This window comes from Streptomyces sp. NPDC087420, assembly GCF_044744165.1.
GTDB lineage: Bacteria > Actinomycetota > Actinomycetes > Streptomycetales > Streptomycetaceae > Streptomyces.
The window spans coordinates 1-177,011 of the sequence record NZ_JBIUXU010000017.1 but is presented as its reverse complement, the minus strand read 5'-3'; the positions used below and the strand labels follow the sequence as shown (position 1 = coordinate 177,011).

General features: G+C 70.3%; 176 protein-coding genes, 1 tRNA gene and 3 pseudogenes. 94 read left to right on the top strand and 86 right to left on the bottom strand.

What is annotated here, in order from left to right:
• Nucleotides 1-167 precede the first annotated feature (167 nt).
• Together ACIO1C_RS31845 and ACIO1C_RS31840 are read right to left on the bottom strand one after the other, a co-directional pair.
• Nucleotides 168-1,784, bottom strand: coding sequence for an FAD-binding protein (locus ACIO1C_RS31845; protein ID WP_401870082.1), 1,617 nt, complete (start codon nucleotides 1,782-1,784; stop codon nucleotides 168-170).
• 208 nt (nucleotides 1,785-1,992) lie between these two features.
• Nucleotides 1,993-2,163, bottom strand: a complete 171-nt coding sequence (locus ACIO1C_RS31840; RefSeq protein WP_401870080.1) for a hypothetical protein — start codon at nucleotides 2,161-2,163, stop codon at nucleotides 1,993-1,995.
• 100 nt (nucleotides 2,164-2,263) lie between these two features.
• Here ACIO1C_RS31840 and ACIO1C_RS31835 point away from each other — a divergent pair, with 100 nt between their 5' ends.
• Nucleotides 2,264-3,100, top strand: coding sequence for a hypothetical protein (locus ACIO1C_RS31835; RefSeq protein ID WP_401870078.1), 837 nt, complete (start codon nucleotides 2,264-2,266; stop codon nucleotides 3,098-3,100).
• Nucleotides 3,101-3,239: 139 nt separating this feature from the next.
• Entirely contained in the window at nucleotides 3,240-3,443 is a 204-nt protein-coding gene (locus ACIO1C_RS31830) for a hypothetical protein (protein ID WP_401870076.1), read from the top strand.
• Nucleotides 3,444-3,469: 26 nt separating this feature from the next.
• Here ACIO1C_RS31830 and ACIO1C_RS31825 read toward each other — a convergent pair whose 3' ends face one another.
• Entirely contained in the window at nucleotides 3,470-3,850 is a 381-nt protein-coding gene (locus ACIO1C_RS31825; RefSeq protein ID WP_401870073.1) for a metal-sensitive transcriptional regulator, read from the bottom strand.
• 280 nt (nucleotides 3,851-4,130) lie between these two features.
• Between ACIO1C_RS31825 and ACIO1C_RS31820 the strand changes: the two genes are divergently transcribed.
• Together ACIO1C_RS31820 and ACIO1C_RS31815 are read left to right on the top strand one after the other, a co-directional pair.
• Nucleotides 4,131-4,751, top strand: a complete 621-nt coding sequence (locus ACIO1C_RS31820; RefSeq protein WP_327235855.1) for a DUF47 family protein — start codon at nucleotides 4,131-4,133, stop codon at nucleotides 4,749-4,751.
• A 5-nt stretch (nucleotides 4,752-4,756) separates the two neighbouring features.
• On the top strand, nucleotides 4,757-5,755 hold the full coding sequence (locus tag ACIO1C_RS31815) for an inorganic phosphate transporter (RefSeq protein ID WP_161309203.1): 999 nt from the start codon (nucleotides 4,757-4,759) through the stop codon (nucleotides 5,753-5,755).
• Nucleotides 5,756-5,847: 92 nt separating this feature from the next.
• Here the strand turns inward: ACIO1C_RS31815 and pstB are convergent, their stop codons facing one another.
• From pstB to mshD, 11 genes are all read right to left on the bottom strand, one after another.
• The gene (gene pstB, locus ACIO1C_RS31810) at nucleotides 5,848-6,624 is read right to left on the bottom strand and encodes a phosphate ABC transporter ATP-binding protein PstB (protein WP_161309202.1); all 777 of its coding nucleotides are present in this window, start codon (nucleotides 6,622-6,624) and stop codon (nucleotides 5,848-5,850) included.
• A 58-nt stretch (nucleotides 6,625-6,682) separates the two neighbouring features.
• The gene (gene pstA / locus ACIO1C_RS31805) at nucleotides 6,683-7,762 is read right to left on the bottom strand and encodes a phosphate ABC transporter permease PstA (RefSeq protein ID WP_401870069.1); all 1,080 of its coding nucleotides are present in this window, start codon (nucleotides 7,760-7,762) and stop codon (nucleotides 6,683-6,685) included.
• Complete coding sequence (gene pstC / locus ACIO1C_RS31800) at nucleotides 7,759-8,754, bottom strand: phosphate ABC transporter permease subunit PstC (protein WP_401870067.1); 996 nt, start codon at nucleotides 8,752-8,754, stop codon at nucleotides 7,759-7,761. Before pstC ends, pstA begins: the two co-directional genes overlap by 4 nt.
• Before the next feature lie 132 nt (nucleotides 8,755-8,886).
• Entirely contained in the window at nucleotides 8,887-10,020 is a 1,134-nt protein-coding gene (gene pstS, locus ACIO1C_RS31795) for a phosphate ABC transporter substrate-binding protein PstS (protein WP_401870064.1), read from the bottom strand.
• A 268-nt stretch (nucleotides 10,021-10,288) separates the two neighbouring features.
• Nucleotides 10,289-10,714, bottom strand: coding sequence for an NUDIX hydrolase (locus ACIO1C_RS31790; RefSeq protein ID WP_401870061.1), 426 nt, complete (start codon nucleotides 10,712-10,714; stop codon nucleotides 10,289-10,291).
• Nucleotides 10,711-11,736: a CHAD domain-containing protein gene (locus ACIO1C_RS31785; protein WP_401870114.1), complete on the bottom strand. Its 1,026-nt coding sequence runs from the start codon at nucleotides 11,734-11,736 to the stop codon at nucleotides 10,711-10,713. The genes ACIO1C_RS31790 and ACIO1C_RS31785 overlap by 4 nt, the downstream gene beginning before the upstream one ends.
• Before the next feature lie 25 nt (nucleotides 11,737-11,761).
• Nucleotides 11,762-13,987 carry an RNA degradosome polyphosphate kinase gene (locus tag ACIO1C_RS31780; RefSeq protein ID WP_401870059.1) on the bottom strand — a complete coding sequence of 742 codons (2,226 nt, stop codon included), beginning with the start codon at nucleotides 13,985-13,987 and terminating at the stop codon, nucleotides 11,762-11,764.
• A 253-nt stretch (nucleotides 13,988-14,240) separates the two neighbouring features.
• Nucleotides 14,241-15,209, bottom strand: coding sequence for an ABC transporter permease (locus tag ACIO1C_RS31775; RefSeq protein ID WP_401870057.1), 969 nt, complete (start codon nucleotides 15,207-15,209; stop codon nucleotides 14,241-14,243).
• Complete coding sequence (locus tag ACIO1C_RS31770) at nucleotides 15,206-16,120, bottom strand: ABC transporter ATP-binding protein (protein ID WP_401870055.1); 915 nt, start codon at nucleotides 16,118-16,120, stop codon at nucleotides 15,206-15,208. Before ACIO1C_RS31770 ends, ACIO1C_RS31775 begins: the two co-directional genes overlap by 4 nt.
• Nucleotides 16,117-16,563 carry a GntR family transcriptional regulator gene (locus ACIO1C_RS31765; protein WP_401870052.1) on the bottom strand — a complete coding sequence of 149 codons (447 nt, stop codon included), beginning with the start codon at nucleotides 16,561-16,563 and terminating at the stop codon, nucleotides 16,117-16,119. Before ACIO1C_RS31765 ends, ACIO1C_RS31770 begins: the two co-directional genes overlap by 4 nt.
• 101 nt (nucleotides 16,564-16,664) lie before the next feature.
• Complete coding sequence (mshD, locus tag ACIO1C_RS31760; RefSeq protein WP_401870050.1) at nucleotides 16,665-17,585, bottom strand: mycothiol synthase; 921 nt, start codon at nucleotides 17,583-17,585, stop codon at nucleotides 16,665-16,667.
• Nucleotides 17,586-17,738: 153 nt separating this feature from the next.
• Between mshD and ACIO1C_RS31755 the strand changes: the two genes are divergently transcribed.
• A complete protein-coding gene (locus tag ACIO1C_RS31755) occupies nucleotides 17,739-19,571 on the top strand; it encodes a bifunctional metallophosphatase/5'-nucleotidase (RefSeq protein WP_401870048.1) in 1,833 nt (610 codons plus the stop codon).
• A 305-nt stretch (nucleotides 19,572-19,876) separates the two neighbouring features.
• Nucleotides 19,877-20,770 carry a phosphatidylinositol-specific phospholipase C gene (locus ACIO1C_RS31750; RefSeq protein ID WP_401870046.1) on the top strand — a complete coding sequence of 298 codons (894 nt, stop codon included), beginning with the start codon at nucleotides 19,877-19,879 and terminating at the stop codon, nucleotides 20,768-20,770.
• Nucleotides 20,771-20,784: 14 nt separating this feature from the next.
• Here the strand turns inward: ACIO1C_RS31750 and ACIO1C_RS31745 are convergent, their stop codons facing one another.
• From ACIO1C_RS31745 to ACIO1C_RS31725, 5 genes and pseudogenes are all read right to left on the bottom strand, one after another.
• Nucleotides 20,785-22,197 (bottom strand): sensor histidine kinase, encoded by a 1,413-nt coding sequence (locus ACIO1C_RS31745; RefSeq protein WP_401870111.1) that lies wholly within the window; start codon nucleotides 22,195-22,197, stop codon nucleotides 20,785-20,787.
• Nucleotides 22,198-22,229: 32 nt separating this feature from the next.
• Nucleotides 22,230-22,967: a response regulator transcription factor gene (locus ACIO1C_RS31740; protein ID WP_401870044.1), complete on the bottom strand. Its 738-nt coding sequence runs from the start codon at nucleotides 22,965-22,967 to the stop codon at nucleotides 22,230-22,232.
• Between the two features lie 115 nt (nucleotides 22,968-23,082).
• On the bottom strand, nucleotides 23,083-24,135 hold the full coding sequence (locus tag ACIO1C_RS31735) for a S1C family serine protease (RefSeq protein WP_401870041.1): 1,053 nt from the start codon (nucleotides 24,133-24,135) through the stop codon (nucleotides 23,083-23,085).
• Between the two features lie 134 nt (nucleotides 24,136-24,269).
• Nucleotides 24,270-25,292 (bottom strand): LacI family DNA-binding transcriptional regulator, encoded by a 1,023-nt coding sequence (locus ACIO1C_RS31730; RefSeq protein WP_401870039.1) that lies wholly within the window; start codon nucleotides 25,290-25,292, stop codon nucleotides 24,270-24,272.
• Between the two features lie 275 nt (nucleotides 25,293-25,567).
• Nucleotides 25,568-26,246 (bottom strand): annotated as a pseudogene (locus ACIO1C_RS31725) (response regulator transcription factor); the annotation flags it as partial.
• Nucleotides 26,247-26,518: 272 nt separating this feature from the next.
• Between ACIO1C_RS31725 and ACIO1C_RS31720 the strand changes: the two are divergent.
• The 5 genes from ACIO1C_RS31720 to ACIO1C_RS31700 all read left to right on the top strand — a co-directional run bounded on the left by ACIO1C_RS31720 (nucleotide 26,519) and on the right by ACIO1C_RS31700 (nucleotide 31,529).
• A complete protein-coding gene (locus ACIO1C_RS31720) occupies nucleotides 26,519-27,370 on the top strand; it encodes an alpha/beta fold hydrolase (protein ID WP_401870036.1) in 852 nt (283 codons plus the stop codon).
• Between the two features lie 79 nt (nucleotides 27,371-27,449).
• Nucleotides 27,450-27,704, top strand: a complete 255-nt coding sequence (locus ACIO1C_RS31715) for a MoaD/ThiS family protein (RefSeq protein ID WP_401870033.1) — start codon at nucleotides 27,450-27,452, stop codon at nucleotides 27,702-27,704.
• A gap of 10 nt (nucleotides 27,705-27,714) precedes the next feature.
• On the top strand, nucleotides 27,715-29,184 hold the full coding sequence (locus tag ACIO1C_RS31710; RefSeq protein ID WP_401870028.1) for a hypothetical protein: 1,470 nt from the start codon (nucleotides 27,715-27,717) through the stop codon (nucleotides 29,182-29,184).
• A gap of 274 nt (nucleotides 29,185-29,458) precedes the next feature.
• Nucleotides 29,459-30,211: a DUF2993 domain-containing protein gene (locus ACIO1C_RS31705; RefSeq protein WP_401870026.1), complete on the top strand. Its 753-nt coding sequence runs from the start codon at nucleotides 29,459-29,461 to the stop codon at nucleotides 30,209-30,211.
• 340 nt (nucleotides 30,212-30,551) lie between these two features.
• Nucleotides 30,552-31,529: a hypothetical protein gene (locus tag ACIO1C_RS31700; protein WP_401870023.1), complete on the top strand. Its 978-nt coding sequence runs from the start codon at nucleotides 30,552-30,554 to the stop codon at nucleotides 31,527-31,529.
• A gap of 12 nt (nucleotides 31,530-31,541) precedes the next feature.
• Here the strand turns inward: ACIO1C_RS31700 and ACIO1C_RS31695 are convergent, their stop codons facing one another.
• Entirely contained in the window at nucleotides 31,542-31,997 is a 456-nt protein-coding gene (locus ACIO1C_RS31695; protein WP_401870020.1) for an ATP-binding protein, read from the bottom strand.
• Nucleotides 31,998-32,160: 163 nt separating this feature from the next.
• On the opposite strand from ACIO1C_RS31695, the gene ACIO1C_RS31690 reads away from it, so the two are divergent.
• The 7 genes from ACIO1C_RS31690 (at nucleotide 32,161) to ACIO1C_RS31660 (ending at nucleotide 35,355) form a co-directional block, all read left to right on the top strand.
• The gene (locus ACIO1C_RS31690) at nucleotides 32,161-33,012 is read left to right on the top strand and encodes a helix-turn-helix domain-containing protein (RefSeq protein WP_401870018.1); all 852 of its coding nucleotides are present in this window, start codon (nucleotides 32,161-32,163) and stop codon (nucleotides 33,010-33,012) included.
• Nucleotides 33,009-33,209, top strand: coding sequence for a DUF397 domain-containing protein (locus ACIO1C_RS31685; protein WP_401870015.1), 201 nt, complete (start codon nucleotides 33,009-33,011; stop codon nucleotides 33,207-33,209). Before ACIO1C_RS31690 ends, ACIO1C_RS31685 begins: the two co-directional genes overlap by 4 nt.
• Nucleotides 33,206-33,397 (top strand): DUF397 domain-containing protein, encoded by a 192-nt coding sequence (locus ACIO1C_RS31680; protein ID WP_401870012.1) that lies wholly within the window; start codon nucleotides 33,206-33,208, stop codon nucleotides 33,395-33,397. The genes ACIO1C_RS31685 and ACIO1C_RS31680 overlap by 4 nt, the downstream gene beginning before the upstream one ends.
• A 122-nt stretch (nucleotides 33,398-33,519) precedes the next feature.
• On the top strand, nucleotides 33,520-33,600 hold the full coding sequence (locus tag ACIO1C_RS31675; protein ID WP_373464534.1) for a putative leader peptide: 81 nt from the start codon (nucleotides 33,520-33,522) through the stop codon (nucleotides 33,598-33,600).
• Between the two features lie 171 nt (nucleotides 33,601-33,771).
• Nucleotides 33,772-34,611, top strand: coding sequence for a sulfurtransferase (locus ACIO1C_RS31670; protein WP_401870010.1), 840 nt, complete (start codon nucleotides 33,772-33,774; stop codon nucleotides 34,609-34,611).
• 28 nt (nucleotides 34,612-34,639) lie between these two features.
• Nucleotides 34,640-34,927 carry a DUF1416 domain-containing protein gene (locus ACIO1C_RS31665; RefSeq protein WP_401870007.1) on the top strand — a complete coding sequence of 96 codons (288 nt, stop codon included), beginning with the start codon at nucleotides 34,640-34,642 and terminating at the stop codon, nucleotides 34,925-34,927.
• A gap of 146 nt (nucleotides 34,928-35,073) precedes the next feature.
• Complete coding sequence (locus tag ACIO1C_RS31660) at nucleotides 35,074-35,355, top strand: DUF3099 domain-containing protein (protein ID WP_401870004.1); 282 nt, start codon at nucleotides 35,074-35,076, stop codon at nucleotides 35,353-35,355.
• A gap of 32 nt (nucleotides 35,356-35,387) precedes the next feature.
• On the opposite strand, the gene ACIO1C_RS31655 is transcribed toward ACIO1C_RS31660, so the two are convergent.
• Nucleotides 35,388-35,777 (bottom strand): DsrE family protein, encoded by a 390-nt coding sequence (locus ACIO1C_RS31655; RefSeq protein ID WP_401870001.1) that lies wholly within the window; start codon nucleotides 35,775-35,777, stop codon nucleotides 35,388-35,390.
• A 108-nt stretch (nucleotides 35,778-35,885) separates the two neighbouring features.
• Between ACIO1C_RS31655 and ACIO1C_RS31650 the strand changes: the two genes are divergently transcribed.
• The gene (locus tag ACIO1C_RS31650; protein WP_401869999.1) at nucleotides 35,886-36,614 is read left to right on the top strand and encodes a hypothetical protein; all 729 of its coding nucleotides are present in this window, start codon (nucleotides 35,886-35,888) and stop codon (nucleotides 36,612-36,614) included.
• Here the strand turns inward: ACIO1C_RS31650 and ACIO1C_RS31645 are convergent.
• Nucleotides 36,538-36,732, bottom strand: coding sequence for a pentapeptide repeat-containing protein (locus ACIO1C_RS31645; RefSeq protein ID WP_401870108.1), 195 nt, complete (start codon nucleotides 36,730-36,732; stop codon nucleotides 36,538-36,540). The genes ACIO1C_RS31650 and ACIO1C_RS31645 overlap by 77 nt on opposite strands.
• Nucleotides 36,733-37,467: 735 nt before the next feature.
• Between ACIO1C_RS31645 and ACIO1C_RS31640 the strand changes: the two genes are divergently transcribed.
• From ACIO1C_RS31640 to ACIO1C_RS31625, 4 genes are all read left to right on the top strand, one after another.
• Entirely contained in the window at nucleotides 37,468-38,319 is an 852-nt protein-coding gene (locus ACIO1C_RS31640) for a hypothetical protein (RefSeq protein WP_401869996.1), read from the top strand.
• Nucleotides 38,320-38,609: 290 nt separating this feature from the next.
• Complete coding sequence (locus ACIO1C_RS31635; protein ID WP_161306923.1) at nucleotides 38,610-39,182, top strand: FABP family protein; 573 nt, start codon at nucleotides 38,610-38,612, stop codon at nucleotides 39,180-39,182.
• 89 nt (nucleotides 39,183-39,271) lie between these two features.
• Nucleotides 39,272-39,712, top strand: a complete 441-nt coding sequence (locus ACIO1C_RS31630; RefSeq protein ID WP_401869993.1) for a Fur family transcriptional regulator — start codon at nucleotides 39,272-39,274, stop codon at nucleotides 39,710-39,712.
• Between the two features lie 20 nt (nucleotides 39,713-39,732).
• Nucleotides 39,733-40,698 carry a YgfZ/GcvT domain-containing protein gene (locus ACIO1C_RS31625; RefSeq protein ID WP_401869991.1) on the top strand — a complete coding sequence of 322 codons (966 nt, stop codon included), beginning with the start codon at nucleotides 39,733-39,735 and terminating at the stop codon, nucleotides 40,696-40,698.
• 44 nt (nucleotides 40,699-40,742) lie between these two features.
• On the opposite strand, the gene dtd is transcribed toward ACIO1C_RS31625, so the two are convergent.
• Complete coding sequence (dtd, locus tag ACIO1C_RS31620; RefSeq protein WP_356429258.1) at nucleotides 40,743-41,180, bottom strand: D-aminoacyl-tRNA deacylase; 438 nt, start codon at nucleotides 41,178-41,180, stop codon at nucleotides 40,743-40,745.
• A gap of 261 nt (nucleotides 41,181-41,441) precedes the next feature.
• On the opposite strand from dtd, the gene ACIO1C_RS31615 reads away from it, so the two are divergent.
• The 3 genes from ACIO1C_RS31615 (at nucleotide 41,442) to ACIO1C_RS31605 (ending at nucleotide 44,543) form a co-directional block, all read left to right on the top strand.
• Nucleotides 41,442-42,098 carry a hypothetical protein gene (locus ACIO1C_RS31615; RefSeq protein WP_401870106.1) on the top strand — a complete coding sequence of 219 codons (657 nt, stop codon included), beginning with the start codon at nucleotides 41,442-41,444 and terminating at the stop codon, nucleotides 42,096-42,098.
• A 72-nt stretch (nucleotides 42,099-42,170) separates the two neighbouring features.
• On the top strand, nucleotides 42,171-43,190 hold the full coding sequence (locus ACIO1C_RS31610) for an asparaginase (protein WP_401869990.1): 1,020 nt from the start codon (nucleotides 42,171-42,173) through the stop codon (nucleotides 43,188-43,190).
• Between the two features lie 111 nt (nucleotides 43,191-43,301).
• Complete coding sequence (locus ACIO1C_RS31605) at nucleotides 43,302-44,543, top strand: GNAT family N-acetyltransferase (RefSeq protein WP_401869987.1); 1,242 nt, start codon at nucleotides 43,302-43,304, stop codon at nucleotides 44,541-44,543.
• A 51-nt stretch (nucleotides 44,544-44,594) separates the two neighbouring features.
• Here ACIO1C_RS31605 and ACIO1C_RS31600 read toward each other — a convergent pair whose 3' ends face one another.
• Nucleotides 44,595-44,783 (bottom strand): hypothetical protein, encoded by a 189-nt coding sequence (locus ACIO1C_RS31600; RefSeq protein WP_401869985.1) that lies wholly within the window; start codon nucleotides 44,781-44,783, stop codon nucleotides 44,595-44,597.
• A gap of 266 nt (nucleotides 44,784-45,049) precedes the next feature.
• On the opposite strand from ACIO1C_RS31600, the gene ACIO1C_RS31595 reads away from it, so the two are divergent.
• The 6 genes from ACIO1C_RS31595 (at nucleotide 45,050) to ACIO1C_RS31570 (ending at nucleotide 52,252) form a co-directional block, all read left to right on the top strand.
• The gene (locus ACIO1C_RS31595; RefSeq protein WP_401869983.1) at nucleotides 45,050-45,976 is read left to right on the top strand and encodes a GntR family transcriptional regulator; all 927 of its coding nucleotides are present in this window, start codon (nucleotides 45,050-45,052) and stop codon (nucleotides 45,974-45,976) included.
• Between the two features lie 76 nt (nucleotides 45,977-46,052).
• On the top strand, nucleotides 46,053-46,856 hold the full coding sequence (locus tag ACIO1C_RS31590) for an HAD family hydrolase (protein WP_401869980.1): 804 nt from the start codon (nucleotides 46,053-46,055) through the stop codon (nucleotides 46,854-46,856).
• A 260-nt stretch (nucleotides 46,857-47,116) separates the two neighbouring features.
• Nucleotides 47,117-48,286 (top strand): phosphotransferase, encoded by a 1,170-nt coding sequence (locus ACIO1C_RS31585; RefSeq protein ID WP_401869978.1) that lies wholly within the window; start codon nucleotides 47,117-47,119, stop codon nucleotides 48,284-48,286.
• A gap of 640 nt (nucleotides 48,287-48,926) precedes the next feature.
• Nucleotides 48,927-49,586: a TetR family transcriptional regulator gene (locus ACIO1C_RS31580; protein WP_401869975.1), complete on the top strand. Its 660-nt coding sequence runs from the start codon at nucleotides 48,927-48,929 to the stop codon at nucleotides 49,584-49,586.
• A 33-nt stretch (nucleotides 49,587-49,619) separates the two neighbouring features.
• The gene (locus ACIO1C_RS31575) at nucleotides 49,620-51,827 is read left to right on the top strand and encodes a HelD family protein (protein ID WP_401869972.1); all 2,208 of its coding nucleotides are present in this window, start codon (nucleotides 49,620-49,622) and stop codon (nucleotides 51,825-51,827) included.
• A gap of 5 nt (nucleotides 51,828-51,832) precedes the next feature.
• Entirely contained in the window at nucleotides 51,833-52,252 is a 420-nt protein-coding gene (locus ACIO1C_RS31570; RefSeq protein WP_401869969.1) for an SgcJ/EcaC family oxidoreductase, read from the top strand.
• A gap of 18 nt (nucleotides 52,253-52,270) precedes the next feature.
• On the opposite strand, the gene ACIO1C_RS31565 is transcribed toward ACIO1C_RS31570, so the two are convergent.
• Complete coding sequence (locus tag ACIO1C_RS31565) at nucleotides 52,271-52,819, bottom strand: AAA family ATPase (RefSeq protein ID WP_401869966.1); 549 nt, start codon at nucleotides 52,817-52,819, stop codon at nucleotides 52,271-52,273.
• Nucleotides 52,820-52,941: 122 nt separating this feature from the next.
• On the opposite strand from ACIO1C_RS31565, the gene ACIO1C_RS31560 reads away from it, so the two are divergent.
• The 3 genes from ACIO1C_RS31560 (at nucleotide 52,942) to ACIO1C_RS31550 (ending at nucleotide 56,447) form a co-directional block, all read left to right on the top strand.
• Complete coding sequence (locus ACIO1C_RS31560) at nucleotides 52,942-53,523, top strand: RNA polymerase sigma factor (RefSeq protein ID WP_401869963.1); 582 nt, start codon at nucleotides 52,942-52,944, stop codon at nucleotides 53,521-53,523.
• Nucleotides 53,507-54,250 carry a hypothetical protein gene (locus tag ACIO1C_RS31555; RefSeq protein ID WP_401869960.1) on the top strand — a complete coding sequence of 248 codons (744 nt, stop codon included), beginning with the start codon at nucleotides 53,507-53,509 and terminating at the stop codon, nucleotides 54,248-54,250. The genes ACIO1C_RS31560 and ACIO1C_RS31555 overlap by 17 nt, the downstream gene beginning before the upstream one ends.
• A gap of 154 nt (nucleotides 54,251-54,404) precedes the next feature.
• A complete protein-coding gene (locus tag ACIO1C_RS31550) occupies nucleotides 54,405-56,447 on the top strand; it encodes a GTP-binding protein (RefSeq protein WP_401869958.1) in 2,043 nt (680 codons plus the stop codon).
• A 12-nt stretch (nucleotides 56,448-56,459) separates the two neighbouring features.
• On the opposite strand, the gene ACIO1C_RS31545 is transcribed toward ACIO1C_RS31550, so the two are convergent.
• A complete protein-coding gene (locus tag ACIO1C_RS31545; RefSeq protein ID WP_401869955.1) occupies nucleotides 56,460-57,416 on the bottom strand; it encodes an SDR family NAD(P)-dependent oxidoreductase in 957 nt (318 codons plus the stop codon).
• Nucleotides 57,417-57,743: 327 nt separating this feature from the next.
• On the opposite strand from ACIO1C_RS31545, the gene ACIO1C_RS31540 reads away from it, so the two are divergent.
• Genes ACIO1C_RS31540 through ACIO1C_RS31515 form a run of 6 tightly spaced genes read left to right on the top strand, consistent with a single transcriptional unit; the run spans nucleotide 57,744 to nucleotide 63,225 of the window.
• Entirely contained in the window at nucleotides 57,744-59,114 is a 1,371-nt protein-coding gene (locus ACIO1C_RS31540; protein ID WP_401869952.1) for an ATP-binding protein, read from the top strand.
• A 3-nt stretch (nucleotides 59,115-59,117) separates the two neighbouring features.
• Entirely contained in the window at nucleotides 59,118-59,534 is a 417-nt protein-coding gene (locus ACIO1C_RS31535) for a roadblock/LC7 domain-containing protein (protein ID WP_401869949.1), read from the top strand.
• Nucleotides 59,531-59,896 carry a DUF742 domain-containing protein gene (locus ACIO1C_RS31530; RefSeq protein WP_327235900.1) on the top strand — a complete coding sequence of 122 codons (366 nt, stop codon included), beginning with the start codon at nucleotides 59,531-59,533 and terminating at the stop codon, nucleotides 59,894-59,896. The genes ACIO1C_RS31535 and ACIO1C_RS31530 overlap by 4 nt, the downstream gene beginning before the upstream one ends.
• Entirely contained in the window at nucleotides 59,877-60,479 is a 603-nt protein-coding gene (locus ACIO1C_RS31525) for an ATP/GTP-binding protein (protein ID WP_161309036.1), read from the top strand. The genes ACIO1C_RS31530 and ACIO1C_RS31525 overlap by 20 nt, the downstream gene beginning before the upstream one ends.
• Nucleotides 60,476-61,951, top strand: coding sequence for a cytochrome P450 (locus tag ACIO1C_RS31520; RefSeq protein ID WP_401869946.1), 1,476 nt, complete (start codon nucleotides 60,476-60,478; stop codon nucleotides 61,949-61,951). The genes ACIO1C_RS31525 and ACIO1C_RS31520 overlap by 4 nt, the downstream gene beginning before the upstream one ends.
• Complete coding sequence (locus ACIO1C_RS31515; RefSeq protein ID WP_401869944.1) at nucleotides 61,951-63,225, top strand: cytochrome P450; 1,275 nt, start codon at nucleotides 61,951-61,953, stop codon at nucleotides 63,223-63,225. Before ACIO1C_RS31520 ends, ACIO1C_RS31515 begins: the two co-directional genes overlap by 1 nt.
• A 55-nt stretch (nucleotides 63,226-63,280) precedes the next feature.
• Here ACIO1C_RS31515 and ACIO1C_RS31510 read toward each other — a convergent pair whose 3' ends face one another.
• The 4 genes from ACIO1C_RS31510 to ACIO1C_RS31495 form a co-directional block, all read right to left on the bottom strand.
• On the bottom strand, nucleotides 63,281-64,069 hold the full coding sequence (locus ACIO1C_RS31510) for a L,D-transpeptidase family protein (RefSeq protein ID WP_401869941.1): 789 nt from the start codon (nucleotides 64,067-64,069) through the stop codon (nucleotides 63,281-63,283).
• A gap of 79 nt (nucleotides 64,070-64,148) precedes the next feature.
• The gene (locus tag ACIO1C_RS31505; RefSeq protein WP_401869938.1) at nucleotides 64,149-65,075 is read right to left on the bottom strand and encodes a hypothetical protein; all 927 of its coding nucleotides are present in this window, start codon (nucleotides 65,073-65,075) and stop codon (nucleotides 64,149-64,151) included.
• Nucleotides 65,072-65,614 carry a SigE family RNA polymerase sigma factor gene (locus ACIO1C_RS31500; RefSeq protein ID WP_401869936.1) on the bottom strand — a complete coding sequence of 181 codons (543 nt, stop codon included), beginning with the start codon at nucleotides 65,612-65,614 and terminating at the stop codon, nucleotides 65,072-65,074. Before ACIO1C_RS31500 ends, ACIO1C_RS31505 begins: the two co-directional genes overlap by 4 nt.
• A 116-nt stretch (nucleotides 65,615-65,730) precedes the next feature.
• Nucleotides 65,731-66,915 carry an MFS transporter gene (locus ACIO1C_RS31495; RefSeq protein ID WP_401869933.1) on the bottom strand — a complete coding sequence of 395 codons (1,185 nt, stop codon included), beginning with the start codon at nucleotides 66,913-66,915 and terminating at the stop codon, nucleotides 65,731-65,733.
• Between the two features lie 77 nt (nucleotides 66,916-66,992).
• Between ACIO1C_RS31495 and ACIO1C_RS31490 the strand changes: the two genes are divergently transcribed.
• On the top strand, nucleotides 66,993-67,388 hold the full coding sequence (locus tag ACIO1C_RS31490; protein WP_401869930.1) for a MerR family transcriptional regulator: 396 nt from the start codon (nucleotides 66,993-66,995) through the stop codon (nucleotides 67,386-67,388).
• 18 nt (nucleotides 67,389-67,406) lie between these two features.
• Here ACIO1C_RS31490 and ACIO1C_RS31485 read toward each other — a convergent pair whose 3' ends face one another.
• On the bottom strand, nucleotides 67,407-67,772 hold the full coding sequence (locus tag ACIO1C_RS31485) for a VOC family protein (protein WP_401869927.1): 366 nt from the start codon (nucleotides 67,770-67,772) through the stop codon (nucleotides 67,407-67,409).
• Nucleotides 67,773-67,850: 78 nt separating this feature from the next.
• On the opposite strand from ACIO1C_RS31485, the gene ACIO1C_RS31480 reads away from it, so the two are divergent.
• A complete protein-coding gene (locus ACIO1C_RS31480) occupies nucleotides 67,851-68,813 on the top strand; it encodes a MerR family transcriptional regulator (RefSeq protein ID WP_401869924.1) in 963 nt (320 codons plus the stop codon).
• A 99-nt stretch (nucleotides 68,814-68,912) separates the two neighbouring features.
• Here the strand turns inward: ACIO1C_RS31480 and ACIO1C_RS31475 are convergent, their stop codons facing one another.
• Nucleotides 68,913-69,797: a helix-turn-helix domain-containing protein gene (locus ACIO1C_RS31475; RefSeq protein ID WP_401869921.1), complete on the bottom strand. Its 885-nt coding sequence runs from the start codon at nucleotides 69,795-69,797 to the stop codon at nucleotides 68,913-68,915.
• A 101-nt stretch (nucleotides 69,798-69,898) separates the two neighbouring features.
• On the opposite strand from ACIO1C_RS31475, the gene ACIO1C_RS31470 reads away from it, so the two are divergent.
• From ACIO1C_RS31470 to helR, 3 genes are all read left to right on the top strand, one after another.
• On the top strand, nucleotides 69,899-70,591 hold the full coding sequence (locus ACIO1C_RS31470) for an SDR family oxidoreductase (RefSeq protein WP_401869919.1): 693 nt from the start codon (nucleotides 69,899-69,901) through the stop codon (nucleotides 70,589-70,591).
• Nucleotides 70,592-70,700: 109 nt separating this feature from the next.
• Entirely contained in the window at nucleotides 70,701-73,280 is a 2,580-nt protein-coding gene (locus ACIO1C_RS31465) for a SpoIIE family protein phosphatase (protein WP_401869916.1), read from the top strand.
• A gap of 344 nt (nucleotides 73,281-73,624) precedes the next feature.
• On the top strand, nucleotides 73,625-75,826 hold the full coding sequence (gene helR, locus ACIO1C_RS31460) for an RNA polymerase recycling motor ATPase HelR (protein ID WP_401869913.1): 2,202 nt from the start codon (nucleotides 73,625-73,627) through the stop codon (nucleotides 75,824-75,826).
• A 15-nt stretch (nucleotides 75,827-75,841) separates the two neighbouring features.
• Here helR and ACIO1C_RS31455 read toward each other — a convergent pair whose 3' ends face one another.
• Complete coding sequence (locus tag ACIO1C_RS31455; protein WP_401869910.1) at nucleotides 75,842-76,444, bottom strand: putative immunity protein; 603 nt, start codon at nucleotides 76,442-76,444, stop codon at nucleotides 75,842-75,844.
• 71 nt (nucleotides 76,445-76,515) lie between these two features.
• On the opposite strand from ACIO1C_RS31455, the gene ACIO1C_RS31450 reads away from it, so the two are divergent.
• Nucleotides 76,516-77,994 carry an FAD-dependent monooxygenase gene (locus ACIO1C_RS31450; protein WP_401870103.1) on the top strand — a complete coding sequence of 493 codons (1,479 nt, stop codon included), beginning with the start codon at nucleotides 76,516-76,518 and terminating at the stop codon, nucleotides 77,992-77,994.
• Nucleotides 77,995-78,343: 349 nt separating this feature from the next.
• Here the strand turns inward: ACIO1C_RS31450 and ACIO1C_RS31445 are convergent, their stop codons facing one another.
• From ACIO1C_RS31445 to ACIO1C_RS31435, 3 genes are all read right to left on the bottom strand, one after another.
• Nucleotides 78,344-79,159: a ferritin-like domain-containing protein gene (locus ACIO1C_RS31445; protein ID WP_401869907.1), complete on the bottom strand. Its 816-nt coding sequence runs from the start codon at nucleotides 79,157-79,159 to the stop codon at nucleotides 78,344-78,346.
• The gene (locus ACIO1C_RS31440) at nucleotides 79,156-79,941 is read right to left on the bottom strand and encodes a ferritin-like domain-containing protein (RefSeq protein ID WP_401869905.1); all 786 of its coding nucleotides are present in this window, start codon (nucleotides 79,939-79,941) and stop codon (nucleotides 79,156-79,158) included. Before ACIO1C_RS31440 ends, ACIO1C_RS31445 begins: the two co-directional genes overlap by 4 nt.
• 201 nt (nucleotides 79,942-80,142) lie before the next feature.
• Nucleotides 80,143-80,736, bottom strand: a complete 594-nt coding sequence (locus tag ACIO1C_RS31435; RefSeq protein ID WP_401869902.1) for an NAD(P)H-dependent oxidoreductase — start codon at nucleotides 80,734-80,736, stop codon at nucleotides 80,143-80,145.
• A gap of 202 nt (nucleotides 80,737-80,938) precedes the next feature.
• Here ACIO1C_RS31435 and ACIO1C_RS31430 point away from each other — a divergent pair, with 202 nt between their 5' ends.
• The 6 genes from ACIO1C_RS31430 (at nucleotide 80,939) to ACIO1C_RS31405 (ending at nucleotide 84,480) form a co-directional block, all read left to right on the top strand.
• Nucleotides 80,939-81,430, top strand: a complete 492-nt coding sequence (locus ACIO1C_RS31430; RefSeq protein ID WP_401870100.1) for a nucleotidyltransferase domain-containing protein — start codon at nucleotides 80,939-80,941, stop codon at nucleotides 81,428-81,430.
• 192 nt (nucleotides 81,431-81,622) lie between these two features.
• A complete protein-coding gene (locus tag ACIO1C_RS31425) occupies nucleotides 81,623-82,216 on the top strand; it encodes a hypothetical protein (protein WP_401869901.1) in 594 nt (197 codons plus the stop codon).
• A 34-nt stretch (nucleotides 82,217-82,250) separates the two neighbouring features.
• A complete protein-coding gene (locus ACIO1C_RS31420; RefSeq protein WP_401869899.1) occupies nucleotides 82,251-82,595 on the top strand; it encodes a hypothetical protein in 345 nt (114 codons plus the stop codon).
• A 119-nt stretch (nucleotides 82,596-82,714) separates the two neighbouring features.
• The gene (locus tag ACIO1C_RS31415) at nucleotides 82,715-83,197 is read left to right on the top strand and encodes a helix-turn-helix domain-containing protein (RefSeq protein WP_401869896.1); all 483 of its coding nucleotides are present in this window, start codon (nucleotides 82,715-82,717) and stop codon (nucleotides 83,195-83,197) included.
• 17 nt (nucleotides 83,198-83,214) lie between these two features.
• Nucleotides 83,215-83,925 carry a hypothetical protein gene (locus tag ACIO1C_RS31410; protein WP_401869894.1) on the top strand — a complete coding sequence of 237 codons (711 nt, stop codon included), beginning with the start codon at nucleotides 83,215-83,217 and terminating at the stop codon, nucleotides 83,923-83,925.
• Nucleotides 83,926-84,138: 213 nt separating this feature from the next.
• Complete coding sequence (locus tag ACIO1C_RS31405) at nucleotides 84,139-84,480, top strand: DUF2516 family protein (protein ID WP_401869892.1); 342 nt, start codon at nucleotides 84,139-84,141, stop codon at nucleotides 84,478-84,480.
• A 110-nt stretch (nucleotides 84,481-84,590) separates the two neighbouring features.
• On the opposite strand, the gene ACIO1C_RS31400 is transcribed toward ACIO1C_RS31405, so the two are convergent.
• The 3 genes from ACIO1C_RS31400 to ACIO1C_RS31390 form a co-directional block, all read right to left on the bottom strand.
• Entirely contained in the window at nucleotides 84,591-85,925 is a 1,335-nt protein-coding gene (locus ACIO1C_RS31400; RefSeq protein WP_401869889.1) for a PP2C family protein-serine/threonine phosphatase, read from the bottom strand.
• Nucleotides 85,926-86,201: 276 nt separating this feature from the next.
• A complete protein-coding gene (locus ACIO1C_RS31395; protein ID WP_401870097.1) occupies nucleotides 86,202-87,335 on the bottom strand; it encodes an NlpC/P60 family protein in 1,134 nt (377 codons plus the stop codon).
• Nucleotides 87,336-87,598: 263 nt separating this feature from the next.
• Nucleotides 87,599-88,498, bottom strand: coding sequence for a class I SAM-dependent methyltransferase (locus ACIO1C_RS31390; RefSeq protein ID WP_401869887.1), 900 nt, complete (start codon nucleotides 88,496-88,498; stop codon nucleotides 87,599-87,601).
• A gap of 209 nt (nucleotides 88,499-88,707) precedes the next feature.
• Here ACIO1C_RS31390 and mshA point away from each other — a divergent pair, with 209 nt between their 5' ends.
• From mshA to ACIO1C_RS31360, 6 genes are all read left to right on the top strand, one after another.
• A complete protein-coding gene (gene mshA, locus ACIO1C_RS31385) occupies nucleotides 88,708-90,051 on the top strand; it encodes a D-inositol-3-phosphate glycosyltransferase (RefSeq protein ID WP_401869885.1) in 1,344 nt (447 codons plus the stop codon).
• Nucleotides 90,052-90,148: 97 nt separating this feature from the next.
• Nucleotides 90,149-90,670, top strand: a complete 522-nt coding sequence (locus tag ACIO1C_RS31380) for a YbjN domain-containing protein (protein WP_401869882.1) — start codon at nucleotides 90,149-90,151, stop codon at nucleotides 90,668-90,670.
• Nucleotides 90,671-90,782: 112 nt separating this feature from the next.
• The gene (locus ACIO1C_RS31375) at nucleotides 90,783-92,489 is read left to right on the top strand and encodes a glycosyl hydrolase family 28-related protein (protein WP_401869879.1); all 1,707 of its coding nucleotides are present in this window, start codon (nucleotides 90,783-90,785) and stop codon (nucleotides 92,487-92,489) included.
• 287 nt (nucleotides 92,490-92,776) lie between these two features.
• On the top strand, nucleotides 92,777-94,303 hold the full coding sequence (locus ACIO1C_RS31370) for an MFS transporter (RefSeq protein WP_401870095.1): 1,527 nt from the start codon (nucleotides 92,777-92,779) through the stop codon (nucleotides 94,301-94,303).
• A gap of 68 nt (nucleotides 94,304-94,371) precedes the next feature.
• Nucleotides 94,372-94,983 (top strand): helix-turn-helix domain-containing protein, encoded by a 612-nt coding sequence (locus ACIO1C_RS31365; protein WP_401869876.1) that lies wholly within the window; start codon nucleotides 94,372-94,374, stop codon nucleotides 94,981-94,983.
• Complete coding sequence (locus tag ACIO1C_RS31360) at nucleotides 94,980-96,344, top strand: MFS transporter (RefSeq protein WP_401869874.1); 1,365 nt, start codon at nucleotides 94,980-94,982, stop codon at nucleotides 96,342-96,344. The genes ACIO1C_RS31365 and ACIO1C_RS31360 overlap by 4 nt, the downstream gene beginning before the upstream one ends.
• 110 nt (nucleotides 96,345-96,454) lie before the next feature.
• Here the strand turns inward: ACIO1C_RS31360 and ACIO1C_RS31355 are convergent, their stop codons facing one another.
• Nucleotides 96,455-97,234, bottom strand: a complete 780-nt coding sequence (locus ACIO1C_RS31355; RefSeq protein ID WP_401869871.1) for a polysaccharide lyase family 7 protein — start codon at nucleotides 97,232-97,234, stop codon at nucleotides 96,455-96,457.
• Between the two features lie 900 nt (nucleotides 97,235-98,134).
• Between ACIO1C_RS31355 and ACIO1C_RS31350 the strand changes: the two genes are divergently transcribed.
• Nucleotides 98,135-98,620 (top strand): pyridoxamine 5'-phosphate oxidase family protein, encoded by a 486-nt coding sequence (locus tag ACIO1C_RS31350; RefSeq protein WP_401869869.1) that lies wholly within the window; start codon nucleotides 98,135-98,137, stop codon nucleotides 98,618-98,620.
• A gap of 404 nt (nucleotides 98,621-99,024) precedes the next feature.
• On the opposite strand, the gene ACIO1C_RS31345 is transcribed toward ACIO1C_RS31350, so the two are convergent.
• Nucleotides 99,025-100,194, bottom strand: a complete 1,170-nt coding sequence (locus ACIO1C_RS31345; RefSeq protein WP_401869867.1) for an epoxide hydrolase family protein — start codon at nucleotides 100,192-100,194, stop codon at nucleotides 99,025-99,027.
• 61 nt (nucleotides 100,195-100,255) lie between these two features.
• Between ACIO1C_RS31345 and ACIO1C_RS31340 the strand changes: the two genes are divergently transcribed.
• A complete protein-coding gene (locus ACIO1C_RS31340) occupies nucleotides 100,256-100,846 on the top strand; it encodes a CGNR zinc finger domain-containing protein (RefSeq protein ID WP_401869864.1) in 591 nt (196 codons plus the stop codon).
• A gap of 36 nt (nucleotides 100,847-100,882) precedes the next feature.
• Here ACIO1C_RS31340 and ACIO1C_RS31335 read toward each other — a convergent pair whose 3' ends face one another.
• The 3 genes from ACIO1C_RS31335 to ACIO1C_RS31325 all read right to left on the bottom strand — a co-directional run bounded on the left by ACIO1C_RS31335 (nucleotide 100,883) and on the right by ACIO1C_RS31325 (nucleotide 104,753).
• Entirely contained in the window at nucleotides 100,883-102,574 is a 1,692-nt protein-coding gene (locus ACIO1C_RS31335) for an alpha-amylase family protein (RefSeq protein ID WP_401869862.1), read from the bottom strand.
• On the bottom strand, nucleotides 102,571-103,605 hold the full coding sequence (locus ACIO1C_RS31330) for a TIGR03885 family FMN-dependent LLM class oxidoreductase (protein WP_401869859.1): 1,035 nt from the start codon (nucleotides 103,603-103,605) through the stop codon (nucleotides 102,571-102,573). The genes ACIO1C_RS31335 and ACIO1C_RS31330 overlap by 4 nt, the downstream gene beginning before the upstream one ends.
• Before the next feature lie 125 nt (nucleotides 103,606-103,730).
• Nucleotides 103,731-104,753 (bottom strand): aldo/keto reductase, encoded by a 1,023-nt coding sequence (locus tag ACIO1C_RS31325; RefSeq protein WP_401869857.1) that lies wholly within the window; start codon nucleotides 104,751-104,753, stop codon nucleotides 103,731-103,733.
• Between the two features lie 141 nt (nucleotides 104,754-104,894).
• Between ACIO1C_RS31325 and ACIO1C_RS31320 the strand changes: the two genes are divergently transcribed.
• Nucleotides 104,895-105,530, top strand: coding sequence for a TetR/AcrR family transcriptional regulator (locus ACIO1C_RS31320; RefSeq protein WP_401869855.1), 636 nt, complete (start codon nucleotides 104,895-104,897; stop codon nucleotides 105,528-105,530).
• A 264-nt stretch (nucleotides 105,531-105,794) separates the two neighbouring features.
• Here the strand turns inward: ACIO1C_RS31320 and ACIO1C_RS31315 are convergent, their stop codons facing one another.
• Entirely contained in the window at nucleotides 105,795-106,463 is a 669-nt protein-coding gene (locus ACIO1C_RS31315; RefSeq protein WP_401869852.1) for a class I SAM-dependent DNA methyltransferase, read from the bottom strand.
• Between the two features lie 155 nt (nucleotides 106,464-106,618).
• Complete coding sequence (locus ACIO1C_RS31310) at nucleotides 106,619-107,059, bottom strand: hypothetical protein (RefSeq protein WP_401869849.1); 441 nt, start codon at nucleotides 107,057-107,059, stop codon at nucleotides 106,619-106,621.
• Nucleotides 107,060-107,301: 242 nt separating this feature from the next.
• Between ACIO1C_RS31310 and ACIO1C_RS31305 the strand changes: the two genes are divergently transcribed.
• Nucleotides 107,302-108,561 carry a helix-turn-helix domain-containing protein gene (locus ACIO1C_RS31305; protein WP_401870092.1) on the top strand — a complete coding sequence of 420 codons (1,260 nt, stop codon included), beginning with the start codon at nucleotides 107,302-107,304 and terminating at the stop codon, nucleotides 108,559-108,561.
• A gap of 498 nt (nucleotides 108,562-109,059) precedes the next feature.
• Here ACIO1C_RS31305 and ACIO1C_RS31300 read toward each other — a convergent pair whose 3' ends face one another.
• The 3 genes from ACIO1C_RS31300 to ACIO1C_RS31290 all read right to left on the bottom strand — a co-directional run bounded on the left by ACIO1C_RS31300 (nucleotide 109,060) and on the right by ACIO1C_RS31290 (nucleotide 110,803).
• Complete coding sequence (locus tag ACIO1C_RS31300; RefSeq protein WP_401869846.1) at nucleotides 109,060-109,521, bottom strand: hypothetical protein; 462 nt, start codon at nucleotides 109,519-109,521, stop codon at nucleotides 109,060-109,062.
• A 218-nt stretch (nucleotides 109,522-109,739) separates the two neighbouring features.
• A complete protein-coding gene (locus ACIO1C_RS31295; RefSeq protein ID WP_401869843.1) occupies nucleotides 109,740-109,937 on the bottom strand; it encodes a DUF397 domain-containing protein in 198 nt (65 codons plus the stop codon).
• An 11-nt stretch (nucleotides 109,938-109,948) separates the two neighbouring features.
• The gene (locus ACIO1C_RS31290) at nucleotides 109,949-110,803 is read right to left on the bottom strand and encodes a helix-turn-helix domain-containing protein (RefSeq protein ID WP_401869840.1); all 855 of its coding nucleotides are present in this window, start codon (nucleotides 110,801-110,803) and stop codon (nucleotides 109,949-109,951) included.
• Between the two features lie 279 nt (nucleotides 110,804-111,082).
• Here ACIO1C_RS31290 and ACIO1C_RS31285 point away from each other — a divergent pair, with 279 nt between their 5' ends.
• A complete protein-coding gene (locus ACIO1C_RS31285; protein WP_401869838.1) occupies nucleotides 111,083-111,481 on the top strand; it encodes an ATP-binding protein in 399 nt (132 codons plus the stop codon).
• The gene (locus tag ACIO1C_RS31280; RefSeq protein ID WP_401869835.1) at nucleotides 111,478-111,627 is read left to right on the top strand and encodes a hypothetical protein; all 150 of its coding nucleotides are present in this window, start codon (nucleotides 111,478-111,480) and stop codon (nucleotides 111,625-111,627) included. The genes ACIO1C_RS31285 and ACIO1C_RS31280 overlap by 4 nt, the downstream gene beginning before the upstream one ends.
• Nucleotides 111,628-111,779: 152 nt before the next feature.
• Here the strand turns inward: ACIO1C_RS31280 and ACIO1C_RS31275 are convergent, their stop codons facing one another.
• A complete protein-coding gene (locus ACIO1C_RS31275; RefSeq protein WP_401869833.1) occupies nucleotides 111,780-113,153 on the bottom strand; it encodes an MDR family MFS transporter in 1,374 nt (457 codons plus the stop codon).
• Nucleotides 113,154-113,350: 197 nt separating this feature from the next.
• On the opposite strand from ACIO1C_RS31275, the gene ACIO1C_RS31270 reads away from it, so the two are divergent.
• Nucleotides 113,351-114,112, top strand: a complete 762-nt coding sequence (locus ACIO1C_RS31270; RefSeq protein WP_401869830.1) for a phosphoglyceromutase — start codon at nucleotides 113,351-113,353, stop codon at nucleotides 114,110-114,112.
• 84 nt (nucleotides 114,113-114,196) lie between these two features.
• On the opposite strand, the gene ACIO1C_RS31265 is transcribed toward ACIO1C_RS31270, so the two are convergent.
• Both ACIO1C_RS31265 and ACIO1C_RS31260 read right to left on the bottom strand, forming a co-directional pair.
• Entirely contained in the window at nucleotides 114,197-114,340 is a 144-nt protein-coding gene (locus tag ACIO1C_RS31265; protein ID WP_401869828.1) for a hypothetical protein, read from the bottom strand.
• Between the two features lie 1,606 nt (nucleotides 114,341-115,946).
• Entirely contained in the window at nucleotides 115,947-116,318 is a 372-nt protein-coding gene (locus tag ACIO1C_RS31260) for a hypothetical protein (RefSeq protein WP_401869826.1), read from the bottom strand.
• Between the two features lie 131 nt (nucleotides 116,319-116,449).
• Between ACIO1C_RS31260 and ACIO1C_RS31255 the strand changes: the two genes are divergently transcribed.
• Entirely contained in the window at nucleotides 116,450-116,974 is a 525-nt protein-coding gene (locus ACIO1C_RS31255; protein WP_401869823.1) for a ferredoxin, read from the top strand.
• 6 nt (nucleotides 116,975-116,980) lie between these two features.
• Here ACIO1C_RS31255 and ACIO1C_RS31250 read toward each other — a convergent pair whose 3' ends face one another.
• The 6 genes from ACIO1C_RS31250 to ACIO1C_RS31225 form a co-directional block, all read right to left on the bottom strand.
• The gene (locus ACIO1C_RS31250; RefSeq protein ID WP_401869820.1) at nucleotides 116,981-117,883 is read right to left on the bottom strand and encodes a DUF6879 family protein; all 903 of its coding nucleotides are present in this window, start codon (nucleotides 117,881-117,883) and stop codon (nucleotides 116,981-116,983) included.
• 99 nt (nucleotides 117,884-117,982) lie between these two features.
• A complete protein-coding gene (locus tag ACIO1C_RS31245; RefSeq protein ID WP_401869818.1) occupies nucleotides 117,983-118,957 on the bottom strand; it encodes an SCO2521 family protein in 975 nt (324 codons plus the stop codon).
• 1 nt (nucleotide 118,958) lies between these two features.
• The gene (locus ACIO1C_RS31240; RefSeq protein WP_401869817.1) at nucleotides 118,959-119,921 is read right to left on the bottom strand and encodes an SCO2522 family protein; all 963 of its coding nucleotides are present in this window, start codon (nucleotides 119,919-119,921) and stop codon (nucleotides 118,959-118,961) included.
• Nucleotides 119,922-119,950: 29 nt separating this feature from the next.
• Complete coding sequence (locus ACIO1C_RS31235; protein ID WP_401869814.1) at nucleotides 119,951-120,868, bottom strand: SCO2523 family variant P-loop protein; 918 nt, start codon at nucleotides 120,866-120,868, stop codon at nucleotides 119,951-119,953.
• Between the two features lie 3 nt (nucleotides 120,869-120,871).
• Nucleotides 120,872-122,713 (bottom strand): SCO2524 family protein, encoded by a 1,842-nt coding sequence (locus ACIO1C_RS31230; protein WP_401869811.1) that lies wholly within the window; start codon nucleotides 122,711-122,713, stop codon nucleotides 120,872-120,874.
• Nucleotides 122,714-122,818: 105 nt separating this feature from the next.
• Nucleotides 122,819-123,667: an SCO2525 family SAM-dependent methyltransferase gene (locus ACIO1C_RS31225; RefSeq protein ID WP_401870089.1), complete on the bottom strand. Its 849-nt coding sequence runs from the start codon at nucleotides 123,665-123,667 to the stop codon at nucleotides 122,819-122,821.
• Nucleotides 123,668-123,952: 285 nt separating this feature from the next.
• On the opposite strand from ACIO1C_RS31225, the gene ACIO1C_RS31220 reads away from it, so the two are divergent.
• Nucleotides 123,953-124,576 (top strand): GNAT family N-acetyltransferase, encoded by a 624-nt coding sequence (locus ACIO1C_RS31220; protein WP_401869808.1) that lies wholly within the window; start codon nucleotides 123,953-123,955, stop codon nucleotides 124,574-124,576.
• A gap of 271 nt (nucleotides 124,577-124,847) precedes the next feature.
• Here ACIO1C_RS31220 and phoU read toward each other — a convergent pair whose 3' ends face one another.
• Entirely contained in the window at nucleotides 124,848-125,528 is a 681-nt protein-coding gene (gene phoU / locus ACIO1C_RS31215) for a phosphate signaling complex protein PhoU (RefSeq protein ID WP_401869805.1), read from the bottom strand.
• A 227-nt stretch (nucleotides 125,529-125,755) separates the two neighbouring features.
• Between phoU and ACIO1C_RS31210 the strand changes: the two genes are divergently transcribed.
• Nucleotides 125,756-127,030 carry a sensor histidine kinase gene (locus tag ACIO1C_RS31210; RefSeq protein ID WP_401869803.1) on the top strand — a complete coding sequence of 425 codons (1,275 nt, stop codon included), beginning with the start codon at nucleotides 125,756-125,758 and terminating at the stop codon, nucleotides 127,028-127,030.
• Nucleotides 127,027-127,707: a response regulator transcription factor gene (locus ACIO1C_RS31205; protein ID WP_030353388.1), complete on the top strand. Its 681-nt coding sequence runs from the start codon at nucleotides 127,027-127,029 to the stop codon at nucleotides 127,705-127,707. The genes ACIO1C_RS31210 and ACIO1C_RS31205 overlap by 4 nt, the downstream gene beginning before the upstream one ends.
• A 98-nt stretch (nucleotides 127,708-127,805) precedes the next feature.
• On the opposite strand, the gene ACIO1C_RS31200 is transcribed toward ACIO1C_RS31205, so the two are convergent.
• Nucleotides 127,806-128,480 carry a DUF461 domain-containing protein gene (locus tag ACIO1C_RS31200; protein ID WP_401869800.1) on the bottom strand — a complete coding sequence of 225 codons (675 nt, stop codon included), beginning with the start codon at nucleotides 128,478-128,480 and terminating at the stop codon, nucleotides 127,806-127,808.
• Between the two features lie 602 nt (nucleotides 128,481-129,082).
• Between ACIO1C_RS31200 and ACIO1C_RS31195 the strand changes: the two genes are divergently transcribed.
• The 6 genes from ACIO1C_RS31195 (at nucleotide 129,083) to rlmB (ending at nucleotide 134,499) form a co-directional block, all read left to right on the top strand.
• Nucleotides 129,083-129,565 carry a CarD family transcriptional regulator gene (locus tag ACIO1C_RS31195; protein WP_006380568.1) on the top strand — a complete coding sequence of 161 codons (483 nt, stop codon included), beginning with the start codon at nucleotides 129,083-129,085 and terminating at the stop codon, nucleotides 129,563-129,565.
• A 341-nt stretch (nucleotides 129,566-129,906) separates the two neighbouring features.
• Complete coding sequence (ispD, locus tag ACIO1C_RS31190) at nucleotides 129,907-130,653, top strand: 2-C-methyl-D-erythritol 4-phosphate cytidylyltransferase (protein ID WP_161309252.1); 747 nt, start codon at nucleotides 129,907-129,909, stop codon at nucleotides 130,651-130,653.
• The gene (gene ispF / locus ACIO1C_RS31185; protein WP_401869797.1) at nucleotides 130,643-131,227 is read left to right on the top strand and encodes a 2-C-methyl-D-erythritol 2,4-cyclodiphosphate synthase; all 585 of its coding nucleotides are present in this window, start codon (nucleotides 130,643-130,645) and stop codon (nucleotides 131,225-131,227) included. The genes ispD and ispF overlap by 11 nt, the downstream gene beginning before the upstream one ends.
• 191 nt (nucleotides 131,228-131,418) lie before the next feature.
• Entirely contained in the window at nucleotides 131,419-131,823 is a 405-nt protein-coding gene (locus ACIO1C_RS31180; protein ID WP_401869795.1) for a PPOX class F420-dependent oxidoreductase, read from the top strand.
• Between the two features lie 126 nt (nucleotides 131,824-131,949).
• Nucleotides 131,950-133,353, top strand: coding sequence for a cysteine--tRNA ligase (cysS, locus tag ACIO1C_RS31175; protein WP_401869793.1), 1,404 nt, complete (start codon nucleotides 131,950-131,952; stop codon nucleotides 133,351-133,353).
• 189 nt (nucleotides 133,354-133,542) lie between these two features.
• The gene (gene rlmB, locus ACIO1C_RS31170) at nucleotides 133,543-134,499 is read left to right on the top strand and encodes a 23S rRNA (guanosine(2251)-2'-O)-methyltransferase RlmB (protein ID WP_401869790.1); all 957 of its coding nucleotides are present in this window, start codon (nucleotides 133,543-133,545) and stop codon (nucleotides 134,497-134,499) included.
• A gap of 450 nt (nucleotides 134,500-134,949) precedes the next feature.
• On the opposite strand, the gene ACIO1C_RS31165 is transcribed toward rlmB, so the two are convergent.
• Nucleotides 134,950-136,485 (bottom strand): glycosyltransferase family 2 protein, encoded by a 1,536-nt coding sequence (locus ACIO1C_RS31165; protein WP_401869788.1) that lies wholly within the window; start codon nucleotides 136,483-136,485, stop codon nucleotides 134,950-134,952.
• 172 nt (nucleotides 136,486-136,657) lie between these two features.
• Here ACIO1C_RS31165 and ACIO1C_RS31160 point away from each other — a divergent pair, with 172 nt between their 5' ends.
• The gene (locus ACIO1C_RS31160) at nucleotides 136,658-138,376 is read left to right on the top strand and encodes a DoxX family membrane protein (RefSeq protein WP_401869785.1); all 1,719 of its coding nucleotides are present in this window, start codon (nucleotides 136,658-136,660) and stop codon (nucleotides 138,374-138,376) included.
• Nucleotides 138,377-138,588: 212 nt separating this feature from the next.
• On the opposite strand, the gene ACIO1C_RS31155 is transcribed toward ACIO1C_RS31160, so the two are convergent.
• The 3 genes from ACIO1C_RS31155 to ACIO1C_RS31145 form a co-directional block, all read right to left on the bottom strand.
• The gene (locus ACIO1C_RS31155; protein WP_401869783.1) at nucleotides 138,589-139,374 is read right to left on the bottom strand and encodes an NDP-sugar synthase; all 786 of its coding nucleotides are present in this window, start codon (nucleotides 139,372-139,374) and stop codon (nucleotides 138,589-138,591) included.
• Nucleotides 139,375-139,412: 38 nt separating this feature from the next.
• Nucleotides 139,413-139,835: a hypothetical protein gene (locus tag ACIO1C_RS31150; RefSeq protein WP_161311567.1), complete on the bottom strand. Its 423-nt coding sequence runs from the start codon at nucleotides 139,833-139,835 to the stop codon at nucleotides 139,413-139,415.
• 232 nt (nucleotides 139,836-140,067) lie between these two features.
• Nucleotides 140,068-141,192 carry an ABC transporter ATP-binding protein gene (locus ACIO1C_RS31145; RefSeq protein ID WP_401869779.1) on the bottom strand — a complete coding sequence of 375 codons (1,125 nt, stop codon included), beginning with the start codon at nucleotides 141,190-141,192 and terminating at the stop codon, nucleotides 140,068-140,070.
• Nucleotides 141,193-141,474: 282 nt separating this feature from the next.
• On the opposite strand from ACIO1C_RS31145, the gene ACIO1C_RS31140 reads away from it, so the two are divergent.
• A tRNA-Thr gene (locus tag ACIO1C_RS31140) sits at nucleotides 141,475-141,548 on the top strand.
• 45 nt (nucleotides 141,549-141,593) lie between these two features.
• Here the strand turns inward: ACIO1C_RS31140 and ACIO1C_RS31135 are convergent.
• From ACIO1C_RS31135 to ACIO1C_RS31070, 14 genes and pseudogenes are all read right to left on the bottom strand, one after another.
• Nucleotides 141,594-142,990, bottom strand: a pseudogene (locus ACIO1C_RS31135) (tyrosine-type recombinase/integrase).
• Nucleotides 142,991-143,038: 48 nt separating this feature from the next.
• A complete protein-coding gene (locus ACIO1C_RS31130; protein ID WP_401869777.1) occupies nucleotides 143,039-143,242 on the bottom strand; it encodes a helix-turn-helix domain-containing protein in 204 nt (67 codons plus the stop codon).
• A gap of 169 nt (nucleotides 143,243-143,411) precedes the next feature.
• Nucleotides 143,412-144,572 carry a DUF3631 domain-containing protein gene (locus ACIO1C_RS31125; protein WP_401869775.1) on the bottom strand — a complete coding sequence of 387 codons (1,161 nt, stop codon included), beginning with the start codon at nucleotides 144,570-144,572 and terminating at the stop codon, nucleotides 143,412-143,414.
• A complete protein-coding gene (locus tag ACIO1C_RS31120; protein WP_401869772.1) occupies nucleotides 144,569-144,907 on the bottom strand; it encodes a hypothetical protein in 339 nt (112 codons plus the stop codon). Before ACIO1C_RS31120 ends, ACIO1C_RS31125 begins: the two co-directional genes overlap by 4 nt.
• Nucleotides 144,904-145,800 (bottom strand): bifunctional DNA primase/polymerase, encoded by an 897-nt coding sequence (locus ACIO1C_RS31115; protein ID WP_401869771.1) that lies wholly within the window; start codon nucleotides 145,798-145,800, stop codon nucleotides 144,904-144,906. Before ACIO1C_RS31115 ends, ACIO1C_RS31120 begins: the two co-directional genes overlap by 4 nt.
• 85 nt (nucleotides 145,801-145,885) lie before the next feature.
• Nucleotides 145,886-146,200: a hypothetical protein gene (locus ACIO1C_RS31110; protein ID WP_401869768.1), complete on the bottom strand. Its 315-nt coding sequence runs from the start codon at nucleotides 146,198-146,200 to the stop codon at nucleotides 145,886-145,888.
• A 182-nt stretch (nucleotides 146,201-146,382) separates the two neighbouring features.
• Nucleotides 146,383-148,413, bottom strand: a complete 2,031-nt coding sequence (gene traB, locus ACIO1C_RS31105) for a plasmid transfer protein TraB (protein WP_401869765.1) — start codon at nucleotides 148,411-148,413, stop codon at nucleotides 146,383-146,385.
• 12 nt (nucleotides 148,414-148,425) lie between these two features.
• Entirely contained in the window at nucleotides 148,426-148,977 is a 552-nt protein-coding gene (gene traA / locus ACIO1C_RS31100; protein WP_401869762.1) for a plasmid transfer protein TraA, read from the bottom strand.
• Nucleotides 148,977-149,504, bottom strand: coding sequence for a hypothetical protein (locus tag ACIO1C_RS31095; RefSeq protein WP_401869760.1), 528 nt, complete (start codon nucleotides 149,502-149,504; stop codon nucleotides 148,977-148,979). Before ACIO1C_RS31095 ends, traA begins: the two co-directional genes overlap by 1 nt.
• 47 nt (nucleotides 149,505-149,551) lie before the next feature.
• A pseudogene (locus ACIO1C_RS31090) lies at nucleotides 149,552-149,922 on the bottom strand (RRQRL motif-containing zinc-binding protein).
• On the bottom strand, nucleotides 149,922-150,764 hold the full coding sequence (locus ACIO1C_RS31085; RefSeq protein WP_401869757.1) for a hypothetical protein: 843 nt from the start codon (nucleotides 150,762-150,764) through the stop codon (nucleotides 149,922-149,924). Before ACIO1C_RS31085 ends, ACIO1C_RS31090 begins: the two are co-directional and overlap by 1 nt.
• Nucleotides 150,737-151,438 carry a GGDEF domain-containing protein gene (locus ACIO1C_RS31080; RefSeq protein ID WP_401869754.1) on the bottom strand — a complete coding sequence of 234 codons (702 nt, stop codon included), beginning with the start codon at nucleotides 151,436-151,438 and terminating at the stop codon, nucleotides 150,737-150,739. Before ACIO1C_RS31080 ends, ACIO1C_RS31085 begins: the two co-directional genes overlap by 28 nt.
• The gene (locus tag ACIO1C_RS31075; protein ID WP_401869752.1) at nucleotides 151,435-151,731 is read right to left on the bottom strand and encodes a hypothetical protein; all 297 of its coding nucleotides are present in this window, start codon (nucleotides 151,729-151,731) and stop codon (nucleotides 151,435-151,437) included. Before ACIO1C_RS31075 ends, ACIO1C_RS31080 begins: the two co-directional genes overlap by 4 nt.
• 563 nt (nucleotides 151,732-152,294) lie before the next feature.
• Complete coding sequence (locus tag ACIO1C_RS31070) at nucleotides 152,295-153,074, bottom strand: GntR family transcriptional regulator (protein WP_401869750.1); 780 nt, start codon at nucleotides 153,072-153,074, stop codon at nucleotides 152,295-152,297.
• A 17-nt stretch (nucleotides 153,075-153,091) separates the two neighbouring features.
• On the opposite strand from ACIO1C_RS31070, the gene ACIO1C_RS31065 reads away from it, so the two are divergent.
• Complete coding sequence (locus ACIO1C_RS31065; protein ID WP_401869747.1) at nucleotides 153,092-153,586, top strand: NUDIX hydrolase; 495 nt, start codon at nucleotides 153,092-153,094, stop codon at nucleotides 153,584-153,586.
• Between the two features lie 602 nt (nucleotides 153,587-154,188).
• Here the strand turns inward: ACIO1C_RS31065 and ACIO1C_RS31060 are convergent.
• Nucleotides 154,189-154,707, bottom strand: a complete 519-nt coding sequence (locus tag ACIO1C_RS31060) for an ImmA/IrrE family metallo-endopeptidase (protein ID WP_401869745.1) — start codon at nucleotides 154,705-154,707, stop codon at nucleotides 154,189-154,191.
• A gap of 2 nt (nucleotides 154,708-154,709) precedes the next feature.
• Nucleotides 154,710-155,072: a helix-turn-helix domain-containing protein gene (locus tag ACIO1C_RS31055; RefSeq protein WP_401869743.1), complete on the bottom strand. Its 363-nt coding sequence runs from the start codon at nucleotides 155,070-155,072 to the stop codon at nucleotides 154,710-154,712.
• 395 nt (nucleotides 155,073-155,467) lie between these two features.
• Here ACIO1C_RS31055 and ACIO1C_RS31050 point away from each other — a divergent pair, with 395 nt between their 5' ends.
• The 3 genes from ACIO1C_RS31050 to ACIO1C_RS31040 all read left to right on the top strand — a co-directional run bounded on the left by ACIO1C_RS31050 (nucleotide 155,468) and on the right by ACIO1C_RS31040 (nucleotide 157,365).
• The gene (locus ACIO1C_RS31050) at nucleotides 155,468-155,689 is read left to right on the top strand and encodes a DUF2188 domain-containing protein (protein ID WP_401869741.1); all 222 of its coding nucleotides are present in this window, start codon (nucleotides 155,468-155,470) and stop codon (nucleotides 155,687-155,689) included.
• Between the two features lie 956 nt (nucleotides 155,690-156,645).
• The gene (locus ACIO1C_RS31045) at nucleotides 156,646-157,047 is read left to right on the top strand and encodes a hypothetical protein (RefSeq protein ID WP_401869739.1); all 402 of its coding nucleotides are present in this window, start codon (nucleotides 156,646-156,648) and stop codon (nucleotides 157,045-157,047) included.
• 192 nt (nucleotides 157,048-157,239) lie between these two features.
• Nucleotides 157,240-157,365, top strand: coding sequence for a hypothetical protein (locus tag ACIO1C_RS31040; protein WP_401869737.1), 126 nt, complete (start codon nucleotides 157,240-157,242; stop codon nucleotides 157,363-157,365).
• A 23-nt stretch (nucleotides 157,366-157,388) separates the two neighbouring features.
• Here the strand turns inward: ACIO1C_RS31040 and ACIO1C_RS31035 are convergent, their stop codons facing one another.
• Entirely contained in the window at nucleotides 157,389-158,336 is a 948-nt protein-coding gene (locus ACIO1C_RS31035; protein ID WP_401869735.1) for a 2-deoxy-5-keto-D-gluconate 6-phosphate aldolase domain-containing protein, read from the bottom strand.
• Between the two features lie 569 nt (nucleotides 158,337-158,905).
• Between ACIO1C_RS31035 and ACIO1C_RS31030 the strand changes: the two genes are divergently transcribed.
• A complete protein-coding gene (locus ACIO1C_RS31030) occupies nucleotides 158,906-159,298 on the top strand; it encodes a response regulator transcription factor (protein WP_401870087.1) in 393 nt (130 codons plus the stop codon).
• 51 nt (nucleotides 159,299-159,349) lie between these two features.
• Here ACIO1C_RS31030 and ACIO1C_RS31025 read toward each other — a convergent pair whose 3' ends face one another.
• Nucleotides 159,350-159,820, bottom strand: a complete 471-nt coding sequence (locus ACIO1C_RS31025) for a MarR family winged helix-turn-helix transcriptional regulator (protein ID WP_401869734.1) — start codon at nucleotides 159,818-159,820, stop codon at nucleotides 159,350-159,352.
• Nucleotides 159,821-159,983: 163 nt separating this feature from the next.
• Here ACIO1C_RS31025 and ACIO1C_RS31020 point away from each other — a divergent pair, with 163 nt between their 5' ends.
• A complete protein-coding gene (locus ACIO1C_RS31020) occupies nucleotides 159,984-161,303 on the top strand; it encodes an amidohydrolase family protein (RefSeq protein ID WP_401869731.1) in 1,320 nt (439 codons plus the stop codon).
• Here ACIO1C_RS31020 and ACIO1C_RS31015 read toward each other — a convergent pair.
• Entirely contained in the window at nucleotides 161,258-161,743 is a 486-nt protein-coding gene (locus tag ACIO1C_RS31015) for a MarR family winged helix-turn-helix transcriptional regulator (protein ID WP_401869728.1), read from the bottom strand. The two genes, ACIO1C_RS31020 and ACIO1C_RS31015, sit on opposite strands and share 46 nt — an antisense overlap.
• Before the next feature lie 147 nt (nucleotides 161,744-161,890).
• On the opposite strand from ACIO1C_RS31015, the gene ACIO1C_RS31010 reads away from it, so the two are divergent.
• The 6 genes from ACIO1C_RS31010 (at nucleotide 161,891) to ACIO1C_RS30985 (ending at nucleotide 169,042) form a co-directional block, all read left to right on the top strand.
• Nucleotides 161,891-163,129: an amidohydrolase family protein gene (locus tag ACIO1C_RS31010; protein ID WP_401869726.1), complete on the top strand. Its 1,239-nt coding sequence runs from the start codon at nucleotides 161,891-161,893 to the stop codon at nucleotides 163,127-163,129.
• 235 nt (nucleotides 163,130-163,364) lie between these two features.
• Nucleotides 163,365-164,300, top strand: a complete 936-nt coding sequence (locus tag ACIO1C_RS31005; RefSeq protein WP_401869724.1) for an ABC transporter ATP-binding protein — start codon at nucleotides 163,365-163,367, stop codon at nucleotides 164,298-164,300.
• A complete protein-coding gene (locus ACIO1C_RS31000; RefSeq protein WP_401869721.1) occupies nucleotides 164,297-165,148 on the top strand; it encodes an ABC transporter permease in 852 nt (283 codons plus the stop codon). Before ACIO1C_RS31005 ends, ACIO1C_RS31000 begins: the two co-directional genes overlap by 4 nt.
• Nucleotides 165,145-166,704 (top strand): sensor histidine kinase, encoded by a 1,560-nt coding sequence (locus tag ACIO1C_RS30995; RefSeq protein WP_401869718.1) that lies wholly within the window; start codon nucleotides 165,145-165,147, stop codon nucleotides 166,702-166,704. The genes ACIO1C_RS31000 and ACIO1C_RS30995 overlap by 4 nt, the downstream gene beginning before the upstream one ends.
• On the top strand, nucleotides 166,701-167,372 hold the full coding sequence (locus ACIO1C_RS30990; RefSeq protein WP_401869715.1) for a response regulator: 672 nt from the start codon (nucleotides 166,701-166,703) through the stop codon (nucleotides 167,370-167,372). The genes ACIO1C_RS30995 and ACIO1C_RS30990 overlap by 4 nt, the downstream gene beginning before the upstream one ends.
• A 440-nt stretch (nucleotides 167,373-167,812) precedes the next feature.
• On the top strand, nucleotides 167,813-169,042 hold the full coding sequence (locus ACIO1C_RS30985) for an amidohydrolase family protein (protein ID WP_401870084.1): 1,230 nt from the start codon (nucleotides 167,813-167,815) through the stop codon (nucleotides 169,040-169,042).
• A 15-nt stretch (nucleotides 169,043-169,057) separates the two neighbouring features.
• Here ACIO1C_RS30985 and ACIO1C_RS30980 read toward each other — a convergent pair whose 3' ends face one another.
• Nucleotides 169,058-169,669, bottom strand: coding sequence for a TetR/AcrR family transcriptional regulator (locus ACIO1C_RS30980; RefSeq protein ID WP_401869713.1), 612 nt, complete (start codon nucleotides 169,667-169,669; stop codon nucleotides 169,058-169,060).
• Nucleotides 169,670-169,818: 149 nt separating this feature from the next.
• Here ACIO1C_RS30980 and ACIO1C_RS30975 point away from each other — a divergent pair, with 149 nt between their 5' ends.
• Nucleotides 169,819-171,405 carry an MDR family MFS transporter gene (locus ACIO1C_RS30975; RefSeq protein ID WP_401869710.1) on the top strand — a complete coding sequence of 529 codons (1,587 nt, stop codon included), beginning with the start codon at nucleotides 169,819-169,821 and terminating at the stop codon, nucleotides 171,403-171,405.
• Here ACIO1C_RS30975 and ACIO1C_RS30970 read toward each other — a convergent pair.
• Both ACIO1C_RS30970 and ACIO1C_RS30965 read right to left on the bottom strand, forming a co-directional pair.
• Nucleotides 171,351-171,965: a cysteine hydrolase gene (locus ACIO1C_RS30970; RefSeq protein ID WP_401869707.1), complete on the bottom strand. Its 615-nt coding sequence runs from the start codon at nucleotides 171,963-171,965 to the stop codon at nucleotides 171,351-171,353. The genes ACIO1C_RS30975 and ACIO1C_RS30970 overlap by 55 nt on opposite strands.
• 153 nt (nucleotides 171,966-172,118) lie before the next feature.
• Nucleotides 172,119-173,735: a protein kinase gene (locus tag ACIO1C_RS30965; protein ID WP_401869704.1), complete on the bottom strand. Its 1,617-nt coding sequence runs from the start codon at nucleotides 173,733-173,735 to the stop codon at nucleotides 172,119-172,121.
• A 149-nt stretch (nucleotides 173,736-173,884) separates the two neighbouring features.
• Between ACIO1C_RS30965 and ACIO1C_RS30960 the strand changes: the two genes are divergently transcribed.
• The 3 genes from ACIO1C_RS30960 (at nucleotide 173,885) to ACIO1C_RS30950 (ending at nucleotide 176,852) form a co-directional block, all read left to right on the top strand.
• Nucleotides 173,885-174,616, top strand: a complete 732-nt coding sequence (locus ACIO1C_RS30960) for a TetR/AcrR family transcriptional regulator (RefSeq protein WP_401869701.1) — start codon at nucleotides 173,885-173,887, stop codon at nucleotides 174,614-174,616.
• Complete coding sequence (locus tag ACIO1C_RS30955; protein WP_401869698.1) at nucleotides 174,613-175,794, top strand: FAD-dependent oxidoreductase; 1,182 nt, start codon at nucleotides 174,613-174,615, stop codon at nucleotides 175,792-175,794. Before ACIO1C_RS30960 ends, ACIO1C_RS30955 begins: the two co-directional genes overlap by 4 nt.
• 185 nt (nucleotides 175,795-175,979) lie before the next feature.
• Complete coding sequence (locus ACIO1C_RS30950; protein WP_401869696.1) at nucleotides 175,980-176,852, top strand: NAD-dependent epimerase/dehydratase family protein; 873 nt, start codon at nucleotides 175,980-175,982, stop codon at nucleotides 176,850-176,852.
• Nucleotides 176,853-177,011 lie beyond the last annotated feature (159 nt).

Below are 177,011 nucleotides of genomic sequence, written 5' to 3'. Positions count from 1 at the left end.
AAGACCCCAAGCCGTTCATCTGGACCAAGACCGCCGACCAGATCCTCGAATCCCTCGCCTCGTACTGCCGACGAATTACCGACTCAGGACACTAGAGCCTGTCCTAGGAGGTGTCCATGACGGAACGTAGGCCTGCCCGCCGCGAAGGCGGTCGGGCAGGGGCCCGGCTACAGCGCCTGCGGGAAGTCGAACAGCCGTCCCGGGTCGTACGTCCCCTTCAGCCGCGCCAGCTTGTCCGCCGCCTGGCCGTAGTAGGCCTTCCGCCAGTCCGTCAGCGTCGGGTCGATGTAGTTCTGGTACGCCGCGCCCGACGCGTACCGCCGCATCGACGCATGGGTGTTTTTCAGCCACGCCTGCTGGGCCGTGCCGGCGGTCCCCGGCTGCCAGGCCCCGATGTACTGCGCCAGCACCCGCGAGCGCCGGTGCACAAACGCCGTCGAGAGCGGGCTCACCCGGTTGATCGCCCCGCCGAGCGCGGTCAGCGCTATGGAACCGCCGCCTCCGCCCTGGGCGACCGAGATCTTGGTGAAGGCTTCCGTGGCGGAGACCAGGGCCCGCAGCCCGGCCGGCGAGAGCGCGCGGTCGTAGAAGTCGGAGGCGGCCGCGTACGTCTCCCGCTGGAGCGCGCCGTTCTTGTCGCGCCCCGGCGTGGTGCCCGGCAGGTGGCACTGCGCCTCGGTGTAGCCCGAGCAGCCCGCGTACACGAGCATCGCCTCCTCGTACCCCCGGCGCCGGGTCGAGAACGAGCTGGCGGGGCCGGGGCCGCCCGGGCCGTCGGCCAGCCGGTCGAGGGCGTTCTTGAGATCCGACTCGGTGCCCAGGGAGAACGCGGACAGCGAGATGGTCGGGTTGCCGCCGCCGGGGCCCGCGGCGAGGTGGAGGGCGGACCAGATCTCGTCGGGCTGGTCGGGGCCCCACTTCTGCCAGGCGTCGAGCAGGGTCTCGGCCTTCGACCACGGCCAGCTCACGAAGGCGGCGACGGTCGCGGGTGCCGGATGCGTACGGAAGCGCAGTTCGGTGACCACTCCGAAGTTGCCGTTCCCGGCGCCGCGCAGCGCCCAGAAGAGGTCCTTGTTCTGCTCGGCGTCGGCGGTGAGCCGCTTGCCGGCCGCCGTGATGATCGTGGCGGACGTGAGGCTGTCGCAGGTCAGGCCGTACGCGCGGGCCGCGACGCCGTGTCCGCCGCCGAGGGTCAGACCGGAGACGCCGACGGTCGGGCAGGATCCGGCGGGGATTGTACGGCCCCGGGCGGCGAGGGTCCGGTAGACGTCCGCCAGCCGGGCACCGGCGCCGATCACGCCGTCCGAGGCGGCGTGCTGGAGCGAGTCGAGCTTCGAGATGTCGATGACCAGCCGGCCGTTGCCGCTGGACCAGCCCGCGTAGGAGTGGCCTCCGCTGCGGATGGAGACGGGGGTGTGATGGGTACGGGCGAAGGCGAGGCACTCCTTGATGTCGTCCTCGCCGGCCACATAGGCGACGGCCGCGGGCTTCAGGCTGTCGAAGCGGGTGTTGTAGAGCTGGCGCGCGGTCGCGTAGGACGCGTCGCCGGGCCGTACGAGATCTCCGTCGAGCCCCTTCGCGAGCGCGCTCCAGCTGGGCGCGCCGGGGGCGGGCTTGCTGGTGGTGGTTTTGGCACCGGCCGGCCCTGACCCGCCCGGTGACCCGCTTCCGTTCGTACCGGGGCCTCCGGCGCCCGCCGGTGACGTACCGCCGCCGGAACAGGCGGCCGTGACACCCGCGGTGGCCAGGGCGGCCGCGGCCGTGAGCAGTGTGCGCCGTTCCATCTGACGTCCTCCTGAGGGTGACCCCGGGATCGCGTGGAAGGCGTCCCGCTGAACGGGACGGTTGTAGAGGCCACCGGGTTCCGCGACTCGGGTGCGTTTTCCCCCAAGAGGTCAGGTCAATCAGGAGGTCGGGTCGATCAGGAGACCGGGTCGATCAGGAGACCGGGTCGGTCAAGTGATCGGGTCGGTCAAGTGATGCCGGGTGAGGTCAGTCCGCCGGCTGGTGGGACTGCGCGTCCGTCCTGGCCCGGTCGCGTGAGCGCCGTGCCGGGCCCGACCAGCCGCAGGTGCAGCGGGCCAGGCAGAACGAGCCGCGTTCCACGGTCGAGGTGGCGTGGGGGGAGGTGGTGGGGGGACCAGAAGGGTCTTGCTCGCACACCCCTCCACCGTACTGGCGTGACGGGCAACGCAGCGCGTCGTTATGCGGGTGGGAACGGGCTTCGGACAAGCGGCGGTAAGGCGTTGGGGGTTGGCGGGCGATGGTGGCGCAGCAGCAGGCACGCAGGGGAGCGGCGTTCGCCGCCGTGACCATGGCGGGCGCCGTGGCGGGTGTCGTCGCCGCGACCGGGTGTTCCGGTGAGGTGGGAGCCGCGGCCGACGACCGGCCCGCCGGCGGGCCCCGGGTGGTGCGGGAGGCCGCCGACGTCCTGCTCGCGTCGGGGAGTTCCAAGGCCCGTACGTCCATGGAGATGGCGGCCGGCGGGACCCGGGTGACCATCAGGGGCGAGGGCGGCTACAACTACGACGGGCGGATCGGGCGGCTCAGGGTGGTCCTGCCGAAGGACCCGGCGGGCGCGAGCGAGCACCGTCCCATCACCGAACTGGTCGCCCCCGCAGCCCTCTACATGAAGAACCGGGGCGCGGGCGTGCCCGCCGACAAGTGGGTCAGGGTCGACGCGACGACGCTGGAGGACGGGAATCTGGTCACCGGCGGGGCGACGGATCCGCTGACCGCCGCCGAACTGCTGCGCGCGGCCCGGAATGTGACCTTTGTCGGCTCGCAGGATCTGGCCGGGACTCGTGTGTGGCACTACCGGGGGGTCACCGACATCGGCGAGGCCGCGAAGGTGGCGTCGCCGTACGCGCGCGGCGCCCTGACCGCCGCGGCGAAAGGGTTCGCCAAGGACGTCGTCCCGTTCGACGCCTATCTGGACGACGAGGGGCGGTTGCGCAAGGTCAGGCACCGGTTCAGCTACCTCAACCAGGGCCGGACGGTCGACGTCGCCTCGACGACGCTGCTGTACGCCTTCGGCTCCGAGGTGTCCGTACAGCTGCCCCCGCCCGCCGACATCTTCGCGGGAAAGATCGGGACATAGTCCCGGAGGATCAAGACACGTCGGGGGAAGACCAGGGCGGAAATGGTCCGGACGTGCCATGCGCGGGGCGGGTCCCGGTCCTTACGCTGGAGGGAACACGACCCTGGAAGTCGGCGCCCGCGGGAAGAGGTGACAGCACGTGGCTTCGTTGCGTACGACGACCGTCCAGGACCACGTGGCCCTCGCCGAGATCGAGTTGTGCGGAGAGCTGATGATCGCGGCGTCCGCCGCGGACGGGGAGCGGCTCAGCTCCGACCGTATCGATGAAGTGCTGAAAGTGGCGCGCGCCCACCCGGCCGTGCCCCGGCAGCCGGAGGGCCGGTCGGGGTGCCGCCGCGACTGAGGTGCCCGACCCAATGCGGACCGGTGTCAGGTACGGAGCAGCCGGGCGATCGCCTTCGTCGCCTCCGCCACCTTCGCGTCGACCTCGTCCCCGCCCTTGACCGCCGCGTCCGCCACGCAGTGCCGCAGGTGCTCCTCCAGCAGCTGGAGCGCGAAGGACTGGAGGGCCTTGGTGGAGGCCGAGACCTGGGTCAGTATGTCGATGCAGTAGACGTCCTCGTCGACCAGGCGCTGGAGGCCGCGGATCTGGCCCTCGATCCTGCGCAGCCGCTTGAGGTGCTCGGCCTTCTGGTGGTGGTACCCGTGGATCCCCCGGTCGTGGTCGGTGACGGGCGCACCGGCCGTGGTGGAGGTGGGCTCGGAGGGCGCTGCGCTTGTCGCGGCGCCGGCCGCCTCGGTGGTCGTCATCGCGTCCTCCTGTAGGAATGTCCGGCTGTGGGGATGTCCGGCCGTAGGGATGTCCGGAGGGTCGTCCGGTGGGTTGTCCGATGTGAGATCGGTGTGATGTCCGATACGGGGTTATATACCCCACGTGGGTATATGGTACCCCTCCGTGAGCCTTGGGGCAGGGCCCTGTGCCGAGCGTCATGCCTCATGGGCGACACTGGGACGGATTGCCGGTTAGCCGTGGCCGGATGTTGCGCCTAGCATCACCCTGACCGAATTCCATGTAACCCGAGGATCCCAGGTGCGCTTTCGTCTGACCCCCAGGGAGACGAGCTTCTACGACATGTTCGCCGCGTCCGCGGACAACATCGTCACGGGCTCCAAGCTCCTGATGGAACTCCTCGGGGCGGATTCCTCCGCCAGAGCCGAGATCGCGGAGCGCATGAGGGCGGCGGAGCACGCGGGAGACGACGCCACCCACGCGATCTTCCACCAGCTGAACTCCTCCTTCATCACGCCCTTCGACCGCGAGGACATCTACAACCTCGCGTCCCAGCTCGACGACATCATGGACTTCATGGAGGAGGCGGTCGACCTCGTCGTCCTCTACAACATCGAGGAACTGCCCAAGGGTGTCGAGCAGCAGATCGAGGTCCTCAACCGGGCCGCCGAGCTGACCGCCGAGGCGATGCCGCACCTACGGACGATGAACAACCTCACCGAGTACTGGATCGAGGTCAACCGCCTGGAGAACCAGGCCGACCAGATCCACCGCAAACTGCTGGCCCACCTCTTCAACGGCAAGTACGACGCGATGGAGGTGCTCAAGCTCAAGCAGATCGTCGACGTGCTTGAAGAGGCCGCCGACGCGTTCGAGCACGTCGCGAACACCGTGGAGACCATCACGGTCAAGGAGTCCTGACCCACGTGGACACCTTCGCCCTGATCATGACCATCGGTGTCGCGCTCGGATTCACGTACACGAACGGTTTTCACGACTCCGCGAACGCCATCGCGACCTCGGTGTCCACCCGGGCCCTGACGCCCCGCGCGGCTCTTGCCATGGCCGCCGTGATGAACCTCGCCGGCGCGTTCCTCGGGCAGGGCATCGCCAAGACCGTCAGCGAGGGCCTGATCGCCACGCCGCACGGCGACCGGGGGATGGGCATCCTCTTCGCCGCGCTGGTCGGCGCGATCGTGTGGAACCTGGTCACCTGGTACTTCGGCCTGCCGTCCTCCTCGTCCCACGCGCTCTTCGGCGGCCTGGTGGGCGCCGCGCTCGCGGGCGGTACGGAGGTGATCTGGTCCGGGGTGCTGGAGAAGATCGTCATCCCGATGTTCGTGTCGCCGGTTGTCGGGCTGGTGGTCGGCTATCTGGTGATGGTCGCGATCATGTGGATGTTCCGCAAGTCGAACCCGCACAAGGCCAAACGCGGTTTCCGGATAGCCCAGACCGTCTCTGCGGCCGCGATGGCGCTCGGGCACGGGCTCCAGGACGCGCAGAAGACGATGGGCATCGTGGTGATGGCCCTGGTCATCGCCGATGTGGAGGGCCCCGGGGACCCGATCCCGGTGTGGGTCAAGATTGTCTGCGCGCTGATGCTGTCCCTCGGTACGTACGCGGGTGGCTGGCGCATCATGCGAACGCTGGGCCGCAAGATCATCGAGCTGGACCCGCCGCAGGGATTCGCGGCGGAGACGACCGGCGCGTCGATCATGTTCGGCTCGGCGTTCCTGTTTCACGCCCCGATCTCCACGACACACGTGATCACGTCGGCGATCATGGGCGTCGGCGCGACGAAGCGGGTCAACGCGGTGCGGTGGGGTGTCGCGAAGAACATCATCCTGGGGTGGTTCATCACGATGCCGGCGGCGGGGCTGGTGGCCGCGGTGAGCTTCTGGATCGTGAACCTGGCGTTCGGCTGACGCCTTCCGGAACGTGAATGGGCCCGCCCCCTTGGACAGGGGGCGGGCCCTTCGTCTTGCGGTGGCACCGCCATGCAGCACCGCAGGACGCCTTATCCGAAGCGGCCCGAGATGTAGTCCTCGGTGGCCTGCACGGACGGGTTGGAGAAGATCCGCTCGGTCTCGTCTATCTCGATGAGCTTGCCGGGCTGACCCACGGCCGCGAGGTTGAAGAACGCCGTACGGTCCGAGACGCGCGCCGCCTGCTGCATGTTGTGCGTCACGATCACGATCGTGAAGCGCTCCTTCAACTCCCCGATCAGGTCCTCGATCGCGAGCGTCGAGATCGGGTCGAGGGCCGAGCACGGCTCGTCCATCAGCAGGACCTCCGGCTCGACCGCGATCGCGCGGGCGATGCACAGACGCTGCTGCTGGCCGCCGGAGAGGCCGGAACCGGGCTTGTTCAGGCGGTCCTTGACCTCGTTCCAGAGGTTCGCGCCCTTGAGGGACTTCTCGACGACGTCCGCCAGCTCCTTCTTCCCGTACCTGCTGTTGAGCCGCAGGCCGGCCGCGACGTTGTCGAAGATCGACATCGTCGGGAAGGGGTTGGGGCGCTGGAAGACCATGCCGACCGTACGGCGCACGGCGACCGGGTCGACGTTCGACGCGTACAGGTTCTCGTCGTCCAGCAGCACCTTGCCCTCGACGCGGCCGCCGGGGGTGACCTCGTGCATGCGGTTCAGGGTGCGCAGGAAGGTGGACTTGCCGCAGCCGGACGGGCCGATGAAGGCCGTCACGGAGCGGGGCTCGACGGTCATGGAGATGTCGTCGATCGCCCGGTGGGAGCCGTAGTAGGCGGAGAGCCCGCTGACGTCGATTCGCTTGGCCATGTGGATCACTGCTTCTTTCCGAGCCGAGGCCCCGCGCGGCGGAGCCGGATGGCGGGCCTCATCGGCCGGTCTTCGGTGCCTTCCAGCGGGCGATCCCGCGAGCCACCAGGTTGAGGATCATGACAAAGGCGATCAGCACCAGCGCCGCCGCCCAGGCACGGTCGTACGACGCGTCGCTGCCGACCTTGTACTGCTCGTAGATGTAGAAGGGCAGCGACGACTGAGCACCCTCGAACGGGTTCGAGTTGATCAGCTGGTTGCCGAAGACGAGCAGGATGATCGGGGCGGTCTCACCGGCGATACGGGCGATGGCCAGCATCACACCGGTGGTGATCCCGCCGATCGCGGTCGGCAGCACGATCTTGAGGATCACGCGCCACTTCGGTACGCCGAGCGCCAGCGCGGCCTCGCGCAGCTCGTTCGGGACGAGCTTGAGCATCTCCTCCGTGGAACGGACCACGACGGGGAGCATCAGGATCGTCAGGGCGAGCGAGCCCAGGTAGCCGGCGGGCTGGAGGCCGGCGATCAGCATGATCGACAGGATGAACAGACCGGCGACGATGGACGGGATGCCCGTCATGACGTCCACGAAGAACGTCACCGCCTTGGCCAGCGCGCCCTTGCCGTACTCCACCAGGTAGACGGCGGTCAGCAGGCCGAGCGGTACGGCGATGACCGTGGCGATCCCGACCTGTTCCAGCGTGCCGATGATGGCGTGGTAGACACCGCCACCCTTCTCGAAGCTGGGGACCCCGGCCATGGAGTGGGTCAGGAAGTACCCGTTGAGCACCTTCACACCGCGGCTGACCGTGATCCAGAGCAGCGAGAACAGCGGGATGATGGCGAGGATGAAGCACACCCACACCACGCTGGTGGCGAGGCGGTCCTTGGCCTGGCGCTTGTTCTCGACCGACGTGGTGACGGTGTACGAGATGACCAGGAAGGCCACGACGGCGATCAGGCCCCACTGGACCTTGCTGTCGAGGCCCGCGGCGGCGCCGATGCCGACACCGATGAGGATCCCGGCGGCGGCGAAGCCGGCCGGTGCCCAGCGGGGGAGCGAGCGGCCGGTGAGGCTGCCCCGGCCCTTCTGCGGCGGCACGGGGGCCGGCTTTTCCTGTACGGCTGCGTGGCTCATGCGTTGGCCCCCGAGTACTCCTTGCGGCGGGCGATGATCAGGCGGGCCGCGCCGTTGACCAGCAGGGTGAGGATGAACAGGACCAGGCCGGAGGCGATCAGGGCGTCACGCCCCAGCTCGTTGGCCTCGTCGAACTTGGCGACGATGTTCTGGGCGAAGGTGCCACCGCCCGGGTCGAGCACGTGCAGCGAGATGAGGTAGCTCGGGGAGAGCACCGTGGCGACGGCGATGGTCTCGCCGAGCGCGCGGCCGAGTCCCAGCATCGACGCGGAGATCACACCGGAGCGTCCGAAGGGCAGGACCGACAGCCGGATGACCTCCCAGCGGGTGGCGCCCAGGGCGAGGGCGGCCTCCTCGTTCATTTTCGGGACCTGGAGGAAGACCTCCCGGCTGACGCTGGTCACGATCGGCAGGATCATGATCGCCAGCAGGATGCCGACGGTGAGCATGTTCCTGGCGACACCGGGCTGCGTCTGGTCGAAGAGGTAGGTCCAGGCGAAGTAGTGGTCGAGCCAGAGGTTCAGCCCGTCGAGGTACGGCACGAGGAAGAGGGCGCCCCAGATGCCGTAGACGATCGAGGGGACCGCGGCGAGCAGGTCCACGACGTAGGCGAGGGGCGCGGCCAGCCGGCGCGGCGCGTAGTGCGAGATGAACAGCGCGATGCCGACGGCGATCGGGACGGCGATGGCCATCGCGATGATCGAGCTGACGATCGTACCGACGAGCAGGACGGCGATACCGAAGACCGGCGGGTTCGCCGAGGGGTTCCAGTCGAAGGTGGTGAGGAAGTTGCCCTCGTCCTTCGAGATGGCGATGACGGCGCGGTACGTGAGGAATCCCGCGATCGCCGCCATGACGACGAGCAGCAGAATGCCCGAGCCCTTCGAGAGGCCCGAGAAGATCTTGTCGCCCGCGCGACCGGTGGAGGTGCCCGACGGGCGGTGGACCCGCGGGGCGGGCGGTGGCGTGTCTATCGGTGTGGTGGAAGCCATGTCTTTCCGGTCTGTGTGGGGGAGTCGCGGGCGCGGCTCCCCTGGCGGCGGTGCACCGGATGGGGAGGGGTGGGCAGGTGGCCGGCCCGGAGGGGTGCGCCGGGCCGGCCACCGCCACCTGTGGAGCGAGGACTACGAGAGGGAGGCGACCGTCTCGCGGACCTTGGCGTTGATCTCGGCCGGGATCGGCGCGTAGCCGGCGCCCGAGAGCAGCTTCTGGCCCTCGTCGCCCGCCGTGTAGGTCAGGAAGGCCTTGACCGCGGGGAGCGTGGCGGCCTTGTTGCCCGTGTCGCAGGCGATCTCGTACGTGACCAGGACGATCGGGTAGGCACCGTCGGCCTTGGTGGCGTAGTCGAGGTCGAGCGCCAGGTCCTTGCCGGTGCCGGCGACCTTGGCGGCGGCGATGGCCTTCGACGCGTTCTCCGAGGTGGCCTCGACGGGGGCGCTGGCGCCCGTGTCGATCTTCACCGTGGAGATGGACTGCGAGGTGGCGTACGAGAGCTCGAAGTAACCGATCGAGCCGTCGACCTGCTTGACCTGGGTGGCGACACCCGCGGAGCCGGACGCGGCCTGGCCACCGGGGGCCGGCCACTTCTTCTCGGGCTCGTACTTCCAGTCCGAGCTGGCCGTGGCGGCCAGGTACTTGCCGAGGTTCTGCGTGGTGCCGGAGTCCTCGGAGCGGTGGAACGGCTGGATCGCCTTGTTCGGGAGCTTCACGCCCGGGTTGAGCGCCTTGATGGCCGCGTCGTCCCAGTTCTTGATCTTCGTGTCGAAGATCTTGGCCAGCGTGGGGGCGTCGAGGACGAGGCTGTCCACACCCTCCAGGTGGAAGCCGATGGCGATCGGGCCGCCGACCATCGGCAGGGCGATGCCCTGGCCGCCGGTGCAGATCTTCTTGGAGTCGGTGACCTCTTCGGGCTTCAGCGGCGAGTCCGAACCGGCGAAGCCGACGGTGCCCTGGTTGAAGGCGACGATGCCCTCACCGGAGGAGGAGGACTTGTAGTTGACCTGGATGTCGGGGCAGGCGGCCATGAAGCCCTTGACCCAGAGGTCCACGGCGTTCTTCTGCGCGCTCGAACCGGAGGCGAGCAGCTGGCCCTTGGCGTCGCCGCAGACGGCGTTCGACGCGGCGGTGGTCTTCGCCGTCGGAGTGGCGGAGCCGTCGCTGTTGTCGTCCGATCCGCACGCCGTGAGAACCAGGGCGCCGGAGACGGCGAGGGCACCGAGCGCGGTGGCGCGCAGCCCGTTCTTGCGCAAAAGCTTCACTTCGGGTGATTCCTTCCAAGAGCCGCCGGCCCGATGGTTGTGTGACGGCGGCGTGCGTCGGGGTGATGGGTGGTGCGGCCCTGGGCCGGTCACCGTGTAAGGCCGAAAGTAGGCAGATCAGGTGAAGCCGCCGACGGGGGAGGGTGAACGGAAGGTGAACCATGGCGGGCGGCCTGGTGCGGGTGGCTTCACCGGGCGTGACGGTGTGCCCCTCGTACCCTCGGGAGACGGCTGGGACGGCCGTTCCGTACGCGCCCCCGCGCGCCCCTCAGATGAACGCGTTCAGCAGCGCGTCGACCAGCAGCCGGTCCCGTGGCTGGGTCAGCCGGCCACGGGCCGCCGCGGGGCTGAGCCAGAGGATGCGGTCGACCTCGTCGTTCGGCGCGAAAGCGCCCCCGGTGGCCTCGGCCGCCCAGTAGTCGACCCGCTTGGGGCGCCCGTTCACCAGGTAGCTGACCGTGCCCAGCCGCTCCCCCGGGGCGCAGTGGTGGCCCGTCTCCTCCAGGACCTCGCGCCGGGCCGCCGCCAGGGGCTCCTCGGCGTGCTTGAGCTTGCCCTTGGGGTGGGACCAGTCGTCGTACTTGGGGCGGTGGACCAGGCAGATCTCCGTACCGCCGTCGCCGTACGAGGCCCGGCGCCACAGCACACAGCCCGCCGCGCGGATGAGGTCGTGCCGGTCGCCGTCGCTGTTCATACCGCCGCCCCCGCTCCTTGCCACACCTGTTGGAAAGCGAAGCGCGAGGCCTCGACCTCGTGGCGCTGGTCGGCGTGCAGGACGCCGAGGGCGTACGCCGTCGCGGGGGCGATACGGGGCGTGCGCGCCGCGTTCGCCGCGGCGGCCGCCGCCTCCGCCGCGTCGCGGTGCCGGTCCAGGGTCCGGCCGGCCGCCGCCAGCACCGGGTCGGGGGCGCCGGCCGCGCACCACACCTCCTGGGCGTACCGGTGCAGCCGCAGCAGCTGGCGCACCTGGTGCCAGGGCGCGTCCTGCGCCTCGCCCTCGGACGCCGTCGCCAGCCCGTGCACCAGCGCCTCCGCGTTGTACGGGTGGGCCGCGCGCGCCAGCGGCAGCGCGGACACCGCGTCCAGCAGCTGCCGCTCGGTGACCTCGCCGGGCCCCGCGAGCACCTCGACGGCCGGGGCGGCGGCGAGCGGCGCCAGCGGCGCCTCGGACGCCAGTACGGCCACGGCGTCGGCCACCGCGTGGAAGCGCGAGGAGCCGAGCGCCTGGAGCGCCGCCGAGTGGGAGCGGGTCCGCGCGAGCGTCAGCTGGCGCTCCAGCAGGGCGCCCGCGCGGGACGCCCCGACGGTGAGCGGTCCGGCCGCGCGGGCCGCCGGACCGGGGTCCGCGGTCCGTGCGGCGGGCACGGTGGACGCGCCCGAGAGCCGCCCCAGCGCGGTGAGGAGCCGGTGCAACCGGGCCGTGCACGCGTGTTCCTGGGCGAGGGTGCCGGACAGCCAGCCCAGCTCCGTCCGCAGCTGATCGGCCCAGGCCGGGTCGAGCAGCGGCCGGAACGTGTGCAGGCTGCCGCCGATCCGCCGGGCGGAGCCGCGCAGCGCCGCCGCGGCCTGTTCGGCGGCGGCGGTGTCCGAGCCGCTCTCGCTGTAGAGCCGCAGACTGCGCAGGAAATCACCCGCCCGGGTGTGGAGGTACCCGGCCAGGATCTCGCCCGCCGTCAGCCGGTCCGCGGCCCGGTCCGTGCCCCGTCCGGGGCTCAGGGCCGTGCCGGGCACGGTGTCGACTTCATGGTGCTGCACGCCGGCGCCTCCGGGCGTCTATGAGCATTTCCTGTACGTGCCGCAACGGCTGGCCCTCGGCGTCCGTGGCGTGCCGGGTCCAGTTCCCGTCCGCGCCCAGGTGCCAGGAGGAGGTGGTGTCGGACATCCCGGTCTCCAGCAGCCGGGTGATGGACGCGCGGTGGGCCGGGTCGGTGACCCGTACCAGCGCTTCGATACGGCGGTCGAGGTTGCGGTGCATCATGTCCGCGCTGCCGAGCCAGACCTCGGGCTCGCCCCCGTTGCCGAAGGCGAAGACGCGGGAGTGCTCCAGGAACCGGCCCAGGATCGAGCGGACCCGGATGTTCTCGGAGAGCCCGGGGACCCCGGGGCGGATGGCACAGATGCCCCGCACCCAGACGTCGACCGGGACCCCGGCCTGGGACGCCCGGTAGCAGGCGTCGATGATCGCTTCGTCGACCAGCGAGTTGACCTTGATACGGACGTAGGCGGGGCGGCCCGCGCGGTGGTGCGCGGCCTCCTTGTTGATCCGGGTGACCAGCCCGTCGCGCAGGGACTTCGGGGCGACCAGCAGCCGCCGGTAGGTCTCCCTGCGGGAGTAGCCGGACAGCCGGTTGAAGAGGTCGGAGAGGTCCGCCCCGACCTGCGGGTCGGCCGTGAGCAGGCCGAGGTCCTCGTACAGCCGGGCCGTCTTCGGGTGGTAGTTGCCCGTGCCGACGTGGCTGTAGCGGCGCAGGGTCTCGCCCTCCTGCCGTACCACCAGGGAGAGCTTGCAGTGCGTCTTCAGCCCGACCAGGCCGTACACGACGTGGCAGCCGGCCTCTTCGAGCTTGCGCGCCCACTTGATATTGGCCTGCTCGTCGAAGCGGGCCTTGATCTCGACGAGGACGAGGACCTGCTTGCCCGATTCGGCCGCGTCGATCAGGGCGTCGACTATCGGGGAGTCGCCGGAGGTCCGGTAGAGCGTCTGCTTGATGGCGAGGACGTCGGGGTCGGCCGCGGCCTGCTCCAGGAAGGCCTGGACGGACGTCGAGAACGAGTCGTACGGGTGGTGCAGCAGGACGTCGCGCTCGCGCAGGGCGGCGAAGATGTCCGGCGCGGACGCGGACTCCACCTCGGCGAGATCGCGGTGCGTGCCCGCGATGAACTTGGGAAACTTCAGCTCGGGCCGGTCCAGCGCCGAGATCCCGAAGAGCGCGGTGAGGTCCAGCGGCCCGGGCAGCGGGTAGACCTCGGAGTCCTGCACCTTCAGCTCACGGACGAGCAGGTCCATGACGTACGGGTCGATGGACTCCTCGACCTCCAGGCGCACCGGCGGGCCGAAGCGGCGCCGCATCAGCTCCTTCTCCAGCGCCTTGAGGAGGTTCTCGGCGTCGTCCTCCTCGACCTCCAGGTCCTCGTTGCGGGTGACCCGGAACATGTGGTGCGCCAGCACCTCCATCCCGGGGAACAGCTCCTCCAGGTGGGCGGCGATCACGTCTTCCAGCGGGACGTACCGCGAGGGCGAGGCCTCCAGGAAGCGGGCCAGCAGCGGCGGCACCTTGACCCGGGCGAAGTGGCGGTGGCCGCTGACCGGGTTCCGTACGACCACGGCCAGGTTCAGCGACAGTCCTGAGATGTACGGGAAGGGGTGGGCCGGGTCCACGGCGAGCGGGGTGAGGACCGGGAAGATCTGCTGGCGGAAGAGCGTGAAGAGGCGCGCCTGCTCCTTCTCGGTCAGCTCGGGCCAGCGGATGATGTGGATTCCCTCGTCGGCGAGGGCCGGGGCTATGTCCTGCTGGTAGCAGGCGGCGTGCCGGGCCATCAGCTCGCGGGAGCGGGTCCAGATCAGGTCGAGCACTTCGCGCGGCTGGAGGCCGGACGCGGAGCGGGTGGCGACGCCGGTGGCGATGCGCCGTTTCAGCCCGGCGACCCTGACCATGAAGAACTCGTCCAGGTTCGACGCGAAAATGGCGAGGAAATTAGCCCGTTCGAGGAGCGGGGTCGCCGGATCCTCGGCGAGCTCCAGGACCCGTTCGTTGAAGGCCAGCCAGCTGCGCTCACGGTCGAGGAACCGCCCCTGGGGGAGTTCCGCGCCGTCGTGGTCGCTGTCTTCCTCGTACGCGTCGAGATCCGCGTCGAGATCGGGCTCCAGATCGGACACGTTGGCGGCGACGGTGTGGGGCCGGTGGGCGGCTAGGAAGCCGACCGACGGCTGGTGGTGCTGGACCGGGACCTCGGGCTGCTCGCTCATGTCCCCATTCTTCCGCGCGGAAGGGGTGACAGGCGCGTCGGAGAGCGCGGGGGCGAGGCGGAACCTGCCGTTCGGCGTGGGGGGTACAGCGGGCTGCATTGGGAGAGCGTCGCAAGCACGTCTGAATGGGCGGTAACGGCGACATGACGTGCAGGGAAGCGGGACAGGGCTCCCCGGGGGCGGCGATCGCTCCCCGGGGAGTGTTTTCCGGTGTTCTCCGGTGCTCCTGGGGCGGGTGTGGTCAGGCGGCCGGTCAGGCGTGGAGGCGGCGCAGGACGCGGAAGGCGACGAGGGCGGCTGCCGCCGCCAGGGCGAGGACGATTCCGGTTTCTACCAGCTGGAGGGGCCAGAGGTGGGAGGCGGGGTGGTAGTCGATGTAATAGACCGCGCCTTCCGGGAGCTTCTCGCAGGGGGAGACCCGCCGGCCGTAGCCCAGGCAGTCCTCCCAGGTGATCCGTTGGCCGCCCGCCGTGATGACGCCCTGCTGCACCACCCAGGCGCTGCCTGCCCGGCCGATCGGGGTGGTGTCGGTGAGGGCCGGCCACAGGTACGGGCGCAGCTGGACGTGGAGGGCCAGGACGACCGCGCCGACGGCGAGCGCGGTGGCGGACATCGCGATGACGGTCCGCCGTATCAGCAGTCCGAGCAGGGCGCCGAGCGCGATGCCCAGGAGGGCGTATCCGAGGGCGGCGGGGCCGAGACCGATGTTCCGGTACGCGCCGTACCAGAAGTCCGCGTAGTGGGCGTCGTCAGGACCGGTCGTCCACGCCCAGCGGTAGAGACCCAGGAGGAGCGAGACGCCGGCCACCGTGCACACCAGCGGTACGGCCAGCTTCGAGGCGAACCACCGGGTGGGGGTGACGGACTGGCTCCAGGCCAGTTTGTACGTGCCCGACTCCAGCTCCCGGGCGATCACCGGGCCCGCGACGAACCCGCCGACGACGCCGGGCAGGACGAGCAGGAACAGCCCCAGGTGGCTGAGCCAGGCCTGGAACGTCATCTGCGCGTTGGAGTACGAGCGGATCGCGTCGTGGCACGCGGGGGTGGTCATCCTGATCGAGCAGCCGGTGGCCGGGAAGCCGTCGATGACGCTCACCGAGTGGAGCCGCTGGTAGAGCAGCCAGGCGACGGCCAGGACCAGGAGTCCCGCGCCCGTCCACAGGGTGCTGCGGTGCAGTCGGGCCGCGACCCACAGGGGGCCGCGCGGTGCGAGCGTACTCACGCCGCCACCTCCGTACGGATGGGCGCTTCCGCGCTCGGGGTCAGCAGCGCCGGGGCTTCCGGGGAGCGCAGGTGGGCGAGGAGCAGCTCCTCCAGGGACGGGACGTGGGTGTCCCACGCGGCGTCCACGGGGCCGTCCGGCCTGATCAGGGCGGTGAGGCCGCGTCCTGTCGTGCGGGACTCGACCACGGTGTGCGGGGCCAGGTCCCGGGCGGGGCCCGTGACCGTGGTGTGCGCGTTCAGGATGTCCTCGATCTCGCCGCCCAGCCGGATCCGGCCCCCGTCGACCAGCAGCAGGTAGTCGCAGGCGTCCTCCAGTTCCGTGAGGATGTGGGAGGAGATCAGCACGGTCGTGCCGTGGGTCGCCGCGCTGCCCAGCAGCGCGCCCATCAGCTGGTGGCGGGCGAGCGGGTCGAGGTCGGCCATCGGCTCGTCCAGGAGGAGCAGGTCGGGGCGTTTGCCCAGGGCGAGCGCGAGGGCGACCCGGGTGCGCTGGCCGCCGGAGAGGGTACGGACGCGCAGGCCGTGGTCCAGGCCGCCGCCCCCGACGATCCGCTCGGCCGCTTCCTGGTCCCAGCGCTCCGGGTTGAGCTCCCGGCCCAGGCGCAGGGTCTGGCCGATGGTCAGCTGCGGGTAGAGGGGCTTGTCCTGGGCGACGTACGCGAGGCGCGGGCGGGCGGTCGCGGGATCGGTGCCGAGGACGCGGAGCCCGCCCTCGGTGGGGGCGAGCAGTCCGGCCGCCGCCGCGAGGAGCGTGGACTTGCCGGCGCCGTTGGGGCCGACGAGGGCGCAGACGCGGCCGGCGGGGAGCCGGAAGGAACAGCCCCGCAGCGCCCAGTGCCGCTTGCCGCGCCTCCCGAAGCGTCCGTACGCCTTGCCGAGGTCCGTGACCTCCAGCGCTGTCACTGTCATGCGTCGTCCCCCTGGGTTTTCTCTGGTGCGTTCTGTTGGGTACGGGTGCTGTCCTGTGCGGCGCTCTCGGCCGGGAAGGTCTTGTCCAGCACGGCGGTGACCAGCGCGGTCACGTCCTCCCTGTCCAGGCCCTCACCGCGGGCCCGGTCCACCCACACGGCCAGCTCCGCCCGCAGGGCGCTGTCGGCCGAGCCGCGGCCGAGGGTGCCCCGGACGAAGGTGCCGAGGCCGCGCCGCCCTTCGGCCAGCCCCTCGCGTTCCAGCTCGCGGTAGGCCTTGAGCACGGTGTTCGGATTGACGGCGGTGGCCTCCACCACCTCGCGGGCGGTGGGCAGTTTGTCGCCCGGTTCCAACAGGCCCAGGCGCAGGGCCTGTTTGGTCTGCTGGACGATCTGGAGGTACGTGGCCACACCGCTCCTCCGGTCGATGCGGTACTCGATCACCGCGCAACACCCTTTCACTAAGGAAGTAGTGAAAGCCTCCCGCAGAAGAGGGGACGGTGTCAAACACCGTCCCCTCAAGGCCTGTCCAGGGCCGCGTACGGTCAGGACTCCGTGCGGTACATCAGGTCCACCTCGTGCGTGGCGAAGCCCAGCCGCTCGTACACCGTCACCGCCGCCGTGTTGTCCGCGTCCACGTACAGCATCGCCGTCGGCAGCCCCGCCGCCGCGAGGTGCCGCAGGCCGGTCGCGGTCAGCGCCTTGCCGAGACCGCCGCCCTGCGCGTCGGGCCTGATGCCGACGACGTACACCTCACCGAGCCGCTCCTCTTCGTGCACCTTCGTCCAGTGGAAGCCGACCAGTTCGCCGTCCCGCTCGGCCAGGAAGAAGCCCTCCGGGTCGAACCACGGCTCGGCCTTCCGGTCGTCCAGGTCCCGCTGCGTCAGCCCGCCCTGCTCGGGGTGGTGGGCGAAAGCGGCCGAATTCACCGCGAGCCAGGCGGAGTCGTCCTGCCCCGGCACGAACGTACGGACGCTCACCCCGGCGGGAAAAGCCGCCTCCGGGATGTCCAGCGGCTTCAACGGGCGCCGCAGCTGGCGCAGTTCACGGAAGAGGGACAGGCCGAGCACCTGGGCCAGGTGCCGGGCGGCCGACTTGCCGCCGTGCGCCCACACCCGCAGCCGCTTGCCCGACGCGGCCAGCAGCGCCGTCCCCAGCGCGCGGCCGTGCCCCCGGCCCCGGCGCTCGGGGTGGACGACCAGCTCGGCGGCCGGCGCCTCGATCGGATCGGTGTCCTCCAGCTGCGCGTACCCGACCAGTTCGTCGCCGACGGTGAGCAGGAAGTGCCGTACGCCCTCGCGGTGTCCCCCGCGCAACTGGAGCCTGCCCTGCTCGGAGACGGCCTGCACGGCGTCCGAGGCCGCCGCCGCCGCGAGCAGGGCGAGGACGTCCTCGGCCTGCCCGGGGGTGAGCGCGTCAAGGGTCTGGATCTGCCGGCCGGGCTCGCGGGCCGCTGCTTCACTCATGCGTCGAGGGTACGGCGATGCCGCGCGAGGCACCGGCACCCGTAGCCGCAACCTGCTCGTAACCCCCGAACCCTGTCGCGCTACGCGCGTAAATCGTAGGCTGCGCCTCGCAATCACCCACAGATTTCGCATGTTGTACTCACAAGGGGAGCGATGTCAGCGACACCGCAGAAGAACCGTGCGGCCCGGCGGGTTCTCGTCGCCGCCGCCGGCCTGGCGACCGTCGGCGCGCTGGTCGCCGCGATGCCGGCCAACGCCCAGTCCCAAGGTCACGGCGGCAAGAACAGCGGCCACGGCAGTCACAGTCACCACAAGCCGAGCACCGTGGACCTCCAACTGCTGTCCTTCAACGACCTGCACGGCAACCTGGAGCCGCCGACCGGCTCCGCGGCCAACGTCAACGAGAAGCAGGCCGACGGGACGGTCAAGACCTTCCCCGCGGGCGGTGTCGAGTACCTGGCGAGCTCGCTGCGCACCGCGCGCGAGGGCCACCCCTACTCCATCACCGCCGCCGCCGGCGACCTGGTCGGCGCGAGCCCGCTGCTGTCCGGGCTCTTCCACGACGAGCCGACCATCGAGGCGCTCAACAAGATCGACCTCGACGTGACGAGCGTCGGGAACCACGAGTTCGACGAGGGCTCGGCCGAACTGGCCCGCCTCCAGAACGGCGGCTGCCACCCGACGGCCGGCTGCTACGAGAAGGGGCGCAAGTTCAAGGGCGCGGACTTCCCCTACCTCGCCGCGAACGTCACGTCGGAGAAGACCGGCAAGCCGATCCTCAAGCCGTACACGATCTGGAAGAAGAACGGCGTCAAGGTCGGCTTCATCGGTGTGACCCTGGAGGGCACGCCGAACGTCGTGACCGCCGAGGGCGTCAAAGGGCTCAAGTTCCACGACGAGATCGAGACGGTCAACAAGTACGCCAAGGAACTGGACCGGCAGGGCGTCAAGTCCATCGTCGCGCTGATCCACGAGGGCGGACTGCCCGCCTCCTCCTCGTACAACTACGACTGTGACAGCCCGGCCGCCGGCGGCGGGCTCTCCGGCCCGATCGTCGACATAGCGAAGGGCATCACGCCCAAGGTCGACGCGCTGGTCACGGGTCACACGCACAACGCGTACGTCTGCACGATCCCCGACCCGGCGGGCAAGCCGCGCCTGGTCACGTCGGCGTCGTCGTTCGGCAAGCTCTACACGGACACCACGCTCACGTACGACCGCAAGACGAACGACATCGTCCGTACGGCGGTCAAGTCGGCGAACCACGTGGTCAGCCGGGACCAGCCCAAGGCCAAGGACCTCACCGACCTCATCACGGACTGGACCAGGCTGGCCGGTCCGGTCGCGGGCACCCCGCAGGGCTACATCTCCGCGGACATCAACGGCCGCGGCGCCACGACGCTGGAGTCCCCGCTCGGTGACGTCATCGCGGACGCGCAGCTCGCCGGGATGGCGGCGCCCGACAAGGGCGGCGCGCAGCTCGCCCTCATGAACCCGGGCGGCATCCGGGGCGACCTGGTGTACAAGGCGTCGGGCTTGGAGGGCGACGGGGTGGTGACGTACGGCGAGGCCTTCACGGTCCAGCCGTTCACCAACCTGATGAACGCCCTGGACCTGACCGGCACCCAGCTGGTCACCGCGCTCCAGCAGCAGGTCAGCGGGTCGAACGAGGCCTCGCCGAAGATCCTCCAGGTGTCGCACAACCTCACGTACACCCTGGACATGACGAAGACGGGCGCGGCCCGGGTCGTCACCGACTCGATCCGGCTGAACGGCGCGCCGATCGACCCGGCGAAGACCTACCGGGTCGCGATGAACGAGTTCCTGGGCGGCGGCGGCGACGGCTTCGCGGCGCTGGGCCAGGGCACGAACAAGCTGGTCGGCCCGGCCGACCTGGACCTGCTCAACGCGTACCTCACGGCGAACTCGACGGCGACGGCCCCGCTGGCCCCGCCGGCGGCGAACCGGATCACGATCATTAGGTAGACGCGGGGAAGCGGGTAAGAAGAGCAAGAGAAGGAAGGGGCGGCAGGCCTGGGGGCCTGCCGCCTCTTTCTGTTGGGTGGGGTGGGCTGTTGGGTGGGGGTTCAAACCGAGGGGTACTTCGGGGCACCCGGGTTGTGTGGTGTGGTGTGGGGTGGGGCCGCCCCGCCTTGTCCGGTGCCGGGCGCCCCCGACCACCCCTCGGTCTCAGCCTCAAGTTCCTTCTGCCACTGTGCAGTTGGGCGTGGGGTCGTCATAATCCCAGGGCTGTTGCGCTGATTCCTCGGGCTACGGAGGCACCCCCCCACATGAGCACTCAATTTGGCACGCGCCGCGGGTTTCTCGCCGGTGCTCTCGCGTTGTCCGGTACCGCCCTCGTCGGGGGTGGTGGCGTCGCTCGTGCGGCCGTGGCCGCGCCGGGCCTTGCGCCGCAGGACTGGATGGGTGGCTTTCCCGACGCCACCCGGTTCCCGTCCCTCACCATCCCCGGCACCCACAACTCCGGGGCCCGCGTGGGCGGTCTGTACGTCGCCTGCCAAACCACCGGCATCGCGGAGCAGTTGGCCAGTGGCGTCCGGTTCCTCGACATCCGCTGCCGGGCGTTCGAGGGCGCGTTCACCATCCACCACGCCGCGTACTACCAGAACTTGAACTTCGACGACGTACTCGCCCCCTGCCGGGACTTCCTCCGCGCGCACCCCTCCGAGACCATCGTCATGCGCGTCAAGCAGGAGTACTCCGAGGAGAGCAACGAGACGTTCCGGCGGATCTTCGACAGCTACCTCGACGGCAAGGGCTGGCGTTCCCTCTTCCGCATCGGCGACGGGCTGCCCACACTCGGCGAGGCGCGTGGCCGGGTCGTGCTGCTCGCCGACAACGGCGGACTGCCCGGACTCCGGTACGGGGACGGCGGGTTGTTCGACATCCAGGACGACTACGGGGCGGAGCCCATCGCCAAGTACTCGCGGATCGAGGCGCACTTCCGCAAGGCCGTCCAGCAGCCCGGCAAGCTGTTCGTCAACTACGTCAGCACCGCGGCCCTGCTCCCGCCCCGCTGGAACTCCGACCGCCTCAACCCCCAGGTCCACACACTGCTCGACAGCGCGGGAGCGGCCGGCTGGCGCGGGCTGGGGATCGTACCGCTGGACTTCCCGGCCACCCGGCCCGGACTGGTCGAGTCACTCCTCCGCCACAACGGCTGAGCAGGTACGGATTCCTACCGCATCTCGGGCGGCGGCGTCTTCGCCCCCGGGATGCGGATCGTCGCCACCGTCCCGCCGCCCGCCGCCGGGCGCAGCGTGATGTCGCCGCCCGTCTGCTGGACCGTACGGGCCACGATCGACAGACCGAGACCCGAGCCCGGCAGCGCGCGCGCCGACGGGGAGCGCCAGAAGCGTTCGAAGACGTGCGGCAGGTCCTCCGCCGGGATGCCGGGGCCGTGGTCGCGTACGGTCAGCGCGCCCTGCTCGTCCAGCGCGACCTCGACGGTCCCGCCCGGTGGGCTGAACTTCACCGCGTTGTCCAGGACGTTGACCACCGCCCGTTCCAGCGCGGCCGGTTCGGCCCGTACGAACCAGGACGACAGCCGCGCGTCGATCGCCAGGTCCGGGCCGCGCAGCCGGGCGCGTTCGAGCGCGCTCTGTACGATGTTGTGCAGCGAGACGACCTGGAGCGGGCCGGGATCGGTGGCGTCCGGCCGGGACAGCTCCTGGAGGTCCCCGATGAGCGACGCCAGTTCGGTCATCTGGGCCTTGACGGACGCCATCAGCGCCCTGCGGTCGTCCGGCGGGATCGCCCGGCCCGTCTCGTCGCTGCGCGCGAGGAGTTCGATGTTCGTACGGAGCGAGGTGAGCGGCGTCCGCAGCTCGTGGCCCGCGTCGGCGATCAGCTGCGACTGCCGTTCGCGGGACGAGGCGAGCGCCGCCGTCATGGAGTTGAAGGCCTGGGAGAGCCGGGCGATCTCGTCCTCGCCCTCCACCGGGATCCGGACGGTGAGGTCTTCGGTCTGGGCGATGTGCTCGACCGTCCCGATCAGCCCGTCCACGGGCCGCAGCCCCGCGCGCGCCACCCACAGCCCCGCCGCGCCCGCTCCGATCACCCCGACGCCGGCGACGGCGGCGAGCAGGAGGACGAGCCGGTTGAGGGTGTTGTCGATCTCGCTGAGGGGGCGGGACACGGAGACGGCGACCTTGGCCAGGACGGGCTGGACGCCGGGCGGGGTGGGCAGGCGGATCACGCCCTGCTGGGTGTAGACCCGTACCGCCGCGCCCTTGTCGGTGGTGCTGTCGTGGAGCGAGGTCTCCCGGATCGGGCTGTCCGCCACGGCCTTGTCGGACGCGTGGACCTTGACCGGCTCCGAGCCCCGCGCCACACACCGCTGGCCGTCCGCGAGGACCACCTGGAAGTTGGCGAGACCGGGGTTGGCCGTGGCCTCCGCGTCGGACCCGCTGACGCAGTTGTTGACGGCGTCCGTCGCGGTCGCCGTCAGCTGCGACTCGCTGGTGTTCCGCAGCGAGTTGTCCAGCTCGTTCTGCAACTGCGCCCGCGTCAGCAGCCAGCAGGCCGCCGCCACCGCCGCGACCGCGACCGCCACCGCCGTCGCGACCAGGAGTGCCAGTCGCGAGCGCATCGGCAGCGCCCGGAACCGGCGTACCGGAGCGATCACTCCTGACCGCCCGTGGCGATCTCGGCGCGCAGGGCGTACCCCACCCCCCGCACGGTGTGGACCAGCCGCGGTTCGCCGCCGCTCTCCGTCTTGCGCCGCAGGTACATCACGTACACGTCCAGGGAGTTGGAGCTGGGCTCGAAGTCGAAGCCCCACACGGCCTTGAGGATCTGCTCACGGGTCAGCACCTGTCTCGGGTGCGCGAGGAACATCTCCAGCAGGGTGAATTCGGTACGGGTCAGCTCCACGCGCCGTGTGCCGCGCGTGACTTCACGGGTCGTCAGGTCCATCCGCAGGTCGGCGAAGGCGAGGACGTCCTCCTCGGGGACGCCCTCGGTGGCCGCCGCGTACGAGCTGCGCCGCAGCAGCGCCCGGATCCGCGCGAACAGCTCGTCCAGCTCGAAGGGCTTGACCAGGTAGTCGTCCGCGCCCGCGTCGAGGCCGGTGACCCGGTCGCCGACGGTGTCGCGCGCGGTCAGCATCAGGATGGGGACCTTGGAGCCGCCGGCCCGGAGGCGGCGGGCGGCGGTGAGGCCGTCCATGCGCGGCATCTGGATGTCGAGGACGATCAGGTCGGGCGCGTACGCGGCGGCCTTGGTGAGCGCGTCGAAACCGTCCACGGCGACCTCGGTCCCGTAGCCGTCGAACGCGAGGCTCCGCTGGAGAGCCTCGCGCACGGCGGGCTCGTCGTCGACGATCAGGATCCGCTGGGGATCGCCTTCGGCGGGACTCATGTCGCTTCTTCCGGCAGGAGGGGCGGGGGACGACGGGCGAGGCTGGTGTGTGGCTGCCACCAGCGTCGCACGGCCCCTCGTCTGTGTGGCGTATGTGGTGCGACGGGTGCGGCCGTCAGTTGCTGCCGCCGTCCCGCAGGCTCGCCAGGTCGGCCTTCACGGTGTCGACGGGGATGGCGAAGCCGAGGCCCACGTTGCCCGCCTCCGCGCTGCTCGTACCGGAGCCGGAGGCGAAGATCGCCGAGTTGATGCCGATGATCTGTCCCTCCATGTTGATCAGCGCGCCACCGGAGTTGCCCGGGTTGAGGGACGCGTCGGTCTGGATCGCCTTGTACGTGGTGGTCGAGTCCCCGGTGTCCCCGTTGAACTGCTGTCCGCCGAACTGGAACGGCCAGCCGCCGCCGCCCTGCTCCTGCTGTTGCCGCTGCTGGCTCTGGTCGGTCTCCTTGGGTACGGTGACGTCCCGGTCGAGCGCGGAGACGATACCGCTCGTGACCGTCCCGGACAGGCCTTCGGGCGAGCCGATCGCCACGACCTCGTCACCCACCTTGACCTGGGAGGAGTCGCCGAGCGTGGCCGTCTTCAGGCCGCTCGCGCCCTCCAGCTTGATCAGGGCGAGGTCCTTGGCGGGGTCGGCGCCGACGACCCTCGCCGTATACGACTTGCCGTCCGTGAGCTGGACCTTGACCGACGAGGCGTCGGCGATGACGTGGTTGTTGGTGACGATCTCGCCGTCGGAGGTGAGGACCACTCCGGAGCCGGTCGCCTCGCCCGCCGTGGACGTCGCGTTGATCTCGACGATCGCGGGGGACACGGCCTTGGCCACGCCGGCCACGGTGCCGAGGCTGCTCTGCGAGACGCTCGCCCCGCTGACCGTGGTGGAGGTGGTGCCCGTGGTGTTGTCCCCGGAGAAGTGCTCGACGAGGCCCGCCGTACCGCCACCGACCACGGCGGCCGCGACCGCCACCGCCGCGAGCAGTCCGACCGGACCGCGCAGCCGGCGCGCGGCGGGGGTGCCTCCGTGGCCGCCATGGCCGCCGTGGCCGTGATGAGCGGGAACGCTGGGCTGATACGGGGGAGGAGGGGGGAACGCGGGGTCCCCGAACGCTCCCTGGGGCTGGTGCTCTTCGCTGTCCTCGCCGCCGGTGCGGCCCCAGTAGTTCGTCATGCATATGACTGTCGTGGCCACAGATGAGAACTGGCTGAGGAGCCTGTGAGAAGCCCGACAGAACCCTGTATGCCCGATATAAAGACCGAAGGCCGTACGGCTCTACGGCTCTCAGGCTGTACGGCTGTACGGCTCTACGAGCAGCCGCACGACCGGCGCACGATCAGCGCCGACGGGAACTGCTTCACCCGTTCCCGGCGCGACCCCGCCACCCGCAGCCCCTCGTCCAGCACCAGGTCCACTGCCGCCCGCGCCATCGCCGGCCGGTCGGACGACACCGTCGTCAGCGGGGGATCGGTGAGTCCGGCCTCCTTGACGTCGTCAAAGCCCGCCACCGCCAGCTCGCCCGGCACGTCCAGGCGCAGTTCGCGGGCCGCGCGCAGCACTCCGATCGCCTGGTCGTCGGTGGAGCAGAAGATCGCCGGGGGCCGGTCGGGTCCCGCCAGCAGCCCCAGCGCGACCTGGTAGGCGTCGTAGCGGTTGTACGGAGCCTGGAAGAGCCGGCCCTCCACCGAGCGGCCGGCCTCCAGCATCGCCCGGCGCCAGCCCTCGACGTGGTCGGCCACCGGGTCGCCGACGGCCGGGGTGTCCTCCATGCCGCCGAGGCAGGCGACGTACGGGTGCCCGTGCTCCAGCAGATGGCGGGTGGCGAGCTGGGCGCCGCCGATGTCGTCCGTGACGACGGCGACGTCGTCGAGCGACTCGGGGCGCTCGTGCAGCAGGACGACCCGGGCCTCCCACGCCTCGACCTCGGCCGCCGCGCGTTCGCTCGGGCCCTGGCTGACCAGGATCAGCCCGGACACCCGCATGCCGAGGAAGGCCCGCAGGTAGTGGACCTCACGCTCGTCGCGGTAGTCCGAGTTGCCGACCAGGACCATCTTCCCGCGCTCGGCCGCGGCCTGTTCGACCGCGTGCGCCATCTCCGCGAAGAAGGGCTGCCGGGCGTCGGGCACGATCATCCCTATGAGATCGGTCCGCCGTGAGGCCATGGCCTGCGCCACCCGGTCGGGCCGGTATCCCAGTTCTGTGATCGCGGCTTGTACCCGCTCGCGCGTGGCCGGGGCAACCGGCCGGGGTCCGTTGTTGATGACATAGCTGACGACCGCGGTCGAGGTCCCCGCCAGTCGTGCCACATCGTCCCGCGTCACCTTGGCCACGCGCGGCAGTCTACGCGTGGTGACCTACCTCTTGGCAGGCCGTCCGGCAGCTTCCCTCTCGGCATAACGCGCGTCGGTGGTCCCGTTGGTGGTCCCGTTGACCGTTCCGCCGCCCGTTCCGTTGTGCCGCGGCTCCTCGGCACGACGGTCCTGGCGGTGGTCCCCACGGTCCCCACGGTCCTCGGCGGAGGTCTCCGCGCCGGTGTCCGTACGGGCGTCGGTACGGGTTCCGGCGAGCGCGGCGGTGGCTTTCGCCTTCGCCTCCTCGGCGGCCCGTTCGACCTTCTCCGGGGTGACGAAGCGGTAACCCACGTTGCGTACGGTCCCGATCAGCGACTCGTGCTCGGGGCCGAGCTTGGCCCGCAGGCGCCGTACGTGGACGTCGACCGTCCGCGTACCGCCGAAGTAGTCGTACCCCCAGACCTCTTGGAGCAGCTGGGCGCGGGTGAAGACCCGGCCGGGGTGCTGCGCGAGATACTTGAGCAGCTCGAACTCCTTGAAGGTCAGGTCGAGGACCCGGCCCTTGAGCTTCGCGCTGTAGGTGGCCTCGTCCACCGACAGGTCGCCGTTGCGGATCTCCATCGGGGAGTCGTCGGCGGAGATCTGCTGGCGGCCCATCGCGAGGCGCAGCCGGGCCTCGACCTCGGCGGGACCCGCCGTGTCGAGCAGGACGTCGTCGATGCCCCAGTCCGCGGTGACGGCCGCGAGGCCGCCCTCCGTCACGACGAGGAGCAGCGGGCAGCCCGGTCCCGTGGAGCGGAGCAGCTGGCAGAGCGAGCGCACCTGCGGGAGATCGCGGCGGCCGTCGATCAGGATGACGTCGGCACCGGGGGTGTCGACGAGAGCGGGGCCTTCGGCGGGGGCGACCCGCACGTTGTGGAGCAGCAGTCCGAGGGCGGGGAGCACCTCCGTCGACGGCTGGAGGGCGTTGGTCAGGAGCAGCAGAGAGCTCATCGCCGCTCACCTGCCCCGGTGGAGCTGGCTTCGTACCTGGCTTCGTACGGGGTGATGCTGGGGTCGTACACGGTTCGCTTGCCCATTACGTCGGTTCCTCCTCGGTCCCTGCGAGGACGTATGCGGCACTGCTGGTGGTGCGCTGTTCTTCGTGCGGTGTTCGTAATGCTGTGTTCGTCACGCTGTGACATCTGTCTGTAACAACGATCGGGAAACGCAAAAGGACCCGGGGGCTACGTTGCCCGGATCCTCTTCGCAGCAGAATAGCCCACATGTGCGCCTTGGAAGACGGTCGATACCGCAGTTCATCAGATACCCCGATCCCTCCGGGGGCCGTGCGGAAGATCCTCAGGACGGCTGACGGGGTACCCCTTGACGCGATGTACGAGCCGTGTACAGCGGGTTTCGCCCAGGATTCGACTGTGGATCATGGCGGGTTCCGGGGCACGGCGATCGTGGTCGCGCACGGCTTCACCGGGTCGCTCGAACGGCCCGCGATCCGCCGCGCGGCGCGCGTCTTCGCACGCCGGGCGGCCGTGGTGACGTTCTCCTTCCGCGGGCACGGAGGCTCCGGCGGCCGCTCGACGGTCGGCGACCGCGAGGTGCTCGATGTGGTCGCGGCGGTGGAGTGGGCCCGCTCGCTCGGCCACACGCGGGTGGTCACGGTCGGCTTCTCGATGGGCGGGTCGGTGGTGCTGCGCCACGCGGCGCTGCACGGGGGGCCGCACGGGGGGCGCACGGAAGCGAAGCCGGACGCGGTGGTCTCCGTCAGTGCTCCCGCTCGCTGGTATTACCGGGGTACGGCTCCGATGCGCCGCCTGCACTGGGTGGTGACGCGGCCGGCCGGACGGTTCGTGGGACGCGTGGGGTTCCGTACCCGTATCCATGACCGGGACTGGGATCCCGTACCGCTCTCGCCGACCGAAGCGGTCCCACTGATCGCCCCCACCCCACTTCTGCTTGTGCACGGGGACCGCGATCCGTACTTCCCGCTGGACCACCCGCACATGCTGGCCTCGGCGGGCCCGGCCGAGCTGTGGGTGGAGCGGGGCATGGGCCACGCGGAGAACGCGGCGGACGAGGCGCTGCTGGGGCGTATCGCGGGGTGGCTGGTGCCGGAGTAGGGGACCGGTGGCGGTGGAGCGGTGTGTGACGTCGTTCACGGGTCGTCCATCATGGGAGGCCGACGAAGGGAGAGCCGTCATGGCAGCGGGCACGATTCGCTACTGGGCGGCGGCGAAGGCCGCCGCGGGGGTCGCGGAGGAGCCGTACACCGCCGACAACCTGGCGGAAGCGCTCCAGGCCGTCCGGCTGAACCACCCGGGCGAGCTGGTCCTGGTGCTCCGGCGGTGCTCGTTCCTGGTGGACGGCGCCCCCGTGGGCACCCGCGGGCATGAGACCGTACGGCTTGCCGAGGGCGGCACGGTCGAGGTGCTCCCGCCGTTCGCAGGAGGGTGAACCGCACAGCATGAGCGACGATCAGCAGAACCCGTACGGGCCGGGGTACGACCAGTACGGCCGGCCGTACCCGCAGGAGCCCTACCGGCCCGGGTACGACGACCAGGCGCCGCCCCCGCAGGGACAGGGCGAGGGGCTCGGCCAGGGACAGGGCGAGGGCTGGGCCGAACCGCAGCAGGCGGGTCCCGCGTCGGCGGACCCCTCGCCGCAGACCTGGCAGGGCCAGACCTGGGACACCCAGTACCAGCCGCACGTCCAGCCCCAGCAGCCCGCCGCGGACACGGCGTACCTGCCGCCGCAGGGCGCGTACCCCTTGCCCCCGGAGACCCCGGACCCGACACCGCCGTCGTTCGAAGGCCGGGGCCGCAGGAGGCGCCAACAGGCACCACCGCCCGCGTCTCCCGCGCCATCCGCGCAGGGCGCGGGGTCGGACGGATACGGGGCGCCTGCGGCGCACGCCGGATCTGTGGGGCACGCGGGGGCCAACGGTTACACGGGGCCCGCAGCCCACTCCGGGCCTGCTGGGCACGCTGGGCAGCCCGGGTCCGCCGGCTACCCCGGGGCCGGGGGCCCCACCGGTGGCGCCGGGTACCCCGCCGCGCCCGCCGCGCCCGCGCAGGCCGGTGCCTTCGACGCGTTCGGGCAGGGCGGCCCCCAGGCCGCATCCGCGTCCCCGTCCGTCGCCGACGGGTACAGCCCGCCCACCACCATGGGCAACGCCCGCATCACCGACGCCCAGCGCGCCCGCGCCGAGGGGCGGTCGCCCATCATTCCGCCCGGCATGCAGCCCGCAGGGCTCACCGCGCTGCTCGCGCTGCTCCTGGCCGGTGGCGCCGCCCTCGGCCCGTACGCGCTGCTCGTCCCGCTCGTCCTGCTCCAGGCCGTCACCGCGGCCGGGTGGTTCCGTCTCAATGGCATGTGGCCGGCCCGGCAGGGCATCGCGCTCGCGTTCCTCGGCGGGCTGGTCTCCGACGTCGTCCTGCTGACCGTCGGCAAGGAGAACGGCCCCGCCGCGATCCTCGGCACGCTCGGCGTCTGGGTGCTGCTCACGCTCGTCCTGCAACTGCGCAGCCACGCGGGCGCCGACGAGCGGATGCAGGGCCTGATGGCCACCGTCGCGTCCGCCGCGCTCGCCATCCTCGCCACCGGACATCTCGCGGCCGTCCCGGACGCCGTTGTCGTGGGCGCGATCGCGGTCGCCGTGGCGACGGTCGCGCGGGCGCTGCCGCTGCCCGGGGTGGTCTCCCTCGTGGTGGCCCTGCTGGCGGCGACCGGCGCCGGCGTCGTGGCGGGCGGGCTGACGGACCTCGGGGCGAAGGGCGCGCTGCTCGGCCTCGGGGCGGGGGTGTGCGCGCTGATCGGTCTGCGCGCGGCGAGTTACGACTACCCCTCGCGCTTCGTACACATGACGGCCGGAGTGGCGCTGCCCCTCACCGCCGCCGCACCGGCGGTGTACCTGCTGGGCCGCGCGCTGTCCTGAGCGGCCGGGGGAAAGCGCCGCCCGGCCTCCGGGCGCCGCTCCCCCCGGCCTCCGGGCCGCCCCCCGGCCTCCGGGCCCCCAACCTGTGTCTCCTCTGTGCGCCCGCTGTGTACAGCCGGGCCAACTCCCGCGTACCGGCGGACCCGCCGGGAACCGTCCGCTCCCGCCCCGCGTCGATCCCTCCGGCGAGAGCGCCTCCGGCCGGGGTTACGCTCACGGTCGTCAGGGGGACCGGAATCGAACAGAGAACCATCAGGGTGGGGGACACCGAGCAATGCGCGCACTGCGAATACTGCTGATACTCGTCGTGATCTTCGGAGGGCTGTTCGTCGCCGCGGACCGTGCCGCCGTGTACTTCGCCCAGGGGCAGGTCGCCGACAAGATCAGGACGAGCCAGGGGCTCAGCTCCACCCCCACGGTCTCCATCAAGGGCTTCCCCTTCCTGACCCAGGTCGTGGGCTCCTCGCTGGACGAGGTGGACATCAGCCTCGGCAGCCTCGACGCCACCGCCGACGGCCAGACCGTCAAGGTGACCGACGTCCGCGCGGAACTGCGCGATGTCGAGTTCGACAGCAGCTTCTCCTCCGCCACCGTCGGCCAGGCCGACGGCTCGGCCCGCGTCTCGTACGCCGACCTCGCCAGGACCGCGCCCAAGGGCGCGACCATCGGCTACGCGGGCGCCGAACGCGCCGCCAAGGGCCAGGTCAAGGTCTCGGGCCCGGCGACGGACATCCTGGAGGGCGCGGACATCCCCGTCCCCGACGTCGTGGCCGGCGCGCTCAAGGGGCAGGACATCACCGTCTACTGCACGGCGGCGCTCAAGGGCGGCAACACCGCCACGTTCGAGGCCGTCGAGGTCGGCGATCTGCCGATCCCCGGTCTGGACGACCAGATCAAGGGCCTGGTCGACTCGTACGACCTCAAGATCGACGGCCTCCCGTCGAGCATCACGCTCGACAAGGTCAGCGCCACGGAGGAAGGCCTCCGCTTCTCCGGCACGGGCACCAACGTCGCCCTCACCGGCTGAGCGACCCGTTGGCCACCGGCCGGACCACCGGCCGGACCACCGGCCCGCCCGGCGGAGAAAACGCGGCAGGTCGCGCGGGGCGGCACCGGGACCTTGTGGACGGGGTCCCGGAGGGGCGCGTACTCCCTGTAAGGACTCGGTGAGAGAGAACTGACCCGCCCACCCTCCCCTCCCCAGGTCGGGCGAGGTGCCGCCGTCACTCGGACGGGTGACGCGCTTGCGGCCGGAGGTCACAGGCGGTTACGTTCACGCCGACAGCCCCCAAACAAACAGACGGCTCCCGGCCGGGATTAGCCCTCCTGGCCAGGAGCCTCACCGATCAGGAAGCAAACCCTTCCCGATGGATACCCAGGATTCTAACGCGCCTTGGCGCGCGTCCACCGGTACGACACCACCGACGACCGGCGTGCTGCATGTGCGCACCCGGCTCACCGCCAACTTCACGGTGATCGCCAACGCCCTTGCGCAGCGCCCCGGGAGCGCGGTCACCGTGGGCGTCGCGGCGTACATCCTCTCGATGCCCGACGGCGCTCCCGTGTCCATCGCCGCGCTGTGCAAGCACTTCACCGAGGGCGAGATCCTCATCTCCCGCGCTCTGCGCGAACTGGAGACCGCCGGATATCTGGAGCGGCGCCGCGAACGTGGCCCTGGAGGCCGGGTTCACACGCGTACGTTCGCGTATGACGTACCGGGGCAGGGACGACCGCGCGCTTCCCGTCCCGCCTCCGGCCGGGCTCCGTCACCGCCGCCCGTGCCCCCCTCGGGCGGCCCGCCGGTCGCTGCCGACCCCGCCCCGAACGCCATACCTCCTGCCGGCCCCACCGCTTCGGCCGCACCGCTCCCACCATCCCCGCCGTCCCCGCCGACGACGGGCGCACCGCTCCCGGAAACTGATCCGCAGGCCGATTGGCAGGCCGCTTCGCAGGCTGAGCCTGATCCGCAGGCCGAACTGATCCTCGCCTCGCTGCGCATCAGCGACCGCCGATTGGTCCTGTCCCGACGTGAGGTTTCCCAACTCGCCCCGGCGGTCGGCCAATGGCTCGGCCGGGGCCTGGACGCGCAACAGATCACCGAGGCGCTGACGGTGAACCTTCCCGATCGGTTGCGGGCCCGCCCGGCCCGCATCCTGGGCTTCCGGCTCACGGAAGTCCCCACGGAGCTGCCCTCGTCGGCCGAACCACCGGGTGCTCCGGAGGCCGTCGCCCTGCCGTGGCAGACCTGCGACGGCCCGTGCGAACGCCCCTTCCGCGCGGCTGAACCAGGCCGCTGTCGCGACTGCCCGCCGGGCGCCGGGCGGGAGTTGACGGCCGTCGGCTGACGAGGCGAACGGTCAGGCGAGCCCGGCACCGGCCCTGTCCGCCAGCGCGCAGACCGCCCAGACGGTCTTCCCCGGACCGGTACGGCCACTGGTCCCCCAGCGCACGGCAAGGGCGTCGACCACCCGGAGCCCCCGACCCCCGTCCGCGTCCGGGTCCCACACGGAGAGCCGGGGCAGCGCGTCATGGGTGTCGGACACCTCGACCCGTACGAGGCCCTCGCCGCCGTCGTACGTGAGCCGCAGCGCGAAGTCCCGCCCGGGGACGCGCCCGTGCCGGACGGCGTTGGCGGCCAGTTCGGCGACGACCAGGGTGATGGTGTCGAAGGTCTCCGAGCCGTATGGGACGCCCCAGACGTCCAGTTGATGCCCGGCGAGAATCCGCGCGAGGCGCGCTCCTCGCCGGGTGGCGGAGAACCGCTGCGTGAACGTGTCCACGGACAGGGACGCTTGGGGATGCGGTGCTGTCATGCGCCCCAGCGTGCTGATGAGGCCGCCGCGCCCCCAGGTACGCCACCAGTACAGATCCGCTTGTATCGGCTCACTCGGTGGACTGGGTGGGTGACTCTGCGTAATGATGATGATTCAGGTTTCGCGCGCGCGTCGGTGACAGGGAGAGTGGGAGGCGGTCGGCATGGTGGACATCAGCGGTGACGGTGGCGGGACGAGGGGCGAGGCCGAACCGTCCGACAGCCTCAGGACCTTCGGCGCGGTGCTGAAGGCGCTGCGCGCGGAAGCGGGCCTGACGCAGGAGGAGTTCGGACCGCTGGTGCGGTACTCGGCGCCGTACATCGCCAAGATCGAGCAGGGCAAGCGCTACCCGCCGAGGGGTCTGGTCGACCGGGCCGGCGACGTCCTGGGCCCGGTGGCGGGCCGGGTCCTGGAGGCGGCGGGGCGCAGCCTGACGCGCAAGGCGGGGCTGGCGACGTGGTTCCGGCAGTGGGCGGGGATCGAGGAAGAGGCGGTGTCGCTGTACGCGTACGAGTGCCGGGTGATTCCGGGTCTGCTGCAACCGGAGCCGTACGCCAGGGCGGTATTCGGGAGCCGGTTACCGCCGTGGACCGATGAGCAGGTGGACACGCAGGCCGCCGCACGCCTGGAGAGGCAGCGGATGCTGACCGAAAAGGCGAACACGGCGTTCAGCTTTGTCGTCGAGCAGGCGGTGATCGAGCGGCATACCGGCGGAGCCGAGGTCACCGGGTGTCTCATCGACCACCTGTTGGAGTGCGCGGGTCTGCGCAACGTGGAGCTACAGGTCATGCCGCTGCGGCAGCGGGATCATGCGGGGCTCGACGGTTCGCTGTACTTGGCGGAAACGCCGGACAACAGGTGGATCGGCTACGCCGAGAGCCACGAGAGCAGCGTCCTCATTACGGAGGCAAAACGGGTCAGTGTGATGCTCCAGCGCTATGGGAAGATGCGTGGACAGGCTCTCAGCCCCGACGCGTCCATCAACCTGCTGCGGCAACTCCGAGGAGCGCTATGAGTACTGCTGAACTCGACTGGTTCAAGAGCAGCTACAGCGGAACTAGTGGCGACAACTGCGTCGAGGTTGCCGCCCGCCCCGACGCCGTCCACGTCCGTGACTCCAAGGACGTCGGCGTCGGTGGTCTCACCCTGTCGCCCACCGCGTGGACTGCGTTCACCGGCTACGTGAGCGGCTCGCGCGAAGAGGCGCTGTGACATCGGTCGAATCGGACTGGTTCAAGAGCAGCTACAGCGGAACCGGTGGCGGCAACTGCGTCGAGATCGCTACCCGCCCCGATACCGTTCACGTCCGTGACTCCAAGGACGTCGGCGTCGGTGGTCTCACCCTGTCTCCCGCCGCGTGGACCGCCTTCACCGCCTATGTGACCACCTCGGAGGACTGAGCACCCGCGTTTTTCCCGGGATTCCTGGGGTCATCCGATTTTGTCTCGCATGCCGGACGATCGCGTCTCGCCATTTGACACGGCGGTGACATGTCCGGCTTGACGTACCTACGATCGGAACCATGAAGCGACAGGCGGACCTCACGAAGCGGCGGGCAGTGGACCTGTGCCGCGTTTCCGCCATGCTCTGTCGCACTTTCTGAGCGGGCCTGTTCTCTCAGGTTTCTCCCGCTTTCCCCGGCTCTGGTGCGCTCTCCTGGCGCCCGCCACCGCCCTCGTACGCCGGCCTCCACGGCCCCGTGCCCGGAAGCCGCTCCCCGTACCACTCGCACCACCCGCACCATCTCGCCGTAACTGCCCCGGAGGAGAACAGCATGAGCCGCAGTGACGTCCTGGTAGACGCCGACTGGGTCGAGGCCCACATCGACGACCCGAAGGTTGTCATCGTCGAGGTCGACGAGGACACCTCGGCCTACGACAAGAACCACATCAAGAACGCCGTCAGGATCGACTGGAAGTCCGACCTCCAGGACCCGGTCCGCCGTGACTTCGTCGACCAGGAGGGCTTCGAGAAGCTCCTCTCGGCCAAGGGCATCGCGAACGACGACACCGTCATCCTGTACGGCGGTAACAACAACTGGTTCGCGTCCTACGCGTACTGGTACTTCAAGCTGTACGGGCACGACTCCGTCAAGCTCCTCGACGGTGGCCGCAAGAAGTGGGAGCTGGACTCCCGCGACCTGGTCGAGGCCGTGCCGCAGCGCGCCGAGACCTCGTACAAGGCCAAGGCCCAGAACACCGCCATCCGGGCCTTCCGTGACGACGCCGTCGCCGCGATCGGCACGCAGAACCTGGTCGACGTGCGCTCGCCCGACGAGTTCAGCGGCAAGCTGCTCGCCCCCGCGCACCTCCCCCAGGAGCAGTCGCAGCGCCCGGGCCACATCCCGACCGCCCGTAACATCCCGTGGTCGAAGAACGCCAACGACGACGGTACGTTCCGCTCCGACGACGAGCTCAAGGAGCTGTACGCCGAGGAGCAGATCGACCTCGCCAAGGACACCGTCGCGTACTGCCGTATCGGCGAGCGCTCGGCCCTGACGTGGTTCGTGCTGCACGAGCTGCTCGGTGTCGAGAACGTCAAGAACTACGACGGCTCATGGACCGAGTACGGCTCCCTCGTCGGTGTGCCGATCGAGCTCGGCGCCAACAAGTAATCCGTCCCGACCTGTAAGGACTGAACGTATGTGTGGAGCACAGGTCGGCGGCCCCGACGCCTCGACGATCAAGCCCGGTGAGACCACCATCCAGGGTTCCGTGACCAAGGACGGCCAGCCCGTCACCGGTTACGTACGCCTGCTGGACTCGACCGGCGAGTTCACCGCTGAGGTCCCGACCTCGGCGACCGGACAGTTCCGCTTCTACGCGGCCGAGGGAACGTGGACCGTACGGGCCCTCGTCCCCGGCGGCACGGCGGACCGCACGGTCGTCGCGCAGACGGGTGGCCTCTCGGAGGTCGCGATCGCGGTCTGAGCGACGCGCGTAACGGATTGACCGGCCGGAGGGCCGTGCCCCAGGGGGTTGGACGCCACTGGAAGGGGTGCGGCCCTCCGCGCCGTCCGGGGCCCGGCGCCCTCCGGACCGGCCCGCCCGGCGCCCTCCGGTCGTACGCTGGACGCATGTACACGCGACGTCGTCGCGGCTATTTCCTGCTCATGGGCGGATGCCTGGTCCTCTTCGTCTCCGCCTGGTCGTTCGTGCGGATCTGGTCGATCCCGGCGGCCATCGGAATGTGTGTGGTGGCCATGGTCATCCCGCCCGTCGCGGCGATCGTCGGCAACAGCCGGAGCCGTGACGACCGCTGGTGGGACGAGCCACCGAGGAACGACGAACCGAACAAGCCCGACGGGCACGACGACTCCTGGACGGACCTGGGCACGAAGGCGAAGAAGCGCCGCTGACCGGCACCGCCGTCAGCAGTCGTCAGCAGTCGTCAGTAGACGAGCGCCTGCACCCCGTCCACCATGATCTCGCTGACGAACACCTGCGCCCCGGCGATCCGTACCCCCTCCAGCACGTCGGCCTGCGTGATGTCACGGCGGGCCGCGCACTGCGTGCACAGCGTGATCTCCCCCGCCGACTGGATCGACTCGATCAGGTCAGGCAGCGGGGCGGCGTGCGGCAGTTCGAACTCCGCCGCCCGGCCGGGCAGGGCGAACCAGGCGGCCTCGCCCGTCAGCCACAGCGAGACCCGCACCCCACTGGCCACGGCGACCGCCGCCACGGTGAAGGCCTGGGAACACCGCTCGGGCGCGTCCGCCCCCGCTGTCACTTTGATCACAAGGGTCTTCTGTGCGGTCTGTGCCGTTCTCACCGGTTCCATGAGCCGAACTGTAATCTTCCGGCGCACAACCAGGCCGCCCCTTCGCAGGTCAGCTCTGTGCGCGGGTCGATGGAACCCGCGAACGAGGTTGTGTGGGGGGACTCTCTTTTGGAACCGAAGCCACCGCGTCGCCGTGGCCGTACGACTCTGATCGTCGGCGTGGCCGCGCTGCTCGGTGTGGTCGCGGGTACGGCGACCGGATACACGATCCAGGCGGACCGGGCGCCGACCGCGCTCCCGCCGCTCTCGCAGCAGGGCCTGGCGTATCCCGCCAAGGCGCTGCCGGCGGGGACGAAGGTGACGCCGCTGTACGAGGCGGAGGACAGCCGGGTCAGGACGGACGGGGACCTGCGCAAGCTGTTGCTCAGGAGGCCCCCAGGGGTGCGGGAAGCGCCGCAGGACTACATCGCGGACGGCTGGTCGCCGCTCGCCTTCTACACGAGCGTCGCGGATCTGCCGAGCACCACGTTCGGTTATCTGGCCGGTCTCGACTTCCGCAGGGTGGCCTCGACGTCCTGGGACCAAGCCCGGGATCACATGACGAACATCGACCTCGTGCAGTTCCGTTCCGGTCCGAACATGGGGGCCAAGGATCTGTTCGCCGATCAGACGGCGTACTCCGAATCACTCGGCGGGATGGGCGAGGCGATCAGGAACAGTGTGGCCGGCTACTACTGGGTGTTCGAAGCCGACCACGAGCCCGGATTCCTGCCGCATCACGCCCGCGCCCTCGCCCAACGGGGCGACGTGGTGGTCGATATCAACATCTTCGACAGCAAGCCGATCGCCGCGACGGAGATCCGCGACCTGGCCGAGCGGCAACTGGAGCGCCTGTGAACGACGAGCTGGTGAATGACGAGCCCGTACAGGACGAGCCGGTGAGCCATGAGCCCGTGAACGACGAGCCGGTGAGCCACGGGCCCGTGAACGACGATCTCCCCGTCGCCTCGCGCAGTCGCGCGCGACGCGTGCTCGGGTTCGTACTGCCCGCCGTTCTTGTCCTCGGCGCGGTCGGCGGCGGCGTCGGCTACATCGGCGTCACCGTCCAGAACGCCGACAGGACCGCCGCCACCGAGGTGTGGCAGGAGCCCCAAGGCGACTCGGCCCCCGATCCCGTTCAGCACGCGGGAGCGGGCCGCACGGACAACGACCTCAGCCGCAAGCTGTTGCCCGTCCCCGACGACTACCGCCTCGGTCCGGACATCGGGGAGTACGGCAACGACAGCCACTTCTCGGCCCGGAAGGCGACGGCCATGGCGAAGTCCCTGGGTGAGGGCCTAACTGGCCTGGCACGGAGGAACTTCGACAAGTCGATCGAGAAGATGGGCCTGAAAGGCATCGCCCTGCGTACGTACACCCCGTATACGGACGATCTGGTGGTCGAGATCTCCCTTCAGCAACTGACCGACCCCGCCGTGGTCAGGACGTCGTTCAGCGAGCAGTCCCGGCTCATGGACGCCGAGGGGAAGGGCCCTGTCGTCAAGGGCCACAAGAAGGACGCCAAGTGCACGCTCGCTCCCGAAGGGGACGACGACAGCGCCGAGAGGCTCTCGGCGATGCGGTGTCTGGCGTACGACGGCGACCTGTTCATCACTGTCGCGGCGTACGGCCCCGCCACCTTCAGGGAGGACGCCGTCGCGGATCTGCTGAAGGAACAGCTCGACCACATCGCCGCCCCGGGGGAGTACGTATGACCGAGCAGATCGCGCCCCCGCGGCCGGAGCAGACAGTGCCCCAGCAGCCGGCAGAGATCGTGTTCCCGCCGCCCGTCACCCCCCGGCCGGCCCGCCCCGTGCTGCGGGCCGTGGCCCGCTGGACAGCGGCCGCGCTCGCGTTCGCGGCTCTCGGCGCCGGCACCGCGTTCGGTATCAGTGGTCTGGAGCGCGGCGACGTACCGGGGCTGGCCACACGGAGCGACGGCCGGTGGGTCTACCCGAAGCTCACGCTCCCGGCGCTGCCCGCCGAGGCCCCGCGTCCGTTCACCACCGGCAACAGCGCGGAGATCCACTATGCGGACCTGCGCGAACTGCTGCTGCCCGCCCCCTACGGGGCCGTCGTGGACAAGAAGCTGGCCGGGGGCTGGGTCAGCACGGAGCGGTATCTGTCCGAGTACGACAAGGACTACCGCTCCGACCTCGGGCTCTCGCTGCGCGACTACGGCGTACGGCATATCGCGGCACGCGGCTGGACGATGCCGGACGGCACGGTCTCACGTGTCTATCTGCTGCGATTCCTCTCGGTCGCGTACGCCGACGCGTACCAGTCGCAGCTGTCCTCGTCGGGAGACGGGATCACCACGCCGCTGAACGAGTCCCCGATCGACGACCTGGACGAGGGCTGGACCAGTAACGCGGACGTGCCGGAGACCACGGCGTACGTCTTCGAGGAGCCGAAGCCGTACGGCGAGAACCGGGTACAGGTCCGGCAGGCGTACATCGCGGCCGGCGACACCGTCGCGCTGGTCTTCCACCAGGAGAAGGGCGGCGCCCCGTCCGCGCCCTTCTACCAGACCGTGATCCTCCAGAATCAGCTGCTCGGCTGAGCGTCGTACGCAGCCCCCCACCTCGGGGAGAGGACCGGGCCACCACCCATTAGGCTGGGGCCCGGTCCGTACCGCCCCACCGCTCTCCGAGGAGCACCCCGTGCTTGAGGACGTCTTCACCGCCCTGCTGGTCCTGGTCTGCGTCGGCGTGCTCGCCTTCTCCGTCCTGGTCGTGAAGAAGCTGTACCAGGGTCAGAGCTGACGTCCGGATTCCGGACCCAGCAGCCGTCGCCCCTTCACCGCCTCTGTCACCGCCAGCCTCTGCCCTCTACAGATCGCCTGAGCCGCTCATGATCGAGATTCCGTCCGACCTGAACCCGGACCTCGTCCCCCTCGCCTTCCTCCTCGGCCGCTGGGAGGGCGTCGGCGTGTTCGACTTCCCCGGGGACGAGAAGGCCAATTTCGGCCAGGAAGTCACGTTCAGCCACGACGGCAGGGACTTCGTCGAGTACGTCTCGCACACGTGGGCGCTCGACGCCGAGGGCAACAAGCTCCGGCCCATCGAGTCCGAGTCCGGGTTCTGGCGCATCGACAAGGACCGCAAGGTCGAGGTCGTGATGGTCCGCGACCAGGGTGTCGTGGAGATCTGGTACGGCGAGCTGGCCGATCAGAAGCCGCAGATCGACCTGGTGACCGACGCGGTGGCCCGTACCGCCGCCGCCAGCCCCTACAGCGGCGGCAAGCGGCTCTACGGCTATGTGAAGAGCGACCTGATGTGGGTCGGCGAGAAGGCGACGCCCGAGGTGCCGCTGCGGCCGTACATGTCCGCGCACCTCAAGAAGGTCGTCACCCCCGACCAGGTCGCGGCCTGGGCCAAGGATCTCGGCGACCTGCCGGACGACGGCATCGCCTTCTTCAAGTAGGCGTCGCGTTTTTCACGTTGGTACGGGTTACCGGCTACGGGGCTGCTGGGACCAGCCACAAGCAGAGTCCGCCCGCCTACACTGGTCCCGTGGTGAGCACCGACTGGAAGAGCGACCTGCGCGAGCGCGGCTACCGGCTGACGCCCCAGCGCCAGCTTGTCCTCGAAGCCGTCGACACCCTGGAGCACGCGACCCCGGACGACATCCTCTGCGAGGTCCGCAGAACCGCCTCCGGCGTCAACATCTCCACCGTGTACCGGACCCTGGAGCTGCTGGAGGAGCTGGGCCTGGTCTCCCACACCCATCTGGGACACGGCGCTCCGACGTACCACCTCGCCGACCGCCACCACCACATCCACATGGTCTGCCGGGACTGTACGAACGTGATCGAGGCGGACGTCGCGATCGCCGCCGACTTCACCAGGAAACTCCGCGAGGACCACGGCTTCACGACCGACATGAAGCACTTCGCGATCTTCGGGCGTTGCGCCGACTGCTCGGCCCGCCTCGCGCCGGACACGGAGTCGTAGCGAGTCGTACGCTTACCGGTATGAAGAGCCCCTTGCTGTTCCTGCCCGGAGCCGTCGCCGCAGAAGGATCGGACGAAGAGGTCGCCGCCCACTACGGCGACCTGTTCCGAGAACAGCGCGCGCTCGCGGACGGCACCGGACTCGTCGACCTCTCCCACCGCGGGATCGTCGCGATCACCGGCGACGACCGGCTGGCCTGGCTGCACCTGCTGCTCACCCAGCACGTCAGCGAGCTGGCCCCGGGTGAGGCGACCGAGGCGCTGGTCCTCTCCGCGAACGGCCACATCGAGCACGCCCTCTACCTCGTGGACGACGGCACGACCACCTGGACGCACGTCGAACCGGGCACCCGCGAGGCGCTCATCGCTTACCTGGAGTCGATGAAGTTCTTCTACCGGGTCGAGGTCGCGGACCGTACCGACGACATCGCGCTCGTCCACCTGCCGGCCGGTTCGATCGCCGAGGTGCCCGAGGGGACCCCCGTACGGGAGACGGCGCACGGCCGGGACCTGTTCCTGCCCCGCGCCGGCCTGGAGGCCTACGCGGCCGCGCACGGCCCGCTGGCCGGGATCCTCGCGTACGAGGCCCTGCGCGTCGAGAACCACCGGCCGCGCCTCGGCTTCGAGACCGACCACCGGACGATCCCGCACGAGCTGGGGTGGATCGGCAGCGCCGTACACCTCCAGAAGGGCTGCTACCGCGGCCAGGAGACCGTGGCGCGCGTCCAGAACCTGGGGAAGCCGCCGCGGCGGCTCGTCTTCCTGCACCTGGACGGCAGCGAGGTCCTGCTGCCGGGGCACGGCACCCCGATCAGGCTCGCGGCGGACGGCGCGGAGGGGCGGCCGCTGGGCTTCATCACGACGTCGGCGCGCCACCACGAGCTGGGGCCGATCGCGCTGGCCCTGATCAAGCGCAACGTGCCGGTGGACGCGGAGCTGATGGCGGGGGACACGGCGGCGGCGCAGGAAGCGGTGGTGGAGGTCTGAGGCCGCCGCTTGCGCGGTAAGGCCCCCGCCTCACCTCTCCCGCCTCACATCTCCAGCTGCACCGTGAACGGGCCGTGATTCGTCAGCGAGACCCGCATGTCCGCCCCGAACCGGCCCGTCTCCACCGTCGCCCCCAGCTCACGCAGCCGCGCCACCACCTCGTCGACCAGCGGCTCGGCCACCGGTCCCGGCGCGGCGGCGTTCCACGTCGGGCGGCGTCCCTTGCGGGCGTCCCCGTAGAGAGTGAACTGCGAAATCACCAGGAGCGGGGCGTTCACGTCCGAACAGGACTTCTCGCCCTCCAGGATCCGCAGCGACCAGAGCTTGCGGGCGAGTTGTCCCGCCTTCTCCGCCGTGTCCTCATGGGTGACTCCGACCAGCACACACAGGCCTTCACCGATGATCTCGCCCACGGTTTCCGTCCCCGCGTCCGTCACCACGGAGACCTTCGCGCCGTCGACTCTCTGCACCACCGCTCGCATGAGGACCAATCTAACGGGGGCCGAACGGGTGCAGAGTGCCCGCACGTGCAGGTGCATGAGTGGCACCATGCTCGGAGGCGGTGCGTTCGCGCACCGGTCGAGGGATGGGGAGTACGCGTGACGAGTACATCTGGCGCCGGGCAGCCGTCCGGCCCCGTACCGAGGACCCGCACCACCAGCGGTACGGGCAGCAGCCCCGCGGCCAGGGCGGTGGGCGGCCAGGCGGGCGGCCCGCTGGGCGGCGGACACGCGGGTCCGGTCATGGGGGGTCCTGTCACGGGCCCGGTCATGGGCGCGGTGCAGGCCGGCGGTCACTCGGGCGGGCACTCGGGCGGGCGGCCCCCGGTCCAGCGGACCGGCGGCGAGGGCGTCCTGCCCGCCCCCCGGCCGTACGACTTCACCGTGCTGCGCCTGCCCGAACTGCGCGCGCTGCGCCGCGACTCGCAGCGCGACGAGGCCGACCTCAGCTATCTGCGCCGGCTGCTCCAGGGGCGCATCGACATCCTGCGGGCCGAGCTGGCCCGCCGTACCGCGCCCGTGACACCGGTCGTGGACCGCGTGCCCGGGACGTCCGTGGCGGACCGGCTCCCCGGGACACCTGTCGTGGACCGGCTCTCCGAGATCCTCGCCGACGCGCCCTCCCGGCACCGCTCCTCCGCCCGGCACGTGACGCTCTCCGTCCCGCGCAGCGAGGAGTACCGGCTGCTGGCGGCGGAGACGCTCGCCGAGGTCGAGCTGTCGGACCTGGAGGCCCGTACGGACGACGAACTGCACGCCGCGATGGGGCGGCTGATCCGCAACGAGCAGCAGATCTCGCGCCGCCGTCACCAGCTCCAGCGCACGGCGGACGACTGTATCGGGGAGATCGCCCGCAGGTACCGTGACGGGGAAGCACAAGTGGATGACCTGCTGACGTAGGACCGGTCGGTCCGAGGCTCACGAGGCCGCGTCGGCGGGTTCCGTACCGTACCCCGTCACGGAAGGCCGACGATGACGTCTCACACCCCCGCCGTACCCCCGGGCGTATCCGGGGGCGGCACCCCCGCCGTCCCCCCGGGCGCCCCGCAGGAGGCACCGCCGGTCCTCGCCGAGGTCGTACGGTCCGGATTCACCGAGGGGCATCACCGCGGGACGCTGGTGCTGCTCGCGGCGGACGGCAGTGTGGAGTTCGCGCTCGGCGACCCCGGCGCCCCGGTCTTCCCGCGCTCCAGCAACAAGCCGATGCAGGCGGCCGCCGTGCTGCGGGCGGGGCTCGACCTGGCGGGCGAGCGGCTGGCGCTGGCCGCCGCGAGTCATTCGGGCGAGGGTTTCCACGTCGATCTCGTACGGAAGATGCTCGCCGAGCACGGACTGGGCGTCGGCGATTTGCGGACGCCGCCGGACCTGCCGCTGGACCAGGTGGAAGCAGAAACGTTTCTCGCCGCCGGCGGGACGCGGGAGCGGGTGGTCATGAACTGCTCGGGCAAACACGCGGCGATGCTGGCCGCCTGCGTCCTGAACGGCTGGCCGACCGACACCTACCTGGAGCCGGACCATCCGCTGCAACGGCTCGTCCACACGGTGGTCGAGGAGGTCTCGGGCGAACGTGTCGCGGCGACCGGTACGGACGGCTGCGGCGCCCCGCTGATGGCGATCAGCCTCACTGGCCTCGCCCGCTCCTTCCGCCACTTCGTGCTCGCCGCCCCGGGCACGGCGGAGCGGCGGGTGGCGGACGCGATGCGGGCGCACCCGGAGTACGTGGCGGGCACGCGCCGCTCGGACACCTGGCTGATGCGGGGGGTGCCGGGCGCGCTCTCCAAGATGGGCGCGGAGGCGGTCCAGGCGGTGGCGCTGGCGGACGGCCGCGCGCTGGCCTTCAAGATCGACGACGGCGGGATACGGGCGCTGGGGCCTGTGCTGGCGCGGGCGCTGGAGCTGCTGGGGGTGACGGCGGAGGTACGGGAACGGATCGGGCGGGCGCCGCTGCTGGGCGGGGGCGTGGAGGTGGGGGCGGTGCGGGCGGTGTTCTGAGGGGGACGGCGGCCGCCGGCGGCGCTCGATGCTCGGTGCTCGGTGCCCGATGCCCGGTGCTCGATCAAATCCGCGTGCACCCGATCGGGTGCACGACATAGCGTGAGATCCATGAGCCTTGAGGTCCGCACCATCACCGAAGCCGAGTTCCCCGACTGGCACCGCGCCCTGAACACCGGATTCCTGCGGCCGCCCGTCTCGGCGGACGATGTGGTGGCGTCGCGACGGGCCAACTCCGACCTGACCCGCACACTGGGCGCCTTCGACGAGGGCCGCTGCGTCGCCACGTTCCGGTCGTTCACACAGGAGTTGACGCTCGTGGGCGGCGCCACGCTCACGGCCGACGCGATCTCGAACGTGACCGTCTCCCCCACCCACCGCAGGCGCGGGCTGCTCGGCCGGATGATGGGCGCGGACCTGGCGGCGGCGAAGGAGCGCGGCGACGCGGTGGCCACGCTGATCGCGGCGGAGTACCCGATCTACGGGCGGTTCGGCTTCGGTCCGGCCACGTGGATCACCGAGTGGGCGATCGAGGTGGCGCGTACGGGACTCGACCCCCGCAGGTCCGGCCCGGACGGCGGCGGCAGGATCGACCTGGTCGACATCGCCGACGTACGGAAGATCGGCCCCGAACTCCACGACCGGTTCCGCGTCACGCAGCCGGGCGCGATCGACCGCGACGAGCGCTGGTGGCGCAGGGAGACGGGCCTGGACGCCTCGGTCCTGCCGCGGACGGAGCCGTACTACGCCGTGTACCGCTCGGCCACGGGCGAGCCGGAAGGCCTGGTCAGGTACTCCGCCGACGGCATGTGGAGGGACTCCAAGACGCCGCTGTGCACCGCGTCGGTGCAGAGCCTGATCGCCCTGACGCCGGCGGCGGAGCGCGCGCTGTGGCAGTACGTCTGCTCCATCGACTGGGTGACCACGGTGAAGACGGGCCACCGCGCGCCGGACGACCTGGTGACGCGTTTCCTGCCGGACCCCCGCGCGGCGAGCGTCGTCACGCACGCCGACTACCTGTGGGTACGGATCCTCGACGTCGTACGCGCCCTGGAGGCCCGCACGTACGCGGTGCCCGGCTCGCTGGTCCTGGAGATCGTGGACAGCGCGGACCTGGCCTCCGGCCGCTTCCGCCTGGACGCCTCCCCGGCGGGCGCGGTGTGCGCGCCGACCACGGAGTCGCCGGACGTGGTGCTGGACGTACGGGAGTTGGGCGCGCTGTACCTGGGCGACGAGTCGGCGGTGACGCTGGCCGCGCTGGGCACCCTGACGGAGGAGACCACAGGCGCCGCCGCCCGGACGGACGTACTGTTCCGCACGCCACGGCGCCCTTGGTGCCCGGACATCTTCTGAGGGGCCGGCTTCCGGGACCGGCCCCGGGGCCCGTCGGAGCCCCGGGGCCGGTCAGAGGCCGGGTTGCATGACCAGAAGGGCGAGCACCACCGCGCCGATCCCGGTGCAGGTGGGGTTCTTGGCCTTGATCCCGATGCTGAGCAGGATGAGTGCGACGATCCCCATGGGACCGAAGCGCCACTGCACCAGTTGTTCGAGACCGAGGCCGAAGGTGGCGATGACAAGGGCGAACAGAGGCATGGCGGTCACTCCTTCGACGACGGAGAACGCGGAGATGCGCGATGCGCGGGGGGACGCGGGGGAGAGCGCGGGAGGGGGCGCCACTGGAAGCGCGTGGTTCACACCCGTACGACATCGGACGGGGGCGAGGCGGCGGGACGGGGTGAGTTGTGTCCAGTTGGTCGCCAACTTGTGGCCAACTATCTAAGTTGTCCCGCCGGGGCGCGATCCATAAACAACTTCCCCAACAACTCCCTTAAGATGGGCAGAAGTTGTAGCGTGCTGGTGTGACCACCGAGAAGGCCGCAGCGAACGGCACGGGCAAACCGCCGCCGACGTCGGAGGACGTGGCGCGGACCCTGCGCGCCCGTATCGAGTCGGGCGCCCTCGAAGAGGGCCGGTCCCTGCCGACCCAGATGGCCCTGGTCGCAGAGTTCGGGGTCAAGCGCGGTGTCATCCGCCAGGCCCTGCGCCGCCTCCAGGACGACGGCCTGCTCACCGAGGTGACCAGGGGCGCCCCGCCCAGGATCGCCGCCCGCTCCGCCGCGCGGCGCGTGGAGTCCGCGGCCGACGAGCGGCCGCAGGAGACGATGGTCGCGCTGCGGCCGCGGATCACGGCGGCCTTCGAGGCCGGCCACGTACGGATAGACGCGCTGTGCCTGACGGCCGAGTCCCTGACCGCGGCCATCGGGGAGCAGCGGCTGCGGGTCCAGGACCGGTCCGTCACCCCGGACGGGGTGCGGGTCCGGGTCCTGCTGCCCAACCGGGACATCGACCTGGCGTTCCCCCGCTCGGTCGGCACCGAGGACACCCACCCGGAGGAGGGCGACCTCGTCCACCGGCGCTGGCTCCAGCAGCGCAACGCGCACGGCACGGTCCTGCGCGACCATCTGACGGGCATGCGGAACCAGGGGGTGGACGTCGAGGTGGAGTTCAGGGCGCTGCCCTTCACCCCGCCCGTGAAGCTCTACCTCCTGAACAACTCCGAGGCGCTCTTCGCCTTCTACACCGTGGCGATGCGGGAGGTGGAGATCGGGCACAGGTCCGTGGAGATGCACGACGTCCTGGGCGACAAGTCACCGCTGTTCTCCTTCGAGGCGGACGAGACGCGGGTGCACCGGGACAAGGCCTTCGTGACCGAGGCGCAGGCGTGGTTCGACGCGCTGTGGGAGACCATCGCGACCCCTCTCGCACTGGAGTCGGCGCCCGGCTGAACGGCGTCCCGCGCGCCGCGCCGCCCGGCAACCGCGTGTCCCACGCGTGTGGTTGGGGGCAAGATGAGGTGCGGAGGTGCTGGTTCCCGCCCTCCGCCCCGACGGACGGAGCGACGTGAACGACTCGTACGCGACCGGATCGCCCGCGCCGATGGATCCGCTGGTTCCGGTGTCGGTCAGATGCGTGCTCTTCGATTTCGACGGGCCTGTCTGCGGTCTCTTCCGCCGTCATCCGGCCCCGGAGGTGGCCCGCCGGCTGCTGGCCCACCTGCCGGCGGGGATACGGGAGCACGTCCTGGCCCGGGCGGGCCTGCCGGTCACCGATCCGCAGATCGTCCTGAGGGCGGTGGGGGAGCTTTACCCCTCCAGCCGGCTGGTGTCCCGCCTGGAAGGGCTGCTGACCCAGGAGGAAGTCCGCGCGACGGCGTCGGCCGAACCGGCCGAGAACGCCACGAAGCTGATACGGGCGCTGAGCGAGGCCGGCATCGCCCTCGCGGTGACGACGAACAACTCGGCCGAGGCGGTGGAACGTTACCTCGAACGCGTCGGGCTCACCGACGCCTTCGGCCGGCACATCCACGGCCGCACCCACAGCCCGTACAACCCCACGCTGCTCAAGCCGAACCCCGACTGTCTCTCGCGGGCCCTCAAGTCGACCGGCGCGGTGGCGGAGGAGTCCCTGATGATCGGCGACGCCCCCGCCGACTTCCTCGCGGCCGAGCGGCTCGGGATCCGGTTTCTGGGGTACGCGACCAGAGAGACCAAGAGCGAGGTGCTGTCCGGGGCCGGCGCGCGGAAGGTCATCGACAGACTTCCTGCCGATTTGGTGGAGTTGGCGGCGATGGCCGACCAACTTGACTCGGCCCGGCGGTCATTCTGACGGCGGCCGCTCTTCGGCCCTTTGTGCGATTTCCCGCGTCATCAGGGACGACATGCTGATCCGAGTTGGTGAAGATGGCGTTAACTTCCCACCATCGAGGCCGTCGGAGGGGTACTTTCCGCAGGCGGTCTCCAGATTCGCGCGAGCCACATGAGCCTCGCCGGCACCTGACCCGCACCCACCCACATCTGACACATCTGATTCAGCCGCACCTGTCCCACCCGCACCTGTCCCACCCGCACCTGATTCACCCAGAGCACGTGAGCACCGAGGGCACCCGAGCGATGACACCCGAGACGGCTTCCGCCGTCCGCCGGCAGGCGGGCGAGCTGAGCCGTGACGGGGACGTGGCGGGCCCCCTCAAGGGCCACCACCACGAGGCCTACGCCTTTCCGCTGGCGCCGGAGAGCGGCCTGAGCCCCCGGTTCGAGCGTGGCAAGCTCCGCGTCCCGCGTCCGGGGCTGCTCTGGTTCGACCGGCGGTGCTTCGCCTCCGAGGACCTGCTGCTGACCGCGCTCCAGGGCCGTGTCGACCGCATCCCGGGGATCGCCGAGGACGTCAGCGGCGTCTTCATCCAGGGCTTCGTCGAGGGCGGGACGCTCGACCGCCGTCCTCTCCGGGCCCGTACCGTGTCGCGCCGCCACATGGACCAACTGGGCTATTTCTTCGCCCAGTTGGTGGCCATCGACCCGGGAGGGCTGGAGGCGCGGGCCGTACGGCGGATCTGCGCGCCGGACGACTGGACACCGGAGGGCGACTCGACGGGCTTCCTCGACCGGCTGATCCAGTTCACCGAGGAGCGGGTCTACCTCGGGCACGGTGAGCCGTACCACGGACTCTTCGCCGAGCTGGGCGTCACCGCCGACGCGTTCGACCGGCTCCGGAAGCGGGCGGTGGGCCTGCGGAGCCGGCCGTTCGCGCTGCTCCACTGCGACCTGCACCGGAAGAACCTGATCGTCGACCGGCGCGACGACCTGTGGGTCATCGACTGGGAACTCGCGATGATCGGCGATCCGCTCTACGACCTGGCGACCCATCTCCACCTGATGCGCTACCACCGGCACGAGGAGAAACGGATGGCGGAGCTGTGGCGGCAGGCGGTGGAGAGCGCCCGGAAGGGAAGCTCGTACGGCTGGGAAGAGGACCTTCCGGTGCTTCTCGCCTACAAGCGCGCGCAGTCCGTCTACACGGACGTGATCCGGGCGGCGCACCTCTTGGAGACCGGTCAGGACGGGGAATCGCCGGCCGACTACCACTGGCGCTTCTACCGGACGGCGTGGCGCGTCCAGCGTGCGCTGGCGGGGGCGCGGGGTCTGGGGCCGGAGCCTTCGCTGCGGCGGGTGGCCGCCGCGTACCGGAACTGGTTCCGTACGCGTACAGAGGCGGAGTCCGCACCACGCCCCGCCTCCGCGGAGGGGTTGCCTCGGTGACCGCGTTGCGGTTCGTGTTGTCCTCAAGCGCCGGACGGGCGGTCTGGGGCCGGTGGGCCGCGCGTTCTCGGTGACCGGGTTGCGGTTCGTGTTGTCCTCAATCGCCGGACGGGCTTGGTTGTGCCCGCTGCGGGCCGGGTTTTCGGGTGCGGGTCGGTTGCCGGGGGCCGGTCAGGGGTCGTGTCCTGCACTGCATGTTTTACGTCGCGTTCAGCCAGTCGTATTGGGTAACGGTCGCCATGCGACACAAAACACGCTCTACGTTCCGGACACGACCCCTGCCCGTCCCCCTTCCCGGCCCGCGTCAAAACCCGGCCCGCTCCGGTGCGGGGGGAAGTCGTCTCCGCTTCCGGGTCCGCGTTGAGGCGTTGGCCCACCCCGGGGCGGGCGGGGTCGTTCACTGTCCCGTCCGGCGTGAGGGGGGTGGGGTCGGAGGAGGTGCGTGTGTCCGGACGTAGAGCGTGTTTTGTGTCGCGTGGCGATCGTTAATCAATTGGACCGGTTGAACGCGACGTAAAACATGCAGTCCGGACATACGTGCCTCCGGAGGCCCCGCCCCCCGTCACCACGACAAACCAAGCCCGTCCGGCGATTGAGGACATCAGTAAGCGCAACCAAGCACCGGCGTAGCCTCGAGAACATGCGCCACGACCAAGACCTCGGCCTGCGCGAACGCAAAAAGCGCCGCCAGCACCAGGTCATCTCCGACACCGCCATCGCGCTGTTCACAGCGCACGGCTTCGACCGCGTCTCCGTCGCCGAGATCGCCGCCGCCGCCGACGTCTCCAAGCCGACCCTCTTCCGCTACTTCCCGACCAAGGAAGACCTCGCGCTCCACCGCTTCGCCGACCACGAGGACGAGCCCGCCCGCGTGGTGACCGGCCGCCCCGATGGCGCGAGTCCGCTCCAGGCGCTGCGGGGGCACGTTCTCGACGGGCTGGCGCGGCGCGACCCCGTCACGGGGCTCAGTGACCACCCGGAGGTGCTCGCCTTCCACCGGCTGCTGTACGGGACACCGAGCCTGGTCGCCCGGATGTACGGCTACCAGCAGCGCAGCGAGGCCGCGCTGGCCGCCGCGCTCGGCGGCGGGATCGAGGGTGCCCTCGCGGCGGGGCAGATCGTCGCCGTGCTCCGCGTCCTCGCGCTGGAGAACTGGCGCCGCATCGCGGCGGGCGGGAGCGCCGACGACGTGTATCCGGACGCGGTCGCGGCGGCGGAACTGGCGTTCGGGCGGCTGCGCACCGGGTTGCCGGACAGGTTGCCGGACGGGCCGCCGGACGACCCGGGCGAAGCCCAGTAAAAGATGTTACTGGGTTGCGTTATTCTTGGTGGAATGACCGCCCCGGACCCTGACCTCGTCGGCGAACTCGACCGCGAACGGACCTACCACCAGACCTGCCGCGCCGCCCTGACCGGCATGGTCGACGACGCGGCCGCACAGGTCGTCACCGGCGAGAACGCCTTCGCGTCCGGCGCCGACGCCGAGGTGCTCGGGCGCCATCTCCGCAGCCGCGCCAAGGAGTTGCGCCTCGAACCCGACAGCCCGCTCTTCTTCGGGCGCCTCGACTTCGACGGCGCGGCCGGTGACCACAGCCGGCAGAGCTACCACATCGGCCGCCGCCGGATCAGCGAACACCCCTCCGCCCCACCCCTGGTGGTCGACTGGCGCGCCCCCGTCTCGCGCGCCTTCTACCGGGCGAGCGCGAGCGACCCGCAGGGCGTCGCCGTCCGGCGGCGGTTCGGCTGGGCGCCGTGGAGCAAGGGGGAGCCGGAGGACCTGACCAGCCTGGAGGACGAGCACCTGGCGCGGCCGGAGGCCGAGGGCGGTGAGGGCGGCGCGATCCCCACCGGCGCGGCCCCCACCGGCGCGGCCCCCACCGGCGCGGCCCCCACCGGCGCGCCCCCCACCGGCGCGCCCCCCACCGGCGCGATCCTCACCGGCGAGATCGAGCGCCCCCGCGTCGGCCCCATGCGCGACATCGCCGCCACGATCCAGCCCGAACAGGACGAGCTCGTACGGTCCGAACTCGGCCGCTCCGTCTGCGTCCAGGGCGCCCCCGGCACCGGGAAGACCGCCGTCGGCCTGCACCGGGCCGCGTACCTGCTCTACACCTACCCGCAGCGGATCCAGCGCGCCGGACTGCTGATCCTCGGCCCCAACCGCACGTTCCTCGCGTACATCTCCGAAGTGCTACCCGCCCTGGGCGAGATCGGCGTCCGCCAGTCGACCGTCCGGGACGAGATCGCGCGCCATCCGGTGCGTACGGAGGACTCGGACGCGGCGGCCGCCGTCAAGCACGGCGTCCGCATGGCGGAGGTGCTGCGCCGGGCGCTGTACGGGCGGGTGTCGACGCCCGCCGGACCGCTCACCGTCCCGGACGGCTCGTACCAATGGCGGCTCGGGGTCGAGGAGTTGGCGGGGATCGTCGACACGGTACGGGCCGAGGCCCCGCCGTACGCGACCGGGCGGGAACGGGTCCGCAGCCGGGCGGTCCGGGCGCTCCAGCTCCAGGCGGAGCGGCGGGCGGGGCCGCAGTCCGCCTTGTGGGTACGGAAGGTGAGCCGTTCGCGGGGCGTCACGGCGTATCTGGACCGGGTCTGGCCGAAGGCGACCCCGGAGGAGGTGCTCGCGGCGCTGCTCGCGGACCCGGGGGCGCCGGGCGGACCGTGCGACGGCATCCTCGACCCGGCCGAACGCCGGGCCATCCACCGCCCCCGCCGGGGCGTGCCCTCCGCGCGGACGGCCAAGACCCTGCCCTGGTCGGCGGCCGACCTCGTGCTGCTGGACGAACTCGCGGGCCTGATCGAGCATCCCGAGGGATACGGCCACGTGGTCATCGACGAGGCGCAGGACCTGTCCCCGATGGAGTGCCGCGCGATCGCGCGCCGCGCGGAGTTCGGCTCGCTGACGGTCCTGGGCGACCTGGCCCAGGGCACGACGCCGTGGGCGGCGCGTTCGTGGCCCCAACTCCTCGCGCATCTGGGCCGGTCGGAGGCCGCCGTGGTCCCGCTGACCGTCGGCTTCCGGGTGCCGGGGGTGGTGGTGGAGCTGGCCAACCGGCTGCTGGGGGCGCTGGACGTCGACGTACCGCCGTCGCGATCGCTGCGGTCGGACGGTGAGTTGACGATCCGTCAGGTCGGGGAGCTGGTGCCCGCTGTGGTCCGTACGGTACGGGCCGCGCTCGCCCACGAGGGGTCGGTGGGCGTCATCGCGGACGGTCCCGAGGCGGCCCGGCTCCGTACCGCCCTCACGACGGCCGGCATCGCCACGGCCACCGCCGACGAACTCGGCACGACGGCGGCCCGGGTGACCGTGCTCCCCGCGAGCGCGGCGAAGGGCCTGGAGTACGACCACGTCGTCCTGGTCGAGCCCGCAGCGATCGCCGGGGCGGAGGCGCGGGGGCTGCACCGCCTGTACGTGGCGCTGACGCGCGCGGTGTCACGCCTGGACATCGTCCATCACCTGCCGCTGCCTGGGGAGTTGGGGCAGCCGGACGGAGAGGGAGGCTTGACCTCAAGTCCGGTTGAGATCGCAAGCTGATCCGCATGGATACGACAGTGATGGACGAAGTGACGCGCGCAGCCGAGACCGAGGCGGTCCGGCAGGTGATCGCCACCCTGGAGCATTCCCAACTGAACGAGCTTGCGGAGGAGTTCATCGGCCTGTTCCGGGCCGACGCGATCTGGACGACGGGCCACGGCAGGCGTCTCACCGGCCGCGAGGAGATCGCGGCCTTCACCCGCCAGGTGCTGCCCGGCGCGATGAAGGATTCGACGGCGACGTACGAGGTGGTGCAGGTGTTGTTCATCCGCCCCGACGTCGCCGCCGTCAAGGTGCACGCGCAGTACCTGACGCTCGACGGCCGGCCGATCGGGAACCCGGGCACCCCGATCTACGTGATGGCGAAGGAGGACGGCCGATGGCTGCTGGTGGCCTGCCAGAACACGGAGGTGCTCGGCACGTGAACCGAGAGGCGGCGGCCCTCAAACCGCCGTCGACCGCGCCGAGTTCGCCCGTACGGTGTCCGCGATCGTCCGCGCGACGGCGGCCGGCGGGACGTGGGTCGTGTCCAGGACCGTGGCCTCGCGGCGCAGCCACGGCAGCGCTTCCTCGTACGGCGTGAGGTGGTCGAGCCGCCACCGTACGGCCGACAGGCTCTCGGGCGCGGTGTCCGTGTGGATGCGGGTGGTGAGGGTGTCCCGGTCGGTGTGCAGGACGAAGTGGTGGACGGGGATGCCCCTGGCCGCCAGCCCCGCGCGGATCTCGGTCCAGTACTCCGCCGTGAGGACCGTCTGCGGTACGACGAGGACGCCGCCGACGTAGTCGAGCACCTGGGCGGCGGTCTCCACGACCAGGCCGCGCCAGGGCGTCCACTCCTGGAAGTTCGTGCAGGGCACGGAGTCCAGGACGTGCCGCAGCATGAGCCCGACCTCTTCGGAGTCGAAGATCCGCGCCTGCGGGAGGAGCCCGGTCAGCTCCCTCGACGTGGTCGTCTTGCCCGCCCCGAAGGTGCCGTTCAGCCAGACAATCATGGCGTCGAGGTTATCCCGTGGGGGTACGGCGTTCCGGGGGCGCCGGGTCGTCGCGCCGCCGTCGTGGTGAAAAAAACCGCGCCGAGCCGTAAGGCATCCGCCCGTGCCGGACATTACTCGGCATGGAATCGGATGAACGGGTGGAACAGCTGGAGCGGCTCTTCCTGTCGACCTTCCGCCGGGTACGGGCGTACTGCCTGCGCAGGACCGACGAGGCCACGGCGTCCGACGCCGTGGCCGAGGTCTACGCGATCGCGTGGCGGCGGCGGAAGCGGGTGCCTCCCGGCGAGGACGACGCGGCGGTGTGGCTGCTGGCCATCGCGCACCGGGTGCTGGCCAACCAGGCCCGGGGGCAACGGCGCTGGTCGCGGCTGCTTCGGCGGGTGGCCGAACAGGGCGGCGGGACGGCCGCCGTGCCGCCCGCCGTCGGTGACCTGGGGGACGCGGGCGACGAACTGCGGGCCGCGCTGGCGTTGTTGCCGGCCGGCGACCGGGAGGTGCTGCGGCTCGCGTACTGGGACGAGTTGTCGCACCGCGAGATCGCCGTGGTGCTCGGCATCTCGGTCGGCGCGGTCGGCACCCGGCTGCACCGGGCCAGGGAACGGCTGCGCCCGGCCCTGGCACCCGCCCACAGGCCCACGCACGAGGACACCGGCACGCGTGAGGACACCGACACGAAGGAGACGCATGATGCTGGGCGATGACGAGTTCGAGCGGGTGGTCCGGGACGCCGATCCCCTCCGGGACCGGGCCCCCGGCGGTTTCGACGAGCAGGCCGCCGTGGCCACCCTCGGCCGCGCGCGCCGGCAGGCCCGCAGGTCCCGGGCCCGGCGCCTGATGGTGGTGCCCGTCGTGGCCCTCGCCGTCGCCGGCGCCACGGCCGGCACGTACCGCTGGATCGCCGGCGACGGCCAGGGACACGCCATCGACACCACATCCGTCACCTGCGTCGGAGGAGTGGGGGGCGACGCCATCATCGGTTTCGACGCCGCGATGGAGGACCCGGTCATCCTGTGCAAGGGCGGCTGGAAGGACATGTTCGGCAGCCCGCCGCCCCCACGGCTGACCGCCTGCGTCGACAGCTCGCGGCAGGGGTCGGTCAAGGTGTACGAGGGCGGGCGCGAGCAGTGCGCCCGGCACCGCTCCGACCCGTACGGCGGGCCGACCGCCGAACAGCGCCATCTCGCCCTCTTCCGGGCCGACTTGAAGGCCCGCTTCGCCGACCGGGGCTGCACCTCGTTCCCCGCGACCGCCGCGCTGGTCAAGGAGCTGCTGGCGAAGCACGACCTGGCCGGGTGGACGACGCGCCAGTTCCAGACGGCCGACAAGGAGAAGCCGGGCCCCTGCGCGGAGATCTCGTACTACGACCAGACGCGCAAGACCGTCTGGCTCGGCGACCGTGACCCCGGGGCCGACATCAACTACGTCTGAAAGCGGTCCGGACGCGTGACAAACCGGTTGTGGCGCGCTGTCGCTCTCTGCTCTAATCCCGTCGACAGCGAGTCGACCCAGGAGATGGTTATGCGCGGATCGTCGGAGTCCCACACCACGGTAATTTCTGTCTACCTGGAGGACCTGACGCTCTGTGAGTACGCTGAACCTGGGAATTCTGGCGCACGTCGACGCCGGTAAGACAAGCCTGACCGAGCGGCTGCTGCACACCGCCGGTGTCATCGACGAGATCGGCAGTGTCGACGACGGCAGCACGCAGACCGATTCCCTGGCGCTCGAACGCCAACGCGGCATCACGATCAAGTCCGCCGTCGTCTCGTTCGCCGTCGATGACGTCACCGTCAATCTGATCGACACCCCCGGCCACCCGGATTTCATCGCCGAGGTGGAGCGGGTGCTGAGCGTGCTCGACGGCGCGGTGCTGGTCGTATCGGCCGTCGAGGGGGTGCAGGCGCAGACGCGTGTCCTGAGGCGGACGCTGCGGCGGCTCCGTATCCCCACGCTTGTCTTCGTCAACAAGATCGACCGCCGGGGCGCGGGGTACGAGGGTGTCCTGCGCGCCCTCGCCGGGAAGCTGACCCCGGCGATCGTCCCGATGGGCACGGCGAGCGGCCTCGGCACGCGCGCCTCCGCCTTTCTTCCGTACGGGCCCGGCGACGCGGCCTTCACGGACCGGCTGGCCGATGTGATCGCCGACCACGACGACGCCTTCCTCGCCGCGTACGTGGACGAGGAGGCGGCGATCTCGTACGGGCGGCTCCGCGACGGACTCGCGGCGCAGGTCAGACGGGGTCTGGTACATCCGGTGTACTTCGGCTCCGCCGTCGACGGCGCCGGTGTGGAGGCGCTGACCGCCGGCATCAGGGAGCTGTTGCCGCCCGCCGGCGGCGATCCGGACGGCCCGGTCGCGGGCACGGTCTTCAAGGTCGAGCGGGGGCCCGCCGGGGAGAAGATCGCGTACGTCCGCCTCTTCTCCGGGACGGTGCGCGTGCGCGACCGGCTGCGTTTCGGGCGGGCCGGCCGGCCGGTCGGCGGCGCGGCGGAGGAGGGCAAGGTCACCGCGATCAGTGTGTTCGACCAGGGCGCGGCCGAACGCCGCGACGAGGTGGTCGCGGGTCGGATCGGGAAGCTCTGGGGGCTCGGGGAGGTCCGGATCGGCGACTCGGTCGGGGACCCGGACGATGACCTCGGCCCCGGTTCACGCTCCGCCGCCGATCACTTCTTCGCACCGCCCGCACTGGAATCCGTCGTCGTGCCCACCCGCCCCGCCGACAAAGGCGCGTTGCACCTCGCGCTCGGCCAACTCGCCGAGCAGGATCCGCTGATCGACCTGCGGCAGGACGACGTACGCCAGGAAGTGCTTGTCTCGCTCTACGGGGAGGTGCAGAAAGAAGTCATTCAAGCCACGCTCGCGAACGACTTCGGTATTGATGTCGCGTTCCGCGAGACGACGACCGTCTGTATCGAACGGCCCCTCGGCACGGGCGAGGCGGTCGAGGTCAAGGGAAAGGAGATCAACCCCTTTCTCGCCACCATCGGACTGCGCGTGGATCCCGCGCCGGTCAATTCCGGGGTGGAATTCCGGCTGGAGATCGAGCTGGGATCCCTGCCGTTCTCCTTCATCAGGGCGATCGAGGAGACCGTCCACGACACCCTGCGGCAGGGCCTGTACGGATGGCAGGTCACCGACTGCGTGGTCACCCTGACCAGGTCGGGCTACTCCCCGCGCCAGAGCCACGCCCACGCCGTCTTCGACAAGAGCATGTCGAGCACGTCGGGGGACTTCCGGAACCTGACGCCCCTGGTGCTGGTAGCCGCGCTGCGGAAGTCGGGGTGCGGGGTGTACGAGCCGATGCACCGCTTCGAACTCGAGATCCCCGCCGACGCGTTCGGGCCGGTCCTGCCCGTACTGACCCGCCTCGGGGCCGTACCGTACGCGCCGGAGACGCGGGGCCCGGTGTGCCTGCTGTCGGGGGCGATCCCGGCGGCCCGGGTCCACGAGCTGGAGCAGCGGCTGCCCACCCTCACGCACGGCGAGGGGGTGCTGGAGTGCGCCTTCGACCACTACCGGCCGGTCCAGGGGGCGATCCCGGTACGGTCGCGGGCGGACCACAACCCGCTCGACCGCAAGGAGTACCTGCTGAAGGTCGTACGGCGCGCGGGCGGGAGCCATTAGGGGGACGGGGGGTTACGACGCCCGCGACGCCCGCGACGACTCGATCATGTCCAGCGACACCTGCCACAGCCGCGCCGCCGCCTCCGGATCGAGCGCGTGGTCCGCGACCCCGCCGGGCGGAGTCCCCGGTACGTAGCGCACGGCCTCGTTGCAGTCTTCGAAGTACCGGCCGCCCACCCCCTCGACCAGCGGCGAGGTCGCGACCAGGACGGCGGTGGCCGCGCCCTGCTGCGGGGTCTTGAACGCGCCTTCCGCGGCCACCGCCGCGTCGAGGTCCTCCTTGCGCATGTGCCGGGTCAGGTTCGACAGGATCGGGCCGGGGTGCGCCGCGTTGACGGTGATGCCGTCCCCGGCCCACCGCCGGTTCGCCTCGACCGCGAACAGGACGACGGCCGACTTGGACTGCGCGTACGCGACCGCCGGGTCGTACGGCCGGGTACGGAAGTGGATGTCGTCGAAGTCCACCCCGGCCCGTACGTGCCCGCGCGAGCTGAGCGCGACGACCCGCGCCCGGTCTCCCGCCGCGAGCGCCGGGTGCAGCCCGGTGGCGAGGGCGAAGTGGCCGAGGTGGTTGGTGGCGAACTGCGTCTCCCACCCCTCCGGTGTACGCCATTCGGGTGTCATCATCACGCCCGCGTTGTTGACGAGGATGTCCAGCGGGCCGCGCCAGGCGGCGACGAAGGCCGCCACCGAGCCCTGGTCGGCGAGGTCGAGCGGGGCGACGGCGAGGTGCTTGTTGCCGGTGGTCGACGCGATGTCCCCGGCGGTCCGCTCACCGGCCGTGACGTCCCGTACCGCCAGGGTCACCTCGGCGCCCGCCCCGGCCAGGGCGCGGGCGGTCTCGACGCCGATGCCGGAGGACGCGCCGGTCACGATCGCGCGCCGGCCGGTCAGGTCGGTGCCGGCGACCACCTCGGCCGCCGTGGACTCCGCGTCGAACGGGGTGGTGATGCGTGCGGGCTCGGTCATGGTGCTGCCTCTCTGCTGCCGCGGGTGCCGTACCTCCCGTGCTCCCGGGAGGTACGCACCTCCAGCGAACCACCGGCGGGGCCCTTCGGCAGGGCGGTACGGGGCCCGCTTCCGCCGGGGGTCGGGCGGGCCGGGGGTCAGCCCCGCCGGGGGTCCGGCAGTACCCCTTTCGCGGGGCGGGACACCGTACGGAGATGCCTCGCCCGACGAGATATCTGACGCTCTGTGAGGTGACGGACACTCAAGTGGACTGTCCGGAAGGGAAGATGACTCGAACGCCTGCCGCTCGCGCTTCATGCGCGACACAGTGATCGGTAGTATCCGCCTGTGACTCCCTCCCCACAGGACCCGCTTTTCTGGGCGCTGATACTCGCCGTCGTCCTGGCCGGATCCGGGGTGCTGATCCGCCGGTACCGCAGAGCCGCACGGGGCGCCGAAGAACGGATCCGGGCCCTCCACCGCGAGATCGACATCCGGGACGCCGAGGCCAGACACCTGGCCCACACGCGCGTGCCGACGCTGCTCCGGGGCATCTGGCAGGGGCGCGACACCGACGAGGTGCCCGCCGCGCTCCACCCGGCCCTGGCCGCAACCCCGTTCCTCGCCACGCACGAGGCGGTGCTCCAGCAGTTCCGCGAGGTGACCACCCAGGCCACCGGACGCGCCGAGGACGGCGCCAAGGCCGCCGTGTCCACGGTCACCCGCTCCATGCAGGGGCTGCTGAACGACACGACCAACGCGATCGACGCGATGCTGCGCCGGCACCACGACCCGGCCGTCCTGGCCGACGCCAACGACATCGACCACGCGAGCAGCCAACTCGTGCGCCGCGCCCAGGCCGTGAACGTCCTGACCGGCTCCTGGCCAGGACGCCAGCGCCGGGACTCGCCGCTGCTGGACGTCGTCCGGGGCGGGGTGTCGAAGATCCGTGACTACGACCGGGTCAAGATCACCGGTGAGCCCGCCTACGGTGTGGTCAGCGGCGCGGTCGAGCCCGTCGTGCTGGCGATCGCCGAGCTGCTCGACAACGCGGCCCGCCACTCCGAGCCCGGCTCCGACGTCCAGGTCTGGTTCGTCCAGGCCCACAACGGGGTCAGCGTGATGATCGACGACTCGGGCGTCGGCCTCAAGCCGGAGGCGAAGGAGGCGGCGGCCCGGATGCTGACCGGTGAGGAGGAGGTCCGGCTGACCCAGCTGGGCAGCCGGCCCAAGTTCGGCTTCCCCGTGGTGGGGGTCCTCGCGAAGCGGTACGGGTTCCGGGTCGCCGTCGACCAGGAGTCCATCTACGGCGGCGTACGTGCCGGGCTCTTCCTGCCGTCGGCCCTGCTGGTCACGGTGGACACCGAGGAGCCGCGGGCGCAGCCGCACGGCCGGGCTGCCGAGGAGCGGGGGGCGGAGTCCACCGAGAAGGCCACCGACAAGGCCACCGAGAAGACCGCAGAGAAGCCTGCCGAGAGGCCCGCCGAGAAGCCCGACGCGCCCGAGCGGGCGGACACCGCCGACGACGCCGACGAGCTTCTCCTGCGTCCCGACGGGCTCCCGCAGCGCCGTCGCCGTACCACCGCACGCGCCCTCCCCGAGGAACGCTCCGTGCCCGCACCCCCCGTCCGCACCAGCCGCAACGTCGGGGCCTTCGCCCGGGGCGTCCGCAACGCACAAGACCGCCGTACTTCGGAATCAGAACGAGAGGACGACTGACCCATGACGAACTCAGTTTCCAAGGTGGGTGACCTCGGCTGGATTCTGGACGAGCTGCTCAGGACCCCCCACACGCTCCGCGCGATCCTGCTGTCCTCCGACGGTCTGATGTCCGCCTCCTCCGAGGGGGTCGAGCGCGACATGGCCGACCGGATGGCGGCCGCCGTCTCCGGCATGCAGGCACTCAGCCGTGAGGCGGCCGAATTCGCCGACTGCGAGGGGGCGTGGGAGATGACCATGATCCAGTACCGGGGCGGCTACCTTTTCGCCATGGCCGCCGGGGACGGCTCCTACCTGGCGCTCTCCGCCGACGGGGACGCGGACGTCGAGAACGTGTCGTACGCGATGGAGGAGACGGTCGACCGGCTCGGCCAGCAATTGGGCATCGCCTCGCGGGTCGTCACAGGCGCCGGCTCGTGACCCCGCCGGCCCGGCAGGGCCGGGGCAGCGGCCTGGTGCGCCCGTACGTCGTCACGGGAGGCCGGTCCGCGCCCAGCCGCAACACGTTCGACGCGGTCACCCTCGTCATGATCCTCCAGAGCGACCTGTCCCGCGCCGAACTCACCCCGGAGCAGCGCGCGGTGCTCAACCTCTGTGGTCAGGGCGCCCTTTCGGTGGCCGAGATCGCGAGCCATCTGGAACTGCCGCTGAGTGTGCTGCGTATCGTGCTCGCCGACCTGATGGAGAGCGGTCACATCACCACACGGTCGACGATCCTGACGGCGAGGACGCTCGACCGAGACATCCTGGAGGCGGTCCTTGCTGGACTCCAAGCGCTTTGAATCCGCCGCCGGCACCCATCTGCGCGGCGACGAGACGGCCGTCAAGATCCTGGTCGCGGGCCATTTCGGGGTCGGCAAGACGACGTACGTGAAAACGTTGTCGGCCATCCGCCCCCTGCTCACCGAGGAGTTGATGACCACCGCGAGCGAGGGCACCGACGACCTCAGCGGGGTGCCGGGCAAGACCACGACGACGGTCGCGATGGACTTCGGGCGGCTCTCGCTCAGCGACGACCTGGTGCTGTACCTGTTCGGGGCACCCGGGCAGGAACGCTTCTGGTCCGTCGTGGCGGACCTGTCGCGCGGCGCCCTCGGCGCGCTCGTGCTGGCCGACACGCGCAAGCTCGGCGACAGCTACCCGGTCCTGGGGCTGATGGAGGACCTCGGCCTGCCGTACGCGGTCGTGGTCAATCTCTTCGACGGCGCGCCCACGTACGAACTCCCGCAGCTCCGGGACGCGATGGACCTCGCGCCGGAGACCCCGCTGGTGATCTGTGACGCCCGCGACCACGCGAGCGCCAAGAACGCGCTCGTCGAACTGGTCACCCACCTCCTCACCCTGACCCCGGAGCCCGCACGATGACCACGCCCGTCACCCCGGACTCCGCCGCGCCCGCCGCCCCGGACGCGCCCGCCACCACGTCCGCGCCCGCGACCCCGCCCGCGCCCGCGACCCCGCCCGCGCCCGCGACCCCGCCCGCGTCCGCGATCCTGTCCGCGCCCGTGCCCACCGCTCCGGACTCCCTCGCGCCCGGGGACTCCCCCAGCTCCGTCCCGGCCCAAGTCCCCTCCGGCGGCTGCCCGTTCTCCGCGCGGGCCTCGGCCGGCGCGCTCGGTGAACTCCCGCGCATCCACGGGCCGGAGTTCACCGCCGACCCGCACGCCACGTACGACAAGCTCCGCGCGCAGGGCCCGATCGTGCCGATCGAGATCGCCGACGGGATGTACGGCTACCTCACCACCACGTACCGCGCCGCGCTCCACCTCCTGCGCAACACCCCCGACAAGTTCGCGAAGGACCCCCGTCACTGGGTGGCGCTGCGGACCGGGCAGGTCCCTCCCGGCACCCCCTCCGCGTCCATGATGGAGCCCCGCGACAATGCGCTGTGGATGGACGGCATGCCGCACACCCGGCTGCGCAAGTCCATCACCGACACCCTGGACCTGATCGACACCCACGCGCTGGTGGCGACGGTGAGCCGGATCGCCGACACCCTCATCGACGCGATGGCGCGGCGCCCGGAGTTCGACCTCGTGGCCGACTTCTCCGACCCGCTGCCGATGCAGGTGCTCATCGAGCTGTTCGGCTGCCCGCCCGATCTCGGCCGCAGGATCATCGAAGCGATCGGCCGGCTCTTCGACGCCGGGGCGGACGCGGCGGAGGCCAGTGCCGAGGTCGCCACGGCCTGTCTGGAACTGACCCGCCTCAAGCGCGCCGAGCCCGGCAGCGACGCCACCTCCTGGCTGATCGCCCACCCGGCCCAGCTGACCGACGTCGAGATGATCCAGCAGATCCTCCTCGTCGTCGGCGCCGCCACCACCCCCAGCTCGAACCTCATCGCCAACGCCCTGCTGCTGATGATCGACGACGAGCGGTTCAGCGGCAGTGTGTACGAAGGGGTCCACTCGGTCTCCGAGGCGATGGACCAGGTGCTCTGGGAGGACCCGCCCCTCGCCAACTACTCACCGCTGTACGCGCGCAGGGCGGAGACGTACGAAGGGGTACGGCTGGAGCCCGGCGTGCCGATCCTGGTGAGCTTCGCCGCCGCCAACTCCGACCCCGCGCTGAACCACGCCACCCACCGGCGGGCCGGCAATCGCGCGCACCTGGCGTTCAGCGCCGGTGTCCACGGCTGCCCGGCGCCCGACCTGGCGGGCATCATCACCGAGACCGCGGTCGAGCGTGTCCTCGACCGGCTGCCGGACCTCAGGCTGGCCTGCGACCGCAAGGACCTGACCCGCAGGCCCGGCACCTTCCACTCCGGCTGGACCGCCCTACCGGTGGTCCACACCGCCGTGGTTCCCCTCTCCGCACCAGACCCTGGAGTGCATTGATGGACGCCCAGCCCACCCCCGGCCCCACCCCCGCCGCCGGCTGCCCCTTCCGCATCGACCCCGCCGCGTCGGACATCCACGCCGAGGCCGCCGCGCTCCGCGCCGGCGGCCCCGCCGTCCAGGTGGAGCTGCCCGGCGGGGTGGTGGCGTGGTCGGTCACCGAGACCGCGCTGGCGAAGCGGCTCCTCACCGACGACCGGGTGTCCAAGGACGCGCACCAGCACTGGCCGGCATACATCCGCGGGGAGATATCCGAGGGGTGGCCGCTGCGTCTGTGGGTGGACGTACGCAACGCCCTGACCGCGTACGGCGACGAGCACACCCGGCTGCGCCGGCTCATCGGCCCGGCCTTCAGCGCCCGCCGGGTCCGCGCGCTCACGCCCGCGATCGAGGGCATCGTCGCGGAGCTGCTGGACGAGCTGGAAGCGTTGCCCGCGGGCCCGGAGGGGTACGTCGACCTGCGCGCCCGGTTCGCCTGGGTGCTGCCGCTCCGGGTGGTCAACACGCTCCTCGGGGTGCCGGAGGAGATGCACGAGGCGTTCCGCACCACGATGGGCGGCCTGTTCGCCACCGACCGCACCCCGGAGGAGGCCGTCGCGGGAGTGGTCGCGGCGTACGAGCAGATGGCGGCCCTCGTCGCCGTCAAGCAGCTCCATCCGGGGGAGGACGTCACCAGCGACCTCGTCAACGCGAAGGACGACGAGACGGGGACGGGCCTGGCCCAACAGGAGCTGCTCGACACGCTGTTGCTCCTGATCGGCGCCGGCCACGAGACGACCGTCAATCTCCTCGACCACGCGATCGCCGATCTCCTCGACAACCCCGGGCAGTTGGCGAGCGCGAAGGACGGCCGGGTCCCCTGGGGCGACGTGGTGGAGGAGTCGCTCCGCCACCAGGCGCCCCTCGCGAGCATGCTGATGCGGTTCGCCGTCACGGACATCGAGGACGAGGAGAGCGGTCTGACGTTCCGTCAGAACGAGCCGATCGTCATGAACTACGGGGCCATGGGCCGCGATCCGGCGGTGCACGGGGACGACGCGGAGAGCTTTGACGTCACCCGTACCACCCGCAAGGAACACCTCGCCTTCGGCTACGGCGTGCACTACTGCCTCGGGGCGGAACTGGCCCGCGTGGAGGCGAAGATCGCGCTGTCCGCGCTGTTCGACCGCTTCCCGGACCTGACCCTCGCCGTCCCGGCCGCCGAGCTGCGCCCGCAGGAGTCGTTCATCTCCAACGGCCACCGCGAGCTGCCGGTCCACCTCACGGGGCGGTGAGCCACCTCACGGGGCGGTGAGCCCGCGGTGGTTCCCGGGCTCGGTCCGTGGGGCCTCAGCGTGCCAGGGAGGTGGCGTCGCCCATGACCACCACGGGGTGCCGGGCCGGATCGAGGGTGCGCAGCAGCTTCTTCATGTGCGCCTCGGAGAGGCTGACGCAGCCGTGGGTCGGGCCGCCGTGGTCGACGTGGAACCAGATGCCGCCCCCCTTCGAACCGCCCAGGGGCCGCGTCCAGTCGAGCGGGGTGAGGCCCGGCCGCCGGTTGTAGTTGATCGCGACGACGTAGTCGAAGGAGCCCGCGAGCGGTTCGCCCTCGAAGCCGGTCCCGCCGATGGTGAAGGCGCCGGAGCGGTCGTACGGGAGCTTCGTGCCCGGGTCCTTGAGCCGGCCGCCCGCGTCGGTGAGGCCGAACACCCCGACCGGCGAACGCAGGTCGCCGGCGTGGTGGTTGCCGGTCCAGCCGCGCAGGGCGTTGTGCGCGGCCCAGGGGGCGCCGGCCCGCCAGCCGGCCGGGGTGCGCTCGTAGACCACGACGTCCGAGCGCGGCGAGTCCTTGCCCGCGCCGGTGACCACCACGACCTGCCCGGCGTTCGGCGGCACGTCGGCCAGGGTCCTGGGGCCGAGTCCGGGCAGCTGGCGGGGGAGTGCCTCGGCGGTGGGCGTGGGGGCGGCGGGGGACCCCGGGGCGTTCTTGGCGGCGGTTGTGGCGGGCGGCGGGGCCGGCTGATCCCGCGCCCCGGCGACGCCACCGCAACCGGTCACGGCGGCGAGGGTGAGGGCGGTGACGGCGGTGAGGGCGAGGACGTGGAGGCCGGGGTGTACGCGGGGACGTGGGGCGGGCATGGGTGGGAGCTACCTTTCGCGGCCGGTGGGTCGGCAGGCAGATGGGGAGATGAGGGGGAGGCAAGGGGAGCGCGGTCGGTCAGCCGGCCTGACCGTCCGGGGAGCGCGTGGAGCCGGTCGTGTGGACGACTGCCGTGGTCAGGATCTTCTCGACGACGAGGACCGTTGACGCCGACGCGTTCTTGAGGCAGACGAACGCGTCCACCGCGACCGGCTTGTTGTGGTCGGTGGTGCGCGCGATGCCCCAGCCGGGCAACTCCAGGTCGCCGCCGAGCAACTGGCAGCTCTTGCCGGCCTGGACGGGCTTGCCGAGGTTGAACGTCTTCTTCCCGGAGGGGGCGTGCGGCTTGTCCGTCTCCTGGAAGGCGATCACCACCCCGTCCTCCCGGAGCGGGGACACCGGCGCGCACGCGAACACACCGGTGACCAGGGCCGGACAGGTGTCCCGCGCCACCACGGGCTGATTGGTGACGAAGTCGGCGGCCGACGGCGCCTTGGGCCGCACGCTCCCGGAGTTCCACCCGGCGGACAGACTCAGTTTCAGTCCGAGGTCGGGGAATCCGGTGAGCGACGTGCCGGAGGCGGACGTGGGCGACGACGTGGGGGCGTGTGTGGGGGGCCGGGTCGTCGGGCTGTCGGACGCCGAAGGGCCGCCGCGCAGGGACGACCCGAGGGGAGCGGGCGGGGCGGCGGTCTCGTCGGGGGCGAACGGGCGCAGGAACGTGACGAGTACGGCCACCGCGGCGACACCCGTCACGGCCGCTCCCAGCGCGGCACGGCGCTGCCGTCGGCGCACCACACGCCGGCGCACCTGGCCCATGCGCCCGGCGGGCGCGCCGAGGTGCGGGGTGGCGCGCTCCAGGAGGACCCGCAGTTCGTGTTCTTCGTGTTCTTCGTGTTCTTCGTGTTCTTCGTGTTCTTCGTGTTCTTCGTGTTCTCGGTCGGGTACGGGGGAAGTCGCGTCGCGGTCGGCGGAGCCGTACCCCTCAGAGCGTCGGCGCGTCACCGGTCACCACTCTCGGCCGGGGCCGGGGAAGGTGCCCGTACCGAAGCGGGGGAAGGCATCGGCGCCGCCAACCGCCCCCGCAGCACGCGCATCGCCTTGGCGGCCTGGCTCTTGACCGTGCCGGGCCGGCAGTCCAGCACCTTCGCCGTCTCCTCGACGCTCAGATCCTCGAAGTACCGCAGCACGATCACCGCCCGCTGCCGCGCGGGCAGCCGCCGTACCGCCAGGGCCAGCGAGTGCTCCAGGTCGACCGCCGCGAAGACGTCGGCCGCCGTCACGTCCGGCAGGTCGTCGTGCGGCACCTCGCTCCGCCAGCGTCGTTGGCGCCAGGACGCGGAGGTGTTGACCAGGGCCTTCCGTACGTACGCCTCCGGGTTCTCGTCCGCGATACGGGGCCACTTCGGCCACACCTTGGCCAGGACCGTCTGCAACAGGTCCTCCGCCAGATGCGCGTCGCCCGTCAGCAACCAGGCGACGCGCAGCAGCCGGGGCCCACGCGCGGTGACGAACTCCTCGAAGTCCCGCGTCGATCCCGTCACCGCCCGGTCCTCGCCCTCGCACCTCTGTCCATGACTGTTCCTTCACATCCTGGTCAACCGGGTGGGGGAGCGGTCCGGTTGCCCAGGGAGATCCAGGTCACAGAGGGGCGCCCGCCTCAGCCCGTACGTATACGACGCCCCGCCGCCGGAAAACCGTGCGCGCGGGCCCCGGCCACCACGACCAGCACCGGCAGCAGGAGGACCAGGACGCTCCAGGGGAAGGACCCGGAGCCGAGGCGGTCGAGGAGGACGCCGCCGACGACCCCGCCGCCCGCCATGGCCGCGTTCCACAGGGTGACGAGCATGGCCTGCGCCGCGTCCGCCTCGTCGCCGCCCGCGTCGCCCACCGCCGTCTGGAGGAGCGTCGGCGCGCCGCCCCAGCCGAGGCCCCACAGCGTCACGGCCGCGTAGACGGCGGCGGGGCTGTCGGCGGTCACCGCCAGGACGGTGGCCGCGACGGCGAACAGGACCGTGGAGGCGAGGGTCAGCGCCCGCAGCCGCCGGTGGATGTGGACGCCCACGATCCAGATGCTCACGAGGGAGGCGGCTCCGAAGACCAGGAGCACCAGGTCGGTGGAGCCGCCCATGCCGAGCCGGTCGAGGAACGTGGCGATGTAGGTGTAGAGGACGGTGTGGGCCAGGACGAAGACCAGCGTGACGAACAGGACCGGTGCCACCCCGGGCACGGCGAGGGTCCGCAGGACGGGCGTCCGGCCCTCCCGCCGCTGCCCCGGCCGGTCGGGGACGGTGACGGCGATCCAGCCGAGCAGGACGACGGCCAGCACCGTCATCACCGAGAACGTCACCCGCCACCCGACCGCGTCGCCGAGGAAGGTCCCGGCGGGGACGCCCAGGGACAGCGCGACCGGGATGCCGGTCATGACGATCGCGATCGCCCGGCCCTGGAGGTGGGCGGGCGCGAGGCGGCGCGCGTACCCGGCGAGCAGCGCCCAGGCGAGTCCGGCGGCCACCCCGGCGACAAAGCGGGCGGCCATCGTCAGGGGGTAGTTGGCCGAGACCGCGGTGACGGTGTTGGCGACGGCGAACCCGGCCATCGCCGCCAGCAGCAGCCGCTTGCGCCGCCATCCGGCGGTGGCGGCGGAGAGCGGGATCGCGGTGGCGGCGGTGCCGAGCGCGTAGATGGTGACGGACTGCCCCATGGCGGACTCGCCGACGCCGAGGTCCGTACTCATGGCGGGCAGGAGGCCCGCGGGCAGGGTCTCGGTCAGGCTGGTGATGAAGACGGCGGTGGCCAGGGCGAGGAGAGCGGGCAGCGGGAGGCGCGCGGTGGTGTGGGGCATGCTGCGTATGCTCGAACCCTCACATTGATGTGAGGGTCAACGAGAACGCGAACGCGACGAGATGTGAGGCCGATCACGTGCGTATCGGAGAGCTTTCTGAACGCACCGGCACCCCGCGCCGGTTGCTGCGGTACTACGAGGAACAGGGACTCATCGTCGCCGGTCGCTCCCCGAACGGCTATCGCGCGTACGACGCGTACAACGTGGACCGGGTCATGCAGATCAGAGGCCTGCTCGACGCGGGCCTGCCGACCCGGATCATCAAGCAGATCCTCCCGTGCCTGGACAAGCCCCGGGTCATCCACTTCCCGGACGCCACCCCGGAGATGCTGGCCACTCTGGAACGCGAACGGGACCGGATGACGGCCCGCATCACCTGCCTGACCCGCAACAGGGACGCGGTGGCGGAGTACTTGGCGGAGGTACGGGGCAACGCGGCGCCGACGACGGACGCCGCCTCCGCCCAGGCGTGAGTCCTACCTACTCGCTGCCTACTCGCTCGCTTGCTGGCGCCGGTGGCCGAGGACGCAGAATTCGTTTCCTTCCGGATCCGCCAGGACGACCCACGACTGATCACCCTGACCGATGTCGACCCGCCGCGCGCCGTGAGCGACCAGACGAGCGACTTCGGCGTCCTGGTCGTCGGGCCGGAAGTCGAGATGCAGCCGGCTCTTGGACTCCTTGGCCTCCTCGATCCGGACGAAGTCGATCCCCGGGACGCGATCGGGCGCCGGGCGGATCTCGAACTCGTCGTCGGAGGTGTACACCACGACCCAGCCGAGAGCGTCGGCCCACCACTGCCCCAGGGCCGCCGGATCCACCGAGTGAACGATGACTTGTTCCCATTCCAAGGTCATCCGCAGAGCTTAGACCGGCCGGGGTTTTGGCGACCAGGGGATTGTTTCTCCCGTAGGGGGAGGTGTGAAGGTGGGGGAATGGACGGCGGCGCGCTCCACTCGATCGGTGAACTGGCCCGGCGGACCGGGCTCACGGTCAAGACCATCCGGTTCTACTCCGATCGCGGGATCGTGGCGCCCGCACGACGCAGCCCCGCCGGCCACCGCTTGTACGGCACCGACGCCGTCGCACGTCTGGCCCTCGTACGGACCCTGCGGGATCTGGGTGTGGACCTTCCCACGATCCGGAAGGTCCTGGAGCGTGAACTCTCGCTGCCCGAGGTCGCCGCCGCGCACGCGGAGGCGCTGGCGGTGCGGATCCGCGTCCTGCGGCTGCGGCGCGCGGTGCTGACGGCGGTGGCCGAACGCGGCACCACCCCTGAGGAGTTGGATCTGATGCACCAGTTGGCCACACTGTCCGAGGACGAACGACGGCGGCTCATCGGCGAGTTCCTCGCGGCGGTCTTCGGCAGTGCTGACACCGGCCCCGGCGCCGGGCCCGTGTTCGCCGCGGCCGCGCGCTCGATGACCCCCGAACTACCCGGCAGCCCGAGTACGGAACAGCTACGGGCCTGGGTGGAGTTGGCCGAGCTGTCCCAGGACGAGGGCTTTCGCTCCTGCCTGCGGCGGCTGGCCGAGGACCACGTGGCGGAGTGCGCGGGGAGGGCCACCACGCTTCCCCGGCCGGACCTCGTCGCCACCGTCCGGGACCGGGTCCGCCCGGCCCTCGCGGCGGCCCTCGACGCCGCCTCGCCGCAGGCCGACCCCGTCGTGGCCGCGCTCACGGCCCACTACGCACGCGCCCTCGGCCGCCCCGACGACGCCGTCCTCCGGGAACGGATGCTGACTCGCCTGGAGCGCGTGAACGACCCCCGGCGGGAGCGGTACGGCAGGCTGGTCGCCGTGATCAACGGCTGGCCGGCACCGGAGAGTCTTGCCCCCGCGCTCGACTGGTCGATCACGGCCTTGCGCGCCCGGCGCGAGGGGGTGGGAGCCCACTGACGCGTGCGTTTCGGTACGGGGGGCGGCGACCCGCTCGTATCCGCTCCGTGAATCCCGCCGCCCCCGCCGCCCCCGCCCCCGCTACCCCCGCTACCCCCGCTACCCCACAAGCTTCTGGGTGCCGAGAACCGCCAGCAGTGCCAGCCGGTCCGCGTCCTCCGTGCCCGGTTCCGCCGTGTAGATCATGAGGCGCAGGTCGCTGCCCGCCACGGTCAGTACGTCGCAGTCCAGCGTCACGGGACCCACGTCCGGGTGGTCGACGGTCTTGCGCGCGGCCTCGTGGCGGCCGACGACCCCCGTGTCCCACAGCTCGGCGAACCGGTCACTCTGCGCGCGCAACTCCGCGACCAGCCGCCGCAGTTGCCGGTCGGCCGGATACCGCCCCGCCGTCGCGCGCAGGTCCGCGACCAGCGCCGCCTCGAACGTCCGCCGCGCCTCCGGCGTGTGCCGGACGCGGCTGCCGGGGCCGACCAGGTTGCGCCACACACCATTGCGTTCGTGGCCACGCCACCCGGACGGATCGCCCATCAGCGCCGCGTAGAGCGGGTTCGCGAGGAGCAGCGTCCAGGCCGCGTCGTACACCCCGACGGGACTGCCGACCAGCCGGTCCAGCAGGCGCTGGACGCTCGGGGTGATGTACGCGGGGACGGTGTCGGGCCCGGACGGTACGAGCCCGGCCATCCGGAACAGGTACGCGCGCTCCTCCGCCGCCAGCCGCAGCGCCCGGGCCAGGGCCTCGACGACCTGCGCGGACGGGTTGGTGGCCCGGCCCTGTTCGAGGCGGGTGACGTAGTCGACGGAGATCCCGGCCAGCAGGGCCAGCTCCTCGCGGCGGAGCCCGGCCGCGCGCCGGTGGCCGCCGGCGGGCAGCCCGGCGGTCTCGGGCGCGACGCGGTCGCGCCAGCGCCGTACCGCCTGCCCGAATTCGGTCGCGGCCGTGCCGCTCGCCGCCGCTCCACCGCCCGTCCCGCCCTTACTGGTCATGCCACCAGTGAACCGCGTCCGCCGCGGATCTGCCTGGCACCAGCAGTCCCAGGAAGACGGGACTCCTGGTTGTCCTCGCCACCGCCGCGGAGTCTGGAGTCATGACTACGACACTGATCACAGGAGCTAACAAGGGGCTGGGTTTTGAAACAGCCCGCCGACTCGTCGAAGCAGGTCACACCGTCTACCTGGGCAGCCGGGACGCCGAAAGGGGCCGCCGGGCGGCCGAGCGGCTGGGCGCGCGGCTCGTCCTCCTCGACACCACCGACGACGCCTCCGTCGAGGCCGCGGCGAAGACCGTCGAGGCCGACGGCGGCCTCGACGTGCTGATCAACAACGCGGGGATCGAAGGGACCGTGATAGGCGCCGAGGACTCGACCGCCGACAACCTGCGGCCGCTGTTCGAGACGAACGTCTTCGGCACGGTACGTGTCACCCACGCGTTCCTGCCGCTGCTCAGGCGCTCCACCGCCCCGGTGGTGGTGAACGTCAGCAGTTCCCTCGGGTCCACGACCCTGGTCGCCATGCCGGACACGCCGACGTACGGATACCCGGGCGTCGCCTACCCGGCCTCGAAGGCGGCCGTCAACATGATCACCGTGCAGTACGCCAAGGCGTTCCCGGACATCCGGATCAACGCCGTGGAGCCGGGCTTCACCGCGACCGACCTGAACGGCCACCGCGGCACGCAGACCGTGGAGGAGGGCGCCGAGATCATCGTCCGGATGGCACGGATCGGCGCCGACGGCCCGACCGGCGGCTACTTCGACGCGGCGGGGTCCTTGCCCTGGTAGGCGGGGTCTTTCCGCTGGTGGAGGGCGTGACCGCGTGCCGGTCCCTGGCAAGATGCGGCCCCTGGATGTCGCATTAGCATGGATTGTCAGGGGCCGGAGGTGACAGTGCATGCCCAGCGGTGATGTGTTCGTGCTCATCGACGAGGGCGGCCGGGTGGTCGAGTGGGGGCGCCCCGCCGAGGAACTGTTCGGCTGGTCCGCCGAACAGGCCGTCGGCCGGTCCGTGGCCTCGCTCCTCGGTGAGGTCGCCGCCGACGGCGGGGGGCGGCGCGAGACGTTCTCGGACGCGGCCACGGTGGTGGTCAGGCCGCTGCTGCGCGGAACTGACATTCTGTGGCAGGTACTTGCGGCGGGGGAGACCCTGTCGGGGCGGGACGTGGCGATCCTGAAGGCCATGTTCAGCCGGTCCCCGGTGGGGGTGCACGTCCTCGACGAACGGCTGCGGGTGGTCCGTACGAGCATGGAACGCCCGCCGGAGGAGCGCCCGCCGGAGGGACGCCCGCCGGAGGAAGGTCGGCCGAGCGAATACCCCTCGGTGAAGGGCCTGTTGGGCGAGCACCTCACCGAACTGTACGAACGCCTCTACGGACTTGAGGACCCCGAGGAAGAAGCCGCCGTGGCGCGCGGAGTCCTGAAGAGCGGAAAGCCGGTGGTGAACCGGCTGGTCCGGGGCACGGAGGAGTGCGACGAGGCACCGGCCGAGGGGCCCGGGGGGCCCGCGCGCCGGAGCCGTACCCACTCCGTCTCCTACTTCCGCCTGGAGGACTCCCGCGGCGACGTCCTCGGCCTGGTGGCCTGCGAGGCCGACGTCACCGAGCGGGAGAATGCGCGCAACCGCCGGGACGTCCTGGACGTGGCCCGCACCCAAGTGGGGCCCCGGCGCAGCATCCGCGAGGTCTGCGAGGATCTGGCGGAGGCGGTGGTGCCGAATTTCGCGGGCCTCGCCGCGGTCGAGGTGGTGGAAGACGTGGTCCGCGGGGAGGAACCTCCGCCGGTGCCGGTCCACGAGAACGTGCCCCTGCGCAGGATGGCCGTACGAGGCCCCATTCCCGGGGATCAAGGCATCCCCGGGCATCAGGGCGGATCGGGACCGGAGCCGCCGGTGGCTTCCGAGCCTCCCGCGGGATCCGCGTACTACCCCGTCGGAGACGTACGGCCCCTGCCCACCGGCACCCCCTTCTCGCGCGTCCTGTCCGACCTCCGGCCGCACCTGGTGCAGATCGGCGAGGACAGCGCGTGGCCGGCCGCGGACCCGGCCCGGGCCGAGGTCGTCCGGCGGACCGGCGCCCACTCCCTCATCGTGGCACCGCTCGTGTTGTACGGCCGGGCGCTGGGTGTGGTCAGTTTCTACCGCCTCCCGGGTGAGGACCCCTTCGACGAGGAGGACGCCGAAGTGGCGGCCACCGTGTGCGCGCACGCCGCGCTCTGCGTCGACAACGCCGGCCGGTACATGCGGGAGTGGATGGTCGCGCTGACCGTCCAGCGCAGGCTTCTTCCCCAACCACCCACCACACAGGGCACGGTGGACCTCTCCCACCTGCATCTTCCCGACCCGGAGGGCGGTGGCGCGTGGTTCGACGCGATCGCCCTGCCCGGCGCGCGGACCGCGCTGATCGTGGGCGAGGTGGTGGGGCGGGGCATCACCGCGGCGAGCGCGGTGGGACTGCTCAGGACGGCCGTCCACACCCTCGCCGCCCTGGACCTGCGCCCCGACGAGCTGCTGGCCCGCCTGAACGACACGGCCGTCCGGCTCGCGGCCGCGCCCCAGGCGATACCGACGGCGCACACCACGGCGCCTCCCGTACACACCGCGTCACCCGCCACGCACACTGCGACGCCCCCGGCGGATTCACCGAAGGACGAGCCCCCCACCGCCCCCACCCCCCTCACCGCCGGTTGCGCCGTCGCGATCTACGACCCGGTCGACCTGACCTGCACCCTGGCCCGCGCCGGCTTTCCCGAGCCGGTGGTGGTCCTCCCCGACGGAAGCTCGGAGAGCCTGGCCGTACCACCGGGCCCCCTGCTCGCCGGGACGGACAACGCCCCCTTCCCCGCGACCACCGTCAGCCTCCCCGAGGGAAGCACCCTGGCGATGGGCACGGCCGCGCTCGCGGACGACGTCCTGGCGCCGTCCGGCCCCAGCCGCCCGCTCCTGGACGCCGCCGCGACCAGAGCGCTGCCGGAGGTGTGCGGCGACCTCGCGTACGCACTCACTAGGAACGGCCACCGGGGGACCGGCGAAGCCCTGATGCTGCTGGCCCGTACGAAGGCGCTGCCCGAGGATTGCGTACTGACCCGGGACCTCCCCGCCGAGCCCGAGGCCGCCCCGATCGCCCGCGCGGCGGCCCGCCGGCAGCTGGACGCCTGGGGGGTGGACGAGGAGACGGCGTTCACCACGGAGCTGGTCGTCAGCGAGCTGGTCGGCAACGCGATCCGCTACGGCGCCCCGCCCCTGCGGCTGCGCCTGATCCGCGAACGGATGCTGACCTGCGAGGTCAGCGACGGCGCGGCGAGCGCACCCCACGTGAAACACGCCCGCACCGTGGACGAGACGGGCAGGGGGCTGTTCATCATCGCGAACCTCGCGGAACAGTGGGGCACCCGCTTCCAGGACGAGGGGAAGACGGTCTGGGCGCAGTGCACGGGCAGAGCGAGCGACACGAATCCCGGGGCGCCGCTGACGAGCTGATGACGGCCTGATGATGGACTGACGCGGGTGATGCGGGCCGATGACGGGCTGATGACGGGCCGGATCCGCAGGATTTCTTCCGCCGGGATTTCGCCGAGGGGGGAGCGGAAAAGGGAGCACTCACCTCTTTCCACTCTTAACCTATAGCGCATGGGGGGCCTTGCGGCAAGACCCCGGTCATGCCGCAGAATCGTCGGCCGAGGCCAGATCGATCCCACCCCGCCGCTCATGCCCGCGCGAGGCACCACGAGGCATCCGGGGGATCATCGCCTCAGATCAGACCACCAGGGAACGCCACGCCGGTCCCGGCGCCCGGCCGCCAGCGGCCCCACATCGGAGTTGAAGTGAACAACCCCCCGACCGACCAACCCGACAACCCTTCGTCCACCCCCTCGCCCCCCAGCGCCTTCAACCTCCCCGACCGTCTGTCCGCCAAGGCCGACCCCGCACTGATCGCCACCGACGAACAGCACTTCGCGGCCATCGCGGAAAGCCTCGACCAGTCGATCGCCGAGCTGTCCGGCCTCCTCGACGCCGAGCTGAAATCGCCCGGCGGCGTCGGCCGGCACGCGATGGACCGGGACACGGAGGTCCACCGGCTGACCGCCCGCCTGCGCGCCCTGCGCCGCTTCGGCCTGGACCTGTGCCTCGGACGCATGGTCGGTACGGACGACCCCGAGCCCGTGTACGTAGGACGGCTCGGCCTCACCGACAGCACCGGGCGCCGGCTGCTCCTCGACTGGCGCTCCCCCGCCGCCGAGCCGTTCTTCGGCGCCACCCACGCCAACCCGATGGGCCTGGCCAGCCGCCGCAGGTACCGCTGGACCCGGGGCCGGATCGGCGACTACTGGGACGAGGTGTTCACGTCGGACGGGTTCGCCGGGCACGCCGCGCTCGACGACCAGTCCGCCTTCATCGCCAGCCTGGGCAGCAACCGCTCCCCCCGGATGCGGGACGTGCTCGGCACCATCCAGGCCGACCAGGACGCCATCATCCGCGCGGGATCGCGCGGCGCCCTGGTGGTGGACGGCGGTCCTGGTACGGGGAAGACCGTCGTCGCCCTGCACCGCTCCGCGTACCTCCTCTACTCCGACCCCCGCCTCGGTCACCGCCGGGGCGGCGTCCTCTTCGTCGGCCCGCACCAGCCGTACCTCGGGTACGTCGCCGACGTCCTCCCCAGCCTCGGGGAGGAGGGCGTACAGACCTGCACCCTCCGGGACCTCGTCGCCGAGGGAGCCGCGGCGGCGGTCGAGGCCGACCCGGCCGTGGCCCGCCTGAAGTCGTCGGCGGACCTGGTGAAGGGGATCGAGACGGCTGTCCGGTTCTACGAGGACCCGCCCACCCGGGGCATGACGGTCACGACCCACTGGTCCGACATCCACCTGAGCGCCGACGACTGGGCCGCCGCGTTCGAGGCGGCCGAACCCGGCACTCCGCACAACGACGCCCGCGACCAGATCTGGGAGGAACTGCTCACGATCCTGGTCGACAAGCACGACGACGAGGCGTCGGCCGTCCCGCTCCGCAAGTCCCTGCCGCAGAACAGGGAGCTGCGCACCGCCTTTAACCGCGCGTGGCCGCTGCTCGAAGCGACCGACCTGGTCGGCGACCTGTGGACCGTACCCGCCTATCTGCGCAAGTGCGCTCCCTGGCTGAGCCGCGACGACGTACAGCTGCTGCAACGCGAGGACCCGCAGGCCTGGACGGTGTCCGACCTGCCGTTCCTGGACGCGGCGCGGCAGCGGCTCGGTGACCCGAAGGAGTCGCTGCGCCAGCGCCGGCACAAGGCGGCCGTCGCCGCGGAACGCGAGCACATGGCCAAGGTGGTCGACACCCTGCTCGCCGCCGACGACGACGGGGAGGGGGCGGTGACGATGCTGTACGGGAAGGACATGCAGGACGCCCTGATCGACGAGAACACCCCGTCCAGCAACACACCGGCGAGCGCCGAACCGGACGTGCTCGCCGGGCCGTTCGCGCATGTGGTCGTGGACGAGGCGCAGGAACTCACCGACGCGGAATGGCAGATGCTGCTCCTGCGGTGCCCGTCCCGGAGTTTCACCATCGTCGGGGACCGCGCGCAGGCCAGGCACGGGTTCACGGAGTCGTGGCAGGAACGGCTGGCGCGGGTCGGGCTCGACCGGATCAAGCTGGCCTCGCTGAGCATCAACTACCGTACGCCGGAAGAGATCATGGCGGAGGCCGAGCCGGTCATCAGGGCCGTACTCCCGGATGCCAACGTGCCGACGTCCATCCGCAGCAGCGACCTTCCCGTGGTCCACGGACCCGCCTCCGACCGGGACGAGATCCTGGACCGCTGGCTCGCCGCACACGACGACGGGATCGCGTGTGTGATCGGCGATCCGACCTTCCGTACGACGTCCCGGGTGCGGTCGCTGACTCCTGAGCTGTCGAAGGGGCTTGAGTTCGACCTGGTCGTGCTTGTCGATCCGGAGGAGTTCGGGCGGGGGATCGAGGGGGCGGTGGACCGCTATGTGGCGATGACGCGGGCGACGCAGCAGTTGGTGATTCTCACCAGCGCGTGAGGGGCATGGGGCCTGTCAGGGACGGAGAGCGGCGCGGAGAGCGGTGTCCAGGTCGCGCAGGAGCTCTCCGACCCGCCCGCCTCCGGGAGGGGCGGAGGGCAGTCGGCGGAGCACGGCGGTGACGGCGGTGGGCGCGTGCAGGCGCGCCCACTCCAGGGTCTCGGTGGTGACACGCGGGCGGTCGGCGGAGGCCGATCCACCTGCCAACTCCTGCGCCGATTCCTCCGCCAACTCCTCCGCCAATTCCTCCGCCCGCGCCGCGTGCGCCGCCGCACCAAGAATGTGCTTCACCTGATGCGCGCTCGCCTTCGGATGGAGGTACGCGGCGGCCGCCGCATGGCTCGCCGCCCGTGCCGCGTCGGCCGCGGCGGGTACGGCGGCCTCCTGCGCCGCTCTGTACGCCGCCCACGCGCGCTGCCGCAGCGCGCCCGTACGCCGGTCGCCGCCCGCGAAGGCGTATGCCGCGTCGATGGCGTCGCGCGGGCGCGTATCGGCGGGAAGGTTCGGAAGGTTCCGCTCGAAGAGCGGCAGCACGCGGCGCGCGCACGCGGCCGCGTAGCCGGCGATGTCGCGGAGTTCGTCGTCGCTCAGCTCGATCGTGTCTGACTCGCTCGGCATGACCTCATCGTGCCGCAGGCGGCCAATCAGCGACAAACACCACGACGTTGGGGGTTCTTGTGAGAGACGTGATGGTGGTCGGCGGCGGGCCGACCGGCCTGATGCTGGCCTGCGAGCTGCGGCTGGCCGGAGTGCGGGTGGTCGTGCTGGAGAAGTCGACCGAACCGACCGGGCAGTCGCGCGGGCGCGGCCTGCACACGCGCAGTGTCGAACTGCTGGACCAGCGAGGCCTGTTGGACCGGTTCCTCGCGGTGAGCGAGAAGTTCAGGGTCGGTGGCTTCTTCGGGGGCGTGCACAAGCCGTGGCCGGACGGCCTGGACACGGGGCACCCGTACGGCCTCGCCACCTCGCAGACGGACACCGTACGGCTGCTCACCGAGCGTGCTCTCGAACTGGGCGCCGAGATCCGGAGGGGCTGCGAAGTGGTCGGCCTGACCCAGCACGAAGACGGCCCCGGTCCGGCCCCCGGGCCCGCCGCCCCCGCCTCCGCCCGCGCCTCCGGCGTGACCGTCGAGCTGGCAGACGGTACGAAGCTCCGCTCGCGCTACCTCGTAGGCTGCGACGGCGGCCGCAGCACGGTCCGCGAACTCATCGGGGTCGGTTTCCCCGGCGAGCCCGCCACCGTCGAGACGCTGCTGGGTGACATGGAGGCGACGGAGGACCGGGAGACGATCGCCGCCGTGGTGGCGGAGGTCCGCAAGACCCAACCGCGCTTCGGTGCCCTCCCCGACGTGAACGGGAAGGCGGGCGTGTACCGCATCGTCGTACCTGCCGAAGGAGTCGCGGAGGACCGTACGACCGCGCCGACCCTGGACGAGTTCAAGCGGCGGCTGCGCACCACCGCGGGCACCGACTTCGGCGTGCGCGCCCCGCGTTGGCTGTCCCGCTTCGGCGACGCGACCCGGCAGGCCGAGCGCTACCGGGTCGGCCGGGTGCTGCTGGCCGGCGACGCGGCGCACATCCACCCGCCGACCGGCGGGCAGGGGCTCAACCTCGGGGTGCAGGACGCGTTCAATCTCGGCTGGAAGCTGGCCGCCGAGGTCAACGGCTGGGCCCCGGAAGGGCTGTTGGACAGCTATCACACCGAACGGCACCCGGTGGGCGCCGCCGTCCTGGACAACACCCGTGCGCAGATCACGCTGTTGGGCACCGATCCAGGGGCGACCGCGCTGCGGGAGCTGTTCGCGAAGCTGATGGACTTCGAGGAGGTGAACCGGTACATCACCGGGATGATCACCGCGGTCGACGTCCGTTACGACGTCGGAGAAGGCCACGAACTCCTGGGCCGCCGCCTGCGAGACGTGAGCCTGAAGCGGGCCGGCCGCCTCTACTCCCTGACGCACAACGCCCGAGGCCTGCTCCTCGACCAGACCGGCCGCCTCTCTGCGACGGGTTGGACGGACCGCGTCGACCACGTGGTGGACGTGAGCGACGAACTCGGCGTACCCGCGGTGCTCTTGCGCCCGGACGGCCACGTGGCGTGGGTCGGCGACGACCGGACGGACCTCCTCCACCACCTGCCGAAGTGGTTCGGCCCGCCCACCGCCTGAGCGGGACGGGGGTACGCGGTACGCGTCAAACGCACCAGGAGCCGCGATCGCCTTGCGGCCCGTAGTACAGCGGTCCGGCCGGGTCGGACACGGCCACGGACCAGACCTGGCCCGGCATGCCGATGCGCGACACGAGAGACATGCGTCGGCATGCTGCCGAACGCCGTCGGGGCCGTGGACAACGACCCAGGTCCGGTCGGTCTTCGCGGGTTCGTGACGCCGTGCTCGGCGCTCCGTACCGCTTCCGCGAAGACCGACCGACCGCGATGGGACCCGTACGGCCGACAGCCGTGAGCTCGCGGCCAGGCCCGCAGCCAGGCCTTCCGGCCCGGCCGTCCCCAGCCCGCCTCTAAACGGTCAACAGACTGGTCTTCGCCGCCTTGTTCACCGGCAGGAACGCGTCCGGCACCGGGTACTGCCCGAGAACGAAGTGCAGGATCGCCGCGTGCATCGCCTCGACGGGCGCGATGGTCGCGGCCGTCTCGATCGCGCCCTGGCTCTTCACGTTGAACGTCGCGAAGAGGTACGTCTCGGCGGCCTGGTCCTCCAGCTGGAGCGCGAGCGCCGCCACCTCGCCGACGTTCTTGGCCTTGCCCAGCGCGGCCGTGACCTGCGCCTGGTTCGAGAGGGGCACATTGGTGATGGCGGGCTTGCCCGCGTTGGTCAGCACGGCGTTCCACGCCTGGGCGTGGTCGGTGTGCTGGGCCATCGCTTTGGTGACGAAGCTCGCCACGGCGGGCGGCACGGTCCCGAGCTTGCCCGCCTTCGCCGCCGCGAGCGTGGCCTTGTAGGCCCCCACGGCCTGGTTCTCCAGCGCCACCGCCAGGGCCACGACCCGCAGGTCCCCGGTGTACGTCTCCGCCTTCGCGGCGACCGCCGGGGAGTCCAGGTCGGTCGGCGCGGACGACGAGGACGAGCCCTTGCCGCCGGAGCACGCCGCCAGGACAAACGCGGCGCCTACCCCGCCCGCGCCCAGCAGGAAGCTGCGCCGCCCCCGGTCGGCGGGCCCGTGCGCGTCCGCGGCCCTGACCTGCTCGGTGAGAGCGGCGGCACCCGCCCGCATCGCGGGCAGTGTCTCGTGATGGGCCTCGTCCATGTCCTTGGTCAGCCGGTCGAGCTGAGCCTCGCTGAGAGGCAGCTCCCAGCCGCGCTGTGTCGTACTCACTTGACGGCTCCTTCGGAGATCGGCGACGCGTTCGAGGTCGGGTAGAAGGTGTCGGGAATGCCGACGGTGCCGACGGCGGCGGGCAGCTTCGCCACGTCCGTCGGGATCGCGATCAGGCTGTCGTCGCCCGAGGCGAGCAGGGACTGCACGGCCAGCAGCGTCGCGCGGTGCTGCGCCTCGACCGGCGCCACGGAGGCGAAGAGCTGGCGCAGCTGGGCGCTGCTGACCTGGCCGACGTTCTTGGTGTACGTCTGCGCCGCCACGTCCTCCAGGGAGATGGCCAGCTTGACCACGTCGGCGGAGTTCTTGATCGTGGGAAGGGTCTGCTTCACCACGGCGGCGTACTTCGGGTCGGTACCCGTCTGCGCCTTGCCGCCGGCCTGGGTGGCGGCGGCGTTGAAGGCCTTGGCGTGCGCCTGGTGCTGCTGGGTGGTCTTGGCGATGAACGCCGCGATCGTCTTGTTGCCGTCCTTGATGAACGACAGCCCGGCGGCCGTCTGGTACACGCTCACCGCGAGGTTCTCGATCGACGCGGCGGTCTGGAGCGCCATGATGTCGTCCTTCGAGGTGGCCGCGGCCGCCCGGGCGGACCCGAGGAGGGTGGCCGCCCCGATCGCTCCCGCCAGTGCCCCGCCCCGCCGCCACCAGCGCGCCGGCGGCTCGGCCGCCCCGGCGAAGTCCGCCAGCGCACCGCGGGTCAGTTTCACTGCGTCACTGTTCAAGTCCTGCGACTGCTCGGTGAGTTGTTCGAGCAGCCGGGTGTCGACGCGTTCTGCGCCCATCACGCCCCATCTCGTCCCGGAGCCCACGCGGTCGCGGGCCCTTACACCGACACATTCGCGACGGGGACGGGGAAGGATTGCCGACATCACCGGCATGGCCCAGTGATTCACCCTTCAGGGGAGAATTATGGGCAATCGGAGCACAACGGATCCGGACGCCCCGCGATCACGCTTCAGACCACACGCTTCAGACCACACGCTTCAGACCAACAGGGCGGCGGCCTGCTGACGCGCCTGGCGCAGCCAGCCGGCGCGGGCTTCGCCGGACGAGTCGGTGACGGTACGGAAGACGACCCGGCGTACGTCGGCAACTCCCACGTACGGCAGAACGCACGCGGCCCAGATCTGTTGCAGCGGGTCCCCGAACTCACTCTCCTCCCGGTCGGCGGGAGTGTCGGACGTATTCAGCACAAGCGCCCTGCCGGCCCGGAGAAGCCCCGCGGGCTCCCCGTCGGCGGTACCGAGTTTGTACGCGACACCGGGTGCGAGAACCCGCTGCACCCAGCCCGCGAGAACGGCGGGCGGCATCCCCCACCAGTTCGGGTGGACGAACACCATGGCATCCACCGTGGCCACCTCCGCCCGGTGCAACGCCACCTGCGCGTCAGGGGCGCCCGCCACCGCCTGGACGGTCCCGGTCTCGTCGGCGGCCATCAGCGGCACAAATCCCTCAGCGCAGAGATCATGCGCGAACACCTCACACCCCCGCCCCCGCAACTCCCCGACCACCGCGTCGAACACGGCGTGGTTGAAGCTCCCCGCCCGCGGATGCGCGAGGTACACGGCTATACGCATATTGGCCCCCCTGTGCACGTGCGCGTTCGCCGCGCCGCTGGGCCGATCGTAATGGCACGACCGGCGCACAGGCCGCTGACCAGGTTGTTCAATGACAGACGTTCCGTCGTCGCGCAGAGCATCCGCACCGCCTCAAGAGGGACGTAGTGGGGGCTCAGGAGCGTGGGCAAGTCGAACGAGCCGCTCTAGCCTGTGTCGCGTGATGACGGCTGAAGATGTGTTGTCCGTCCTGGCTTTGCTGCGACGGGCCGAAGTGGATGTCTGGGTCGGCGGAGGATGGGGGATCGATGCCCTGATCGGTGAACAGACCCGAGACCACCGCGACTTGGATCTGATGCATCGACAGGACCAGGAGGCCGTGGTGATGTCCGCTCTCTCCGAGGCGGGTTTCGCCGAGACCCTGAACTGGAGGCCCATCCGCTTTGTTGTCACGGCTCCGGACGGCCGGGAGATCGACCTCCACCCTCTCGTCTTCGTCGATGACGGCTCGGCGGTGCAGGCGTCACCCGAACCGAAGCGTCCCTTCCTCTATCCCTCATCGTGCTTCGTGACCGGGACGGTCGAGGGCACGCCCGTCCCGTGCCTGTCCGCCGAGCAGCAGGTCTACTTCCATCAGGGATACGAGCCGACGGATCGCGATCGGCACGACATGACCCAACTCCGACGAGTCTTCGGGATCGCCACGCACTTCTGATCCACGCCCCCCCATACGGCGAATACGGCCAATACGGCCAATACGGCGCACGACCGGTCCTTCGCTCGTGGGCCTCCAGCCACCGCTCGGCCTCACGGCCCTTGGCGGCCCCGCAGATCTCGCAGCGATCTTCGACTCGACGTGGGCCGCCGCGCGGGAGATCCTCGATGCGAGTCGCACCGAGGAGACGAGTTGATCACGGAGTACCAGCAGAAGCTGCGCGAGCGCTACATCGCCGCCACCGTCATGCCGGCTCCGGAGCCGTGGCAGCCGGTACTGGACCGCAGGACGCCCATCGGGGGCCTCCTCGGTATCGGATTCGCCGTCCATCCCGACAGCGGCCACGACCTCGTCATGGTCGTGTCCGGCGACGGCCATGGACTCTTCGACGCGGTCACCGGCGAGAAGATCGCTCGCGACCGGGATCCCGACCCCGACACGAGCACTCCCGACGCCCACCCGGACCTCACCTGTCCCGGCCTCGGCCCGATCGCAGGCGCCCCGGTGCGCATCGCCGGGCTCTTCGGCGGCGGCCTGCACAGCACCACACCGGACGGCTGGACCCTGGACGTCGTCAGCCCCGAGTGGCCCCAGGACCGCGTCATCCTCTCCGCCCACGGCGGATTCCACAAAGGCCCGGCGGGAGCCACGTGGTGGCACATCTTCCACTCCACCCACTCAGAACTCCGCGCAGCCGGCTTCTCCCCCTCCGGCCTCACCCTGGCAGTCGCCACGAGCAGCGACCTCACCCTCTGGACCCGATCTGAGCTCCACTTTGACGACTGAGCGGACAGCAGGACACCACACGAGAGGAGGACAGATGGACCGGGTGGAACTCGCCGACATGCTGGATGACCAGACCACGGCCTGCGAACCCGCCAGAGCGGCGCTTCTCGACGGAGGCGACTTCGTCGTATGGGACGGCAGCGTTCCCAGTCAGGAGCTTGCTGGCATCTACGCGGCTCGTCTTCGACGTGCGAGGAAGCGAGGTACTGAGACTCTCGTCTTGCCGTCCACCGTCGACATCCTCACCCGGCTCGAAGCTGCTCAGGTCAGGGTCGGCTGCGTCTTCTCACCGGACCGGACGTGGGCCTTCATGCTCTTCCTCGCCGACGACGCCAGCGCGGTCCTCGCTTGCACTGGAGTCCGCCGAGCCGAGCGGTGACAGTTGTCCTGCTCAAGTGACAACTATCTTGCTCAGTCACAACGACTGCGAGGCACACGTGAACACTTTTGCAAGCGATGTGCTTGCAAAAGTTAGCATGGGTGGTGCAGCATGAAGGCATGGCATCGCTCAACGTCGGCAACCTTGGTGAGTACCTGCGCGAGCAGCGGCGCACGGCGCGGCTGTCGTTGCGGCAGCTTGCCGATGCCGCCGGGGTGTCCAATCCGTACCTCAGCCAGATCGAACGGGGTCTGCGCAAGCCCAGCGCGGACATCCTCCAGCAGCTCGCCAAGGCCCTGCGGATCTCCGCGGAGACGCTGTACGTGCAGGCCGGGATGTTGGACGAGCGGGAGCGGCAGGAGTTGGAGACGCGTGCCGTCCTCCTCGCCGATCCGTCCATAAACGAGCGGCAGAAGCAGGTGCTGCTCCAGATCTACGAGTCCTTCCGCAAGGAGAACGGATTCGAGTCGACGGTCGAGGCGGCGTTGGGGGCGAAGCTCGGGGCGGACGCGGAGAGTGTCGGCCTTGTTGTCGAGGACGCTGAGGATGCCGTCGAGGAAGGCACCGCCGACGGTGGTGCCGCCAAGCCACCCACCCCCTGATCCGGAGGATCACTGTCATGGCCATCGCCGATGACCTGCGCAAGACGTTCACCGACCCGACCCCCTTCTACTTCGCCGCCGGCACCGCCGACCTCGCCGTCGAGCAGGCCAAGAAGGTGCCCGGCCTGATCGAGCAGCTGCGGTCCGAGGCCCCGGCCCGGATCGACGCCGTGCGGAACACCGACCCCAAGGTCGTCCAGGACCGGGTCGCCGGACAGGCCAAGGAGGCCCAGGCCAGGGTCACCGAGGTGTTCGGGGCGTTCGACCCCGCCGACCTGAAGAAGCTCGGCGAGACCGCCCAGGACCTGGCGCTGCGCAGCGTGGGCGTGGCCGCCGAGTACGCCGTCCGGGCGCGTGAGACGTACGAGAAGGTCGCCGAGCGCGGCGAGCAGACCGTACGGGCCTGGCGTGGTGAGGCCGCGGAGGAGATCACCGAGATCGCCGTCGCCGTCGAGCCCGACACCGCGCCCAAGCCGGCCGCCAAGCCTGCTCCCGCCAAGCCCGGCCCCGCCAAGGCCGCCGACGCGAAGACCGCGCCCAAGGCGGAGGGGAAGAGCGAGAGCAAGGCGGCTCCCTCGAAGCCCGCCGCCAAGCCCGCCGCGGCCCGTAAGACATCCCCGCGCAGGACCACCCCCCGCAAGACCACCCCGCCGTCCGGCCCGTCCGGCACGTCCGGCCCGTCCGGCACGTCCGGTCCGTCCGGCACATCCGACACGTCCGGCAAGTGACCCCGGCGCCATGCGTCGTCGTCGCCCTGGGGCGATAGCCACAGCCACCGCCCTTGCCCACGCCGGTGAGGCGAGTGGTTCGAGTGGTCCGAGTGGTTACGGAGAGGGCGGGTCGGGCACCTCACCCGTGTCCGGCTCGTTCTCCCGGTACCTTGGCGTTACAGGGCGTCCCCGGCGCTTCACCACTCATCGGGTCATTAGGCGGTGCTCAGCGTGTTGATCTCAGGGTTCAACAATATTTTCGTGCTTCTCAGCCTCGCGATGCTCGTCTTCGCCGTCGTCGCGCTGATCTTCGCCGCGACGGCCCGGAAGGACGCCTACCCGGCGGCCGACAAGAAGACCAAGAGCTTCTGGGTGATCATCCTGGGTGTGGTGGTGGCCGTGGACTTCTTCCTGTCCAGCGTCCTCTTCCTCCAGATCGCCGGGCTCGTAGCGACGATCGTCTTCATGGTCGACGTACGGCCGGCCCTCCGCCAGGTCTCCGGCGGTGGCGGACGCCGCAGCGGCGGGTCGAGCAGTGATGGTCCTTATGGGCCCTACAACGGCGGTCGGTGAGGTCACGCCGAGAGCGGTTACTTCCTGAGACTTCTGAGACTTCTGAGGAGCTCCTGAGCTGAGACTCCTGAGCTGAGACTCCTGAGCTGAGAGTCCTGAGACCAGACCGGTCACTCGCCCCGGCCCAGCAGCAGCACCGCCACATCGTCCGTCAGCTCCCCGCCGTTCAGCTCCCGCGCCTCCGCCACCGCCGCCTCCAGCAGCTCGTCGCCCCGGAGCCCCGCCGCCAGCTGCCGGTTGATCATCTCGACCATGCCGTCCTGACCCAGCCGCTGCTTCTCGCCAGGGCCCACGCGCCCCTCGATCAGCCCGTCCGTGTACATCATCAGACTCCACGCCCCGCCCAGCTCGACCTGGAGCCGGGGCCAGCGGGCGCGCGGCAGCAGGCCAAGGGCCGGGCCGCCGTCCTCGTACGGGAGCAGCCGCGCCGCCGCGCCGGCCCGCTGGACCAGCGGTGACGGGTGTCCGGCCAGGCACAGCCCGGCCCGCCGGCCGTCCGGCGCTATGTCGACCGTGCAGAGCGTCGCGAAGATCTCCTCGCTCTCCCGCTCGTGCTCCAGCACCTGCTGGAGCGTCGAGAGCAGCCGGTCCCCGCTGAGCCCCGCCAGCGTCAGCGCCCGCCACGCGATCCGCAGCTCCACGCCCAGCGCCGCCTCGTCCGGGCCGTGCCCGCACACGTCGCCGATCATCGCGTGGACGGTGCCGTCCGGCGTACGGACCGTGTCGTAGAAGTCCCCGCCCAGCAGCGCCCGCGATCTGCCGGGCCGGTAGTGGGCCGCGAAGCGCAGGTCGGAGCCCTGGAGCAGGGGAGTGGGGAGCAGGCCGCGCTCCAGCCGGGCGTTCTCCTGGGCGCGCAGTCGCGACTCGGTCAGCTGGCGCTGCGCGATGTCGGCGCGCTTGCGTTCGACCGCGTACCGGATCGCCCGGCTCAGCAGCCGCCCGTCCAGCTCGTCGCGGAAGAGGAAGTCCTGCGCCCCGACCCGTACGGCCGCCGCCGCCCGCTCGCCGTCCCCCTCCGCCGCCAGCGCGAGGACGGCGTGGCGGGGAGCCAGCCGCAGGACGTGCTTGAGCGGGGCCAGGTCGTCGCTGTCGCCGGAGCCGGGCAGGGCGAGGTCCACCAGGATGCAGTGGATGTCGTCGGTGAGCAGCCGCTCGGCCTCGGTGAGGTTGCGGGCGGTACGGACCCGGACCCGGACACCCGCGTCCTCGGGATGCTCGGGGGCGGTGAAGGTACGGCGCGGGTCGTCCTCGATCACCAGCAGCACCAGATCTCCGCTCTTGGCGGTCTCGGTGGCCGGATACCGACGCTCCTCGGGGAGCGCTGAGGGAAGCGCCGTCGGGCTCGTCGCCGGAATCGTCGCCGGAATCGCCGCCGGTGTGGTGGCGGTCGCCGGGACGGCCGGCGAACTCGTGCGCTGCCTCGGTACGGGAGCGGGTACGGACATCGTTCTTGGTTTCCTTCCCTCCCCCCGAGGGCGGCGGAGGACGATCTGCGCTCCACCAGACGGGGACGATAGCGGTAGCCGGCACCGAAACGGAATGGTGTGCGAAGGAAGAGCCACCGTCATATGCCCCCGGCGGTAACACATCCGGCGGATTTCGGCATATCCGGTCATGACAAACATCACGTACGGGCGGGAGGTTCGGCCTCTCCGCCGTGGCTCGCGTCACATACAAGCCACATGGCCGCTTTCGCGGAAGCCGCCCTCGTGCGGGCCGTGCTACTTGTCCGGCCGTACGACCCCGAGGATCCGCATCGTGCCCGCCCCCGCCAGCGTCACATTCCGCCCCGGCCGCGGCGCGTGCACGATGGTGCCGTCGCCGACGTACATCGCCACATGGCTGGCGTCCTCGAAGTAGATGATCAGATCGCCGGGCCGCATGTCCGCGACCGGGACCCGGGGCAGCTGCCGCCACTGCTCCTGCGACGTGCGGGGGATGGTCCGCCCGGCCGCCGACCACGCCTCCGAGGTCAGCCCCGAGCAGTCGTACGAGGACGGCCCCTCGGCCCCCCACACGTACGGCTTTCCGATCTGCGCCGTCGCGAACGCGATCGCCTGCTTGCCCTGCGCGCTCGCACCGCGGTTGATGTCCTTGAGCGCCCCGGACCCGAGCCACGCCGACTGCGCCTTGAGGGCCGCGTCGTCCTGGAGCCTCGCCAGCCGCGCGAGGTCGTCCTTCTCCAGGCCGGCCTCTATCTTCTCGGCCGCGGCGATCTGCTTGGTGATCTCCTCCTTGGCCTTCTCCTTCTTGGCCCGGCTGACCTCCAGCTTCGCCCACTCCGTACCGGCGTCCTGCGCGTACGTCTTCAAGTCCTCCTGCGCCCGCGTCAGTTCGGCGATCAGGCGGTGCGTGGCGCGCTGGCTCTCCTGGAGCCGCCCCACGCCGTCCAGGAAGAGGCCGGGGTCGTCGGTGAGCACCAACTGCGCCTCGGGCGGCAGCCCGCCGCCCCGGTACTGCGCCCGCGCGGCGGCGCCCGCGGTCTTGTTCAGCTCGTCGATACGCGCCTGGCCCCGGACGAGGTCCTGCGTCAGCGTCGACACCTCCGCCGACAGCTTCTGGTACTGCTCGTCGGCGAGGTTGTACGCGTCGGTCGCGGACGCGGCCTTCTCGTAGAGGGCGTCCAGCTCGATCCGTATGTCGTCCAGCGACTTCTTGCCGGGGGCGCCGGGAGTGCCCGACTGCCCTGCGCCCGGGGGGAGTTCGACGGGCGGCGGCGGTACGGCGGACGGGGAGGACGAGGGACCGGGCGGGGCGGGAGCCGCGTACGCGCCGCTCATCGCCTGGGGCGACGCCAGAGCGGCGAGAGCGCAGACCAGCGTGATCGCGGCGGCGGCACTGCGACGTCGGCCCACGAACTCCCCCACATCATCGGCGTACAGCATCTGGGAACAGCATCGGCGAACAGCACGGGCGAACGGCATCCGCGAGATGTCGTCCGGCTGAACACCGAGCCGAACACCGAACTGACGCGCCCCTCGCTCAGCACTTCACGCACCGTCGGGAATCGTGCCACGCCCTCGGTCAAAGCGACAGGGGCGACGGGGCCGTTGACTCCTCACCGGACCCGTTGACTCCTCACCGGGCCTCACCGGGCCTCATCGGATCCAACCGGATGTCACCGGGCCTCACCGGGCGCCAGCGCCGCCCACTCCACCGTCACCTCGCCCTGTCGCCACCGCCGCGCGTCGGACCCCACCGGCCAGTCGGCCGACAGGTCCCGTACGGCCCTGACCCACCGCTGCCGCGCGCCGAACGAGGCGTACGGCGCCGCCGCCGCCCACGCCCGGTCGAAGTCCCGCAGGAACGCGTGGACCGGTTCGCCCGGCACATTGTGGTGGATCAGCGCCTTCGGCAGCCGCTCCGCCAGGTCGGAGGGCCGGCCCAGCGAGCCGAGCCGGGTCGCGAAAGTGACCGTACGCGGCCCCTCGGGCCCGAGCGCGACCCAGACGTGCCGCCGGCCGATCTCGTCGCACGTCCCCTCCACCAGCAGCCCGTCCGGCGCCAGGCGCGCGCACAGCCGCGCCCAGACCGCGGCGACCTCGCCCTCCTCGTACTGCCGCAGCACATTGGCGGCCCGGATGAGCACCGGCTGCCGGGTCGCGGGCCGCGGGGGCACGGGCCGCGGGGGCGCAAAGCACGTCTGCGGTGTCCCGACGCCTCGCAACGGCATCTCGAACCCCGGCAGCGGTATCTCGAAGCCGCCGTGCCGGAAGCGCAGCCCGTCCTCCTCGTACGGCAGCGCCGCCGCGACCCGCGCCGGGTCGATCTCGATCCCGACGACCTCGGTACGCGGCTCCGCCGCACGCAGCCGGCGCAGCAGCTCGACGGCCGTCCAGGGCGCCGCCCCGTACCCCAGGTCCACCACCACGGGATCGGCCGAGCGCCGCAGGGCCGGGCCGTGCACGGCGGCGATCCAGCGGTCCATGCGCCGCAGCCGGTTCTGGTGGGTGGTGCCGCGCGTGACCGTGCCCACAGGGCGGGGGACGGAGGAGGAAGGAGTCGAGCGCGCGGCCATGGAAAGGAGCGTAACGAAGGCCGGACGCGCCCCAGGGTTTGTCCCAGGGTTTGTCCCAGGGTTTGTCCCAGGGTTTGTCCCAGGGTTCAGTGATCCCCGGCAACGATTTGGCAAAGAGGGAAATGCAAGGACGTATTCCGCTGTTGTCCGGGGTCGGAGGGTGCCGCACGCCCTCTTTTTGCCGTGCTCCGAGCGAGAGGACCGTAGACGTGAGCCAGTCCGTCTCCCGCATCGCCGGCATGATGGCGTCCCCGCCCAGACTGCGCATTCCCGGTCAGTCGCGCAGGCCCCGGCGCATCGCCATGCTGAGCGTCCACACCTCCCCGCTGCACCAGCCGGGCACGGGCGACGCGGGTGGGATGAACGTCTACATCGTCGAGCTGGCGAAGCGCCTGGCCGCCCTCGACATCGAGGTGGAGATCTTCACGCGCGCCACGACCGGCGCCCTGCCGCCCGCCGTGGAGCTGGCGCCCGGTGTGCTCGTACGGCACGTGGACGCGGGCCCCTACGAGGGCCTGGCCAAGGAGGAACTGCCCGCGCAGCTCTGCGCCTTCACCCACGGCGTGATGCAGGCCTGGGCCGGCCAGCGCCCCGGCTACTACGACCTGGTCCACTCCCACTACTGGCTGTCAGGACACGTCGGCTGGCTCGCCTCGGAACGCTGGGGCGTCCCCCTCGTCCACGCCATGCACACCATGGCCAAGGTCAAGAACGCCGCGCTCGCGGAGGGCGACACACCCGAGCCCGCGGCCCGGGTCATCGGCGAGACGCAGATCGTGCGCGCCGCCGACCGGCTGATCGCCAACACGGCGGAGGAGGCCGACGACCTCGTCCGCTTCTACGACGCGGACCCCGCGAAGGCCGCCGTCGTGCACCCCGGCGTGAACCTCGACTGTTTCTCGCCCGCCGATGGCCGGGCCGCCGCCCGCGCGCGTCTCGGGCTGCCGCAGGACGCGTTCATCCCGCTCTTCGCCGGCCGGATCCAGCCGCTCAAGGCTCCTGACGTGCTGCTGCGCGCCGTCGCCGTCCTCTTGGACCAGGATCCCTCCCTCCGTACGCGACTGGTCGTGCCGGTCGTCGGCGGACCCAGCGGTACGGGCCTGGCCAAGCCGGAGGGCCTCCAGAAGCTCGCCGCGCGCCTCGGGATCGCCGATGTGGTGCGGTTCCGGCCGCCGGTCGGGCAGGAGCAGCTGGCGGACTGGTTCCGTGCGGCGTCCGTCCTGGTCATGCCCTCGTACAGTGAGTCCTTCGGCCTGGTCGCCATAGAGGCCCAGGCGGCGGGCACCCCCGTGGTGGCGGCGGCCGTGGGCGGTCTTCCGGTGGCGGTACGGGACGGGTCGACCGGCTTCCTCGTACCGGGGCACGATCCGGCGGCGTACGCGCGCGTGCTGCGCGACTTCCTGGACCACCCGCAGCTGGTGGACCGGATGGGCGCCGCGGCGACCCGGCACGCGCAGTGCTTCGGCTGGGACACGGCGGCATCGGCGACGGCGGAGGTGTATACGGCGGCGGTGGCGAGCCACCGGCGGCGGGGGCACGCGCATCACGGCTGAACCCCTTCCGGAGCCGCCCGCGACACCCCCGCCGACGCACCCGCCGACGCGTCCGACGCCACCCCCGCCAATGCGCCCGCTGACGTACATTCGCACCATGGCTGACGCACCGCGGACCCCGTCCGAGAACCACGCCTCCCAGGTCATCGAGCGGCTGCTCGGAGGCGCGGACCTGACGTGGGAGAGCCCCGGGCCCGGGACGTACGTCGTCACCCTCCCCGGCACCCGCAAGCTCTCCACCACCTGCTCCCTGCGCGTCGGCCGGCACGCCCTCTCCGTCAACGCCTTCGTGATCCGGCACCCCGACGAGAACGACGAGGCGGTCCACCGCTGGCTGCTGGAGCGCAATCTCAAGCTGTACGGGGTGAGTTACGCGATCGACAGCCTCGGCGACATCTACCTGGCCGGGAAGATCCCGCTCGCGGCGGTCACCGAGGAGGAGATCGACCGGCTGCTCGGATCGGTCCTGGAGGCGGCGGACGGCTCGTTCAACACCCTGCTCGAACTGGGTTTCGCGAGCGCGATCCGCAAGGAGTACGCGTGGCGGGTGTCGCGGGGGGAGCCCACCCGGAACCTGGACGCGTTCACACACCTGACCGAGCGGCAGAAGCAAGCGTGAGCAAGCACCAGCAACTGCCTTCCTGACCCTTCCCTGCCGTCGCGACGCCGTGTCATGCTCACAACTCCATGTGTACACCTGAACATCGTTCATGTATGTGGAGGCTGATTCCATGAAGGACGGTCAGGCCGGCCAGGACGGTCAAGGCGCCCTCGGCAGAAGGGCGCTGCTCAGGAGCGCCATCGTCGTCGCCGCCGGAGTCACGGCGACCGGCGCCGGCCTCGGTACCGCGGCGGCCGGTGAGCGCAGGCCGCCCGCGCCCAACACATCCCCCCTCTGGCGGGAGTTCACCCGGTCGCCGTACACCCACCCGCAGATCCCGTACGTCGGGAAGGCCGGCCGCCGCGCCGGCGCCACCCGCTTCCCCCGCCTCCCCGTCGTGGCCGACGTGAAGAAGTACGGCGCCCGGGGCGACGGCTCCGTGGACGACGCCCCCGCGATCAACCGTGCCCTCGCCGCTGCCGGAGCGCGTGGCGGGGGCACGGTCACCATCCCGCCCGGCACGTACCGCATCGACGACGTCATCCGGATCGGCCACAGCGACGTGGTCCTGCGCGGCGCGGGCAGCGGCCGTACCAAGCTCCTCGCGACCCGGAACCTGACCGAGATCATCGGCACGTACGGCAGCCGGTACGGCGGCGACAAGTCCAGCTGGTCCTGGGCCGGCGGCCTCATCTGGCTCTGCCCGCAGGAGCGTTGGGCCTCCCTCACCACCGCGATCAAGGCGCGGGACTGGCCCTTCGAGGGCTGGACCGGCAACGAGCGCGACGAGTGGCGCCCCCTCACCGCGCTCGCCCCCGCCCGGCGCGGCGACCGGACGGTGACCGTCGAGGACGCCTCGGCCCTCGAACGCGGACAGCTGGTCCTGCTCCAACTCGCCGACGACACCGACCACTCGCTCCTCCAGCACATGGCGGGCGGCGGACCGGGACCGGCGGCCTACGACTGGCCCGCGATGACCAAGCTGACGTCGTACGTGCCGTACGAATGGCCGGTGCGGATCGTCTCCGTACGCGGCCACAAGGTCACCCTGGAAAGGCCGTTGCCGCTCGACGTACGCCCCGAGTGGGACCCGAAGTTCACCACCCTCGTCACCCCGCCCACCAACTCCGGTGTGGAGGGCCTGACTTTGGAGGCCGTCGAGACCCCGCAGTCCCCGCACCTGCTCGACAAGGGCTACAACGGCGTGACGTTCCAGTGCGCTTACGACTGCTGGGCCGACGACATCGTCGTACGCCACGTCGACAACGGCTTCGGCCTGGTCGCCGCGTCGGCGTGCACCCTGCGCCGTACGCGCGTCGCGGGGCGCGGCTCCCACCACCCGTACTTCTGCCGCGAGGGTTCGCACGACAACCTGGTCGAGGACTTCGTGATCGAGCGGCGTACGGTCCCGGTGCCGACGGGCACGCAGCTGCACGGCATCAACACAGAAGGGCTGTCCAGCTACAACGTCTGGTCGCGCGGCCTGATGGAGATGGGCACCTTCGACACGCATCGCGGGATGCCCTTCGCGAGCGTACGGACCGAGATCACGGTCGAGAACAACGGCCGGCACGGCGGCGACGCGATCGCGGGCCCGCTGTACGGGGCGCGCTTCGCGCACTGGAACGTCACCGTCACCAACGGGCGGGCGGGCCTGGTCAAGATCGACGAGATCGCGCCGTACAGCGTGACGGCGGGGATCAGCGAGGTGCGGGAGTTCGACCAGATCGACGTACCGGACTTCACGGGCGAGCTGCACGCGCGGCTGGAGGCGTACGGGAAGCCGGGGGAGCTGGGGCCGCGCAATTTGTACGAGGCGCAGCGGGCCTTGGGGTGATGGATTTACCGGCCCATCAGGCACTTTCCTGAGGCGCGACGTAACGAGGACGCGCCGGGCGGCCCGCACGCACGCGCGTGACGGGCCGCCGCGGGCAAGATTCACGCATGAGCGACAAAGAGGATATCTCGCCACCTGGCATGGGCGCGGGCACGGGCGGTGCGGGCTCAGACGCGGGCTCCGGTACGGGCTCAGGCGCGGGCTCCGGTACGGCCTCCAGCACAGGCCACGGACCCGGCGGTGGCCCCGCCCCCGGCACCCCCCACCAGACCCTCGCCCTGGCCGCGATGCTCTTCGCCGTCTCGATGACGTTCATCGACCAGACGATCGTGGCCATCGCCGCGCCCGACATCATCCACGAACTGGGGCTCACGGCCTCCGGCATGCAGTGGGTGATCAACGCCTATCTGCTCACCCTCGCCGCGTTCTTCGCCCTCGGCGGCCGGCTCGCCGACATCTTCGGCCACCGCCGGATCATGGTGATCGGCACCCTCGTCTTCGTGATCTCCTCCATCCTCTGCGGCGCCGTCCCCAAGGGGGACTTCGCGGAGGAGTGGCTGATCATCTTCCGCGCCACCCAGGGCACGGGCGCGGCGCTGCTCTTCCCCGCCGCCCTCGCCGTGGTCATCACGGTCTTCCCGGTGGAGCGGCGGGGCCGGGCCCTCGCGGTGTTCTTCGGCCTGTCGGGCGGCCTCACCGCCATCGGCCCGATCCTCGGCGGCGCGCTCACCGACTGGACGTGGCGGGCGATCTTCTGGATCAACGTCCCGGTCGCCGTGATCGCCCTCGCCCTGGCGGCGCGCGCCCACATCCCCCGTACCGGCCGCAGGGAACCCCTCGACGTGCCGGGCGCGGTGCTGGTCGCGGCCGGCATGGGGCTGAGCGTGGTGGGTCTCCAGCAGGCGGCCACGTGGGGCTGGGGTTCGGGCGCGACGTGGGGCTGCATCGTGGGCGGGCTGGCGATCCTGGTGGTGTTCTGCCTCTACCAGCTGCGGATCCCCGACCCGCTCGTCAAGCTCCAGGTCTTCAAGGACCGGGCCTTCACCGTCGACGCGGTGGTGCTGTTCTTCGCGATGATCGCGTTTGTCCCGGTCTTCTTCTTCGCGTCCGTGTACGCGCAGGTCTCGCTGAGCGCCTCACCCAACCAGGCCGGCCTCTACCTCCTCTACTTCTTCATCGGCTTCGCCCTCGCCTCCCAGTGGGGCGGCCGGATCCTGGACCACCGGGGCGCGCGCCCGGCGATCAAGATCGGGACGCTGCTGGGCACGGTCGGATTCGCCCTGTGGGCAAGCAAGCTGACCGACCTGTCGATGCACGACCAGTGGCCGTACGTAGCCCTCGCCGGCGCCGGTATCGGCTTCCTGCTCTCCCCGGCGTCGACCGACGCGGTGAACCGCTCGATCGGCGCGTCGTACGGCGAGGTCACCGGCGTACTCCAGACCCTGCGCAACTACGCGGCCAGCGTGGGCCTGGCGGTGTTCGGCACGATCCTCACGCACGTCACGACGGACCGCGTCGCCGACACCCTCCAGGCGCGGGGGGTCTCGCACGACACCGCGCACACCGCGGGCCACACCATCGCGGAATCCGTCACGGGCGCCGCCGACTCCCGCACACCGGCGGGCACCGGCCCGGCCGCACAGGCGGCGCGGGACTCGATCGGCGCGATCAGGATGGACTTCGCGGAGGCGAACAGGGTGGTGTTCTACGGGATGGCGGGGGCGCTGGCGGTGGCGTTCGTGTGCGCGCTGTTCCATCCGGGGACGCGGGTGACGGGGGAGGAAGGACCGGCGTCCAAGAGCAAGGATCTCTAGGCCTCTTCCCCAAAGAAATTCTGCAAAAATACTTTTGCAGAGTGCCTGTGCCGCTCTACGCTCGCCGCATGGTCAGCGACGAGCAGAGACGGGTCCTCGACCCCGAACAGGACGCGGCGGCCCTCAAGGCCCTCACCCACCCCCTCCGGATCCGGCTCCTCGGCCTGCTGCGGCAGGACGGCCCGGCCACGGCGAGCGAACTCGCGGTCAAGACGGGGGAGTCGTCCGCCTCCACCAGCTACCACCTGCGGGTCCTCGCGAAGTACGACTTCGTCGCGGAGGCCGCGCACCGTGACGGGCGGGAGCGGCGCTGGCAGGCGGTGCACTCCGTGACCTCGTGGAACAACAGGGCGATGACAGCGTCCCCGGACAGCCGCGCCTTCGTCAACTTCTCGCGCAGGCGCCAGATCGAGCACTTGGAAGCGTCGGTCGACCGGCACGAGGCGGACATCGCGGAGGGGCGGCTGGGCGAGGAGTGGCTGGAGCCGTCGGGCCTGGTGGACCTGATGCCCCGTCTGACGCCCCAAGCGGCGGGCGAGTTGTGGGAGGTGTTCCATCGCACGCTGGACGAGCTGGCCGCCCGCGACGAGGGGGACCCGCGCGCCGAACAAGTCGTCCTGGTGATGGCGGCGCTGCCGCTGGCGGCGAGGGTGGAGGGGGAGGAGGGGGAAGCGCCGTGACGGACCCCCGTACACCCGCGCCCTTCACGTCCTCCACGCCCCACACACCTTTCCCGCCCCTCTCACCCCACACCGCCCGCCGCCGCTTCGTCACCGTCTCGGTGCTCTACTGGCTGCCGGTGGGCCTGACCATCGCCCCGCTGATCCTCCTCTTCACCGAGCGCGGCATGGCCCTCACCGCCATCGCGGGCTTCTTCGCCGCGCACTCCCTCACGGCCGCCGCCCTCGAACTGCCCACCGGCGGGCTGTCCGACGTCATCGGCCGCCGTACGGTCCTGGCCGCCGCCGGCCTGCTGGGTCTGGCCGCCTTCACCCTGCAAGGGCTGGGCACCACCGCGTGGGTGCTCGCGCTCGGCATGGCCCTGATGGGCGCGGGCCGCGCGCTGTCGAGCGGACCGGCCGAGGCCTGGTACGTCGACACCGTCCAGGCGCACTCAGGCCCCGACGCGGAACTCCGTAACGGCCTCGCCCGCGCCGGTACGGCGACCTCCGCCGCGCTCGCCGCCGGCACGCTCCTCGGCGGCGGCCTGCCGTGGCTGCTCGGGCTGGGCCCCGACCTCGGGGCGAGGCTGAGCGAGGCCACCTCGGGCCTCGTACTCCCGCTCTCCGTACCGCCGTTGCTGGCCGCCGTCCTGGAGATCGTCTTTGTGCTGTACGTCCTGACGGCCCTGCCGGAACCACCCCGGCCACGCGCCACCCTCCGCGCCGTCCTGCGCGGCATACCTGTCACGGTCGTGGACGGGCTGCGGCTGGGCGGCAGGGACTCCGTGGTCCGGCGGATCCTCCTGAGCGCAGGGGCGGCGGGCGCCGCGCTGGCCGTACTCGAACTGCTCACCCCCGGCCGGGCCGCCGACCTGACCGGCGCGGCGGATTCGGGCGCGGTGGTCTTCGCTGGCCTGGCCTGCGCCGGCTTCGTCTGCTCGGCCCTGGGCAACCACCTCGCCCCGCTCGCGGCCCGCTTGGCGGGCGGCGGCGAACGCGCGGTCCTGCTGAGCCTCGGATCCGGCGCGGTGGGACTGCTCCTGCTGGGGGTCACGGCGACGGGCGCGGGGCCGGTGCCGCTGGTGGGCGGGGCGATCGGTTTTGGCCTGGTCTACCTGGGGCTGGGCGCGGCGGGCCCGAACGAGAACGACCTGCTGCACCGCCGCGTCACCGGCGCGGGCCGCGCCACCGCGCTGTCGGTCCAGTCGCTGGCGCTGCAACTGGTCGCGGCGGTGACGGGTTTGGTGATCAGCACGCTGCCGACGGGTCCGGCGGCGTGGTGGGTGGGGGGCGGGGTGCTGCTGGGGGGAGGACTGCTGTGGGCGGGCGCGTCGCGCCCGGCACCGATCATGCCGAAGGTCCCAGAAGCAGCAAAGTGAAGAGAGGGACCCCAAAGGCCCGACACCCGGTGAATCTGCCACCGGGCGCCGGGCCTTTCGGGCCTTTCGGCCGCCGGGCGGGGGAGCGCCCGGCGGGGGAGGGCGGTCGGTCAGCCGTGGGAGACCGTCAGCCCGTAGAAGGCGACGCGGGCACCCTTGGTGGTGCTGTCGGAGGACGACTGGTTGTACGAGCCGGCCTTGAAGTACTGCTTGTACGGCTTGAAGGACGACGGGATCGCGTAGTGCGTCGTGCTGCCGTTGACCGTCAGGTCGATCGTGTTGCCGCCGGAGACGGCGATCGTGTACGTCCACGTCTTGCCGATCGACACGTGGCCCACGGTGTGGGGGGTCTGGCCGCCGTCCGGAGAGTTCTCGATACCGGCGACGATGTCCCCGCTCGACCGGTAGTACAGCTCGACGAGCGGCTTGGTGGACGTACCGCCCGAGCCGAGGTGGATCTGCCCGACGGCGACGTTCGAGGTGACCGACACGACGCGCAGGGTCGCGCTCAGCTTGTGGCTGCCGCTGAGGGACCAGTCGGCGGCGCTGCCGTTGGAGTTCATCTCACGCAGCTCGGAACGGGCGTAGTTGGAGTTGGGCGTGGTGACACCCTTCTCCGGCGCCCAGAACGTCATCGCGCCGTCGCGGGTGTCGGTGTAGAAGTACGAGTCCTGATAGCCGTTGGCGCCCTGGAGACGGGACGACGAGATGGTGGTCGGCGAACCGGGCGAACCCACCGGCTCCTGGAGCTGCCACACCGACAGGTTGAAGTTGCCACCGGGCGCGACGGCCGGGTTGGCGGCGCTGGCGCTGCCACTGCCCAGGATGCTGATCGTGGCGGCGACACCGGCGGCGGTGGCCAGCGCGAGGAGTCGGGAACGTAGCTTCATCGGGGGATCCTTCAGCACTCGAAGTGGTGGGGGGATGAAGGCGTCGCGGTAGGAGGTAGGTCAGGTCTAGTCCAATGCACGACCAGATGTAAATAACACGACCCAGTTGGTCGGTCAATGGTCTTCTATAGGTAAAGAGTTCATCGCCGCAGGTGAGGGGTGCGGGGCCAACAGGAAGCAAAACCCAATCATGGGAGAGGGCGAAGGCCAGGACCAAGAGGTACTCCGGTGCGACGCGGCCGAGTTGGTCGGCGTGGGGCCGCCCCTTGCTGTTGAGTGTCGCGGGTCCGGTCCGGGCGTCAAGGGCGCTCCTGCGGAGCGTCGGCTTCGCCGATTGCGCTTCGCTTCACCCTTGACCCCCGGCCCGGACCCGCAAGGGAAGGCTGGGGGGGGGCGGCCCGGGGGAAGGTCCCCCGGGGGGCTTGTTTGTTCCCGGGGTTTCGCGCCGGGCTGCGGCTCCCGGCGGGGTATTGCGCACGACTTGAATGGGGCGGTCGGTCTTGGTTCGGCGGCTGGCGGCCGTCCGTTGGCCGGTGCGCAAGCACCGTGTCTGTGGTGAGTGGGTGGTGGGGCAGATGCGGCGGGGGGAGGCGGCCCGTCGGGCCTGTTTGGGTGGGTTGTGTGCTCTGAGAGCCCGTTAACGAAACACAGGACACAAGACAGGGTGGGAAAGGCCCGCAGGAGGCCTCAAAGCCTGGGCAAATGGGGCATATTGCCTGTTGGGGTGGGGGTGGGCGGTCTCGGCGGTCGGCCACCTAGCCACCGGCCCGCACGCACGCACCACACCCGAGCCGCGTGGGTGGTGGGGCAGATGTGGACGCAAGTTGCTCCCCCTCGGTCGGGGGGAGTAGGTCCTTCGGCTCAGGCGCGCTTCGCGTCTGCTGGTTAGCGTCGGGTCTCATGGAAACCACGGGAATCGTTCGTCGTCAGACGGCGGAGCGGGTGCGGGACGTGCTGGGGCGGCTCGTTGCCGAGCGGGATGTGTGGGTGTCGACCGGTCACCCTGATCACGGGCCGCATCAGGTGCCGTTGTGGTTCCTGTGGGATGGGCGAGCGGTGTGGATGTGCACCAGCGCCACTTCCGCGACTGCTCGGAACATCCGCACAGAGCCGCGCGTGCGTCTGGCGCTGGCGGACACCTTCGACGTGGTGCTCCTCCAGGGTGAAGCAGAGTGCTTCCCGGACGAAGACGTACCCGGAAGTGCGGCGGAGGCGTTCGCCGGCAAGTTCGGGTGGGATCCGCGCGTGGAGGAGGATTCCTTTCTGTATGTACGTGTGGTCCCGAGGACTGTGCGCGCTTGGCGCGGCGAGCCGGAACTACGCGGGAGAGTCATCATGCGCGACGGAACGTGGCTGGAACAGCCGCCGTCCGTCGACGGTGAATGAGGCTCCGCCTGGCCCCGCTGCTGACCACGGATCTCAGACACGGTGCTTGTACGCCGGCAAACGGACGGCCGTCCAGCCGCCGAACCAGCCCGCCACCGCCCCATTCAAGTGGGGCGCAAAACCCCGCCGAAAGCCGGGGCCCGCGATGAAACCCCAACAACAAACAAGCCCCCCGGGGGACCTCCCCCGGGCCGCCCCCCTCTGCCTTCACTTGCGGTTTCGGGGCGGGGGTCAAGGGTGGAACGCAGTGGAATCGGCGAAGCCGACGCGACGTAGGAGCGCCCTTGACGCCCGCCCCGAAACCGCGACACTCAACCGCAAGGGGCGGCCCCACGTCGATCAAAACAACCCGGCCGCCCCCGACTACCCCTCGGTCCGAACCCGCGCCGGAAGACCTCCCCCACCTACCCCACCTCCCCCACCTCCCCAAAGAACGCCGCGATGTCCCCCGCCAGCAGTTCCGGTTCCTCCTGGGCCGGGAAATGGCCGCCTCGCGGCAGGTGCGTATACCGGGTCAGGTGGTATTTGCGCTCCACGAACGCGCGCGGTGCGACCACGCCCAGGTCCGCCGGGAACAGCGCCAGTGCCGTCGGCACTTCCACACGCTCCAGCTTGGGTACGAGGCCCTGGCCTCGCTCGTAGTAGGGCGTGAACGAGGTCGAGATCGTGTTGGTGAACCAGTACAGCGACGCTTGCGTCAGCAGGTAGTCGTCGCTGAATCGGGTGGAGAGGTCTCCGCCGCAGTCGCTCCAGGCCCGGTACTTCTCCAGCATCCACGCGAGCAAGCCCGACGGTGAGTCGCTCAGGCCCTGGGCCAGGGTGAGCGGGCGAGTCCGCTGCTGGTGGGCGAATGCGCCCTCCTCCTGGCCCCAGGCTCCGAAGGCAGCCAGGTACGCGCGCTCCTCGTCCGTCAGTTCCGCGCCCGGGTCGGGGGGTGTGGTCACCACGTCCAGGAGGTGGATGCCGACCACCGACTCGGGGTGTGCCTGGGCCAGCAGCGCGGTGATCCCCGCGCCGAGATCGCCGCCGTGTGCGCCGTACCGTTCAAAGCCCAGTTCGTCGTGCATGAGCCGGTGCCACAGTTCGTGCGTGAGGGGCGGCGGGTCCAGGCTCGGGAACTTGGGGGAGAAGGTGAACCCGGGGATCGACGGCACGATCACCGTGAACGCGTCCTGCGGGTCACCGCCGTACCGCGACGGTGTCGAGAGCCGTTGTGCCAGTTCGACCAGCTCGTAGAACGTGCTCGGCCAGCCATTCGTCAGGACCAGCGGCAGCGCTCCCTCCCGCTCCCCGTCGAAGCGCAAGTAGTGCACGCGCGTGCCGTCCACATCGGCGAACCGCGACGGCAGCGCGTTGATGGCGGCCTCGTACCGGCGCCAGTCGTAGCCCGAAGCCCAGTAGTCGACCAGCCGCCTCAGCTCCCCCGCGTCGGTGCCCGCCTGCCAGTCGGCGACCGGCCACGGCTTAGCCCACCTCGTCCCGCGCAGGCGGGCTCGCAGGTCGGCGAGGTCGGCGTCCGACACCTTCAGCAGGGGATCGGCATCTGTTTTTGGGGTCTTCTGTGAGTTCGACACCCTTAAAAGCTATAGCTGGTGTCGATGGTCGTCAACACCGGCTTTCCGTTACAGTGGTGTCGTGGATGATGTCGTCGTAGATCTGGGTGTGGTCGAGCAGTTCCTCAACACGCTCGACCGGAGGACCTTCAGCTGGCACGGGGAGAATTTTGTCCCCAGCGACGCGCTGACCTCGGTCGAGGACCTGTCCGCCTGGCTGGAGAAGCGCGGTCTGGCCACCGCGGGGTTGGAACTCCGCCCGTCCGACCTCGCCGCCGCCGTCGCGCTGCGCGGTGCTCTGCGAGAAGCACTCACCGACGGCGGCAACGGCTACGGCTACGGCGAGGGCGGCGGCTACGGCGAGGGCGACAGCGACGGTACGGCGGTCGCGCAGGCCCTCGCCGCCTTCCCCCTGCGCCTGGCGCCCGACCCGACCAGCGGCCGGCTGCGCATCGCCGCCGCCAGCGGCGTGGCCGGCCTCGACGCCATCGTCGAGACGGTGGCGTCGAGCGTGGCCGGCGGCGGCTGGAACCGTATGAAACTGTGCTCCTCGGCGGACTGCCGCCGGGCCTTCTACGACACCTCACGCAACGGCGGCGGCCGCTGGTGCACGATGAAGGCGTGCGGCAACCGGAACAAGACACGCGCCTACCGCAGCCGCCAAGCGGGCTGAAACCCTGCCGCCCCCGTCAACCGTCAACCGTCACCCTCAGTCCGCCGTAGCCCGCGCCGGGTCGTCCAGCGGCGTGCTCACCCGCAGCCACCGGTAGCCGTACGGTTCCAGCTCGACCCTGACCTTCCCGTCCTCCTCCCCCACCGTGACGTCGTCCTCCCCGAGCAGATCGGTGAGGAGTGTCCCGGCCGCCAGGCGCGACGCCTCGGTCACCACCTTCACCCGGCGGTCCGCGAAGTTGTGCAGGGCCAGGACGGCCCCATCCCCGGTGGTCGCGAGATGGGCCAGGACCGCGTCGTCGCCCGCCGGGAGTATCTCGTGGGCGCCCCAAGCCAGTTCGGGGCTCTCGCGGTAGCACTCCACCAGCCGTCGCAGGCAGGAGAGTTGGGAGCCCGGGTCCTGACGCTGGTCGTGCACATTGACCTTCGCCGGCCCGAACTCCCCCTCCACCAGCGGGTTGGGGTAGTCGGCGGGGTCCGCGGTGGAGAAGCCGGCCGTGTCGTCCGCCGTCCACTGCATGGGGGTACGGACCGCCTGGCGGCCCTCGGCGGCGAGGTTCTCGCCCATGCCGATCTCCTCACCGTAGAAGAGGACCGGCGTGCCGGGGAGGGTGAAGAGCAGGCTGTACGCCAACTCCGTACGGCGGCGGTCGCCGTCGACCATCGGCGGGAGCCTGCGGCGCAGACCCCGGTCGTACAGCTGCATGTCCTTCTCGGGCCCGAACGCGGCGAAGACCTCGGCCCGTTCGTCGTCGGAGAGCTTGTCGAGGGTCAGTTCGTCGTGGTTGCGGACGAACGTCGCCCAGTGGGCGTCCCTCGGCGGCTCAGGACGGTCCCGCAGTGCTCGCGCCAGTGGCGTCGCGTCGCCGCGCGCCATCGACAGGTACATCTGCTGCATGCCGATGAAGTCGAAGCACATGGTGAGTTCGTCGCCGCGCGAGGTGCCCGGCTCACCGAAGAAGCGCGCGGTGTCCTCGTACGGCAGGTTCACCTCGCCCAGCAGGATCGACTCCCCGTCCCGGCGGCCCAGGAAGGCCCGCAGGTCGGCGAGGTACTCGTGCGGGTCGGGCAGTTCGTCGGGCTGTCCGTCCGTCTCCAGCAGGAACGGCACGGCGTCCACCCGGAAGCCGGACAGGCCGAGTTGGGTCCAGAAGCCCATGATGCGGGCTATCTCGTCCCGTACCTCCGGATTGGCGACGTTGAGGTCCGGCTGCTGCTTGTAGAAGCGGTGCATGTAGTACTGCTCGGTGCCCTCGTCGTACTCCCAGACGCTCGTCTCGGCGTCCGGGAAGACGACGTCGTGCGGGCCGTCCTCCGGGGGCTCGTCCCGCCAGACGTACCAGTCGCGGTGCTCCGCGTCCCGGCTCGACCGGGCGTCCTCGAACCAAGGGTGGTGCTCCGAGGTGTGGTTGACGACCAGGTCGGCGATGACCCGGATGCCGCGGTCGCGCGCGGTGCGGACGAACTCGGTGAAGTCCCCGAGCGTGCCGAGCCTCGGGTCCACCCCATAGAAGTCGGTGATGTCGTAGCCGTCGTCGCGCTCGCGCGTCGGGTAGAACGGCATGAGCCAGACACAGGTCACCCCGAGCCGGTCCAAGTGGTCGATGCGTTGGGTGAGTCCGGCGAAGTCGCCGCAGCCGTCGCCGTCGCTGTCCTGGTACGTCTCGACGTCCAGGCAGTACACGACCGCGTCCTTCCACCACACGTCCGAGGTACGGGTCAGCCTCATCGCGAAGCCTCCTTCAAGGCGCTCTCCGTGGTGGGTGCGTTGATCTCCGCGACCGCCGGCGGCGGCTCCGTGACATCCAGCCTCGGCAGCACCTTCGCGCCGAACGCGTCGATGAACGCCTCCTGTTCCCGGCCGACGTGGTGCAGCATCACCGCGTCGAATCCGAGGTCGGCGTACTCCTGGAGCCAGGCGGCGTGTTGGCCGAGGTCCGCGGAGATCCGTACCGAACGGGCTACCTGTTCGTCGCTCACGTGTTCGCTGACGACATCGAACAGTTCGGCGGTGTCCAGGTCCCAACTGGCGGGCGGGCCATGCACGTTCGTACGCCACTGGTCGTGGGCGAGCGCACGGGCCTCGTCGTCGGACGGAGCCCAGCTCAGGTGCGCCTGGAGGTACAGCGGTCCCGCTCCCCCGGCCGAGCGGTAGGCGTCGACGATGCGCCGCAGCTGCTCGTGCGGGGCGTTCACGGTGATCAGTCCGTCGGCCCAGTCCGCGCACCAGGCGGCGGTGGCCTCGCTGCACGCGGCGCCGAACAGGGGCGGGACGCTCGCGGGGCGGGTCCACAGCTTGGCCCGGTCCACGGTCACCAGCCCGTCGTGGCTCACCTCCTCGCCGCGCAGCAGGGCCCGGATGATGTCGACGCACTCGCGCAGGCGCGCGTTGCGCAGGTCCTTGCGGGGCCAACGGTCGCCGGTGATGTGCTCGTTGGAGGCTTCGCCACTGCCCAGCGCGGCCCAGAACCGGCCGGGGAACATCGCCCCGAGACTGCCGATGGCCTGGGCGATGACGGCGGGGTGATAGCGCTGGCCCGGGGCGTTGACGACGCCGAACGGTACGCGTCCGGTGGCCTGGAGGGCGGCGCCCAACCACGACCAGGCGAAGCCGGATTCACCCTGCCGGGCGCTCCAGGGGGAGAAGTGGTCCGAGCACATGGCGGCGGTGAAACCCGCCTCCTCCGCGTGCACCACTGCGGTCAACAGGTCGCCGGGTGGCACCTGTTCGTGCGAGGCGTGAAATCCGTAGACGGTCATACGACGCGGGTACCCGCGTCCCGGAGAGTAGTCGAGCGGCAGCGCGGTGAGTTTTCCACCGCGTCGTCGTCACTGCCCGAGGTGCGCCCAACGTCGGCCGCAGCGGACTCAGTTGGATCCGAGTATCAGGCCGCCACCCGGTCGGTGAGGGAGCGGCGGCGCAGGGTGGCGGTTTCCAGGGCCGGCGGTGCGTACGCCTGGTCCAGTGCTCCGACATCCGTGCCCGGCGGGACGATGGTGTCGATCCGGTCCAGGATGTCGTCCGTGAGGGTGACGTCCAGGCCGGCCAGCAGGTCGTCCAGGTGGGCCATCGTGCGGGGGCCGATGATGGCGCTGGTGACGCCCGGGTGGGCGACGGCGAAGGCCGTGGCCAGGTGGGTCAGCGGCATGTCCGCCTCCTCGGCCAGGGAAATGAACTGTTCCACGACGTCGATGCGGCGCTCGTCGGTGAGGTGCTTGAAGAGGCCCGCGCGGCGCAGCCCGTTCTCCTGGTTCTTGCGGACGCGGCCGGTGAGCAGCCCCTGGGCGAGCGGCCCCCAGACCAGGGCGCCCATGCCGTACCTCTGCGCGACGGGCAGCACCTCGCGCTCGATGCCTCGGTTGAGGAGGGAGTACGGGGGCTGCTCGGTGCGGAAGCGTTCCAGGTTCCGGCGTTCCGCCACCCACTGCGCCTCGACGATGTCCGAGGCCGGGGTGTTGGAGGAGCCGATGGCGCGTACCTTTCCGCCGCGGATCAGGTCCGTGAGCGCGGAGAGGGTCTCCTCGACGTCGGTCGTGGGATCCACGCGGTGGATCTGGTAGAGGTCGATGTAGTCGGTCCGGAGCCGGCGCAGCGAGTTCTCGACCGCCGTGATGATCCAACGCCGCGACGCGCCCTGCTGGTTGGGGTCCGCGCCCATCGGGCGGCTCACCTTGGTGGTCAGTACGACGTGGTCGCGGCGCCCCTTGAGTGCCTTGCCGACCACTTCCTCGGAGTCGCCGTACGCGTCGGCGGTGTCGACGAAGTTGATGCCCGCGTCCAGCGCCTTGTGGATGACGCGGATCGAGTCCTCGTGGTCGGCGTTGCCGATGGTCGAGGCGAACATTAGGGTGCCGAGGGCGTACGGGCTGACCTTGATGCCGGTGCGGCCCAGCGTGCGGTATTGCATCGGAGACCCTCCTGGGTCGTGGAGGAGCACCGGCGGGTGTTCGGTGCCGGGTGCCCTACTCTGTAGCTAAACGGAAAGCCTTTCCAGAACAGAACTATACGGAAAGACTTTCCGGTTATGCAACCGGAGGGACCGAGGACTGTGAGCGAGAAGGCCGTACCCGAGAAGGCCGTACGTGAGAAGGCCGTACGTGAGAACCCCGCGCCGCCCCGCCGCATCCGCGCGGACGCGCAGCGCAACGTGGACGCCCTGATCAACGCCGCGAGGACCGTCTTCGACACGTCCGGCGTCGACGCGCCCGCCAAGGAGATCGGCGACCTGGCCGGCGTCGGCGTCGGGACCCTCTACCGGCACTTCCCGCTGCGGTCGGACCTGGTCAAGGCGGTGGTGGAGACCGGCATCGACGCGTGCGCGGCGGCGGGGCCGCGGCTCAGCGCCGTACACGAGCCGTGGGAGGCGCTGACGGAGTGGCTGCGCCGGTTCACCGAGTTCCTGGGTACGAAGCGAGGGCTGGCCCCGGCCCTCCACTCGGGCGATCCGGCCTACGCGGCCCTGCCCGGCTACTTCCTGGAGAAGGTCGGCCCCGCTCTCGCGGCTCTGCTGGACGCGGCGGCGGCGGCCGGAGTCGTACGGGACGACGTCAGCGCTCTCGACCTGATCCACGCCATCGCCAACCTGTGCGTGCCGGTGCCCGGTCAGGGACCCGAGTACAACCAACGCATGGTCGCGGTCCTCGTGGACGGTCTGCGCACCCCGTACCGGAGCTCAGCGCCCTGACTGGTCAGTCACGGCGGCTCCGGTCTTCTCCGCGGCGGGGGCTGGAGCGGGGGCTGGAGCGGGGGCGGCCTGCGGCCTGGGCCGGCCGGGCAGCAGCAGGCACAGCGGTACGGCGACGGCGGTGACAGCGGGGACTGCCACCGACCACCGACCGCCCAGTTTCACCGTGGACGCCGTCGTCCAGCGGGCCGGTAGGACGTCCTGGATACGGTGTTGCTGCCACTGGTGTGCTGACGATTGGGACGATCGGCGCGCTGACGCCGACTACGCGGGGGTACGGGCCCGCACCATCAGGGTGCCGACGTTCACCGGGTCCGGCGCGGCGAGCACTTCGGCGTTGATGTCGCGGAAGCCATGGCGTTTGAGGAGGTCGGCCCACCATTCGGGGGTGTAGGACCACCGCAGGAGGGTGAGCTTGCGCCCGGCGAGGCCATTGCCGTACATGGGTTGGGGGCCGTAGTAGCCGTGGATCGCCTCGGCCTGGGAGAACGCCAGACAACCGCCCGGCGAAAGGCGCTTGGCGATCAGCGGAATCAGATCGTCGGGATCGGTGAACCACACAGCTCCCCAGATCGAGAAGATGGCGTCGTAAGTAGCCTCGGTCCGGGTGAGGTAGTCACACGCCTCACCCTCGACAAGGGTGAGCCCCGGAATACCACCCCACCACCGCCGAGCCCGCGCGACCTGCACGGCCGAAAAGTCCACCGCCGTGACACTGATTCCCTCACGGGCGAGGTGAACGGCTTCCTTCCCCTCGGCAGACCCCAGCTCCAGCACGGTCCGGGGACTCCCCATGAACTCCCGCCCCGGCCCATGCCCTTCGTACTGGGTCCACTCAAAAGCACCGGCTGCGGGAGCGGCCTGTTCACCTTCCCCACGGTGCGGCTTGTAGGAGTCCCAGTACTCAGGCAGGTTGGTCGACGCGCGGGGCATGAATCTCCTCGAAAGACGGTGACCATCAAGCTGGACACCGTACCTACGACGGCCTCACGCACAGATCGGGATCACACATTTTCATCCCCATGAGAACTGCCCCGGCCCAGCAGCCAGACTCGCCACCGGACCGGCTCACAGGCGCGATTCACCGGTCAGTGACAGTTCTCCCCGGGCCGGCACGGACCACATTTCGCGTAGTCCCGCTCCCACAGCTTCCAGTCGACCGCAAATCCGTTCTCGGCGATGATCTGTGCGGTGCGCTCGACGGATCCGTCGAACTTGAAGTCGATCTCCGGGATGTGCTCCAGGAACCGACCGTCGAAGTGCGCAGCGCACCACTCGCGATAGTTCCTCGTGTCCAGGATGAAGACGTGCACCGCGGTGTCGACCAGTCGGCCGCAGCACATCTCCAAGCCTTGGCCCCACTTGTCGATGGCGGTGATCAGGTACGAGACGGCCGCGCCGAACAAGCGCTCGGCCATCACCTCGTCGAAGGGATGGTCCCGCATGAGGAGCTGGATCTCACGGTCCCAGACCTCGGGTTTCACATAGTCCCGCGGATCTCGGACGCGGGTCCCAACTGCTGTCGTCATGCTGTCCTCCGGATGTCAGGGCCCCGCCGTTCGGAGCGGGACCGCACTGCCCATACGAAACCGCGACAAGCCCGCCACCAGTGATCGGTTGTCCCGGTGCGCATGCCGGTTGCAGATGATGCACACACCGTGTACAGCCTGTGCTCGGGCCTTTACCGTGAGATAGAGGACCCGTCCCGGCACGTCGACACGTCGGAGGCCCGGTGAGCATCGATCCGCTGTGGAGTTCCAGCCAAGTTCGTATGCTCATGGACCGTCAGGACGCCGGCGGCCTGGTGCGTGTGGGTCGGGAAGTGCGCGGATGGCGGCAGGCGGACCTCGGGGCCCGTATCGGCTGTTCCGCATCCACAGTCTCCCGTCTGGAGACCCGGGCGCGGCATGCGGACCTCACTCTCCTGCGGCACGCCGCCGGTGAGGTGGGCGTGCCACCACACGTTCTGGTGGCGTCTCTCGGGTTAGGCGCGTCGAGCCTCCCTCCACCTACTACTGTTGCGCCGGACAGGCCACGCTGCGCCCAGGAGGACCCGATGCGCCGCCGCACACTGCTCGCCGCCGCCGGTCTCACCGCCCCGACCACGCTCCTGAGCTGCCTGGACGACGCGCTGGCAGCCACGCCGGATCCCACCGGGTCAACCATCCCACTGGACAGGCGGCTGGCAGCTGCGCGCTCCCGCTTCGACGCCGGACAGAACGCCGTCCTCCTCAAGGCACTACCAAGCCTGCTGGCCGACGCACATCACGCCGCCCGTACGCGCCAGGAAATCCCGCTCAGCCGTCTGTCCGCGACTTACAGTCTCGCCGCGCAGGTCCTGACAAAAGTCGGCCGGTACGACCGGTCACGGCTGACTGCCGACCGGGCCACCCTGTACGCGGAGTGGTCCGGCTCCCCTCTCGCAGCAGCCGCCGCCGCGCGCGAACTCAGCGCCGTACTGCGCCACCAGGGCCAGCCGAGCAACGCCCAACGCCACATCATGGGTGTTGTCTCCCTGGTCGAGGCCACCGGTCTGACAACCGACGCACAAGCGTCCGCCTACGTACAAATGCTCTGCACGACCTCTTACACGGCAGCAGTTGCCGGTGACCGCAACCAAGCGCTCGCCATGATCCAAGATGCCGCGCGAGCGGCGCGCGATCTCCCGGGCAAGCCTCCCGCCGGACGGCTCTTCCCCATCACCCCAGCCGCTGTCGACCTGTACGCCGTCGGTGTCCACTGGGCTCTCGGAGACGCCGGGGCCGCCATCGAAGCGGGCCGTGGTCTTCACCCAGGTCAGTTCAGGACGGCTGAGCGCAAAGGGCGCATGCATACTGATCTCGCCCGAGCGTGGTGGCAATGGGGAAAGCCCGAGCAGACAGCCTCCGAACTACTGTCCGCCGTACGTGTCGCGCCGGACGAAGTCCGCGACCGCCCCGCGATCCGACGTATGGTCACCGAACTACAGACACATCACGCCCGCGCAACGGGTGTACGCGAGCTGACCGCAGCCGTCAGCGCGAAAGCCTGACATCCGCCTGCGCCCGTCGCCATCGCTGGCCGTTCTTGTGTCCCCTGTTTCGTCGATTTGATCTGAGAGCACACAACCCGCAGAAACAGTCCTGTCGGCCGCTTCAGCAGTCGCATCTGCCCCACCACCCACTCAGCTCAGACACGGTGCTTGTGCGCTGGCCAACAGACGGCGTGGCAGCCGCCGAGACGGCTCGTCACCGCCCCATTCAAGTGGTGCGCAAAACCCCGTCGAAAGCGGCAGCCCGCGACGAAACCCCGACAACAGACTGGCCCCCGGGGGACCCTCCCCCGGGCCGCCCCCCCTCTGCCTGCACTTGCGGGTCCGGGCCGGGGGTCAAGGGTGGAGCGCAGCGTAATCGGCGTAGCCGACGCGACGTAGGAGCGCCCTTGACGCCCGGACCGGACCCGCGACAATCAACAACAGGGGCGGCCCCACCCGTCTCATTTGGTGCCGGGTGCCCCTGACTACCCCTCGGTCCGAACCCGCACCCGCCCCTCAACGACAAGCAAGACTCGGGCTCAACGGTACCAACCGCAGCCGCGGTTCCTCTGGCACGTCGAAGCGCAAGTAAGGGTGAACAGTCCACTCGATCCACTGCTCTTGGTGGCTGAGCGAGAAGCCGCAAGGCTCGTTGCGGTGCAGCGCGGCGATCGCTCCCAGGCATCCTCCGTCGTCGATCCAACTCAGCGCGCGCTGCCGCTCGATGCGAGGCAGAACGGACGCGAGGGAACGCACGGTCACGCGGATGTGGCGAATGGCCTCGGCGGGGTTGGTGGCTGAGTGCCGGGAGATCTGGGAAATGTCGTCGCCGTGCAGCGAGTTGTAGGTGATCTGCTCGCACCAGAACGCGCGGTGGCGGAGGGATGGTCGTGCATGGCGGGTACCTCCTGGCGTACCGGCGCGGGCCAGAGTTGACCCCTGCTCGCCGCCGGCATGAAGAACGGCGAGCAGGGGCAACCCTTGTGTCCTCTCCCCAACTACGCACGGGGGCAGGGAGAGTTGCGCAGGCTCCGGACAGGCCCCTGCCGAGGAGCCCGCCCGCAGTGACGACGCACAGCGACCGTAGCGTCACTAAGTGGAAGTTGACAAGTGTGTACCGGTGCAAGTTCAGGCGAATGCATATGCCAAGAGCCCCCCGCTGGGTGCGAGGGGCTCTTGTTGCGGGTGGGGGAGGGTCAGTTGGCGAAGTGGTCGAACTCCCCAGCCTTGACTCCCGCGATGAAGGCTGCAAATTTGGCCCGGCTGGTCGTCGCAACGACGTTCGGATCGTCACTCTCGCGCATTACGATCGCGCCTTCGCGTTCTCCAACCTCGACGCATTGTGCCCCCGCATCGGAGAACGAGGATTTCTGCCAGTTGATCTGTGCGCTCATGCCTCGGTGTCTCACAGTTCTCGTGCGATGTGATGGATGAAGCTGCGCGACTCAGCAGGCTCCAAAGAAGCCTGCTCGGCAAAGTCGAACAGCGTTCGGTGCTTCTCCAACTCTGCGACGGCATCGAGGAGACGGCCGTCGTACGTGTTGTCAATCTGAACCGTATCGAGCTGCGGCACGACGCCGCCCGCGTAGAGGACGGTCTGGGTCAGGTGGAAGAATTCCTCGCTGGTGAACGGGATGATCCGCAGCATGATGTCCGGCCGTTCCGACATCTGTATGAGGTGTTCGAGCTGCCGTCGGGCGACCTTCCGCCCGCCGACCCGCATGCGCAGCGCTGCCTCGTGGACAATCGCCTCGACGTCCGGAGGGCTGTCGCGGTCAAGGATCGACTGCCGTCGCATGCGGTGCTCCACCCGCGCCTGTACCTCGTTGGCGGGGAGTTTGGGGAGAGCGCTGTTGAAGAGCGCGTGGGCGTGGTCCTCCGTCTGGAGGATCCCGGGAAAAGTGACTGGTTGCAGATATCGCAGGTATGACGCGTGGTGTTCAAGTTCGGCAACGTTCAAGAAGCCGGGCAGAAGGACGCCGCGATATTCGTCCCACCAATACTGCCCACGATGCTCGCGCGTAATATCGCACAAAGCGTCGATCAATGCTGTGTCGCTGCAAGCGTAGAAGACGGCCAGCTTGCGAATCCGCTCCTCGCTGATGCCGATGCGGCCCGCTTCGATGTGGCTGATCCTGGCTTGGTCCGTCGAGAGCAGGCCGGCGGCCTCACGAGCGGTTTTGCCTGCGCGATCGCGCAGCTTCCGCAACTCCCCACCAAGGCGGGCCTGGCGGGCGGTCGGATTGTCCCTTGGTGGCATGTCACCTTCCCCTGTCTGCGCACAGTCTCGCGCCTAACGGTGCACGGGTCCACCGGCTATGGGCAAATCCGTGGAGCTACTTGTACCGGTGCATGTATTTACTCTATGGTCCAAGTAGTGCCACACGGCGGCCACCCACCACCCCAAGCGCACCCGCATCACCGCGCCTTGGTGCGTCCCGCCGCCCTGACGTTGGGAGACCAGAAGATGACCCTCACCACCACCCCGTTAGCGCCCTCACCCCCACCCACACAAGGCGGCGAAACCTACCGCCTGGCCGTGCCCAACACGGCCTCCGCGCCGAAGATCGCCCGCGACTTCGTCGGTTCTGTCCTCCTGGTCAGCAGGCACGACGTCCTGCTCGACGACGCGCAGTTGTGTGTGACCGAGGTGGTCACCAACGCGCACCGGCACACCTGCACCCAGCTCATCCGGGTCACCGTGACGATCAACCGCAAGCAGGTCACCGTGTCCGTCGCGGACGACAAGCCGTGGGCTCTCCCCGTACCTCAGAGGCCACACCCCACGTGTCCCCTCCCCGCGAACGAAAGGTCCTCCGGTCAGGGGCTGTTGCTCGTAGAGACGCTGGCGAACGCGTGGGGGGCCACCATCCACGGTGGTAGCTCGCCCACTACCAAGGCGGTCTGGTTCACCCTGACAAAGTCCGCTCCCGTATGACAGCGTCCGACGACTGCGGCCCGTACTGGGACTTCCTCTTCATAGCGGTGACGCTCGGGGTGACAGCCGCGGGCCTGGTCCTCTCACCGAAGCCGGAACGGGAGCAGGACCCCGCCCCGGAGGACCGACCGGATCCCCGTACGTGACCACTCGTACAACCAGTAATCAGCCCCACAGAAAGCAGAACACCGCGCCGACCCGGCCGAGGGGGTCGGGCGGCGCGGTGGGGCGGACGGTTGGTCAGGCCGTCCACCTCCGATCATCGAAAGAAATGTCGAAGGGCGCCAGTACTTGGCGACTAGTCGCCAAGCGAGGGGCTGATCGGCGACGGCACGACCACCGCCGGCACCACCGGCGACGATTCCTTTTCCCCGCTCTCCTCCACCCCAGCTCCCACAACCACCTCGCCCTGTCCCTCCCCCTCCCCTTTCTCTTCGCCCAACCCCCGCATCAGCAGCCAGTACCCCAACCCCGCCACCGTCCCCAGCACCGCACACGCGCCCCACAGCCACACCGCGCCGAAGTGGTCGATCACGAAGCCGCCCACCAAGGGGGCGACCAGGGCGGACGCGGCCCAGGACAACGTGTACATGCCCTGGTAGCGGCCTCGGCCGTGCACCGGGGAGAGCCGTACCACCAGGCCTGTCTGGGTGGGCGCGTTGACGATCTCGGCCATGCTCCAGACGCAGACGGTCAGGGCGTAGACGGCGATCGAGTCCGCGAAGGCCGTCAGGCCGAAGCCGTACCCCGCGAGCAGGGAGGACAGGATCAGCAGGCGCCGTGGGTCGCGGTGTTCGATGAAGCGGGTCACCGGGATCTGCATCACGACGATCAGGACGCCGTTGACGGCGATGGCCAGGCCGTAGTCGGCGCTGGTGAAACCGTCCGTGCCCATGGCCACGGGGAGGGCCACGTACCCCTGCATGAAGATGAGCGAGACGAGAAAAGACAGCCCGACGACGCTCATGAACCGCCCATCGCGCAGCACGGCCCCCATGCCGACATCCGGAACCACGGACTTCTCCGCAGCGCCCTCCTCCCGCACCTTCACCCGCTCGGGCCGGGACTCGGGCAGCTTCAGAAAGACGACCACCGCACAGGCAAACGTCAGCAGAGCCTCCCCGAGAAATCCGGCGAGGTAGCTGTACTCGGCTACGAAGCCGGCCCCGGCGGAGGAGATCGCGAAGCCGAGGTTGATCGCCCAGTAGTTGAGGGAGAAGGCCCGGACGCGGTCCTCGGGGCGGACGATGTCCGCCATCATCGCCTGGACGGCCGGCCGGGACGCGTTGGACGTCATCCCGACCAGGAACGCGACCCCCGCGATGGCCAGCGGATCGTGCATGAAGCCCAGCAGCGCGACCGACGCGGCTGTCGAGGTCTGCGCGATCAGCATCGTCGGCCGCCGCCCGAGCCGGTCGGTCATCACCCCGGCGACGAGCGAGGAGACCACTCCGCCGAGGCCGTGGAGGGAGACGACGAGTCCGGCGTACGAGGCCGAGTAGCCGCGGTCCATCGTGAGGTAGAGGGCCATGAAGGTGGCGACGAAGGCGCCGAGCCGGTTGACGAGGGTGCTCGTCCACAGCCACCAGAACTCCCGGGGCAGCCCCGAGACGCTCTCCCTGGTGGCACGCCTCAGACCGGACACGATCGCGGTGGGACCGGTGACAGGCATGAGACATCCCCCAGGGGCGGTGAAGCGGTAGGTGTTACGGCGGGTACGAGCGCGACCGTCCCCCCACCAGGTAAGCGTCTCATCACCGCTTGGCAACTTACAGACGCCCACCAACCGAACGCCACCCAATACCCGGCAGCATCCAAACCAAGACGGTCTCCGAACGCCCCTCCAGGCGGTCGATTAGGCTCTCCCACATGGCCGACGCACCGTACAAATTGATCCTCCTCCGCCACGGCGAGAGCGAATGGAACGCCAAGAACCTGTTCACCGGCTGGGTGGACGTCAACCTCACGGAGAAGGGCGAGAAGGAGGCGGTGCGCGGCGGTGAGCTGCTCAAGGACGCCGGCCTGCTGCCCGACGTACTGCACACCTCCCTCCAGAAGCGCGCCATCCGCACCGCCCAGCTCGCGCTGGAGTCGGCGGACCGCTCCTGGATCCCGGTACAGCGTTCCTGGCGCCTGAACGAACGCCACTACGGCGCGCTCCAGGGCAAGGACAAGGCGCAGACGCTCGCCGAGTTCGGCGAGGAGCAGTTCATGCTCTGGCGCCGCTCGTACGACACCCCGCCGCCGGCCCTGGAGGACGGCACGGAGTTCTCCCAGAGCGCCGACCCCCGCTACGCGACCATCCCGAGCGAACTCCGCCCGCGCACGGAGTGCCTCAAGGACGTGGTGGAGCGCATGCTCCCGTACTGGTACGACGGCATCGTCCCCGACCTCCTCACAGGCCGCACGGTCCTGGTCGCGGCCCACGGCAACAGCCTCCGCGGCCTGGTCAAGCACCTGGACGGAATCTCAGACGCCGACATCGCGAGCCTGAACATCCCCACAGGCATCCCCCTGGTTTACGACCTGGACGCGGACTTCCACCCGGTCAAGCCGGGGGGCACCTACCTGGACGCGGACGCGGCAGCGGCGGCGATCGAGGCGGTAAAGAACCAGGGCAAGAAGAAGTAACCTGGCACGATCAGGCCCCCTGCTTGCGGCTTCTCCGCAGGGCAGGGGGCTTTTCCTTGTACGGGGCCACCAGATTCGATGCCGTCAGAAGTGCACGTGAATGTCGAGCCGATCGCGGGTCTGTTGGATCGCAATCTCGGTGAGTGCGTCCGCCCGCAGCGTGAGTGCTCCATCTCCTGTGCCGATCAGAATGATCGCTAGATGGCGAGGATGGATGTCGACGCTCACGTTCGTCCGCGGGGCTAGGCAGTTTTTGCTGTGTTCCGGGTTTCACCGGATCTTGGGCCGGACGGAGAAGTGGCATTGGACGTGAACGCTGCCCTGGGCGGACGGGTTCTTTCATGCCCATGATCCCTTGGAATTGCGATTGGTCCTAAACTGGGGCGAGTGGTGGGGAGGCGGAGTGACTACGCGACATACGGTAGCTCGTGCACTATATAGCTCCCCGGTCGCACGGTATCTGCGACCCGCAGCTGGCCCGCTATTCCCAAAGCGCACCTGACTATCTCTTCACTCGGTCTCTTAATGCTTGCGCGATGAGACCTAGCAGGAACGTAACCGAAAATTTGATGAACACCCCTCAGAATGTGCTTATCCGAGCAGTTTGCTCGCCATGCGCAGTCCCGCACTTGTCAGGACTTGAGGTCCCGACTGTCCCGCTCCAGCCCTGTCGACGCCAGCGTCACCCGCATGCCGTTCAGCCGCTTGATCTCCGACAGGGACGTCGTGGCTGAGACGCCGTCCTCACAGCATTCGATGGCCCCGCGACCCCGACCTTCAAGATCATCACGGCTACTGGGCGATTTAACTGGTCGGTTCACAGGAGCGGGAACAGCAGGGAACCACGATGAAGAGGGGCGAGCTCGGCAATGCCATGGTCATTCGCCTAGGAAACACCGAGATCGCCCTCGAATGCGCGCAGCTTCCGAAGTTGCGGGCACTCGTCGCGATATCACGCCAGCGAATGGCCCCGCCAGCGCCGAGAGGCTCGACAGTCAAGGGTTTGGGGTACACGCAGTGAGCCAAGATGAGAGGTATGGGTAGCTGGGGGGATCTAGCAGGTCAGATAGCCAGTGCGCTCGTAGGGACGTTGGCCGGCGGAGGCATTGCGGTGTACGTAGCACGCTGGCAAACCGGTAGGGCAATCGAATCCCAAGTCCGTCTCGCGGCTTCTCAAGAAGCTGCCACCAGCGCGTTAGCCGGTCGACAGTGGGCGCAACAGCGCTCTGCCGAGGCTGCACAGCGGCTCTTGGAGCGCCTCGCAGAGCTGTACGCATGGCTGCCATCGCTACCAGACCTTGCGCAGGACGAACCGCGGTTGAGCCCGGAAGCTCGTGAGCGTTGCGCAGCGGCCCTCGACTCGGTCCGACGGGGCATGCAAACAGACCTTCTCTCCATCGGAGACGACCGTGTCCGTGCCCGGTACAGGGCCCTGGTGCGGCTGTGCTTCGATGTTGGGTATCGAGGCATCGGCCAAAGCCATCGTGAGCGGCAGATTCGCGACGCACGCGGGTACGTGCGTTATGTCCAGTTCACACTTGAGTCCGTGATCGACGGGAGCTATTTGCCGGATGACTGCGGGGCGCCAGTGCTTGAACGCAATGACACCGCTCCCTGGCTGCCGCCAGCGCTGCCCTGGCACTGGCAAGACCCAGCTGACGGCAGTTGAGTGAAGGCTGGCCACACCTAGTCGCGTGCTTCACGCTCCCGCCGTCCGGGCAACTGCTGTACTGCAGCTGAGCTACCTGCGGTTTTACTCGGGCAGCGGCCTTTTGGTGTGCACTTATTTCGTTCTTGGATCGCCGAGCGGAACGTCCTTTCAAGCTGATCAGGGTTATTTGGTGCCGGTTCTGGCCTTGTTCAGCATTTGGGCCATCAGTAGGGCGCCCCCGGCCGCTGCGCCCACCGCCCCCACGGCTAGGAAACTGCGGGAGGAGCGCCAGGATAGGACCGACCAGCGGGACTGGGCGGAGAACAGGGAGCCTGTGCTCAGCCATGAGCCCGTTGAGATCAGGGACAGGGATGAGCCGATCGAGCCTACCGACAGGGCGCTTCCGATCGAGCCGATCGACAGGGCCGACCCTACGGAACCCACGGACAGGACCGAGCCCACTGAGCCGATCGACAGGACCGAGTCCTTGGACCACAACGAGAGCACCGAACCGGAGAAGCCGGTGCGGGACGGCCGTACGGGCAGCTTTGTCATGAGGACATCTTGCCCGGTGCGTGCTCAGTGACATGGGTTGTCTGCGAATGGCGCGGGGCTTGGGGCTGGACCTTCAGCATCTCGTACGCCTGTCGGGCACGGTGATCGAATGGATGGACTAGCCTCGGCGGGTGACGCTCTACTTCGACCCCTTGGCCTCGGTGACGATCGCCTGGCATTTACCGGGCGTTGGAGAAGACCGGCTGTGGCTCAATGTTCCGGGGCCCTTCTACGATGGGGCGACGGACACCTGTTGGACGGGGCGGGTCTCGGCGCCTGACCATGTTCTTTACGGCGGCGAGTACCTCACCGAGTACGTCTACCGCCAGCCCAAGGCGCCAGCGGACACCGCTCTGCTGATCGAGGCGGCAGACCAGGACCCGCTCCTCGGATACGGCTGTGACGGCGATTCGCGATGGACACCGGAAGCGGTCCGGGAGTGGTGGAGCGAGCGCGGACGGGTGACGTGTTACCTGTCCGACAACCGGAGCGCCTGGGATGAGAGCGAGGTTAAGTGGGGGCAGGGCATAGGCGCCGCGCTCCGCGACTTCGAGTCCTATATTGCCGGCGGTCTGGCAACCGATCTTCGGATCTCCCTTTATTGGTTGGAGGAGCTACGGTCTCCCTCGCCCGATGACCGGTTGCCAGAGTTGTAGCAGCAGTTACTCGCCCGCCTCCCACAGGGCCCTGAAGCGCTGGACTCGCTTCGCTACTCTGTCTGCTCTCAGGTCCATGATCGTTTTGGTGTTGACGCCTCGTAGGTCGAAGCCGATCTCGTACGACAGGGACTCGTCGAAGACGATGAAGTCGTTCGTTTCGTCCATGCGGGCGATCGGGGAGAGTTCCGACAGGGCCAGGATGCGGACCTCGATGCCCAGGCTTTGCTGGTTGTCGCAGAACTGTTGGAGTTCTGGGGTGTTGTGGTCCGGCGTTTCTACTATGAACAGGCGGCGGATGCGGACCTGGCGCTCCTTCACCGCGTCACGCTGCGCCCGTAGGTAGCGCTGGCCCAGTTCGCTCGGCCAGAAGTCGCGGTCCACCGACGTGCTCGTCGCGTCGATCGTCTGGGCGGCGCAGTGGGTCAGGCTCACGATCCAGTCGTGGTCCTCGCCCTCGTAGTCCACCAGTTTCTGGTTGAGGTTCTCCATCAGCGTCGTGAGGCGGCTGATCTCCTCCCGCGCGAACGCCTGCATGATCGCGGGGGCGCTCGAACCGACCTGCGTCGCGCTCCGGACCAGGCGGGTGACCCCGTCCGGGGGGAGCGCTGAGCGGTCGACCAGGCCGAAGAGTTCCGTGACCTCGTTGATACGGGCGAAGCCGCGTGCCACCAGCCGCGTCATCTCCGCGTTGTGCTCGGTGAGCGTGTTCTCCACCCCGCCCAGCCGCCGCTCGAAGTCGATCATGTACTGGATGATCAGCGACGCGCCCCCCAGGAAGATGGAGGCGGTCAGCTTCCACACCTCCGGCTGATCGGTGATGTTCGTGAGTAAGTACGCCGTCCCGCCGATGAACGCCGTGATCAGCGACTTCAACAGGAACGGCGGGATGCCCAGCGGCCCCGGCACGGGGGGGCTCCCCGAGCCCTGCCTTCTCGACGATCCGTCCGTCTGTACGACCATGTGTGCGAGTCCCCCCGTTGGGATCGTGCGGCGTGCCTCCGGCCCTCAGCGGATGGTCAGGGCGGGGTCGTGCCGCAAGGAAATGGCCTGTAGGGCCAGTTGGTCCCTGATCCGCTGGACCAGGGTCTGCCACTGCCGGGTGAAGCCCGGTTCGCGTTCCAACACCTCCCACAGCGGGCCCAGCGCCCGGTCCGCACGAGCCTTCGGCATCCACAGGTGCAGTAGGTGGTCGACGGCCGGACGCAGTGCCATGACCGCGTCGCGTCCGTCCACCGATCCGAGCCGGCTGCGCTCGACCATCCGTACGAGAGTCGTGAGCAGCCAGTCGTGCAGGGCCAGGTCCTCGCAGAGTCCCGTGGCGGCGGCGGATCCCGTACCCGCCGGCAGCCGCAGCTCCACGGTGCGCAGCCCGTCCTCGGCAAGGGTGAAGCGTTCGATCGAAGGGCCCTCACCGTCGGGGGCCAGGAGTGCGACCCAACGCAGCCGAGTGCGCCGGGACTTGAAGGGTGCCCGTTGGTCGAGCAGTTGATGCCTGAGGAGCCTGCTGAGCAACCGTTCCGAGATCGCCCCGACATCCAGCTCGCCGGGTCGGCGGGTGGGGAGTAGAAATCCCTCGGCCACGGATCGCTCGGAGAGTTTTCCGAACGGCTCGATCACGCCCGGCCGGGCCAAGTAGTGGCCCCACGGCTGCCGTTGGTCCGGGCCGGAGGTTGGGGAGCGGAAGACTGCGCTGGACTGTAGGACGCGGCCCCCGGTGAGTACGGCGCGGGCCGCGACGGTCCCGGCTCCCCTGACCTTCGCCCCGGAGGACGTGGGCAGCCGGCAGTCCACACCGGTGAGCACGTCCGGCGACAGGGCGTAGGCGTTGGGGCGTTCGGAGACCAGGACCCGTTCGTCGCCGCGCAGTTGGAGCAGGTCGGCGGCCGCGGCGCCGGGTAGCGACTGTGCGTGCTGGAGCAGGCCCGTCCGTACCTCCCCGCACATCACCACCCACTCCACGGCGTCCCCCGGGGCGGCCATCTCAGGGTCCCGTGTAGAAGACGTAGGAGGCGCGGTCGGCGATCTCGTCCGGGACCGCCAGCCCCTCGCGCGCGGAGCGCTCGGCGACCTGGCGCAGCGCGCCCCGGTCCGCGTCGACCTGGTCGAGGATGACCCGGACGGCGTGCTCGACGGCCAGGAACCGGGACGGCAGTACGGAGGCGGTGCGGTACGCGGAGAAGGGCGCCGCCGAGGCGTTGAGCTGGACGAGCGGCGGCAGGTCGTCCCACCGGCGCGGGAACGCCTCGCCGTCGGACCACTCCCGGGGCCGCAGTACGGCTTCGCCGTGGTGCCGCAGCAGTCCGAGCCGGGCCAGCTGCCAGACGGCGGCGAGGAACGGACAGGACCACGTACGGCGGTTGTCGCGGTCGTCCCACATCTCGACGTCCACGAAGACGGAGTGGCGCCGGGCCGCGGTCTCGGTGGGCGGCGCCCAGGACGGGACCTGGGCCATGGCCTCCAACGTCCCGGTGTCCGGCCCGCGTTCGCCGTTCGCGAGCCAGCCGCTCTCGCCGGCGGGCGGCCGTGAACCGTCGCTGCCGGCGGGCGGTGACTCCACGAGGCGGTGTTCCACGGCCTCGGCGACCGCGATCCCGTCGGCCACGGCGCAGCCGGACTCACGCGCCAGGTAGTCGATCGTCAGCCCCGCGCTCCCGGCCTCCGCGAGGAGGATCGGGATGAGTTCGGCGGGGGAGGAGAAGCGGGTGAAGTAGTCGTCGATGAGGAAACACGTACTGATCCTGGGCCGCCGGCCGCCCATCGCGGCGGACGCGCGGACCGCGTCCGCCCAGGGCCGTACCCGCGCGAAGTGCTCACGCAGCCGCTCGGGACCGGCTTCGAAGTCCTCCATGTACAAGTGGCCAAGTTCCAGGGAGACATGGGCGAGCGGTACGGATTGGGTACGGGGTTCCGCGGCGGTCTCCCGGAAGACGGCGCCCGAAGCCACCGCTGAAACCGACTCCGCCCCGCCGTCCCTCACGTCTGCCCCCACGCGTCGTCGTCCGTCAGCCGCGCCGCCAGGTCCTCCAGCGCCTGCAGCGTCTCCATGTTCGCGACCCGGCTCGCCAGCACGTCCTCGTCGGTGATCAACTGCTCCCGCCACTGGAGCACCGGCTCCAGCGGCACCGCCCCCAGCACCCGGCTGAACCCGATGTCCAGCGCGGCCGCCAGCTTGTTGAGGTCCTGGTCGCACTTGCGCATCCACGCGGACTGGGCCGGCGGCACCTGCGACCACAGCGCCGACTCCGGGTCCGGCACGGCGGCCCGTACGAACCGGATGTTGCCCCGCAGCCGGTCCTCGTCGTGCCCGCGGGCCACGCCGCCGGCCACGATGCCGCGCGTGCCGAACACCAGCCCGGCGGCCGCGATCACATGCTGCCGCGTCCAGCGGTGGTAGATGAGCCAGCGGGCGTCGACGTCCTTCAACTCCGGCCGGGAGGTGGCTTCGAGGACCATGTCCGTCGCGTAACTGCGGCCCGCGCTCAGGTCGACCACGATCAGGTCGAACTCGCTGTTGAGCCGCAGGAAGAGATCCACGCACCGGCTCAACGCGTCCTTGCCGACGGCGAATTCGCCCCCGCTGCGGTCCCCGGGCAGCAGCACCAGACCGCCCGATCCGGTGGGCCGGTGGCGCAGCACCTCGTGCTCCGTGTCGGCCCACACGTCGATCCGTACCGGCTCGGTGGCCTTGCCCTGGAGGTACGAGTGGAGGCCGCCCTGCTCGATGCCGCGCACCGCGCCCGGCACGTCGAAGACCGCGGCGGCCGTGGGGGAGCCGAAGTCGAAGTCCAGGTAGCAGACGTCGTCCCCGGCGAGCGCCTTGCGGTAGGCGACGTTGGCGCTGGTGACGGAACGCCCGGTGCCTCCCTTGTCGGAGGCGGCGAAGACGAGCACCGTTCACACTCCCCGGGAAGCGGTATGTCTGGCCAGGGCCAGGGTGTCCAGTTCGCCCAGCACGTCCAGGGTCAGCGCGACGGCCGTGCCGGGCTGGTCGTCGAGGATGAGCCGGGCGCGGCGCAGTTTGACCTCGACGCTCTTGAGCGCGATGCCGTGGGAGCTGTCCGCGAGCGAGGTCGGCTCCAGCTGCTCGTTGCCGAGCAGGTGGGTGGCCTCGCTGAGCAAGGCGGCTGCCAGGGTGGCCAGTTCGGAGCTGCGGATCGGCGGCTGGGTGTAGAGCTGCCGCGCCGCCACCATGCACTCGGTGACGCGCTCGGTGATGTTCCACGACAACGGGCCGTCGTCGGGCGGCGCTTCGGGATACACGGCCTGGATGTGGTCCCACAGTCCTGCCCCGTCGCCGGTCCTGATCCGCCGGGTCCACACGTGGTCGAAGATCCGCTCGGCGAGGCGGAGCAGCCGGTCGTGCGCCGATATGTTCCGTGACAGCGCGCAGAGTTGGATGCTGCGCTTGAGCAGCTGCGCCGAGAAGTCGCCCATCGTCCACTCCATCGGCGGCCCCACGCGCTGGCTGCCCTGGAGCGGCAGCCGGACGCCGGGCCGGTGCAGCCCGATGGCGGAGTCGTTCTGGGTCATGCGGCTGGTGATACGGCCCCGTTCGGCGAGGCGCTCCATGATGCCGACGGTACGGGTGAGGTCGTCGTCCGTCGCGCGCCGGCGCACCAGGTCCTGGACGAGGATGGCGGCGACGGAGAGCGAGAAGTACTCGGACTCCAGCCGCTGTCCCGTCGTACGCCAGGGGATGTCCTCCAGCGGCCAACTGCCCTCGCCGAAGCGGGCGATGCCCGACCAGTACTGCTGGGTGACCTCCCAGCGCAGTCGTAACGCCTCGGCCAGCCGCTGCTGTTCGGTGTTGAGCAGGCCCAGCGTGAGGGTGCGGTCGGAGAACAGGTCCTGGATGCCGTCGAGGGCGACCACCGTGAAGTACAGGTACGGGATGGGGTCCGCGACCCCGTCGGGCTGCGGGCCGATCGGCTCGACGGTCTGCACCGGCGGGGCGTCCTTCACCAGGCTCCAGGCCCAGCCGATCTCGAAGAGCTGGTTGTCGTCCTTGAGGCGGTCGGCGACGTCGACACCGAGGGTGAAGCTCTCGCTGACGGTGGCGCGCAGCGCCTTGAAGCGGCGCTGGAACTGCTGGAGGACAACCCGCTCCGAGACCTGGCCCTGGCCGAGGAGCTTGCCGAGCGTACGGCCCTGGGCCTCCTCGGGGTCGAAGACGTTGACGGTGAACGAGCGCAGCAGGCTGACCATCGCGGCGGTGAGCCGGATCTCGGTGGCGGCCTTCAACTCGTCGATCAGGGACCGTACTTCGGCGCGGCGCGTCCGCGTCTCGTACACCTTGAGGAAGCCGAGGGTGGCGAGGGAGAGGGTGATCGACATGGAGAAGGCGTCCACGACGCCCAGTTCGCGCTGCTCCGGCGTGAGGTCCTGCTCAGGATCCCCGGAGATGAAGTAGTAACCCCCCGAGAAGCTGGGCCTCTTGTCCTCCGCCGCGTGTGTCCGCATGAACTCGGCGAGGACCGTGACGAGCTTGCCGGGCAGCTCCAGACGCCCGCCGACGCTCTTCAGCGCGGCCTGGACGTCCCGTTCCGTCGTGTCCGGATCATCGAGTCGGAACGCCGGGATCTCGGTGGCCGGATACATGAGGCAGAGCAGCCGTTCGGCATCCGCGACACTGCTTCTCCCGCCCCATTCGCCCCACTCCCATTCACCGTCCTCGAACGAATGGCGCGCAATTGCCTGCCAGATGTCCAGCAGATGCTGGCGTGGCTTGATCTGCATCCCCGTATCCCTCCCGCATCCCCATGTCCCTCCTGCGTCCCCAGGTCCCTCGTTCAGGCCCCGCCCCGTCCATCGGGAAGCGATCAGGAATTCACCGAACGGAATTCACCGAACGGAATTGCGCCGGCCGCACGCCACGATCATTCCTTCGTACCCGGGCCGCAGCGCGCCGCCCGGCATGCCGATGGGGGTGATCGTGACATCCTCCTCCGCGTACGGGGCGAGGGCCGCCCTGATTTCCGTACCGGTGACACTGCACGCGGGGAAGAACCGCTCGCCCACCTTGTAGCCCTGCGAGCCCTCCATGAAGGCGGCGGCGAAGGGCGCGCCCGGCTCCAGGGCGCGCAGGAAGCGCTCCACGCCGGTCTCGAACTCCTGGTGGGACGTCGACATCGACTCGGCGACGAAGAACATCGTCCCCATGGACCACCGCCCCTGGAACCGGTCGAGGGAGAAGAGGTCGCCCTGTGCCACCTCGACGGTCTTGCGGAACACGACCCGCGGGTCGTCATGGTCCGACAGCTCGCGATACGCGTCCCGGCCGCGCAGCACGTCCCAGAACTCGTCCCAGTGCGTGTCGTAGTGGGGCCGCTGGCCTTCGAGATAGGCGATGTTGGCGGCGGAGCGCTCGAAGAGGGTGATGGTGTCGCACCACGGGAGCATCGAGAGCGCGGGGTAGAGGTTGGCACCCGCGCCGACGTCGATCCCGAGGACGGGATCGCCGGTCCCGAGGACGGGATCGCCGGTCCCGAGGACGGGATCGCCGGTCCCGAGGACAGGACCGCCGGTCCCGAGGACAGGACCGCCGGATTTCTCACGGAAGGAACGGAAGTAATCGCTGAAATGATCCCGGACGAGGTGCAGGATCTGCGCGTCGTCGGACCGTAGAAAGCGATAATTGTGATCAACGTAGGCGGCGGAGTCGAACAAGTCCCAGGAAGCCTCGGCATTCAGCTCCTGTCCGGCCTCTTGCCCGGCTTCCCGCGCTGCCTCTGTTGATTTCCCGTCCGTGACTTCGGGGACGTCGGGCGACCTCGGATCCATCATTCAATGGTAGGGCCACAGCTCCCTCCGTGTCCCCCGCCGCGGGCCCTCCGGGGTGACGGCACGTCAACGAGGGCGCACGAGGGGCGCGCTGCGGCATGCGCGCATTTCGGTCCGGATCCCGCCTTGAACGGTCAGATCGGGCGGGTGATGCTGGTCCGGTTGTCACCCGTACGAGTGCCACGAGGGAGCGGCATGACCTCTCTGCCCCGCACCGTCACCGGTCTTCCCCGCACCGTCCCCGCCGCGACGCGCCCCGACGGCCCCGACGGCCCCGACGGCCGGCCCCTGCGGCTGAGAGCGGTCACCGAGGAGGACCTGCCCGAACTGCACCGCCTGGACAAGGAGATATTCCGGGAGCAGGCCTACCCGTACTTCGTCCTGCGGCAGTTCTACGACCTCTACCGCGACGAGCTGTTCGTCCTCGACGACGGCACCGCCTTCCACGGCTACGTCCTCGCGGGCACCAAGCCCGACAAGAGCCGCAGTTGGGTGCTGGGCCTGGCCATACACCAGCAGTGGCAGGGCCTCGGCCTCGGCCGGTGGCTGATGGGCGAGGTACTGCGCCGGCTGCGCGCGGAGGGGGTCGGCGAGGTCTGGCTCACCGTCGAACCCGCCAATGCCCGGGCCATCAAGCTGTACGTGTCCCTGGGCTTCACCCCCGTCGCCCACCGCGACGACTACTTCGGCCCCGACGGGGACCGCGTGCTGATGGCGCTGCCCCTCACGACCGAGGGGCCGTACCACCCCGACGAGGTGGTACGGCCCCTGGACAGACAAGACAGACAAGACAGACAAGACACACGAACGGACCAGTGAAACAGCCTCAGCCGCCGCACTGGCACGGCGCGCCCTGCTGACAACCGCAGCCGCAGCCCGAGCCGCAGCCGCACGCGCCGAGCAGCGGCAGGTGCACGACCCCCTCGTGGGGGGCCCTGGGAACCGGTGGCGCTTCCTGCTGCGGGTCGGTGGTGGGGGAATCGGCCATGGGATCCTCCTCAAAGGCGTACCGGATGCCGCCTCTTCCCATTGCATGCCCACCCCGGCGGGCGCATCAACGGCGCACCGGCAGCGCATCAGCGCAGGAGCGCTACGCGCCCTCTACGGGCGCCTCCGCCGTCTGGATCTCGTCCGCGTGCTCGCCCGTCACCAGATACACGACCCGCTTGGCCACCGACACCGCGTGGTCCGCGAACCGCTCGTAGTACCGGCCCAGCAGCGTCACGTCCACCGCCGTCTCGATGCCGTGCTTCCAGCGGTCGTCCATCAGGTGCTGGAACAGCGTCCGGTGCAGCAGGTCCATCTCGTCGTCGTCCTGCTCCAGCTCCAGAGCCAGCTCGACGTCCTTCGTGATGATGACCTCGGCGGCCTTCGCCATCAGGCGCTGCGCCAGCTGCCCCATCTCCAGGAGCGTGGTGTGCAGGTCGTGCGGCACCGGCGACTGCGGGAAGCGGAGACGCGCCTGCTTGGCCACGTGCTGGGCCAGGTCGCCCGCCCGCTCCAGGTCGGCGCTCATGCGCAGCGACGTCACCACGATGCGCAGGTCCGTCGCGACCGGCTGCTGCCGGGCCAGCAGGGCGATCGCCCTGGCCTCCAGGTCGTGCTGGAGCGTGTCGACCTTGTCGTCCGCGGCGATCACGCTCTCGGCGAGCCGCAGGTCGGCGTCCAGCATGGCCGTGGTGGCCCGCCCTATGGCGGAACCGACCAGCCGGGCCATCTCGACGAGGTCTTCGCCTATCGAGTCCAGTTCCTCGTGGTACGCGTCCCGCATGGGGTAGTCCCTCTCTTGTACATGCTCTGGGTAGGTACGTGCTCACGCACGTGCCGCCGGGGGCCGGGGCCGGGGCCCCACGGTCCCACGTTCTGTCCGTTACGCGTCCGGCGCCTCCCTCCCAAGTGAACCGGCACTATCCCCTCGGTGAACTCTGGGCGACGAGTGTTCGAGGAGACACCTTGAGCGCTGGGAGAGTGTCCGTACCCGCGCATAACCTGGGACGCATGGACGTGAACGCGGCAGTCGCCGCATTGGCAGCGATCGCCGGGGTGTGCACCGGCGTGATCGCCATGCTGGCGTTTCGCTGGAGCGAACGCGACCAGGCCAGACCCACCCGCACCTCGCTGCACACGGACGCCGTACTGCCCCCCGGGGTCGACACGGTCCTCTCCGTACTCCGCTCCTCCGCGGTGGTCCTCGACGAGAGCGACTCCGTGGTCAAGGCCAGCTCGGCGGCGTACGCGCTGGGGCTGGTCAGGGGCGGCAAGCTCGCGGTCGAGCCGATGCTCCACATGGCCAGGGACACCCGCAGGGACGGCGAGATACGGCAGGTGGAGCTGGATCTCCCCCGGCGCGGTACGGGCCGGGGCGAGGCCCTAGCGGTCTCCGCCCGGGTGGCCCCGCTCGGCTCCCGGCTGGTGCTGCTCCTGGTCGAGGACCTCACGGAGGCCCGCCGTATCGAAGCGGTACGGCGCGACTTCGTCGCCAACGTCAGCCATGAGCTGAAGACCCCCACCGGCGCGCTCTCCCTGCTCTCCGAGGCCGTCATGGACGCTTCGGACGACCCCGAGGCGGTCACCCGCTTCGCCGGGCGGATGCAGATCGAGGCGACCCGGCTCACCAATCTCGTACAGGAACTCATCGACCTCTCCCGGGTGCAGAACGACGACCCGCTGGAGGACGCCGAGCCGGTACGGGTGGACGAACTCGTCGCCGAGGCCATCGACCGGTCCCGGCACGCGGCGTCCACGAAGCAGATCACGATGGCCGCAGGAGGTACTGTCGATCTGCACGTATGGGGCAATCGCGGCCAGCTCGCCGCGGCCCTGGGCAATCTCGTCGAGAACGCCGTCAACTACTCCCCGGCCCGCACCCGCGTCGGCATCGCCGCGCAGAGGGTGAGCGCTCCCGGCGGGGACCTGATCGAGATAGCCGTGACCGACCAGGGCATAGGCATCTCCGAGAAGGATCGCGAGCGGGTCTTCGAGCGGTTCTACCGCGTCGACCCGGCACGCTCCCGCGCCACCGGTGGTACGGGGCTCGGCCTCGCCATCGTCAAACACGTGGCCGCCTCGCACGGCGGTGAGGTCACGGTCTGGAGCTCCGAGGGTCAGGGCTCCACCTTCACCCTGAGGCTGCCCGAGGCGGGCACCGTACGGGACCACAGAAAACCCGCCACGGACGACGATGACGACCAGGCCCCCTACGACACCGACACCGACACCAGTCTCTCCCTTGATTCACCCACCGTGATTCCTGCCCCGGAGGTCCTTCCGTGACCCGAGTGCTCGTCGTCGAGGATGAGGAATCCTTCAGCGACGCTCTTTCCTACATGCTCCGCAAGGAAGGCTTCGAGGTCGCGATCGCGACCACCGGGCCCGCGGGGCTCGACGAGTTCGAACGCAACGGCGCCGACCTCGTCCTCCTCGACCTGATGCTGCCCGGCCTGCCCGGCACCGAGGTCTGCCGCCAGCTGCGCGGCAAGTCCAACGTCCCGGTGATCATGGTCACCGCCAAGGACAGTGAGATCGACAAGGTCGTCGGCCTGGAAATAGGGGCCGACGACTACGTGACCAAGCCCTTCTCCTCGCGGGAGCTGGTGGCCCGCATCCGCGCGGTGCTGCGCCGCAGGGGCGAGCCGGAGGAGGTCACGCCGGCGGCCCTGGAGGCCGGTCCGGTCCGGATGGACGTGGACCGCCACGTCGTCACCGTCTCCGGCGGCAAGGTCGACCTCCCGCTCAAGGAGTTCGACCTGCTGGAGATGCTCCTGCGCAACGCGGGCCGGGTCCTGACCCGGATGCAGCTGATCGACCGCGTCTGGGGAGCGGACTACGTGGGGGACACCAAGACCCTCGACGTGCACGTCAAGCGGCTGCGCGCCAAGATCGAGCCGGACCCGGGCGCTCCCAGATACCTGGTGACGGTACGAGGCCTCGGCTACAAGTTCGAGCCGTAGACCGGCCCGGGTCGCGAGGCCCAGCCGTCCACGGTGAACTGTGGCGCCCCACCCTGCCCGGGTGGGGCGCCACAGCTGTGTAGTCCGTACGTACGGGCCTAGCCGGCCGTGCTCGACGCGGACGCCGAGTCCGACGGCTGCCCCGACTCCGGCTGACCGGATTCCGAGGCGGAGCCCGACTCCGTACCGGACGGGGACTCGGACGCGTCGGCGGCCGGCGACTCCGACGCCGACGGCGAGGCGGTCGGGGACGGCTGCGTGCTCGGGCCGACGCCCTCGAAGAAGCTCGTCGCGGGGACGACGAGGGCGCGCAGGCCCACGTCACCGGTGTCGCTGAACGAGAAGACGACCGGCTGGGCGTTCCCGTCCTGCGCGGCCTCGCGGCCGTCCTCGATCACCGCGGAGGCGTTGCCCTCGCCCCCGAGCCGTACGGAACCGCCGTTGGGCGGCACGGTGACCGGGCCCTTGCCCTTGGCGGGGGAGAGCTTCACCGTCGCGCCGGTGCCCGGCAGCGTGATGGAGTCGAGGGTCTGCGCGGTGCGGCCGTTGTTGAAGACGGTGCCGGTGACGACCGCCGGGCCCTTCGCGTCGAGCTCGGGCTGGGTGACCAGCGTGGCGGCCTGGATGGTGATGTCGCCGATGGAGGTGGCGGCGCTGTCCGGCTTGACGCCGAGCGTCTGGGCGTTGTTGCCCGCGCCACACGCGGTGAGCGAGGCAAGCGACAACACGAGGGCGGAAGCGGCGAACGTGCCGCGTCGAAGGCTGCGGCTCACGGCGGCGGCAACTCCTAGGACGTGTTGGGACGGAGGGGCGAGGACGGCTCAAGGTGTATCAGCGCGCTTAGGTTACCGAGGCGCCGACACCGCCCCGCACCCGACCCGCCCCCTGGGGGCACCGGTACGGGGCCGGCGCCCCGCGTCCGCATTCGATCGGCGTGTCCATGACGCTCCGTTCCCGCCGCCGATCACGTGGTTTCGCGCGCTGTTCACATAACGCCGGTGATCAATTCCGGCCGCGGCCGCCGCACATTCTCCGGAATACCGCAGCGGAGTCGTGGTGATGTCGGGGTGATCAAATTCAGAATCCGCCGTACAGGTGATCGACAGCCGAACGGAGTACGGGAAGTTCACCGTCTTGAATCAGGCAAATCGGGACGTTAGTACCCGCTGGGGGGTGTTGCGCGGTCGGTAACGGGCGCGTTTCCGCACGCCCGCGTAGCCGCTCCGACCTGCGAATACCCGGTTCCGGAAGCCGTCCGCAGCACGTCCCTGGCGCTGTTGTCAAGCCCCGAGATGCGCCCTGACCTGCGAAAACACCATTCAGAAGGAGCCATTCTCGTGTTATCCTGGATAGCCACGGAAGGGGTACCTGTCACATGACGTTCAAGGTAGGCGACACCGTGGTCTATCCCCATCACGGGGCCGCGCTGATCGAGGCCATCGAAACTCGCCAGATCAAAGGCGTGGACAAGACCTACTTGGTGCTCAAGGTCGCCCAGGGCGACTTGACGGTACGTGTCCCGGCGGACAATGCGGAGTTCGTCGGCGTGCGTGACGTGGTCGGTCAGGAAGGGCTGGACCGGGTCTTCGAGGTGCTCAGAGCGCCGTACGCCGAAGAGCCGACGAACTGGTCCCGTCGTTACAAGGCAAATCTCGAGAAGCTCGCCTCCGGTGATGTGATCAAGGTCGCCGAGGTCGTTCGCGACCTGTGGCGTCGGGAGCGTGAGCGCGGACTCTCCGCAGGTGAGAAGCGCATGCTCGCCAAGGCGCGGCAGATTCTTGTGAGCGAGCTCGCTCTCGCGGAGAACACGAATGAAGACAAGGCCGAGGCTCTGCTCGACGAGGTACTCGCGTCCTGAACGTGCGGCTCCTGTTCCACCACAACGTGCTCAGCCGCACCGTGCTCAACAGCAGTGAATGCCGTGGTGCCCGCTGACCAGCTCTGATCGAGAAGCTGCGTCGCCGGGCGCTGCGGCATGCCCGTACACCCGCATCCCGTCCGACACCCGGTACTCATCCCCCGTGCACCCGCACCTGTCCTGGCACGCGCCTACCCACCCACGCGAGGGGTCACACACCCACGCGCCGGGTGCGGCTCGCCTCGACCGCGTCACGGAAGGGGCCGGTCAAGGCGTCGCGCCCGGCACGCTCTGGCCATACCCATGTCGGCCGAGGACACAAACCTGCCGGAGTGCAACCGATGTCAGACGAAGCCAGCCCCCACCGCACCGCCGCGGTGATCCCAGCCGCGGGCCGGGGCGTGCGGCTCGGCCCGGGCGCCCCCAAGGCGCTCCGCACCCTGGGCGGCACGCCCATCCTGATCCATGCCGTCCGCGCGATGGCCGCCTCCCGCGCGGTCTCGCTCGTCGTCGTGGTCGCCCCGCCGGACGGCGCCGCCGGGGTCAAGCACCTCCTGGACGAGCACGCGCTGCCCGCCCGGACCGACTACCTCGTGGTGCCGGGCGGTGAGACCCGCCAGGAGTCGGTACGGCTGGGCCTCGACGCCCTGCCGCCGGGCATCACCACCGTCCTCGTCCACGACGCGGCCCGCCCGCTGGTGCCCGTCGACACCGTGGACGCCGTCATCGAGGCCGTACGGGACGGCGCGCCGGCCGTGGTGCCCGCGCTGCCCCTCGCGGACACCGTCAAGCAGGTCGAGCCCCGCGAGAAGGGCGAGCCGGAGCCGGTCGTCGCCACGCCCGAGCGGGCCACCCTGCGCGCCGTACAGACCCCGCAGGGCTTCGACCGGGCCACGCTGGAGCGCGCGCACCACACGGTGGCGGCGGTCGGTGAGGGCGCGACGGACTGCGCCGGTATGGTCGAGCGGCTCGGCACGCCCGTCGTGGTCGTCCCGGGCCACGAGGAGGCGTTCAAGGTGACCAGGCCGCTGGATCTGGTGCTGGCCGAGGCGGTTCTCGCCCGGAGGAGGGCCAACGATGGCTTCTGACGTACCCGGACCCGTACCCGTACCGCCGCGTCCCGCCGCGCCTCCGCACCCCGTGGCGCCGCCCGCACCCACTGCCCCGCCCGGGCCTGTCCCCCCGCTCCTGCCGCAGGTCGGCATCGGGACGGACATCCACGCCTTCGAGGAGGGCCGCGAGCTGTGGTGCGCGGGCCTGCTCTGGGAGAACGAGGGGCCGGGGCTCGCCGGGCACTCGGACGCGGACGTGGTCGCCCACGCGGCCTGCAACGCCCTGTTCTCCGCCGCGGGCCTCGGCGACCTCGGCGCGCACTTCGGCACCGGGCGCCCCGAGTGGTCCGGGGCGTCCGGCGTCACGCTCCTCACGGAGGCCGCCAGGATCGTCCGCGCCGAGGGCTTCACGATCGGGAACGTCGCCGTCCAGGTCGTCGGGCTCCGGCCGAAGATCGGCAAGCGCAGGGAAGAGGCCCAGAAGGTCCTCTCCGCGGCGGTCGGCGCGCCCGTGTCGGTCTCCGCGGCGACCTCCGACGGGCTCGGTTTCACCGGCCGGGGCGAGGGCCTGGCGGCGATCGCGACGGCGCTGGTGGTCCGTACGGCCTGAACGCGCGGTTCTCGTCGTCCGTACAGTCTGGACGCGCGCTTCTCGTCGTCCGTACGGCCTGATCGCGACGGTCCCGAAATAGGCCCGCGCTCCCCGGAGTTGTGGGGAGCGTCGACATGCTCCGCCCGTCAGCGGCAACATGCTCATCAGCACCGGTCACGTAAACAGGTTCAACAGGAGGCTCCCCCGCCATGTCAGCGACACTCTCGGACGCGCTCAAGAAGGTCCTCGACGGAAACGTCTTCGTCAGCATCGCCACCATCCAGCCCGACGGCAGCCCCCAGGTGTCCCCGGTCTGGGTGAAGCGTGACGGTGAGGACATCCTCATATCGACCACGCTGGGCCGCCGCAAGGAGCTGAACCTGCGCCGCGACCCCCGCGTCACCGTCCTGGTGCACCCCGCCGACGCGCCGTACAGCTACGCGGAGATCCGCGGGACCTCGACCGTCACCGAGGAGGGCGGCCAGGAGCTGATCGACGAGTTGTCGGTGAAGTACACGGGCAAGCCGTACGGCGAGCAGAACCCGAACTCCCACCTCGACGCCCCGCGCGTAGTGGTACGGATCACCCCCCGCAAGGTCGTCGGCGGCATCTGACCGGCCCGGTCGGCGCGTGACGGGCGCGTGATCGGCGCCCGCTCCGCGCGGGAGATTGTCACGCTTCGGTGACCCCGCGGCCCAAAGGGTCGCGGGGCACTACCCCAGGCGCACTACCCTTGTCGCGTGACTATTCGGCTGTACGACACCGGCACCCGGCAGATCCGTGACTTCATCCCGCTCCTGCCGGGCTGCGTCTCGATCTACCTCTGTGGCGCCACCGTGCAGGCCGCGCCGCACATCGGCCACATCAGGTCGGGGCTGAACTTCGACATCATGCGCCGCTGGTTCGACTACCGCGGCTACGACGTGACCTTCATCAGGAACGTCACGGACATCGACGACAAGATCATCGCGAAGTCGGCCGACCAGGGCCGCCCGTGGTGGGCCATCGGGTACGAGAACGAGCGCGCCTTCAACACCGGCTACGACGTCCTCGGCTGCCTGCCCCCCACGTACGAACCGCGCGCGACCGGCCACATCCCCGAGATGATCGAGATGATGCGCGGTCTGATCGAGCGCGGTCACGCGTACGAGTCGGACGGCAACGTCTACTTCGACGTGCGCTCCTTCCCCGGCTACCTCCAGCTCTCCAACCAGGACCTGGACGACCTGCGCCAGCCCTCCGGCGAGGGCGAGACCGGCAAGCGCGACCAGCGCGACTTCGCCATGTGGAAGGCCGCCAAGCCCGGTGAACCCAGCTGGGAGACGCCCTGGGGGCGCGGCCGGCCCGGCTGGCACCTGGAGTGCTCGGCGATGGCCCACAAGTACCTGGGGCCGGCCTTCGACATCCACGGCGGCGGCCTGGACCTGATCTTCCCGCACCACGAGAACGAGATCGCGCAGGCCAAGGCCTACGGCGACGAGTTCGCCCGGTACTGGGTGCACAACGCCTGGGTCACCATGAGCGGCGAGAAGATGTCGAAGTCGCTCGGCAACTCGGTGCTCGTCTCCGAGATGGTCAAGCACTGGCGCCCGATCGTCCTGCGCTACTACCTCGGGACCCCGCACTACCGCTCGATGATCGAGTACAGCGAGGAGGCCCTGCGCGAGGCGGAGTCCGCCTTCGCGCGGATCGAGGGCTTCGTGCAGCGCGTGGTCGAGAAGGCGGGCGGGGCCGTGGAGCCCGCCGCCGAGGTGCCGCCGGCCTTCGCCGAGGCGATGGACGACGACATGGGCGTCCCGCAGGCCCTCGCGATCGTCCACACGACGGTCCGGCAGGGCAATTCCGCCCTTGCCGCCGACGACAAGGAAGCGGCCGTCGCCCGGCTCGCGGAGGTACGGGCCATGCTCGGCGTCCTCGGCCTCGACCCGCTCGATCCGCACTGGGCCGGCGGTGAGACCGACCGCGGTGAGGATCTGCACGGCGTGGTCGACACCCTCGTACGACTGGTCCTGGACCAGCGCGAGGCGGCCCGGGGCCGTAAGGACTGGGCCACGGCCGACGCCATCAGGGACCAGCTCCAGCAGACCGGCCTCGTCATCGAGGACGGCCCGTCCGGCCCGCGCTGGACGCTGGGGCCACGCTGAACCCCGTCCCCACGAGGGCCATGAGTGTGCCGCCCGGGGCCACCGGGCGGCACACTTAGTTGGCCGTTCTTCCGTACGCTGTTACACATATGAATGCCGCGTACGCCGCGTACGCCGTCCGAAGCACGACGAAGCACCACGACTGAGCACCACGCAGAGCACTTCTGAAAGCAACGAAACAGGTAGGTCATGGCCGGGAACAGCCAGCGCAGGAACCGCCGCACGTCCAACAAGAAGGGCGCGCAGGTCGGCAGCGGTGGCAAGCGACGCCGCAGCCTGGAAGGCAAGGGACCGACGCCGCCCGCGGCCGCACGCAAGGGCCATGTCCAGAACCGTGGCGCCAACGCCAAGGCCAAGCTGACCGCGCGGCGCCAGGTCGCCCGCCGGGGCGGCAAGGGCACCAGCGAGATGGTCGTCGGCCGCAACCCGGTCTTCGAGGCACTGCGCGACGGGGTGCCGGCGTCGATGCTGTACGTCCAGCAGTTCATCGACAACGACGAGCGCGTCCGTGAGGCGCTCCAGCTCGCGGCGGACCGCGGCGGCATCCACCTGATGGAGGCGCCCAAGCCGGAGCTGGACCGGATGACGAACGGCCTGAACCACCAGGGCATGGTCCTCCAGGTCCCGCCGTACGAGTACGCGCACCCGGACGACCTCGCGACGGCCGCCTTCGACGACCACGAGGACCCGCTGATCGTGGCGCTCGACGGCGTCACCGACCCGCGGAACCTGGGCGCGGTCGTCCGGTCCGTCTCGGCGTTCGGCGGGCACGGCGTGGTGGTCCCCGAGCGGCGCGCCGCCGGGATGACCGCGGGCGCGTGGAAGTCCTCGGCGGGTGCGGCGGCCCGTACGCCGGTCGCCCGCTGCACGAACCTGACCCGCACGCTGGAGGCGTACCGCAAGGCGGGCCTCACGATCGTGGGCCTCGCGGCGGACGGGGAGGCGGAGGTGGGGGACCTCGCGGAGCTCGGGGGTCCGGTGGTCATCGTCGTGGGCAGCGAGGGGAAGGGGCTGTCGCGCCTGGTCGGCGAGACGTGCGACTTCCGTGTCCGCATTCCGATGCCGGGGGGTGCGGAGTCTTTGAACGCGGGGGTTGCGGCGGGGGTCGTCCTGTACGAGGCGTCGCGCCGCCGCGCGTCTCGCTGACCGGGGTGCGGTTCGTGTTGTCCTCAAGCGCCGGACGGGCGTTCTGGGGCCGGTGGGCCGCGCGTTCTCGGTGACCGCGTTGCGGTCCGTGTTGTCCTCAATCGCCGGACGGGCTTGATTGTGCCCGCTGCGGGCCGGGTTTTCGGGTGCGGGTTGTTGCCGGGGGCCGGGCAGGGGTCGTGTCCTGCACTGCATGTTTTACGTCGCGTTCAGCAACTTGTTTTGATCAAGGTTCGCCATGCGACACAAAACACGCTCTACGTTCCGGACACGACCCCTGCCCGTCCCCCTTCCAGGCCCGCGTCAAAACGCGGCCCGCTCCGGCCTTTTAAGCCCGTCCGGCGCTTGAGGACATCCTTGACCCGCACCCGGCACTGGGCGGGCGCCACATCCAGCCCGTCCGGCGATTGAGGACATCAGTGCGCCGCGCCCACCACCGGGGCGCAACGGTCACCGGAGCAACGCTCGCCGCACGCGGCGTTTGACGCGGACCAGCAGGGGCGGGCCAGACCGTTCACGCAACGTCGGCGGCGCCCCGTCGGACGCGATCGTCAAGGAGAGCGGAAGCTCCGTCTCCTTCGTCCAGCCACAGCTCACGACCCGCGCCTTCACCTCCCAACGCCCAGCGTTACGCCCCGCGTTAATGGTGTCCGGCGCCAGACGGGCCACCGTGCGATGAACCACCCGAAACGCACCCGGCGCGCCGGCGTTCGCGTCGCCCAGTGGGATCCGCTCCGTCGTAGTCGTCGAGGGCAGGACGAACTCCTCGCCCCCGCCGCCCCGCCGCCGTACCAGCAGATCCATCCGCGCCGACCGCAGCCGCGCGGTCACGTCCAAGGTCTCCGGCGACAGCCCCGTCACCCGCGGCCGCAGCGAGTCCCCGTCGTCCGTGTGCAGGAACGACAACGGGCCCTCCGCGCCGACCAGTTCACCGGTCGCCGTGATCTCCAGCTCCCCGGTCACCCGGGCCGACGCCTTCGCCCGTACCGCCGACTCCCAGCGCGCCAGCTCCCGTACGGCGTCGGGTCTGCCCTGTTCGACCAGGGCGACCACCGCCCGCTGCGGCGCCGGCAGCCCCGCCGCCACCCCCGGCGCGAAGCGCTCGGCCAGCGCGGACCGTACCTCCTCGAAGAACTCCCCGCGCCACGCGGCCGGCGCGTCGAGGTAGCGGGGCGCGGTCAGGCGCCCGACCATCTCCACCCGCAGCCAGCGCCGGTGCAGCCGGTCCCGCAGCGCGCCCGGCTCGGTGTGCGCGTCCACGATGTCGAGCGCCTCGCGCAGGTTGCCGAAGTACCCGGCCGGGTCGAAGGGCCGGAAGCCCGCGTTCGACGCGTCGGGGCGGGCGACGTGGAAGTAGCACACGTAGTCGGAGAGGACCGAGATCCGGTCGGCGAGGAAGTACGCCGCCGTCACGAAGACGTGGTCCTCCAGGCGCCGCTTGCCCTCGGGGAAGCGCAGTCCGTGGTCCATCAGGAACGTCCTGCGGAACATCTTGTGCGGGGTGAGGCTGTCGATCAGCGGAGCCGTCGCGAGCGTCGCCCGCGGGTAGTTGCGCCGGAACAGCTCCTTCGGGACCCCGCGCCCCCGGCCGGCCATCTTGCCGATGACGACATCCGCGTCGTTCTCCTTGGCGTACGCGTAGAGCCGCTGGAGCGCCTCGTCCCCGAACCAGTCGTCATTGTCGGCGAACTGCACGTACTCGCCGCGCGCCCGTTCGATCCCGATGTTGCGGGGGCGCGAGGGCCAGCCCGAATTGGGGATGTGCACGACACTGATGTGCGTGTGCGCGGCGGCCAGCGCGTCGAGCCGCTCGCCGGTGCCGTCCGTGGATCCGTCGTTGACGAAGATCACCTCGAACTCACCGGCGGCCATGGTCTGTCGCAGTAAGGAAGCGATCAGTTCCTCGATGTGGACGCCCGGGTCGTAGACGGGGACAACAACACTCACCTTGACGGGGACAACAGCGCTCGCCTTGGGGGTACTCATGCGTGCCTCTCGGGAGAAGAACTCAACTCTGCCCGAACCCGCCCACAGTCGCGAATCAGGCGACTTGTCCGCCCTTGATCCGCCCCGGATCCCCGCCGCCCGATGATCTTGACGGGTCTCGGACATTTCGCGCGCGTCAAGGCAGTGTCCTAAACACAAGTCACTCGGTTAGATGAGTGTGGACACCAGAACGCCCCGGCCCGGGTTCGACGATCAGCCCCCGCTGAGCATGCTCAAGGTGGATTCCGATCCCGCGCAGGTCATCGTGAACCACGCCAGCTTCCGGGTGAAGCTCGCATCGCCCCAGCGCACCGCCCCCGCCCGCGCCGTCACGGACACCGCGCGCATCCCCGCCATGAGCGGCGCCCCCGCCGCCGGCGGCGCGCGCCGTCGTGCGCCCGTCGTGTGGAGCGGCAGGTCCGAGCCCGGTGACCCCGGAGCGACGGGACTCCTCCAGGCCGTACGGAACTCCACCGCGGCCAGGACTTCCGCGGCCGTGCGCGCGGGCGGCACCTACAACACCGCGTCCGAAGGGGGGTACGAGGGGTACGACATGGGCGCCACGCAGGTCATCCCCCGCGTCGACCTGGACGGCGACGCCACGACGCTGACGCCCGTCGTGGGCGGAGGCGCGGGCGGACGGCCCGGCGGCGGACGCTCAGGTCCGCTCCTGCCGCCCATGCGGCAGGCGGTCGGCGCCTATGACGCGCCCCCCGAGCGGGAGTTGTCCGAGGAGGAGTTGTCCGAGCGGGAGCTGTACGACGCCCTCGACCCCGACGACGACCGCCCGCGCGCCCAGCGCCACGGCGCCGACACCGTCCGGCACGCGTACTACCCCGGCCGCCGGATGAACCTGGGCGTGGTGCTGCTCCCGCTCCGCGTCTTCCTCGGCTTCATCTCGATCTACGCCGGCATGGGCAAGCTGTGCGACCCCGTCTACTTCGACGGCGGCGAGCGCGGCTCGATGGTCAAGTGGCTGCACTCCCTGCACCCGTGGGCCCTCGCGGAACCGCTCAGGGACTTCGCGCTCTCGCACCCGGTGGGCGCGGGCCTCAGCATCGCGTTCCTCCAGATCGTCGTGGGCGTCCTGACCGTCCTCGGCCTCTGGCAGCGGGTCGCCGCGTCCTTCGGGGCGCTGCTCTCGGCGGCGCTGCTGCTGACCGTCAGCTGGCGGACCGTACCGGCGTACGACGCGCCCGACATCATCTACCTCGCCGCCTGGTCGCCGCTGATCATCGCGGGCGCGCCCGTCTACTCGGTGGACGGCCGCCTCGCGGGCGAGGCCTGGCGCAGGCTCGGCCCGCGCTCGGAGATCTGGGACCTGCGGCGCCGGGTGCTGCGCCGGGGCGCGGTCCTGGCGTCCGTGGTGATCGGCCTGACGCTGCTGATCGGTTCGGTGCTCGGCGGGGCCGTACGGTCCTCGGACATGGTCACCGTGCCGGGTCCGAACGACGACCCGGTGAACCAGCTGCCCGGCGTCCCGCTCCCGCGCGAGTCCAGTGGCCGCGCGAGCGCGTCGGGGACCCCGTCGGGCGACAGCCGTACGTCCGGGAAGCCGGCGGAGCCGTCCGCGACCCGCTCCAGCGCCCCGGCGGCGCAGGAGTCCGCTCCGGCGCGTACTCCGGCGCGGGAGACGGCGAGCGCGGGCAGCGGGCAGAACAGCGGTCAGCAGCGGCCCAGTCAGACCCAGGGCACCGGCGACGCGCCCCCGCGCACCTCCGAGCAGGCGCCTCCGCCGCCGCCCACCAGCCAGGGCCCGTCGTCCAGCGGCAGCACGGGCGACGGCAGCAGCGGCGGTACGGGGGGCACGGACGGCGGCTCGTCATCGACGGGCGGCTCGTCGTCGGGCGGCACGGGGGCGCGGAACCCGATCGGCGGGCTGCTGGGCTGAGGGTCCGGCACAGGGAAGCGCGGGGGAGACGTACACCGGGAGAGACGTACAGGAGACGGTCCGGTCCGGGACAACGCGGCTTTAGGGCGGCGGAGTTCCGGACCGGACCGTCTCTTGGTGTGGTGCGGCCCCTGGTTGTGGCCTCTGAGGGGTCGTGGGGCGCCTCGGGACGGTACGGGAGGGGCTCTTGGGGTACGGGGGCGGGTCTGCCCTTACAAGGGCGCTGAGCCCCCCGTACCGCTGCCGGCGCCCGACCCGCTCCCCGTCCCCGTATCGCTGCCGGCACCGGCACCGGCGGCCAGCTCCTTCGCCGCCTCGGTGAGGTCCTTCGCGGTGTCGATCGCCCGCCAGTACGCGCCGTTCGGCAGCGGATAGCCGGCCAGTATGCGCTCGCGGGCCAGGCGGGGGAACGTCGTACGTTCGTGGTCGCCGCGGTCCGGCAGCGTGGCGACGAAGTCGGGGGAGAACACGTACACACCGGCGTTGATCAGATACGGCGACGGTGGCGACTCGATGAAGTCGAGGACGTGCCCGAACTCGTCGGTCTCGACGGCCCCCCAGGGAATCCGGGGCCGGGCCAGGGCGAGTGTGGCGGTGGCGTCCCGCTCCGCGTGGAACGCGGCCATGTCACGCAGCGAGAAACGTGTCCAGATGTCGCCATTGGTGGCGTACCAGGGCTGCCCGGGCTCCGGCAGCCGCGCGGCGGCGTACTTGAGTCCGCCACCGCGCCCGAGCGGCTCGGGCTCGACCACGGTGGTGACGCGCAGCGGAAGATCCGCCGAGGCCAGCCACTCCTGGAGCACCTCGGCGAGATGACCGCACGACACGACGGCGTCGGTCACCCCCTCCGCGGCCAGCCAGGCGAGCTGATGGCCGATGATCGGGGTCCCCGTGCCGGGGATCTCGACCATCGGCTTCGGACGGTCGTCGGTGTACGGGCGAAGCCGCGACCCCTGGCCGCCCGCCAGGACCACGGCCTGCGTCGGATACGTATGCATGCCGTGAACGATATGCGGGGCGGTCGGGGAGGCGGCGGTCAGCTCCCTGCGGTCTGCTGGGACACCCCGTACGCGAACGACGTGTCACAGACGGGACGCGAGAAGGACTGCGCCCGGGTGGGGCCGTAGTGCGCCACGGCGGCTCGGCCGAGGGCCCGCGCGATCGAGATGCAGTGCTTCGCGAGCGACGGGCGCTCCTCGACCTGGCGCTGGAGGTGGGTCAGGGCGATCCCCGGGTCCTTCTCCTGGAGTTCCACCAGGAGCTTGTCGCGGAGTACGTCCTGGGGGGCGCGGGACTTGGCCCGTACCGAGGCGGTGTCCGAGGCGGCGGTCAGGACCTGCGACTCGGTGGTGCTGGTCGCCCACGGAACACGGGCGACCGCGAGGGTCCCGGAGAGCACCAGGACGACGGGCAGTACGAGAGCGAGAGTTCGGCCGATACGGCGGGCAGAGTGGGTCACGCAGGCGAGCGTAGCGGCCAGTAATGATTTGGCGACATTTAGTCACTCACTCGGGGGACGGTTCGACCGGGTCTTTCGAATCGGAGGTTGACGCGCCCTGTCCGAAATGACCTGTGTGCCGGGGTATTTGTGCGGGTACGCGGACGGCCCCGCACCGGAGTGCGGGGCCGTGCGGACGAATTAGGGCCGAGGCGCGAGGTGGGCGCGTCAGCTCTTCCCGTCTTCCCGTTTCTCAGTTGCTCAGCCGCTCACCGGTGGAGGAGGAGAAGACGTGCAGCTCCTCGGGGCGGGGGACGACGTGGAGCTTGGTGCCCTTGTCGGGGACGGCGCGGCCGTTGACGCGGACGACCAGTTCCTTGGTCTCGCCGCCGACCTCGGCGGTGCCGTAGACGAATCCGTCGGCGCCGAGCTCCTCGACGACGTTGACGGTGACGGCGAGGCCGGCCGGCGCGTCCTTGGAGAGGGTCTTGGCGCCCTCGGCCTCGGCGGCGAGGTCGAAGTGCTCGGGGCGGACGCCGACCGTGACGGTCTTGTCGCCCTTCTCCGTGGCGGCGGAGAGCGCCTCACGGGAGACGGGGACGACGCTGTTGCCGAACTTCACACCACCGTCGGTGATGGGCACCTCGACCAGGTTCATGGCGGGGGAGCCGATGAAGCCGGCGACGAAGAGGTTGGCGGGGCGGTCGTACATGTTGCGCGGCGAGTCGACCTGCTGGAGCAGCCCGTCCTTGAGGACCGCGACGCGGTCGCCCATGGTCATGGCCTCGACCTGGTCGTGGGTGACGTACACCGTGGTGATGCCGAGGCGGCGCTGGAGCGAGGCGATCTGCGTACGGGTGGAGACGCGGAGCTTGGCGTCGAGGTTCGACAGCGGCTCGTCCATGAGGAAGACCTGCGGCTCACGCACGATGGCGCGGCCCATCGCGACACGCTGGCGCTGACCACCGGAGAGGGCCTTCGGCTTGCGGTCCAGGTACTCGCTGAGGTCGAGGATCTTCGCGGCCTCTTCGACCTTCTTGCGGATCTCCGCCTTGTTGACGCCGGCGATCTTGAGCGCGAAGCCCATGTTGTCGGCGACGGACATGTGCGGGTAGAGCGCGTAGTTCTGGAACACCATGGCGATGTCCCGGTCCTTCGGGGGCAGGTGCGTGACGTCGCGCTCGCCGATACGGATCGAGCCGCCGTTGACGTCCTCAAGACCCGCGAGCATGCGCAGGGAGGTCGACTTGCCACAGCCGGAGGGCCCGACGAGAACGAGGAACTCGCCGTCCGCGACGTCCAGCTCCAGCTGGTCGACGGCGGGCTTGGTGGAGCCGGGGTAAACGCGGGTGGCCTTGTCGAATGAGACGGTTGCCATGGTGATGTGTCCCCTCACCGGCAGGAACGTGCCGGACGATCCGAGTAAAGGTTTGGATGGGTCTAGTCCACCTGAGTGAACTTGGGGTGACGCTACCCCGCGCCCACGCATATGTCAGTAGATGCAGCCACCATTTTTCCCACCGCGCCCCCCACCGCGCCCCCCACCCCTCACCGCCACCCCCCTCCGCCCTCCTCCTCCCCGCCACCCAAACCTGTGGCTGCCCCCCACCCCCGCTGTGTAGAGTGAGCCCCGCCTCGCGCGTCCCTGACGTGCGCGAAGGCCTCCTTAGCTCAGCTGGCCAGAGCAACGCACTTGTAATGCGTAGGTCGTCGGTTCGAATCCGACAGGAGGCTCTGGTGGAACCCAGGTCAGACATCGTCTGACCTGGGCTTTTTTGTTCAGCGAATACGCCGCCGATGCCGAGCGCGGGCCGCTCGGCTGGCTGTGGTCTCAGTCCTGGTCTCAGTAGTGGCCCCGGGGCCGGGGATGAAGGCGTCTCCCATGCGTTGCATGGCGTCCTTGGAAAGTGCGGAGCGGCCCTTGACGTAACGCCGGGTCTGACTGATCTGGGTGTGCCGAAGGATCTCCATGATGGTGGGCATGTCCACCCCCAGCTCGTTGAGGATCGTGCCGGCGGTGTGGCGGCTCCCGTCGTACAGGCGCCGGTCACTGATGCCCGCTTCCTCCAGCAGCTCCTTGAACTCCTCCCAGTCCTGGCGCGGGTCGAGGGGCGCCCGTCGAGCCGGGAGAACAGGACGTCGTACTCCTGCCACAGGTCGCCGGCAGCGGCTCGCGCCTCGTTCTGCTGCTCGCGGTGTTCGAGCAGGGCCGGGATGAACGGCGGTGGGATCGGCACGGCGTTGCGGCTCTTCTTGGTCTTGGGCCGGGTGAAGACGAGTCCGCCGCCCTTGCGCTGGGGGCAGGTGCTCGCGTGGCGGGTGCAGTCCTTCGGGCAGGGGCGGGGGCAGCCGCGGGTATACGCCCGGTGGGTGAGGCAGATCGGCGGGCAGGGCTCGAAGCGGTGCAGGCGTTCCCCGCAGGCGTGGGGGTTGTCGCATCCGTGGCGCCAGGTGAGGCGTTGGAGCTGCCAGTGCGGGTTGAACAACTCGGCTTCCAGGTCGGCGTACTTCCAGCGCAGACCCAGTGCCTCACCCTGGCGGAAGCCCATGCCGACCCCGACCAGCCACCGCATGAACGTCGGTCGCTTCGCGGCGGCGAGCAGGAACGCCTTGGCTTCCTCCATGGTGAAGGGGTTCGCTTCGGTCTCGTCCACGGTCGGCGGGTCTACGAGGGTGGCGACGTTCTCCGTGATCATCCGGCGGCGGTGGGCGATTTTCAGGGCGCGGGACAGGATGCGGTGGACTTTGAGCACGTGGGACGGGGCGTGTCCCTGATGGAGCATGCCGGCGTACATCCGCTCCAGGTGCTCTGGACCAAGCTTGTCGATCCGGTGCTTGCCGACCCCGGGGATGATGTCGTTGCGGGTCTTGGACCAGTAGTCGTCCAGGGATCGCGGCTTGAGCCTGAGGCTGGCGATCGTGGTCAGGTAGGTGGTCATCCACGTTTCGACGGTCGGCTTGCGGCCGGCCACGGGCGCCCGGCCCTCGTCGCGCTGCTTCTCCAGCGCCTTCACCTTGCGCTTGATCTCGGGCTCGGTCCTGGCGCGGCGGTGTCGGCGGTCGGGGCTCCCGTCGTTCTTGGTGCCCATGGTGACGCGGCCGTGCCACCAACCGTCGCCGCCCAGATAGATCGATGACTCCATATTCGGCTTGCGGGTGCTCACGCGTTCCTCCATGCGAAAGGCGCCCCGGGCGTGAACCGGGGCGCCTCGATTGCTCTTCGATCAGTGGGACTGCGAGGTGAGGGCCGCGACAAAACCCTCCAGGGCAGTACGCCGAATCCGACGACACCGACCCAACTTGACGTACTCCAGGGCGCCTTCGGCCATCAGCTCGTAGACCGTTGAGCGGCCGACGCTGAGGACTTGGGCCGCTTCCTCCGGCTTGTAGAGCAGGCGATCGGCGGGCGGGCTGGTGACGATGTTCATGCGGGATCTCCTCGGGGCGATCCTTCGGGGCCTCTCTGTGGGCCGCTACTTCCGCTACCGCCGCTACGTCGCAGGTCAGGGGCCTGTGAGTGGTAGCGGCTGCGGTAGCGGATGGGTAGCGGGGAGGTAGCGGCAACCGGCAGGGTTGCCGCTACCTTGTTTCCGCTGGTCAGGTCTGGTTTTCGGTGCCGGGTAGCGGAGGTAGCGGACTTTCCGGGGGAGGGGGGCAGTAGCGCTGCCACGCGTCGTGAAGGTCGGCGGCGTAGTACCCCTTGAGCACGCTCCCGGCAGTCTTGATGTTGCGGGAGGTGACGGGGTTGTTGTCGCCGGTCATGTACTCGGTGAGCATCTTGGACAGGCGCCGGTTGTCCAGCGGCTTGCCGTGCAGGTCGGCCCAGGGCGCGTCGTCCAGGGCGTTGAGGCGGTCCAGGATCGCGACGGTCGGCAGGCGGTCGATGCCGACCATGACGTGATCACGCAGATCAGTCAGGAGCCGGATGCCAAGACTGCCCTTGTCATTGGTCCTGGACGCGGTCACCAGCGTGACGCAGGCTTCCCGCGCCCGCTCGGGCCAGTCGCCCCCGGCGACGTCGGCGATCGCGAGTAGCGACTCCCACACGTCCGCCGGCCGGTCGCTGACCCCTTCGGGCATGTCGGGCCACGCCCCCATGACGAACTCCCGTGCGTGCTCGGCCCATTCGGCGAGTCGGTCCCGGAGCTTGTGCCCCTCTGCCTCATGGATGCGGGCGCGAAAGGCTTCGACGCGTTCGTTGCGGGCCCGGCGGCGCATGCGGATGATGACCGAGCGCGTCATGATCGTGTCCGGCAGGTTGCCCAGTCCCGCCAGCGCGACCGCGCAGTAAGACGGGAACGCCTGAACGGTCTGGTTCCCGCCGTCGCCGATGCACCGGTAGGTGACCCCGGTACGGCGGTGGCCGGCGTTGAGGAATCCGCGCAGCTCCTCGTTCTCCCCCGCCTTCGGCCCGAAGACCGTGTCGATCTCGTCGAAGAGGATTGTGGGGCGCCCGTTGGGGTTGGAGACGGAGCGGAACAGGGCGGCGGCGGACGCGTTGACGGCCGTCATCGGTGCGGGCACCAGGGTCTCCACCACCTCCAGCGCCCGCGACTTCCCCGACCCCGGCTCAGGGGAAAGGAACGCCAGCCGCGGCGTGGAATCGAAGCAGTCGAGCAGGTGGGCGTGCGCGTCCCACAGGGCCACGGCCACGTAGGCGGCTTCGGAGGGGAAGACGTTGAAGCGGCGGTGGAAGGTCTCGACCTCGGTGAGCAGGGCCGCGCCGTCAAGGGGCGGGTTGGTCTGAGGGGTGGTCATGCGGCGGTCCTCCTGGTGTACCGGGCGACCAGCGGACGTAGCGCGCGCACGTTGTCCGGGGTGGCGTGCTTGGCGCAGGTGGTCGTGTGGTCGGCGTACCGAGTGATCAGGTCGGCGACGTTCCTGGGGCCTGTCGCGTGGGCGCTCTCGCCGCAGGCGCAGGCGTAAGCGGCGTACGGGGTGTCTGCGAAGCGCAGCGACCAGCGGGCCGGGTCGTCGTGGTAGCGGTAGAGGGGCGGGGCGTAGATCCGGATGCCGGGGGTTGCCGGGGTGGGATCCGGGGTGTCCCGCGCGGTGGGGTGGCTCTTAAACGGGGGATGGGCGGGGGTGGTCATGCGGCGCTGCCGGGGTTGTGGGCGATCGACCAGTTCAACGCGCTGGTGACGGCCGCACGGCACTCGCCCTCCCCCAGGCCGGACGCCGATCCCGCCCAATTAAGAGCGTCTTCGACCTCGGCACGGCTGAGGTCGCCGGATGCGACGAACCGCCCCAGGGCGCGGGCAGCACGAACCAGCGTCCAGTTGCGCACACCCTCCTGCGCGGTCGCCACGTTCGTGGTTTCGGCCGCGAGGGCGGCTGTGGCGTACGCAGGACCCTTCGGCGTCACGGGGGCGGCCGTTAGTGCCCGCGGCGGACGAGCAGTCAGAGGGGCGTACAGCCATTCCGGGAGCGGGGCGACCGGTGCCGGATCAGCAACCGTGTACGAGCCGGTGGAGGTGGCGCTTCCTGCGGCGACGACGTACCCGCCCCATGCCCGGGTGTCGATCAACTCACCAAGCTTCCCAACGGTGTTGGTGAGCCGTGGGCCGTTGGGGGCGGTGAAGTAGAGGTGGTGGCCGCCGCTCGCGGTCCGGGTGCGGTAGGTGGTGGGGACGGCCTGTCCGGCGCGCTCGCAGAGCGCCTTGAAGGTCGTCACGCCGCACGGCGTGCCCGCACTGCTGTTGGGCTTGAGCATGTCCAGGTCCACGACGACCAACCCGGACGGGCCCGTCGCGATCCCGATGTTCGCGGGCCAGTAGTCCCAGCAGTACCAGATACGGCCCGGGTCGGTGGTGGCGCGCTGCTCCCACTTTCGGTGCCCGTCCGCGCAGTCACCTGTACGGGTGCAACGCTCCTCGCCGTGCAGCGCAGGCCGCTTGTCGCCGGCACGCAGGGGAAAAACGTGCCACCCGCGTTCGGCGGCGTCCAGTGCCGCGGAAAGCAACACGTGGCGGGATACATAAGTCATGCTGGATGTCTCCTGAATCTGTAAGAGGGTCGGGAGACCAGGGCGGGCCGCTTCTCGCCAAAGACCGCGGCCCGCCCTAGCCACGTCATTTGGCTTTGCTGCGGGCGAGTTTGAGGGTGATTCCGCCGATGCCGATCGGGCCGGCCGTGCTGGCGACGATGGCAGTGGTGTGGGCGGCGAACTCGATCAGCGCGAGGATCGCCGCGACGGTGCCCAGCAGTCCGATGGCGCCGGTGGTGGCGACGACGATCGGGATCAGATAGCCGTGGGCCGGGCGGTTCGGGGGCGGCGTGGTGGTATGGACGATGACGATCGGCCGGCCGGTCGCCTCCGCGCGGCGGTAGAGGTCTGCGGGTATGTGCGGGGCGATGTGGCCGGGGGGCGGGGTGGGGTGGGTCATGGTGTGCTCCCTTCGGGCCGTTCGGGATGCGCCGCGGGCCCGCGCCGGGGGGGGGCGCGGGCCCGCGGGGGTCCGGTGTCAGGGATGGGTGTCAGCGCATGTCACGGGGTGTTGTCAGGTCGGTGTGACAGTGCGTCTGCCTAGGGGTTTGGGTGTCAGGCCGTTGTGACGTGTCAGGGGTGTCAGGCCGGTGTGAGGGCGGGGATGATGCGCCAGCGGCCGGTCTGGTTGGTCGGTTCCAACCGGCCGTCCAGGGCGGCTTCCTTGAGACGGGCGGACACCCACGGGCGGCTGTAGTCGTTGGCGTCGCACCAGTCCATGAAGTCCTTCGGGCCCACGATCATGCGGCCCTCGTCCTCGAACTGGGCGAGCACGTCGGCGAACAGCCGGCGGGCTTCTTCCGGTGAGGGCTTGCGCCCGGTTTCCTGCCCGAACAGCGGTGCGTCGTCGCCCTCGTGGGCGTCGGGGAGTTCGGCGGTGGGGTCGATGTCCGCGTCTTCCGGGTCCACGAACAGCCCGTGCTCCATCGCGTCATCCTGTTCCCCGACGTCGGGCGTCGGCGCATCGTCGGCGCCGGCAGCCCGGCCGGTGAACAGGCTCCCCGCGACTCCGGTGGCCGCTTTTGCGGTGATGGGGTCGGGGGCGGCGCCGTTGCGGTGCGCCCAGGAGGCGAGGACTTCCATGAGCGAGACGGATCGGTGGGTGAACGCCCGCGTACGGCCCGGCGAGGGGTAGCGGGATTCGTCAATGCCGGGGCTGACCACGTAGCAGTAGCCCGGTCGCCGGTTGCCCCACGCGCCCGGGTGCGCACCCGCGTCGGTGACCGCGTCCGGCAGGGAGAATCCTTCGTCCCGCGGGTCGCAGCCCAGCGCGATCACGGAGGGCAGGGATGCGCGGGTGCTGGTCGACATCTGGTCGTAGGAGGGGCGCTGGAGAGAGATGACCAGGGAGATGCCGGCGGACCGGGCTTCCTGCGCGATGCCGGTGAACACGTCGTCCCCCAGGGCCCGGAGCGTGTTCGCCGCCTCCTCCATCCACGCCACCAGGAAGGCCATGCCCGCGCACCCGCACGGCGTGCCGTCCGGTCGGCAGGTGTGCTCAGCGCTGTTCTGCACCTGCGCGCATTGCGGTTCCCACTGGCGGTAGCGGTGGGAACCGAGCCAGCTCGTACGGGCGGGGATGACGGCCTTGAGAGCCTCCACCATGACCTCGGTGTCCGTACCGCCCGCAACTGCCCAGTCGATGCCGGGGAGCAGGGGGCGGAAGTCCTGGAAGGATTTCGGGTCCGACAGCCACAGCACGACGTCGTGACGCGACAGGATCTCGGTCTGGAGGTTGAGGGCGGTGTCGCCCTTCCCGGAACCGGTGCCGCCCGCGATCAGGGCGTGAGTGGAGTTCCGCTTGGCCTCCGGGTCACCGGGGAGCCAGAGCAGGAGCGGGGCGCCGTCGTCGTAACGACCGATGACCAGAGGTTCGGCGATCGAGCCGCCAAGGTTGGACGGTCCGTCCCACTCCACCACCTGCGCCAGCATGTCCTCCGGGACGATGACCAGTTCCCCGCGGCGTGCGGAGTTCGGGTCCGGCATATACCGCACGGCCGACGTCGGCAGATCCAGCGCGGACGCGAGGCGCCCCAGGGTCTTGGTGACGTCGTCGTTGGTCTGCTCACCGGGCTCCAGCGCGATTGAGGCAGTGACCCGGTTGGGCTCCACCTTGGCCGCGCCGATCTGCGCCCTCGCCAGCCCGACCTTCGCGAGGAGCCCCTTGTCGGAGGACTCGCCGGTCGGATCGGGGCTGCGGCGCATGACCATGCGTACGTTCCACGACAGCGCGACAGCCGGGCCGCCCATCAGGAACAGGTCATCGATCGGGCCGGCCGCCGGACCGGCCAGGCACGCGGCGGTCAGCCACGCGGACCCGGCGGCGACGGTGATGGCGGAGTGGAGGCGCCGCTGCGCGCTGGTGTTGCGGCCCACCCACCAGGTGGTGCCGGTCAGGGCGACGGAGGCGAGTGTCAGGCCGACGCCGGCCGCGGCGCTCTCACCCCAGCGGATGTTCCCCAGGACGCCGGCCAGGCCGACGCCGCCAACTCCCAGCCACGGCGGGAGGTGGGGCTTGGTGCGGTGCAGGAGGTACTTGCCGACGCCGCCGGCGTCGGATCCGCCGCGTAGTTGGTCTTCGTGCTGCTGGTCTGCAGTGTTGCGCTCAAGCATGACGGATCCTCCTTACTGCTGGTCCCAGTGGATGGTCGGGGTCTGCGGCTTGCGGGCACGGTGACGGACGCGGTTGATCTCTTCCTCATACTGCTGCTGGAAAATGGCATAGGTCGCGGCGGCGTTCTTGGCCGCATCCCGCAGCGCGTCCGCAGACCGCTGCATCTTGCGGGCCACCTTCTGCGCGCGGATCCGGGACCCGAACGCACGGCCCTCCGGGTCCGGTACCGCCGCGAGGACCCCTTTGCGGATTTCCGCGCCCATCGACACCTCGATGGACAGGGTCACCGCGGCGGCGCGCAGGCTGTTGCAGTAGTTCCGCACCTGCGCCGGAGAGGTGAACTCCGGCGGCGGGAGCAGCGCTTCGGCGTGCGACCGGCCGCCGTTGACCGGGGACACGGTCTTGTGGTTGTTCACGGTGACGTTGACGGGCGGGACAAACGAGCCGCCCATCGCACCGACGAACCCGCCCGCCGCCGCACCCGCAGCGGCGAACTTGTCGGACTTGTTCACGCCGCTGGACCCGCGGCGCGCCCTGCCGGCAGCACGAGGAGTGGTTGCCATCAGACTTTCTCCTTGAGGGGGTTGCTACTACGGCGGACGATGAGCCACACGGTCTGGGTCGTGAGCAGGAGCAGCAGCCACCCCAGCTCCAGCGGACCGGCGAGCGGTCCGAATCCGGAGGCCAGAGCGGCCCAGGCGAGGGAGAGGGTGGCGAGGGTGGTCAGGCTGATACGCCAGGCGAGAACGGCCCCGCTGGCGGGGCGGCGCCGCTGGGTCAGGCACAGCCACACCGCCGGAACGATGGCGACGGGGGCGAGCAGGAGACCGGACCACCAAGCGATCATGTGCAGGACTCCGGTCACCGGCAGCGCCAGCAGAGCGAGCGCGGTGGGGATGAGCGGGCGCCGGAAACGCCAGAGAAGACGGCCCGCCGCGGACAGCACCTCGCGGGTCAGGGACGGGCGTTCGGGCACGACGACCACGAACGGCTGAGAACCGCGCTGCCCGCGCTGACGCGGGATACGGACGGTAGTAACTCCGGCGGCGACCTTCTGCGCGCGCACGCGGGAACGGGTACGGCTGGACACAGCGAAACTCCAGGAGGATGAAGGGGGAGGTTCGGGCGGCACGCTGTTCAGGAGGGGTAGGCGCAGGCCACGCACATGCCGAGCGACGTCGGGATGCAATACCCGGCGTCGGTGCGGCAGTTGGGGCAGGTGCGGCGCGCGAGCATCCCTTCGCGAGCGCCGCGGCCCGGCCCGGGGTCATGGGCCGTACGGGCTTGGCGCGGTCGACGCGGTAGAGGTAGGCGACGGACACGCCGGACTTGCGCCGGCGGGAGCGTCGCATGACCTGTGCGGCGATGTCCTGCCCGCCGGGGCGCAGGCCTCGGGCGCGTAACTGACGGCGGGTGGCGAGCCCTTCGGGGGCATACTTCCAGGGGAAGGTCGGTATCCCGAAGCGGGCGCCGTTCGGGTCGAAGCACTTGCCGAACGCCCCGGACATCAGACACCGCTCCCGACGCTCACGAGGTCCCGCTCAGCGGGGTGGGCGGTGTCCGGCGGGGTGTCGGTGAGGCGCTTGTAGACCTTGTGGACGTAGGAGGTGGACCGGGTGGACTTCACCGCGGCCTGCGCGATCGTCTCCCCCGTCTCCCAGCACGCGCGGATCACGTTCAGCGCTTCCGCGGCGGGGAGTTTGTAGACGGCAGGCTCGTCCTCGGGATCCGGGGTGGACGCCGGGGGAACGAGGGGCGCATACACCCCGCTGCCACCGCAGATCACGAGCGGCTTTGGCTGCTCAACCACCGGCGCCGCATCGGCGATCGGTGCCGGGGTGGACGAGGCGGACACCGCGGGGGCGGGGAGGGGGACGGGCGGGGCTTCCACCCGTGTCCCCTCGCTGTCCACCAGGGTGCGCAGTTCCGCGATCCGGGCGAGGATCGCACGCCGGTAGTGCGTGATCGCTTCGGCGAGAACGATCAGGAGGACCGGGGGGATGGAGTGCAGCAGTAACCCCGCGGGGTCCACCGCGCGGGGGATCCCGAAGGGGGTGCCGGCGGGCCACAGCGCGGCCCAGCAGTTCATCAGCCACGTACTCAACCCGGCAAACCACCGCAGCACGGTCGCCCACCCGGAGGGGCGGATCCCGTGCTCGGACAACTGCCCGTCCAACATCAGAACCGCCCCCAGGGCGACCGCGACCATCGGATCCAGCAGCCACGCGATCCACGGCGAGATGTGATGGGCGATCGCGAAGAGCGTCACGTTCGTCGCCGTGAACGCCAGCGCGACCACTGCGACCGTGATCAGAACCTTTGTCAGACCCGACTGGATCGACTGCAACACCGCGATCTGCCGGGGCGGCGAGGAGGCGCGCTTCGTGCGGCCACCTGCGTTCCGCCGCGCGCGCCGGTGCGTCCGGCGCGGCGTCCGGACAGGGTCGCGAACAGCGCACCGAGCCCCGCCCGCCGGACCCCGGCCCGGCCCTGCTTGGCCGCGTACATGGCCTCGTCCGCCCGGCGCATCAGACCCGACAGCTCCTCGCCGGGGAAATCCTGCGCTCGGACCCAGCCCAGGGAGACCGTGGTGCGCACTGACGGGTCCAGCCCGTCGGCCGGCCGTGCCAACACGCCGTGCAGTACGGCGAGGAGGTCGCCGACGGTGCCGTTGCGGTCGATGACGACCGCGGCGAATTCGTCCCCGCCCAAGCGTCCGGCGACGCCGGCCGTGCCGATGTAGCGGGCCAGCCGGTCCGCGGTCGCCTTGAGGAGCGCGTCCCCGGCGGCGTGACCGAACGTGTCGTTGATCTGCTTGAACCGGTCGACATCGGCGAGGACGACCACCGCGCGCGGGTCCTTCAACAGGATCCGCGCCCGGTGGGTGAAGCCCTCGCGGGTCCGCAGCCCCGTCAGCGGGTCACGGCGCGCGGTCCGCACCTGGCGGCGCAACCACCACGTGTGAGCCGACCATCCCGCCGCAACCGGCGCCGCGGCGGCCACGGAAGCAAGGATCGTGTTCATGCCGCGGCCCCCGTTCCCGTCCGGGCCCAACGCCGCGCGGTGAGACGGGCGAAGGGGACGACGTTGAACAGGTCCGGGGCAAACGCCTCGATCGCCTCAACAGCAACCGCGCTCACCCGGTCCGGGAGCTCCGGGTCGTCGGCGAGGATGTCGCGGGCCGCGTCCATACGGGCGGCGCGCTCCATCTCGTTCTCACCCTCGACACCCAGCCACAACTCCACGGGGGTACCGAGCGCCAGTTCGACAAACTCATCGGCCGTAACGGCCGAATGACCAGCAACGATGTACTTCATGAGTCGGGTTCTCCCTAGCAGGTGAACGGCTCGAACAGCAGCCCCGGAGTTCCCGCTCCGGGGCTGCGCCGTTGTTGGATGGAGTGCGCCGGGCGGGAGTCGAACCCGCCGACCCGTGAGGGTCACCATCGGGGCGAAGCGCTGTTCAGAGGTTGGGAATCAGGAGCGCGGAATTCCGGCTCCTCCTCGGCCCTGCCCGTACGACCAAGTGGCCGGACGGGCAGGGGAGGCAACCGGCCGAAACGCCGAAGCGCTGCGGTGTGGTCGGGTCGTACGGGTGTCTCCTTCGGGAACACGGGCTCCCGTCATAGGCGTATGGAGACGTGACCTTTCGGTCTAAGCCCTCCGGACTGACCAGGCGCCGGGAACCTCGGCCCCCTCTGTCCGGGGCCCCTTGACTAGCCGCGCACCCTTTCGGGCACGCAATGCACGGAGTCTCACGACTCCTGTAGTCCTGCACTCATGTGCAGGAGATGCGTTCATGAGAATGACTCAACTCCTGTACATGAGTCAACCCGCCGCGACAGATTTCTTCGCAGCGGGCTGTGGGAGGCGCACGACAGTCAGTCCCCGGCGGGGATTCGGTAGTCGAGAACGAACTGGTCAGCGGCCATGATCGTGTCGCAGACCTCCACGATGCGACCGTCTTCTGTTTCCGCGCTGCGGGTCAGATGAAAGACGGGTGCACCAGGGCTGAGGCTGAGCGCGCCGGTCTCTTGCTTGGTCGCGAGCCGGGCACGGACCGTCTCGGTGAACTCCTTGAGGACGTGGCCGTTCTCCTCCAAGCGCGCATAGATGCCCCCGCCGCCGGGGTTCTCCTGGGATAGCTCCGGGATGTTCTCTGCGATGTCCCACGGGAGGTAGGAGGTCGCCTCTTCGGTCGGTGTTCCGTTGCTGAAATATAGGCGTCGACGTGCGAGAACCTTGCTCCCGGCGGGGACGTCCAGACGTTCCGCGATGTCGCCCGGCGCTTCGATCGGGCCCACGTAGAGGACTGTCACCCCAGGTGTCTTTCCTGCTTGCTCCGTCTCTGCGATGTAGGCGGCCTTGCCAGCCCTGCGGTGTGACCGGCGGAAGCGGTCGGAAGACTTGCGGCGTACGGGAGGCTGGCTCTTCACGAACGAGCCTTTGCCGTGGTGGGTGTCGATCAGACCCGTGGGGCGCAGCTCTGCCACTGCCTTGCGCGCGGTGCCCTGCGATACCGAATAGCGAGCCATCAGCTCGGACTCACTGGGTACCTTCTGCCCTGGCGCGAGGACCCCGGCCCTGATCTGCTGAGCGAGGTCTTCGGCGATCTGTAGGTACCGTGGCTGACCGGAGTCCCTAGAGGCTGTGATGCCCATACTCTTCTGTTCCTCCTATGCTCCTATACATGAGTAACGCTACCCAGGAGGGCGCGTCAATGTCGCTTCACTCGGTCTCTGTGGCCGGCGTCGTGGTTCGTGATGACGGCCGCGTCCTGGTCATTCGCCGTGCCGATAACGGCGCCTGGGAGGCGCCGGGCGGCGTCCTGGAGCTGGATGAGCGGCCCGAAGACGGGGCGTGCCGGGAAGTACTGGAAGAGACCGGGATCAAGGTAGACGCGGTGCGCCTGACCGGCGTCTACAAGAACATGACGCGTGGCGTCGTCGCGCTGGTCTTCCTCTGTCGGCAGGTCGGGGGAGAGGAGCGCACGTCAAGTGAGTCCGTGGACGTTCGGTGGTTCACGCGTGAGGAGGTCCAAGCCGAGATGCTTGAGGCTTACGCGGTGCGTGTCCTCGACGCCCTTGGTGACAGCGCGCCCCAGGTGCGAGCACATGATGGTCGCCGACTGCTCGACGGCTCCGATTGGCACGCCTCCCCGAAAGTGTCATGACCCCTGGGCTGACACCTCCGTCCGGGACCGCCACGGCCACCCTGTCGGCCAACGGAGGCTGCACCAGAGTTGGGTGGACGAAACTCTGCTGGCCAGAACTGGTTCTGCAGGGGCGAGCGGGCGGCCCTAAGGGTCGGTGAGTTACGAATTTCTCTACTGCTTCAAGGCACCCGGCTGCGCTCCGCTCCGCCGGGCGCGCTTCCCGGCTCTGGCTGCGCCCGCGCTCCTGCCTTCGGCCCGCTCGGCGCTGCCGCCGCCGAGGCGCCCGCTGTGTAGGCCCGAGGGCATGAGACGAGAACCAAAAGCCGCGACACAAAGCATGCCTCCGGCGGGGGCGCTTCGGCACCGGGATGGAGGGGAGCGCCATTCGTGGGTGCCGGCCGGAGCGGGGCGAGCGTCGTGGGGCTCCCATCCCGACCACCTCCGACCCAGGCAAAGCCGAGCAGCCGCGGCCCAGGGCGTCAAGGTCGTTCGTACAGTGGCGCGCTCCACCTTGACGCCCTGAACCACGACCGCTCCACAGTGTGTGGGTCGAAGGCGGACGGGATGGGAGCCGGGGTGAGTGGTGGGTTGAGGAGCTGCACGGAGCCGAGCGGGGGGATTCAGGAAGCGAGGATGCCGAGATTAATCAGGCGATAGCCCATGGCTTCAGCGCTCACGTCAAAATCTCTGGCCAATTTAACGATCATTCGATCCCGGGTGATATTTCCATCTTGCGCATAAGAGACTACCTGGGATCGAATCATCTGAGCGGGCATGAGGATTTCGGCGGCAAAGGCGTTTGCTTCAACCTCTTGTTCATTTGTCCCCAGGCTGGACACATCGTCGCGCCAGTCAATTCTCATTGCGTGATCTACAATGAGCGGCTTTCCTTCATGGAGATCGAGGTGGCCCATTTCGTGGGCAATTGTGAAGCGCTGACGCCTAGGACTGGTTGCCGAATTAACACCAATGATCCTAGTTTGACCGTCTCTGAGGGCAAAGCCGGACTGCGTGCCATCGAACGCCTTACGCGTAATGATCACGCCCTCAGCGCGAGCGATCGCCTCTATTGGCACAGGGAAACTGTCGACCGCATGCTTTCCCAGGAGGGACTGTGCGGCTCTAACGGAATTTGACACGTTCACTCCTTCGCCTCCGACTTTCCGATCAGGTGGGCAAGCGCGCTTTCTACGAAATCTCGACTACTCTCGTCCGCATCCTGTAGCTGTTCATCGATATTATTCAACTCGGGTGCGGGCTGACTCTCGCGCATCTCCGGTAGGAGCTCGGAGACGTTGATATTTAGCGTTTCCGCAATCAGCACGACCACATGCAGGGGAAGCCGCTGGCGCCCACCCTCGATGTTTGCAATCGACGAACGCGCCAGGCCGAGAGGTACGGCCAGTTCGGCTTGAGTCAAGCGTGCGGCGGACCGCGCGTCGCGGATTCGATCCCCCACGGATGCATAGAAACGGTCGACCTGGGGGTCGTCTGGCTGCGGCATGCCCACTCCCTGCGATGAATCCACTAACTCTAACAGTGGATAGGTTTGCCTCACAAACGTTACCGACAGGTAACGCTAAGGATGTCAGCATGGCTGACCGATCTTGACGAATGATGCCCCCTGTGAGTAGCGTTTCCGTTGCAAGCGCGCCGCGATCACGACAGCGGCGGACGAGCGGTGCATGCAACACACATGCGCAGCCGACTGAAAGGAGGAAGCCGTGGCAAAGAACACGGGCGCCGGCCACCGGCGAGGGGCAGTCCGAAGCCGAAGTCAGGCTCTTAACACCAGGACGAGCACGTGGACCCTGCGGGACGCGCTGACTGGCAAGTTCCTGAACGCCAAGAGCGACAGCAAGCCCTTCAAGGGCGTACGTAAGGAGAAGTGAGGACGCTATGGCCCGTACGAGATACCGGGTTGTGCCGAATGGCGGCACGTGGCAGCTGCGCCGTGAGGCGGAGCCGCTGTCGAACCACACGTACAAGTACCAGGCAGTCGATGCGGGGCAGCGCATCGCGCGCGCCAATCAGCCCAGCCAACTGATCATCCACAAGGCGGACGGCTCGATCGAGACCGAGTACACGTACGGGGACGACCCGTACCCGCCGAAGGGGTGAGTGGGGGCTGAGGCCAGCACAGGACGGCAATCCGCAGCCCCAGCCCGCACCATCTCGCCGTAATCGTATCGAAGGCCTCGCCCTCATCTTCCTGAGGCGCGAGGCCTTCGGCGTGTGCCCATGTCTCTGGCACCCATGAGCGGGCAGAGGGGTACTACAGCGAAGTACCGCAACCACAGCAACCGGGCCCCGTCCAACAGCGTCGGGCTGAGGCCTCACTGCGGCCGGTATGACCGTGGTTGGCCGATCCACATCGAGCTACGCCGGAGGCGTTCAGCTCGTCTAGGAGAGCGAGTGTCTAACTGAGCTACAACCGCGACGTACTGGCGTGAACGTCCATGGACATCCACGGACTATCGTTCCAGCTCAACTGCTCTTCCCTCGCAGGTCGGTAGATACCCCGAGCTGCTTCGGGACGAAGAGGTCGTGGTCTCACTTGCGGTCTCAGTCACATTCCATTCCCGGGGCGGTCCACCGACGTCCGTCAAGGTGTGACAGACCCTCTGGCCAGGCGCGGGATCGGTACGGCGGAAGCCGGTGGACGTCCCCGGACAAGATCGGACAACTTGTAATGCGTAGGTCGTCGGTTCGAATCCGACAGGAGGCTCGATCAAAGGCCAGCTCAGAGGCCGTAAGCCCCCGGAACTGATCTCAGACCGGGGGCTTCTGCGTGCGCGATGCGCGAGCGGGGGTGCTCGGCGCGCTTCTTCCGGGGTCGTAGGAACGGGCCGCCCATCACGCCCGAGGATTTCGGCGGCTGCGACCCCATCACCTGGCACGCCCACCCAGGTGCCTCGACCGTGGCGTCGCCGACCCGCTGCCGCGGCAGCCCCGTCGGCCTTCGCGCCGGTCGGCGCGTCCGTGACTGGAGGTCGGCCGGGGCTGGGTCAATGCTCCGTCCCAGGCGACACAGCACGCCTAGACTGACCCGGCCGCCACGGAAGGAATGATCACAAATGCGACCCGCACGATTTCAGGACTTCACCCTCGACCTGGCCAAGAACACCCCCGGCGTGACCCGCGTCCAGACCCTCGCGGACGCCGGAGACACCACTCGCCCGTTCGGAGTGGCGATCACGACCGGCGACGGCGAGGCGCGGCGGCAGATCATCGGCCAGCTTGCGGACGGCGAGAAGCACGAACAGCCTGATGTGCCCGTCAGCGGCGACCCGTTCGGGACCTGGGCCGAGCCCGAGCCCGGGGATCACGAGGCCTGGCTCGCCGCGGTCCTCGCGCGGGCGGAGTCCCCGGAGATCGCGAACATCGGACGCTGGTCGACCCGCCCCGGGGGGAAGGAATCACCGGGGCTCACCGTCTTCTTCCACAACGGGGCGCGCGTGTTCGTGCGGAAGATCTGACCTCCCCGGCCGCCGGCCGGGGAGGCGCGACCTGAGCGCAAGAGAGCCCCGGCCACCAGCGCTCGGTGGGTGGGGCTTTTGCGTGGGCTCACGCAGGCCGTTGTGGGACGGTTTTGTTCGTGAACGCTCGGGCACCGTCTTGGACGCGGTCGGCGACGCCTTCGGCATACGCGACATCGGGGGGAGAGCAACGTGTCATACGGTCAGTTCCTGGCCAAGGGAGCCGGGGAGGGCACCCCGTCCTTCTGGATCATTGCCATCGCCCTGGTCGTCATCGTCGGGGTGGCGTTCTTGGTGAGCAAGGTGCGCAAGAGGTAGCACCGCCCGGCCCGGCTGTGCTTTTACGCCTCGCGCTGGCGTGCCCGGACGTAGTACCGCGCGTAGCCGACGTACGCGTCGGTGATGGAAGCGCGTGTCTCGTCGCGGCCCGTGCGGCCGTGGACGTAATTCTCCAGGGCGTCCCACCAGATGCTCCGGCCGATGGCGAAGCCCATGAATCCCTCCACGGGTGCGGCGATCTTCAGCCAGCGGTCCAGCTTCTCCCTGGGGGCGTGACGGCCCAGGACGACGCATCGTGCGTCCCGTGTGCCGCGGCGGGCGGTCCGGGCCACGGCCTCGGCGTCCGCGCGGCTCTCCAGGCCTTCCACCTTCCAGATCGCGGGCTCCACGCCCCGGTCCTGGAGGTACTCCATCACCCGTACCGTGGCCGCGCCGCGCAGTTCCTTGTCGTACCGGTCGGCTGAGCCGTCGACCGCCGCGAGGTCGGCCTCCGTGGCCGGCACCAGCAGTTCGAGGATGAGGCTCCGGCCCGCGGAATTCCCCCAGGAAACGACCCGCGCCAGCCGCGCGGCCTGTGCGTTCCGGTCGGATTCCCCGTAGCCCGGATTGTCACGCACCAGAACCTTCGAGAACGCGGCCGGAAAATACTCGGCATGCTGCTGCCAAGCAGCTCCGTACTCGAAATGGAACCAGTCCTGTCCGCTCTCCTCGACCGGCATGGCCAGGTCGATCTGCCCGCTCAGCACCGCCAGTTCGGCCGCGGTGGCCCCGTAGCGCTCATCGATGAGCAGGCCGGCCCGGGTCGATTCCGGGAAATGCGGCAGGGCGTCCAGGACCGCTTCGTACACCAGCAATTTATCGCCGGCGATTCTCGCGGCCTGCGACGGAGTCGGGGTGGCGGTCAATCCGTAAAGGTCGGTTTCCAGGCTTGCCCGGTGGTCTACGGCGCAGATCAGGAGATCTTCATGCCTCGGCGTGTTCGCGGGATTGTTCTGCGCGGTCCAGGACAAAGGAATCCCTCCTCGCTTTTACGCCCCTTGCATTTTAACCGGATGTGGGATGGTGTGCCACGCGCGTCTTTCTCCGGACAGCGCGAGGAACAGCTCGGGGACGAGTGCTGCGGCACCCGCGTACAGCGGCTGTGGTACGCCGAAGAGCCTGCCGACAGACGACGACGATGACGTCCGGGGACGAACCATGGGGACACATTCCCCGGGGCTGCCTCCGGTGTCCGCCGGCCGGTCCCGGGCGGGGCGCCGCGTACCTGCCGCACAGCGGCCCCGGGCAGACGCAATGCCTGCTGGAGCACCTGACGGACACCACGTCCTCGGCGCTGCACGAACTGAAGGCGACCCTCGGCCTGCTGCGCCGGGCCGATCATCCGGACGCTCCCCTTGAGCCGGCCCCCGGCCTCGTACAACTGCCTGACCTGGTCGCCGCGTTCGGGAAGGCGGGACTGATGGTCACCGTCTCGTCGCAGGGGACCCGCCAACGCCTCACGATCACCATCTCCGATGGAGCCGCGAGTGGATCCGCGAGTAGATCCGCGAGTAGAACCCGAAGAGGAAAGCGTGACGCCGTGACCATCCGGGTAGTACTGGCGGACGACCAGGCCCTGCTCCTCGGGACGTTCCGGCTGCTGATCGATTCCTGCGACGACATGGAAGTGATCGCGGTCGCGGGCGACGGGGGAGAAGCCGTCGCGGCGGTACGGGCCACTCGTCCCGACGTGATCGTGATGGACATCCGCATGCGCGGCCTCGCGAGCGGATTCCTCGGCAAGGACGTCGGATCGGGTACGTTCCTCGACGCCATCCGTACGGTCGCCGCCGGCGACGAGATCGCCGCGCGGCTCTGCCTGAGCCCCCTGACCGTACGGACCCACGTGCACCGCGCGATAGCGAAACTGGACGCCCGGGACCGGGCGCAACTGGTCGTCATCGCTTACCGGTCGGGCCTCGTGCAGCCGTGAGTTCCGGCGGTCGGACGCCCCGCCGACCTCGGCTTTCCGCGCGAGATTCGGTCAGTTCTCGGGGTCGGTCTCCCGCGTGCCGTGGGCGAGGTCCGTTTCGAGATTGGCGAGAAGTCGGTCCAGCAGGCTTTGCAGGACCTCGGTCTCCAGGTCGCTGAAGCCTCTCAGCGCGCGGCTGTTGGTCTCGTGCAGGGCCGCGAGCACCTGGGGGAGCGTCGCCAGGCCGGTCTCGGTCAGGGAGATCATGCTGACCCGCCGGTCCTGGGTGGACGGTGTGCGGCGGACCAGGCCGTCGCGTTCCATGCGGGCGAGCAGTTGTGCCATGGACGGCTGCTCGATTCTCGCCAGCCTGACGAGCTCCTTCTGCGGGAGCGCTTCCCCCTGTCCGAGTGCGGCCAGGACCGGCACCTGCCCGAAGGCCAGCCCCAGCGGGCGCAGTCGGCGGTCGTTGAGTCGGGCCAGGGTGCGCGAGGCGATGTTGATCGAGGCGGCGGGTGTGGGGTGGGTCTGTGGCTGGTTCACGCCCCTGAGTGTATAGGTGCCTATTGAAACGATGCATAGGTGCCTATACGTTGTCGGCGTCCGGCGTCCGGCGTCCGGCATCCGGCGTCCGGCGCCTGGCATCCGGTGTCGGGCGTCCGGCGTCTGGCGTCTGGCGTCCGGTGTCCGCAAGGAGAGGTAGTAAATGATCATTCACAACGTGACCGTCATCGACGGCACGGGAGCCGCCCCGATCGCCGGCGCGGAGGTCGTCGTGACCGACGGGCGGTTCAGCGCCGTCCTCCCCGCGACGTCGGAGGAGCGGGCGGTCGGCGACGGTCCCGTGATCGACGGCCGGGGCGGCTACCTGGTCCCGGGCCTGTGGGAGAGCCACACCCACCTGAGCGGGTATCTCATGGGCAAGCCCGGGAACGAGCGCGGCCAGCACCTCGCCACACTGATGGCGGAGTTCCTGGCCGTCGGGGTGACCAGTGCCGTCGACCTCGGAGGTCCCCTCGGCCTCAGGGCCGAGGCGCGCGGTCACCTTGAGAAGGTCTCAGGGCCCGTGCCCCAACTGTTCTTCGCGGGTCCCGTTTTCACCGGGATCAACGGCTGGCCGGTTCTGGACATGAAGGAGCGCGCCTCCCTCGCGTACCAGATCGACAACGCCGACGACGCCTACCGCCAGGCCCTGCAACTCGCCGACCAGGTGGACTTCCTCAAGTGCGTCTACGACGGTGAGCCGGGCGCACCCGACAAGCTGCCCCTCGACGCGCTGAAAGCCATCGTCACGGCCGCGCACGAGAAGGGCAAGAAGGTGCTCGCGCACGTCCACCACCGCTCCGAACTGGAAGAGGCGGTGGCGGCCGGGGCGGACGCCATCGAGCACGCGTTCCTGCCCGACGACCCCGGCAGCACCGCGGAGGCCCTCGACGTGGCGGCGATGCTCGCGGAGACGAACACGTACTACTGCCCGACGCTGGTCACCTGGGAGCAGCTCGGGCGCAACGGCGACGACGGCTACCTCCGGGAGCTGGTCGCGGACGGCATCCTCACCGACGCGGACATTCCGGGGATCACCGGCCGTCCGTTCTACGGGAAGCCGTTCCCCCGGCATTCCGCGGAGGAGTCCCGTATCCGGTTCGACTACGCGATGGACACGCTCGGGCTGATGTACGACGCCGGGGTGAGGATCGCCGCCGGGAGCGACGTCGCCCTGCTGATGCCCTCCCCGCCCAAGGCCTACCTGCGGGAGCTGCAACTGCTCGCCAGGGCCGGTCTGCCGATGTCGGCGGTTCTGGCGGCCGCGACCCGGCACGCGGCCGGGAAGATCGGCCAGGACGCGACGGTGGGGACGATCACCGAAGGCGCGGTCGCGGACGCGCTCCTGCTCGACGCCGACCCCCTAGCCGGCATCGCGCACCTGGTCGACCCCGCCCACCGGGTGGGGACGCTGCGCGCTGGGCGGCCGAGCTGGGGTCAGGACGTGGTACGGGTGCCCAGCTCCGCGGCGGCTTCCGCGTAGTCGACCAGGAGCCGGGCGAATTCGAGGCGTTTGGCCTGGGGCCAGTCGCGGGTGATGTGCTCGAAGGCCTGGCGGTGCTGGCTGCCGAAGCGGTCGCGCAGGGCGATGCCCTCGGGGGTGAGCAGGAGCACCGTACGGCGGCCGTCGGTCTGGGAGGCGGCCCGTACGAGAAGGCCCGCGGTGATGCAGTCGCTCACCATCCGGCTGGCCACCGAGGAGTCCACGGTCAGCTGGTAGGCGACGCCGCCGACCGTCATCTCGCCATCGGCCTCGTCGACCACGTTGATGACCTGGTTCCGTGCCATGTCCTTGCGCGTGACCGGCGGATCGACATCCACCAGGGCGGTACGGCGGCGCAGCCGGGCGAATGCCGCGCCGACCGCGTCCAGCAGCGCGTCGTCCTGAGTCTCGTTCTGCCTGGTCTCGTTTCCCCTGGTCACTTTGACACCTTAGTCCCAGGTCGCTGTCAAACGCAATTACGTGCAACAATGCATGCATCTGCGTTTCGCAGGAGACCGGCAGGAGACCGGTGGGTGCCGGGAGACCCGGTTCACCGCGACGGATCGACAACGACGGGAAATACCCCCATGAGCACAACGGCCATCATCAACGCGCGGGTCTTCGACGGAGACCGGCCGCTGGAGGCGACCACCGTCGTCTTCGACCGCACCGGGATCCTCGCGGTGGGCGGGGAGGCACCCGCCGGGGCGGAGATCGTGGATGCCGCGGGCGGGACGCTGCTGCCCGGCCTGATCGACGCCCACGTACACACCAACGAGCAGGCTCTTGCCCTGGACCTGCGGTTCGGTGTCACCACGGCGCTGGAGATGCAGGGCAACCACACCGCCGGCAACCGTGCGCACATCACGGAGAACGACGCGGTGGCCGACATCCGCTCCTCCGGGTTCGCCATCACCCCGCCCGGTGGTCACCCGAGCGAGCTGTTCCCGGAGGGTTTCCGCCCCGGGCCGCCTCCCGGCGCACGCGGCCCGAAGCCGTCGGAGCCGGTGCCGCTGATGCCGTTCTCGACCACCCCCGAGGAGGCTGTGGCGTTCATTCCGCAACTGGTCGAGCGTGGTTCCGACTACATCAAGTTCATGGTCGACGACGGCTCGGTGGAGGGTCACCCGGGTCTGCCGATGCTCGACCGGGCGACCCTGAACGCGGGTGTCGCCGAGGCCAAGAAGCACGGCATGCTCACGGTCGCCCACGCGCTGACGATCGAGGCGACCCGGATGTCGATCGAAGCGGGTATCGACGGTCTGGTCCACCTGTTCATGGAGGGCCCGCACACCGAGGAGATCATCACACTGATCCGCGACGCCGGTGCGTTCGTGGTGCCGTGTGTGGTGCTGAACGCCTCGATGATGGGCATCACCGGTGACGAGCTGGCCGACGACCCGCGGGTGGCGTCGCGTCTGGACGAGCAGTGGATGAAGACGCTGCGCAGCAGCTTCGGCCACTACCCGCAGGGCAAGCTCAGTGACGTGTTCGGGTCGGTACGCGCGTTGCGGGACGCCGGCGTCGACATCCTGGTGGGTACGGACGCGTCGGCGCCGTTCGAGTTCCTGGGCGGTCTGGCCCACGGGGCGAGCGTTCACCACGAACTCCAGTACCTCGTCCGGGCCGGTCTGAGCCCGGTGGAGGCGCTGCACGCGGGGACCTCTGTCACCGCCCGCCGTTTTGGGCTGACCGACCGGGGCCGTATCGCCGAAGGCCTGCGCGCCGACCTGCTCCTGGTCGACGGCGACCCCACCACGACCATCTCCGACACGCTCAACACCCGCGCCGTCTGGCGCCGGGGCACCCGCCTCACCCACGCCTGAGCACCCCCCGCCGGGCGACCGCCGCATGGAGCGCGCGGCCCCCGGCGGGCACGGTCCGGGCCGACGCCCCTCCCCTGGCGTGGACAGCGCGCGCGGCTCATCCCGAAGTCCCCCCGGCCCGCGGTACCCCGGTACCGCGCCCGGCCGGGAATCAGCCCGTGGTACCGAGTGCCGGGCCGCTTCCCCTTCCTACTGTCGAGGAAGGACCCACGCACCGGACGACAGAGGAAGCAAGATGATCGAAGTAGAGCGGCTGACCAAGAAGTACGGTGCGAAGACCGCCGTCGACGGGCTGGACTTCACCGTCAGGCCCGGCGTGGTCACCGGATTCCTGGGGCCCAACGGCGCCGGCAAGTCCACCACCATGCGCATGATCGTGGGCCTGGACACACCCACCAGCGGGTCGGCGAAGGTCAACGGTCGTCCGTACGCGGCCCATCGGGCACCCCTCCAGGAGCTGGGCAGCCTGCTGGAGGCCAAGTCGATCCACCCCGGCCGCTCCGCCTTCAACCACCTCAACACCCTCGCGCTCACCCACGGCATCTCCCGCCGCCGGGTGGACGAGGTCATCGAGATGACGGGCCTCGCCCCGGTCGCCCGCAAGCCCGCCGGCGCGTTCTCCCTGGGCATGGGCCAGCGCCTGGGCATCGCCGCGGCGCTGCTCGGTGACCCGCGGACCGTGATGCTGGACGAACCCGTCAACGGCCTCGATCCCGAAGGGGTGTTGTGGATACGCAACCTCCTCACCGGGCTCGCCGCCGAAGGGCGTACCGTCTTCGTCTCCTCGCACCTGATGAGCGAGATGGCCCAGACGGCCACCGCCCTCATCGTCGTCGGCCGGGGCAGGCTCCTCGCCGACACCACCGTCGACCAGTTCATCCTGGACGCCGGGGGCCACAGCGTGAAGGTCGTCACCGCGGAACCCAACCGGCTGCGGGACCTGCTGCTCGCCCCGGACGTGGAGATCACCGGCGCCACCGGCTCGGGAGAGCTGCACGTCACCGGCCTGGACACGCGGCAGATCAGCGCGACCGCCTTCGAGCACGGGATCCGGGTCTACGAACTCACGCCCCGGACCGTCTCCCTCGAAGAGGCCTTCATGGCCATGACCGGTGACGCCGTCGAGTACCACGGCACCACCGCCGGCACCCCCCTCAGGAGCACCGTATGAACACCCTGGTCACCGAAACCGAAACCGAAACCGCCCCCGCCTCCGCCCCCGCCTCCGCGAAGCCGGAAACCGCCGACCACCGGGTCACCGGCACCCGCGTGCTGCGCTCGGAATGGGCCAAACTCCGCTCGCTGCGCTCCACCTGGATCACGCTGGGGCTGACCCTGGTGATCCTGATCTCCTTCGCGCTGATCTTCGCCTTCTCGTACGCACCCGGCGAACAGGGTCCGGCGTCGGACATCTCGGACGGCGTCGCCGTGGCACTCGGCGGGGTCGGCTTCGCCCAGCTCACCCTGGGGGTGCTCGGCGTCCTGGTGATGGCCGGCGAGTACTCCACCGGCATGATCCGCTCGACCCTGTCGGCGGTCCCGGCCCGCCTGCCCGTCCTGTGGTCAAAGATCGCCGGATTCGGCGCCCTCGCCCTTGTTGTCAGCACCGTCGCCGTGTTCGCGGCGTTCCTGTCGGTCCAGGGCGTGATCGGCGACACGGACCTCGCGGTCGGCCTCACCGACGCGGGCGTCGTCCGCAGTCTCCTGGGCGCCGGGTTCTCCCTGGCCCTGGTGGGGGTACTGGGCGTGGCGACGGGAGCCGTGCTCCGCTCGGTCGCCGGCGGCATCGGTCTGCTGGTCGGCCTCCTCATGCTGCTGCCGTTCTTCTGCGATCTGCTGCCGAGCGCCGTGAACGACGCGGTGAGCCCGTACCTGCCCAGCAACGCGGCAGGCTCGATGTTCACCCTCCATCCGGCGAGTGACGCCCTCAGCCCCGGAACCGGCCTGGTGGCCCTGGCGGGCTGGGTGGCTGTCTCGGCCGCCGGCGCCGCGTGGCGGCTCAAGCGTTCCGACGTGTGAGCGGCGCCCGTACGCCTCACCGGGAGCGGGAAGCCGTGGTGCCGGTCCACCCACAGCGGAGGGACCTGTTCCCGCCCGAGCTGGACGTCCTGCGCGGCAGCGCTCTGATACGCGGGGCCACGGCCTGGGCCGATGCCCTGCGCAGGCTGAGCCGCGAGCACCCGGTGGTGTGGTACGCGCTGCCGGCGCTGCTCGTGCTGGCGGGCGGACTCCTCGATCTGTTCGACCCCACGCCCGGGCTGATCGCGGACGTGTCCGTGGACGCGCTGGGCCCCGGGGCCTCCGTCCTGGTCGCGGGCTCGATGGCCGGCCAGGCACTTCCCCTTCTCTGGCGTCGCCGGGCCCCGTCCGCCACGCTGGCGGCCGTACTGGTCTGCTGCCTGGTCCAGTGGTTCCTGTCCTCCGACTTCGGCACCGCCCTCGTCAGTCTCATGATCGCCCTGTACTCGGCGGCCCGTTACGACCGGATCAGGCGACTGCCGTGGTCGGGTCTGTACGTCGCGACGGCCCTCACCGTGGTCACCCTCTGGATCAGGCCGTTCAGTGAGCAGACGCTCTCCGCGCTCTTCTTCTCGTACTGCGCCGTCACCGCCGCGATCGCCGTCGGCCTGGTCTTCCGCGTACGGGAGGGGCAACTCGTCGTCCTGGCGGAGAGGGCCGCGCAACGGGAGGTCGACCGCAAGCAGCGCGAGCAGCTCGCCGTCTTCGCCGAACGCTCCCGCGCCTCACGGGAGATGCACGACATCGTCGGCCACCACCTCGCCGTGATCATCGCCCTCGCCGACGGCGCCGCGGCCGGCTTCAGCGCGGGCTCGGGCACCGGCTCCAGCTCCGGTACGGGCTCCAGCTCCGGTACGGGCTCACGCTCCGGTACGGGCTCTGGTACGGGCTCCCGCTCCCGTACGGCCTCCGGCACCGGCACCGGCACCGGCACCGGCACCGGCACCGGCACCGGCACCGGCTCCGGCGCAGACACCGGCCGTGCGCCCGACGTCCTGTCCATCATCGCCGGCACCGGCCGCCAGGCACTGAGCGAACTGCGCCGCGCGCTCGGCGCCCGCTGCGAGGACCCCGGCGACCGGGAGACCACCGCCGGCCTCGCCCCCCAGCCGGGAACCGCCGACCTCCCGGGGCTCCTTGAGCGCGCCCGGGCCGCCGGACCGCGCATCTCCTACCGTACGGAAGGTGATCACCACGCCATGTCCCCCGGCGTTCAACTGGCCGTCTACCGCATCGTCCAGGAAGCCCTGACCAACAGCCTCAAACACGCCGGACCCGACACCACCGTCCACGTGTCCCTGTGCGTCACCGGCCAGGAGGTGGACCTGCGCGTCCGTGACAGCGGCCCCCGCGTACCCCGGCCCGCGCCCGCCCCGGCGGCCGGCCACACCGCAGCCCTCACCGCCCCCGCCGGCCAAGGGCTCGTCGGCATCGCCGAACGCGCCGCCCTGTGCGGGGGCCGGGCCGAGGCCGGGCCAACAGGCGCCGGTGGCTGGCTCGTTCACGCCTCCCTGCCCCTGCTGCCACCGCCCGTACCCGGAGAGAACCCCCTGTGACCACGGTCCTGATCGTCGACGACCACGCGCTGCAACGCCTCGGTTTCCGCATGCTGCTCGACGCCCACCCCGGCACGGACGTCGTCGGGGAGGCCGCGAACGGTGCCGAAGCCGTACGGCAGGTGGCCGAACTGCGCCCCGACGTGGTGCTGATGGACATCCGTATGCCCGGCGTGGACGGCATCGAGGCCACCCGCCGCATCCTGGCGTCCGGCGGCCGGTCCCGTGTCCTCATGCTCACCACCTTCGACCTGGACGAGTACGCGTACGGCGCGCTGCGCGCCGGCGCCAGCGGCTTCCTCCTCAAGGACGCCCTACCGGGCGAACTCATCGCCGGTATAAGGGCGGTGGCGGAGGGGGACGCCGTCGCGGCCCCGGCGCTGACCCGCCGCCTGCTGGACACGTTCGTGCGGCAGGGCCCGCGACCGGCCGACCGGGACGGTGGCGCGGGCGGCGACCCCCGCGTGGCCGGGCTCAGCGAGCGGGAGGGCGAAGTCCTGCTGGCGATGGCACAGGGACTGACGAACACCGAGATCGCCGCGCAGCTGGTGCTGGCCGAATCGACCGTCAAGACCCACGTCAGCAAGGTGCTTGCCAGGATCGGCGCCCGCGACCGGGTCCAGGCCGTCATCATCGCGTACGAGGCGGGCCTCGTCGGAACCCGCTGACCCGTCACCGGGGTTCGGGGAGACGGGGTCGGCGGGTCATCCCCAAGTCGCCTCGCACCCCGGTACTCCGGTACCGCGCCGGGCCCTCAATCAGCCCCGTGGTACCGCGTGTTCGGCCGCTTCCCCTTCCTAAGGTGAAGACAGGGCCGCGGGCGGAAACGCGCCCGAACACGCCTCACCACCAGGGCCTGCCATCGCGTCCGCGATGCGCCCCCGCCCCCACCGGCGGATCCAGTGACGCCAATGACACCGGCCTGATCCGGCCGGGGGGCCTCAAGCGAAAGGGCTGTCCCATGTGCGGGATCCATCGCCGTACACTCCTGAAAAACGCCGGCGCGGGCGCCGCGGTCGCCGGAGCGGCGGTACTGCTGTCCGGCTGCGCCGACGAGACCGGCACCAAGGCGAGCGGCACCGCGTCGCCGAGCCGTAAGACCTCCGGTATGACCGCCATCCAGAACGTGCGGATCTTCGACGGCGAGCGGGTCATCACCGCCCGTACGGTTGTCATCGAGGGCCACAGGATCGTCCAGGTCGGCGGCAAGGCTCCCCACGGCGCCACCGTCGTCGACGCGTCCGGCGCCACCCTGCTGCCCGGCCTGATCGACGGTCACACGCACACCTCGGACGACGGGCTGAAGAACGCGCTGCTCTTCGGTGTGACCACCGAACTCGAGATGCAGGGCGGCGGGCACGACCCCAAGAAGACCGACAACAACGACAGCATCGCGGACGTCCGCTCGGCCGGCACCGGGGTCGGGGCGCCCGGCGGCCACCCCGCCGAACTGTTCCCCGAAGGCGGTCCGCCCGGCGTCCCGCCGGAGGGCGCGGACACCGGGGACGGATCGGGGCCGCCGCCGGACGAGGGGGTCTCGAACCCGCGGGAGGCGGTCAAGCTGATCCGCCGCGTCGTCGCGGACGGAGCCGACTACGTGAAGATCATGATCGAGGACGGCTCGGTCCTCGGCGCGACCAACCTGCCCGCCCTGAGCAACGACACGATCGTGGCGTCCGTGGCCGAGGCGCACAAGCTCGGCAAGATGGCCGTGGCCCACGCGCTGACCGTGCAGGCCTTCGAGCAGGCGATCGACGCGAAGATGGACGGTCTCGTCCACCTCTTCATCGACCAACCCGCCGACGCCAGGATCGTGCGCAAGGTCGCGGACTCCAAGGTGTTCGTCACCGCGTGCCTGTGCCTCAACAGGTCGATCATGGGCGAGACCGGCGCCGACTTCGCCGCCGACAAGCGGGTCAGCTCCCGGCTCAGCAAGGAGTGGCTGGACACCCTGCGCCACGGCAGCCTCAACCACTACCCGGAGGGCAACTTCGACGACGTCCTCGGGAGCGTCCTCGCGCTCCACAAGGCGGGGGTGGACATCCTGGTCGGTACGGATGTCTCGGTGGCCGTGCGCTACCTCGGCGGACTCGCCCACGGCGCCAGCGTCCACCACGAATTGCAGCTCCTCGTCCGGGCGGGGCTCACGCCCGTCCAGGCCCTGCGGGCGGCCACGTCCGTGCCGGCCCGCCGCTTCGGCCTCAAGGACCGGGGCCGTATCGCCGAAGGCCTGCGCGCCGACCTCCTCCTGGTCGACGGCGATCCCACCAGCACGATCTCCGACAGCCTGTCCATCCGCGAGGTGTGGCGCCGGGGAGCCAGGCAGCCCCAGCGCTGACACCGCCGCCCCTCTTCAGCGGCTGGGGACGAGCGTTCCCCAGCCGCTTTCGAGGAGGTCGAAGGCGCGGACGACGGCCTGGCGGGGGTCTTCGTGGCCACGGGCGGTACGGGGGGCCTCAAGGGCGAAGTGGGCCAGGGCCGTACAGGCCGGATCGTGCGCGGGCAGGCCGCTCTCCTCCGCGATGACCCGGGCGAGGGCGTCGGTGTGGCGCAGCCACATGGCCTGGACGTAGTCGCGCAGCGCCGGGGTGGTGTGGACCAGCTCGAAGAACGCGGTGAAACCGGCGTCGCCGTCCACGGCGGCCATGCGATGACGCAGCGCGTGGTCGCGCAGTGCCGCGGGGATCGACTGGCCCGGGGGGCGCTCGCGTACGGCGGCGAGCAGGAGGGCCTCCTGATCGGCGTCCTCGTCGAAGACGAGGGCTTCCTTGACGGGGAAGTGCTTGAAGAGGGTGGTGGTGGACACATCGGCGGCGTCCGCGATCTCGCGGATGCCGACGTCGTCGTATCCGCGCTCCAGGAACAGGCGCATCGCGGCGTCGCTGATGGACTGGCGCGTGGCGGCCTTCTTGCGCTCGCGGCGCCCCATCGGCGCTGCTGGGGCGGGGGAGTCGGTCGGTGGCATGCCCACGATCCTACCTCCAAGGTGGTGCGACTTCAAAAGTGCATCGGTTGCACTTATTGGGTCGCTGTGCTTTTCTGGGGTGGCGGTCGACGGAACACCGTCCCGCTTCCCCGTTTCCTTCCCCCTCTGTACGAAAGGGGTGATCAGCCATGTCCACGAGCGCATCCCTCCCCTCGACCCCCGCCGGCCCCTCGACCCCCGCCACCCCCTCCACGCCCGCCGGCCCGTCGGCCGTGCCGAAGAACGTGCGCTGGGTGATGCTCGGCATCATGCTCGCGATGCTGCTGTCGATGCTCGACAACATGGTCGTCAGCACCGCGATGCCCACGATCGTCGGCCAGCTCGGCGGCCTGGAGTACATCTCCTGGGTCGTGACCGCCTACACCCTGATCACCGCCATCACCACCCCGATCTGGGGCAAGTTCGGCGACCTGTTCGGCCGTAAATCCATGTACCTGGCGTCCATCGCCGTCTTCATCGTCGGGTCCGCCCTGTGCGGAGCGTCCCGGTCCATGGGCGAGCTGATCGCCTTCCGCGTCCTCCAGGGCGTCGGCGCCGGCGGGATCGGCGCGGGCGCGTTCGCGCTGATCGGCGTGCTCGTACCACCCCGTGAGCGGGGCAAGTACCAGGGCATGACCGCCTCGGTCATGGCGATCGGCACCATCGGCGGACCGCTGCTGGGCGGGTTTGTCACCGGCCACTTCGACTGGCGGTGGGCCTTCTACGTCAACCTGCCGCTCGGCCTGGTCGCTCTGGTGTGGCTGTGGCTGACGCTGCACGTGCCCGCGCCGCGCATCAAGGCGAGGATCGACTGGGCGGGCATCGGCCTGCTGACCCTCTCCATCACCGCGGTTGTCCTGGCCGCCACCTGGGCGGGCAGCACCTACGCGTGGGGCTCCTGGCAGGTCCTGTCGCTCGGCGCCGTCGCCGCGGCCGGGCTCGCCGCCTTTGTCTTTGTGGAGAAGCGGGTCAGTGAGCCGCTGCTGCCGCTGACCGTGTTCACCGGACACCGCAACTACCCGTTGGCGATGGCGTTGACCCTCGCCGCCGGTGTGGTCATGTTCGGTGCGGGCCTCTATCTGCCGCTGTTCCAGCAGAACGTCCAGGGGGCCTCGGCCACCCACTCCGGTCTGCTGATGCTGCCGATGATGGTCCCCGTCGTGATCGTCGCGACCATCGCGGGAAAGGTCATGTCGGCCACCGGCCGGTACAAGATCTTCCCCGTCGTCGGCGCCGCGTTCCTCACCGCCGGGCTCGGTCTGCTGGCGACGATGGACACCGGCACCTCAGTGGTGCTGACCAGCCTGTACATGGTCCTCGTCGGTATCGGCCTGGGCTTCACCATGCAGATGGCCGGCACGATCGCGCAGAACAGCGTCTCCCTGCGCGACATGGGCGCCGCGATGAGCTCGTCCAATCTCTTCCGCACCCTGGGCGGATCCCTCGGCGTGGCCGTCTTCGGCTCGCTGTTCACCCGCGCCGTCCAGTCCCACCCGCCCACCGGCGCCCAGGACGCCTACCTCACGGCGGTCGCGAACGGCACCAGCCACATCTTCCTCACCGGCGCGATCCTCTGCGCCCTCGCCTTCATCGCGTCGCTCTTCGTCATCGAGGTCCCGCTCCAGAAGGCCGGGCCGCCCGCGCCAGCCGCCGGGGCGCCCGCCTCACCCGCGCCCAGCGGTCAGAGTCCGGCGATGACGTCGGCCGAGGTCATGGGCAGGGAGAACATGGGGTAGTCGTACGTGATCGCGTTGTCGTGCTCCTCCTGGGAAGTGGCGGCAACGCAGTCCGGCACGGTGATGACCCGGTAGCCGTTCTCGTACCCGGTGCGCATCGTCGACTCGACGCAGCAATTGGTGAGGAAGCCGCCGAGGATGATCGTGTCGATCCCCTTGTGCCGCAGGACGAAGTCGAGGTTCGTGCTCGCGAAGGTGTCGAGGCCGCGCTTGCCCTCGATCACGATGTCCCCGTCGGCCGGGGCGAGGTCGTCCACGATCGCGGCGCCCCAACTGCCCTTGACGAAGGCCGACCCGTCCACGACCCCCTTGAGGATGCCGTACGGGTGCCGCGACAGTTCGCCGTAGCCGGGGGCGAACGTGATGGGCGCGTGCATGACGGTCACACCGGCGGCACGCGCGGCCCCGGCCAGGGCCACGGTGTTCGCGAGCATCCCGGTCTTCTCCATCACCCCGGCCACGGCCCCGTTGAGCACCCCGCCCTCGCTGGTGAAGTCGTTCTGGTACTCGATCAGGACGAGCGCGGTCTTCGCCGGATCAAGGCGGAAAGTCTCGGACATGACGGCTCCTCGGTGAGCTGGGACACATCAGCGGCACGAACAGCCTGCCCGGCAAGGGGAGCAATCAGTCAGAGGCGGGCAGGCTCACCCGCCCCACGCCGTCGAAACGGTGTCCGGCGCGCTCGCCTTCCCCTTCTCCCTCCCTCTCCGCAGTCAGACTCGGCAGGAGTCGGTGTGGGTGACTTCGCGGTAGTCCACAACGATGGGGTTGGCCATGGACTCGCGGTAGACGATGACAACCCGTCCGTACGGCCAGGTGATGTCGTCGCGGAAGCGCTGCTGGGCTTCACTACAACTGCCGAACATGAGTGAGCGCATGGTGTCGGTCCAGTCCGGATCGTCCTCGTACGTCTGGCCCTCCGGATAGCTGTTGGGGCCGAAGGTGACAAACATGGTCTGTGCCCGTGGGCTGAAGGTGAGGTTCACGCTTTCGTCCGCGAAAGCGTTGCCCTCGGAAGCCTCGACCGAGTCGCTGCGGAACCGCTGAGAAGCTGCCTTTTCCGCCGGCGTGACGGGGACTCGGGCGTCCACCCATTCCGCGATGGTCGGCTCCGCGTAGTCGCTGCGGGTGTACGCGGGCGAGGGTGCGGCCTGGGGCGAGGGTGTGACGGTCTTCGGTTTCGACGGCTTGGGGCTTTGTTGTCGCTTGCTGTTCATCTTGTCGGCCGCAGTCGCCTTCTGGGCCGGTCGGGGCTCGGGCTGACTGGCCGGCTTCGTGGCGTCCGGTATTCGGGGCGAATTGGGCTCGTAGGTCGCGGCCACTGCCCCGCCGATTCCTCCTACCGCCAGTGCCGCGACGATGACGACGCCGTAGAGCTTGGTGCGCGGGCGGCGCGGCGCGGGGGTTTGCCAGGTGGGATCGTCCTCTGGCGGCAGGTCCCAGTGGGCCGTCACCAGATCGGATATCAGAGTCGGCTGCTCGCTCCCGCGAGGACGGGCGGTCGTGATCTGGGCGGTGAGCAACTCCGCGCAGGAGTGGGCCAGTTCGGCCGCCGTCGGTCGGTCCGTCGGGTCCTTCGCCAGCGCCTTCTCCAGGAGCGGCAGCAGATCGTCCGGGACCCCGTCGAGGTCCGGCGCGCCGGACATGACGCGGAACGCGACAGCCTCAGGTGCGCCGGTGCCGAACGGGAGGCGGCCGGTCGCGGCGTACGCGACGAGCGCTCCCCAGGCGAAGATGTCGCCCGCCGGCCCGACCGCGCCGGTCCGGTAGTGCTCGGGGCTGATCCACCCAGGAGTGCCGGTCATCACGCCGGTGCGGGTCACGGCTGTGCCGTCCAGGGCGTGGGCGATGCCGAAATCCAGCACGCGTGGACCGTCGGGCGCGAGGATGACGTTCTGCGGCTTCACATCCCTGTGTACGACCCCGGCGGCATGGATCGCGGCGAGGGCGGCGGCGGTGCCCGCGGCCACCGCGTGCAGCCGGCCGCCGGTCAGGGGGCCGGTGTCGGCCAGGTACCGACTGAGGGTCGGACCCGGTACGAACGGAGTGGCCAGCCAGGGCGTGGCGCTCTCGGTGTCGGCGTCGTACAGGGGAACCAGGCTCGTGCCGGTCACACGCCGGGACAGATGGACCTCGCGCCGGAAGCGGGCGCGAAATTCCTCGTCGCCGGCCAGCGGGGAATGGACGATCTTCACGGCCAGCCGTAACCCGGCCGCGTCGAGCGCGGCGTAGACCGTACCCATACCTCCGGTCCCGAGTCGGCCGACGACGCGGTACGGCCCGATGCGGCGCGGATCGCCGGGCTGCGCCGACTGTATGGGGCTGGACACACATGCTCCTTGAACGTCGTCAGCGAACGTCGTCAGCGGCGTTCCGGTGAGCCTGACGCATCGTATCGACCGCGCTCTGTGCAGGAGGTGTTTCGTTCGATGCGACGAACGAACTTGTTCGTAACGAACATGTTCGTTACGGTCGGGGTGTGACTTCACGCGAATCCGTACCCCGTAGCCGTCGTGAGCGGCCCGCCAAGGCCGCTCTCACCCATGACGGGATCGTTGCCGCCGCCGTGGGGCTCATGCGGGCCGAGGGGCTTCAGCGCGTCACCATGCGGCGGCTGGCTCAGGAGCTCGATACCGGGGCCGCTTCGCTGTACGTGTACGTGGCCAATACCGCTGAGCTTCATGCGGCGATCTTGGAGGAGTTGCTGGGGGGCGTTGAGCTCGCGCCGGGGGGCGGGGGTGGGGGTGTGACTCGGGGTGAGGGTGAGGGTGAGGGCTGGTGTGATCGGCTGGTTTCCCTCCTCGGGTCGTACACGCGTGTTTTGTTCGAGCACCCCAGCCTCGCCCACTCCGCCCTGGTCGCCCGGCCCTCCGGGCCCCACTACCTCGCCCTCGTCGAGGCGATCCTCGCCCTCCTGCACGAGGGTGAGGTGCCCGACGCGCAGGCCGCCTGGGGTGTGGACGTGCTGTTGCAGGTCGCCACCGCCACCGCCGCCGAGCAGTCCACCCGCGGCCGGGCCGCGGACGCGGAGGCCGAGCACGACAGGCTCGTCGCCGCGCTGCGTGACGTCAGTGCCGTCACCCATCCACGGATCGCCGCCCTCGGGACCGCGCTGCTCTCCGGCTCCCACGAGCAGCGCCTGGCGTGGATATTCCGCATGGTCATCAACGGGGCCAGGAACACCCCGGTCACAACGGAGGCATCCGCATGAGTACGTACCACCCCATCGCGATCATCGGCGCCGGCCTCGGCGGTCTCACCCTCGCTCGCGTTCTGCACGTGAACGGCATCGACGCGGCCGTCTTCGACCTGGAGCCCGACCGGCTCGCCCGTACCCAGGGCGGCATGCTCGACATCCACGTCGAGTCCGGGCAGGCCGCCCTGCGCGCCGCCGAGTTGTACGAGGGGTTCCTGGCCCGGGTCCATCCCGGTGGCGAATCCCTGCGCGTCTTCGACTGGCACGCCCGGCTCGTGCTGGAGGAGACGGACGACGGCGAGGGCAGCCGCCCCGAGATCGACCGCGGCGACCTGCGCGACCTCCTGCTCGACTCGCTCCCCGAGGGGACCGTGCGCTGGGGCGCCAAGGTCACCGGCGCCCGGCCGCTCGAGTCCGGGCCGCTCGGCTCCGGGCCGCTCGGCTCCGGGCAGCACTCCGGGCGGCACGAGGTCAGCCTCGCCGACGGCACCACCTTCACCACCGGCCTCCTCGTCGGGGCGGACGGCGCCTGGTCCCGTGTCCGCCCGCTGCTCTCCGACGCCCGCCCCGCCTACACCGGCATCTCCTTCGTCGAGCTGGACCTCTTCGACGCCGACACCCGCCACCCCGAGAGCGCCCGGATCATCGGTGCAGGCATGTGCTTCGCCCTCGGCGACAACCGGGGGTTCCTCGCCCACCGCGAAACGGATGGCAGCCTCCACCTCTACGTCGCCCTGCGCGCCGCCGAGGACTGGCTGTCCACGATCGACTTCACCGACGCGGACGCGGCCAAGGCCGCCGTACTGGAGCACTTCGAGGGCTGGGACCCGGCTCTGCGGCGGCTGGTCACCGACGCCGACGGCCCGCCGGTGCCCCGGCTCATCCACGCGCTGCCCGTCGCACACCGCTGGAAGCGCGTCCCGGGCGTCACCCTGCTCGGCGACGCCGCCCACCTGATGTCCCCCTTCGCCGGGGAAGGCGCCAACCTCGCCATGATCGACGGCGCGGACCTGGGCCGGGCACTCGCCGCGCACCCGGGGGACGTGGAAGGCGCGCTGGCCGCCTACGAGGCCTCCCTCTTCCCGCGCGGCGAAAGCACCGCCCGCGAATCCGCGAAGAGCCTGGACATGATGTTCGACGACCGCGCGCCGCAGCCGCTCGTCGACATGTTCGCCGCCTTCGCGTCGAGGTGAGTGAAGGTGAGTGAATACGCCTTCCTGTGCGTTCCTTCGGGTGGTCATCAGCGGCTCCGGCCAGGTGACCGGGCCGCCGGGCCCATCGGCAGTGCCACGATGGGCGATCGCGCCGCCCCTCGTCGGCCATGAGGCCGAGGCTGGGCGGATCTTCCCGGCCGGACCAACCAGAGGACTGATCCACCATGCGTGTCTTGGTCGCGGGCGCCACCGGTGCGGTGGGCCGACTCCTCGTACCCCTGCTGTTGGACGCCGGACACCAGGTCACCGGTATCTCCCGCACCCTCGCGGGCACCGAGCGGGTACGGCGGCAGGGCGCCTCGGCGGTCCAGGCCGACGCGCTCGACCGGGACGGTCTGCTCCAGGCGGTGACCTCGGCCGCCCCCGACGCGGTGATCAACCAGCTCACCGACCTGTCGGACGCCGACGGCGAGGCCACCAACCGGCTGCGCCGGGAGGGCATGCGCAATCTGGTGGACGCGGCCAAGGACGCCGACGTGCACCGGATCGTCGTCCAGTCGATGGCCTGGGTGTACGTGCCCGGGGACAAGCCGGCCGACGAGACCGTACCGCTCGACCTCGGCGCGGCGGAGCCGCGAGGCGCGATGGTGGACGGGGTACGGGTGCTGGAGGAGACGGCGGCCGAGATCGACACCGCGGTGCTGCTGCGGTACGGCGTCCTGTACGGCCCCGGCACCTGGTACGCGCCGGGCGGTGCCGTGTCCGCCGCCCTGGGCGGTGATCGGGAGGCGCGTTTCCTCGGGAACATCGAGGCGGATCTCTCGGTGAGTTCGTTCGTGCACGTCGCCGATGCCGCGCGGGCCTCCGTCGGCGCCCTCAACTGGCCTTCCGGTCCGGTGAACATCGTGGACGACGAGCCGGCGCGGGGCCGCGCGTGGCTGCCGGTCCTGGCCGCCGCGCTCGGACGGCCGGCGCCGGGACCCGTCTCGGGACAGCAGAGTTGGGCGCGGGGGGCGTCCAACGAGCTGGCGCGCTCGCGGGGTTGGGAACCCGAGTACGCGTCCTGGCGGGCGGGCTTCGCGGCACAGGACGCGTGACGGTTCGTCAGGCAGTACGAAACACCGAGGGGTGGGGGGGGGGGTGCGGCCCCCCCCCCCCCCCCCCGCCGGCCCGCCCCCGGGGGTTTGGTTTGTTATGGGCCCGACCGCCCGGCCCCGCCCGCCCCGCGCGCCCCGCGCCCCGCGCGCCCCCCCGGG

What these genes read in the sequence shown, in the direction of transcription:
- ACIO1C_RS31845 (WP_401870082.1), bottom strand. Translation starts at nt 1,784, where the DNA reads ATGGAACGGCGCACACTGCTCACGGCCGCGGCCGCCCTGGCCACCGCG.
- ACIO1C_RS31835 (WP_401870078.1), top strand. Translation starts at nt 2,264, where the DNA reads ATGGTGGCGCAGCAGCAGGCACGCAGGGGAGCGGCGTTCGCCGCCGTG.
- ACIO1C_RS31825 (WP_401870073.1), bottom strand. Translation starts at nt 3,850, where the DNA reads ATGACGACCACCGAGGCGGCCGGCGCCGCGACAAGCGCAGCGCCCTCC.
- pstB (WP_161309202.1), bottom strand. Translation starts at nt 6,624, where the DNA reads ATGGCCAAGCGAATCGACGTCAGCGGGCTCTCCGCCTACTACGGCTCC.
- pstA (WP_401870069.1), bottom strand. Translation starts at nt 7,762, where the DNA reads ATGAGCCACGCAGCCGTACAGGAAAAGCCGGCCCCCGTGCCGCCGCAG.
- pstC (WP_401870067.1), bottom strand. Translation starts at nt 8,754, where the DNA reads ATGGCTTCCACCACACCGATAGACACGCCACCGCCCGCCCCGCGGGTC.
- ACIO1C_RS31790 (WP_401870061.1), bottom strand. Translation starts at nt 10,714, where the DNA reads ATGAACAGCGACGGCGACCGGCACGACCTCATCCGCGCGGCGGGCTGT.
- ACIO1C_RS31780 (WP_401870059.1), bottom strand. Translation starts at nt 13,987, where the DNA reads ATGAGCGAGCAGCCCGAGGTCCCGGTCCAGCACCACCAGCCGTCGGTC.
- ACIO1C_RS31770 (WP_401870055.1), bottom strand. Translation starts at nt 16,120, where the DNA reads ATGACAGTGACAGCGCTGGAGGTCACGGACCTCGGCAAGGCGTACGGA.
- mshD (WP_401870050.1), bottom strand. Translation starts at nt 17,585, where the DNA reads ATGAGTGAAGCAGCGGCCCGCGAGCCCGGCCGGCAGATCCAGACCCTT.
- ACIO1C_RS31755 (WP_401870048.1), top strand. Translation starts at nt 17,739, where the DNA reads ATGTCAGCGACACCGCAGAAGAACCGTGCGGCCCGGCGGGTTCTCGTC.
- ACIO1C_RS31750 (WP_401870046.1), top strand. Translation starts at nt 19,877, where the DNA reads ATGAGCACTCAATTTGGCACGCGCCGCGGGTTTCTCGCCGGTGCTCTC.
- ACIO1C_RS31745 (WP_401870111.1), bottom strand. Translation starts at nt 22,197, where the DNA reads ATGCGCTCGCGACTGGCACTCCTGGTCGCGACGGCGGTGGCGGTCGCG.
- ACIO1C_RS31740 (WP_401870044.1), bottom strand. Translation starts at nt 22,967, where the DNA reads ATGAGTCCCGCCGAAGGCGATCCCCAGCGGATCCTGATCGTCGACGAC.
- ACIO1C_RS31735 (WP_401870041.1), bottom strand. Translation starts at nt 24,135, where the DNA reads ATGACGAACTACTGGGGCCGCACCGGCGGCGAGGACAGCGAAGAGCAC.
- ACIO1C_RS31720 (WP_401870036.1), top strand. Translation starts at nt 26,519, where the DNA reads ATGTGCGCCTTGGAAGACGGTCGATACCGCAGTTCATCAGATACCCCG.
- ACIO1C_RS31715 (WP_401870033.1), top strand. Translation starts at nt 27,450, where the DNA reads ATGGCAGCGGGCACGATTCGCTACTGGGCGGCGGCGAAGGCCGCCGCG.
- ACIO1C_RS31710 (WP_401870028.1), top strand. Translation starts at nt 27,715, where the DNA reads ATGAGCGACGATCAGCAGAACCCGTACGGGCCGGGGTACGACCAGTAC.
- ACIO1C_RS31705 (WP_401870026.1), top strand. Translation starts at nt 29,459, where the DNA reads ATGCGCGCACTGCGAATACTGCTGATACTCGTCGTGATCTTCGGAGGG.
- ACIO1C_RS31700 (WP_401870023.1), top strand. Translation starts at nt 30,552, where the DNA reads ATGGATACCCAGGATTCTAACGCGCCTTGGCGCGCGTCCACCGGTACG.
- ACIO1C_RS31695 (WP_401870020.1), bottom strand. Translation starts at nt 31,997, where the DNA reads ATGACAGCACCGCATCCCCAAGCGTCCCTGTCCGTGGACACGTTCACG.
- ACIO1C_RS31690 (WP_401870018.1), top strand. Translation starts at nt 32,161, where the DNA reads ATGGTGGACATCAGCGGTGACGGTGGCGGGACGAGGGGCGAGGCCGAA.
- ACIO1C_RS31685 (WP_401870015.1), top strand. Translation starts at nt 33,009, where the DNA reads ATGAGTACTGCTGAACTCGACTGGTTCAAGAGCAGCTACAGCGGAACT.
- ACIO1C_RS31675 (WP_373464534.1), top strand. Translation starts at nt 33,520, where the DNA reads ATGAAGCGACAGGCGGACCTCACGAAGCGGCGGGCAGTGGACCTGTGC.
- ACIO1C_RS31670 (WP_401870010.1), top strand. Translation starts at nt 33,772, where the DNA reads ATGAGCCGCAGTGACGTCCTGGTAGACGCCGACTGGGTCGAGGCCCAC.
- ACIO1C_RS31665 (WP_401870007.1), top strand. Translation starts at nt 34,640, where the DNA reads ATGTGTGGAGCACAGGTCGGCGGCCCCGACGCCTCGACGATCAAGCCC.
- ACIO1C_RS31660 (WP_401870004.1), top strand. Translation starts at nt 35,074, where the DNA reads ATGTACACGCGACGTCGTCGCGGCTATTTCCTGCTCATGGGCGGATGC.
- ACIO1C_RS31655 (WP_401870001.1), bottom strand. Translation starts at nt 35,777, where the DNA reads ATGGAACCGGTGAGAACGGCACAGACCGCACAGAAGACCCTTGTGATC.
- ACIO1C_RS31640 (WP_401869996.1), top strand. Translation starts at nt 37,468, where the DNA reads ATGACCGAGCAGATCGCGCCCCCGCGGCCGGAGCAGACAGTGCCCCAG.
- ACIO1C_RS31635 (WP_161306923.1), top strand. Translation starts at nt 38,610, where the DNA reads ATGATCGAGATTCCGTCCGACCTGAACCCGGACCTCGTCCCCCTCGCC.
- ACIO1C_RS31625 (WP_401869991.1), top strand. Translation starts at nt 39,733, where the DNA reads ATGAAGAGCCCCTTGCTGTTCCTGCCCGGAGCCGTCGCCGCAGAAGGA.
- dtd (WP_356429258.1), bottom strand. Translation starts at nt 41,180, where the DNA reads ATGCGAGCGGTGGTGCAGAGAGTCGACGGCGCGAAGGTCTCCGTGGTG.
- ACIO1C_RS31615 (WP_401870106.1), top strand. Translation starts at nt 41,442, where the DNA reads ATGGGGGGTCCTGTCACGGGCCCGGTCATGGGCGCGGTGCAGGCCGGC.
- ACIO1C_RS31610 (WP_401869990.1), top strand. Translation starts at nt 42,171, where the DNA reads ATGACGTCTCACACCCCCGCCGTACCCCCGGGCGTATCCGGGGGCGGC.
- ACIO1C_RS31605 (WP_401869987.1), top strand. Translation starts at nt 43,302, where the DNA reads ATGAGCCTTGAGGTCCGCACCATCACCGAAGCCGAGTTCCCCGACTGG.
- ACIO1C_RS31600 (WP_401869985.1), bottom strand. Translation starts at nt 44,783, where the DNA reads ATGCCTCTGTTCGCCCTTGTCATCGCCACCTTCGGCCTCGGTCTCGAA.
- ACIO1C_RS31580 (WP_401869975.1), top strand. Translation starts at nt 48,927, where the DNA reads ATGCGCCACGACCAAGACCTCGGCCTGCGCGAACGCAAAAAGCGCCGC.
- ACIO1C_RS31575 (WP_401869972.1), top strand. Translation starts at nt 49,620, where the DNA reads ATGACCGCCCCGGACCCTGACCTCGTCGGCGAACTCGACCGCGAACGG.
- ACIO1C_RS31570 (WP_401869969.1), top strand. Translation starts at nt 51,833, where the DNA reads ATGGATACGACAGTGATGGACGAAGTGACGCGCGCAGCCGAGACCGAG.
- ACIO1C_RS31565 (WP_401869966.1), bottom strand. Translation starts at nt 52,819, where the DNA reads ATGATTGTCTGGCTGAACGGCACCTTCGGGGCGGGCAAGACGACCACG.
- ACIO1C_RS31560 (WP_401869963.1), top strand. Translation starts at nt 52,942, where the DNA reads ATGGAATCGGATGAACGGGTGGAACAGCTGGAGCGGCTCTTCCTGTCG.
- ACIO1C_RS31555 (WP_401869960.1), top strand. Translation starts at nt 53,507, where the DNA reads ATGATGCTGGGCGATGACGAGTTCGAGCGGGTGGTCCGGGACGCCGAT.
- ACIO1C_RS31545 (WP_401869955.1), bottom strand. Translation starts at nt 57,416, where the DNA reads ATGACCGAGCCCGCACGCATCACCACCCCGTTCGACGCGGAGTCCACG.
- ACIO1C_RS31535 (WP_401869949.1), top strand. Translation starts at nt 59,118, where the DNA reads ATGACGAACTCAGTTTCCAAGGTGGGTGACCTCGGCTGGATTCTGGAC.
- ACIO1C_RS31520 (WP_401869946.1), top strand. Translation starts at nt 60,476, where the DNA reads ATGACCACGCCCGTCACCCCGGACTCCGCCGCGCCCGCCGCCCCGGAC.
- ACIO1C_RS31515 (WP_401869944.1), top strand. Translation starts at nt 61,951, where the DNA reads ATGGACGCCCAGCCCACCCCCGGCCCCACCCCCGCCGCCGGCTGCCCC.
- ACIO1C_RS31510 (WP_401869941.1), bottom strand. Translation starts at nt 64,069, where the DNA reads ATGCCCGCCCCACGTCCCCGCGTACACCCCGGCCTCCACGTCCTCGCC.
- ACIO1C_RS31495 (WP_401869933.1), bottom strand. Translation starts at nt 66,915, where the DNA reads ATGCCCCACACCACCGCGCGCCTCCCGCTGCCCGCTCTCCTCGCCCTG.
- ACIO1C_RS31485 (WP_401869927.1), bottom strand. Translation starts at nt 67,772, where the DNA reads ATGACCTTGGAATGGGAACAAGTCATCGTTCACTCGGTGGATCCGGCG.
- ACIO1C_RS31480 (WP_401869924.1), top strand. Translation starts at nt 67,851, where the DNA reads ATGGACGGCGGCGCGCTCCACTCGATCGGTGAACTGGCCCGGCGGACC.
- ACIO1C_RS31475 (WP_401869921.1), bottom strand. Translation starts at nt 69,797, where the DNA reads ATGACCAGTAAGGGCGGGACGGGCGGTGGAGCGGCGGCGAGCGGCACG.
- ACIO1C_RS31470 (WP_401869919.1), top strand. Translation starts at nt 69,899, where the DNA reads ATGACTACGACACTGATCACAGGAGCTAACAAGGGGCTGGGTTTTGAA.
- ACIO1C_RS31465 (WP_401869916.1), top strand. Translation starts at nt 70,701, where the DNA reads ATGCCCAGCGGTGATGTGTTCGTGCTCATCGACGAGGGCGGCCGGGTG.
- ACIO1C_RS31455 (WP_401869910.1), bottom strand. Translation starts at nt 76,444, where the DNA reads ATGCCGAGCGAGTCAGACACGATCGAGCTGAGCGACGACGAACTCCGC.
- ACIO1C_RS31450 (WP_401870103.1), top strand. Translation starts at nt 76,516, where the DNA reads ATGGTGGTCGGCGGCGGGCCGACCGGCCTGATGCTGGCCTGCGAGCTG.
- ACIO1C_RS31440 (WP_401869905.1), bottom strand. Translation starts at nt 79,941, where the DNA reads ATGGGCGCAGAACGCGTCGACACCCGGCTGCTCGAACAACTCACCGAG.
- ACIO1C_RS31435 (WP_401869902.1), bottom strand. Translation starts at nt 80,736, where the DNA reads ATGCGTATAGCCGTGTACCTCGCGCATCCGCGGGCGGGGAGCTTCAAC.
- ACIO1C_RS31430 (WP_401870100.1), top strand. Translation starts at nt 80,939, where the DNA reads ATGACGGCTGAAGATGTGTTGTCCGTCCTGGCTTTGCTGCGACGGGCC.
- ACIO1C_RS31420 (WP_401869899.1), top strand. Translation starts at nt 82,251, where the DNA reads ATGGACCGGGTGGAACTCGCCGACATGCTGGATGACCAGACCACGGCC.
- ACIO1C_RS31415 (WP_401869896.1), top strand. Translation starts at nt 82,715, where the DNA reads ATGGCATCGCTCAACGTCGGCAACCTTGGTGAGTACCTGCGCGAGCAG.
- ACIO1C_RS31410 (WP_401869894.1), top strand. Translation starts at nt 83,215, where the DNA reads ATGGCCATCGCCGATGACCTGCGCAAGACGTTCACCGACCCGACCCCC.
- ACIO1C_RS31400 (WP_401869889.1), bottom strand. Translation starts at nt 85,925, where the DNA reads ATGTCCGTACCCGCTCCCGTACCGAGGCAGCGCACGAGTTCGCCGGCC.
- ACIO1C_RS31390 (WP_401869887.1), bottom strand. Translation starts at nt 88,498, where the DNA reads ATGGCCGCGCGCTCGACTCCTTCCTCCTCCGTCCCCCGCCCTGTGGGC.
- ACIO1C_RS31380 (WP_401869882.1), top strand. Translation starts at nt 90,149, where the DNA reads ATGGCTGACGCACCGCGGACCCCGTCCGAGAACCACGCCTCCCAGGTC.
- ACIO1C_RS31375 (WP_401869879.1), top strand. Translation starts at nt 90,783, where the DNA reads ATGAAGGACGGTCAGGCCGGCCAGGACGGTCAAGGCGCCCTCGGCAGA.
- ACIO1C_RS31370 (WP_401870095.1), top strand. Translation starts at nt 92,777, where the DNA reads ATGCTCTTCGCCGTCTCGATGACGTTCATCGACCAGACGATCGTGGCC.
- ACIO1C_RS31365 (WP_401869876.1), top strand. Translation starts at nt 94,372, where the DNA reads ATGGTCAGCGACGAGCAGAGACGGGTCCTCGACCCCGAACAGGACGCG.
- ACIO1C_RS31355 (WP_401869871.1), bottom strand. Translation starts at nt 97,234, where the DNA reads ATGAAGCTACGTTCCCGACTCCTCGCGCTGGCCACCGCCGCCGGTGTC.
- ACIO1C_RS31350 (WP_401869869.1), top strand. Translation starts at nt 98,135, where the DNA reads ATGGAAACCACGGGAATCGTTCGTCGTCAGACGGCGGAGCGGGTGCGG.
- ACIO1C_RS31335 (WP_401869862.1), bottom strand. Translation starts at nt 102,574, where the DNA reads ATGAGGCTGACCCGTACCTCGGACGTGTGGTGGAAGGACGCGGTCGTG.
- ACIO1C_RS31330 (WP_401869859.1), bottom strand. Translation starts at nt 103,605, where the DNA reads ATGACCGTCTACGGATTTCACGCCTCGCACGAACAGGTGCCACCCGGC.
- ACIO1C_RS31325 (WP_401869857.1), bottom strand. Translation starts at nt 104,753, where the DNA reads ATGCAATACCGCACGCTGGGCCGCACCGGCATCAAGGTCAGCCCGTAC.
- ACIO1C_RS31315 (WP_401869852.1), bottom strand. Translation starts at nt 106,463, where the DNA reads ATGCCCCGCGCGTCGACCAACCTGCCTGAGTACTGGGACTCCTACAAG.
- ACIO1C_RS31310 (WP_401869849.1), bottom strand. Translation starts at nt 107,059, where the DNA reads ATGACGACAGCAGTTGGGACCCGCGTCCGAGATCCGCGGGACTATGTG.
- ACIO1C_RS31305 (WP_401870092.1), top strand. Translation starts at nt 107,302, where the DNA reads ATGCTCATGGACCGTCAGGACGCCGGCGGCCTGGTGCGTGTGGGTCGG.
- ACIO1C_RS31295 (WP_401869843.1), bottom strand. Translation starts at nt 109,937, where the DNA reads ATGAGCGCACAGATCAACTGGCAGAAATCCTCGTTCTCCGATGCGGGG.
- ACIO1C_RS31290 (WP_401869840.1), bottom strand. Translation starts at nt 110,803, where the DNA reads ATGCCACCAAGGGACAATCCGACCGCCCGCCAGGCCCGCCTTGGTGGG.
- ACIO1C_RS31280 (WP_401869835.1), top strand. Translation starts at nt 111,478, where the DNA reads ATGACAGCGTCCGACGACTGCGGCCCGTACTGGGACTTCCTCTTCATA.
- ACIO1C_RS31275 (WP_401869833.1), bottom strand. Translation starts at nt 113,153, where the DNA reads ATGCCTGTCACCGGTCCCACCGCGATCGTGTCCGGTCTGAGGCGTGCC.
- ACIO1C_RS31270 (WP_401869830.1), top strand. Translation starts at nt 113,351, where the DNA reads ATGGCCGACGCACCGTACAAATTGATCCTCCTCCGCCACGGCGAGAGC.
- ACIO1C_RS31260 (WP_401869826.1), bottom strand. Translation starts at nt 116,318, where the DNA reads ATGACAAAGCTGCCCGTACGGCCGTCCCGCACCGGCTTCTCCGGTTCG.
- ACIO1C_RS31245 (WP_401869818.1), bottom strand. Translation starts at nt 118,957, where the DNA reads ATGGCCGCCCCGGGGGACGCCGTGGAGTGGGTGGTGATGTGCGGGGAG.
- ACIO1C_RS31230 (WP_401869811.1), bottom strand. Translation starts at nt 122,713, where the DNA reads ATGCAGATCAAGCCACGCCAGCATCTGCTGGACATCTGGCAGGCAATT.
- ACIO1C_RS31220 (WP_401869808.1), top strand. Translation starts at nt 123,953, where the DNA reads ATGACCTCTCTGCCCCGCACCGTCACCGGTCTTCCCCGCACCGTCCCC.
- phoU (WP_401869805.1), bottom strand. Translation starts at nt 125,528, where the DNA reads ATGCGGGACGCGTACCACGAGGAACTGGACTCGATAGGCGAAGACCTC.
- ACIO1C_RS31210 (WP_401869803.1), top strand. Translation starts at nt 125,756, where the DNA reads ATGGACGTGAACGCGGCAGTCGCCGCATTGGCAGCGATCGCCGGGGTG.
- ACIO1C_RS31195 (WP_006380568.1), top strand. Translation starts at nt 129,083, where the DNA reads ATGACGTTCAAGGTAGGCGACACCGTGGTCTATCCCCATCACGGGGCC.
- ispD (WP_161309252.1), top strand. Translation starts at nt 129,907, where the DNA reads ATGTCAGACGAAGCCAGCCCCCACCGCACCGCCGCGGTGATCCCAGCC.
- ispF (WP_401869797.1), top strand. Translation starts at nt 130,643, where the DNA reads ATGGCTTCTGACGTACCCGGACCCGTACCCGTACCGCCGCGTCCCGCC.
- ACIO1C_RS31180 (WP_401869795.1), top strand. Translation starts at nt 131,419, where the DNA reads ATGTCAGCGACACTCTCGGACGCGCTCAAGAAGGTCCTCGACGGAAAC.
- rlmB (WP_401869790.1), top strand. Translation starts at nt 133,543, where the DNA reads ATGGCCGGGAACAGCCAGCGCAGGAACCGCCGCACGTCCAACAAGAAG.
- ACIO1C_RS31165 (WP_401869788.1), bottom strand. Translation starts at nt 136,485, where the DNA reads ATGAGTACCCCCAAGGCGAGCGCTGTTGTCCCCGTCAAGGTGAGTGTT.
- ACIO1C_RS31160 (WP_401869785.1), top strand. Translation starts at nt 136,658, where the DNA reads ATGAGTGTGGACACCAGAACGCCCCGGCCCGGGTTCGACGATCAGCCC.
- ACIO1C_RS31155 (WP_401869783.1), bottom strand. Translation starts at nt 139,374, where the DNA reads ATGCATACGTATCCGACGCAGGCCGTGGTCCTGGCGGGCGGCCAGGGG.
- ACIO1C_RS31145 (WP_401869779.1), bottom strand. Translation starts at nt 141,192, where the DNA reads ATGGCAACCGTCTCATTCGACAAGGCCACCCGCGTTTACCCCGGCTCC.
- ACIO1C_RS31130 (WP_401869777.1), bottom strand. Translation starts at nt 143,242, where the DNA reads ATGAACATCGTCACCAGCCCGCCCGCCGATCGCCTGCTCTACAAGCCG.
- ACIO1C_RS31125 (WP_401869775.1), bottom strand. Translation starts at nt 144,572, where the DNA reads ATGACCACCCCTCAGACCAACCCGCCCCTTGACGGCGCGGCCCTGCTC.
- ACIO1C_RS31120 (WP_401869772.1), bottom strand. Translation starts at nt 144,907, where the DNA reads ATGACCACCCCCGCCCATCCCCCGTTTAAGAGCCACCCCACCGCGCGG.
- ACIO1C_RS31115 (WP_401869771.1), bottom strand. Translation starts at nt 145,800, where the DNA reads ATGACTTATGTATCCCGCCACGTGTTGCTTTCCGCGGCACTGGACGCC.
- ACIO1C_RS31110 (WP_401869768.1), bottom strand. Translation starts at nt 146,200, where the DNA reads ATGACCCACCCCACCCCGCCCCCCGGCCACATCGCCCCGCACATACCC.
- traB (WP_401869765.1), bottom strand. Translation starts at nt 148,413, where the DNA reads ATGCTTGAGCGCAACACTGCAGACCAGCAGCACGAAGACCAACTACGC.
- traA (WP_401869762.1), bottom strand. Translation starts at nt 148,977, where the DNA reads ATGGCAACCACTCCTCGTGCTGCCGGCAGGGCGCGCCGCGGGTCCAGC.
- ACIO1C_RS31080 (WP_401869754.1), bottom strand. Translation starts at nt 151,438, where the DNA reads ATGAACACGATCCTTGCTTCCGTGGCCGCCGCGGCGCCGGTTGCGGCG.
- ACIO1C_RS31075 (WP_401869752.1), bottom strand. Translation starts at nt 151,731, where the DNA reads ATGAAGTACATCGTTGCTGGTCATTCGGCCGTTACGGCCGATGAGTTT.
- ACIO1C_RS31070 (WP_401869750.1), bottom strand. Translation starts at nt 153,074, where the DNA reads ATGGGCATCACAGCCTCTAGGGACTCCGGTCAGCCACGGTACCTACAG.
- ACIO1C_RS31065 (WP_401869747.1), top strand. Translation starts at nt 153,092, where the DNA reads ATGCTCCTATACATGAGTAACGCTACCCAGGAGGGCGCGTCAATGTCG.
- ACIO1C_RS31055 (WP_401869743.1), bottom strand. Translation starts at nt 155,072, where the DNA reads ATGCCGCAGCCAGACGACCCCCAGGTCGACCGTTTCTATGCATCCGTG.
- ACIO1C_RS31050 (WP_401869741.1), top strand. Translation starts at nt 155,468, where the DNA reads ATGGCCCGTACGAGATACCGGGTTGTGCCGAATGGCGGCACGTGGCAG.
- ACIO1C_RS31045 (WP_401869739.1), top strand. Translation starts at nt 156,646, where the DNA reads ATGCGACCCGCACGATTTCAGGACTTCACCCTCGACCTGGCCAAGAAC.
- ACIO1C_RS31020 (WP_401869731.1), top strand. Translation starts at nt 159,984, where the DNA reads ATGATCATTCACAACGTGACCGTCATCGACGGCACGGGAGCCGCCCCG.
- ACIO1C_RS31010 (WP_401869726.1), top strand. Translation starts at nt 161,891, where the DNA reads ATGAGCACAACGGCCATCATCAACGCGCGGGTCTTCGACGGAGACCGG.
- ACIO1C_RS31005 (WP_401869724.1), top strand. Translation starts at nt 163,365, where the DNA reads ATGATCGAAGTAGAGCGGCTGACCAAGAAGTACGGTGCGAAGACCGCC.
- ACIO1C_RS31000 (WP_401869721.1), top strand. Translation starts at nt 164,297, where the DNA reads ATGAACACCCTGGTCACCGAAACCGAAACCGAAACCGCCCCCGCCTCC.
- ACIO1C_RS30985 (WP_401870084.1), top strand. Translation starts at nt 167,813, where the DNA reads ATGACCGCCATCCAGAACGTGCGGATCTTCGACGGCGAGCGGGTCATC.
- ACIO1C_RS30980 (WP_401869713.1), bottom strand. Translation starts at nt 169,669, where the DNA reads ATGCCACCGACCGACTCCCCCGCCCCAGCAGCGCCGATGGGGCGCCGC.
- ACIO1C_RS30975 (WP_401869710.1), top strand. Translation starts at nt 169,819, where the DNA reads ATGTCCACGAGCGCATCCCTCCCCTCGACCCCCGCCGGCCCCTCGACC.
- ACIO1C_RS30970 (WP_401869707.1), bottom strand. Translation starts at nt 171,965, where the DNA reads ATGTCCGAGACTTTCCGCCTTGATCCGGCGAAGACCGCGCTCGTCCTG.
- ACIO1C_RS30955 (WP_401869698.1), top strand. Translation starts at nt 174,613, where the DNA reads ATGAGTACGTACCACCCCATCGCGATCATCGGCGCCGGCCTCGGCGGT.
- ACIO1C_RS30950 (WP_401869696.1), top strand. Translation starts at nt 175,980, where the DNA reads ATGCGTGTCTTGGTCGCGGGCGCCACCGGTGCGGTGGGCCGACTCCTC.